The 230,686-nt window shown below is 32.7% G+C and carries 254 protein-coding genes, 34 tRNA genes, 5 rRNA genes, 1 other RNA gene, 4 pseudogenes, 1 riboswitch and 2 other annotated features (2 of these 301 running past the window's edge); of the genes and pseudogenes, 29 read left to right on the top strand and 269 right to left on the bottom strand.

Annotated features, from left to right (window positions below; translation table 11 throughout):
* The 35 genes from PTA89_RS03290 to miaA form a co-directional block, all read right to left on the bottom strand.
* Positions 1-670, bottom strand: the beginning of a protein-coding gene (locus tag PTA89_RS03290) for an amino acid ABC transporter substrate-binding protein/permease (protein WP_324177383.1). The gene continues 788 nt to the left of window position 1, outside the view; 670 of the gene's 1,458 nt are visible here — the first part of the coding sequence; the start codon lies at positions 668-670; its stop codon lies off the left edge, out of view.
* 363 nt (positions 671-1,033) lie between these two features.
* Positions 1,034-1,106 (bottom strand) — tRNA-Gln (locus PTA89_RS03285).
* A 170-nt stretch (positions 1,107-1,276) separates the two neighbouring features.
* On the bottom strand, positions 1,277-3,106 hold the full coding sequence (gene lepA, locus PTA89_RS03280) for a translation elongation factor 4 (RefSeq protein WP_003699919.1): 1,830 nt from the start codon (positions 3,104-3,106) through the stop codon (positions 1,277-1,279).
* Positions 3,107-3,250: 144 nt separating this feature from the next.
* Positions 3,251-3,817, bottom strand: coding sequence for a phage scaffolding protein (locus PTA89_RS03275; protein ID WP_324177382.1), 567 nt, complete (start codon positions 3,815-3,817; stop codon positions 3,251-3,253).
* Positions 3,818-3,914: 97 nt separating this feature from the next.
* Positions 3,915-4,082, bottom strand: a complete 168-nt coding sequence (locus PTA89_RS03270; RefSeq protein ID WP_081541205.1) for a hypothetical protein — start codon at positions 4,080-4,082, stop codon at positions 3,915-3,917.
* A 13-nt stretch (positions 4,083-4,095) separates the two neighbouring features.
* Positions 4,096-4,350: a hypothetical protein gene (locus tag PTA89_RS03265; RefSeq protein WP_099459968.1), complete on the bottom strand. Its 255-nt coding sequence runs from the start codon at positions 4,348-4,350 to the stop codon at positions 4,096-4,098.
* A gap of 2 nt (positions 4,351-4,352) precedes the next feature.
* Positions 4,353-4,661, bottom strand: coding sequence for a hypothetical protein (locus PTA89_RS03260; protein WP_081533955.1), 309 nt, complete (start codon positions 4,659-4,661; stop codon positions 4,353-4,355).
* 53 nt (positions 4,662-4,714) lie between these two features.
* The gene (locus PTA89_RS03255) at positions 4,715-6,064 is read right to left on the bottom strand and encodes a phage minor capsid protein (RefSeq protein WP_081533952.1); all 1,350 of its coding nucleotides are present in this window, start codon (positions 6,062-6,064) and stop codon (positions 4,715-4,717) included.
* Positions 6,065-6,067: 3 nt separating this feature from the next.
* Positions 6,068-6,550, bottom strand: coding sequence for a phage portal protein (locus tag PTA89_RS03250; RefSeq protein ID WP_225358259.1), 483 nt, complete (start codon positions 6,548-6,550; stop codon positions 6,068-6,070).
* A gap of 120 nt (positions 6,551-6,670) precedes the next feature.
* Entirely contained in the window at positions 6,671-7,834 is a 1,164-nt protein-coding gene (gene dnaJ, locus PTA89_RS03245) for a molecular chaperone DnaJ (RefSeq protein ID WP_324177381.1), read from the bottom strand.
* A gap of 140 nt (positions 7,835-7,974) precedes the next feature.
* Positions 7,975-9,822 carry a molecular chaperone DnaK gene (gene dnaK, locus PTA89_RS03240; protein WP_003703157.1) on the bottom strand — a complete coding sequence of 616 codons (1,848 nt, stop codon included), beginning with the start codon at positions 9,820-9,822 and terminating at the stop codon, positions 7,975-7,977.
* 42 nt (positions 9,823-9,864) lie between these two features.
* Positions 9,865-10,437, bottom strand: coding sequence for a nucleotide exchange factor GrpE (grpE, locus tag PTA89_RS03235; RefSeq protein WP_069469454.1), 573 nt, complete (start codon positions 10,435-10,437; stop codon positions 9,865-9,867).
* Positions 10,438-10,457: 20 nt separating this feature from the next.
* Positions 10,458-11,510: a heat-inducible transcriptional repressor HrcA gene (hrcA, locus tag PTA89_RS03230; RefSeq protein ID WP_003705961.1), complete on the bottom strand. Its 1,053-nt coding sequence runs from the start codon at positions 11,508-11,510 to the stop codon at positions 10,458-10,460.
* 120 nt (positions 11,511-11,630) lie between these two features.
* Entirely contained in the window at positions 11,631-12,587 is a 957-nt protein-coding gene (gene ribF, locus PTA89_RS03225; RefSeq protein ID WP_003708021.1) for a riboflavin biosynthesis protein RibF, read from the bottom strand.
* Positions 12,588-12,599: 12 nt separating this feature from the next.
* Positions 12,600-13,508 (bottom strand): tRNA pseudouridine(55) synthase TruB, encoded by a 909-nt coding sequence (gene truB, locus PTA89_RS03220; RefSeq protein WP_081533944.1) that lies wholly within the window; start codon positions 13,506-13,508, stop codon positions 12,600-12,602.
* 69 nt (positions 13,509-13,577) lie between these two features.
* A complete protein-coding gene (gene rbfA / locus PTA89_RS03215; RefSeq protein WP_003699907.1) occupies positions 13,578-13,937 on the bottom strand; it encodes a 30S ribosome-binding factor RbfA in 360 nt (119 codons plus the stop codon).
* 23 nt (positions 13,938-13,960) lie between these two features.
* Positions 13,961-16,174, bottom strand: a complete 2,214-nt coding sequence (gene infB, locus PTA89_RS03210; protein ID WP_081533941.1) for a translation initiation factor IF-2 — start codon at positions 16,172-16,174, stop codon at positions 13,961-13,963.
* A 71-nt stretch (positions 16,175-16,245) separates the two neighbouring features.
* Entirely contained in the window at positions 16,246-16,551 is a 306-nt protein-coding gene (locus PTA89_RS03205; RefSeq protein ID WP_003705957.1) for a L7Ae/L30e/S12e/Gadd45 family ribosomal protein, read from the bottom strand.
* Positions 16,541-16,840, bottom strand: a complete 300-nt coding sequence (gene rnpM / locus PTA89_RS03200) for an RNase P modulator RnpM (RefSeq protein ID WP_003699903.1) — start codon at positions 16,838-16,840, stop codon at positions 16,541-16,543. The genes PTA89_RS03205 and rnpM overlap by 11 nt, the downstream gene beginning before the upstream one ends.
* Before the next feature lie 2 nt (positions 16,841-16,842).
* Positions 16,843-17,970 carry a transcription termination factor NusA gene (nusA, locus tag PTA89_RS03195; RefSeq protein ID WP_003705956.1) on the bottom strand — a complete coding sequence of 376 codons (1,128 nt, stop codon included), beginning with the start codon at positions 17,968-17,970 and terminating at the stop codon, positions 16,843-16,845.
* A gap of 22 nt (positions 17,971-17,992) precedes the next feature.
* Complete coding sequence (rimP, locus tag PTA89_RS03190; protein ID WP_324177380.1) at positions 17,993-18,466, bottom strand: ribosome maturation factor RimP; 474 nt, start codon at positions 18,464-18,466, stop codon at positions 17,993-17,995.
* 208 nt (positions 18,467-18,674) lie between these two features.
* Entirely contained in the window at positions 18,675-23,009 is a 4,335-nt protein-coding gene (locus PTA89_RS03185; protein WP_324177454.1) for a PolC-type DNA polymerase III, read from the bottom strand.
* Between the two features lie 97 nt (positions 23,010-23,106).
* Entirely contained in the window at positions 23,107-24,822 is a 1,716-nt protein-coding gene (locus tag PTA89_RS03180; RefSeq protein WP_003699897.1) for a proline--tRNA ligase, read from the bottom strand.
* Positions 24,823-24,870: 48 nt separating this feature from the next.
* Positions 24,871-26,148, bottom strand: a complete 1,278-nt coding sequence (gene rseP, locus PTA89_RS03175) for an RIP metalloprotease RseP (RefSeq protein WP_003708032.1) — start codon at positions 26,146-26,148, stop codon at positions 24,871-24,873.
* 24 nt (positions 26,149-26,172) lie between these two features.
* Entirely contained in the window at positions 26,173-26,961 is a 789-nt protein-coding gene (locus PTA89_RS03170; protein ID WP_003705952.1) for a phosphatidate cytidylyltransferase, read from the bottom strand.
* A gap of 2 nt (positions 26,962-26,963) precedes the next feature.
* Complete coding sequence (locus tag PTA89_RS03165; RefSeq protein ID WP_081533932.1) at positions 26,964-27,746, bottom strand: isoprenyl transferase; 783 nt, start codon at positions 27,744-27,746, stop codon at positions 26,964-26,966.
* A 134-nt stretch (positions 27,747-27,880) separates the two neighbouring features.
* The gene (gene frr / locus PTA89_RS03160; protein ID WP_003705950.1) at positions 27,881-28,444 is read right to left on the bottom strand and encodes a ribosome recycling factor; all 564 of its coding nucleotides are present in this window, start codon (positions 28,442-28,444) and stop codon (positions 27,881-27,883) included.
* 2 nt (positions 28,445-28,446) lie between these two features.
* A complete protein-coding gene (gene pyrH / locus PTA89_RS03155; RefSeq protein WP_003703168.1) occupies positions 28,447-29,169 on the bottom strand; it encodes a UMP kinase in 723 nt (240 codons plus the stop codon).
* 112 nt (positions 29,170-29,281) lie between these two features.
* Complete coding sequence (locus tag PTA89_RS03150; protein ID WP_003699888.1) at positions 29,282-29,659, bottom strand: DUF956 family protein; 378 nt, start codon at positions 29,657-29,659, stop codon at positions 29,282-29,284.
* 86 nt (positions 29,660-29,745) lie between these two features.
* Positions 29,746-30,207, bottom strand: coding sequence for a methylated-DNA--[protein]-cysteine S-methyltransferase (locus tag PTA89_RS03145; RefSeq protein WP_003705947.1), 462 nt, complete (start codon positions 30,205-30,207; stop codon positions 29,746-29,748).
* A gap of 109 nt (positions 30,208-30,316) precedes the next feature.
* Entirely contained in the window at positions 30,317-30,454 is a 138-nt protein-coding gene (locus PTA89_RS03140) for a hypothetical protein (RefSeq protein WP_157997893.1), read from the bottom strand.
* A gap of 166 nt (positions 30,455-30,620) precedes the next feature.
* Positions 30,621-31,964 (bottom strand): type I glutamate--ammonia ligase, encoded by a 1,344-nt coding sequence (gene glnA, locus PTA89_RS03135; protein WP_003699883.1) that lies wholly within the window; start codon positions 31,962-31,964, stop codon positions 30,621-30,623.
* Between the two features lie 29 nt (positions 31,965-31,993).
* A complete protein-coding gene (locus PTA89_RS03130; RefSeq protein ID WP_003705945.1) occupies positions 31,994-32,380 on the bottom strand; it encodes a MerR family transcriptional regulator in 387 nt (128 codons plus the stop codon).
* Between the two features lie 90 nt (positions 32,381-32,470).
* Positions 32,471-33,733 (bottom strand): methionine gamma-lyase family protein, encoded by a 1,263-nt coding sequence (locus PTA89_RS03125; RefSeq protein WP_003705944.1) that lies wholly within the window; start codon positions 33,731-33,733, stop codon positions 32,471-32,473.
* Between the two features lie 21 nt (positions 33,734-33,754).
* Entirely contained in the window at positions 33,755-34,678 is a 924-nt protein-coding gene (gene miaA / locus PTA89_RS03120) for a tRNA (adenosine(37)-N6)-dimethylallyltransferase MiaA (RefSeq protein ID WP_003705943.1), read from the bottom strand.
* 131 nt (positions 34,679-34,809) lie between these two features.
* Here miaA and PTA89_RS03115 point away from each other — a divergent pair, with 131 nt between their 5' ends.
* Positions 34,810-34,986 carry a DUF3042 family protein gene (locus PTA89_RS03115; protein WP_003705942.1) on the top strand — a complete coding sequence of 59 codons (177 nt, stop codon included), beginning with the start codon at positions 34,810-34,812 and terminating at the stop codon, positions 34,984-34,986.
* 69 nt (positions 34,987-35,055) lie between these two features.
* On the opposite strand, the gene PTA89_RS03110 is transcribed toward PTA89_RS03115, so the two are convergent.
* From PTA89_RS03110 to PTA89_RS03055, 12 genes are all read right to left on the bottom strand, one after another.
* A complete protein-coding gene (locus PTA89_RS03110) occupies positions 35,056-35,469 on the bottom strand; it encodes a rhodanese-like domain-containing protein (RefSeq protein WP_003705941.1) in 414 nt (137 codons plus the stop codon).
* 42 nt (positions 35,470-35,511) lie between these two features.
* Positions 35,512-36,474, bottom strand: a complete 963-nt coding sequence (locus PTA89_RS03105) for an ROK family glucokinase (RefSeq protein WP_003705940.1) — start codon at positions 36,472-36,474, stop codon at positions 35,512-35,514.
* Positions 36,471-36,710 (bottom strand): YqgQ family protein, encoded by a 240-nt coding sequence (locus PTA89_RS03100; protein ID WP_003699873.1) that lies wholly within the window; start codon positions 36,708-36,710, stop codon positions 36,471-36,473. The genes PTA89_RS03105 and PTA89_RS03100 overlap by 4 nt, the downstream gene beginning before the upstream one ends.
* A 39-nt stretch (positions 36,711-36,749) precedes the next feature.
* A complete protein-coding gene (locus PTA89_RS03095) occupies positions 36,750-37,412 on the bottom strand; it encodes a rhomboid family intramembrane serine protease (RefSeq protein ID WP_003699871.1) in 663 nt (220 codons plus the stop codon).
* Positions 37,413-37,425: 13 nt separating this feature from the next.
* Positions 37,426-37,974 carry a 5-formyltetrahydrofolate cyclo-ligase gene (locus tag PTA89_RS03090; protein ID WP_003705938.1) on the bottom strand — a complete coding sequence of 183 codons (549 nt, stop codon included), beginning with the start codon at positions 37,972-37,974 and terminating at the stop codon, positions 37,426-37,428.
* A 54-nt stretch (positions 37,975-38,028) separates the two neighbouring features.
* Entirely contained in the window at positions 38,029-38,178 is a 150-nt protein-coding gene (gene rpmG, locus PTA89_RS03085; RefSeq protein WP_003699868.1) for a 50S ribosomal protein L33, read from the bottom strand.
* 147 nt (positions 38,179-38,325) lie between these two features.
* Positions 38,326-40,464, bottom strand: a complete 2,139-nt coding sequence (locus tag PTA89_RS03080; protein WP_098034070.1) for an SEC10/PgrA surface exclusion domain-containing protein — start codon at positions 40,462-40,464, stop codon at positions 38,326-38,328.
* Positions 40,465-40,621: 157 nt separating this feature from the next.
* On the bottom strand, positions 40,622-42,436 hold the full coding sequence (locus tag PTA89_RS03075; protein ID WP_268857635.1) for a DUF2207 domain-containing protein: 1,815 nt from the start codon (positions 42,434-42,436) through the stop codon (positions 40,622-40,624).
* 103 nt (positions 42,437-42,539) lie between these two features.
* A complete protein-coding gene (locus PTA89_RS03070; protein ID WP_003699862.1) occupies positions 42,540-42,839 on the bottom strand; it encodes a nucleoside triphosphate pyrophosphohydrolase family protein in 300 nt (99 codons plus the stop codon).
* A 17-nt stretch (positions 42,840-42,856) separates the two neighbouring features.
* Positions 42,857-43,447: a ribosome biogenesis GTP-binding protein YihA/YsxC gene (gene yihA / locus PTA89_RS03065; protein WP_003708045.1), complete on the bottom strand. Its 591-nt coding sequence runs from the start codon at positions 43,445-43,447 to the stop codon at positions 42,857-42,859.
* 82 nt (positions 43,448-43,529) lie between these two features.
* Positions 43,530-43,754 (bottom strand): YneF family protein, encoded by a 225-nt coding sequence (locus PTA89_RS03060; RefSeq protein ID WP_003699860.1) that lies wholly within the window; start codon positions 43,752-43,754, stop codon positions 43,530-43,532.
* A gap of 126 nt (positions 43,755-43,880) precedes the next feature.
* Complete coding sequence (locus tag PTA89_RS03055; protein ID WP_003699858.1) at positions 43,881-44,171, bottom strand: DUF896 domain-containing protein; 291 nt, start codon at positions 44,169-44,171, stop codon at positions 43,881-43,883.
* A 110-nt stretch (positions 44,172-44,281) separates the two neighbouring features.
* Between PTA89_RS03055 and lexA the strand changes: the two genes are divergently transcribed.
* Positions 44,282-44,902, top strand: a complete 621-nt coding sequence (gene lexA / locus PTA89_RS03050; protein ID WP_003699857.1) for a transcriptional repressor LexA — start codon at positions 44,282-44,284, stop codon at positions 44,900-44,902.
* Between the two features lie 63 nt (positions 44,903-44,965).
* Here lexA and recN read toward each other — a convergent pair whose 3' ends face one another.
* The 14 genes from recN to PTA89_RS02980 all read right to left on the bottom strand — a co-directional run bounded on the left by recN (position 44,966) and on the right by PTA89_RS02980 (position 56,556).
* Positions 44,966-46,633 (bottom strand): DNA repair protein RecN, encoded by a 1,668-nt coding sequence (recN, locus tag PTA89_RS03045; RefSeq protein WP_081530304.1) that lies wholly within the window; start codon positions 46,631-46,633, stop codon positions 44,966-44,968.
* A gap of 4 nt (positions 46,634-46,637) precedes the next feature.
* Positions 46,638-47,096: an arginine repressor gene (locus PTA89_RS03040; protein WP_003699854.1), complete on the bottom strand. Its 459-nt coding sequence runs from the start codon at positions 47,094-47,096 to the stop codon at positions 46,638-46,640.
* A gap of 24 nt (positions 47,097-47,120) precedes the next feature.
* Positions 47,121-47,948 (bottom strand): TlyA family rRNA (cytidine-2'-O)-methyltransferase, encoded by an 828-nt coding sequence (locus tag PTA89_RS03035; protein ID WP_003704070.1) that lies wholly within the window; start codon positions 47,946-47,948, stop codon positions 47,121-47,123.
* A 2-nt stretch (positions 47,949-47,950) separates the two neighbouring features.
* Entirely contained in the window at positions 47,951-48,844 is an 894-nt protein-coding gene (locus PTA89_RS03030; RefSeq protein ID WP_003708049.1) for a polyprenyl synthetase family protein, read from the bottom strand.
* A complete protein-coding gene (locus tag PTA89_RS03025; protein ID WP_003699848.1) occupies positions 48,834-49,061 on the bottom strand; it encodes an exodeoxyribonuclease VII small subunit in 228 nt (75 codons plus the stop codon). Before PTA89_RS03025 ends, PTA89_RS03030 begins: the two co-directional genes overlap by 11 nt.
* On the bottom strand, positions 49,061-50,401 hold the full coding sequence (xseA, locus tag PTA89_RS03020; RefSeq protein ID WP_003708051.1) for an exodeoxyribonuclease VII large subunit: 1,341 nt from the start codon (positions 50,399-50,401) through the stop codon (positions 49,061-49,063). Before xseA ends, PTA89_RS03025 begins: the two co-directional genes overlap by 1 nt.
* Positions 50,394-51,251: a bifunctional methylenetetrahydrofolate dehydrogenase/methenyltetrahydrofolate cyclohydrolase FolD gene (gene folD, locus PTA89_RS03015; protein ID WP_003705927.1), complete on the bottom strand. Its 858-nt coding sequence runs from the start codon at positions 51,249-51,251 to the stop codon at positions 50,394-50,396. Before folD ends, xseA begins: the two co-directional genes overlap by 8 nt.
* A gap of 144 nt (positions 51,252-51,395) precedes the next feature.
* Positions 51,396-51,791 carry a transcription antitermination factor NusB gene (nusB, locus tag PTA89_RS03010; protein WP_003704084.1) on the bottom strand — a complete coding sequence of 132 codons (396 nt, stop codon included), beginning with the start codon at positions 51,789-51,791 and terminating at the stop codon, positions 51,396-51,398.
* On the bottom strand, positions 51,791-52,213 hold the full coding sequence (locus PTA89_RS03005; protein ID WP_003699841.1) for an Asp23/Gls24 family envelope stress response protein: 423 nt from the start codon (positions 52,211-52,213) through the stop codon (positions 51,791-51,793). The genes nusB and PTA89_RS03005 overlap by 1 nt, the downstream gene beginning before the upstream one ends.
* A 16-nt stretch (positions 52,214-52,229) precedes the next feature.
* The gene (efp, locus tag PTA89_RS03000) at positions 52,230-52,787 is read right to left on the bottom strand and encodes an elongation factor P (RefSeq protein ID WP_003699839.1); all 558 of its coding nucleotides are present in this window, start codon (positions 52,785-52,787) and stop codon (positions 52,230-52,232) included.
* Between the two features lie 133 nt (positions 52,788-52,920).
* On the bottom strand, positions 52,921-53,373 hold the full coding sequence (locus PTA89_RS02995) for a hypothetical protein (protein ID WP_003708058.1): 453 nt from the start codon (positions 53,371-53,373) through the stop codon (positions 52,921-52,923).
* 30 nt (positions 53,374-53,403) lie between these two features.
* On the bottom strand, positions 53,404-54,399 hold the full coding sequence (locus PTA89_RS02990) for a hypothetical protein (protein WP_003704088.1): 996 nt from the start codon (positions 54,397-54,399) through the stop codon (positions 53,404-53,406).
* A 1-nt stretch (position 54,400) separates the two neighbouring features.
* Positions 54,401-55,282 (bottom strand): hypothetical protein, encoded by an 882-nt coding sequence (locus PTA89_RS02985; RefSeq protein WP_003699835.1) that lies wholly within the window; start codon positions 55,280-55,282, stop codon positions 54,401-54,403.
* A gap of 110 nt (positions 55,283-55,392) precedes the next feature.
* Positions 55,393-56,556 carry a hydroxymethylglutaryl-CoA synthase gene (locus tag PTA89_RS02980; RefSeq protein ID WP_201898836.1) on the bottom strand — a complete coding sequence of 388 codons (1,164 nt, stop codon included), beginning with the start codon at positions 56,554-56,556 and terminating at the stop codon, positions 55,393-55,395.
* Positions 56,557-56,668: 112 nt separating this feature from the next.
* Between PTA89_RS02980 and PTA89_RS02975 the strand changes: the two genes are divergently transcribed.
* Positions 56,669-56,941: an acylphosphatase gene (locus tag PTA89_RS02975; RefSeq protein ID WP_003705923.1), complete on the top strand. Its 273-nt coding sequence runs from the start codon at positions 56,669-56,671 to the stop codon at positions 56,939-56,941.
* A gap of 107 nt (positions 56,942-57,048) precedes the next feature.
* The gene (gene yidC, locus PTA89_RS02970) at positions 57,049-57,972 is read left to right on the top strand and encodes a membrane protein insertase YidC (protein WP_301265586.1); all 924 of its coding nucleotides are present in this window, start codon (positions 57,049-57,051) and stop codon (positions 57,970-57,972) included.
* Between the two features lie 200 nt (positions 57,973-58,172).
* Here yidC and PTA89_RS02965 read toward each other — a convergent pair whose 3' ends face one another.
* Both PTA89_RS02965 and PTA89_RS02960 read right to left on the bottom strand, forming a co-directional pair.
* Positions 58,173-59,663: a HAMP domain-containing sensor histidine kinase gene (locus tag PTA89_RS02965; RefSeq protein ID WP_324177379.1), complete on the bottom strand. Its 1,491-nt coding sequence runs from the start codon at positions 59,661-59,663 to the stop codon at positions 58,173-58,175.
* A 19-nt stretch (positions 59,664-59,682) separates the two neighbouring features.
* Entirely contained in the window at positions 59,683-60,369 is a 687-nt protein-coding gene (locus PTA89_RS02960) for a response regulator transcription factor (RefSeq protein ID WP_003699827.1), read from the bottom strand.
* A gap of 232 nt (positions 60,370-60,601) precedes the next feature.
* Here PTA89_RS02960 and PTA89_RS02955 point away from each other — a divergent pair.
* Positions 60,602-60,675 (top strand) — tRNA-Arg (locus tag PTA89_RS02955).
* A gap of 79 nt (positions 60,676-60,754) precedes the next feature.
* Here PTA89_RS02955 and PTA89_RS02950 read toward each other — a convergent pair.
* The gene (locus PTA89_RS02950; RefSeq protein WP_301265588.1) at positions 60,755-61,732 is read right to left on the bottom strand and encodes a choloylglycine hydrolase family protein; all 978 of its coding nucleotides are present in this window, start codon (positions 61,730-61,732) and stop codon (positions 60,755-60,757) included.
* A 147-nt stretch (positions 61,733-61,879) separates the two neighbouring features.
* On the opposite strand from PTA89_RS02950, the gene PTA89_RS02945 reads away from it, so the two are divergent.
* Together PTA89_RS02945 and PTA89_RS02940 are read left to right on the top strand one after the other, a co-directional pair.
* Entirely contained in the window at positions 61,880-62,398 is a 519-nt protein-coding gene (locus PTA89_RS02945) for a helix-turn-helix domain-containing protein (RefSeq protein ID WP_003709280.1), read from the top strand.
* A 2-nt stretch (positions 62,399-62,400) separates the two neighbouring features.
* Positions 62,401-63,297: an IS3 family transposase gene (locus tag PTA89_RS02940; RefSeq protein ID WP_003709279.1), complete on the top strand. Its 897-nt coding sequence runs from the start codon at positions 62,401-62,403 to the stop codon at positions 63,295-63,297.
* A 64-nt stretch (positions 63,298-63,361) separates the two neighbouring features.
* On the opposite strand, the pseudogene purB reads toward PTA89_RS02940, so the two are convergent.
* The 3 genes and pseudogenes from purB to purE form a co-directional block, all read right to left on the bottom strand.
* Positions 63,362-64,656 (bottom strand): annotated as a pseudogene (purB, locus tag PTA89_RS02935) (adenylosuccinate lyase).
* An 11-nt stretch (positions 64,657-64,667) separates the two neighbouring features.
* A complete protein-coding gene (gene purK / locus PTA89_RS02930; protein WP_050806380.1) occupies positions 64,668-65,819 on the bottom strand; it encodes a 5-(carboxyamino)imidazole ribonucleotide synthase in 1,152 nt (383 codons plus the stop codon).
* Positions 65,782-66,270: a 5-(carboxyamino)imidazole ribonucleotide mutase gene (gene purE / locus PTA89_RS02925; RefSeq protein WP_301265590.1), complete on the bottom strand. Its 489-nt coding sequence runs from the start codon at positions 66,268-66,270 to the stop codon at positions 65,782-65,784. The genes purK and purE overlap by 38 nt, the downstream gene beginning before the upstream one ends.
* 204 nt (positions 66,271-66,474) lie before the next feature.
* Between purE and PTA89_RS02920 the strand changes: the two genes are divergently transcribed.
* Positions 66,475-67,197: a deoxynucleoside kinase gene (locus PTA89_RS02920; RefSeq protein ID WP_301265591.1), complete on the top strand. Its 723-nt coding sequence runs from the start codon at positions 66,475-66,477 to the stop codon at positions 67,195-67,197.
* Positions 67,198-67,260: 63 nt separating this feature from the next.
* Here the strand turns inward: PTA89_RS02920 and PTA89_RS02915 are convergent, their stop codons facing one another.
* The 5 genes from PTA89_RS02915 to PTA89_RS02895 all read right to left on the bottom strand — a co-directional run bounded on the left by PTA89_RS02915 (position 67,261) and on the right by PTA89_RS02895 (position 70,827).
* Positions 67,261-67,581, bottom strand: coding sequence for a hypothetical protein (locus PTA89_RS02915; protein WP_003699818.1), 321 nt, complete (start codon positions 67,579-67,581; stop codon positions 67,261-67,263).
* Positions 67,582-67,867: 286 nt separating this feature from the next.
* Positions 67,868-68,743: a translation elongation factor Ts gene (tsf, locus tag PTA89_RS02910; RefSeq protein ID WP_003699817.1), complete on the bottom strand. Its 876-nt coding sequence runs from the start codon at positions 68,741-68,743 to the stop codon at positions 67,868-67,870.
* Positions 68,744-68,836: 93 nt separating this feature from the next.
* Entirely contained in the window at positions 68,837-69,634 is a 798-nt protein-coding gene (gene rpsB, locus PTA89_RS02905) for a 30S ribosomal protein S2 (protein ID WP_003699815.1), read from the bottom strand.
* 163 nt (positions 69,635-69,797) lie between these two features.
* Complete coding sequence (locus tag PTA89_RS02900) at positions 69,798-70,085, bottom strand: GIY-YIG nuclease family protein (protein ID WP_003699814.1); 288 nt, start codon at positions 70,083-70,085, stop codon at positions 69,798-69,800.
* Positions 70,069-70,827, bottom strand: coding sequence for a tRNA1(Val) (adenine(37)-N6)-methyltransferase (locus PTA89_RS02895; RefSeq protein WP_003699813.1), 759 nt, complete (start codon positions 70,825-70,827; stop codon positions 70,069-70,071). Before PTA89_RS02895 ends, PTA89_RS02900 begins: the two co-directional genes overlap by 17 nt.
* An 89-nt stretch (positions 70,828-70,916) precedes the next feature.
* On the opposite strand from PTA89_RS02895, the gene PTA89_RS02890 reads away from it, so the two are divergent.
* Positions 70,917-71,540: a lysophospholipid acyltransferase family protein gene (locus tag PTA89_RS02890; RefSeq protein WP_011475794.1), complete on the top strand. Its 624-nt coding sequence runs from the start codon at positions 70,917-70,919 to the stop codon at positions 71,538-71,540.
* Between the two features lie 159 nt (positions 71,541-71,699).
* Here the strand turns inward: PTA89_RS02890 and rpmF are convergent, their stop codons facing one another.
* From rpmF to PTA89_RS02760, 26 genes are all read right to left on the bottom strand, one after another.
* Positions 71,700-71,876, bottom strand: coding sequence for a 50S ribosomal protein L32 (gene rpmF, locus PTA89_RS02885; RefSeq protein ID WP_081537839.1), 177 nt, complete (start codon positions 71,874-71,876; stop codon positions 71,700-71,702).
* Positions 71,877-71,958: 82 nt separating this feature from the next.
* Entirely contained in the window at positions 71,959-72,504 is a 546-nt protein-coding gene (locus PTA89_RS02880) for a YceD family protein (RefSeq protein WP_003699809.1), read from the bottom strand.
* 76 nt (positions 72,505-72,580) lie between these two features.
* Positions 72,581-73,723, bottom strand: coding sequence for a nucleotidyltransferase (locus PTA89_RS02875; RefSeq protein ID WP_003709850.1), 1,143 nt, complete (start codon positions 73,721-73,723; stop codon positions 72,581-72,583).
* Positions 73,724-73,738: 15 nt separating this feature from the next.
* A complete protein-coding gene (locus PTA89_RS02870) occupies positions 73,739-74,473 on the bottom strand; it encodes a class I SAM-dependent DNA methyltransferase (RefSeq protein WP_034984133.1) in 735 nt (244 codons plus the stop codon).
* A 1-nt stretch (position 74,474) separates the two neighbouring features.
* The gene (gene rsfS, locus PTA89_RS02865) at positions 74,475-74,828 is read right to left on the bottom strand and encodes a ribosome silencing factor (protein WP_003699805.1); all 354 of its coding nucleotides are present in this window, start codon (positions 74,826-74,828) and stop codon (positions 74,475-74,477) included.
* A gap of 22 nt (positions 74,829-74,850) precedes the next feature.
* The gene (yqeK, locus tag PTA89_RS02860) at positions 74,851-75,450 is read right to left on the bottom strand and encodes a bis(5'-nucleosyl)-tetraphosphatase (symmetrical) YqeK (protein WP_081559323.1); all 600 of its coding nucleotides are present in this window, start codon (positions 75,448-75,450) and stop codon (positions 74,851-74,853) included.
* Entirely contained in the window at positions 75,443-76,075 is a 633-nt protein-coding gene (locus PTA89_RS02855; RefSeq protein ID WP_003705901.1) for a nicotinate-nucleotide adenylyltransferase, read from the bottom strand. The genes yqeK and PTA89_RS02855 overlap by 8 nt, the downstream gene beginning before the upstream one ends.
* Positions 76,076-76,093: 18 nt before the next feature.
* A complete protein-coding gene (gene yhbY / locus PTA89_RS02850; protein ID WP_098034809.1) occupies positions 76,094-76,405 on the bottom strand; it encodes a ribosome assembly RNA-binding protein YhbY in 312 nt (103 codons plus the stop codon).
* A 21-nt stretch (positions 76,406-76,426) separates the two neighbouring features.
* Positions 76,427-77,548, bottom strand: coding sequence for a ribosome biogenesis GTPase YqeH (gene yqeH / locus PTA89_RS02845; RefSeq protein WP_003709843.1), 1,122 nt, complete (start codon positions 77,546-77,548; stop codon positions 76,427-76,429).
* Positions 77,535-78,074: a YqeG family HAD IIIA-type phosphatase gene (locus PTA89_RS02840; RefSeq protein ID WP_069468564.1), complete on the bottom strand. Its 540-nt coding sequence runs from the start codon at positions 78,072-78,074 to the stop codon at positions 77,535-77,537. Before PTA89_RS02840 ends, yqeH begins: the two co-directional genes overlap by 14 nt.
* Positions 78,075-78,216: 142 nt before the next feature.
* Complete coding sequence (rplT, locus tag PTA89_RS02835) at positions 78,217-78,579, bottom strand: 50S ribosomal protein L20 (protein WP_003699795.1); 363 nt, start codon at positions 78,577-78,579, stop codon at positions 78,217-78,219.
* A 92-nt stretch (positions 78,580-78,671) separates the two neighbouring features.
* Positions 78,672-78,872 (bottom strand): 50S ribosomal protein L35, encoded by a 201-nt coding sequence (rpmI, locus tag PTA89_RS02830; RefSeq protein WP_003699793.1) that lies wholly within the window; start codon positions 78,870-78,872, stop codon positions 78,672-78,674.
* Between the two features lie 36 nt (positions 78,873-78,908).
* Complete coding sequence (gene infC / locus PTA89_RS02825; protein WP_003705897.1) at positions 78,909-79,409, bottom strand: translation initiation factor IF-3; 501 nt, start codon at positions 79,407-79,409, stop codon at positions 78,909-78,911.
* Between the two features lie 43 nt (positions 79,410-79,452).
* Positions 79,453-79,588: a sequence feature (ribosomal protein L20 leader region), on the bottom strand.
* 53 nt (positions 79,589-79,641) lie between these two features.
* Positions 79,642-81,591, bottom strand: coding sequence for a threonine--tRNA ligase (gene thrS / locus PTA89_RS02820; RefSeq protein ID WP_003699791.1), 1,950 nt, complete (start codon positions 81,589-81,591; stop codon positions 79,642-79,644).
* A gap of 307 nt (positions 81,592-81,898) precedes the next feature.
* Entirely contained in the window at positions 81,899-82,828 is a 930-nt protein-coding gene (dnaI, locus tag PTA89_RS02815) for a primosomal protein DnaI (RefSeq protein WP_011475785.1), read from the bottom strand.
* A gap of 9 nt (positions 82,829-82,837) precedes the next feature.
* Complete coding sequence (locus tag PTA89_RS02810; protein ID WP_324177378.1) at positions 82,838-84,184, bottom strand: DnaD domain protein; 1,347 nt, start codon at positions 84,182-84,184, stop codon at positions 82,838-82,840.
* A gap of 9 nt (positions 84,185-84,193) precedes the next feature.
* Entirely contained in the window at positions 84,194-84,667 is a 474-nt protein-coding gene (gene nrdR, locus PTA89_RS02805) for a transcriptional regulator NrdR (protein WP_003699785.1), read from the bottom strand.
* A gap of 14 nt (positions 84,668-84,681) precedes the next feature.
* The gene (gene coaE, locus PTA89_RS02800) at positions 84,682-85,287 is read right to left on the bottom strand and encodes a dephospho-CoA kinase (RefSeq protein WP_003705892.1); all 606 of its coding nucleotides are present in this window, start codon (positions 85,285-85,287) and stop codon (positions 84,682-84,684) included.
* Positions 85,284-86,114, bottom strand: coding sequence for a DNA-formamidopyrimidine glycosylase (gene mutM / locus PTA89_RS02795; RefSeq protein ID WP_003705891.1), 831 nt, complete (start codon positions 86,112-86,114; stop codon positions 85,284-85,286). Before mutM ends, coaE begins: the two co-directional genes overlap by 4 nt.
* A gap of 12 nt (positions 86,115-86,126) precedes the next feature.
* Entirely contained in the window at positions 86,127-88,805 is a 2,679-nt protein-coding gene (gene polA, locus PTA89_RS02790; RefSeq protein WP_081533837.1) for a DNA polymerase I, read from the bottom strand.
* A 120-nt stretch (positions 88,806-88,925) separates the two neighbouring features.
* Entirely contained in the window at positions 88,926-89,627 is a 702-nt protein-coding gene (locus tag PTA89_RS02785; protein ID WP_324177377.1) for a Bax inhibitor-1/YccA family protein, read from the bottom strand.
* Positions 89,628-89,660: 33 nt separating this feature from the next.
* Positions 89,661-90,101 carry an FAS1-like dehydratase domain-containing protein gene (locus PTA89_RS02780; protein WP_003702490.1) on the bottom strand — a complete coding sequence of 147 codons (441 nt, stop codon included), beginning with the start codon at positions 90,099-90,101 and terminating at the stop codon, positions 89,661-89,663.
* 108 nt (positions 90,102-90,209) lie between these two features.
* Positions 90,210-91,541: a UDP-N-acetylmuramate--L-alanine ligase gene (murC, locus tag PTA89_RS02775; protein ID WP_273779320.1), complete on the bottom strand. Its 1,332-nt coding sequence runs from the start codon at positions 91,539-91,541 to the stop codon at positions 90,210-90,212.
* Positions 91,542-91,616: 75 nt separating this feature from the next.
* Positions 91,617-93,902 carry a DNA translocase FtsK gene (locus tag PTA89_RS02770; RefSeq protein ID WP_273779322.1) on the bottom strand — a complete coding sequence of 762 codons (2,286 nt, stop codon included), beginning with the start codon at positions 93,900-93,902 and terminating at the stop codon, positions 91,617-91,619.
* Positions 93,903-93,995: 93 nt separating this feature from the next.
* Complete coding sequence (gene ytpR / locus PTA89_RS02765; RefSeq protein ID WP_003705886.1) at positions 93,996-94,646, bottom strand: YtpR family tRNA-binding protein; 651 nt, start codon at positions 94,644-94,646, stop codon at positions 93,996-93,998.
* 27 nt (positions 94,647-94,673) lie between these two features.
* A complete protein-coding gene (locus tag PTA89_RS02760; RefSeq protein WP_003705885.1) occupies positions 94,674-94,991 on the bottom strand; it encodes a thioredoxin family protein in 318 nt (105 codons plus the stop codon).
* Between the two features lie 124 nt (positions 94,992-95,115).
* Here PTA89_RS02760 and PTA89_RS02755 point away from each other — a divergent pair, with 124 nt between their 5' ends.
* Positions 95,116-95,457: a hypothetical protein gene (locus PTA89_RS02755; protein WP_273779480.1), complete on the top strand. Its 342-nt coding sequence runs from the start codon at positions 95,116-95,118 to the stop codon at positions 95,455-95,457.
* On the opposite strand, the gene trmB is transcribed toward PTA89_RS02755, so the two are convergent.
* The 4 genes from trmB to PTA89_RS02735 all read right to left on the bottom strand — a co-directional run bounded on the left by trmB (position 95,440) and on the right by PTA89_RS02735 (position 98,931).
* Positions 95,440-96,078, bottom strand: a complete 639-nt coding sequence (trmB, locus tag PTA89_RS02750; RefSeq protein WP_003709822.1) for a tRNA (guanosine(46)-N7)-methyltransferase TrmB — start codon at positions 96,076-96,078, stop codon at positions 95,440-95,442. The genes PTA89_RS02755 and trmB overlap by 18 nt on opposite strands.
* 75 nt (positions 96,079-96,153) lie before the next feature.
* Positions 96,154-96,942: a phosphotransferase family protein gene (locus PTA89_RS02745; RefSeq protein WP_003699765.1), complete on the bottom strand. Its 789-nt coding sequence runs from the start codon at positions 96,940-96,942 to the stop codon at positions 96,154-96,156.
* 62 nt (positions 96,943-97,004) lie between these two features.
* Entirely contained in the window at positions 97,005-98,198 is a 1,194-nt protein-coding gene (locus PTA89_RS02740; RefSeq protein ID WP_324177376.1) for an ABC transporter permease, read from the bottom strand.
* Positions 98,191-98,931, bottom strand: a complete 741-nt coding sequence (locus tag PTA89_RS02735) for an ABC transporter ATP-binding protein (RefSeq protein WP_324177375.1) — start codon at positions 98,929-98,931, stop codon at positions 98,191-98,193. The genes PTA89_RS02740 and PTA89_RS02735 overlap by 8 nt, the downstream gene beginning before the upstream one ends.
* Positions 98,932-99,051: 120 nt before the next feature.
* Here PTA89_RS02735 and PTA89_RS02730 point away from each other — a divergent pair, with 120 nt between their 5' ends.
* From PTA89_RS02730 to PTA89_RS02720, 3 genes are all read left to right on the top strand, one after another.
* Complete coding sequence (locus PTA89_RS02730) at positions 99,052-99,480, top strand: HIT family protein (protein WP_081509359.1); 429 nt, start codon at positions 99,052-99,054, stop codon at positions 99,478-99,480.
* Between the two features lie 3 nt (positions 99,481-99,483).
* Positions 99,484-99,762 carry a hypothetical protein gene (locus tag PTA89_RS02725; RefSeq protein WP_324177374.1) on the top strand — a complete coding sequence of 93 codons (279 nt, stop codon included), beginning with the start codon at positions 99,484-99,486 and terminating at the stop codon, positions 99,760-99,762.
* Between the two features lie 119 nt (positions 99,763-99,881).
* Positions 99,882-100,772 carry a peptidylprolyl isomerase PrsA gene (locus PTA89_RS02720; RefSeq protein WP_324177373.1) on the top strand — a complete coding sequence of 297 codons (891 nt, stop codon included), beginning with the start codon at positions 99,882-99,884 and terminating at the stop codon, positions 100,770-100,772.
* A 72-nt stretch (positions 100,773-100,844) separates the two neighbouring features.
* Here the strand turns inward: PTA89_RS02720 and PTA89_RS02715 are convergent, their stop codons facing one another.
* The 4 genes from PTA89_RS02715 to PTA89_RS02700 form a co-directional block, all read right to left on the bottom strand.
* On the bottom strand, positions 100,845-101,792 hold the full coding sequence (locus tag PTA89_RS02715; protein WP_324177372.1) for a 3'-5' exoribonuclease YhaM family protein: 948 nt from the start codon (positions 101,790-101,792) through the stop codon (positions 100,845-100,847).
* A gap of 92 nt (positions 101,793-101,884) precedes the next feature.
* The gene (locus PTA89_RS02710) at positions 101,885-102,229 is read right to left on the bottom strand and encodes a YlbF family regulator (protein WP_003699755.1); all 345 of its coding nucleotides are present in this window, start codon (positions 102,227-102,229) and stop codon (positions 101,885-101,887) included.
* Between the two features lie 45 nt (positions 102,230-102,274).
* Positions 102,275-104,419 carry a PBP1A family penicillin-binding protein gene (locus PTA89_RS02705; RefSeq protein WP_324177371.1) on the bottom strand — a complete coding sequence of 715 codons (2,145 nt, stop codon included), beginning with the start codon at positions 104,417-104,419 and terminating at the stop codon, positions 102,275-102,277.
* A 79-nt stretch (positions 104,420-104,498) separates the two neighbouring features.
* A complete protein-coding gene (locus PTA89_RS02700) occupies positions 104,499-105,164 on the bottom strand; it encodes a Crp/Fnr family transcriptional regulator (RefSeq protein ID WP_324177370.1) in 666 nt (221 codons plus the stop codon).
* A gap of 180 nt (positions 105,165-105,344) precedes the next feature.
* On the opposite strand from PTA89_RS02700, the gene PTA89_RS02695 reads away from it, so the two are divergent.
* Positions 105,345-106,244: a mechanosensitive ion channel family protein gene (locus PTA89_RS02695; protein WP_324177369.1), complete on the top strand. Its 900-nt coding sequence runs from the start codon at positions 105,345-105,347 to the stop codon at positions 106,242-106,244.
* 96 nt (positions 106,245-106,340) lie between these two features.
* On the opposite strand, the gene PTA89_RS02690 is transcribed toward PTA89_RS02695, so the two are convergent.
* From PTA89_RS02690 to cbpB, 3 genes are all read right to left on the bottom strand, one after another.
* Entirely contained in the window at positions 106,341-107,486 is a 1,146-nt protein-coding gene (locus tag PTA89_RS02690) for an N-acetyldiaminopimelate deacetylase (RefSeq protein ID WP_003705865.1), read from the bottom strand.
* Positions 107,487-107,602: 116 nt separating this feature from the next.
* Positions 107,603-108,307, bottom strand: a complete 705-nt coding sequence (gene dapD / locus PTA89_RS02685; protein WP_003705863.1) for a 2,3,4,5-tetrahydropyridine-2,6-dicarboxylate N-acetyltransferase — start codon at positions 108,305-108,307, stop codon at positions 107,603-107,605.
* A gap of 25 nt (positions 108,308-108,332) precedes the next feature.
* Positions 108,333-108,797: a cyclic-di-AMP-binding protein CbpB gene (gene cbpB / locus PTA89_RS02680; RefSeq protein ID WP_003705862.1), complete on the bottom strand. Its 465-nt coding sequence runs from the start codon at positions 108,795-108,797 to the stop codon at positions 108,333-108,335.
* A 213-nt stretch (positions 108,798-109,010) separates the two neighbouring features.
* Here cbpB and PTA89_RS02675 point away from each other — a divergent pair, with 213 nt between their 5' ends.
* The gene (locus PTA89_RS02675; protein WP_003699748.1) at positions 109,011-109,748 is read left to right on the top strand and encodes an MIP/aquaporin family protein; all 738 of its coding nucleotides are present in this window, start codon (positions 109,011-109,013) and stop codon (positions 109,746-109,748) included.
* 109 nt (positions 109,749-109,857) lie between these two features.
* On the opposite strand, the gene PTA89_RS02670 is transcribed toward PTA89_RS02675, so the two are convergent.
* The 3 genes and pseudogenes from PTA89_RS02670 to PTA89_RS02665 form a co-directional block, all read right to left on the bottom strand.
* Positions 109,858-112,044, bottom strand: a complete 2,187-nt coding sequence (locus PTA89_RS02670; protein WP_324177453.1) for an LTA synthase family protein — start codon at positions 112,042-112,044, stop codon at positions 109,858-109,860.
* A 153-nt stretch (positions 112,045-112,197) separates the two neighbouring features.
* A pseudogene (locus tag PTA89_RS10315) lies at positions 112,198-112,529 on the bottom strand (IS1634 family transposase); the annotation flags it as partial.
* A 495-nt stretch (positions 112,530-113,024) separates the two neighbouring features.
* Complete coding sequence (locus PTA89_RS02665) at positions 113,025-113,876, bottom strand: LysR family transcriptional regulator (protein ID WP_162917731.1); 852 nt, start codon at positions 113,874-113,876, stop codon at positions 113,025-113,027.
* A gap of 133 nt (positions 113,877-114,009) precedes the next feature.
* Between PTA89_RS02665 and PTA89_RS02660 the strand changes: the two genes are divergently transcribed.
* Positions 114,010-114,534 carry a DUF4865 family protein gene (locus PTA89_RS02660; protein WP_081533787.1) on the top strand — a complete coding sequence of 175 codons (525 nt, stop codon included), beginning with the start codon at positions 114,010-114,012 and terminating at the stop codon, positions 114,532-114,534.
* 80 nt (positions 114,535-114,614) lie between these two features.
* On the opposite strand, the pseudogene PTA89_RS10310 reads toward PTA89_RS02660, so the two are convergent.
* A pseudogene (locus PTA89_RS10310) lies at positions 114,615-114,847 on the bottom strand (IS1634 family transposase); the annotation flags it as partial.
* Between the two features lie 234 nt (positions 114,848-115,081).
* Here PTA89_RS10310 and PTA89_RS02655 point away from each other — a divergent pair.
* Positions 115,082-116,434, top strand: a complete 1,353-nt coding sequence (locus tag PTA89_RS02655; protein ID WP_003699746.1) for a glucose-6-phosphate isomerase — start codon at positions 115,082-115,084, stop codon at positions 116,432-116,434.
* A gap of 69 nt (positions 116,435-116,503) precedes the next feature.
* On the opposite strand, the gene zwf is transcribed toward PTA89_RS02655, so the two are convergent.
* From zwf to fabZ (PTA89_RS02590), 13 genes and pseudogenes are all read right to left on the bottom strand, one after another.
* Positions 116,504-117,988, bottom strand: a complete 1,485-nt coding sequence (zwf, locus tag PTA89_RS02650) for a glucose-6-phosphate dehydrogenase (RefSeq protein ID WP_003705857.1) — start codon at positions 117,986-117,988, stop codon at positions 116,504-116,506.
* A gap of 146 nt (positions 117,989-118,134) precedes the next feature.
* Entirely contained in the window at positions 118,135-118,893 is a 759-nt protein-coding gene (gene fabI, locus PTA89_RS02645) for an enoyl-ACP reductase FabI (protein ID WP_003709800.1), read from the bottom strand.
* 15 nt (positions 118,894-118,908) lie between these two features.
* Positions 118,909-120,549, bottom strand: a pseudogene (gene accD, locus PTA89_RS02640) (acetyl-CoA carboxylase, carboxyltransferase subunit beta).
* Positions 120,536-121,915, bottom strand: coding sequence for an acetyl-CoA carboxylase biotin carboxylase subunit (gene accC, locus PTA89_RS02635; RefSeq protein ID WP_003699741.1), 1,380 nt, complete (start codon positions 121,913-121,915; stop codon positions 120,536-120,538). The pseudogene accD and the gene accC overlap by 14 nt, the downstream one beginning before the upstream one ends.
* A gap of 24 nt (positions 121,916-121,939) precedes the next feature.
* Positions 121,940-122,362, bottom strand: coding sequence for a 3-hydroxyacyl-ACP dehydratase FabZ (fabZ, locus tag PTA89_RS02630; RefSeq protein WP_003699740.1), 423 nt, complete (start codon positions 122,360-122,362; stop codon positions 121,940-121,942).
* Positions 122,363-122,366: 4 nt separating this feature from the next.
* Positions 122,367-122,816: an acetyl-CoA carboxylase biotin carboxyl carrier protein gene (accB, locus tag PTA89_RS02625; protein WP_035149650.1), complete on the bottom strand. Its 450-nt coding sequence runs from the start codon at positions 122,814-122,816 to the stop codon at positions 122,367-122,369.
* A 2-nt stretch (positions 122,817-122,818) separates the two neighbouring features.
* Entirely contained in the window at positions 122,819-124,057 is a 1,239-nt protein-coding gene (fabF, locus tag PTA89_RS02620) for a beta-ketoacyl-ACP synthase II (protein ID WP_003699737.1), read from the bottom strand.
* 12 nt (positions 124,058-124,069) lie between these two features.
* On the bottom strand, positions 124,070-124,801 hold the full coding sequence (gene fabG, locus PTA89_RS02615; RefSeq protein WP_324177368.1) for a 3-oxoacyl-[acyl-carrier-protein] reductase: 732 nt from the start codon (positions 124,799-124,801) through the stop codon (positions 124,070-124,072).
* Entirely contained in the window at positions 124,802-125,740 is a 939-nt protein-coding gene (locus PTA89_RS02610) for an ACP S-malonyltransferase (RefSeq protein ID WP_324177367.1), read from the bottom strand. It abuts the gene before it with no gap.
* A 13-nt stretch (positions 125,741-125,753) separates the two neighbouring features.
* Positions 125,754-125,996 (bottom strand): acyl carrier protein, encoded by a 243-nt coding sequence (locus PTA89_RS02605; protein ID WP_003699734.1) that lies wholly within the window; start codon positions 125,994-125,996, stop codon positions 125,754-125,756.
* A 19-nt stretch (positions 125,997-126,015) separates the two neighbouring features.
* Entirely contained in the window at positions 126,016-126,996 is a 981-nt protein-coding gene (locus PTA89_RS02600) for a beta-ketoacyl-ACP synthase III (RefSeq protein WP_274355506.1), read from the bottom strand.
* 16 nt (positions 126,997-127,012) lie between these two features.
* On the bottom strand, positions 127,013-127,453 hold the full coding sequence (locus PTA89_RS02595) for a MarR family winged helix-turn-helix transcriptional regulator (RefSeq protein WP_003699732.1): 441 nt from the start codon (positions 127,451-127,453) through the stop codon (positions 127,013-127,015).
* A 76-nt stretch (positions 127,454-127,529) separates the two neighbouring features.
* The gene (gene fabZ, locus PTA89_RS02590) at positions 127,530-127,976 is read right to left on the bottom strand and encodes a 3-hydroxyacyl-ACP dehydratase FabZ (protein ID WP_004563897.1); all 447 of its coding nucleotides are present in this window, start codon (positions 127,974-127,976) and stop codon (positions 127,530-127,532) included.
* Positions 127,977-128,378: 402 nt separating this feature from the next.
* On the opposite strand from fabZ (PTA89_RS02590), the gene PTA89_RS02585 reads away from it, so the two are divergent.
* Together PTA89_RS02585 and PTA89_RS02580 are read left to right on the top strand one after the other, a co-directional pair.
* Positions 128,379-128,663: a hypothetical protein gene (locus tag PTA89_RS02585; protein WP_003709782.1), complete on the top strand. Its 285-nt coding sequence runs from the start codon at positions 128,379-128,381 to the stop codon at positions 128,661-128,663.
* A gap of 47 nt (positions 128,664-128,710) precedes the next feature.
* Positions 128,711-128,794 (top strand) — tRNA-Leu (locus tag PTA89_RS02580).
* A 114-nt stretch (positions 128,795-128,908) separates the two neighbouring features.
* Here the strand turns inward: PTA89_RS02580 and PTA89_RS02575 are convergent.
* Together PTA89_RS02575 and pepV are read right to left on the bottom strand one after the other, a co-directional pair.
* Positions 128,909-130,888 (bottom strand): DUF262 domain-containing protein, encoded by a 1,980-nt coding sequence (locus PTA89_RS02575; protein WP_003709780.1) that lies wholly within the window; start codon positions 130,886-130,888, stop codon positions 128,909-128,911.
* Between the two features lie 502 nt (positions 130,889-131,390).
* Complete coding sequence (gene pepV, locus PTA89_RS02570; RefSeq protein ID WP_003709777.1) at positions 131,391-132,800, bottom strand: dipeptidase PepV; 1,410 nt, start codon at positions 132,798-132,800, stop codon at positions 131,391-131,393.
* A 115-nt stretch (positions 132,801-132,915) separates the two neighbouring features.
* Between pepV and PTA89_RS02565 the strand changes: the two genes are divergently transcribed.
* Positions 132,916-133,767: an NAD(P)H-hydrate dehydratase gene (locus PTA89_RS02565; RefSeq protein ID WP_324177366.1), complete on the top strand. Its 852-nt coding sequence runs from the start codon at positions 132,916-132,918 to the stop codon at positions 133,765-133,767.
* A gap of 30 nt (positions 133,768-133,797) precedes the next feature.
* Here PTA89_RS02565 and PTA89_RS02560 read toward each other — a convergent pair whose 3' ends face one another.
* From PTA89_RS02560 to PTA89_RS02425, 28 genes are all read right to left on the bottom strand, one after another.
* Entirely contained in the window at positions 133,798-134,514 is a 717-nt protein-coding gene (locus PTA89_RS02560; RefSeq protein ID WP_160944606.1) for a pseudouridine synthase, read from the bottom strand.
* 10 nt (positions 134,515-134,524) lie between these two features.
* The gene (locus PTA89_RS02555; RefSeq protein WP_324177365.1) at positions 134,525-136,171 is read right to left on the bottom strand and encodes a putative polysaccharide biosynthesis protein; all 1,647 of its coding nucleotides are present in this window, start codon (positions 136,169-136,171) and stop codon (positions 134,525-134,527) included.
* Positions 136,172-136,290: 119 nt separating this feature from the next.
* Positions 136,291-137,628, bottom strand: a complete 1,338-nt coding sequence (locus PTA89_RS02550) for an amino acid permease (RefSeq protein WP_003699718.1) — start codon at positions 137,626-137,628, stop codon at positions 136,291-136,293.
* Between the two features lie 242 nt (positions 137,629-137,870).
* Entirely contained in the window at positions 137,871-140,288 is a 2,418-nt protein-coding gene (leuS, locus tag PTA89_RS02545) for a leucine--tRNA ligase (RefSeq protein WP_324177364.1), read from the bottom strand.
* Positions 140,289-140,360: 72 nt separating this feature from the next.
* Positions 140,361-140,568 (bottom strand) — a binding site (T-box leader).
* A gap of 50 nt (positions 140,569-140,618) precedes the next feature.
* The gene (gene metK / locus PTA89_RS02540) at positions 140,619-141,809 is read right to left on the bottom strand and encodes a methionine adenosyltransferase (protein ID WP_003702461.1); all 1,191 of its coding nucleotides are present in this window, start codon (positions 141,807-141,809) and stop codon (positions 140,619-140,621) included.
* Positions 141,807-141,894: riboswitch (SMK box riboswitch) on the bottom strand. It overlaps the preceding gene by 3 nt.
* A 116-nt stretch (positions 141,895-142,010) precedes the next feature.
* Positions 142,011-142,083: transfer RNA gene (locus tag PTA89_RS02535), tRNA-Asp, on the bottom strand.
* A 4-nt stretch (positions 142,084-142,087) separates the two neighbouring features.
* Positions 142,088-142,161, bottom strand: a tRNA-Met gene (locus tag PTA89_RS02530).
* Positions 142,162-142,181: 20 nt separating this feature from the next.
* Positions 142,182-142,253 (bottom strand) — tRNA-Glu (locus tag PTA89_RS02525).
* A gap of 4 nt (positions 142,254-142,257) precedes the next feature.
* Positions 142,258-142,345, bottom strand: a tRNA-Ser gene (locus tag PTA89_RS02520).
* Positions 142,346-142,348: 3 nt separating this feature from the next.
* Positions 142,349-142,422 (bottom strand) — tRNA-Ile (locus PTA89_RS02515).
* 8 nt (positions 142,423-142,430) lie between these two features.
* Positions 142,431-142,501 (bottom strand) — tRNA-Gly (locus tag PTA89_RS02510).
* A gap of 19 nt (positions 142,502-142,520) precedes the next feature.
* Positions 142,521-142,593, bottom strand: a tRNA-Phe gene (locus PTA89_RS02505).
* A gap of 9 nt (positions 142,594-142,602) precedes the next feature.
* A tRNA-Asp gene (locus PTA89_RS02500) sits at positions 142,603-142,675 on the bottom strand.
* A 4-nt stretch (positions 142,676-142,679) separates the two neighbouring features.
* A tRNA-Met gene (locus PTA89_RS02495) sits at positions 142,680-142,753 on the bottom strand.
* Between the two features lie 10 nt (positions 142,754-142,763).
* Positions 142,764-142,853, bottom strand: a tRNA-Ser gene (locus PTA89_RS02490).
* A gap of 40 nt (positions 142,854-142,893) precedes the next feature.
* Positions 142,894-142,967, bottom strand: a tRNA-Ile gene (locus PTA89_RS02485).
* Positions 142,968-142,983: 16 nt separating this feature from the next.
* A tRNA-Met gene (locus tag PTA89_RS02480) sits at positions 142,984-143,057 on the bottom strand.
* 24 nt (positions 143,058-143,081) lie between these two features.
* A tRNA-Pro gene (locus tag PTA89_RS02475) sits at positions 143,082-143,155 on the bottom strand.
* 6 nt (positions 143,156-143,161) lie between these two features.
* Positions 143,162-143,235: transfer RNA gene (locus tag PTA89_RS02470), tRNA-Arg, on the bottom strand.
* An 8-nt stretch (positions 143,236-143,243) separates the two neighbouring features.
* Positions 143,244-143,329, bottom strand: a tRNA-Leu gene (locus PTA89_RS02465).
* Positions 143,330-143,341: 12 nt separating this feature from the next.
* Positions 143,342-143,413: transfer RNA gene (locus PTA89_RS02460), tRNA-Gly, on the bottom strand.
* 4 nt (positions 143,414-143,417) lie between these two features.
* A tRNA-Thr gene (locus tag PTA89_RS02455) sits at positions 143,418-143,490 on the bottom strand.
* 66 nt (positions 143,491-143,556) lie between these two features.
* A tRNA-Lys gene (locus tag PTA89_RS02450) sits at positions 143,557-143,629 on the bottom strand.
* A gap of 3 nt (positions 143,630-143,632) precedes the next feature.
* Positions 143,633-143,705, bottom strand: a tRNA-Val gene (locus PTA89_RS02445).
* Between the two features lie 5 nt (positions 143,706-143,710).
* A 5S ribosomal RNA gene (gene rrf / locus PTA89_RS02440) occupies positions 143,711-143,827 on the bottom strand.
* A 76-nt stretch (positions 143,828-143,903) separates the two neighbouring features.
* Positions 143,904-146,819 (bottom strand): 23S ribosomal RNA (locus tag PTA89_RS02435).
* A gap of 207 nt (positions 146,820-147,026) precedes the next feature.
* Positions 147,027-148,588: ribosomal RNA gene (locus PTA89_RS02430) — 16S ribosomal RNA — on the bottom strand.
* Together the 16S, 23S and 5S rRNA genes with 19 tRNA genes alongside form the textbook arrangement of a ribosomal RNA operon.
* Before the next feature lie 341 nt (positions 148,589-148,929).
* Entirely contained in the window at positions 148,930-149,328 is a 399-nt protein-coding gene (locus PTA89_RS02425; protein ID WP_003701513.1) for a CvfD/Ygs/GSP13 family RNA-binding post-transcriptional regulator, read from the bottom strand.
* A 119-nt stretch (positions 149,329-149,447) separates the two neighbouring features.
* On the opposite strand from PTA89_RS02425, the gene PTA89_RS02420 reads away from it, so the two are divergent.
* Entirely contained in the window at positions 149,448-150,473 is a 1,026-nt protein-coding gene (locus tag PTA89_RS02420; RefSeq protein WP_324177363.1) for an NAD(P)/FAD-dependent oxidoreductase, read from the top strand.
* 60 nt (positions 150,474-150,533) lie between these two features.
* On the top strand, positions 150,534-151,175 hold the full coding sequence (locus tag PTA89_RS02415; RefSeq protein ID WP_003701516.1) for a VTT domain-containing protein: 642 nt from the start codon (positions 150,534-150,536) through the stop codon (positions 151,173-151,175).
* A gap of 91 nt (positions 151,176-151,266) precedes the next feature.
* Here PTA89_RS02415 and PTA89_RS02410 read toward each other — a convergent pair whose 3' ends face one another.
* The 74 genes from PTA89_RS02410 to PTA89_RS02045 form a co-directional block, all read right to left on the bottom strand.
* Positions 151,267-151,911, bottom strand: coding sequence for a TIGR01906 family membrane protein (locus PTA89_RS02410; protein WP_324177362.1), 645 nt, complete (start codon positions 151,909-151,911; stop codon positions 151,267-151,269).
* Complete coding sequence (locus tag PTA89_RS02405; RefSeq protein WP_324177361.1) at positions 151,911-152,684, bottom strand: TIGR01457 family HAD-type hydrolase; 774 nt, start codon at positions 152,682-152,684, stop codon at positions 151,911-151,913. Before PTA89_RS02405 ends, PTA89_RS02410 begins: the two co-directional genes overlap by 1 nt.
* 10 nt (positions 152,685-152,694) lie before the next feature.
* Positions 152,695-153,279, bottom strand: a complete 585-nt coding sequence (locus tag PTA89_RS02400) for a YutD family protein (protein WP_324177360.1) — start codon at positions 153,277-153,279, stop codon at positions 152,695-152,697.
* A 77-nt stretch (positions 153,280-153,356) separates the two neighbouring features.
* On the bottom strand, positions 153,357-153,962 hold the full coding sequence (locus PTA89_RS02395; protein WP_003705814.1) for a metallophosphoesterase family protein: 606 nt from the start codon (positions 153,960-153,962) through the stop codon (positions 153,357-153,359).
* Positions 153,963-154,059: 97 nt separating this feature from the next.
* Complete coding sequence (locus tag PTA89_RS02390; protein WP_003705813.1) at positions 154,060-155,421, bottom strand: amino acid permease; 1,362 nt, start codon at positions 155,419-155,421, stop codon at positions 154,060-154,062.
* A gap of 160 nt (positions 155,422-155,581) precedes the next feature.
* The gene (locus PTA89_RS02385; protein WP_050809361.1) at positions 155,582-156,601 is read right to left on the bottom strand and encodes a class I SAM-dependent methyltransferase; all 1,020 of its coding nucleotides are present in this window, start codon (positions 156,599-156,601) and stop codon (positions 155,582-155,584) included.
* Positions 156,602-156,675: 74 nt separating this feature from the next.
* Complete coding sequence (locus PTA89_RS02380; RefSeq protein WP_223688855.1) at positions 156,676-156,888, bottom strand: hypothetical protein; 213 nt, start codon at positions 156,886-156,888, stop codon at positions 156,676-156,678.
* Between the two features lie 65 nt (positions 156,889-156,953).
* The gene (locus PTA89_RS02375; RefSeq protein WP_223688858.1) at positions 156,954-157,295 is read right to left on the bottom strand and encodes a ComGF family competence protein; all 342 of its coding nucleotides are present in this window, start codon (positions 157,293-157,295) and stop codon (positions 156,954-156,956) included.
* 88 nt (positions 157,296-157,383) lie between these two features.
* Positions 157,384-157,638 carry a hypothetical protein gene (locus tag PTA89_RS02370; protein WP_003701527.1) on the bottom strand — a complete coding sequence of 85 codons (255 nt, stop codon included), beginning with the start codon at positions 157,636-157,638 and terminating at the stop codon, positions 157,384-157,386.
* Complete coding sequence (locus PTA89_RS02365) at positions 157,619-158,059, bottom strand: competence protein ComGD (RefSeq protein ID WP_003701528.1); 441 nt, start codon at positions 158,057-158,059, stop codon at positions 157,619-157,621. The genes PTA89_RS02370 and PTA89_RS02365 overlap by 20 nt, the downstream gene beginning before the upstream one ends.
* A complete protein-coding gene (locus PTA89_RS02360; RefSeq protein WP_095761561.1) occupies positions 158,043-158,309 on the bottom strand; it encodes a competence protein ComGC in 267 nt (88 codons plus the stop codon). The genes PTA89_RS02365 and PTA89_RS02360 overlap by 17 nt, the downstream gene beginning before the upstream one ends.
* A 270-nt stretch (positions 158,310-158,579) precedes the next feature.
* On the bottom strand, positions 158,580-159,542 hold the full coding sequence (locus PTA89_RS02355) for a GH25 family lysozyme (RefSeq protein WP_324177359.1): 963 nt from the start codon (positions 159,540-159,542) through the stop codon (positions 158,580-158,582).
* The gene (locus tag PTA89_RS02350; protein ID WP_324177358.1) at positions 159,532-159,903 is read right to left on the bottom strand and encodes a phage holin, LLH family; all 372 of its coding nucleotides are present in this window, start codon (positions 159,901-159,903) and stop codon (positions 159,532-159,534) included. The genes PTA89_RS02355 and PTA89_RS02350 overlap by 11 nt, the downstream gene beginning before the upstream one ends.
* A complete protein-coding gene (locus PTA89_RS02345) occupies positions 159,904-160,215 on the bottom strand; it encodes a PspA/IM30 family protein (protein WP_324177357.1) in 312 nt (103 codons plus the stop codon).
* A gap of 62 nt (positions 160,216-160,277) precedes the next feature.
* Positions 160,278-160,517: a hypothetical protein gene (locus tag PTA89_RS02340; RefSeq protein ID WP_324177356.1), complete on the bottom strand. Its 240-nt coding sequence runs from the start codon at positions 160,515-160,517 to the stop codon at positions 160,278-160,280.
* Positions 160,518-160,519: 2 nt separating this feature from the next.
* A complete protein-coding gene (locus tag PTA89_RS02335) occupies positions 160,520-160,690 on the bottom strand; it encodes a hypothetical protein (protein ID WP_324177355.1) in 171 nt (56 codons plus the stop codon).
* Complete coding sequence (locus tag PTA89_RS02330) at positions 160,683-165,785, bottom strand: hypothetical protein (RefSeq protein ID WP_324177354.1); 5,103 nt, start codon at positions 165,783-165,785, stop codon at positions 160,683-160,685. The genes PTA89_RS02335 and PTA89_RS02330 overlap by 8 nt, the downstream gene beginning before the upstream one ends.
* A gap of 12 nt (positions 165,786-165,797) precedes the next feature.
* Entirely contained in the window at positions 165,798-166,157 is a 360-nt protein-coding gene (locus PTA89_RS02325) for a DUF6711 family protein (protein ID WP_095761567.1), read from the bottom strand.
* A gap of 16 nt (positions 166,158-166,173) precedes the next feature.
* Positions 166,174-172,539 (bottom strand): lytic transglycosylase, encoded by a 6,366-nt coding sequence (locus PTA89_RS02320; RefSeq protein WP_324177353.1) that lies wholly within the window; start codon positions 172,537-172,539, stop codon positions 166,174-166,176.
* Between the two features lie 24 nt (positions 172,540-172,563).
* Positions 172,564-172,833, bottom strand: coding sequence for a hypothetical protein (locus tag PTA89_RS02315; RefSeq protein WP_095761569.1), 270 nt, complete (start codon positions 172,831-172,833; stop codon positions 172,564-172,566).
* An 86-nt stretch (positions 172,834-172,919) separates the two neighbouring features.
* Positions 172,920-173,321, bottom strand: coding sequence for a DUF6096 family protein (locus PTA89_RS02310; protein WP_283473459.1), 402 nt, complete (start codon positions 173,319-173,321; stop codon positions 172,920-172,922).
* 119 nt (positions 173,322-173,440) lie between these two features.
* Positions 173,441-173,926, bottom strand: coding sequence for a phage tail tube protein (locus PTA89_RS02305; RefSeq protein WP_324177352.1), 486 nt, complete (start codon positions 173,924-173,926; stop codon positions 173,441-173,443).
* 8 nt (positions 173,927-173,934) lie between these two features.
* Complete coding sequence (locus tag PTA89_RS02300) at positions 173,935-174,303, bottom strand: hypothetical protein (RefSeq protein WP_324177351.1); 369 nt, start codon at positions 174,301-174,303, stop codon at positions 173,935-173,937.
* Between the two features lies 1 nt (position 174,304).
* Positions 174,305-174,850: an HK97 gp10 family phage protein gene (locus PTA89_RS02295; protein WP_324177350.1), complete on the bottom strand. Its 546-nt coding sequence runs from the start codon at positions 174,848-174,850 to the stop codon at positions 174,305-174,307.
* Positions 174,843-175,193 (bottom strand): hypothetical protein, encoded by a 351-nt coding sequence (locus PTA89_RS02290; RefSeq protein ID WP_324177349.1) that lies wholly within the window; start codon positions 175,191-175,193, stop codon positions 174,843-174,845. Before PTA89_RS02290 ends, PTA89_RS02295 begins: the two co-directional genes overlap by 8 nt.
* Before the next feature lies 1 nt (position 175,194).
* Positions 175,195-175,515: a phage head-tail connector protein gene (locus PTA89_RS02285; RefSeq protein ID WP_225365845.1), complete on the bottom strand. Its 321-nt coding sequence runs from the start codon at positions 175,513-175,515 to the stop codon at positions 175,195-175,197.
* Positions 175,516-175,524: 9 nt separating this feature from the next.
* Positions 175,525-175,692 (bottom strand): hypothetical protein, encoded by a 168-nt coding sequence (locus tag PTA89_RS02280; RefSeq protein WP_289147570.1) that lies wholly within the window; start codon positions 175,690-175,692, stop codon positions 175,525-175,527.
* Positions 175,693-175,703: 11 nt separating this feature from the next.
* Entirely contained in the window at positions 175,704-176,711 is a 1,008-nt protein-coding gene (locus tag PTA89_RS02275; RefSeq protein WP_324177348.1) for a major capsid protein, read from the bottom strand.
* A 20-nt stretch (positions 176,712-176,731) separates the two neighbouring features.
* The gene (locus tag PTA89_RS02270) at positions 176,732-177,067 is read right to left on the bottom strand and encodes a hypothetical protein (RefSeq protein ID WP_324177347.1); all 336 of its coding nucleotides are present in this window, start codon (positions 177,065-177,067) and stop codon (positions 176,732-176,734) included.
* A 15-nt stretch (positions 177,068-177,082) separates the two neighbouring features.
* Positions 177,083-177,736, bottom strand: a complete 654-nt coding sequence (locus PTA89_RS02265; RefSeq protein WP_324177346.1) for a DUF4355 domain-containing protein — start codon at positions 177,734-177,736, stop codon at positions 177,083-177,085.
* 241 nt (positions 177,737-177,977) lie between these two features.
* Positions 177,978-179,144: a minor capsid protein gene (locus PTA89_RS02260; RefSeq protein WP_324177345.1), complete on the bottom strand. Its 1,167-nt coding sequence runs from the start codon at positions 179,142-179,144 to the stop codon at positions 177,978-177,980.
* A gap of 1 nt (position 179,145) precedes the next feature.
* The gene (locus PTA89_RS02255) at positions 179,146-179,451 is read right to left on the bottom strand and encodes a ribosomal-processing cysteine protease Prp (protein WP_324177344.1); all 306 of its coding nucleotides are present in this window, start codon (positions 179,449-179,451) and stop codon (positions 179,146-179,148) included.
* Positions 179,429-180,895, bottom strand: coding sequence for a phage portal protein (locus PTA89_RS02250; protein WP_324177343.1), 1,467 nt, complete (start codon positions 180,893-180,895; stop codon positions 179,429-179,431). Before PTA89_RS02250 ends, PTA89_RS02255 begins: the two co-directional genes overlap by 23 nt.
* A gap of 21 nt (positions 180,896-180,916) precedes the next feature.
* Entirely contained in the window at positions 180,917-182,143 is a 1,227-nt protein-coding gene (locus tag PTA89_RS02245) for a PBSX family phage terminase large subunit (protein ID WP_324177342.1), read from the bottom strand.
* Entirely contained in the window at positions 182,133-182,612 is a 480-nt protein-coding gene (locus PTA89_RS02240) for a small terminase subunit (RefSeq protein ID WP_324177341.1), read from the bottom strand. The genes PTA89_RS02245 and PTA89_RS02240 overlap by 11 nt, the downstream gene beginning before the upstream one ends.
* Before the next feature lie 36 nt (positions 182,613-182,648).
* Positions 182,649-182,927, bottom strand: coding sequence for a DUF6275 family protein (locus PTA89_RS02235; protein WP_324177340.1), 279 nt, complete (start codon positions 182,925-182,927; stop codon positions 182,649-182,651).
* A 5-nt stretch (positions 182,928-182,932) separates the two neighbouring features.
* Positions 182,933-183,631, bottom strand: coding sequence for a ParB N-terminal domain-containing protein (locus PTA89_RS02230; RefSeq protein WP_283473485.1), 699 nt, complete (start codon positions 183,629-183,631; stop codon positions 182,933-182,935).
* The gene (locus tag PTA89_RS02225; protein WP_324177339.1) at positions 183,624-184,298 is read right to left on the bottom strand and encodes a phosphoadenosine phosphosulfate reductase domain-containing protein; all 675 of its coding nucleotides are present in this window, start codon (positions 184,296-184,298) and stop codon (positions 183,624-183,626) included. The genes PTA89_RS02230 and PTA89_RS02225 overlap by 8 nt, the downstream gene beginning before the upstream one ends.
* Position 184,299: 1 nt before the next feature.
* The gene (locus PTA89_RS02220; RefSeq protein ID WP_283473488.1) at positions 184,300-184,626 is read right to left on the bottom strand and encodes a hypothetical protein; all 327 of its coding nucleotides are present in this window, start codon (positions 184,624-184,626) and stop codon (positions 184,300-184,302) included.
* A 294-nt stretch (positions 184,627-184,920) separates the two neighbouring features.
* Positions 184,921-185,298 carry a hypothetical protein gene (locus PTA89_RS02215; RefSeq protein WP_324177338.1) on the bottom strand — a complete coding sequence of 126 codons (378 nt, stop codon included), beginning with the start codon at positions 185,296-185,298 and terminating at the stop codon, positions 184,921-184,923.
* A 15-nt stretch (positions 185,299-185,313) separates the two neighbouring features.
* Positions 185,314-185,919, bottom strand: a complete 606-nt coding sequence (locus PTA89_RS02210; protein ID WP_324177337.1) for a hypothetical protein — start codon at positions 185,917-185,919, stop codon at positions 185,314-185,316.
* A 126-nt stretch (positions 185,920-186,045) separates the two neighbouring features.
* The gene (locus tag PTA89_RS02205) at positions 186,046-186,324 is read right to left on the bottom strand and encodes a hypothetical protein (protein ID WP_324177336.1); all 279 of its coding nucleotides are present in this window, start codon (positions 186,322-186,324) and stop codon (positions 186,046-186,048) included.
* 125 nt (positions 186,325-186,449) lie between these two features.
* Entirely contained in the window at positions 186,450-186,875 is a 426-nt protein-coding gene (locus tag PTA89_RS02200; protein ID WP_161000285.1) for an ArpU family phage packaging/lysis transcriptional regulator, read from the bottom strand.
* Between the two features lie 195 nt (positions 186,876-187,070).
* Positions 187,071-187,646, bottom strand: coding sequence for a hypothetical protein (locus PTA89_RS02195; RefSeq protein WP_324177335.1), 576 nt, complete (start codon positions 187,644-187,646; stop codon positions 187,071-187,073).
* A gap of 50 nt (positions 187,647-187,696) precedes the next feature.
* Complete coding sequence (locus tag PTA89_RS02190; protein ID WP_098183657.1) at positions 187,697-188,008, bottom strand: hypothetical protein; 312 nt, start codon at positions 188,006-188,008, stop codon at positions 187,697-187,699.
* Positions 187,998-188,333 carry a hypothetical protein gene (locus PTA89_RS02185; RefSeq protein ID WP_324177334.1) on the bottom strand — a complete coding sequence of 112 codons (336 nt, stop codon included), beginning with the start codon at positions 188,331-188,333 and terminating at the stop codon, positions 187,998-188,000. Before PTA89_RS02185 ends, PTA89_RS02190 begins: the two co-directional genes overlap by 11 nt.
* Before the next feature lie 11 nt (positions 188,334-188,344).
* Positions 188,345-188,518 (bottom strand): hypothetical protein, encoded by a 174-nt coding sequence (locus PTA89_RS02180; RefSeq protein WP_172412689.1) that lies wholly within the window; start codon positions 188,516-188,518, stop codon positions 188,345-188,347.
* Between the two features lie 521 nt (positions 188,519-189,039).
* On the bottom strand, positions 189,040-189,243 hold the full coding sequence (locus PTA89_RS02175; protein ID WP_324177333.1) for a DUF6877 family protein: 204 nt from the start codon (positions 189,241-189,243) through the stop codon (positions 189,040-189,042).
* Positions 189,244-189,260: 17 nt separating this feature from the next.
* Positions 189,261-189,563, bottom strand: a complete 303-nt coding sequence (locus tag PTA89_RS02170; RefSeq protein WP_324177332.1) for a hypothetical protein — start codon at positions 189,561-189,563, stop codon at positions 189,261-189,263.
* A gap of 179 nt (positions 189,564-189,742) precedes the next feature.
* Positions 189,743-189,973, bottom strand: coding sequence for a hypothetical protein (locus PTA89_RS02165; protein ID WP_324177331.1), 231 nt, complete (start codon positions 189,971-189,973; stop codon positions 189,743-189,745).
* Positions 189,974-189,985: 12 nt separating this feature from the next.
* On the bottom strand, positions 189,986-190,324 hold the full coding sequence (locus tag PTA89_RS02160) for a hypothetical protein (protein ID WP_324177330.1): 339 nt from the start codon (positions 190,322-190,324) through the stop codon (positions 189,986-189,988).
* Positions 190,325-190,387: 63 nt separating this feature from the next.
* Positions 190,388-190,708 (bottom strand): hypothetical protein, encoded by a 321-nt coding sequence (locus PTA89_RS02155; protein WP_324177329.1) that lies wholly within the window; start codon positions 190,706-190,708, stop codon positions 190,388-190,390.
* Positions 190,709-190,722: 14 nt separating this feature from the next.
* Entirely contained in the window at positions 190,723-191,031 is a 309-nt protein-coding gene (locus PTA89_RS02150) for a hypothetical protein (protein WP_324177328.1), read from the bottom strand.
* The gene (locus tag PTA89_RS02145; RefSeq protein ID WP_324177327.1) at positions 191,024-191,305 is read right to left on the bottom strand and encodes a hypothetical protein; all 282 of its coding nucleotides are present in this window, start codon (positions 191,303-191,305) and stop codon (positions 191,024-191,026) included. The genes PTA89_RS02150 and PTA89_RS02145 overlap by 8 nt, the downstream gene beginning before the upstream one ends.
* Positions 191,306-191,318: 13 nt before the next feature.
* Positions 191,319-191,807 (bottom strand): DUF1064 domain-containing protein, encoded by a 489-nt coding sequence (locus tag PTA89_RS02140; RefSeq protein WP_324177326.1) that lies wholly within the window; start codon positions 191,805-191,807, stop codon positions 191,319-191,321.
* Between the two features lie 10 nt (positions 191,808-191,817).
* Complete coding sequence (locus PTA89_RS02135) at positions 191,818-192,099, bottom strand: hypothetical protein (RefSeq protein ID WP_324177325.1); 282 nt, start codon at positions 192,097-192,099, stop codon at positions 191,818-191,820.
* Positions 192,100-192,104: 5 nt separating this feature from the next.
* Positions 192,105-192,308 carry a hypothetical protein gene (locus PTA89_RS02130; RefSeq protein WP_324177324.1) on the bottom strand — a complete coding sequence of 68 codons (204 nt, stop codon included), beginning with the start codon at positions 192,306-192,308 and terminating at the stop codon, positions 192,105-192,107.
* Positions 192,309-192,321: 13 nt separating this feature from the next.
* Complete coding sequence (locus PTA89_RS02125; RefSeq protein WP_324177323.1) at positions 192,322-192,528, bottom strand: hypothetical protein; 207 nt, start codon at positions 192,526-192,528, stop codon at positions 192,322-192,324.
* A complete protein-coding gene (locus PTA89_RS02120; RefSeq protein ID WP_324177322.1) occupies positions 192,521-193,063 on the bottom strand; it encodes a helix-turn-helix domain-containing protein in 543 nt (180 codons plus the stop codon). The genes PTA89_RS02125 and PTA89_RS02120 overlap by 8 nt, the downstream gene beginning before the upstream one ends.
* A complete protein-coding gene (locus tag PTA89_RS02115; protein WP_324177321.1) occupies positions 193,060-193,461 on the bottom strand; it encodes a hypothetical protein in 402 nt (133 codons plus the stop codon). Before PTA89_RS02115 ends, PTA89_RS02120 begins: the two co-directional genes overlap by 4 nt.
* Complete coding sequence (locus PTA89_RS02110; RefSeq protein ID WP_324177320.1) at positions 193,458-194,693, bottom strand: replicative DNA helicase; 1,236 nt, start codon at positions 194,691-194,693, stop codon at positions 193,458-193,460. The genes PTA89_RS02115 and PTA89_RS02110 overlap by 4 nt, the downstream gene beginning before the upstream one ends.
* Positions 194,650-195,525 carry a conserved phage C-terminal domain-containing protein gene (locus PTA89_RS02105; protein ID WP_324177319.1) on the bottom strand — a complete coding sequence of 292 codons (876 nt, stop codon included), beginning with the start codon at positions 195,523-195,525 and terminating at the stop codon, positions 194,650-194,652. The genes PTA89_RS02110 and PTA89_RS02105 overlap by 44 nt, the downstream gene beginning before the upstream one ends.
* Positions 195,518-195,733 carry a helix-turn-helix domain-containing protein gene (locus PTA89_RS02100; RefSeq protein WP_324177318.1) on the bottom strand — a complete coding sequence of 72 codons (216 nt, stop codon included), beginning with the start codon at positions 195,731-195,733 and terminating at the stop codon, positions 195,518-195,520. Before PTA89_RS02100 ends, PTA89_RS02105 begins: the two co-directional genes overlap by 8 nt.
* 49 nt (positions 195,734-195,782) lie before the next feature.
* Complete coding sequence (locus PTA89_RS02095; protein ID WP_324177317.1) at positions 195,783-196,472, bottom strand: putative HNHc nuclease; 690 nt, start codon at positions 196,470-196,472, stop codon at positions 195,783-195,785.
* 10 nt (positions 196,473-196,482) lie between these two features.
* Positions 196,483-197,058 carry a DUF669 domain-containing protein gene (locus tag PTA89_RS02090; protein WP_324177316.1) on the bottom strand — a complete coding sequence of 192 codons (576 nt, stop codon included), beginning with the start codon at positions 197,056-197,058 and terminating at the stop codon, positions 196,483-196,485.
* A complete protein-coding gene (locus tag PTA89_RS02085) occupies positions 197,051-197,737 on the bottom strand; it encodes an AAA family ATPase (protein ID WP_324177315.1) in 687 nt (228 codons plus the stop codon). The genes PTA89_RS02090 and PTA89_RS02085 overlap by 8 nt, the downstream gene beginning before the upstream one ends.
* 91 nt (positions 197,738-197,828) lie before the next feature.
* Positions 197,829-198,740: a DUF1351 domain-containing protein gene (locus PTA89_RS02080; RefSeq protein WP_324177314.1), complete on the bottom strand. Its 912-nt coding sequence runs from the start codon at positions 198,738-198,740 to the stop codon at positions 197,829-197,831.
* Complete coding sequence (locus PTA89_RS02075) at positions 198,724-198,981, bottom strand: hypothetical protein (protein WP_324177313.1); 258 nt, start codon at positions 198,979-198,981, stop codon at positions 198,724-198,726. Before PTA89_RS02075 ends, PTA89_RS02080 begins: the two co-directional genes overlap by 17 nt.
* A gap of 4 nt (positions 198,982-198,985) precedes the next feature.
* Entirely contained in the window at positions 198,986-199,114 is a 129-nt protein-coding gene (locus PTA89_RS02070) for a hypothetical protein (protein WP_324177312.1), read from the bottom strand.
* A gap of 3 nt (positions 199,115-199,117) precedes the next feature.
* Entirely contained in the window at positions 199,118-199,273 is a 156-nt protein-coding gene (locus PTA89_RS02065; protein WP_324177311.1) for a hypothetical protein, read from the bottom strand.
* A 93-nt stretch (positions 199,274-199,366) separates the two neighbouring features.
* Entirely contained in the window at positions 199,367-199,501 is a 135-nt protein-coding gene (locus PTA89_RS02060; RefSeq protein WP_324177310.1) for a hypothetical protein, read from the bottom strand.
* A 103-nt stretch (positions 199,502-199,604) separates the two neighbouring features.
* Positions 199,605-199,799: a hypothetical protein gene (locus PTA89_RS02055; RefSeq protein ID WP_324177309.1), complete on the bottom strand. Its 195-nt coding sequence runs from the start codon at positions 199,797-199,799 to the stop codon at positions 199,605-199,607.
* A gap of 13 nt (positions 199,800-199,812) precedes the next feature.
* On the bottom strand, positions 199,813-200,532 hold the full coding sequence (locus tag PTA89_RS02050) for a Rha family transcriptional regulator (RefSeq protein WP_324177308.1): 720 nt from the start codon (positions 200,530-200,532) through the stop codon (positions 199,813-199,815).
* Between the two features lie 12 nt (positions 200,533-200,544).
* Complete coding sequence (locus PTA89_RS02045) at positions 200,545-200,736, bottom strand: helix-turn-helix domain-containing protein (protein WP_117641833.1); 192 nt, start codon at positions 200,734-200,736, stop codon at positions 200,545-200,547.
* A gap of 322 nt (positions 200,737-201,058) precedes the next feature.
* Here PTA89_RS02045 and PTA89_RS02040 point away from each other — a divergent pair, with 322 nt between their 5' ends.
* The 4 genes from PTA89_RS02040 (at position 201,059) to PTA89_RS02025 (ending at position 204,052) form a co-directional block, all read left to right on the top strand.
* Positions 201,059-201,454: a helix-turn-helix domain-containing protein gene (locus tag PTA89_RS02040; RefSeq protein WP_324177307.1), complete on the top strand. Its 396-nt coding sequence runs from the start codon at positions 201,059-201,061 to the stop codon at positions 201,452-201,454.
* Positions 201,455-201,465: 11 nt separating this feature from the next.
* Positions 201,466-201,891 (top strand): ImmA/IrrE family metallo-endopeptidase, encoded by a 426-nt coding sequence (locus PTA89_RS02035; protein ID WP_324177306.1) that lies wholly within the window; start codon positions 201,466-201,468, stop codon positions 201,889-201,891.
* Between the two features lie 32 nt (positions 201,892-201,923).
* Positions 201,924-202,526 (top strand): hypothetical protein, encoded by a 603-nt coding sequence (locus PTA89_RS02030; RefSeq protein WP_324177305.1) that lies wholly within the window; start codon positions 201,924-201,926, stop codon positions 202,524-202,526.
* A 101-nt stretch (positions 202,527-202,627) separates the two neighbouring features.
* The gene (locus tag PTA89_RS02025; RefSeq protein WP_324177304.1) at positions 202,628-204,052 is read left to right on the top strand and encodes a recombinase family protein; all 1,425 of its coding nucleotides are present in this window, start codon (positions 202,628-202,630) and stop codon (positions 204,050-204,052) included.
* An 80-nt stretch (positions 204,053-204,132) separates the two neighbouring features.
* Here PTA89_RS02025 and comGB read toward each other — a convergent pair whose 3' ends face one another.
* From comGB to ccpA, 6 genes are all read right to left on the bottom strand, one after another.
* Positions 204,133-205,206: a competence type IV pilus assembly protein ComGB gene (gene comGB / locus PTA89_RS02020; protein ID WP_081533758.1), complete on the bottom strand. Its 1,074-nt coding sequence runs from the start codon at positions 205,204-205,206 to the stop codon at positions 204,133-204,135.
* Positions 205,142-206,125, bottom strand: coding sequence for a competence type IV pilus ATPase ComGA (comGA, locus tag PTA89_RS02015; protein WP_003701531.1), 984 nt, complete (start codon positions 206,123-206,125; stop codon positions 205,142-205,144). The genes comGB and comGA overlap by 65 nt, the downstream gene beginning before the upstream one ends.
* A 103-nt stretch (positions 206,126-206,228) precedes the next feature.
* Entirely contained in the window at positions 206,229-207,152 is a 924-nt protein-coding gene (gene rbsK / locus PTA89_RS02010; protein ID WP_003701532.1) for a ribokinase, read from the bottom strand.
* Between the two features lie 123 nt (positions 207,153-207,275).
* Entirely contained in the window at positions 207,276-208,004 is a 729-nt protein-coding gene (locus PTA89_RS02005) for a YebC/PmpR family DNA-binding transcriptional regulator (protein ID WP_003702892.1), read from the bottom strand.
* Between the two features lie 106 nt (positions 208,005-208,110).
* A complete protein-coding gene (locus PTA89_RS02000) occupies positions 208,111-208,599 on the bottom strand; it encodes a VanZ family protein (protein WP_324177303.1) in 489 nt (162 codons plus the stop codon).
* A 98-nt stretch (positions 208,600-208,697) separates the two neighbouring features.
* The gene (ccpA, locus tag PTA89_RS01995; protein WP_160994138.1) at positions 208,698-209,705 is read right to left on the bottom strand and encodes a catabolite control protein A; all 1,008 of its coding nucleotides are present in this window, start codon (positions 209,703-209,705) and stop codon (positions 208,698-208,700) included.
* Positions 209,706-209,905: 200 nt separating this feature from the next.
* Here ccpA and PTA89_RS01990 point away from each other — a divergent pair, with 200 nt between their 5' ends.
* Complete coding sequence (locus tag PTA89_RS01990; RefSeq protein WP_003701536.1) at positions 209,906-211,009, top strand: M24 family metallopeptidase; 1,104 nt, start codon at positions 209,906-209,908, stop codon at positions 211,007-211,009.
* Between the two features lie 70 nt (positions 211,010-211,079).
* Here the strand turns inward: PTA89_RS01990 and PTA89_RS01985 are convergent, their stop codons facing one another.
* The 6 genes from PTA89_RS01985 to trhA form a co-directional block, all read right to left on the bottom strand.
* The gene (locus tag PTA89_RS01985) at positions 211,080-211,529 is read right to left on the bottom strand and encodes a hypothetical protein (protein WP_003701537.1); all 450 of its coding nucleotides are present in this window, start codon (positions 211,527-211,529) and stop codon (positions 211,080-211,082) included.
* Between the two features lie 22 nt (positions 211,530-211,551).
* Positions 211,552-211,959, bottom strand: a complete 408-nt coding sequence (locus tag PTA89_RS01980; protein WP_003702923.1) for a DUF948 domain-containing protein — start codon at positions 211,957-211,959, stop codon at positions 211,552-211,554.
* A 457-nt stretch (positions 211,960-212,416) separates the two neighbouring features.
* Positions 212,417-212,785: a transfer-messenger RNA gene (ssrA, locus tag PTA89_RS01975) on the bottom strand.
* 66 nt (positions 212,786-212,851) lie between these two features.
* On the bottom strand, positions 212,852-213,511 hold the full coding sequence (locus tag PTA89_RS01970; protein WP_003705796.1) for a ribonuclease H family protein: 660 nt from the start codon (positions 213,509-213,511) through the stop codon (positions 212,852-212,854).
* A 112-nt stretch (positions 213,512-213,623) separates the two neighbouring features.
* Positions 213,624-213,959 (bottom strand): ArsR/SmtB family transcription factor, encoded by a 336-nt coding sequence (locus PTA89_RS01965; protein WP_003709751.1) that lies wholly within the window; start codon positions 213,957-213,959, stop codon positions 213,624-213,626.
* A gap of 118 nt (positions 213,960-214,077) precedes the next feature.
* Positions 214,078-214,704, bottom strand: coding sequence for a PAQR family membrane homeostasis protein TrhA (gene trhA, locus PTA89_RS01960; RefSeq protein WP_003701541.1), 627 nt, complete (start codon positions 214,702-214,704; stop codon positions 214,078-214,080).
* Positions 214,705-214,837: 133 nt separating this feature from the next.
* Here trhA and PTA89_RS01955 point away from each other — a divergent pair, with 133 nt between their 5' ends.
* Positions 214,838-215,350 (top strand): DUF1836 domain-containing protein, encoded by a 513-nt coding sequence (locus PTA89_RS01955; protein WP_003701542.1) that lies wholly within the window; start codon positions 214,838-214,840, stop codon positions 215,348-215,350.
* Positions 215,351-215,400: 50 nt separating this feature from the next.
* Here PTA89_RS01955 and PTA89_RS01950 read toward each other — a convergent pair whose 3' ends face one another.
* The 9 genes from PTA89_RS01950 to PTA89_RS01910 all read right to left on the bottom strand — a co-directional run bounded on the left by PTA89_RS01950 (position 215,401) and on the right by PTA89_RS01910 (position 222,823).
* The gene (locus tag PTA89_RS01950) at positions 215,401-216,090 is read right to left on the bottom strand and encodes a VIT1/CCC1 transporter family protein (RefSeq protein ID WP_003701544.1); all 690 of its coding nucleotides are present in this window, start codon (positions 216,088-216,090) and stop codon (positions 215,401-215,403) included.
* A 17-nt stretch (positions 216,091-216,107) separates the two neighbouring features.
* A complete protein-coding gene (locus tag PTA89_RS01945) occupies positions 216,108-216,809 on the bottom strand; it encodes a VIT1/CCC1 transporter family protein (protein WP_003701545.1) in 702 nt (233 codons plus the stop codon).
* Between the two features lie 115 nt (positions 216,810-216,924).
* Positions 216,925-217,791: a class II fructose-1,6-bisphosphate aldolase gene (gene fba, locus PTA89_RS01940; protein WP_003702919.1), complete on the bottom strand. Its 867-nt coding sequence runs from the start codon at positions 217,789-217,791 to the stop codon at positions 216,925-216,927.
* A gap of 126 nt (positions 217,792-217,917) precedes the next feature.
* Positions 217,918-218,574: a phosphate signaling complex protein PhoU gene (gene phoU, locus PTA89_RS01935; protein WP_003701547.1), complete on the bottom strand. Its 657-nt coding sequence runs from the start codon at positions 218,572-218,574 to the stop codon at positions 217,918-217,920.
* Between the two features lie 12 nt (positions 218,575-218,586).
* The gene (gene pstB, locus PTA89_RS01930) at positions 218,587-219,342 is read right to left on the bottom strand and encodes a phosphate ABC transporter ATP-binding protein PstB (protein WP_081530266.1); all 756 of its coding nucleotides are present in this window, start codon (positions 219,340-219,342) and stop codon (positions 218,587-218,589) included.
* Positions 219,343-219,351: 9 nt separating this feature from the next.
* Positions 219,352-220,146 (bottom strand): phosphate ABC transporter ATP-binding protein PstB, encoded by a 795-nt coding sequence (pstB, locus tag PTA89_RS01925; RefSeq protein ID WP_003702915.1) that lies wholly within the window; start codon positions 220,144-220,146, stop codon positions 219,352-219,354.
* A 4-nt stretch (positions 220,147-220,150) separates the two neighbouring features.
* Positions 220,151-221,041: a phosphate ABC transporter permease PstA gene (gene pstA, locus PTA89_RS01920; protein ID WP_081533748.1), complete on the bottom strand. Its 891-nt coding sequence runs from the start codon at positions 221,039-221,041 to the stop codon at positions 220,151-220,153.
* Positions 221,041-221,958, bottom strand: a complete 918-nt coding sequence (gene pstC, locus PTA89_RS01915) for a phosphate ABC transporter permease subunit PstC (protein WP_003702917.1) — start codon at positions 221,956-221,958, stop codon at positions 221,041-221,043. The genes pstA and pstC overlap by 1 nt, the downstream gene beginning before the upstream one ends.
* A gap of 10 nt (positions 221,959-221,968) precedes the next feature.
* Positions 221,969-222,823, bottom strand: coding sequence for a phosphate ABC transporter substrate-binding protein (locus tag PTA89_RS01910; protein WP_324177302.1), 855 nt, complete (start codon positions 222,821-222,823; stop codon positions 221,969-221,971).
* A 176-nt stretch (positions 222,824-222,999) separates the two neighbouring features.
* On the opposite strand from PTA89_RS01910, the gene PTA89_RS01905 reads away from it, so the two are divergent.
* Positions 223,000-223,596, top strand: a complete 597-nt coding sequence (locus tag PTA89_RS01905; protein ID WP_162853479.1) for a ClpXP adapter SpxH family protein — start codon at positions 223,000-223,002, stop codon at positions 223,594-223,596.
* An 89-nt stretch (positions 223,597-223,685) separates the two neighbouring features.
* On the opposite strand, the gene pepF is transcribed toward PTA89_RS01905, so the two are convergent.
* From pepF to PTA89_RS01815, 18 genes are all read right to left on the bottom strand, one after another.
* Positions 223,686-225,503 (bottom strand): oligoendopeptidase F, encoded by a 1,818-nt coding sequence (pepF, locus tag PTA89_RS01900; protein WP_204759838.1) that lies wholly within the window; start codon positions 225,501-225,503, stop codon positions 223,686-223,688.
* Positions 225,504-225,600: 97 nt separating this feature from the next.
* On the bottom strand, positions 225,601-226,500 hold the full coding sequence (locus tag PTA89_RS01895; protein ID WP_081533742.1) for a competence protein CoiA: 900 nt from the start codon (positions 226,498-226,500) through the stop codon (positions 225,601-225,603).
* 48 nt (positions 226,501-226,548) lie between these two features.
* Complete coding sequence (locus PTA89_RS01890; protein ID WP_081533740.1) at positions 226,549-227,310, bottom strand: adaptor protein MecA; 762 nt, start codon at positions 227,308-227,310, stop codon at positions 226,549-226,551.
* 103 nt (positions 227,311-227,413) lie between these two features.
* Entirely contained in the window at positions 227,414-229,060 is a 1,647-nt protein-coding gene (locus tag PTA89_RS01885) for a phosphoenolpyruvate carboxykinase (ATP) (protein WP_081533738.1), read from the bottom strand.
* Positions 229,061-229,209: 149 nt separating this feature from the next.
* Positions 229,210-229,294 (bottom strand) — tRNA-Leu (locus tag PTA89_RS01880).
* 30 nt (positions 229,295-229,324) lie between these two features.
* Positions 229,325-229,395: transfer RNA gene (locus PTA89_RS01875), tRNA-Cys, on the bottom strand.
* Between the two features lie 9 nt (positions 229,396-229,404).
* Positions 229,405-229,476, bottom strand: a tRNA-Gln gene (locus PTA89_RS01870).
* A gap of 11 nt (positions 229,477-229,487) precedes the next feature.
* Positions 229,488-229,560, bottom strand: a tRNA-His gene (locus PTA89_RS01865).
* 6 nt (positions 229,561-229,566) lie between these two features.
* Positions 229,567-229,640, bottom strand: a tRNA-Trp gene (locus PTA89_RS01860).
* An 11-nt stretch (positions 229,641-229,651) separates the two neighbouring features.
* A tRNA-Tyr gene (locus PTA89_RS01855) sits at positions 229,652-229,734 on the bottom strand.
* A 4-nt stretch (positions 229,735-229,738) separates the two neighbouring features.
* A tRNA-Phe gene (locus tag PTA89_RS01850) sits at positions 229,739-229,814 on the bottom strand.
* A gap of 25 nt (positions 229,815-229,839) precedes the next feature.
* Positions 229,840-229,912 (bottom strand) — tRNA-Asp (locus tag PTA89_RS01845).
* A 9-nt stretch (positions 229,913-229,921) separates the two neighbouring features.
* Positions 229,922-229,994, bottom strand: a tRNA-Val gene (locus tag PTA89_RS01840).
* A 5-nt stretch (positions 229,995-229,999) separates the two neighbouring features.
* Positions 230,000-230,071, bottom strand: a tRNA-Glu gene (locus PTA89_RS01835).
* 14 nt (positions 230,072-230,085) lie between these two features.
* Positions 230,086-230,175, bottom strand: a tRNA-Ser gene (locus PTA89_RS01830).
* Between the two features lie 14 nt (positions 230,176-230,189).
* Positions 230,190-230,262 (bottom strand) — tRNA-Asn (locus PTA89_RS01825).
* A 5-nt stretch (positions 230,263-230,267) separates the two neighbouring features.
* Positions 230,268-230,384: ribosomal RNA gene (rrf, locus tag PTA89_RS01820) — 5S ribosomal RNA — on the bottom strand.
* A 76-nt stretch (positions 230,385-230,460) separates the two neighbouring features.
* Positions 230,461-230,686: ribosomal RNA gene (locus tag PTA89_RS01815) — 23S ribosomal RNA — on the bottom strand (it continues 2,690 nt past the right edge of the window).

Here is a 230,686-nt window from a genome sequence, read left to right as displayed (position 1 = left end):
CCTGGTGTGTTCCTTTTTTTACAGCAAAACCAAAATTACCAGAATTAGCTGGTTTAGTTACTATTTTTAATCCTAAACCTGTGCTAATACCATATTCTAAAACAGCACTATCTTCAAAGCATGCAACAGAATTCCCATTTTTTACATCATTATACATATTGTCTGAATCATCAAAAGTTACAGTCTTGAATCCATATTTATCTTTTATAGAATTAGCATAATCCGCACCTGAAGTCCCCGTTTTTATAGCTACTTTCTTTCCGCGTAGCTGTTTCAAACTTTTAATACTACTGTCAGGTTTTACAGCCATAACAATACCAGATGAATAATATGGTTTCGAAAAATCAAATTTTTGCTTACGTTCATCTGTAATTGTCATTCCTGCGATCATTCCATCAACTTGTCCAGCACTAACGGATTGCAAAGCAGCGTTAAAACCAATTGGCTTCAGATCCACTTTAAATTCTTCTTCTTTAGCTATAGCATTCATCAAGTCAATATCAATGCCGACATATTTATTACTATCATTTGCATATTCAAATGGTGGAAATGTTACATCAGTAGCTATTGTATATGTTTTTTCATCCGCATGAACTAACTGTGGTTTAATAAAAAATGAAAGAAAGATTAAACTACTAATAATACTTAAAAATGTAATAAACTTTTTCATGTTCGTTCTCCTTATTCTGATTTATGAAAATATTATACCACAATATTGTCATAAAATGATACATGATATTTTATTTCATAGATAAATTCAATATAAAAACATTAAAATTATATATTATTTCGTGAATATTCAAATTTAATGTTATATAAAGTGACAATAGATATTGATGAACTATAAACTAATCTAACTGTTATATTAGAAATATATTCCTATTTTTCTCATTGCTTTGTGTACGTTACTTTTAAATATTACATGTAACTTATTAATTTCCAATCTATTTATAAACTTATTTTCAATAAAAAATAAAAGGATAAACCTATGTAAGATTTATCCTTAAAATATAGTATTCAATTAACAAAAAGATTGGGCATACAGGGTTCGAACCTGTAAATTATGGATTCAGAGTCCACTGCCTTACCAATTTGGCGAATGCCCAAAATTATTCAACTATTATATTTTAGTTCTCCATTTTTTCTTTGTCAAGAGTATTCAAAAATATATTTAATATAAATTATATATTACCTACTTCATAACTTAATATAATTTTTCTATAAAAAAGAGTACTGGAATTGTTATTAACTCATCCAGTACTCTAAAAAAATATATTTACTTTATTTCTTCATCTGTCTTCAATACAGCCATAAATGCAGCTTGAGGTACATCTACTGTACCTACTGCTTTCATTCTCTTTTTACCACGTTTTTGTTTATCTAGTAATTTAGCACGTCTATCTGGATCACCAGTATGAATTCTTGCTGTTACATCTTTACGATAAGCTTTTATATTAGTTCTAGCTATTATTTTAGCTCCAATAGCAGCTTGAATAGGAATTTCAAAGTTTTGACGTGGTATGATAGTCTTAAGTTTATCAACTATTACTCTACCTCTCGCTTGAGCAAATTGTCTATGAGAAATAAAACTTAGAGCATCTACTTTATCACCATTAAGAAGTATGTCTATTTTCACCAAATCACTTGGTCTAGTTCCATCTAACTCGTAATCTAATGACGCATAACCACGTGTGCTAGATTTCAACTTGTCAAAAAAGTCAAAAATTATTTCAGATAATGGTATTTCATAAATAACATTAACACGATAATCGTCTAGATAATCCATAGTTACAAAAGTACCACGTTTTCGTTGGCATAACTCCATTACAGCGCCAACATAGTCATTTGGTACCATTATCTCTGCTTTAACGTATGGTTCATTAATTTGCTTGATTAGTGGTGTTTCTGGCATTTCAGATGGGTTAGATACATTAATATGTGTACCATCTGTTAATTCAACATCATATGTTACAGAAGGAGCCGTTGTTATTAAGTCCATATTAAATTCTCGCTCTAATCTTTCTTGAACAACATCCATATGCAACAAACCTAAAAAACCACATCTGAAACCAAAGCCTAAAGCTTGTGAAGTTTCTGGTTCAAACTCTAAAGCAGCATCATTTAACTGCAATTTTTCTAACGCTTCTCGTAAATCATTATACTTAGCGTTATCTGTTGGATACAATCCTGAATATACCATAGGATTCATTTCACGATATCCCTCGAGTGGCTTTGCTGTCGGATTATTAGCATTTGTTACAGTATCACCTACTCGTGTATCTTGAATATCTTTTATACTTGCAGTAAGATATCCCACGTCTCCAGCCATTAAAAAATCTCTCTTTAATGGTTTAGGTGAATTTACACCAACTTCAACTACTTCATATTCGGCGCCACTATTCATCAAACGAATTTTATCACCAGGCTTTACAGTTCCTTCAACAACTCTAATACTTAGAACTACACCTCGATAATCATCATAAACAGAATCAAAAATTAAAGCTTTCAACGGTGCCTCTAAATCCCCGTCAGGAGCGGGAACATTCTGCACTATTTGTTCTAACATTTCTTCAATTCCAATTCCCTTTTTAGCACTAGCCAAAACAGCTTCAGAAGCATCTAGTCCTATCACATCCTCAATTTCTTGACGAACACGTTCTGGATCTGCTGAAGGTAAATCTATCTTATTAATAACCGGTACAATTTCTAAATCATCATCTAAAGCTAGATATACATTTGCTAAAGTCTGCGCTTCTACTCCTTGTGCAGCGTCAACAACTAATACAGCTCCTTCGCAAGCTGCTAAAGATCTAGAAACTTCATATGAAAAATCAACATGTCCCGGTGTATCAATCAAGTGAAAAATATACGTCTCGCCGTCTTTTGCATGATAATGCAATTCAACAGCATTTAATTTAATTGTAATGCCTCGTTCTCTCTCTAATTCCATTGAATCTAACAGCTGGTCTTGCATCTCTCTTTTGGTTACCGTATCAGTCATTTCTAAGATTCGATCAGCTAGAGTTGATTTTCCGTGATCAATATGTGCCACAATGGAAAAATTCCGAATATGTTTCTGACGAACTTTCATTTGTTCTAAATCCATGAGAACACTCCTACCTTTTCTAAATATCTAACTACTAATTATACCTTTTTGAATGTAAAATTTTCAACTATTTACATATCTTTCTATATAACAATTATTTGCGTTTTCGATTTAATACTACTACCATTTTATTTCATATCCTTTCTAAATTGATTTCATACATGCTGCAATGCTAGAAACTACCGGATCAACTTTACCATCAGCACCATTTTCACCATTATTAAATTTACCGCCAATGTTAATCTTTGGTTCTGGTTTGCCTTCTTCAAATAAGTAACTATCACTTTGCTGGATAGCTTTAATTTGGTCATCTAGTCCTTTCAAGCTATCTCCATCAACAGTTACTTTTTCCGTGTTAATAAATGGTAAAACTGCCTTTACGTTTTTAGATTTTGCTTCACGTAATGCTATTTCGATTTTAAAATTCTTAGTTTGAGTAGCTAATTTATTTTGCCATTCTTCATTAGCTTTCTTATTGTCAGATTGTAATTGTTTGATTTGTTCGTTTAAATCATCAACGTTTTTAGAATTCTTTTGTAAATCAGCTAACTGTTGATCTCGTTCATCAAGTTGTGATTTCAAACCGTCACGTTCATTAGTTAAACCATTTACCTTTTCTTGTAAACTGGTTATATCTTTACCGTGTTCAGCCATCACTTTTTCAATCTGTTCATCAGTCAAACCTAAATTCTTCAAATCTTCACGTTTCATGTCAATCTCTCCTATCGTTTTTATTTTACGTGGAACGCTCCACGCTGATTGATTGCATACAAAAAAAGCAGTTTTACGACTTACTCAGGTCGGAATGTTATAATTTTATCTCATTCACTTTACGTGCTAATTTTTCTACTAATTTCATATTATCAAATTGTGGTTTTTCAAAAATATCTATGTCAAGCGTTACATGCATTTTAGAATCGTCTGCGTTTACAGAATAATCTACACCTTTTACATGTACTGCAATCTTATCATCCATGCTACCCACATCCTTATGCTCTATCCCAAATTGCTTCAAGTTCAATAGCCTCTGGTGACGGGTCTCCTTGGGGAACGGTAGCATTACTCCCAATAGCCATTAAAACTTTGTTATCAATCATATCTGTTTGTGAATCCGTCACTGTTAATTCAATATCAGGTTCACGACTGGATACATATTGTTCACAGATAGCAAAAATATCAGGAAAATGTAACTTTATAAAATCGTAATCAGTTTTACTAAAATAAAGATAACCAATATCTTTCATTTTTAATTACGCTTCTTTCGTTTTTTCTTTTTTTGCTTCTGAGGTTTAATAGTAACTACTTTTCCATAGGTTTTCTTTTGCTTGCTGATAACAACCTTCCACCCATCTAAAGAATATCCTTCTGCTTTAGAATTATCTTCTGTTAACTCACCGTTTTTAATAACATTAATCACATTTTTTACAGAAATACTAATTCGGAGAGTAGGATTCCCTTTTTTATCAAGATGAGAATAATCATGACGAGCACCAGGTATTCTACCAATTGAATGATCTGATAGCCTGTTCAACTTTGTTGCTTGTTTTGTCTTCATATTTTTTGTTAACCGCCTATATTCATTGACAGTATCAATGTAATACCTGTAATCTACCACTGGCTCAATGCTACGCCTTTTCTTGCTTTAATGTAAGCATGTATTGCTTGCCCTGTGTCTTTATTATATAGCAACGATTGATATTCTTCTACTGCTTTTGGGAATCCATGATAACCATACTTTTCTTTTAATTTCTCTAATTCCTTAGCATGATAATCTTTTATTTTTTGTTTTTCTTTTACAACATCTGCACTTTGAATCTGTTCCCTGTCATAATCCCTAGTCAAAATATCATACTTCTTGCCATACATCTTGTTAGTTTCTTTAATGTATTCTCTTAACTTCTTTTGACGTGCCGCAATTAGTGTTTTGGTACGAGTTATCATCTGCTCGTCTTCTAATTCTTCAGCAACTTTTAATCGTTTCTTAGCGTCTCTAATTGAGCGTTCATAGTAACGTTGCTTTTGACGTAAATTACCATTTCTAATTGCTTCTTTAGGATTATACTGGGTCATGTTATTCACGTTGACGCCTGGAGTAAATGGAAATAATTTGTGTCTGCAATTAATTCCTAATGTTCCAGCAGGTTCACCGTAACCATGATTATAGATTGAATCGTACTTGTCATTGTAATTAGGATCATCAGTTGGAACTATATTGACTACTTTACCTTGAATATAAGCACACGTTTCACGACTGTTAGGGTGGCTAGACATTAAACATAACACTTGGCCAAACTCTTGCATTCGCTTAGTTCGTAAATCATTGTAAGTCCTATTAGATGTTGTCGTAAGTATCATACGTGTATAACCTTCAAGAGACCATGCACGTCCAGACTTATCTCTCATAACTTCGATACCTTTATCTAATTGTTGGTAAATAGCATCTTTGACTGCTCGATCATGAGTTTTAAGTCCAGTTACAGTTTCAATTGTTGAGCGTTTTAAAATTTCCTGGTATGTTCGCATAACAGGATTAACACCATAATTGCGACTAAGCAAAGTTTGATTAATCGTATTGTTTAGAGTATCTGTAGTTTGTCTAACCATTGAATCAAGCATGTTAAAACTCTCATCACTGATTGGCTGACTAACTTGGCCACTGTACTTCAATTCTTGACTGACTTCATCTAATATCTCATATCCATCTTGTTTTAAGATAGTTTCAATTTCACTAGGTGAGATACCGTCAAAGTCTGCCATTAAATCAATTACTCTTTTAGTTAATGCTCCCATTTGTGATAATTGCTGTGCTTGCCATTGAACAACATTATCTTGTGTTACATCTTCATAGTGCCCACGTTGTAACACTTTGATAATTTCAGAAAATATCTTATCTTCTAAATTAGAATATAGATTAGCAATATTATTTGTGTCTTGGTCTATTTTCTGCTTTGAATCCATAAGCTAGACACCACCTGTATCTTGCTTCTGAAATACATTAGCAGAATAATCTGGTTGTTCATTAGTAACTTGAGCTAACCATTTTTGAGCATCTTCTTCACTCAAACCAAAGTTGCGTTTTAAATACTCAAGCTTTGGCATAATTCCGGCAGCAACTAACTGCATCTCATCAGCTCGTTGTTTATCTTTATCAATAAACACACCATCATCAAAATGTATAGACAACTCAACATCTGCTACATTACCAGTCCATCTAGGTTTACCATCAGAAAAAAACTGACCTACACTAGCTACTTCAAGAATTGCATTAACTAATTGATTTAAAAACAGTTCTACTTGAGTAAGATAACTGGAACGTGTTTGATAAGTTGTGGAATTCTCAGAAACAACTTCAGTAACAGTTTTAACTCCTTGTCCATCATAAGAGAATGTACCAGAACTAAAGCCAATCTGTTGTTCAAATTCACGTAAGAAATAATCAAACAGAATCTAAAAAAACTGATTCCGGTTTAATACCGAAATCAGTTTATATAATAAAAACTTTTTAGTATCTACTTGACAATACTCACTTCAAAAAAGTAAAAGTATATTCATCAATTAACTTAATTATTTTTTTCGTTTAGTTTTCTTATTCTTAGACCAACGTTCAAAGAAACTATCATCACCACTAGGATCCTCACCCATAGAATCAGCAAATGCTTTTAGTGCTTCTCTTTGTTTTTTATTCAAATTCTTAGGTGTTTCTATTCTAACTGTAACACGTTGATCACCATTTCCACCAGCTCTTAGATGAGGTGCACCTTTCCCGCGAAGTCTAAAAGTTGTCCCTGTTTGCGTTCCAGCTGGAATTTTCATCTTAACTTTGCCATGAACTGTGTCTACTTCAACTTCATCGCCAAGTGCAGCTTGGACAAAACTAATAGGCAAACTCAAGTATATATCTGCCCCATCACGTTTAAACTTATCACTAGGTGCAACAGAGAAGTAAATATATAAATCGCCATATGGTCCACCATTTACTCCGGCCTCACCTTGACCACTCAAGCGCATTTGATTACCATCTTCAACACCTGCAGGTACTGTAACTTCAATAGCATGTTGTTCATTTACATGTCCACTTCCGTGACAAGTGGAGCATTTTTCTTTTATCTCTTTACCAGTACCGTGGCACACATCACATTCTTGTTGAGACATCATTCTACCCAAAGGTGTTTGTCGTTGAACCTGAATAAATCCTCTACCATGACATTTAGAACATGTTACTGGTGATGTTCCTGGCTTGGCACCTGTCCCACTACAAGTTTTACAATTTTCTTCTCTGGTATATTTAATTTCTGTTTTCTTTCCAAAGATTGCTTCTTCAAAAGTTAGATGCATTTCATATTGAAGATCTCTCCCTTGACGAGGGCCATTATTATTTCTACTTTGACCACCACCAAAGAATGAACTGAATATATCTTCAAAGCCACCTGCTCCAGATCCACCAAAATCAAAGCCACCTGCTCCAGATCCACCAAAATCAAAGCCACCAAAACCTTGGCCACCACCAAAGCCTTGTTGTCCACCTGTTGTACCAAATTGATCATATTGTGCCTTTTTTTGAGGATCACTTAAAATTTCATATGCTTCATTTACTTCTTTGAATTTTTCTTCAGCACCAGGTTCATGATTTAAATCTGGATGATATTTTTTTGATAACTTACGATATGCACGTTTTATTTCTTGATCAGAAGCATCTTTAGAAACTCCTAAAACATCATATGGATTCATTTTTTTCTCTCCAATTTTCAAAGTACAAAATGACTTTCATTTTGCCAAATTTACACAACTAATTATAACTTAAATAGTTAATAAAGATAAAGCCACATGCATAAAAGCATATGGCTCAATCCTATTTTACAAGATAGATACTACTTATTTTCATCAGGATCTACTTCTTTAAAGTCTCCATCAACCGTATTATCATCGTTTGTAGAGTTATTAGCTGAAGTATCACCTTGTGCACCACTAGCTTGTTGAGCCTGTTGTGCTTGTTGATACAATTTTACAGACATATCTTGAATTAACTTAGTTAACTCATCTTTCTTAGCTTTCATTTCATTGATATCATTTTGTTCTTGAGCTTTCTTTAGAGCATCACGTGCATCTTCAACACTCTTAACTTCATCTGCAGAAACTTTATCTTTAACTTCTTTCAAAGTCTTGTCTGTTTGGAATAACAATTGATCTACTTCATTACGCAAGTCAACTTCTTCCTTGCGTTTCTTATCAGCTGCTTCATTTTCTTTAGCTTCCTTAACCATACGATCAATTTCTTCGTCAGACAAACCAGATGAACTCTTAATAGTAATCTTTTGTTCTTTATTTGTTCCTAAGTCCTTGGCAGAAACATTAACAATACCATTTTTATCAATATCAAACTTAACTTCAATTTGTGGCACACCACGAGGAGCAGCAGGAATATCTGTTAATTGGAAACGACCCAATGTCTTATTATCTGCAGCCATTGGACGTTCACCTTGAAGAACATGAATATCCACTGCTGGTTGATTATCAGCTGCTGTAGAAAATACTTGAGACTTAGATGTTGGAATAGTTGTATTACGGTCAATTAACTTAGTAAATACACCACCCATTGTTTCAATACCTAATGATAGAGGTGTAACGTCTAATAAAACAACATCCTTAACATCACCTGTAATAACACCACCTTGAATTGCAGCCCCCAAAGCAACAGCTTCATCTGGGTTAACTGATTCATTAGGAGTATGTCCTGTTTCAGCCTTAACAGCTTCCTTAACTGCAGGAATACGTGTGGACCCACCAACTAAAATAACTTCATCAATATCAGCATTTGTTAATCCTGCGTCAGCTAAAGCGTTACGTACAGGAATCTTTGTTCTTTCAACCAAATCTTCAGTTAATTCATTAAACTTAGCACGTGATAATGATGTTTCTAAGTGTAAAGGACCAGCTTCACCAGCAGCAATAAATGGTAGTGAAATTTGTGCTTCTGTTGTACCAGACAAGTCCTTCTTAGCCTTTTCAGCAGCATCTTTCAAACGTTGCATAGCCATTTTATCTTGAGATAGATCAATTCCATTGTCAGCTTTAAAGTTTTCAACTAACCAATCAATGATCTTATTATCAAAATCATCACCACCAAGATGTGTATCACCATTAGTTGATAGAACTTCAAATACTCCATCACCTAATTCAAGGATAGAAACGTCAAAAGTACCACCACCAAGGTCAAATACTAAAATACGTTCATCTTTATCTAATTTATCAAGACCATAAGCTAAAGCTGCAGCTGTAGGTTCATTAACAATTCTTTCAACTTTCAAACCAGCAATCTTACCTGCGTCTTTAGTTGCTTGACGTTGTGAATCGTTAAAGTATGCAGGAACTGTAATAACAGCTTGTGACACTTCTTCACCTAAGTAGCTTTCAGCATAATCTTTAATGTATTGTAAAATCATTGCTGAAATTTCTTGTGGAGTATATTCTTTATCTTCAATCTTTACCTTATAGTTTGCATCTCCCATATGACGCTTTATAGAAGATACTGTATTTGGATTTGTAATAGCTTGACGCTTAGCTACTTCACCAACTTGTGTTTCACCATTTTTGAATGATACAACTGATGGAGTTGTTCTATTACCTTCTGGATTTGTTATAATTTTAGGATCTTTACCTTCTAGTACAGCAACAGCTGAGTTTGTTGTACCTAAATCAATACCAATGATTTTTGACATAAATGTATTACCTCTTTTATAAATATATTAATTAAATACTACTTATTGAGCTACAACAACCATTGCTGGTCGTAATACTCTATCTTTTAGCATGTATCCGTCTTGGAAAACTTGTACTATAGTTTCTGGTTCTTGTCCTTCTTCAACAGGAACTGTCTTTACAGCTTGGTGTAAAGTAGGGTCAAACACCTTTCCTAAAGAATCTATTTTAGTAACATTATTGTTTTTCAAGGCTTTTTCCATATCACGAGCAACCATTTCTATACCCTTTTTCAGTTGCTGTGATGCATCATTATCTACTTCAATTTCTAAAGCACGGTTTAAATTATCAATAACTGGTAAAATATCACGAGCTAAATCTTGACCCTCATACTTCAACAACATTTCTTGTTCTTTCTTAAAACGTTGTGTCATGTTAGCCATTTCAGCCTCAGCTCGTAAATATTTATCCTCAATATCATCGTACTTCTTTTGAAGTTCATCTAATGCTTTTGAAGAATCATCTGTCTCCTCTACTGATTTTTCGTTCTCAACAGATGAAGCTTTATCATCTTCTTTAATTTCTTTTTCACTGTCATCATTTTGCTCAGAAACTTTTACTTCTTCTTCAGACACATCGCCACCCCTTTCAATTATCACTCATCAAAATTTCGGTAATAATCAATTAATTTTTTAGTTAGCTCTTTTTGGAAAACTTCAACCAATCCTATCATCTTAGAATAAGGCATGTTAGTAGGTCCTAAAATAGCAATCATGCCACGACCATGACTCCCAACATTGTAAGTCGCCGATACGAGACTGTAATCTAACAATAACCTATCAGACATCTCATCACCTATTTTAACCGAAATTCCATGATGATCATGTGGATTAGTCGTATTATCTACTAACCCACCAATCTTATCTGATTCATCATCAATTAATGAATACAGGGATTTGATCTGTTCTAAATTATTACCGTTAGCAAAATTTAACAAATTTCGCCTTCCACCAATATAAAACTGCTCTTTGATAGCTTTATCTAAGATTCCACCAAATACATCGATAAATCCATCAGATTTTTCAATATATTTAGTAAGTAACGGCTGCAATTCTTGTAGTTTAGAAGTGACTTCACTAAGGGAAGAACCTACCAATTTATCATTAATTAGCCTAATAACAGCTTCTAGAGACTCTCCATCTATGTTATTAGGTAAATTATAAATTTGGCTTTCAACTGATCCATCACTGGCAACGAGAATAACCATTACTTGGCCATTTCCTAATGGTACCATCCTGAATCCTTCGAGTTTTAAATCACTAGCTTCTGGTCTCAAAGTTATCGCCGTATAATTAGTTAAATCAGACAATATCTTTGCAGACATTTCTATTATTTCATCAGCTCTACGATATTCATTTCCAAATAGAGATTGAATACTTCTTACAGATTTAGAATCTATTTTAACGGGTTTAACTAAATTATCAACATAATAACGATATCCCTTAAGGGAAGGAATTCGACCAGAACTAGAGTGCTCTTTAGTTATAAAACCTTGTTTTTCAAGAACTGCCATTTCATTTCGAATAGTAGCTGAACTAACACGTATAGGTAATTGTTCTTGCAAAGTTTTAGAACCAATAGGCTGTCCTAAATCAGTATAATCTCGGATTATTGTTTCCAAAATCAACAACTGTCTTTCAGTTAGCAAACCAACCACCTCTTTTAGCACTTAACACATTAGAGTGCTAAGTCAATTATTAATATAACCTAGTTAATGGGATTAGTCAAGAGTTTTAGCCAAAAAATTAGCAGAGTAACCCTATAAGTGCTAATTTTTTTTCAAGTCTTCAAAAAAGACCTCAGTATCTCTTTTATCTTTATTTAATTGATCTATTAGTTCCTCAACACTATCAAATTTCACCATTTCTCTTAAAAATTTATACCATTTAACAATAACTTTTTCTCCATAAACACTTTTATCAAAATTAAATAGGTTTATCTCAACTGTTTTTTCTAAATCATCACCAAATGTTTCATTATGCCCTATAGATGCCATTCCTTCATACCATAAATTATCTTTATCTATTTTCACTTTAACAGCATATACACCCTCCCCTAAAATACGTTCATTCTTAGGGATAGAAACATTTAAAGTTGGGAATCCTATTTTTCTTCCTCTCTTAAAACCATGTTCAACAGTTCCATGATTTTCATATTGATATCCTAATAGCAAATTAGCGGCTTCCACATTCCCACTATCTAAATCTTTTCTTATCTGAGTAGAACTAATTTTTTGATCATTACGTTGTAAGTGGTCTACAGTTATTATTTCAAACCTTCCTTTTGCAAAATCCGAAATAGTATCCATATTAGCAATATCATGTTTTCCATAAGTGTAGTCTTGACCTGCAACAACACATATTGCATGTAACCCTACTACATATTTATCTATAAAATCTTGTGGTGAAAGATAAGCTAAATTTTCATCAAACTTAACAACATAAGCTATATCTACACCTAAATTTTTAAAATGTTCTAGTTTTTCATCCAACATTGTTAGATATTTAAACTTTTCACCATCAATATTTTGAAAGATGATTTTTGGATGTCTGTCAAAAGTCATTACTGCAACTTTTACACCTAAACTTTTTCCTTTTTCTATAGCTCTTTTTATTACTTCTTGATGTCCACGATGAACTCCATCAAAAAAACCTAAAGCCAATACAATTGGAGAATCAACAATTGCATTTTTATCATAAGGTTCCTTCAATTTTACGATTTCCATCTATATCCCTTCCTAACTTAAATCTATCATTCTCTCAGATTGATATCTATTTTTTTCTTCATTATATTGATAAATACATCTAATTCTATCGTCATAGAAAAGATTCACTCTATCATAATTTTCTTTAAAAGTATTTACAGGTAAAAAACCTCCATTTTTCACTATCTTCCATTGTTCTAATTTCAAATTATATCTTGGTAAATCTTTGACCGCATAGTCAATAGGATATAATGATTCAGATAATTTATTTTCATGTGCTAATTTTTCTAATTGTGATAATGACTTTGCCATCCCTATTTGAAAGCCACCACTTTTAAGCCTTGTCAAATCACTCATAACAGCTGGTACACCTAATTTTTTCCCAACATCTACTGCTAAAGTTCTAACATATGTACCTTTACCACAACCGACTTCAAAATATATAGTTTGCTGTCCTTTTTCTTTATCAAATTTTGCAGGAAAAATTTGTTTAAAATATTCTATATGAACTCTTCTTTCTGGAATATCTACTTTTTCACCAGCTCTAGCATACTCATATAATTTTTTACCGTTAACTTTTATAGCAGAATATATAGGCGGAACCTGTATTATATCACCAATAAAACTAGACAAAATTTCATTTATTTTCTCATCTGAAAAAGGTTTAGAAAGTTTTGTTTCTGAAATTACTTCACCTTCTAAATCTTCAGTAGTAGTAGCAAATCCCAATGTTATTTCGCCTTTATATACTTTACCTGAATCCATTAAATAATTAACCACTTTTGTAGCTTTTCCCACACAAATCGGTAAAACACCATCGACTTCAGGATCTAAAGTTCCACTATGTCCTATTTTTCTAGTCTTAAAAATTTTTCTACATTTTATGACAGCATCATTACTAGTCATTCCACGTTCTTTATACAAAGGTAGAATTCCATCCATTAAAAAATCCCTCCAAAAAAGAGAGTACGATTTAACAACCATACCCTCTTAAATACTTTCTTAAAAATACTAAAATTTATCTGTACTGTGAAGTTTTCTAAGAAGCTCATCGATATGATCTCCATATTGAACAGACTTATCACGTTCAAATTTAATTTCAGGAGTTACATAAATACTTAAACGATGACCAAGTTCGCCTCTAATCAAACTAGTTGCTTTATCCAAACCAGTTTGCACCTTTTTCTCATCAGAAGCCTTATCTGATAAAATACTATAATAGATAGTAGCATGTTGTAAATCACCAGAAACTTCTACACCTGTAATAGTTACATCTTTAACTCTTGGATCTCGCACTCGTTTAAGTAAGATATCATTTACTTCTCGTTGAATTTCTTGAGATAATCTTCCTACACGAAAATGTTGTGCCATAATTTCCTCCTGTATAATAAAGATTAATCAACTGGAACTTCTTCCATAATGTATGCTTCAATTTGATCTCCAACTTTTATGTCATTATATTTTTCAATCATCAATCCACATTCATATCCTTGTTTAACTTCTTTAACGTCATCCTTGAAGCGTTTCAAAGAAGCTAATTTACCTTCATAAATAACAATTCCATCACGAATTACACGTACACCACTATCGCGGCGAATATACCCATCAATAACATATCCACCACCAATTGTACCTAATTTTGAAACTTTGTATGTTTGGCGTATCTCTACTTGTCCTGTAATCTTTTCTTGATATTCAGGTTCTAACATACCTTTCATAGCTGTTTCAATTTCATCAATAGCTTTATAAATAACTCGGTGTAAACGTATATCAACATTATCTGATTCTGCTTGTTGTTTAGCTAGTGGTGTAGGACGTACATTAAAACCAACAATGATAGCGTTAGATGCTTCTGCTAATGTAACATCACTTTCATTTATGGCACCTACTGCTTGGTGAATAATATTTACACGTACACCTTCAACATCAATCTTCTTAAAACTTTGTGCTAAAGCTTCAACAGATCCTTGAACATCAGCTTTTATAATAACTCCAACTTCTTTTAATTCTCCTTCTTTAAGAGTATCAAATAAGTTATCTAGAGTAACATGGTTTGTTTGACTACGTTCTTTCAATAAAGCTCTTTCGGCACGTTTTTCACCTGCAGCTCTAGCGGTCTTTTCATCCTCAAATGTAATAAATCTATCACCAGAATCCGGTACTTCATTCAACCCTGTAATTTCTACAGGTGTCGCTGGTGTAGCTTTTTTAATATCATGTCCACGAGCATCCACCATTGTACGTACACGTCCAAATGTATTACCCACAACAATTGGATCACCAACATGTAACGTACCTTGTTGAACTAACAATGAAGCTACTGAACCTTTTCCTTTATCCAAACGAGCTTCAATAACAGAACCTGCCCCTCTTTGATTTGGATTAGCATGTAATTCTAACATTTCTGCTTCTAAAAGAATCATATCTAATAATTCATCTAAGTTCTTACCAAATTTTGCAGATATCTCTACAAAAATTGTGTCTCCACCCCAGCTTTCAGGAATTAATTCATATTCCGTCAATTGTTCCATTACATGGTTAGGATTTGCACCTGGTTTATCAATCTTGTTAACAGCTACAATTATAGGTACACCTGCAGCTTTAGCATGATTAATAGCTTCAATAGTTTGAGGCATAACACCATCATCAGCAGCTACAACTAAAACAGTAATATCTGTAATATCAGCACCTCTAGCACGCATATTAGTAAATGCAGCATGTCCTGGTGTATCTAAGAAAGTTATAATCTTATCATCATGTCTTACTTGATAAGCACCAATATGTTGTGTAATACCACCAGCTTCGCCTTCAGTAACATGCGTATGACGTAATTTATCAAGTAAAGTTGTCTTACCATGGTCAACATGTCCCATAATAGTAACTACTGGAGGACGTTTTTCTAAATGCTCAGTGTTGTTTTGTTCTTCTTCAAAGAACTTATCAATATCAGACACATCCACTTCAACTTTTTCTTCTGCATTAATACCATAATCAGCAGCTAAAAGTTCAATTGTATCTTTATCTAGGGATTGGTTCTGGTTTACCATTACCCCCATCATAAATAGCTTCTTAATAATTTCTGCAGGTTCTCTATGAATTTTTTTAGCAATATCAGCTACATTCATCCCTACAGTATAAACCAATGTTTCTGGCAATGGCTTATTTTTTCTTGGTGGAACAGGATTTCCCTTCTTAAAATTATTATTACGTTTATTATTGTTATTACGTTTATTTTTAAATTTATTATTAGAACGATTATTTCTATTATTACGTTGTCCGTTCTTTGCATTATTATTTTCTTTCATACTACTACCAGATCGCTTTCTATTATTTTTATGCACATTCTTATGATTATTTTCGTCTTTACTCCCTGTACTACTTTTTTGTACCTTTTTGGAATGAAAATTATCTTTATTTTTATTATGTTGTATGTGCTCTTTTTTCTTTGCTTTTAGACTTATACTTCCACGAATTTTATTCTGTTCATTTTCATCTAATGCTGACATATGGTTTGTAACTTTAAAATCATATTTTTTAGCAATTTCTATTACTCTCTCACTACTTATACCTAACTCTTTAGCCAATTCATAAATACGTTTTTTTACCATATTATCACGCTCCTAATTTAGTACCCTAACTTCAGAAGCCCTATCGCATTAAAATAAGAATGAACAATAAATTAATCAGATAATAGTTCTTTCATTCTATTTGCAAATCCAATATCATTTACAGCAATAACGGAACGTTTTTGTCCAATAGCTGAACTTAACTCTTCTTTTGTGAAAGACTTACATAAAAATACATTGTAACTCTTACACTTATCAGTAAATTGTTTCAATGAATTTTTTCCGCTATCACTAGCAACAAAAACAATACTAACTTTGTTGCTTCTAATTCGCGATAAGACTAATTCTTGCCCTGTTACTAATTTACTAGCTCTTCTAGCTAAACCTAATAAATTTAATACCTTTATCCTATTTTCCATTACCAAATAATTTTGCTCTTTCTACTTGATGATCTACATATGCAATCAATTCATCATAAAAATCATCAGAAATACTAATCCCAAAAGTTTTATCAAAAGTCTTATCAACTTTTGCCTTTTTTGCTACATCAACATTTAGATGGATATATGCACCTCTACCAGATTTTTTCCCAGAAGGGTCTATGCTTACCTCGCCTTCCTTATTTTTAACAACACGGACTAATTCCTTTTTAGGTACCATCTCACCTGTAACAATGTCTTTTCTCATAGGAATTTTACGTTGTGCCATAATTATTCCTCCTCAATCATATTGGAAGAAGAGTCTGACATCAATTGATCTTCATCATCAATATCATTATTATCAGCTTCCACGTTACTTAAATCAGCAGCATCGCTTTCTGATTTAATATCAATTTTATAACCTGTCAATCTTGCAGCTAATCTTGCATTTTGTCCACGTTTACCAATTGCTAAAGACAATTGATCATCTGGTACAACAACTGTACAAGCATGCTCGTTTTCATCATCAAAACGAACGTCTAATACTTTAGCAGGATTCAAAGCATTAGCAATATATTCAGCCGGATCTTCACGCCATTCAACAATATCCATGTTTTCACCTTTTAGTTCATTTACAATAGCCTGTACACGTTCACCTCTTGGTCCTACACATGTTCCAACAGGATCTACACCATCTTCATTAGAACGAACAGCTACTTTAGCACGGTCACCGGCTTCTCTAGAAATTGAAACTATTTCTACAGTACCATCAAAAATTTCTGGAATTTCTTGTTCAAATAAACGTCTTAACAAATCCGGATGAGAACGGCTTACAAATACTTGAGGTCCTTTTGATGTGTTTTCAACTTTATAAATGTACACCTTAATTTTATCATGTGACTTGTATTCTTCACCTGGAATTTGATCTTGACGTGATAAAACAGCTTCAATTCTACCTAAATTAACGTAAACAAATTTATTATCTCTACGCTCTACTTCACCTGTAACAATTTCTTGTTCATATTGAACATATTCATTATAAATAACTTCTCTTTCTTCTTTACGAACACGTTGCATGATTACTTGTTTAGCAGTTTGCGCTGCTATACGTCCAAAATCTTTTGGTGTAACTTCTTCACGGATAGTATCACCAATTTCATAAGCTCTATTAATTTCAAGAGCAGATTTCAAACTAATTTCTAACTGAGAATCATACACTTCATTTACTACTTCTTTAACAGCATAAACATGGATATTACCTGCAATCTTATCAAATTCAACTTCCACATTTTGAGCTTGACCATAATTACGCTTATAAGCTGAGACCAAAGCTGCTTCTAATGCTTCAATCACAATTTCTTTCTTTACACCTTTTTCAACTTCTAAGGCATTTAATGCGTTTAGTAATTCCTTACTCATTGTTCTATCTCCTTAATAATTATTAAAATTTAATTGCCAAACGAGCTTTTGCGATTTTATTTCGATCAAAAGTCTTAGTTACTGTTCTTGTTTTTACTCTATATTCCAATGTCAAAGTTTCTTTGTTTAAATCAACCATAGTACCTTCATAAACTTTTTGTCCATCAATAGCTTGATAAAGAGAAATATGAATATACTTATTTAATGCACGTTCATAGTCTTTCTCTTTCTTTAAAGGCCTTTCAGCACCTGGTGATGAAACTTCTAGATAATAAGCTTGTGGTATTGGATCTGGGTCACAACTATCTAATTTTTCACTGAGTTTATCACTCACCAAGGCACATTCTTCAATGTTAATTCCATTAGGTTTATCAATATAAACTCTTAAATACCAACTTTTTCCTTCTTTTACAAATTCTACATTAACTAATTCAAAATGATTTTCATCTAGAATAGGGATTACCAGATTAGTTACTGTTTCAACAACACTACTCACTTATGAGCCTCCTTCAACTAAATTAAAGCAATACTTCAGCAGAAATAGAACCAAAGTAAACTATTCCAACAAAAAGAGTGAGCATTTCTGCTCACTCTTTACGAGTTATCTAATATAACTTAGTTTAACATAGCTAAAATTAGAATACAAGAATTAACATTGCTCTGTTTTTCTTATTATACTGAGAATTTCTAAGTTTATTTAGTAGTTAAAATAAGCTTAATTGATTTTCATCTGGTAAATCATCCAACACATGATTTTCTGTCATAAAATCAATCAATGATTGAGATACTTTTCCCCTCTTACTTAGATCTTCTTTTGAAATAAATTCTTGTTCCTCTCTTGCCGCAACAATTTGCTTAGCTACGTTTAATCCTAAACCAGGGATTGCTGTGAAAGGTGCCAATAATGTTCTTCCGTCTTCTTGAATAGTCCAGTTCTGAGCATCAGACTTATTAATATCTACCATACTAAAATCGAAACCTCTTTCTATCATTTCGTTAGCAATTTCTAATACTGTTAAAAGATTTTTCTCTTTAGTTGTTGCTTCATTTCCTTTTGAATTTATGAGTTCCATCGCATTTTTTACAGCTTCTTTTCCTCTAGACATTGAAACTAAATCAAAATCATCTGCACGTACTGAGAAATATGCTGCATAATAAACAAGGGGATAATAAACTTTAAAATATGCAATTCTTAGTGCCATCAAGACATACGCAGCAGCATGAGCTTTCGGAAACATATACTTAATTTTTAAACATGCTCCGATATACCACTCAGGAACATCTGCTGCTCTCATATCAGCTTGCCATTCATCTGGTATTCCTCTGCCCTTTCGTACATGTTCCATAATCTTGAATGCTTTATCAGACTCAACACCCATATGAATTAGATCCATCATAATATCGTCACGACATCCTATAACGTCTGGCATTGTTACAGTTCCATTTTTTATTAATTCTTCTGCATTCCCCAACCAGACATCTGTACCATGTGATAGTCCTGAAATTTTTAATAACTCTGCAAATGTTTTTGGATGGGTCTCTTCTAACATTCCTCTAACAAAGCGAGTACCAAATTCCGGAACACCTAATGTCCCTGTCGAAGATTGAATCTCTTCAGGAGTTACACCCAAAATATCTGTTCCTGAGAATAATGCCATAACTCCAGGATCATCTGTAGGAATAGTTTTAGGATCTATTCCAGACAAATCTTGTAACATTCTTATCATCGTAGGATCATCATGACCTAAAATATCTAATTTCAAGATGTTATCATGAATCGAATGAAAATCAAAGTGAGTTGTACGCCAAGCAGCTGTTAGGTCATCTGCTGGATATTGTATTGGAGTAAAGTCATAAATGTCCATATAATCAGGAACAACCAGAATTCCTGCAGGATGTTGCCCAGTAGTTCGCTTTACTCCAGTAGCTCCCTTAGCTAGTCTATCTATTTCAGCACCTCTGAAATTTTGTTCAGTATCTCTCTCATAGGCCTTAACATATCCATAAGCTGTTTTATCAGCTACTGTACCAATTGTTCCAGCACGATAAACATTATTCTCACCAAATAGAACTTTTGTATAATTGTGTGCAATAGGTTGATAATCCCCAGAGAAATTTAAATCTATATCTGGAACTTTATTTCCCTTAAAACCTAAGAAAGTTTCAAAAGGTATATCTTGTCCATCTTTTATTAATTCTGTACCACAATTAGGACAGTCTTTATCTGGTAAGTCGTAACCAGAACCATACTCACCTTTTTCATAAAAATGCGTCCACTTGCATTTTGGGCATCGGTAATGTGGTGGCAATGGATTAACCTCTGTAATACCTGTCATTGTTGCAACTAAGCTTGACCCAACAGATCCTCGAGAACCTACTAAATATCCATCTTTATTAGATTTATACACTAATTTTTGTGAAATTAGATAAATTACCGAAAATCCATTACCAATAACAGATTTCAATTCCTTATCCAACCTCTTTTGAACTATTTCTGGTAAAGTATCACCATACCAGGCATGTGCTCTATTCATAGTAAGATCATGTATGTCTTGCTCTGCACCTTCCATTTTAGGTGTATAAAGTTTATCTTTAACAGGAGTGATTTCTGAAATTTCATCTACTAACTTATTAGGATTGGTTACCACGATTTCTTTTGCTATATCTTCTCCTAAAAAGCTGAATTCTTCTAACATTTCATCTGTAGTTCTAAAATGTGCATCTGGTAATTTTTTTAATCTATTTAATGGGTTAGCCCCTGCTTGAGAATGAATTAATATCTTTCGATAAATTGCATCCTCTTTATTCATAAAATGAACATCTCCAGTAGCAACTATTGGTTTATCTAGTTCGTGGGCTAATTTAACCATATTTGTAATAATTTCTTCAAGATTATCATTATCTTTAACTAATTCTTGTTCCAATAATGGTTCATACAATGGCTTTGGTTGAACTTCTAAATAGTCATAAAATTCTGCTTTTTGCTTAGCAATTGTATATCCCTTCTGCATCATTGCTGTAAATACTTCACCATCAGCACAAGCAGACCCTACTATAAGTCCTTCACGATATTTTTCTAAAATTGAACGTGGTACTCTTGGAACTCTATAGAAATACTTAACCATAGATTCTGAAGTTAATTTAAAGAGATTTTTTAGGCCTTCTTGTGTTTTTGCTAAAATTATTGCATGCGATGGATGCTCGTGTTTATACGCATCATTTTCCCCAACATGCTTATTAAAATCATCATGATATAATATTTGTTTTTCTTCAGCATCTTTTAACATAGCATAATATATAAAACCAGTAGCTTCAGCATCATATATAGCTCGATGATGATGCTCTAATTTTATATTCAATTTTTTAGCTAATATATTAAGCCTAAATCCTTTCATTTCAGGATATAAATATCTTGCTAACGGTAATGTATCAATCCAAGGTTCCTGTATCATTTCCATATTATGACGTTCGTATCCTGTATTCATGAAATCTACGTCAAAAGTAGCATTGTGTCCTACAATAATGCAATCTTTACAAAATTCTTTGAATAACCTAAAAACTTCTTTCTCGCTTTTAGAACCTCTTACCATGTCATCAGTAATACTTGTTAAATTAATTGTAGTCTGTGAAAGAGGATGACCGGGATCAATAAATTCTTCAAACGTATCAATAACATTTCCCTTTTCCATTTTTACAGCAGCAAGTTCTATTACTTTATCATATTGTGCTGACAAACCTGTTGTTTCAGTATCAAAAATAACATATGTTGCATCTCTCAAGTTTTTGTGTTGCTCATTATACGCAATAGGAACTCCATCATCTACAATATTTGCCTCAACACCATAGAGAATCTTGACATTATTTTTTTGCCCAGCAGCATGTGCTTCAGGAAATGCCTGTAATGTTCCATGGTCTGTAATTGCAATAGCTTTATGTCCCCACTCCGCAGCTTTAGATACGTATTCTGTAATGCTATTAGTAGCATCCATCATACTCATATTAGAGTGAAGGTGTAATTCAACTCGCTTTTCATTTTCAGGGGCCGTATCTTTTCTACTCTCATGTTTTATTTCATTCAAATCATATGCATTAATAACTAGGTCCCTCATATAGTTATCTTCTTGAACACTTCCACGCACCTTAATCCAGACACCAGAATTTATAGCATCGAACATCGCTTCATCTTCTTCAGTTCGTGAAAACTTCTTAACGACAAATGATGAGGTGTAATCTGTAACTTCCAAGATTAATAATTTTCTACCTGAACGTAACTCTCTAACTTCTTTATTGAAGACATAGCCTTGAACTGTAACTGAACGTTCTTCTTCAGTTATATTAATCATTTGCGTAATTTCTTGATCAGATGAAATTTTCTTTCCTAGTTGGACCGGTCCTTCTATACTAGGAACTTCTGCTTTAGATTTTTCTCTTTGTTCACTTTGTTTCTTTATGGCTTCTACAGCTTTTTGAGCCAATTCGGCATCGCTCTTAGCTTTCTGTTCTTTAATATTCTCAATTATCTCCTGAGCCTTAGTTTCATCAACTAGAGTATTAACTGAAAATTTAGGAAACCCTATCTTGTGATATGTTGATTCTAATGGACCTAAAGCTTGATCTACTAAAAAACGTTTTACAATTTCATTTTCTGCCAGTAAAATTACTCTATTATTATCTAAATATGGTACTTTACTTCTGGAAAGTTCTTGTATAAATGATGATTGAATACCACTATTAAATACAACCCATTTCCAATAATCTCCTAACTTTTGATTCGTTATAATGGGATTTTTTGTATGCAAAGTGATGTCAACTTTGGCAATATCTTTAAACGCTAACTGTAGTTGCTGATAAAATTGGTAAAATACTTCATATGGCAGTATATCTTCTATTTGCAAATGAAAATTCCAAACTTTACTCTCTACATGGACTTCAACTTTTTGAATTTCTGCATTCGTAAATACCTCTTCAAACCCATGTTTATTTTCCCAATTAATCTGTCTTAATAATTTCTTAAATAGATCTTGTTTATTGGTTTCCAAAGAAGTAGCTCCTTTCCCAAAATTCTTCATTTCAAAAAAAATAGTAACTGAGAAAAATTTAACACTTAATCTCAGTCACTTCAAATAAAAATATTAACTAATCAGTAATTGTTTCATTAAAAAGTATTTTTACAGAGTTTAATAACTCTTCTAACTTAACTTCAATCTTTTCTCCATTTTGACGAAGTTTAATTTCAACAATTCCTTCATCTGCTTTCTTACCAACAGTTATACGAATTGGAAGTCCAATTAAATCTGAATCTGCAAATTTTACTCCTGCGCGTTCTTTTCTATCATCAACTAACACTTGATATCCTGCATCTTCTAACATTGCAGTAACTTTTTCACTTAGTTCTCTTTGTGTATCATTCTTTACATTAACAGGAACAACGTGAATATCGAATGGGGCAATTTCGCGAGGCCAAGCAATACCATTTTCATCATTATGTTGTTCAACTATTGCTGATAATAAGCGTGAAACACCAATTCCATAGCAACCCATTCTCATAGGAACTTGACGTCCATTTTCATCTAATACATCTGCACCCAAACTCTCAGAATAACGAGTTCCTAATTGGAAAATATGACCAATTTCAATTCCACGTGTAAATTTCAATACACCTTCGCCATCTGGTGATAGTTCTCCTTCTCTAACTTCACGCAAATCTAAAAATTCATCAACATGATAATCTCTATCAATATTAACGTTTATATAGTGGTAACCATCTTCATTGGCACCTACACTAGCATTTATCATTCCTTCAACATCTAAATCTGCTAGTACTTTTAGATTTTCATCAATTCCTACAGGTCCTAGAGAGCCGAAGTTTGCACCTAAGAATTTTACAGCTTCTTCTTCTTCAGCTGGACGTAAATCAATAGCTCCTAAATGATTCTTTAATTTAACTTCGTTTACTTCGTCAATACCTCTCATTAAAACAACAACAGGTTCGTCATCAGCTACAAATAATAGAGTCTTAATTTCATTTTGAGTATCTGTTCCCAAAAACTCAGCTACTTCAACAATTGTTTTGGCATTAGGTGTAGCAACTTTTTCCAAATCTTTTGGAGTTTCATGAGATTGTTTAGGTATTCTCAAATTCTTTGCCATCTCAATATTAGCTGCATAATCAGACGAATCAGAATATGCAATTGTATCTTCTCCAACTTCAGCGATGGCTTGGAATTCTTTTGATCTATTTCCTCCCATTGCGCCTGAATCAGCAATAATTCCTCTAAAATCTAGCCCACAACGTTCAAAAATTCTTTGATATGCTTTGTCAGTATCATTAAAAACTTTTTCCATACTTGCATCATCAACATGGAATGAATAACCATCTAACATCAAAAATTCACGACCACGTAATAAACCAAATCTAGGTCTATTTTCATCGCGATACTTCATTTGAATTTGATATAAATATAGTGGCAATTTTTTGTAAGATTTTATTGCATCTCTTACAATTGTTGTGAAAGTTTCTTCATGAGTTGGTCCTAAAATAAAATCTCGTTCATGACGATCTTTTAATTTAAACAAAGTAGGACCGTAAGTTTCATAACGTCCTGACTCTTGCCATAACTCTGCTGGTACAACTGCAGGGACTAGCATTTCTACTGCATCAATTCTATCCATTTCTTCACGAATAATATTTTCGATTTTCTTCATTACTCGATATGCAAGAGGTAAATAAGCATACATACCTGCTGTTATTTGTTTGATATATCCCCCTCTTAGCATCAATTGATGACTGACAACTTCAGCATCACTTGGAATTTCTTTTAATGTTGGAATTAACATTTGTGATTGTTTCATTTTTTTACTCCTCTCTGAGAACAATACTCATCTTAAACCATTAATTATCTAATGTAAAAAATATCTTTGAATATCATTCCAGGTTACTAAAATCATTAAAATCATTAAAAAACCAAACCCTATCAAAGTAATTATACCCTCTTTTTCCGGATCTAAAGGCTTTCTTCTGATTGCTTCTACTATATTTAATAACAATTTCCCACCATCTAACGCGGGTATTGGTAATAAATTGACAATACCTAAATTTATAGACAAAACTGCCATTAAATTCATAATACTCAAGATACCATAATGAGCAGCTTCACTCGTATAAGAGTACATTGCTACAGGTCCACCCAAATCATTCAAACTGAATCCCTGTGTAAACATTTTACCTAAAACTCCTATGATACTTGTTATTATATACCAGGTTTGAGTAAATCCATATGACAAAATTGCAACAATTGACTTATCATAATGGACTTTTGCCATAACTCCTATCATTCCAACTTTTTTACCATTCTCGATTTGAACTTTAGGTGTTATCCTTATTTTAATAATTTTATTTTTTCTATCAATTTTTAAAATAATTTTTTTATTCCCATTTCTTTGGATTTGAGTGGAAGCTTCTTGCCAAGTAGTGGTCTTTATATTACCAACAGCTATTATTCGATCATTGGGCTTTATTCCTGCTTTCTGTGCAACCGAATTTTCTTGAACCTTTCCTATTTGATTATCTGTAGAAGCTACTCCACCTTGCACAAGTGCGATCACTAAAAAAGCTACAATTGCTAAAATAAAATTATTCATAGGACCTGCAAAGTTTGTAAGCATTCTTTGAATAATTTTAGCTGATTGAAATTGAACATCTTTAGGTGCAATTTGTACTTCCGTTCCATCATTTTCAATTATGCATGCATCATGATCTACTTCATATACTTTTAGTTCTGAATCATCGCCATTCTCGTATCCTTCGATCCACAGCTTATCTTCCAAATCCCAATCAGAAATTTGAACAGGAACACCTGAAATTAAAGTTTTTTTGTTACTTGTATTAATTTTTACTACTTTATTTTCATCATTTATTAACAGATTAACTGTCATTCCCTTTTTCAAGGGAACATCGTCTTCCTCAGCACCTGCCATACGCACATATCCACCTATAGGCAATAATCTGATTGTATATGTAGTACTATTCTTTCGATAGAACCATAGTTTAGGCCCCATGCCAATGGAAAATTCTCTTACTAAAATTCCTGCCTTTTTTGCAAAAAAGTAATGTCCAAATTCATGTACAAAAACGAGGACTCCAAAAACAATAATAAATGCAATTATTGTGATAATCATTTAACCATCCTCTCTTAAACCTTACTAAATTAAACCAACGAAATGCATTAAAGGTAAAACTAACAAAATTGAATCAAATCTATCTAATATTCCACCGTGTCCTGGTAAAATTTTTCCAGAGTCTTTTACTCCATAATGTCTCTTAAATGCTGATTCAATTAAATCACCAAATTGAGCACCAATTGATAGAAATACTGTTATTCCCAACATAGTTAAAAAGCCATATGGAAAAGCACTTTGCTTAAAGAAAAGATAAATTCCTACGATAATGACAGCACTCACTGTACCTCCAATTGATCCTTCCCATGTTTTGTTAGGACTAATATGAGGAGCTAACTTAGTACGCCCAATTTGACGCCCGATTAAGTATGCGCCACTATCTGTAATCCAAGTAATCAAGAATGCGTATAAAATCATCCATAAACTTTCTTGGCGAGCATAAATCATATAGTGAAATCCTAATCCTGAATAAATAGCTCCTAAAATTATAGCTCCCACATCATCAAAGGAAAATCTATTACGACTAACAACTGTATATCCTAGTAATACTAGCGTGAAGAAATAGAATCCACTATAAAAAATTCCATTTGGAAAAAAATTGATCCAATTACTTGGTACTAATAGGCAAGCCACTGCCATAAAAGCTATTATTGCCTCAGGTGAAATTAAAAGTTTTCTTTTCATAGTTAAGAATTCTGACATTCCCACTAATCCCATCGCTACTACTAATATACTAAATAAATTTCCTCCCACTACTAGTAAAGGAATAAAAATCAGCAATGCTACGACTGCTGTAATAACTCTTTGTTTCATCTTTATTTCTTCTCCTCTTTTAATCCACCAAATCTTCTATCTCTTGTTTGAAAAGCATAAATATTAGCTAATAAATCTTCTTCTGAATAATCTGGCCATAATATATCAGTAAATACAAATTCACTGTATGCCAATTGCCATAATAGAAAATTTGATATTCTTTCTTCTCCACTCGTTCTAATTAATAAGTCAGGATCATTGTATGGAGCAAGCTTTCCAGTCATTAAATTAGCATCTACTACTTTTTCAGTTATCTTTTCTATCTCTAATTTGTTTTCACTTACTTTACTAGCAATACTTTGAATAGCAGATACTAATTCAGCACGACCACCATAATTTAATGCAAAATTTAAGACCATTCCTGTACAATTTGAAGTTTGTTCAATTGCATCATAAACAGCTTTTTGAGTTTTTTTCGGTAACATATCTATATAACCCATAACATTTACTCTTACATTATTTTCAATTAATTCAGGAACAAAAGTATTGAAGAACTTAACCGGTAAATCCATAAGAAAATCCACTTCTTTATCAGGACGTTTCCAATTTTCTGTAGAAAAAGCATATAACGTTAGAACCTTAACACCTAAATTACTCGCTACCTTAGTTATATTTTTTACAGTTTCCATTCCTTGTTTATGTCCTGCTATTCGCGGTAAGTGTCTTTTCTTAGCCCAACGTCCATTTCCATCCATGATAATAGCTATATGATTAGGAATTAGTTCTTTTTTTAATTTATTCCTTTTTTCATCCATATTTTCTTTTTTATTAAAAAAATCCAACATCTAAATTCACCTCCATAATGGAAATATACCTCTAAATTACTATAGCAGTTTTTTTTTAAACAATAAAGTTAATATACAATAAAAAAAGGGTAAAGTAACAAATCTTTACCCTCGTGATACAATAGTTTATTGCATTATCCTTCGAGAACTTCTTTTTCTTTGTCCTCTGTAATTTTATCAATATTTTTAATAGATTCATCTGTCACTTTTTGTGCTTGATTTTCTAAATCTCTTAAATCATCTTCTGTTAAGTCACCATTCTTTTGAGCTTTCTTCAAAGCATCCATCATATCACGACGAATGTTTCTAACAGCAACTTTTCCAGTTTCAGAAACAGCCTTTACTTGCTTTGCTAGCTCTTTACGACGTTCTTCAGTTAATTGTGGAATAACTAAACGAATTGCTGTTCCATCATTCATTGGTGCAATTCCTAAATCTGATGCCATAATAGCATGTTCAATGTTCTTTAAAGAGGTCTTATCATATGGTGTGACCAATAATACACGTGCTTCAGGAACTGAAATTTGTGCCATTTGATTTAAAGGAGTAGGAGCCCCATAGTATTCTACATTAATTCTATTCAATAAACTGGCATTAGCACGTCCTGCACGAATATTCCCTAATTCTCTTCGTAAAGAATCTTCTGCCTTCGTCATTTTTTCTTGTGCTTCCTTAATAATAGGTTCTGTTATTTTCATAATTATTTTCCTTCCACTGTTGTACCAATTTCTTCGCCTTCAACAACCTTCTTAATGTTTCCTCGGTTGTTCATGTTGAAGACTACTAAAGCAATATTGTTGTCCATTGATAATGATGAAGCTGTAGTATCCATAACACGTAATCCCTTATTAATAATATCCATATGTGTTAACTTAGTATACTTTTTAGCTGTAGGATCAACTTTAGGATCCGCGTTGTAGATTCCATCTACTCCATTTTTAGCCATTAAGATTACTTCTGCATTAAGCTCGGATGCTCTTAATGCAGCTGTAGTATCTGTTGAGAAATATGGAGAACCTGTACCTGCTGCAAAAATAACAATTCTTCCTTTTTCTAGATGACGAATTGCTTTTCTACGAATATATGGTTCTGCTACTTGTCTCATTTCAATAGCTGTTTGAACTCTTGTAGGAACTCCAACTGACTCTAGACTATCTTGAAGTGCTAAAGCGTTCATAACGGTTCCTAACATACCTATGTAATCGGCTTGTGCTCTTTCCATTCCTATTTCAGCACCAGCTTCACCACGCCACATATTTCCGCCACCTACAACGATAGCAATTTGTACACCTAAATCATGAACTTCTTTTATTTCTTCTGCAACTTTTAAAATTTCGGGCGGATTAATTCCTTTTCCTTGATCACCAGCAAGTGCTTCACCACTCAACTTTAGTAATACACGTTTATACTTGATGTCAGACATGTAAAATTCCTCCCAATATTTATCATAATTCATTCTATAAAATTTTATCTCTTCTAAAATTTCATTTTACCATATTTATCATGATGATAGTAGGTCTAAAAATAATTGCTAATTATTTTTTATTTTTAAATAAGTTCTTTAAATTTCTTTTTATAACTTGGAAGAAAGTTAATGAACGAACCATTCTATCTGCAGGGACATATTCTCTAATTGCTCGCAATACTTCTTTGGAATTTTTAGCAGAAAAAGTAAACATACCATTTTTTTTAGTTCTTAAAGCAAAGCGTGGTATCCATTTTCCTTTAAACATCACAGAAGCTATAACTACATCCACTTCTTCCCATGGAATTTGGATATATTTTCTAACATCTCTATCATTAAAAAATTCAAATCCCTTATCACCTATCATTATCTTTCCATAATCAGATAATCCCATATAAGACGTACCTGCCATTGTTAAATCTACTTTTGTATTAATTGACTGAACCATAATTAAATTCAACTCCACTTTTTACATTATTGTATTTATTATATCAGAAAACACCTCGTAAATGCTTACAATAATGGAATTATTACTTATTTTTCATGATCCAACAAATATTTCTTTCTATCTATTCCTCCAGCATACCCCACTAAATCTCCTCTACTACCTATCACTCTGTGACATGGAACTATTACTAATAATTTATTTTTTGAAACTGCTCTTCCAATTGCTTGTGACGAAAGATTCTTTTCACCAAAAATTATTTTGCCTAATTCTTTATATGATATGGTAGATCCATAGGGTATTTTTAATAATTCATTCCATACTTTTAATTGAAATTCAGTCCCTTTAAATTTAATTGGTAGATCTTTAATTAATGGCTTATTTCCTTTAAAGTAGTCATCCAACCATTGTACTGTTTCTTCTAACACCACATTACCAATATTTTTTTCTTCATTTTCTTTCTCATCACTAAAATAACATTCTACTAAAGAATATCCATCAGATTTTAAAACTATATTTCCGATTGGTGAATCATAATTCATTTTATACATGCATATCACTCCTAAAAAAAGCAACACTAGTTGGCGATAAGATAGCTACCTATACTATCTTATTATCCGCTTAGTGTTGCTAAAACTATTATTATAAATAAACACCTATTTACTTAATTTTAATTACTGGCTTATGCTTCTTTTTTCTATCTATACTTAATTTATCAATTACCGGTTTATCATTTACTATAGTAACTTCTACTGTATCTTTTTTTATTGAAATCATAGGCTTACTCCTCTCTTTCATATAAAAAACTAGCTTACTAACTGTAAATATATAGTACTCAATAAATTAGACTATTTTATTAAGCAAATATTAAGAAATGATTAATTTTTCAATCCTATACTAATTTAAGTAACATATATAAAAAAGATGAATAAGTCCACAAATGACTTATTCATCTTAAAGTTCACTAATACATTTCTAAATATTGATCTCTTTCCCACTGTGAAACTTCTTGACGATAAGCATCCCATTCTAAACGCTTTGCTTCTAAGAAGTTTTGATATAAATGTGGTCCCATAGCATCTTGAACAACCTTATCTGTCTTCAATGCCTTTAATGCATTATGCAATGTTGATGGTAAATCTTGAATGTTATTTGCCTCACGTTCTTCATCATCCATTGCATAAATATTTCTATCAACAGGAGCTGCTGGTTCAATTTTATTACGTAATCCATCTAAACCTGCTTCTAGTAATGCAGCTACTGCTAAATATGGATTAGCAGATGGATCTACTGAACGTAATTCTAAACGAGTTGAATTTCCTCTTGCAATTGGAACACGAACCAGTGGTGAACGATTATGTCCTGACCAAGCCACATAAACAGGAGCTTCATATCCAGGTACTAAACGTTTATAAGAATTTACAGTAGGATTCATAATAGCAGTAAAGTTACGTGCATGTTTTAATACGCCACCCAAGAAGTAGTATGCATCTTGTGATAACTGTTCTTCACCTTTAGTATCAAAGAATGCATTACCATCTTTATGGAACAATGACATATTCAAATGCATACCTGAACCGTTAATTCTATCTAATGGTTTTGGCATAAATGTTGCATGTAATCCATATTTACGTGCAACAGTCTTTACAACAAGTTTAAATGTTTGAATATTATCACATGCATGCAAAGCATCCGCATACTTAAAATCAACTTCATGTTGTCCAGGAGCTACTTCATGATGGGAAGCTTCTACATCAAATCCCATATTTTCCAACTCTAACACAATATCACGACGACAATTTTCACCTAAATCAACAGGAGCTAAATCGAAATAACTTCCCTTATCATTTAAGTGGATTGTTGGACGTCCAGTTTTTTCATCTAATTTGAATAAAAAGAATTCAGGTTCAGGCCCAATATTAAATTCCGTAAAGCCCATTTCCTTCATTTCATCAAGTACTCTAATTAAATTATTACGAGGATCTCCTAAAAATGGTGTGCGATCTGCATTATATACCTCACAAATTAAACGAGCAACTTTTCCATGTTCTCCACCCCATGGAAAAATCATCCATGTTGATAAATCTGGATATAACCACATATCACTTTCTTCAATACGTACAAAGCCATCAATGGATGAACCATCAAACATCATCTTATTATCTAAAACTTTATCTAACTGACTAATTGGAACTTCAACATTTTTAATTGTTCCATATAAATCAGTAAACATTAAACGTAAGAAACGTACATTTTCTTCCTTTGCAATGCGTCGAATGTCATCTTTTGTGTAGTCGAATTTTACCATCTTTTATTGCTCCTTGTCGGGTTGTTAATTTAAAGTGAACGGTTATTACGCAAAGAAAAATCATTATCTTTTATAAAACCACCAGCAGATACAAACTCATCACGTAAAATGCGTCGAACATCAGCATCTGTTAATGTATTATGTTTATCAGCTTTTTCTTGTTCTTTTTTAGCTTTTTCTTCATAAATATGCTTAATTCCCGCCATATTTATTCCTTCACCTAAAAAATCTTTAATTTCTAAAAGCTTATCTATGTCATTCAAGGAATACATTCGCCTATTTCCCGCATTACGTTCAGGTATAACCAATTCTTGTTCTTCATAGTATCTAATCTGGCGTGCAGTAAGATTTGTTAGTTTCATAACAGTTCCCATAGGTAAAACTGCAAGTGAACGTCTAAGCTCTTTTTCTCGCATAATCCAACCCTCCTTTAAATTACGTGTTAATGATATCAATAAGACAGACAAATGTCAATATCCCATGTAATATTTTCTTACACGAATTTTTTATTTATAAAATGTTTCTAGCACCGCTTTAGTTATAGCAATTTTTACATGTGCATAAGTTAATCCACCTTGAATATATAATGTATATGGTTCTCTTAAAGGACCATCACTTGATAATTCTATTGTGGACCCTTCTGTAAAACTTCCAGATGCCATAATAATTTTATCTTCATATCCATCCATATAACTTGGAACTGGTTCAACATATGCATTCATAGGAGAATTATGCTGTATTGCTGCACAAAATTTGACCATTGCATCAGGATTACCAAAATTAACCGTTTGAACCAAATCTGTCCTAGGCGCATCCCAGCTAGGTGATACATCCATTCCCATTTCTTCTAGTAATGCTGCTGTATAAATCGATCCTTTAATTGCCTCTCCTGTCACATTAGGAGCCAAGAAGAAACCTTCGTAAAAATCTCTCATAAATGGATATGTGGCACCTTCATTCTTTCCTGCTCCTGGAACAATGAGCCTTGCACCGCATCTATCAATAAGATCTTTATTCCCAACTAAAAATGCACCTGTTTTTGCAATTCCACCACCAGCATTTTTGTATAGGGAGCCAGCCATCAAATCAGCTCCATAAAATGTTGGTTCTTCAGTCTCTGTAAATTCTCCATAACAATTATCAATAAAAATTATCGCTTGAGGGGCATATTTTTTTACAAATTTTATCATCTCAGCTATTTCAGAAACAACGAAACTATCTCTTGAAGAATAACCTCGCGAACGTTGTATAGCTACCATTTTTATCGAAGAATCTTTTTGTAAATCTTCCTTCGCTCTTTTATAATCTACTTTCCCATTATCTAAAAGTGGTGTGTAAGAAAAATTAATTAGATGTTCTTCCAAAGTTCCTGGATTATCTCCAGCTACACCTATAACTTCTTGAATAGTATCATATGGCATTCCTGTTAAATAATGCAATGTATCATGTGGACGCAACACTCCAAAAAATGCAGTTGAAATGGCATGGGTACCAGATGTCAATTGCGGTCTAACCATAGCATCTTCAGTTTTAAAATAATCAGCAAACATAGCATCAAGTTTATCTCTACCTATGTCATCATAACCATATCCTGTTGAACCAACTAAGTCTTCCTCAGCGACATGATGCTTCCTAAATAATTCTAATACTCTTCGCTGATTATTTAATACTATTTCTGTTATATCCTCTAATTTTGAAGATATTTTCTCATCTACTATCTCTATTTTATTTTGTAAATCTTTAGGTAAATCTTCTGACCATTTACTCATTATCACTTCACTCCTTAATATTTATATCCAATCATCAATTAGTTTATATATTTTCTTTATATCTTCAGGGTTATTAACTAAATCAAACCAAACTACATTCATTTTATTCCTAAACCATGTCAATTGTCGTTTAGCATATCTACGTGAATTTCTTTTTACTAGTTCAATAGCTTCATCTTTAGATATTTCACCATCAAAATAAGGATAAAATTCTTTATAACCTATTCCTTTACCAGCAGGTAGTGTAGCTCCGCCTAAATCATATAGGTACTTTGCTTCCTCAATCAATCCAGTTTGAATCATTATATCTACTCTTTTATTAATTCTTTCATATAGGGTACTTCTTTGAGTATTCAATCCTATTAATAATGGCTCAAATTCCTTATTACTTTCATCATGTTGTTCAGAAAAAAGGCGTCCAGTTTGTTCAATAACCTCCAAAGCTCTTATCACTCTTCTAGAATTATTGATTGGAATTTTCCTAGCAGCTACTATATCTAATTTTGCTAGTTCTTCCCACAATCTTTCTTTTCCATTTTTTTCCATAAAAAGTTGCCACTTTTTTCTTCTTTCAATACTCAATTGATCAAAAGTATCTCCACCTAAACTATAACCATCTAAAAGTGCTTGCAAATAAAAGCCTGTCCCACCAACGATGATAGGTATATTATCATCATTAGCTATTTCCTTTATATCTTTACGGCAGTTATCTATAAAGTCAGCAACAGAAAATCTTTGCTGAACTTGTAAGATATCTATCATATAGTGCTTTATATCTTCCATTTCATCAGGTGTTATCTTTGCTGTTCCTATATCCAAATTTTTATAAACTTGCATTGAATCGCCTGAAATAATTTGTCCTTTATATTTCTTAGCAATATCAATTGATAAAGCTGTCTTTCCTACTGCTGTTGGGCCAACAATCACAATAACTTTTTGTGTCATACTATCTTCCCTTAATTATCTTTTTATAAAATTAGTATATCATTATTACTTAAATTATAACTATTTTCCTGGATATTTTTATCAATATCATTCATAATGTATATAGAACCACTTCGAAGGAGGTACTCAATATGAAAAAATTTAATTTAGGTTTCTTACTAGGTGTTACAACAACATTAGGTGCTTTAGCTGGCGCTGTTTTTACTTTTAAGAAAAATGTTGTTGAACCAATTGAAGAAAAAGAAGCTATTTTAGAAGAACATCGTCGTCGTGCTTTACGTAAGAGTCGTTCTGCACATCAAGGATAAAAAATAGTAATTGTCTTATATCAAAATAGCAGCAAGCTAGATTTATTAGCCTTGCTGCTATTTTTATTATTAATATTTGCTCTTCTTCTTTTTTCCATCCCAACGATCATAGCCTGATTTTAATATATATAAATCTCTAAAACCGTCTTTGTACAATTGAACAGCTGCTCTTGTAGCAATTGTTCTTCCAGTTTCGTATAAATATACTGGCATATCCTTACGGAGACTTGATTTATAGATTTTAAATTGGCTATATGGCATATTACGTGCTCCTAAAATATGTCCCGCATTAAAAGTATCAGGTTCACGCAAATCTATAACTTGAGCTTTTTTCATTCCCTTTTTAAACTCTTCATTATCAAGCATAGTAGATACTCTCTTTCCAGAAATGTAGGTATATAACTGCATTCCTAGAAGATAAGCTACTAATAAAATTAGAATGATGTTTACCCATGCCCATACAGAAATATCAGCCAAAAACATTGTACTAAGACCTCCTTAGCTGTAATTATTAAAAAATATTAACTACTTATTAAATTTTAAAGCTAGTGAAGCTGCACCTATAACTCCAGCTTCATTTCCTAATTCAGCAAGTTTTAAAGTAGTTGATTTTTTAACTGAGGGGAAGGCAAATTCCTTAAAGTAACTATCAACCTGATCTAATAAGAACTTACCCGCTGCAGAAACGCCACCACCAATTACAATATATGATGGATTGATAAGACTACCAATATTAGCACAAGCAAATCCTAGATAGTAGCAAACACGATCCACAACACGTTCAGCTAAAATATCGCCATCTTTTGCTAAATCAAATACTATCTTAGAACTAATATCTTGCCCATCATCTAACATTTTCTTTAAATCAGATTTTCCAGCAAACTCTTCAGCCATATCACGCGCAACACGTACAACACCTGTTGCAGAAGCATAAGTTTCCAAGCAACCATGATTTCCACAAGTACATAAATAGCCATTTGGCTGTACATTTATATGACCAATTTCACCACCAGCACCAGCTCCGTGAACCATTTCGCCATTAGTGATGACACCACCACCAACACCTGTACCTAATGTAACAAATGTTACTTCATCATCATTTTCTCCGGCACCTTTCCAGCGTTCACCCAATGCTGCTACATTAGCATCGTTATCTACAGCAAACTTCATACTGGTGCCTTTTTCAATTTCTTCTTTTAGGTTTTGCTTTTCTTTCCAGTTCAAGTTAAATGCTGCTTCAACTGTACCATTTTCAATATCTACTGTTCCCGGTGTACCCATTCCGATTCCAACAAATTGTTCTGGTTTCATATCGTATAAATCTAAATGATGATTAATTGATTCAACAATATCAGGAACAATATGCTTACCATCATCTAAAATATCAGTTTCAACACTCCATTTTTGTTGAATTTCACCATCTAGTGTCAAGATAGCAAATTTAATTGTTGTACCGCCTAAATCAACGCCAATTAACTTCTTATTCATTCCTCATTCTCCTTAATAGTAAATTTTACAGGTGACTTAGCTCTTTTTTCTTCAACACCATGTTCTCGATTAAGAACTAACTTTGCTGATAAAAAAGTTTGCTTGTCAATTACTCCTGCTTTATATAAATGATCAAGTTCTAGAGCCATTAACTCAATGTCCCACATACGTTTACCAACATATACAAAAATACCAAAATTTTTTAATAATTGCTGTACATCATATAACGTTTTCATGCTCTATCACCTCAACATTTAATTATACTTGAATTGTACTTAACTTGTAAAACCAAAATTTAAGATTATCAAATTTATAAAAAGTAAAATCACAAAACTTACAATTCTTTTAACTTTAGGGACCCTACCTAAATTAGGGACACCAACGACATAACCTAAAAGAAAACCACTTACTAATCCACCTAAATGTCCTGTCAAATCCGAATTTCCAAACATACCAAAGAATATATTCAATATTACTAATAGAAAAAATTGACGAGACATAGTTTGTAAATATGGATTTCTTCTGAAAGATTCTCCCAACATCAAAAAAGAACCGAACATACCAAACAATGCTGTACTAGCACCTGCAGAAATACTACTAAAATTAAATGCAAAACTTGCTATATTCCCACAAATTCCACTTACCAAATAAATTATTAAGAACCTTGTCTTTCCAAAAATATTTTCTAATAAAGTTCCTAAAAAATATAAAGTTATCATATTGATAAGTAAATGTTGTAATCCTATATGAATAAACATAGGAGTTATCAAGCGCCAATACTGACCATTGATAATATAAGGGGAATACTTTGCTCCAAAACGCACTAAATTAGCAATATTTTCTGTTCCACCAAATAATGTCATTACTATATACATTACTATATTAAGAATAATTAACGTATAAGTGATACTAGGTTTATTTTTTAAATATTGCAACATAAACCGCACCTCTTTATATTCTTATTTGATTAGTAATGTAAATATCAAAACTATCAACATCCCACTGAGGTTCTTGGAAATATCTACTTCTATCAACAAGTGCTACCTTATTTCCACGATAATCACTTAAATACTTATCGTAAAATCCTCCACCGAATCCTAACCTTGCTCCATTTTCAGCAAATGCCAAGCCTGGAACAATGATTAAATCGATATTTTCTTTATTAACATAATTCTCACTTTCAGGTTCCAAAACACCAAATTTAGTTCTTACTATTTTGACATCAGGAGTTAATTCAACAAACTCCATCATTCTATTTGGCAAAGTCTTAGGTACTAAAACTTTTTTATTTTGTTGCTGAGCAGTTGAAATTATAGGGAAAGTATCTAACTCAAAATCTTCACTCAGTGTAATTGCCACATTATCAGCTTTTTCCCACTCAGTAGTTTTAAATAACTCTTTATACAGATTTAGTTCATCTAACTTTTTTTCCCAAGTTTTACTTAATTTCTGTAATTTTTGAATTTGGTTTTTTCTAAATTCTTTCTTATTCATTGACATTGCATCACCTCATGTCGTACATAAAGAAAAAAACAACAGGATTTTTTCCTGTTGTTATTTTGTTTCACGATGTAAAGTAACTTTGTGATCACGTGGGCAATATTTTTTCAATTCGATGCGATCAGGATTGTTACGTTTATTCTTGCTTGTAAGATATGTTTGTTCATGACATTCTGTACATTCTAAAGTAATATTTACACGCATGTTTTAAACCTCCAAACATGTTTTAGATTTCAAAAAGACATAACTTTATCTTCGACGTTTAATATAATACCATTTTTTCAAACCTATTTCCAGTTTTTTTTATTATTTGTTAAGGAAATTAACTTGACACTATTAACTCAAGTTAGACTATTCACTTAATTCTTTTTCTTTATATTCTAATATATTTTGATATGATTGAACTTTGACAACTAAATCATTATATACAACAGTTATCTTTGCTACATCTTTTTCATTATTAATAAGCTTTTCCTTTAATTCTTCAATCTTTTGATCAATTCCATTATATTCTTTTAAATCATCTAATATAGTCTGTATATTTTCTTGAATAGTTTCATAGTTTACTTTCAAAATATTTAATTGTTCACTATTTTCTAACTCTGATTTATTATATTTTTCTACTTGTTTTTTTTTCTGACTTAAATCAATTTTAATAGAATTCAATTCAATTTCAGTTGCAGTAATAGCTGCTTTGCTTGCTTCAAATTTATTTTCTTCTCTTCTTAGAAGCCCTTTATTCTTTATCCACTCTTCACGTACCAATTCTGATAAATTGTTTTTCCCTCTTAATCTATCTTGTAGTACACTAATATTTTTATTCAAGGAATCTATATTATCTTCCAATTTCGTAATTCCAGTCATATCAGGTCCCTTTTTGGCATTTTGTAACTCTTCTTTCAACGCCATTTTATTCTTATTTTCATTCTCCAATTGACTATTAAGATCACTTAATTTTATTAAGTTTCCAGCTTGCTCAGCCTTTAATTCGTTGATCTTTGCTTCTATATTTTTCTTTCCAAAATCAGATATGACATATGAACCATTAGCTTTTATATTGTTATACGCGAATTCAAAGTGAATAGCTAAATTGTTATCGATTCCCACAGCCATATAGTGTGTACTATAGTCTTTGCTTTTATTTAAACCAAGCAATGTTTCTAAATGGCCAAAATTATTTTTAGTGTCATTAAATAGAAAATCAACTAATACTCTATAAATCACAGTCTTTAAATCAGTCATAGTCATTTCATTATCACTAAATTCATTAAAATACTCTTCACCATTAGCCAATTCTTCATCCTTGCTATCATAATCCTCAAAAACACTTGGAGTTTGGTTCCATAGATCTGACAAACCTTCAATATCATGACCTAAACCTAATTTATTACTTTTCTGACTGTAAAAAGTTTGCCAATTATCCTGATTATACCTATCTACCACTGCTTGTGTGAACTGTATAGAATCTGGAGTAACCTCTATTAACCTACTTCCCATCTTTTTTCGTAATGGATTTAATAGACTTGCTACAAATGTTGAGATTTCTATTAATTCTTGCAGTGTAAGCTTTGTTACATCTGAAATTTTATTCTTATCATCAATTTCTGAAAAATTCAACTTCTTATTATTAAGTTCTAGGCCTGGAGATATTATATCTGCTACTTCTTCACGAGAAATTTTTCCATAATTAAAATTTTCAAAGAGTACTTGTGTGTAGTCTTGAGGTATTCTAATTTGCGGCAATAAATCTATTTTATTTTTTTCTTTTTCTATTGCAATCGCTAATTTAGATAATATAGATTGTAATTCATTCCTTTGCTTTTGAACTGTATCTATATTTTCCAAATTCTTATCTATTTTTTTCTGTACTTCTTTGACTAACTCATCCGTAGTTGGTAACTTATCTTTTTCTTTTTCTAACTGCTTCTTCTTACTAGAAATATCATCCTTACACCGAGCTATATCTTTTTCTGTACTCTCTATTTCTTTTTTCTTACGCATCCAATCTTCATAAGAAATCTTTACTTTTCTATCAGCACGTTCTACATCTCTTTTTATTATTTCTGAACTATCTTTAGCATTAACTTGCTTTTTTTCGATGTTGCTAACTTCTTCTTTTACATTATTTAAATCTTCTTTAGCTTGAATCAACTTTTTGTGGTTATTATTCCACTGTAATTCCGTCTCGCGTAAAGATTTCTCTACTCTTTCTAGAGATTTTTTATTTCTCTCTAACTCTTCTTTTTGACTCTCTTCACCTTCATTTAAAATTTTTTCTTTTATATTAACTAACTTTGCATATTCATTTTGTAATGTTATTTGTAAATTTAATAAGTTGTCTAACTCAGACTCTTTTTCATTTTTTAATTCTGTAAATTTAACTATATCTTTGTTTAAATTTTTGATTTCATCTTTTAAATTTTGTTGAGGTTTTTGGACCTTATCTTGTGCGTCTGTTATGTCGTTCTGTACTATTCCTTTTTTGTCCATTACACATCCGCCTCTTTCTTCCCAGCAAACTAAAATATACTACCCTTATTATAATAAAAATATTGCTCTTAATATAGTTACTTTTTAATTTTTTATCATATTTAAAATATTTAATAAAAAATACCAGTAAATTCCCACATTTACCAGTATTTATAGTTTATTTTTTTATATTCAACGTTTCACTATTTAAATCTAATCTAATAAAAATTTCACCTATTTTTTCAGCAAAATCTCCTATATATAGTATAGAATCTTTCATAAAGATATTTGATTCACTATATAACTGATATAGTTTTCGATTTGTTCTTTCTCCCATATTTAAAGCTATTGCATATGGTAATAATTTTTCCCAAAAATTTTCATCACCAACATCATTCAATTCTAGCTTTTCTATATTGCGTAAACTTCGATATAAAATCTTTAATCTTCTCAGTTCTATAAATATTTCAGGTTCATATTTATAAACATTAATAAATATATATATCAAACTTATATCATTAACAATAAGGATTGTAGCTATAATTATCCCTAACCACTTAGATACAATAAAAAATAAAATTACTCCTGCTAGATTGAATAGTGTCCAGAATATTAACCATTTTTTAGTAAAATAACCTTTTAAATTACGTTTATGTTCCAGTTTAAATAGATTATCCACTTCTTCTTTAATTTTCCCTTGCCATTGCTTATAAGTTTCAGTAACTTCTGAAATCTTCATAAGATTGACAGTTTCTTCTATTTCAGATAACTTAATTTTATTGTCAGAAGTAAGATTACTAAATAATAATGTATTCAATCCATTATTTTCTATAAATTGTTCATCTTTAACTTGCAATTCGTAGTCATATATAGTCTGATAATTTTCAGTTCTTAGTGGATTTAATACTAGATCACCCTTATTTATTAAGTCTACTATATATGCTGCATAAACATTTCTGTTTGGCTTTCGTTTAGGAAATAAAATCGATCTAACATATTTAACTGATATATTAGGAATATCAAATGAATATTTTGTAAACTTAAGATAATTTGATAAAACTAAATTTCTAGATAACACTTTCCAACTGAATATTCCCATAATTGTCATAACAATTAATAATATTGTTATAGAAATATACTTTCCAGTATATTTTAGTCTACTATCCCTCTTTACTTTATCACTATTTTTATATTCATATCTTGCAATACTACTTTCTGTTGGTATAGGGGTTTTAAACATATTGTTAGTATTATAAGCAAATAGATCTTTAGAACATATTAGTCTTAAATGTAAACTCTTATTTTCGGGAAGCCTATTCAACTTAAAATTCACTTTTCCATTTTTCTTACTAGTCGTTATTTTACCATCGGTTGTTCCTCTCACCCACGCTCGTAAAATTTGTGGATTTTTTTCAGGTAAATCAAATGTTATATCAATATTGCTAAACTTATGTCCCCAATTACTCAGTATATTCCAATTTAATTCTGAAATATTACTATTACCATAATTTATAATCGCATTTGGTACATTATATGTTAGTTTGTATGTAACTCTCTCATTTTCAACTGGTTGATATATTCTTACTTTTACTTTAGTATTTGTTTCTGCTAAATCAGAAGTGACAAAATATTTACCAGCATTCATCTTGGCCTCTTTAGATATATCTGCATTAGTCCCTTTTTTTAATAAGACTTGCTTGTTATTTTTAATTTCATACACTTCCACATTATTAATCGTATCCACATCTTTTGGTAATGCTTGTGGAATAACTAATAAGTCATACTTACCATGAATATTATATTGTACACGTGTCGATACTCCTATAGAGCCATCATTTTTTAATTGAATATTAGAATTATAATCTTCAATATCGTAGTGTCTTTTGTTAATATTTTTAATAACTAAAATTATACTCAATACTAATATTACTAATAAGCAATATTTCCAATTCTTTTTGAAAAGACTTATAACTTTTTTTTTCAAATTCGACACCCCTATCATAAGAATTATGACAAAGTTTCAACCTGTTGTCTACTTTAAAAAAATATTTCTTAATAAAAAAGTCATTATGTTTCATAAACACAATGACTTTTGATTAATTTGCTGGATTAAATCCATTAGGGTAACGTTTATTTAACGTTTCGATGTTTTCTTGCGCTACTTCATCAAAGGGTATATCTGCCCATTCTGCAATTTGTGATAAATACCAAAGTACATCCCCAAGTTCATGTACTAATTTTTCTTTATCTAAATCTTTTCCTTTAAAAGTATACGCCTTAACTAAATCAACAACTTGTCCTGTTTCCCCAGCTAATCCTAATGCACAATTTGTAAGAACTTGCTCATTTCCATATAATGTTCGATTAGCCGCTTCTTGATATTCATTAAATTCCATAATATTCCTCACAATTATTAATTAACTTTGGTAATATCTTCAATCCAATCCCAAACTTCATCTTTACCTGTTTTATCAACAGCAGAGAATAAAATTAGTCTATCATTTTTTGTCAATTGTAGTTTTTTTCTAATTTGACTTTCACTTTTATTTCTTTTGCTTTTAGGAATTTTATCTATTTTCGTTCCTACAACTAATACAGGTATATTGTAATAATGTAAAAATTCTATCATTTGACAATCTAATTCTGAAGGTTCATGGCGAGCATCTACTAAACTGATAGCTCCCTTTAGCTCTTGTCGAGTAGAAAAATATGTTTCTATCATTCTAGCCCATTTTTCTCTTTCTTTTTGTGAAACTTTAGCATATCCATAACCTGGTACATCAACAAAATATAATAAATCTTCAATATTGTAAAAGTTCAGAGTTTGCGTCTTTCCGGGTTGACTTGATGTACGGGCATAATTTCTTCTATTAATTAATGTGTTAATTAATGAAGACTTTCCAACATTGGAACGACCAGCAAGTGCTACTTCTGGCAATTTAGTATCTGGATATTGTTCTGGTCTTACGGCACTAATTGTTAAATTGACGTTATGTACTTGCATTAAATAATACCACCTTAATCTAAATTATAATAATAAATAAGGAAGTGACTGACTTACATCTACTCACTCCCTCAAAAACTAATTACTTCTTACCATAATTATTCTTCATTGCATTCATCATTTGATGCAATTTCTTTTCAGATGGTTTTTGTCCCATTTGAATCATCATAGTACGCATCATTTGTTCATTAATAGGTGGATTCTTCTTTAAATAGTCTTCCATGTACTTTCGAGCAGCAAAAAAACCACCAACAAAGCCTAGCACAGCAGCAATAATGACAATAAGCACCCAAATACCTGTACTCATTTATAAGTTCTCCTTCCTCTAATAAGATTAACCTATCTAATAATTTAAAAAATTAATCTTACTTTTTAACGCTTATTATATTATATCATTTGTAATATTACCTATCAACGCTTACACTAAGATAAATTAATCATCTCTTAGACCACGTTCTCTTTGAATCTTTTTTACCTTTTCAGGTGTTACTTCTTTACCATTTTTATCATATACTTGTAGCATTTCAATATGGCTTCTAAAATTTTCTCTAAATAAAGAAAGATAGGTTTCTCGTAATTCTTTTTGTTCGGCTAACTCTTCAGATGTTAGGCCTTCTTCTTTTTTCTTTTTAGAAAGTTCATTTATTCTATCTATTAACTCTTGTGGAATTCCTTTATTATCAGCCAATCGTCTCACTCCTTTGTGATTTACTCTATTTGACATATTATCAAAAAGCTTACAAAAAGACAAGTTATAAATACGAACGTTAGTTTGACGTTTTTAATAATTCTATGTTATAATCAAGTTATTATATTAATATTGGAGTGTCTAGAATGACAAAATCAGAGAAACGTCAACATGATATTCTTCGTTATATATTTTCACATGTATCTGATAGTGGCTACCCACCTACTGTTCGTGAAATTTGTAACGCTGTTGGTTTATCATCTACTTCAACCGTTCATGGACATCTTTCTAAGCTTGAAAGTAAAGGTCTCATTAAACGCGATCCTACTAAACCTCGCGCCATTGAAATTACTTTAGCAGGCTTAGAAATGTTGGATGAGTTACCTAACAAAACTCAAATTCCCATTGTAGGTACTGTTACTGCTGGTGAACCTATTTTAGCAGTTGAAGAAAATAGAGATTATTTTCCTCTACCACCTTATTTTGAATCTGCTGATGATCTTTTCATGTTATCTATTCGTGGCGAGAGTATGATAAATGCTGGTATCTTAGATGGTGATCAAGTTATTGTTCGTAAGCAATCTTCTGCAAATAATGGAGAAATAGTTATTGCTATGACTGAAGAGAATGAAGCAACTTGCAAACGTTTCTTCAAAGAAGATGGATATTACCGATTACAACCCGAAAATGATACAATGGATCCTATTATCTTAGAAAATGTAACTATTTTAGGAAAAGTTGTTGGATTATATCGTGATCTTATTTAAAAAGCTAGGATGTATTGTTTTTATACCAATATATGGTGTTACACAATACCAAATCCTAGCTTTTTATTTTGACATTTTAATTAATTCTTCTGCATGTTTCAATGTTAATTCTGTAATTTCAGATCCAGATAACATTCTTGCTATCTCTCTAATTTTTTGTTTTTCATCTAATTCTTTTAATGAAGTTTCTGTTCTACCATCGTTGACAGATTTTGAAATATAGTAATGATTGTCTGCAATTGCTGCAACTTGCGGTAAGTGAGTAATGCATAAAACTTGTGAATTATTTGAAATTTGGCTTATTTTTTCAGCAATCGCTTGAGCTACACGACCGCTAACACCAGTATCAACTTCATCAAAGATAATACTTGTGACACCCATCTTTTGAGAAAAAATTGTTTTTAAAGCTAACATTATTCGTGAAAGTTCACCACCTGAAGCTATCTTAGCTAATGGGCCCATTTCTTCACCTGGATTAGTTTGAATATAAAATTCAACTTTATCGATACCTTTAGAATATAATTTAGAATTATTTAAAAATTTAACTTCAAATACAGCTTTGTCCATATATAATGCACTTAATTGTTCATGGATCATTTTTTCTAATTTTTTAGCGCTTTTCTTCCGCTGTTTCGAAAGTTTTATTGCCAATTCTTTTACTTTCTCTAATGCCTCAGATAATTGTCTTTCTTGCTTTTCTGAATTTTGTTCCGCATTTTCCATTTCTCTTAATTCTTTTTCAATTCTACTATGATAATGCAAAATATCCTCTATTGTATCACCATATTTTCTCTTCAATTGGTGGATCAACTCTAATCTTTCCTCTATTTCATTTAACCTTTCTCCATTCCACTCCATTGAATCAAGTTCATCTGAAATATCACGAGCGGCATCTTCTAGACTATAAAAAGCATCTGAAATTTTAGTATTGATTTCTTGAAGATTTTCTGATAAATCTGAAACATCGCTTAACTCATTCATTGCATTTCCTAAATTTCCAACTACATCTATTTTTTCACCAGATAAAATTTGATAACTCAATTCTAAAGCATCATGTATTGCTTGAAAATTATCCAATTTATTTTTTTCTTCGACTAGTTCATCTTCTTCATTAATTTTTAAACCAGCTTCTTCAATTTCTTTGACTTGGAAATTTAGCATATCTAGTCTTTGGGCCCAGGCCTTCTCATCAGCTTCTTTTTTTTCCATTGATAATTTTAGCTTACGATAATTTTGATACACAACTTGATATTGATTTCTTAACTGGGATGTTTTTTTATCATATTCATCTAACAAATCTATATGATTTTCTGGCTTCATCAATTCTTGATGCTCATTCTGCCCATGAATATCAATTAATGTTTCTCCTACCTTTCGTAAAGTTGCCAAATTTACCATCATTCCATTGATGCGACAAATATTTCTTCCGCCTCGATATAAATCTCTTTGCAAGATTATTTGTCCATCTTCAGAATCTATTCCGTATTCTTCCAAAATGTTGTAAGTATTAGCTTCTCTAGGTAATGTAAATAACCCCTGAATAACAGCTTTTTTCTCACCCTTACGAATAAATTCAGTAGAACCTCTGCCTCCTGCTAATAAGCCCAGAGCATCAATAATAATTGATTTACCAGCACCTGTCTCACCCGTCAATACTGTCATCTTAGGTTGAAATGATATTTGTATTTCATCTATAATGGCGAAATCCTTTATTGATAATTCTTGTAACATATAATCACCCTATATTTATCAGATTTAACAACTTATTCTCCATTTTTATTGCATCTTCTTCTGAGTAAGCAAATATCATGACTGTAGCATCATCTCCTAAAGTCGCAAAAACTTCCGGATATTTTGCTTGTTCAATCAGATTAGCAACTGCAGGTCCACTACCAGGTAAAACTTTAAATACACATAGTTCTCTATTTTGTGCTGAAGAAACATATGATTCACTTAATGTATCACTCAATTTCTTTTCTACATTAATTTCTTTTAGCGTAGGCATACTATACCTATAACTACCAGTTTGTGTTGGCAATTTAACTAGTTGCATTTCTTTTACATCGCGAGAAATAGTTGCTTGCGTTACATTTATTCCACGAGCATTTAACTTTTCTACAATATCTTCTTGCTTATATATAACATTTTCTTGGAGGATTTCCTTGATAAGTTTCTGTCTGACTTGCTTTCTCATTCAGTTCATCCCTCTCTCATATAATTATGCTTTCTTTTTAATATCTAATGTAGCATGAGCTTGTTTCACAATTAACTCAGGATTTACACTAGGCGAAATATTTCCAACACTTTCCTTAGATACCAGATGAACTAAAAATTCAATATTTCCTTCCCCACCAGTGATAGGTGAAAAATCTAATTCAACAACATCGTAATTTTCTTCAGCTGCAAAACTTATGATTTTATTTAGTACTTCTAGATGAACCTTTGGATCTCTTACAATTCCATGTTTTCCAACTTTTTCTTTTCCAGCTTCAAATTGGGGCTTAATTAAAGCTATTACATCACCATTATTTTGAATAATCTCATGTAAAGTTGGTAATATTAACTGTAAAGAAATAAAAGAAACATCTATTGTAGCTAAATCTGGTTGTCCTTTAGTAAAATCTTCTAATTTACTGTATCTGAAATTTGTATTCTCCATAACAACAACTCTGTCATCTTGACGCAACTTCCAAGCTAATTGATTAGTTCCTACATCTAAAGCATAGCTTAATTTGGCCCCTTTTTGTAGAGCTACATCTGTAAATCCTCCAGTAGACGATCCTATGTCTAACATAGTTTTATTTTTTGCATCAACTTTAAATACCTTAAGTGCTTTTTCGAGTTTTAAACCGCCTCTACTTACATAAGGCATTTTTGTCCCCTTAAAATGTAACTCAGTATCTACAGAAATTTTCATTCCGGGTTTATCTAATCTTTCTTCGTTCTCTCCTAAAATTTCGCCAGCCATTACAGCCCTTTTAGCTTGTTCTCTTGTAGAAAATAATCCCTGTTTAACTAATAGTACATCTACACGTTCTTTTTTCATAATTACTTCCTTACTTTAAAATAATCTAACAATTGCTCAAATAGGTCTATTGCAATATCATTATTCGCCATTTCTTTTAATAAATTCTCAGTATTATTTAAAACTTCAACTAAAGCTTCCTTGGTCCCCTGTACTCCTAAAAGAATTGGATAAGTATTTTTATTTTCTATCTCATCTTTATGAACATTTTTGCCTAAAGATTTGGCATCACCAATTACATCTAATAAGTCATCATAAATTTGAAATGCTAAGCCAAAATTCTCACCATATTTTCTTAGTAACTCTAATTGATTATCAGAAGCATCACTCAAAATCCCTCCGGCAACACAAGCATATCTTAACAATGCACCTGTCTTACCTGCATGAAGATGTTTCAATTCTTCCAAATTATATTTTTTACTTTCCCCTAAAATATCATCAGTTTGACCACTTACCATCCCCTGTGGTCCAGCAGCCAAAGCTAATTGTGAGATTAATTTTATTTTTTTATCGTTATCAATATCAGTAAGAGATAGCCATTCAAATGAAGTCGTTAACAAACCATCCCCTGCTAAAACTGCTATTGCTTGCCCAAATTTTTTATGGTTAGTTGGCTTTCCTCTTCTTAATTCATCATTATCCATTTCTGGTAAATCATCATGAATTAATGAGTAGGTATGCAGAAGTTCCAAACTACCTGCCACTTGATAATCACTTTTTGAAATTTTCTTACCTAAAGAATACGCTGAAATTAACACCAATAAAGGTCTTATTCTTTTTCCACCAGCATCAACTGAATATCTCATAGATTCTTTCAAAATTTGATTACTATTCAAAGAATTTAAATAAAGATCCATCTCATTCTCTAATTTTGGGAGTGAGATTTTTTCAAATTCAGTTAAATTACTAATCCTCATTTTCTTTTTCAAATAATTGTTCATCTCCATTATCATCTATTACTTTAGTCAATGTTTCTTCTGCTTGTAGAAGTGTATTTTGTAATTTTTTACTCAAATCCATCCCTTGTTTAAATTTTTCAATTGCTTCTTCTAATGGAATGTCTCCCTGCTCAAGTCTTTTTACTATTTCTTCAAGGTTCTTCATATCTTGTTCAAAAGTTACTTTTTCTGCCATTATTCTTTTTCCTCTCTAATTTTTGTTATTCTAGCTTCAGCACTACCATTTTCAAAATAAAGTGTTACATCATCATTTGGCTGTAATGATTTAACATTTTTTACTGTTTTACCATCTTTTAAAATATAACTATATCCTCTATTCATAACTTTCAATGGACTTAACATATCTAAAGATGACATTAATTTTTCTAATTTATAGCTTTTATCATTAAAAACACCTAACATCCCTAGATGCATTTTTTCTAATAACTGTTGTAAATTATTTTTTTCATCTTTAATTCTAATGCTTGGATTATTATGTTGTAAATTACTTTCTAATAACTGTAATTGTTTTTCATTTTGATAAACTAAATTTTTAAAAGCTTGATTTTTTCTATTAATCAATGAATCTAAATTTTGCGCATACCCTGTATATAGTCTATCTGGTTGTTGCAAAATATATGAACTGCACACCTTATCTAAAATTTGTTGATAACTGGATACTTTATTTTTTAGAACTTGTATTATTCTTAAACGATACTGCTTAATCTTCACTATTTCTTCGCTCAATACAGGTGTTGCTAATTCGGCAGCTGCTGTAGGTGTAGCAGCTCTAACATCTGCTACTAAATCTGCAATTGTTGTATCAGTTTCATGACCTACAGAAGATATAACTGGGATCTTGCTATCACTAATTGCTCTAGCGACCTTTTCTTCATTAAAAGGCCATAAATCCTCTATTGATCCTCCACCTCTACCAATAATTATTGTATCAAAATTTCCATCTTCGTTTACTTGTTTTAGTCTTCCAACTAAAGAATCAGCAGCATCATCCCCTTGAACAACTGCTGGGAATAAAACTAATTGTGCAATTGGATAGCGTCTACGTGTTGTAGTAATAATATCCCTAATAACTGCACCAGATGGGCTGGTAATAACAGCAATTCTTTTGGGATATTTAACCAAAGGCTTCTTTAATTCTTCATTAAACAATCCTTCTATTCGTAATTTTTTTACTAATTGTTCATATGCTTGATATAATGCTCCTACTCCATCAGGTTGCATTGTATCAATAATTATTTGATATCTTCCGGATTTTTCATATAAATCAACTCTCCCAGAGACCAGAACTTTCATTCCTTCCTCTGGTTCAAACTTTATTTTTGAAAAGGCACTTTGGAACATCATTACACTTATCACAGCATTATCATCTTTTAAACTAAAGTACTGATGTGTAGCTCTACGTCTAAAATTAGATATTTCACCTGTTAAATATACCCTTCTTAAATAAGGATCACGAGTAAATTTAGTATGCAAATATTTTGTCAGAGCACTTACCGTTAAATATTCTTTACTCACCAGCAACACTTCTTTCTGCTAATTCTACTGTTTGTTTCATCAACATTGCAATTGTCATTGGCCCTACACCACCAGGAACTGGGGTTATATAGCTGGCTACTTTGCTCACACTTTCCATATTAACATCGCCAACTAATTTTCCATCATTATTTCTGTTCATACCCACGTCTATCACAACAGCTCCTTTCTTTACATAATTTTCATCTATAAACTCACCTTTACCAATAGCAACAATCAAAATATCAGCTTGCTTTGTCACTTCAGCTAAATTCTTAGTCTTACTATGTGCTATTGTCACAGTAGCATCACTATTTACCAGCAATGCAGCCATTGGTCTACCTACAATATTACTTCTGCCGACAATTACAACTCTTTTTCCTGAAACAGGAATATCATATTCCTTGAAAAATTCCATAATTCCTCTTGGAGTACAAGGTAATGGTCCAGGTATATTCATAAATAGTTTTCCGATATTTAAAGGATGAAATCCATCTACATCTTTTTCGGGTATAATTCTATGGGTTACTTTATTTTCATTTATATGTTTTGGTAACGGCAATTGCACTAAAATACCATGAACAGTTCTGTCACTATTTAATTCATCAATTAACCTAATTAATTCATCTTCTTCAACATTTTCAGGCAATCTAATATCTACAGCCTCTATACCTAACGCATGTGCAGTCCTTCTTTTATTTCTTACGTAAACTTGACTAGCAGGATCTTCACCTACTAAGATTACTACTAATTTTGGAGTTATCCCTTCTTGTTTTAATAAGCTAACTTTTTTAGATACGTCAGTTCTTATTTTTTTAGATAACATTCGCCCATCTAATATTGTTGCTACCATAAAAATTCTCCCTTTAAACATTAATTCATAAAATAAATTTTACCATAAATGATCTATCTAATGCGCACGTTCTCAAAATAATTAAAAAAACTAATTATATAATCAAAAATACAGCTATATCAGTGATATAACTGTATTTCATTTTTATATTAAGTTTTGTAAAATAGCATTTACAAATTTATATGACTTATCATCACTGAATTCCTTTGCCAATTCAACAGCTTCATTAACAGCAATCTTACTAGCAACATCACTATACTTAATTTCAAATATAGCTATTCTCAAGATAATCAAATCAGTTTTATTAAGTCGACCAATATTCCAATTTTTTCTCAAATATTTAGTAATTTCCATATCAATTTCACTTTGATGGTCTAGAACACCATCTACAAGTTCGTTTAAATATGATAAATCAGAATCATTGTTATCTTCATCTAGTAATTCTCGATAAATGTCTTCACTATTTGCATCTGGATTACTTCCTAATGCAAACAAAGTTTGAAATGCTATTTTTCTAATATCGTGTCTACTCAAGCTCATTATTCGTCACCATTTTCTTCAAATAGGTTGTTAGGATCAACTGTAGGTTCTTCTTTTTCTGGAACCATACCTTGAATATGAACATTAACTGCCGCTAATTCTATCCCAGTCATAAACAATACTTGTTGTCGTACTTTTTCTTGAATTTCATTAGCTACTTTAGGAACAGAGACACCGTAATTAAGGAAAGTATATACATCAACAGCTAAATCTGTATCTGTATTACTTAGTTTTACACCTTTACCACGATTTTGACGACCAAGAAGTGCAGAAATATTATTAGCCAATGATCCTCTCATTGAATAAACTCCATCAACCTTAGCAGCTGCAATTCCAATAATAATTTCCAAAACTTCAGGTGCCATCTCTATTCTACCTAAATCATTTGTTTCTTCGTTTTTTAAGACGATATTATCTGCCATTAAAAACACCTCTTAACTAAGCACGTGAAATGTAAGTACCGTCACTTGTATTAATAGTTAAAACGTCTCCTTCACTAACAAAGAAAGGAACTTGTACTACTAAGCCAGTTTCCATTGTAGCCGGTTTAGAACCACCTGAAGATGTATCACCTTTGATGCCAGGTTCTGTTTCTTTAACTTCCAAGTCAACTGTATTAGGTAATTCAACACCTAATGTTTCTGTACCAAACATGATGATACTTACTACCATGTTTTCTTTCATATATTTAAGTTCTTCTTCGATTTGTGAACCTGGTAATTCAAGCTGTTCGTAAGTATTTGTATCCATAAATACATAGTTATCACCATCAGCATATAGATATTGCATCTTTTTACGATCTATTTGTGCTTGATTTACTTTTTCACCCGCACGGAATGTTTTTTCTTGTACAGCACCTGTACGTAAATTCTTTAATTTAGAACGTACAAATGCAGATCCCTTACCTGGCTTAACATGTTGAAATTCAACAACACGCCATAGTTCACCATCTACTTCAATAGTTAAACCATTTTTAAATTCGTTAACTGAAATCATTGTTTATCCTCCTAAAATTATGTTAGCGAAATACATTAAATAAAAGACATAAGTATTCCCATCAATTAGCTACCTATAAATAGTATCAAGAATGAATACTCTTTTGCAAGCTTATTTCAAATTATTCTTAGTTTTATTGATTAAAATAATCTTCTATCTCTTCTGGACTTATCCCTAATTCTACCAAGCCAAATTTTATTAACATATGCCACGCATGTACAAATTCTGTACTTTGATGACTAAAATAGCACTTATTTATCTGTTGTTGAATAATTAAATAAACACTATTATATGATTTACTATGCCATTTAGACTTAAAATTTGACATTTGTTCTTCATTTAATAATAATAGGTAGAGCCATTTCTTTTCATTAGCAATACTTATAAAATATACCATTGTCTCACAAAAATATTCTATAAGTTCTTTTCTATTCTCATTACGAACATTTTCCATCATCTTTACCAAATAAATATTTAAACCTACATAGAGTCCAGCTACTTTTTCTTCTGGATTTAAAACTTTTGTTGGTAAAAACAACTTAATTTCTCTTCCTCTAACTTTTTTAGCTATTTCATTAATATCCATATAAATTAGACCCTCAGCAAAAATTTATAATTAGAAATATAAAGGATTAGATTGTATTTCTAAACTACTTAAATTATCTAAGTACCATGTACGAATAAAATCATATTGGAACAGTAAATCAAACCAAGATACTTTATGATCATCATCTGTAACAACTAATCCCCACTTATTTAATGTAGCACTACTATCTTCTATTGATTTATCATAAATTGTAACTTCAACACCATTATCCAGTTTCAAAATAGCTTCATTATGCAATCCTGTTACTAACATAAAGTTTTCTCTCGCAGCTTGAATAAATAATTTATCTAGAGCCGCTTGAGGAATACCTGTATTACCAAATTGATAGAATGTACTATTGGAAGGATCCATAATGTTAAAGTCCACATCAAATCCATAATCTTTTTTGAAATATTCTCCTAAAGCCATTAAATACATCTCAAACTTCTTCACAGTTTCATAATTGTATGTCTTGCTATAATCAACAACTAATAAGTTAGTGATAGCTCTACTATTGAAATGTAAAATTCTTCTTTGGAAGTTAAGATAGAACAAAATTTCACCTGTATTTTTTTCAGTATAGTAAGCCCCACCTTCTTCTGTATTATCTATTCTAAAAGTGAAGTAGCCATTTTGATTTATCCCTGGAAATTCATGATACAATTCATCATTTCTATCGGATGACTGTAGTATAACCTGTTCGTTTTGATGTAACTGTAATAATCTATTTAAAAAGATCAAATAATAATCAGATTGACTATATTGTTGAGGAAAAACTAAATAAGCCGTATCTAGTTGAAATAGAGTCAGTTCCATTGCAGCTCTTAATAAATTTTGGGAATCCGTAGTTTCTATAAGTTCATCCAATAACTCTGTGAACTTCAATCCATTATGTAAACTATCTTTTAGTTGATTGTTATATGAAAGAAGTCTTCCTTTAGTACTTAAAGAGTGTACATCTTCCTCACTATTTTCATAGTTATTAGGGTAAAAGGTAACAGTACCATTGCTATTATTTTTTTCCATACTAATCTACTCTCCCTTTTCTTGCAATTAAATCAGCAATATAATCACGATATAGAGAATTATTATGGTCAATAAAGTTTTCAAATGTACCAAACTTTGTAATAATACTTTGCTTTTCATAGCCTAATAATGTATCTTCTTTCGATAAATTCAAAACTTTTTCTTCATTTTCACGAATCTTTTGATACGCATTATTTGCTGCTTCATCTAAATCAGTTAGTTTTGATAACTCCGACATTAACTTTTGTCTTTGTTCTTTTTGTTTAGATTGCTCCCAGAAACTTACTTTTTCCTGAGATTGTCTCTTCAATTCTTTTCTTATTTCATCTTTACGTTGATCACGACTGTCTTGTCCGTCTATTAATTCTTGTAAAGAATCTGTCTCTTCAGAAATTTTATTAATTTCATCTGTATTATATCTTTTATTCTCTACTTCTAATTCAAATGCTCGAGATAACTTTTCGTATTCTTCAGCATTAAATTTGAATTCGACATTCAATACATCTAATTCACCAAATAAGCGTCGTCCCCACCAATTTCCAAAATAAAATTGAAAACGCCCTACACCTATCTCTTCAAAATAAAAGAAAGGATACATTTCACGTAAATAAGTAATTAACTTTTTACTCAAAAAAGCACTTATTTTATCATGAACATCTAAAATTAAACTTTCATTTTCTATATCTGCTACGCTATGTTTTGCTTTTAAAATTTCTTTGGAGTAACGTTGACCGTCTATTAATTGATAAACTAATCGGTCGTCTTGCTCGTCAATAGCATCGTTTAAAACCTTTAAATATTCTATTTTGCTTATCAATGAGTTAGATAACTCTTTTGTCGCATAGTCATGGTCTGATAAATTAAATTGGTTTGAATCCGCCATTTGAACTCTCCTTAATAATCATTAATTTTTAAATAAAACTATAATCTTATTTTACCAAATATTCCTTTAGTTCTAAAGCTTGACATAATTAAGATTAGAATAAAAATTATTTAAATTCTATTTTTATATTGTCTTTGATTTTCCTTTATGCCTGTTAAAACAAATTGAGCATCATCCATATCTAAATCTAATTCACTATTATTTTCATAATGTAAGCTCCTTAAATAAATTTTTTCGTACTCTTCGACAGAAATACGTGTTCTTTTTTGTAGAAACTCATTTGTTGTATTCATTAAATATTTACGATAATCCTTTCTCAAAAGCATAGCAAAGAATTCTCCCTGTGCTCCAGAACCATAACTAAATAGACCTAATCTGTCACCAGATTTTAAATCATCATTGTTTTCTAATAATGATAATAGGCTTAAATATAAGGAACCCGTATACAAATTGCCTACTTGTCGATTGTACAAGCGTGAATCTTCAAATCTATGAGCTAATTTAGCTGATACTTTAGCATCTGCATCTTTTTGTGCTTCTCGTAATGCTTTTAATCCCATTTTAGTATATGGCAAATGAAATAAAAGAGCTTCAAAATTATCAATAGTAAATCCAGTCTTATCTTTATAATTACTATAAACATTATTAAAAAAGTCTAAATATACGTTTGATGAATATTTTCCATCAACTAAAGCCTCGCTATGTCCAAGAGGTCTCCAAAAGTCCATTATATTACGTGATAGATATGTTGAACCTCCTTCGAATGACAATAATTTAGGATTAGCACTAACTAACATTGCAACTGCTCCACCACCTTGTGTTACTTCACCAGGAGTATTCAATCCGTATTTAGCAATATCTGCACCTATAATTAACGCTTTACTATCCGGATTTAACGCAACTTGTGCTTTAGCCATTTGTAACGCAGCTGTTGCACCATAACATGCTTGCTTTATTTCAAAAGTTCTAATATCATCTCTCAGGCCTAACAAATCAGCAATATAAGCAGCTGCTGATTTAGAATTATCTATCCCTGATTCTGTCCCCACAATTACCAAATCAATTTCTTCTTTATCTTCATCCGTGAGCATAGATTCTGCAGCATTCGCACCCATTGTAACTATATCTTGAGTAGGTGGGATTACTGCCATTTTACTTTGACCTATACCTATAAGATATTTATCTGGATCTTCATTTCTGGTAATTGCTAGTTCAGTCATGTCTACGTATAAATTAGAAGTAAAAAAATTAATTTTATCAATTCCTATATCCATCAATATACACTCTACTTTCAATTAGTTATCTAACTTATGTTATCACGTTTTTTAAGGTTATTAAACGTTCATGTCTTATTTTTTAGTATAATGATAATAGGTGGTGATAAGTTTGAAAAATTATAAGATTATTGTTTTCGGTACCGTCCAAGGTGTTGGATTCCGTTATACAACTAAAGCTATCGCTGATAATATGGGTATTAAGGGAATCGTACGTAATCAAAGCGATGGAACTGTTTATATTGAAGCACAAGGAAATAGTTTATTACTATCGCAATTCATATCTTCTATAAAAGCTCCCAAAAATCCATTTGCTAAAGTTACAAAAATTGAAGTTTCAGAAATTCCTGTAAAAACATATAATGACTTTTCTGTAACTTATTAGTTGTTTAAACAAGCGTTTCACTGTATCCGCTTGTTTATTTTTATATTGAAAAAAAACGTTTAATCAAGTATAGTATTCTACAGAATAAATATGAAAGGGAATTATTAATGAATAAAAATAAAAAATACATACTATTACCTTCATTTCTCACAATCACTCTATTATTAAGTGGTTGTGTACAAAGAACCAAGGATGGAAAACCCTATGGATTCATTTACGAAAAGTTAGCTATACCTACTCAACATTTATTGGAATGGCTATCCGGTGTTCTAGGTGGAAGCTATGGCTGGTCAATCATAGTTATTACTTTCATTGTTCGATTAATTATGATGCCTATTATGATTAATCAATCTAAAAAAGCAACCATTCAACAAGAAAAAATTGCAATGATTAGACCTCAACTTGCTAAAATTCAAGAACAGCAAAAAAATGCTAAGACTCCTGAAGAAAGAAATGCTGCTAGTCAAGCTATGATGAAACTTTACCAAGAAAATAATATTTCTATGGTTGGTGGAATTGGTTGTCTTCCATTGCTTATACAAATGCCTATCTTTGCTGCTTTATATGCGGCAATACAATATTCTCCTGAGTTATCTAAAACAACTTTTATGGGGATCAACTTAGGTCATAGAAGTTTTACTTTTGTTGTACTAACATTTATTATTTATGCTTTACAAGGTTGGTTGTCTACATTAGGACTACCTGAAGAACAAAAAAAGCAAATGCAATCAATGATTATTGTATCTCCAGTAATGCTAACCGGAATGACATACATTTCCCCTGCTGGTTTAGGATTATATTTCTTTATTGGTGGTATTTTTGCTTGCATCCAAACTCTAATTATTAATTTCATGCGTCCTAGAATTCGTAAGGATATTAAAAAAGAGCTGAAAAATAAACCAATTAAAAAAGTTACCGTTGAATCACCTGCAAAGAAAACTGATGATGAAAAGAAAGTAACCTCAGTTTCTAACGATATGCATGAAAAAAATCGCAAGAGAAACGCTGGCAAACAAAATCGTAAGAAATGATCAAATATAACTTTTTATATCGAGACTAGAAAAAGCCACTAGAAATCGCGTTACTAAAAACGTTGATTCCTAGTGGCTTTTAATATAACTATTTTCTAAAATTCATCTAAAAATACGGTTTTCCCCTAGCCTCTTTTTTAACCACTTTCATTCTTAAAGCTATATAAAAAATAAGAAGTATGACTTACTTGCCATACTTCCTATTTTTTATTATCTAAGTCTATCAATGGTAAAGAAATTCTAAATAAGGAACCCTGTCCTTCGACACTCTCAACAGACATAGATCCATGATAGCCTTCAACTAACTTTCTAGCAATTGACAATCCAAGTCCATTACCACCTTTATCTCGGCTACGTGCCTTGTCAACTCGATAAAACCTATCAAAAATCTTATCTATATTTTCCTGTGAAATTCCAACCCCAAAATCTTGAACAACAAATTCAACTAACTTACTATTCTTTGAAATTGACATATGAACTTCTTTTCTATCTTGAGAATACTTTACTGCATTATCCATTAGAATAATTAACACTTGTTCCAAATGATTCCTATAAATTTTTACTGGTGTATTATTTTTTAAATCATTATCCAAAACAAACGTAAAATCTGGATGTATCATCTTAAAATTATTGAATACTTGTAATCCTACTTCTCTTGCATCGCTAACTTCATTACCAAATTGCAACTCTACTTGTTCTGCTCTCGATAAATCTAACATTTCTTGAACTAAACTTTTCATTCTTGTTATTTCCTGTAATGATGCTGAAATAGATTCTTCCAATATCTGTGGATCATCCTTGCCCCATCTACTTAATAAGTCCAAATGTCCTTGAATAATTGCCACAGGTGTCCTCAATTCATGCGATACATCTTCTACAAATTGTTGTTGTTGTTGAATGTATCTTTCCATTCTATCAAGCATATCATTAAATAAATTACTTAATTCTGATAGTTCATCATTTTGATTTAAAATCGGAACTCTAACGTTAGCTAAGGAGTCTCTTTCATCATCTGTATTTATTTTACCAATAGTTTCATTTATAAGTTCTATTGGCCTTAATAACCATGCTGAAAGTACATATCCAACTAAAGCACTAGCTAACCCAGCAGTTATACCAAAAACAATAAATATTAATATTAACTTATGTCTAGTGGCATCGTAATCTGCTAATTTATTAGTGACTTGTACATATCCAATTAATTTATCACTTTTATTAGAATAAACAGGTCTTCTAACTATATATACAGTTTGTCCATTGATTTTCATAATTTTTTGTTTATTTTTGCTAGAAAAATCTACTAATACTCCTCTAGAAGCAAATAGCAATTCTTTATTAACACTATAAACACTGATTCCTATATTTTTTCCTGAAGTTGCAGTCAAAACAGAATCAGAATATATTGCTGCTTGTTTCCTATTCTGAATATCATCATTCCAAGAAGAGCTAAGAATATCCCTTACACCAGTATCTGTAAGTGTACTATTAGATTGCGCTAACCTTAAAGTTACAGCATTCATCGCCTCTTCTGAATGTCCCTTTTCTTGTCTTATTAAAAGACTGGAAAAACTTTGAAATAAAAGTGTTGCAAAAACAGCAAAAATTATAACAACACCTAGACCCGTTCCCAACGACCATTTTAAGTTAATCGAAAAAAACTTTTTCTTTTTCTTTTCATTTGTCGTTTCCATATTATCAACACCTTAATTTTTAGGAACGCATTACATATCCAGTACCACGAACTGTTTGGATATAGCTGTCTTCTCCAGGACGATCAATCTTATTACGTAAATAACGGATATAAACATCCACAACATTTGTTTCTATTTGTGTTTCATATCCCCATACTTTCTTCAAAAGTGTGTCTCTAGCTAAAACAACATTTATATTTTCCATCAACGTTAATAGTAGTTCATACTCTCTCTTAGTTAACTCTATGATTTCATCTCCACGTCTTACAACTCTATTTTCCTTTTCAATAGTTAAGTCGCGATATGTTAGTGTTGTTTGTTTATTTCCGTTTTGTTCATTTTCTAGCTCTACACGGCGCAAAACGGCTCTTAATCTTGCTAGTAATTCTTCGATAGCAAATGGTTTTACAATATAGTCATCTGCTCCATGATCTAGACCTGAAACTCTGTCGATAACCGAATCTCTTGCAGTCATCATGATAATTGGTGTATTCTTTACTTGACGAACACGACGACAAACTTCCAAACCATTTAACTCAGGTAACATTAAATCTAATAAAATGGCATCCCAATCTTCGTCCAGTGCCAACTCTAAACCTTGTCGTCCATTTTTACATACTTCTGTCTCATATCCTTCATGTTGTAATTCAAGTTCAACAAAACGAGATAAATTTTTTTCGTCCTCAATTATTAAAATTCTGCTCATATACGACACTCCTATATAATAATGACAAATAAATTATATCTTAAATTCTACTCATTGCAATTTTAACATTTTACCACAAAAATGCCTATCATTAAAGTTATACTTAAAACTATTTATAGCAATCAATTCTAATATCATTAGAAAAATATTCTTCTAACAAAAAAATATTATTATTTAGAAAAAATCAATTGACATTTATAAGTATATACCATATAATAATTTTTGTTGTGATGGTCTGGTAGCTCAGCTGGATAGAGCATTCGCCTTCTAAGCGAACGGTCGTGAGTTCGAATCTCACCCGGATCATTTCATAATTATTAGATCAGGATTTTGTCCTGATCTTTTTTATTTTTAGTTGCAGATCTTGAAGTCTGCAACTTTTTTATTAATTTAACATTTGTGGATTCCATATATTCGATACATTAAATACTATCGGTTCTGTATTTTGAATTAGCTCTTCATCTAATTTAATTCCACTAACTGTAGCTTGCCCATTTGCTTGATAATAATAAGTCCTATCCTCTGATACCGTAACTGCTCTATAAACTGTATACGTCGGTCTATGTGCTTTACTCTTAGGAATTGAAACTGTATTTAATATACCAAACGCTAATGATACGGCTTCATCGCGTGTTTTAGGCTTATCAACAAGTTCCTTTAAATAAGATGCACGAATAAATCTTTGGCTTGGAGAGTAAGATCCCGGTGGTGTCTTCTTGCCACCCAGTTTTCCAGTAGTTACATGAAATTTTCCATATTTAATCGAATTTTCTTTAAATTCATCAGTAAATTCCATATAATTTTCTAATTTTGCCAACTGACGCTCAAATTTAGGCATATTAGTTACTATCCCTAAAGGATTATCAATTATTCTCATTGGGTGCTGACTAGGTTCAACTACAATATTTCGTCCACTCTCATCTGAAAGACTAAAATGTAACTCTGATCCACCATGTTTTGTATTATTAATTACATTACTCATAAGTTCAATTTTCTCTATATTTTCTTCTACTTCAGTTACTGAAGAAAAATTTCCAAGTATATAAGTAACAAATTCATATGCTTCAAGTTGGATTTTATCATCATGCTTATCATCAACCAATTGTGCTCCATTAGAAAATGTCAATTTTTGGGCCATCAACCCACATTCATTAACTCCATCACTTAAATCAATATAATTATTATCTTGAAAACCTCCACCAACTATAGCATATTTGTTTGTATATTTTTTATTATCAAATGCTGATTTCCACTGATATCCCCTAGGAACATACATAGGTTTCACATAAAGATCATACCAATCCATTGTTCTTCCCATAACATGTATTCCATCTTCAGAAATAACACTAACACTTGTACACATTTCATCACTTCCTTCAAATTACTTTTATCATATAATTATCTCAAAATACAAGTATTTTAAACCAAAAAAACAGAAGCATATTATAAAATACTGAAGTGCCTTACAATTGTTAGACAAAGTCTAGCGATTGTGAGGTGCTTTTTTCGTATGACTAAATATACTCAAAAATTCAAATTAGATATTATTCAGGAATATCTAGATACTGGCTGTTCACAACGATGGTTAGAAAATAAGTATTCTTTACCAAAGGATACCTTAGAAAAATGGTGGACTGTATACAACTTAAAAGGACCCGAAGGGCTGAAATTACGACATTTCAAACGTAAATTTACTGTTGATTTTAAACTTCGTGTGATAAACTACTACCTAAATAATGATGTTTCAATGTCCAAAGTAGCGGCTTCCCATAATCTTTTGTGTTCACAGATATCTATCTGGTTGAAGTTGTTTATGGAAGGTGGATCTGAGGCCTTGAAACCCAAGAAGAAAGGTAGGCCAAGTAAGATGTCAAAAATGACAAAGAAGAATGCACGTAAAATCTTAAAAAAGGAAAGTGATGAAATTACGGCATTAAAGAGTGAATTACGTCAAGTTAAAATGGAGCGTGATATCTTAAAAAAATCGTTGACCCTGTTCGGACCCTCAAAGCCAAGGAGAAAACAATAATTGTGGATCAGATCAGGGTGGATCAACAGAACTTGCCCAAAAAGGAAAGATATGGGATTGGTGAGCTTCTAAAAACGATTGACTTGAAGCGACCAACTTATTACGACGAACGCAAACGTATCATCAATAAAAATGATAAGTATGCTGATGTTAAGGTGGTAATCAAGGAAATAGCGGAAAAAGGTAAATGGAGAGGTTCTTACACATACGGCTATCGCCGTATAATGCCACTTCTTGAGAAAGCTGGATATCACATGGCTGAAGCCACTTTACGTCGCTTAATGAACGAATTAGGTGTACAACCAGCTATGTATAATCGCCGTAAAAATAATCACTATTCTTCTTATAAAGGTACAGTTGGTAAGATAGCTGATAACTTGTTAAACCAAACATTTGATGCTACATCTCCTTTTACTGTTCTTCATACGGATGTTTCACAAGTACGTTTAGGTGATTCGACCTGGGCTTACATGTCAGTTATTTTAGATCAAGCTACCAAAGAAGTTTTAGCCGCTTCTGTTAGCCAAAACCCCAATAAACTGTTGATTATGGATACATTAAGTCAGCTTGAGGATAACCTCCCCAATAACTTTAATCCAATTATTCATTCTGACCAAGGATGGCACTACCAATTAGAATATTACCGTGAAAAGATTGATTCATTAGGTTTAATTCAAAGTATGTCCCGCAAGGGAAACTGCCTAGATAATGCTCCAATGGAAAGCTTTTTCCATCTTTTTAAAGTTGAATCACAGCCTGAAATAAAGAAATGTAAGAGTATTTCTCAGTTCACACAGTTCTTTAACAAGTATGTCAATTGGTACAATAATGACCGAATTTCCAATAAAACAAAAAACATGAGTCCGGTTGATTACCGAACCCATGTTTTAGCTGCTTGAAAATATTTTATTTTTGTCTAACTTTTTTGTTGCACTTCATACACTTCTGTTAATATATATTTTATTATTCTAATCCCACACGTTTAAAAATGTCATCTACATGACGTAAATGCCAATGATAATCAAACGCATCATCTAAATCTTCTTTGGATAAACGCTTAGAAATTTCTTCATCTTGCTCTAACAAAGGGCGGAATGGAACTTGCTTATCCCAAGATTCAGCAGTTTTTGGTTGAATTAAGTCGTATGCCTCTTCTCTACTCATTCCTGTATCGATTAATTTCAAAAGTACACGTCCACTATAAATCAATCCGAATGTTCTATCCATATTACGTTTCATGTTTTCAGGGAAAACTGTTAAATTCTCAACAATCTTTCCAAAACGATGTAACATGTAATCAATCAAAATTGTAGTATCAGGTAAAATTATTCTTTCTGCTGATGAATGGGAGATATCACGTTCATGCCATAAAGAAACATTTTCAAAGGCTGTTACCATGTGTCCTCGGCAGACTCTAGCTAATCCGCAGATATTTTCAGAACCAATAGGATTACGCTTATGTGGCATTGCAGAAGATCCCTTTTGACCCTTTGCAAAATATTCTTCTACTTCACGTGTTTCAGATTTTTGCAATCCTCTAATTTCAGTTGCAAATTCTTCCAAACTTGTAGCAATTAAAGCCAATGCAGATAAGTATTCAGCATGTAAATCTCTTGGTAAAACTTGACTAGAAATTTCTTGTGCTCTAATTCCTAATTTATCACATACATATTTTTCAACAAAAGGATCAATATTTGCAAATGTACCAACAGCACCACTAATTTTACCAGCTTCTACACCCTTAGCAGCATGTTCAAAACGTTCAATATCACGATTAATCTCAGAATACCATCTTGCTAATTTCAAGCCAAATGTAGTAGGTTCTGCATGGACTCCATGAGTGCGTCCCATCATAACAGTATTCTTATACTTTTTAGCTTTACAAGCAACAATTTCTTTAAATTCTTGTAAATCTTTACGTAAAATATCATTTACTTGCTTTAATTGATAACCATAGGCAGTATCAACGACATCTGTACTCGTCAATCCATAATGAACCCATTTCTTTTCATCACCTAATGTTTCAGACAAAGCACGCGTAAATGCAATAACATCATGGTGTGTTACTTCTTCTATTTCTGCAATACGATCTACATTTATCTTTGCATTTTTTTCAATTTTTCAACATCTTCATCAGGAATATGACCAAGCTTTGCCCAAGCTTCATCCGCAGCTAACTCAACTGCTAACCAACATTCGTATTTTTTTTCATCATTCCAAATTGCTGCCATTTCTGGACGTGTATAACGTGAAATCATTTTACTCTCCTTTAATCCCATACATGAGTTGATGCAATCTCATCAAGTGTTTTATTTATATCATCTGTTAATATTGTAACATGTCCCATTTTTCTATCAACACGAATTTCACCTTTACCGTAATCATGGAATTGCCATGTAGGTTTTTTTGGTATCAATTCTTGTGTTTTCTCAACATGTTGTCCTAAAACATTCACCATCACTACTGGCTTTAATAGCTCAATTTTAGGTAATGGCCAATTACATATAGCTCTATTATGAATATCAAACTGTGAAAAATTACATGCTTCTATTGAGTAATGTCCTGAATTATGTGGTCTAGGTGCCAATTCATTTATGTAAATCTCATTATCCTCACCTATAAACATTTCAATTCCTAAGATTCCACACAAATTCAAGCTTTCAGCTACTTTTACCGCTGTTTCTTTTGCTTTTTCTTGTAATTCACTCGAAATTCTAGCTGGTACAATACTTTCGTGTAATATCTGGTTACGATGGATATTTTCGCTTACTGGAAATGCAGTAATTTCACCTCTAAGATTTCTTCCTACCATGACCGAACATTCCATTTGAAAGTTTATTTTTCCTTCTAAAATACATTGTCCTAACTTTATAATTTCATCAGCTTCAACTAAATCTTTTTCTGAATTGAGAACTAATTGTCCTTTACCATCATACCCTCCTTCGCATGTTTTTAAGATTGCTGGATAACCTATTTCATTTATCTCTTTTTTTAAATCTGAAAATTTATTTATCTCAGCAAATGGGGCTACTTTTAACCCACTTTTTTGCAAAAAAGTTTTTTCTCTTATTCTATCTTTAGTAATTCTTAATAATTCCGTACCTTGAGGGATTTCTACTTTGCTACTAACATTCTCTAATGCATTAAGATCAACATTTTCAAATTCATAGGTTAATACATCGGCCTTATCAGCTAGTTCCTCTATTGCGTCTATATCATCATAAGGTGCTACAATCTGTTCATCTGAAACTTGTCCCGCTGAGCAATCTGGATTAGGATCCAAGATTATAACTCTCATTCCAGCTTTTTTTGCAGAAAATGACAACATTTGCCCTAACTGTCCTCCACCGATAATTCCAATTGTTTTTCCTTGCATTATCATACTATCCAAGTTGCTCACCGCTCTTTTCTGCATCATCATGCTGTTTTTTTCTAAATAAAACTAATTTTTCAGCTATTTCTTCATCATTAATTCCCAAAATTTGCAACGCCAATAATGCTGCATTCTTAGCACCTGAAGCACCAATTGCTGTAGTAGCTACTGGAATTCCAGCTGGCATTTGTACAATCGACAATAATGAATCCATTCCATTTAATGCACGCGATTTAACTGGGACTCCAATAACAGGTAGTATAGTGTTAGCTGCTACCATTCCCGGAAGATGTGCAGCACCACCAGCTCCAGCTATAATTACTTTTAACCCTTTATCCTTTGCGGTTTCAGAAAAGGCGAACATTTCTTTTGGCATTCTATGAGCTGAAATAACTTTTTTATCATAGTTTATTCCAAAATTTTCTAAAATTTCAGCTGCCTCTTTCATAGTATTCCAATCAGAAATACTACCCATTACAATTGCTACTTCTCTTTTCAAAATTATCCCTCCTAGACAAACATAGAATAGCAAAATGCGCCTTAGATGTCAAAGTAAAATTCGAATTTTATTTTTAAATACGTGGTAAAAAGTACACTTATATCGCAAAAATACGAACTTTATCACTAAATAATAATATTTTGGAATTATTGCTTCACTTAAGGTAAAATTAAATGTAAGTTTATTTTAACGGAGGAATTACTTTTGATAACTTTAGCTGGAATTATTGGTTCTGGAAAGTCTAGTTTAACAAAATTATTATCTCAAGAATTAAATACTACACCTTTCTTTGAACCAGTTACTGATAATCCTGTTTTACCACTATTTTATAAAGGAAATGAATTGGCAGCAAAAAAAAGAGCTGTTGGTGCTACTGATGTAACCAATCCTTATACTTACCTTTTACAAACTTTCTTCTTAAATCGTCGTTTCAAAATGATAAAAGAAGCTATGCGTGGGGATAATAATATATTAGATAGATCTATCTATGAAGACGCTATGTTCATGAGAATGAATACAGAATTAGGTAATGCAACCCAAATAGAGTATCAAATTTATCAAGAATTATTAAAAAATATGCTAGATGAAATTAAATTAGCAACCCCTAAAAATCATAAAGACTTGATGATTCTAATTAAAGTTTCTTATCCTACAATGATCAAGCGTATTGAAAAACGAGGACGTGAATATGAACAGGTTACAAATGATCCTTCTTTAGTAGATTACTATAAACGATTATTAGAATTCTACGACGAATGGGAACGTACTTATGATAAATCCCCATTACTAGTAATAGACGGCGATAAATACGATTTTGTAGAAAATAAATCAGATCGTCAATTTGTTCTCAATACTATTGCTGATACTCTTTTAGACATGGGAAAAATATCTAGAGATGAACATTTAAAACTATATACTGAAAATTAAAAAATCCGTTCAAGAATTTTAACAAGTTCTTGAACGGATTTTTATTTAATTATAGTTCATTTACTATTTACTACGTTTTTTATTTGATATTTCTTTACCTTTTACATATCTCTTAGAATGTTTCTTTAAATATTGTAACAACTGTGCCTCATTTCTGAATTCACGCGGATGTTGCTGTCCATGTAAACGTAAGGAAATCTTATTAATCTTAATTCTTCCAGTCCATGTATACGTATATTCGACGATAAAACGATTATTCATTGTTTTTTCATCGATTCCAAATTTTAATACATAAACTCTCTCAGGAACCATTAGTGGATTAACATGTTCTTTTTCGTAGTAAACTCCATTGGCCTTCAAAAAATTCTTTGTTTTCCTCAGCATGTCCAACCCTCCTTTGACAATTTCCTACAAAATTCTTTCACATATAATTATACCATACATTAGCTATAAAGAATCTTAATTTTAAAATTGATCACTATATTTATACAAAATTTTGTTATAACATAATATTATTCCTTTACAAGTGCTGAATTGTTATTTTATTTAATATTAACTAAGTAATATTCCCTATACGATAATCGACATAAACTTATTAATGCTATATAAAAGTATAAAAAAGTTGCCATAAACGTTGATAAACCAACATTTACAGCAACTAAATTAAATATTATTTAATTTGAGACATTACTTCTTCAGCAAAGTTTTCTTCTTTCTTTTCAATACCTTCGCCAACTTCATAACGAACAAAAGATTTTACCTTACCATTCTTAGAAGCAACATATTTTGCAACTGTTAAATCAGGATCCTTAACAAAGTCTTGATCATCCAATGCAACTTCTGCAAAGAACTTGTTCAAGCGACCAGCAACCATTTTTTCAATGATTTTTTCTGGCTTACCTTCATTCTTAGCTTCTTCTGTAAGAACTTCCTTTTCATGTGCAACCTCAGCTTCTGGAACTTCATCACGGTTTACATATTTAGGATTAATAGCAGCAACGTGCATAGCAACATCCTTAGCTGTAGCTTCATCAGCACCTTCTACTACTGACAATACAGCAATACGTCCACCATCGTGTAAGTATGCACCAAAGTTGTCAGCGTCTGCCTTTTCAACAACTTCAAAACGACGTAAACTAATCTTTTCACCAATAACTTGTGTAGCTTCAATTAATTCATCGTTAAGAGTACCTTTATCTGTCTTTAATTGTAAAGCAGCTTCTACATCAGCAGGTGTGTTTTCAGCAATAACGTCTGCAATATGCTTTACTAATGCTTTAAATTGATCATTTTGTGCAACAAAGTCTGTTTCAGCATTAACTTCAACAATAACAGCCTTATTACCATTTACAGCAACGTTTGCTAAACCTTCAGCAGCAACACGATCACTCTTCTTAGCAGCTTTTGCCATACCTTTTTCACGTAAGAAATCAATAGCTTTTTCCATGTCACCTTCTACAGCAACTAAAGCTTTTTTAGCGTCCATCATACCAACGCCTGTTTTATCACGTAACTCTTTTACTTGAGCAGCAGAAATCTTTGCCATCTTAATTGGCCTCCTTAAAATTAAAATTACTAAAAAAGCTGTCTCAAACTGAGGCTATTTGCCCACAAATTCGAGACAGCCTAAGTTAACTAACTATTCAGCATCTGTGCTATCATTGTCGCCTTCTACAGCTTCAACGATATCTTCGATTGAATCAACTTGATCATCTGTATTTTCAAATGTATCTTCAGTAACAGGTGCATCATCTTCACCTTGACGACCTTCAATGATAGCATCTGCCATCTTAGAAGTGATTAAACGAACTGCACGAATTGCATCGTCGTTTGATGGAATCTTAACATCAATTTCATCAGGATCTGCGTTTGTATCAACCATAGCAACAATAGGAATGTTCAATTTTTGAGCTTCCTTAACAGCGATACGTTCTTTACGAGGATCAACGATGAACAATACATCAGGAATACGTGGCATATCTTCAATACCACCAAGGAATTTTTCTAAACGATCTCTTTGTTTAATTAACAAAGCAACTTCCTTCTTAGGTAAGCGATCAAAAGTACCATCTTCAGCCATTGCCTTGATTTCTTTTAACTTCTTAATACGCTTTTGAATTGTATTCCAGTTAGTCAAAGTACCACCTAACCAACGATGGTTAACATAGTATTGACCTGCACGCTTTGCTTCTTCTTCGATAGCTTCTTGTGCTTGCTTCTTTGTACCAACAAATAATACTACGCCGTCATCACTTGCAGCATCTTTAATGAAGTCATATGCATCATCAATTAACTTAACTGTTTTTTGTAAGTCAATGATGTAGATACCGTTACGTTCTGTAAAGATATACTTCTTCATCTTAGGGTTCCAACGACGTGTTTGGTGACCAAAATGTACACCAGCTTCTAGTAATTGTTTCATGGTAATAACTGCCATTACAATTTACCTCCAAATAATTTGTTTTTTTATCCTCCCACATGTTCAATTGTTAAAAAACTCTGACGAGCAACTTTTTAACTATCGCATGCAGTGTGAATTGTGTCTTACACACTTAAAAGATTATACTTTATTATTGTATGAATTGCAATGATTTTATTAATCATTCAATTAAATTTCTATCTACACCATGTTCAACTAAATATTTATTTTTCTTTTCTCTAGATTGATGCTTAAATGCATATTCTTTTTTTAAAGCCATACTTTTAGAACTAAATTTTTCATGATAAATCATTTCAACTGGCCTACGTTTTTTTAATCTTGTGTATTTAGCACCTACTCCATCATTATGTTGATTTAATCTCCTAATTAAATCAGTCGTAAATCCTCCATATAAAGTATTGTCTGCACACAATAATACATAGAAATAATAGCTATTTTCCTTTACCATATAAAAGTTCCTCTATAACATTAGTATATTTTCCATTATCTTCAGACACAATTATAGGTGGAAGGTAACGAATCCCACCATCTTTTCCTGCTTTTATACCTTGAACTAATACAATATTAGCTTCCTTATCTTTTTTTGGATATACTAATTGAATTTTTTTTGGAGCAATATTGTGTTTTCTCATCAAATCTAACATTTCAAGTAGCCTATCAGGTCTATATACAAAATTAGCCTTCCCACCAAATTTCAAAAGTCCACTTGTAACTTCTATGACTTGTTCTAGAGTTACCTTAATTTCATGTCTTGCAATAGCATAGTACTGATTAGGATTTTTTTTACTTGTTTCCAAATTAGCGAAATACGGAGGATTACATACCACCATATCAACCGAATCTTTTGATATCAAACCTTGTAAATTATTTAAATCCTCATTTAAGATTGTGATTTTATCTTCTAAATTATTCAGTAATATACTTCTTCTAGCCATATCAGCTAATCTTTTTTGAATCTCTACTTGGATTATTTTTCCATTCACTTTCTGACTCAAAAAAAGACCTACTGCACCATTTCCTGCACATAGATCCACTATCTTAGAATTCTTTTTCTTCAATGAGTCTGCAAAGTCAGCCAATAAAACAGCATCTATTGAAAAAGAAAAAACTTCGCTACTTTGAATAATTTTTATCTTTGATGAATACAATTGATCAATTCGTTCATTAGATAGTAATATATCCTCATGCATTATAAAACCTCATTTTTTACTTGCAACTTAAAAAATTTTTTCATACTATATGATAGTAGTATAACAAATTATAGAAAGGTTGTCGCTCAATGTTTTATTCTTTCATTCGTGTGATAGTTCGTATTATAGTTTACATTGTTAATGGAAAACCTACATATTTAAATAAAGAAAAACTTCCAACTGGAAATTATATTTTAGTCGGCCCACATAGGACTTGGTTCGATCCTTTATATTTTGCATTAGCTGCTTCTCCAAAGAAATTCTCTTTTATGGCTAAAGAAGAATTATTCAAAAATCCTATATTACGATTCATTCTTGTACACGCCAATGCTTTTCCTGTTAATCGAGAAAATCCTGGACCTTCAGTTATTAAAACTCCTGTTAAATGGTTAAAAAAGAAAGATTTATCACTTATCATGTTTCCATCTGGAACTAGACATTCTCAAAAACTAAAAGGTGGAGCAATTTTAATTGCTAAACTTTCAGGAGTTCCTATTGTTCCTGCTGTGTATCAAGGGCCATTAACCTTTAAAGGACTTTTAACTAGAAAAAAAACTACAGTTGCTTTTGGAGATCCAATCTATTTAGATAGGAAAATGAAAATTAACGATGAAAATCAGAAAATTATTATTGAAAAAATGGAACAGCAATTCAATAGTTTAGATAAATCTATTAATCCTGATTTTAAGTACATTGATGTGTCAAAAAAATAATCCAGTTTTCAAAAAAGTACGATAAAATTATTATCTCAAAATTTTATCGTACTTTTTATTTAGTAAATATTAAAATAACGCTTTTCTTTCTGAATAAAGAAAAGCGTTATCCAAGTTATTAAAGGGCCATGGTCCCTTTAATCTTAATTAATATTTCGATTACTTAGTTTTTACAACTTCCTTGTCACCATAGTATCCACAACTTGGGCATACATGATGTACTTTACGTAATTCACCACAATTTGGGCAAGCACTCATACCAGGTACTTGTAACTTGTAATGTGTGCGACGTAATCTCTTGCGAGTTTTAGATGTTCTACGTGCTGGTACAGCCATTATTAGACACCTCCTTAAAACAATAAATAAATCTACCAAGAAAGATTCTACTTGTTATTCACAAAATTTGCAATAGCTATTACTATTTATCTTCATCAAAGAAATTCTTTAACTTAGCTAATCTTGGATCAATATTATCTTTCTTATGATTGTTTTTCTGCAACTGTTCCTCACGAATGACACTCCAGTCATTACCAGACGGCATAACTGCGTCATCTCGTTTCTCATCTACAGATAAAACCTGCATAGGAATTTGTAACAATATATTGTCTTCTATAACATCTGCAAGATTCAGTATATCATCTTTTAATACAATAACGACATCCGTATCTTCAAAATTTGATAAATTCGGATTATAATGACTTAAATAATGCTCTGTTACATCAAAATTAAGTTCTAAATCGACTGGTTGAAATGAACGACTAGAAGGTAAGGTTACTGTACAGTTAACCTTCATATAGCCTAAAACTCCTAATTCGTCGACAGAAAACATTCCATCAACATGTACTGTTGAAACTTTTATAATATCAGATCTTCTAGATTTTAATGCTTCATTCAAATCTAAATTCTCTGTAAAATGGATTGGAGCTTCACTTGCTTGATTTAGCTCTTTTAAAGACCATTTCATGTTATATTCCTCCCAATGCAACAAATTTGATTATAACTTTCATTTAAACCTTTGTCAATGTTTTTTCCTTGACACCTCAAAATATCAATGGGGCTCTTTTTAAATCTTGCTCTTTATAATTTTGAGATTGATAAATTTTCCCAGCTCTATAATCAACATGATAAAAGTCATCTTTATCTTGTTGGGATATTTTAGCCAGTAATGGTATTTCACTATTTTTCTTCATTATATTCAAAGCTTTCTGTCCATTTTTCGTAAATCCTAATAAATGCACATAAGGAAATTTATTATACAAACTAACATCATTAACTTTCATTCCTACTAAAGTAGCAACTGATAATCTTGTTAGCCTAGTGTATGTGAATCTTTTTGATTTAACAGCTTTTAGCCATTCATCAAATGTCGCTTCTGTCTTTAGTTCTAAAGCTTTCTTTTTCATTCTATATTGAATTCCTTCAGCCATCCCGTAAATATTAGCTAACTCATCAATATCACTAGATATTAGTTTATATCTTAGAAATGGCCAAAAATCATCCCAAGAAACATATTTTTCATCCCTTAAATCTTGGTAGGAAGGAAGATACTTATCAACTAAATTATGGTCTTTAGAAAACAAAACTTTTCTGATTGCTGTAGCACTTGCGATATTACTATCAGGAGACAAAGACTTATCATGATAACCTGCAACATTTCTAGAGATTGGATTTAACTTTAACTTTTTTCCAAATTTCAAATTTGCCTTAGCATATGCCAAGCCTAAGACATCATTAGGTGAATCTATATTATGTCCTATTTTTGCCGCAACAGCTTCTTGGAATGCTTCAGCATAAGATATATTTTTTTTTGAAAATTCAGTACTATCTAAATTTTGAACCAACTGTGCATATGTCATAAAATCATACTCAGCATGTTCAGCACCAAAGAAAAGTTCTTCACATCCCATATTACTTAATATTCGTACCCCATTCTCAGCAAATCTATCGGCAGGTTGTACACATCCAGCAATCGGTATCTCTACAACTACATCTACACCATTCAACAATGCTTGTCTTGCTCTTACCCACTTATCAACAATTGCAGGCTCCCCTCTTTGTAGAAAATTACCACTCATAGCAACAATTATGATTGATTCCGGATAAATCTCTTTAACTTTTTCTATTTGATATAGATGACCATTATGAAATGGATTATATTCTGCTATAATACCAATAATTTTCATTACTATCACCACTTATTAAATACTACATTTAAAGAACCAACGTTCAGTTTGTTTTTCTATATCTTCACGTCCAAATTCGGCACTTACTTCTATCTGATTAAAGCCAGCTTCTTTCAGCAATTCAATATAATCTCTTAATTCGTAAGTTCTTTCTTTATGAAGTTCATTAACTTTTTTATATGCATTAATACTTTCATCAAAAATGAAAAAAGTTAAATCATGTTCAACACTATGTTCATATTCTCCTAAGTATGTTGTCCATACAAAAGTTTGCTCATCATCACTGTAATTATACATATATCCTGGATATATTTTATCAGTCTTATATGGCGTTATTACATCAAACAAAAAAACACCATCTTTTTTTAAATGTTGTTTCACTTCTCTAAATGCATTCTTTAATATTCTTTTATTAGGTAAATAACATAAAGAATCAGCAAAACAAGTTACAACATTATATTTTTCTAGACCTGATAAATCTTGCATATCACCAGCAACTAATGTTAATTCTATGTTTTCTTCATATGAATGCTGATATGCTAATGACAACATTTCTTCAGATAAATCAAATCCGGTTACATCATAGCCCTTCTTTGCAATTTCCACTGCAAATCTTCCAGAACCACATGCTAAATCTAAAATATTACTATTTTTTTCAAATTCATATCTATCAAAATAAGACACCCAATCCTTATACATTTGCGGATCCATTAATTTGTCGTACAATTGGGCGAACGTTGTATATATCATATTATTTTATCCAATCGGCAATATTTACTAATGGTGCATCAGACCATAGTTTTTCTAAATTATAAAACTGTCTAGTTTCTGTCTTGAAAACATGAACTACTACATCGCCTAAGTCTAATAATATCCAGTTTGCTCCATCTTTTCCTTCAATATCTTTAACATCAGCACCAGCTTCATAAACTTGTTCTTTAACTGCATCAGCAATAGCCTTTACTTGTCGTTCAGAATTAGCTTGTGTAATTACAAAATAATCCGCTAAAATACTAATTCCTTGAACATCTAATGCTACTGTATCCTCTGCTCTCTTACTATCAGCAGCTTTTACAACTATTTCTAAAAGTTTCTTACTATCCATTAATCAAAATCCTTTCAAATAATTACTCTGCTACCCATTTATTATAAGTTAATATAGCTTTAGGGTAGATAACTTTATCCTGACTTAACAAAAATTCTAAAACATGTTTAGTTTCATAACTAACAGCATCGTCTAAATTTGCTTTAGCAATTGTTCTAGCTAGCTTTACTCCCGGAAAACTGCGTCCCTCTTCAATGTAATCGGCAACATATATAATCTTATCCAAAGTTGTCATCTCAACATCACCTACAGTATGTCGTCTAACAGCATTTAAAATTTCTTCATTTTTAATTTGCAATTCATTTTTAATGATTTCTGCACCAACTACACCATGCCAAATAAAATTATTCCAATTTAGCAAATCTTTAGATAAATTTTCATCTAAAATTGTTTTTTTAAATTCTTCTGGTGTTCTTTCCTTAGCATAATCATGTACTAAAGCAGCAATACTTGCTTTTTCTGTACTATAATCATTTTTCTTAGCTAATTCGATTGCTGCTTTTTCTACACCAAGTATGTGTTTAAATCTTGACTCTTTTACTGATTCTTTTACTTTTTTTACCAATTCTTCTCGCGTTCCGGAAAAAATTCCCTCTGTATATTCTAAATCTAGATTATTCACGATACAAACCTTCTTCATGTATATAGTTTTCCACTTCTGGTGTCACTAAATATTTTATAGAACATCCTTGCTTTACATTTCGTCTAACTAAAGTTGAACTAATATCTGTCATTGGAACATCTACCCACATAATTGGATATTTACTTTCCTTTCTATATCCAGGTCTACCAACACCAACAAATTTTACTAATTTAATTAGTTCTTCTATTCTATGCCATTTTGGTAGATACTCAACCATATCTCCACCAATTATAAAATAATAGTCTACTTCTGGATTCTTCAATTTCAATTCCTTAATTGTGTCTATTGTATAACTTACACCTTTACGTCGTAACTCTATATCACTAACTTTAAATTCAGGCTCATCCATCGTACTAAGTTTCACCATTTTTAGTCGCTTTTCAGCAGAAATAGCTGTTTTTTTATCAATATGAGGTGGTTGGTAATCGGGGATAAACATTACTTCATCTAAATTTAATTGGCTTTTTACTTGTTCTGCAATAATTAAATGTCCTAGATGTGGCGGATTAAAAGTACCACCTAATATTCCTACCCTCTTATGTTTCATATTCGTTATTAATTCAGCCATGACTTTTATTTCAGGAATTGTTATTGTTTTAACCATTGTATATCCCTCTAATTTTTATAATTCTGCAACTTTTACTGAAATTTTTTGGTTTCCAGCCTTACCAGACTTTTTAAACAGAACTAACACATTACCTATTGTTTGAATAACTTGTGCATCACTATTATTCTCTATAAATTCTTTAACCTCTTCAACTTCCACTAGTGAATTTTGCAAAATATTAACTTTTAATAGTTCTCTTTTATCTAATGCTTTTAAAACTTCATCTAACCATACTTCACTCAACCCATCTTTACCAATTTGAAAAATAGGTTTTAAATGATGAGCTTCACTACGTAAATATCGTTTTTGTTTTCCTCTAAGTTTCATATTACACATCTCTTTCTATACTTAAATCATTGCTTTTCTTATTAATACTCCTACACCTTCTGGAGCCCAACCAGCAACAATTGTATTCGGACTTAAACTTATCCAACCTAATCCTGAAAATACTAAGTCACTTTTTTCACTTATCTTAAATTCAAATCTGGTTAGTTTAGGCATTTTTTCCAATTCTTCTCTAGTAGGTGGTTGTAATAACTCTCCTGCATGTTTTTCATAAAATTTATCAGCATTTTGTAACTTTGTGCGATGTAATGGTAAATTATTATCAAAATATGCAATTACACTTGTGCGTCCGCCAGAAATATAATCAAATCTTGCTAAAGACCCTAAGAAAATGGTTTGTCCTTCATTTAATTGATAAACTTTAGGCTTGATTTCTTTTTGAGGAGAAGCAAACTTTAACGATTTTCCTGTTAAATAATGAGCCATTTGTTGCTTGTGAATAATTCCCGGTGTATCTATCAAATTTTTACCATCATCAAATGGTATTTCAATTTTATCTAATGTTGTCCCTGGAAAACGCGAAGTTGTAATCAACTCAGAAATACCTGTTTGTTGCTTAATTATACGGTTAATAAGTGTGGACTTACCAACATTAGTAACACCTACTACATATACATCTCTGCCTTTACGATACTTATCAATTAATTCTAATAAATTATCAATTTCATATCCTTTACTTGCACTAGTTAGTGCTACATCTACAGGTCTCAAACCTTGTTTATTAGCTTCTTGACGTAACCAGTCTTTAATCCGTGAACGTTTTAAAGACTTAGGTAACAAATCAGATTTATTACCTACTAACAAAACGTCATTCTTACCAACAAATCTATGTAGTCCTGGGATAACTGATCCATTAAAATCAAATATATCTACAACATTAACAATCAATGAATCTGATTCACCAATTTGATTTAGTAATCTTAAAAAATCATCATCTGTCAAACTTACATCTGCTATTTCATTATAGTGTCTCAATCTAAAACAACGTTGACAATACAACTCTTCTGTTTCTAACCCTTTTTTTACAGCAGATTCTGGTGTATACCCTAGTTCATTTGGGTTTTTAGATTGGATTTTAGCTCCACACCCAATACAATATAAAATTTCATTATTAGTTTCTGTCATCTAAGGAATGCCTCCATGATTTTTCCATTTTATTATTTTTTATTAAATTATTTTTTATGATTTTTTCTAACATCCTATTTGGCTTAGTATTCCATGCATCACTTTTAACTAAAGGTTTAACTAGAATACTCCTAATACCAGCATTATTAGCAGCAGCAATATCTGTCATTAATTGGTCTCCGACCAAAACAACTTCGTTACTCTTTAAATTATATCTCTTCTTAGCAATATTTATTCCTCTAACAAATGGCTTTAATGCCCTTGAGACAAATGGAAGTTCAAAACGTTCTACCGCTCTTTTTATACGCCTATGATTATTATTTGATACAACTATAACTGGTATAGATTCCTCTCTCATAACTTTTAACCAATTTCTGAGTTCTGGTGTACCATCTGGATTATTCCAAGCAATTAATGTATTATCTAAATCCGTTAAAATTGCTTTAATTCCATGATTTTTAACTTCTTGTGGTGTTAAATCATAAATAGATTCAATCTTCCAAGTCGGTATAAATCTTTTCAACATTGAAAATTCTCCTAATATTTTATCAATTTAAATTATATCATATTTTCCCTGAGCAATCTGTTTATACAAAATTATAAGTAATTTTAAGGATATAAAAAAAGCAAGAAGGTAAAATACCTTCTCACTTAATTAAAAAACTAAATTATTCAGCAGCTAAAGCTTTCTTTGCTTCATCAACAAGTGCTGTAAATGCAGCTGCATCTGTAATAGCTAAATCAGCTAACATCTTACGGTTAACTTCAACATTAGCTAACTTCAAACCATGCATTAACTTGCTGTAGCTAATGTCATTTTGACGAGCAGCAGCATTAATACGAGCAATCCATAACTTACGGAAGTTAGACTTTGTCTTACGACGATCACGGAATGCATATTGGTATGACTTCATAACTTGTTGCTTAGCAACTTTGAATTGAATATGCTTTGCTCCGCGATAACCTTTAGCTAATTTGATAATTTTCTTACGACGTTGGCGTGTAACAGATCCACCTTTAACACGTGGCATGACAATTCCTCCTTAAAAATTCAACCTTTATACTAGGTATAGTTACATAATTAAATAACTTTTCTTCTTTATAATATTTATCTTAGATATTCTTATTTCATTTGAGAAAGCATTTGCTTGATACGTTTCATATCTGAAGCAGATACCATTGAAGCTTTACGTAATTGACGACGTTGCTTCTTTGTTTTACCGTGGAAACGATGTGATGTGTAGGCGTTTGAACGTTTCAAACCACCATTTCCTGTACGCTTAAAGCGTTTTGCTGATGCACGGTGTGTTTTTTGTTTTGGCATGATTATAAATCCTCCTAAAATAAATAAATTGTTTTATTATTTTTCAGTTTTTGGTGCAAGCATTAAGAACATGCTACGACCATCCATTTTTGCTTTAGACTCTACAGTTGCAACGTCTTCAGTTGCTTCTGCAAAACGATTAAGGACATCACGACCAATATCCTTATGAGTAATTGCACGTCCCTTAAAACGAATGGAAACTTTAACCTTGTCTCCTTTAGATAAGAACTTACGTGCATTCTTCATCTTAGTATTAAAGTCATTCGTATCAATAGTTGGACTTAAACGAACTTCTTTGATGTTAACAACTTTTTGCTTTTTACGAGCTTCTCTTTGTTTCTTTTGAAGTTCAAAACGATATTTACCGTAATCCATGATTTTTGCAACAGGTGGCTTAGCTTTAGGAGCAACTAAAACCAGGTCAAGATTTGCATCTTCAGCCATTTTTAGAGCTTCTTGCTTAGTCTTTACACCTAATTGGTCACCATTATCGCTAATCAATCTTAATTCTCGAGCACGAATGCCTTCATTAACCATTTTATCGACTGCTATGATATTCACCTCCAAAAATAATTCAGAGAGAAAATGCAGAAAACGGACATCCAAAAAATCAGAATGCCCGTCTTAATAATCCGTTTTAATTAGAATTAATATCATAATTTCTGCCCGGAAACCTACATTTCCTAGGCGAGAAGCGGGTGCCTCTGCTTTTTTCTCAACTTTATAAGTATATCAACTACACTTAAAAGCGTCAAGACTATAATAGAAATTATTTTTCTCTACTATAATTTTCTATATCTTCAAACAAAAGATTCTTAAATTCAGCTTTTGTCATAGTGTTAGTCTTTTCTTCACCATATTTACGAACTGTCACTGTTCCGTTTGAAACTTCTTCATCACCAATAACAAGTGTATAAGGTATCTTGTTTACTTGGGCTTGACGAATCTTATATCCCATTTTTTCATTTCTATCATCAACAGTAACACGAATGCCATGTGCTCTTAATTTACTGCTTAAATCATTTACATAATCCATATGTAAATCATTCTTAACAGGAATAATATCTACTTGGTGTGGAGCTAACCAAGTTGGAAATGCACCCTTATACATTTCAGTTAAGTAAGCTGTAAAACGTTCCATAGTTGAAACAATTCCACGGTGAACCATAACTGGTCTATGTTCCTCACCATCAGCACCAATGTACTTCAAATCAAATCTTTCTGGTAATAAGAAATCTAATTGGATAGTTGATAATGTTTCTTCTCCACCTAAAGCTGTCTTAGTTTGGACATCAATCTTAGGACCATAGAATGCAGCTTCGCCTTCAGCTTCAAAATATTCTAGACCCATATCATCCATAGCAGCTTTTAACTTACTTTGAGATTTTTCCCACATTTCATCATCATCAAAGTATTTTTCTGTATTCTTAGGATCTCTATAACTTAAGCGGAAACGATAATCTGTAATATCAAAGTCATTATAAACTTCCGTCATTAATTTAATTAAAGTCTTAATTTCATCTTCAATATGATCTGGTTCAATAAAGTCATGACCATCATTCAAAGTCATTTCACGAACACGAGACAATCCTGTTAATGCTCCAGACTTTTCGTATCTATGCATCATACCTAATTCAGCGATACGTAATGGCAATTCACGATATGAACGCTTGTGATGATTGTAAACTTGAATATGGGATGGGCAGTTCATCGGACGTAATTCCAACATTTCACCATCGCCCATATCCATTGGTGGAAACATATCTTCACGATAGTGATCCCAATGACCAGATTGCTTATACAAGTTCAAATTTGCTAGAACTGGAGTATAGACATGTTGGAATCCCCATGCAACTTCCTTATCAATTATATATCGTTCAATTACACGACGAATTGTTGCACCATTTGGCATCCAATATGGTAATCCTGCACCAACTTTAGGATCAACAAAGAATAAATCTAATTCATTTCCAATTACACGATGATCTCTTTCACGAGCTTCTTTTTGACGTTGTAATTCAGCATCCAAATCTTTTTGCTTATAAAAAGCTGTACCATAGATACGTTGTAACATTGGATTGCTTGAAGCACCTTTCCAATATGCACCAGCAACAGATAATAGTTTAAAAATCTTTACTTCACCAGTTGAAGATAAAACTACTCCATCAGTGATATCAATGAAATCACCTTGCTTATAAGCAACTACTCTACCATTATTTTTATTAGCTACATCTCTAACTAATTCTTCTTGATATTCGTCACCTGATACTAAATTCAAAGCTTCTTCTTCTGAAAACTCAACTCGTTCTATAGGTAAGTTTGCCTTTATTATTTCAGACATTTTTTGAGAAATCTTTTCAAAATCTGTTTCTGCAACTTGGCCTTCAGAATTATCAGTATCAAAATAGAATCCATGCTCTGTAACATCACCCAAACCAAATTTCATATTTGGGTATAATTCATGTAATGCATTAGCTAAAACTTGTGCTGCTGTTCTCCACAATACAACTAATCCATCATTAGAATCTTTTGTAATAATTTCAATAGATCCATCTTCTTTTAATGGTTGATTTAAATCAACAAAATTACCATCAACTTTTCCTGCAACAGCTTTTTTAGCCAAACTGATACTAATTGATTTAGCAATTTCAGCTGTTGTTACACCAGCATCAAATTCCTTTACTGAATTATCTGGAAATGTAATTTTTATACTAGACATTAATTCTACCTCCTGAATTCTCTATGAAACAAATAACGTCCCTAACACACCAACATTGATGTATTAAGGACGCTATTAACGTGGTTCCACCTTTAATTTTTAGCTTTAAACAAACTACTCATTGTGCTGTTAACGGTCGCACCGGTCTAACTTTTCATTAAACAATACATGAAAGTGGTAAGAATACTACATTATTGAAAGTTTTCAGTCAAGCCTTTCATCCCTGAATCATAGTAATCCGTTTGTCTTTCACGAAATCTACAGTTTTATTTAACCATTATCTTGAAGATTATTCAAGGGTTTTTCATTATTTATTTCTTCTATTTTCACCATTAATAACTACTTCATCAACTAAAAATCTAATTCTTTCCATGATTCTTTTTGCTTTCAAGGGTTCTAACTCACCTCTCGTATTCTGCGTTAAGTAGAATTCTTCTAAGTCATCTAAAGCAATATTTGAACTAAAGAAAGTTGGTAATTCTTCTTGCATACGATATTGTAAAATCACACCTAGAACATCATCTCTAAACCAACTACTTAATTGATCAGCACCTATATCATCCATCATTAATACAGGAGCTTTTTTCAAAGCATCAACTTTTTCCATAGTGGTATTTTTACCAATAGAATTTTTTATTTCTACAGCAAAAGATGGCATGTGAACTAAAGTTACTTTTATCCCCTTTTCTGCTAATTTATTAGCAATCGCTCCCAGTAAATATGTTTTTCCTACTCCAAACGATCCAGATAAATATAGTCCTTTATGAAAGATATTAGGCGTTTCAGTATAGTTCGCAACAAATTCTATAGCTTTTTTTAAAGCTATCATTCTTCCATCATCATCTCTATAATAATTTTCTAGTGTTGCTTTACGAATACTTTTAGGAAGATTGACAATATTAATTCTATTATTTATTTCTCTTAGTCGTCTCTCTTCTATCAATTTTTTAGTAGGTACATATGTTACTTCAATGTGATGATCACTAATAGTTAATTGTGGCGAATACCCTGGAGCAAAAACTTCTTTTCCTTCTGCTATTTTTTGTTTTAAGTCAACAAATTCATATAACTTACTTGCACCCTTTAATATTTCTTGATGACTTAGTCTATCTTTGTTTTCACGTAAAAACAATTGCACATCATCATCTTTTAAACTTTTTTCAATTATTTCTTTATACTTTTTTTCCCACTTATTTTCTACTAGTCTTTTACTAAGTTCCTTTCCCATATCTTCCACATAGCTCACCTACTTTCCATTTATTTTTTTCAATAGCTCGTCAATTTCTTTATTTTCTTTCTTTCCAACATCTGTTAGCTTATTCTTTCCCTTTTCTTTAGCCCATTCAGGTAATTTCTCTTTAACAATTACATTACTTTTGCGGCCTTTTGAATCTTTTTTTGTCGCTTTGCGTTGTAGTGATTTTTCTCGAGTGAAACTTTTAACGTAAGTCATCGCTTCTTGAGCGTTTTTTATTTTTTTCTTTGTCCAATCAGCAGCAATTCTTTCAAATGTTCCTTTTAAGATGGTAGAACTATCTTGAACAACTAACAAATAATGAATTAAAACATTAATAACTTCATTTGGTAACATCTGCTTTTCTACCAATGTTTTTACAGCATACCTTTCATTAGCAGTGACAAAACTTCCTAACTCATTTTTTAGAATCTCTAAAAATTCTAATGGAACATAGGCTTTAAAAGCATTAACTAAAGGATCAATATTCTTATCTTTTTCGTCATCTTTAGCTTTAGCCGTTTCTACTATCTTGTTTTTCTTAAAGTTTCTTCGAATTCCGCTATCAAAATTTTTTTGAGCTAATTTTTTAAATTCATTATAATCAATCTTATTATTTGTTACATTAATTGCTTTTTCTAAAAGTTTTACTAATTGAAATTCATCTATACCATAAACTAATTTGACACTTTTAATAATATCTAAGTGATTCATAACATCATCTGAACTTACATATGAGTTCTTTATGAAATCACTAAAAACTGTCATGTCTAATGACACCTTTTGACGATTAATAAGAGATTCATCATTTAAAATCTTACTATTATTTAATTGAGCTTGTAAAACAATATTATCTTTATTTAAATTAAATACATCAAAAAATTGCTTTGTAACTTCTTTTTTATCATGATAATTATTATCAAATTTATTCCATAAAGATAATTTTTTAAATTTTTCATTTCCAACCATTTCTAATAACGCCGTGCTTAATAAATCATCTGTAAAAAATTTCACTTCGTTTAATGGTTTTTGAAGTTCATAGATATGATACTTACCTAATTTATCTTCACCTTCAAATGTTTTTATAAGCCCCGTAGCCTCAAGTTTCAAACGTGCATCATATAACTCAGGAATACTTATCCCTAAGCCATCTATAATATTCTTATTCAGTTTTCTCTCACTTAATATTAATTTAGGGTCAATTTCAAAACGTAAATATGAATATAATGCTACCGCTACAATACCTATTATTGGCTGATACAGCACTTGAACAATTTCAATATCATGATTATCTATATAGGTAGATGCAGATACCAAATATCCATCTTTTGGTGATAGTTTATTCAATGCGCTATCCATAAACTCATCCTAATCTTTCGAATTATTTTCTTCACGATCCATTAATTCCCTTAATTCATCAGCAAAGGCGTGCATATCTTTAAATTCCCTATAAACACTCGCATATCTAATATAGGCAACTTCATCAACATCAGCCAATATTTTCATTACATATTCTCCAATTAATTGGCTTGAGACTTCGGTTCCTCCAACAGAGCGTAGTTTATTTTCAACTTTATCAACTATTTCTGTAATTTCATCTATTCCTACAGGACGTTTTTCAGCAGCTCTTACAATTCCCCTTAGCAATTTTTCTCTTTGAAATTCTTCCCTTGTTCCGTTCTTCTTAATAACTAATAAAGGGGTTACTTCGACTCTCTCAAATGTTGTGAATCGATATCCACACTGCTCACATTCTCGGCGTCTTCTAATGGCATGTCCATTATCCGCTGGTCTACTATCTACAACTCTAGAACCGTTTTTATGACAATTTGGGCATTTCATAGTTGTAGCTCACCTCATTTCTCTAACATTAAATTATTTCTCTCTAGCCATTCTATCACTTGATTATGAGTATCTTCAATACTTCTTGAATTATCAATGACAATATCAGCTTTGGAATTTCTTTCTGCACTATCTAATTGAGCAGATATTCTTTTCAACGCTTTATCCCTAGTTAGTCCATCTCTTTGTATCAATCTTTCTATTTGTAATTCTTTGGGAATGTATATGACCATTGTAAAATCACACATCTTATCATATCCACCTTCAAATAACAAAGGAATATCTAAGATTAATACATCTGCACCTTGCTTTTTATAATATTCAATTTGATTAATTATTTCTGTGCGTATTTTTTTACTCAATATTTTATTAAGTAACTCTCTTTTGTCCTTGTTTTCAAAAACTATTTCACCTAATTTTTTTCTATTTAAACTTCCATCAGATTGTAAAATATCATTTCCAAAAAAATGACTAATTTCTTTTAAACCTTCTGTATGTGGCTCCACAACTTTACGAGAAACTTTATCAGCGTCAATAATTGGATATCCCATCTCTTTTAAATATGTGCTAACAGTTGTCTTTCCTGAAGCTATTCCGCCAGTTAATCCTAAAATTTTCATAATTTTACCACCTGACACTTAGGACAAAAATGTGTTCCTCTCTGACCTACAACAATTCTTTGAATTGGTGTTCCGCATCTCTCACAAGGATCCCCTGTTCTTTGATAAGCATGTAAGCTAAACTGAAATCCTCCAGAATGTCTAAATGCATCTGTATATGATCTAATTGTAGTTCCTCCGGCTTCGGTAGCTAACGCTAGTTCTTTAATAATATTATCTCGTAAAACTTCAATTTCCTCTTTAGTTAATTTATTTGCCGGTGTTTCAGGATGAATTTTACTCATCCACAACACTTCATCTGCATAAATATTTCCCAAACCTGCCACTATCGTTTGATCTAATAAAGCATTTTTTATAGCTTTTTTTCTCCTTTTCAAATTTTTAGAAAAATCTTCAACTATAAAGGTTTCCTCTTTAGGTTCTGGTCCTAATTTAGCTAAACCAGCTGTTTGCATTTCCATTCCCGTTTTAACCAATTGCATCCTGCCAAACTTTCTAACATCGTTATATCTAAGTGATGTCCCATCTGTAAAATCAAATACTACGTGGGTATGTTTTTCAACTTCTTTTGTACTTGGTTCAACGAAATATTTCCCTTCCATTCTCAAATGGGAAATCATTGTCAAATCACTACTAAATCTAAATAATAGATATTTCCCACGTCTATCAATTTTTTTAATAGTTTTATTTGTTAGTTTTTCTATGAATTCTGTCTCTTCATTAATTATAGTTTTAGAATACAACACTCTAATATCTTTTATTTTTTTATTTAAGACTAGTTTCTCTAGTCCTCTACGTACTGTTTCAACTTCTGGTAATTCAGGCATTATCTCACCTTCCTACTTCGTATCAAACCAAGTTTGTCCATGCTTACTTTCAACTTTTAACGGTACATCCAGCTTAACTGCTGAATCCATAACTTTTGGAACCATATCCTCTAATAATGGAATTTCTTCTGTTGGTGCTTCAAAGATTAATTCGTCATGTACTTGAAGTAGCATTTTTGCTTGCAAATTCTTTTCTTTTAACATTTCTTGCATATTAATCATCGCAACCTTAATAATATCAGCTGCACTACCCTGAATTGGTGAATTCATAGCTGTTCTTTCAGCAAAAGAGCGTAAATTAAAATTACGACTCTTTATATCAGGTAGATATCGTCTTCTGTTAAAAATAGTTTCTACATATCCATTTTCTTTAGCAAATTCAACAATTTTTTCCATATAATCTTTTACGCCAGAAAATGTATCTAAATAAGTATCTATAAATTGTTTAGCCTGTTTTCTTGATATCCCTATATTTTGTGATAAACCGTAATCGCTAATACCATATACAATTCCAAAATTAACAGCTTTAGCTTGTCTTCTCATATTAGGAGTTACTTCATCTGGACTATCTACATTAAAAATTCTCATCGCTGTACTTGCGTGAATATCCATACCTTCCTTAAAAGCCTCTTGCATATTTTTGTCTTTTGAAATATGTGCCAATACACGTAATTCAATCTGTGAATAATCAGAAGAAAATATTTCCCATCCTGGATGACTTGGAACAAAAGCTTGACGTATTTTTCTACCTTCTTCTAAACGAACAGGAATGTTTTGTAGATTTGGATCAACTGAAGATAGTCTTCCTGTTGAAGTTAAGGTTTGAGTATATCTTGTATGAGCCTTTCCGTCTGTCTTAGAAACCACTTTTAACAATCCCTCAATATATGTAGATTGTATTTTAGCTAATTGACGATATTGTAAGATATTATCAACAATTGGGGACATACCTCTAAGTTGCTCTAATACACCTACTGCTGTTGAATATCCTGTTTTTGTCTTTTTAATAACTGGTAACTTTAATTTTTCAAACAATATAACACCTAATTGTTTTGGTGAATTTAAGTTAAATTCTTCTCCAGCTTCATTATATATTTCCTGCTCTAGTTCACTTAATCGTTCTTTCAATTCACTTTGCATAGTTTCTAGTCTATTACTATCCACTTTTACGCCCGCAATTTCCATATTTGCTAATACAATCGACAATGGACGTTCTATTTTTGTATATAGATCTAGTTGTTGATTTTCTTCTAACTCATTAAATAATTTTTCTTTTAAATTATTTATCGCTTTTACTTTTCTCACTAAATGTTCAAATAAAACTTCTTTATCTTCTGGCACAGCATGTTTAGCACCTTTACCATATATTTGCTCATCAGATTCTACATCATAATATTCGTGCTGTTGTGCCAACAAACCTAGATCATTACTATTTTCACTATTATCTAGCAAGTATGATACAAGTAACAAATCAAAATTAATTTTCGATAAAGTAACACCTAATCTATTTAAGCCAACATATTGTCTTTTGCCATCAAATAAATCTACTTCAACTTCATCTGATTCCAACAAATTCTTGATTTGTTTTTTCTTTAGTAAATCTATATCATCCGACACTAAATATTTATCACCTATTTTAATAGAGAAACCAATAATTTCAGCTGTATGATAATTTTCTCCATCTATTTCTAAATTAAATACTATTTCATCATTATCACTAACATTTATATCATCTAAATTTTCTTCTGTTAATTCAGTAAATTCTATATTACTTTTAGATTCAAAAATATCTAATTGTTCACTACTTTCATCCTTTAATTGTGATAAAAACTTTCGAAAATCTAATTTTTGATATAACGTTACTAATTTCTCAATATCTTTTCCAGTCCATTCAGTTTCTTCTAAAGTTATTTCAACTGGAGCGTCTTTTCTAATTTCTGCTAAATCTTGGCATAAATAAGCAATTTCCTTTTCTCTGATTAAATTTTCTTTCATCTTAGACTTTTTCATTTCATCTATATTTTTATAGATTCCATCTAAAGTACCATATTGTTTCAACAATTTAATTGCTGTCTTCTCACCAATTTTTGTAACTCCAGGATAGTTATCAGAAGTATCACCCACTAAAGCTTTCATATCAACGATTTGTTCAGGGATTAAACCTATTTTTTCTTCAACATGACTTGGAGTATATTCTTCAATCTCACTAACACCCTTAACTGTTACAGCAACCGTTGTTTTATCAGTTGTTAATTGCGTTAAATCCCTATCTCCTGTAACAACTACAACATCATAGTTTTTCTTTTCAGCTTTTGCAGCTAATGTTCCGATAATATCATCAGCCTCATAATTTTTTAGCTCGTAAGTTTTTATCCCATATCCTTCTAGTAAATTTTTTATTTCTGGAAATTGCTCTGATAATTCTGAAGGAGTTTTAGCTCTCCCACCTTTATAATCAGTAAATTTTTCAGTTCTAAAAGTAGTTTTACCAGCATCAAATGCTACTAATATATGTGTAGGGTTAACCTTAGTTAAGATGCTATCTAACATATTCTTAAATCCATAAATTGCGTTAGTATGTAATCCTTCATGATTTACAAATCTACTTAAAGAATTATGCAAAGCAAAAAAAGCCCTAAATGTAACACTATTTCCATCTATTAATAATAATTTATTTTTTTCTTCTACCATAATACACTTAGCTGGAAGTCCAACTATATACTCCCTTCGTTTTCTTCTAATCTTATTGTACCAATAAACTATATTCTATTAAATAAAAAAAGACTTGGGAAAAATCCCAAGCCTGAAATATTAATCTTTGTTTCCACCTAAACCAGTAAAAATATTTAATAATTGTATAAATAAATTTACGAAGTCTAAATATAATTGTAACGCGCCCATAATTGCTAAATTTGTTACATTAACTTGATTTCCATATTGAATGTACATTTGACGGAATCTTTGTGAATCCCAAGCGATTAAAGCAGCAAAGATAATAACACCTATAAATGAAAATACTAAAGTTATAATTGAACTTTTTAGGAAAATATTAATTATCATTACAATAATTAAAGCCATCAAAGCAGCCATTGCTTGACGACCTATTCCTGACAAATCTTTCTTAGTATTTGTTCCCATCAAAGCTAAAACTATAAACATAACTGTTGCTGAAACAAATGCCATAGTTACATCTTGACTTGAATAAACTTGAACAATTAAACCAAAAAATAATCCTTCTAATACTGAATATAATCCCAATCCCGTTAAGGACATAGCTGGAGATCTGTCAGCTTTAAAAGACATAGACATAACTAAAACAACTTGCAAAATCAAAATTCCCCATACAGCCCAACGATTATTAGCAAAAAAAGTTAAGGCTTGTACCTTATATACATTAGAAATCAGATAAGCTGTGACAGCAGAAATTGCAACTGCACCAGCCATAAAGCCATACATCTTAGCCATAAAACTATTTAGTCCAGCTTGATTTCCATAAATCTCATTATTATTCATTCTTAATATCAAATCCTCTCATAGTCTAAAGTATTAAAAAATCTTAGGTGGTTTTACAATCACCACTGCATCAATAACACGATCTCCATCTTCATTTTCACCTTCAACAGAAATCGTAATAACTTCTTTCATGCTATCAACTTTAATAACTTCAAAACTAAATGTTACCATCTCATCATGATAGACGGGAAGGATAAAATTAGTTGATAAATTAACTACATCACTACCTGGTCCTGGTAAAACTTTAGAAATTGAACTTGTAATAATACCTGTAAGTAATACTGGTGGAACGATTGGCTTTTGATACTCAGTATCTCTTGCATAATCATGTTGAATATATAGAGGATTATTATCGTTTGTAATACCTAAATATAATAACAGATCTCTATCGCTTATACTTTCAGTAACAGTTAAAGAATCTCCTTCTTTTATCTCATCAATTGTTTTACCGCGCCTATGCACATCTTCAGACATGACAACACCTCCACGTTTTCTTAGATATATCATACCACATGTAGATTTTTTTAACAATTAATTAGACAGGCGTCTGTTTTGATATTTTTTAGAATGATCTTTTAATAACTAGTTATTTTTTAAGCTCAAATTACTTAGCAAATCTTCATATGCATGTTCATATTTTTGAATATCTCCTGCTCCCATAAAAATAACAACATCGTCATGGAAATCTAGTAGAGGGGACATATTATCTAATTTTAGAACCTCTCCACCTTTACTAATTTTCTTACCTAAATCTTCAGAAGAAACTTTTCCATCATGTTCTCTAATAGAACTAAAGATATCAGTTAAGTAAACTTTATCTGCTAAACTTAAACTTTCAGCAAATTCATCCATTAACGCAATTGTTCTACTAAAAGTATGTGGTTGGAATACTGCTATTATCTTCTTATCTGGATATTGTTGACGAGCTGCATCTATTGTTGCTTTTATTTCTGCTGGATGATGTGCATAATCATCAATAATCACCATATCTGCCACACTTTTTTCCGTAAAACGTCTCTTAACACCCTTAAATGTTAACAATTCTTTAGCAATTTCTTGTTGATCTACTTTTTCCATATATGAAACAGCAATTACAGCTAAACTATTTAAAACATTGTGTTCCCCAAACATTGGAATATCATAATTTCCAATAAATTCATCATGGAAATAAACATCAAAATTAGAACCCTTTGTTGTACGTTTAATGTTTTCAGCTCTAAAATCATCATCCGACTTAGTACCATAATAATGCACTGGAACTTTTGCATTAAGTTTACGCAAGTTTTCATCCTCGCCCCATACAAAAATTCCTTTTTTAGTTTGCATAGCCAATGTTTCAAATGCATCTCTAACATCATCAATGTCTGTGAAATAATCTGGATGATCAAAATCAATATTAGTCATAATCGCATAATCTGGGTGATATGCAACGAAATGACGACGATATTCATCTGCTTCAAAAACGAAGAAACGTGCATTAGGAGTTCCCTTACCAGAACCATCGCCAACTAAATAGCTTGTTGGTGATACTCCGCTTAATACATGAGCTAGTAAACCTGATGTACTTGTTTTACCATGTGCACCAGCAACACCTATACTTGTTGTTTCTTCAATAATTTGTTCTACTGTTTCTGGGTATGTTTGTACTGTCAATCCCATATCATGAGCTTTTTTAATTTCTACTTGATCATCACCAAATGCATTACCAGCAACTACGATCATATCTTCCTTAATATTATCTTCATCAAATGGTAAAATTTTTATTCCAGCATTCTCTAAGCCTCTTTGTGTGAAAGTATACTTATCAATGTCAGATCCTAGAACCTTATATCCTTTATCATGTAAAATTAAAGCTAAAGAGCTCATTCCAGTTCCTTTAATTCCTACAAAAAAATATGTTTGTTCACTATTCATAATCTATGTTTCCTCTTTTCTAACTTCCGATCATTTCAATGATACCATAAATATAATTATTTTTATTATTTAGACTTAATTTGTTTCCTTCATTTTTTCAAGTTTTTCAGGAGTTAAATATACGTCCCTAGGTTTAGACCCCTTTGCAGACGAAATGTATTGTTTACTTTCCAAATCATCAATAATTTTTGCAGCTCTATTATAGCCTATTGAAAATACTCTTTGAAGCTTAGATATAGAAATCCCATCTTCATTAACGATATATTCTAAAATTTCAGGTATTAGATCATCTTCATTTTCAGTCTGTGTCTCTATAACTTTTAACTTATCTGGATTAAAAGCATATGTCGGAGTTCCTTGTTCTCGGATAAAGTCTGTAATCTTTTCTATTTCATCCTCAACGTACGTTCCTTGAATACGTCTTGCTTGACTTTCACCATTTCCTAAATACAACATGTCTCCTCTACCAAGTAATCTTTCTGCTCCAGACGAATCTAGAATCGTCCTTGAATCAACTTGACTAGATACCATAAAAGCAATTCTAGTAGGTATATTACTTTTAATAACACCAGTTATAACATCTACACTTGGACGTTGCGTTGCAATTATCATATGTATCCCCGCTGCACGCGCTTTTTGTGTAATTCTTATAATATAATCTTGAACTTCAGAAGAAGCGACCATCATTAAATCTGCCAACTCATCTATAACGATGACAATATATGGCATTTTTAATCCATAATCTCCGTTTTCTTCAGCTTTTTCATTGTACGATTCTATATTTTTAGCTCCTGCAGCCGCTAAACGTTCAAATCGTTCTTCCATTTCATTAACTGCCCATTTTAATGATGCCGTAGCTGCTTGAGGATCAGATACAACAGGGGCCAATAAGTGTGGAATATCATGATATGGAGCCATTTCAACAGCTTTAGGATCAATCAGTAGCAGTTTTAGCTCTGCCGGTGTTGCTTTATATAATAAAGATACTAACATACTATTGATAAATACTGATTTCCCCGAACCTGTTGCCCCCGCAATCAGACCATGTGGCATTTTAGCTATATTTGTAACTTGGGGTTGTCCAAATAAGTCTACACCTAATGCTACAGTTAAAGGTGAGGTTGCTTCTTTGAAGACTTTAGAATTTAAGACTTCTGATAACATAACTGGACGTGACTTTTTATTTGGTATCTCAATTCCCACACTTCGTTTTCCGGGAATTGGTGCTTCTATTCTAATATCTTTAGCTGCTAAAGCTAATTTTAAGTCATCTGTCAAATTTGTAATTTTATTAACTTTAACTCCCCTATTTAACGTTACTTCAAATTGAGTAACTGTTGGGCCAATAGTCCAATTAGTAACTTCAGCTTTAACATGAAAAGCCTCTAAGGTCTCATTTAGAATATCTACTTCTTGTAACACCCATTCATCCATCTCATCTTCATCATTAATTACAGGATCTGGTAGTAATGACATTTCCGGGAATTTATACATTAAATTTTCCTTATTGTCACCTTTTTGCGACTGATTAAATAAGGATAAGTGACTTTGCATATCATTCTTTTCTTGTTGCATAATTTCATCTAAAGAACGATCTAATGCTTTCTTCTTAGGAGCATTATCATCTTGCTGCTTAAGTTCTACAGTTTTTTCAATTTCTTCATGATGATAATTTCTAGCTGTTTCGTAAGGAATTACTGTATCCATACTATTGTCGTCACTTTCTTCTGAAGAAATAGTATCAATATCATTTTGTTCCATAGAATCTTCTGAAACTTCTATCTCGTTACTATTTATATCTTCTGTCTCCTCATTTCCTTGATTCTCTTCATCATCAGTAGGCTCGCTAATTTCTTGTTCTTTATTAACTTTAATATTGTCATCAGCATTGTCATCATTTATTTCTTCAGTTAACTTACTATCTGCTGGTGTTTCTAATTCATCTTCAGGTAATTCATTTTTATCTTCAATTTGTTGGAGATTATTTTCTTCAAAGATATTATCATCTACAATATCTTTAGACTCTTGAAAATCATCCGTGAATAACCATAAATTATTAAATTTTAATCTCAATTTTGCTACTAACTTACTATATTTTTCTTTGTCATTCTTGTTAGTAAACTTAATAGATGAAGGTGGTACATATGTAGGGCGAAATGAACGTGTTCTATAACTGTCCAAAGTTGTGCTTGTTCGCACAAAAGCTCTTTGACGTCTAATATTTCTTCCTTCAAATTTATGACTAGCTTTCTTAAAAGAAGATGTAGAAGAAACATTTGAACTTTTTTTTGCACTATTTTCATCTATATTACTTGATCGACCTTGTCTACGAAAAAAAGCTGGTCCATCATAATGTTCCATTCTATCTCATCCTATCTAAATTCTTTATTTTCCTATAAAAAATAGGCTAATATTTCAAAATAAATTTGAGTACTAGCCCATTCTATCATATTATTACGCTTTATTTGTAAATAATTCTGCACCTTTTACAAAATTAAACTCTTTTCCTACTTCAAAAGCATCGGTTTCAGGTAAAACCAAAATTCCTCTCTTTTGTGGTGCATTAGGTAACTCTAATTCTCTAGCAGAACAAATCATTCCCATACTTTCTACACCACGTAATTTTCCAGGAAAAATCATAGCACCATTTGGCATCATTGCTCCTACTTTAGCCACTACAACCTTTTGTCCTTCGTCTATATTTGGAGCGCCACATACAATTTGCAATTCTTGATCATTATCAACTTTTACTTTGGTAATATGTAAGTGATCAGAATCAGGATGTTCTTTCATACTTTCTACGTACCCTACAACAAATTTTGGATTAGCATCTAAAATTAATTCTGGATCAAAATCATTTTCTTCAAGTAATTTATTCAACTTATCCACTTGTTCTTGATTTAATTTTTCCTCTCCATGTCCTTGTAGGTCCGCCAACACAGTTGAAATACCAAAAAAGTTATATCCTAATGTTGTATTACTTTCAGCGTCAAAAATTCTTACAACATTTCCCTTTTTTTCTGATTTTTGTTGGATTGTATCAGGTCTTAGAACAACAACCAATACATCACCTATACTTTTAGGATTATAACTAGCAATAAACATCTGATTCTTTTCTCCTTTATTAAAATTTTAGATCGCTTTTAAGAAATTTTCTACTTCTTTCTTAGTCTTTCTATCTTTATTTACAAAACGATCTACTTCTTTTCCATCTTCATAAACAATGAAGCTTGGAATTCCATATACATCTAATTCTTGACATAAATCAATATTTTCGTCTCTATCAACTTGAATAAAGTTAAAATCTGAAAATTCTTCTTCAATTTCAGGCATAGCTGGTTTTATAAAACGACAATCAGGACACCAATCAGCTGTGAAAAATAGTACGTATTTTCCCTCTGCTAATTTTTCTTCTAGTTCTTGTTTATTCATTTTTGCCAATTGTTCCATTACAGACACTTCCTTACTTTTTGTAATTAATTATGCCTTAATTATAACTTAAAAAAATAATAAGTAAAATATATTGCTTATTCATCAAATATTTGATATTACTATAGTTAGTTTGAAAGGATTGATGACTGTGAAAAAACTGAACTTACAATTGCTTTTTGCTCTGCTTATTGTCCTTTGTCCGTTATTTTTGCTCATCTTCTATTTAAAAAGGAAGTATATCAAAAATAGCGAGATTGTCTTATCAAAGATAAGAGACGAATTTTCCAAACAATATATAGTCAAAGATTCCTGGATCCACGTATATCCTCGTCAAAATTATCAATTTAATCAACCATTAACTTATGCTGGTGGTGTAAAATGTATTGATCCTTCAGGAAAAACCATTAATTATACCTTTACTGCAGATGCAAAAACCGGAAAAATTATTGATTCACATATTATCTACTTAGAAATGGGCTTCTAATTTAAAAATTGGTTGCCCTTTTTTACTAAATTTTTCCTCATATTCTGTCATTACATTATCTTCAGCCTCAGGAGATGAATGTAAGTCCAACCAAACTCCGTCAAATTTCATTCCAAAATTATTCATGCTAACTAAAGAATATTCAAACAATCCTTGGTTATCAGTTTTAAATTCAATATGTCCATTTGAATCTAATACCTCTTTATATTGTTCGAGAAAAGTTTTGTAAGTCAATCTTCTTTTAGTTTGACGTTTCTTAGGCCAAGGATCAGAGAAATTCAAATAGATACCTGCAATTTCACCTTTTTCAAAATATTCTCCTAAGCCACTACCATTAGCACATATTAACTGAAGATTAGGTAGTTTCTCTTCTAACTGTTTCTTCAAGGCAATTCCTACAGCAACTGTCTGTAATTCTAATCCAATGTAATTCTTTTCTGGATTCTTTTTGGCCATTTCAACAATAAAACGACCTTTCCCCATTCCTATTTCGACAAAAATTGGATTATTATTTTGAAAACGTGTGTGCCATTTTCCTTTTAATTTTGTTGGTTCTGTTACTACAAAATCTGGATTTTCTTCAATCAAAGGCTTAGCCCAGGGTTTATTTCTTAATCGCAATACTAGTCCTCCTACAAAAAATAAAAGATAGAGGGGTTAATGTACTAACTTCCTCTATCTCAACAATTCTACATTTTAAAAATTAAGTTCATTAATTAATTCTGATATTTTTAATATGTCTTGGTTCATTTCTGTGAAACGACCACGTTGATGATAGTATTTAACATCGAGCAATAAATTTATCAATGAATACCAGTAAATTCGATACCATAAATCTCTATTCACTTCTAAACCATACTGACGTAACCATTGCTCCCAATTTTTACGTGGGACATATTGACACATTAACATACTAAGATCACTAGCTGGATCAGCAATTCTAGCTGATTCCCAATCCACTAAATAAAGCTTTTCTTTATCTGACAACAACCAGTTTTTATGATTTAAATCTCCATGACATACTTCATAAAAGTCAGACTTTAAATCAGGCTGATTAGCCTTTAGATAATTTGCTACTTTATTCAATAACGGATGCTGATTTAAATCATCAGGAAGTCCTTCAAAGTATTTTCTCACTAAATCAATTGGCGTAACTACTTTCCCACCAACTTGAATTAACATTTTTTTAAGTACAGGAGTATGGTGAACTTTATATAATAAATCAGATACCGATTTTTGTCCCATTTCACTTCTATATAAAGATCTACCATTTAACCACTCTTGAGCAGTCAAAGTATCACCTGTTGAAATCCTCTTCGTCCATATTAGTCTAGGTGCTATTTCTTCCAAAGACAATGCTGCTAAAAAAGGAGAGGTATTTCGTTTTAAAAATACTTTTTGATCACTTTTTATTCCCATATATGCTGTATCTGTGTCACCACCGATTGGGAGGATTTGCCATCCATTTTCTAAATTAAGATTCATAATGACTTACTCCTCGCATTTAGTGCTAACTAAACTAAGTCTACAAATATATCTATTAAGTGTCAAGATTTTTCTAACCTTAAATTTACATATCCATAAACAAACAGGATGCTTTCGACTAATACAAGGGCAAGGAAGGCTCCTGAGAGTAGTATATTTTGGATAGCGATATATACGGCTATGGTTGCTAGGAAGGCATTGATTATCAATAAAGCTAATAAGATACTTTTGAATTCTTTACCTTTACTGTTGGTTTCAAGTGGATATAGATGTACGAATACATTATCGTCAAAGTACTTGTATAGTGGTAACATTTGGAAGCCGATTAAGTAGATGAACAACATTCCTATTACCAGGCTAAGCCAGAATTTAGGGATAAAGAGTAGGACAATGAACTCGATAACGGTTAAGCGTATATACAGGCCACTATATTCACCATTTCGGATGATTGCCCTAATGAATAGGTAGCCATATACGTTTTTAAACTTAGGTATGAGCCAGTCTAGGTACTTTCTACGCTTAGCTTTCTTCTTTACTTGGGGAACATCTGTAAATAGGTTGAAGAAACTGTATTTTCTCATCAGTCTTAGTTTTTCTACGTCTATCAAATAATTCCACTGAATGATTTTATTTTTAGGCAATGATTTCAAATACAGAATTAGTCCAACGGTAATCCCCAATGCGAAATATATGGATACATACAAGCCAAGCATATAAACGATTAAAGGTACCACATAATTAAGGATAAGACTATATTTGCCTGCTTGATACTTTGCTTCAAAGGCTCGGATAAAGAATAAGTTTACTTGGGCAACCTTTAAAGCTACCTGACTTAATAATAGGATTATGCTTTCTACTAAGTTTAAATGGACACCGTAGTAAATGAAAGGCAGTAAAACGATCCAGACAACGATTTGAATAACGCTGTTTGATACCCAAGCTCGCTTTTGTGCTTTCATCAAATACTCTCTCATACCCTTTTCTTGTGGCAAAAGGAACACTTTATCAGGCTCATCAATTAATGTCCCTACCTTTCCAAATTGCAACATCACAAGTAAGACAATGATTACTACCGGCTTGGCCCATGGGTACGATAGATCTACATTTAAGGACTTTATGAAATTAGAGTATGTGTAGCTTATTCCACCCAGTAAAAAGAGTAACGCAATTACAAAATGATCGTTGAATACATAGCGATAGTACTTGATCATTCTCTTTAGATACAGGTTTAATCGCTTCTTCCATAGATTATTCATTGGCCTTTTCCCCTTTAGTCAAACTCAAATAAATCTCAGAAAGAGAAGCATCTTGCTTATTAAATTGAGCTCGTAATTCTTCTAATGTCCCACTTGCCTTCAATTCTCCATGATTAATCATTACAAATCGATCGCAGTACTCTTGGGCCGTTCCTAGTACGTGCGTAGACATTAACACAGCTGATCCTTTCTTTTTAACGTCATCTATGAGCTTTAATAGATCATCTGTAGCCAATGGATCCAATCCCAAAAACGGCTCATCAATAATAAAGAGCTTAGCCTTAGTAATGAAGGCACACACGATCATTACCTTTTGTTTCATACCCTTTGAAAAGTTGGCCGGAAACCAGTCCAATTTATTCTGTAACCTAAATATTTCCAATAGCTCATTGGCCCTTTTCCAAGCTTCATCTTTATCTAAATTATATGCCAGTATCGTCAACTCTATATGTTCCTTTAACGTTAATTCATCATATAAAATGGGCGTTTCCGGAATATAAGCAATCTTACTCTTGTATGCTTGTGCATCTTCATCAATAGTTATTCCATCTATCTCAATTGAACCTTTCATAGCATGTAATAACCCTATAATATGATTAATTGTCGTTGACTTTCCAGCACCATTCAGACCAATCAAGCCCACCAATTCGCCATTATCAACACTAAAATCAATCCCTTTCAACACTGGTATTTGGGAATAACCACCTACTAAATTCTTAACCTTTAAAGTCATTTTACATTCCTTCTATTTCTTAATTTAATATCATCTTAGCAGCAGTTAAAAATTATGTCTAGTAATCGCCTAATAGGTGTATAATTGTAGATAGATTAACTTGAAAGAAGGTAGAAATTTATGGAAGATTGCATTTTTTGTAAAATCATTGCTGGTGAAATTCCTAGCACAAAAGTCTATGAAGATGATGAAGTATTAGCTTTCCTAGACATTTCACAAGTTACTCCTGGACATACTTTGGTAGTTCCAAAAAAACATGTAGCTAATATTTATGAATACGATACAGATTTAGCTGCTAAGGTTTTTAGTCGTATTCCAATGCTTGCCAGAGCTATTAAAAATTCTAATCCTAATATTTTAGGTCTTAACATCCTTAATAATAACGGTGAAGTTGCTTATCAATCTGTGTTCCATTCACATATACATTTGATTCCTCGTTATAGTAAAAAAGAAGGATTCGGCCTTAGATTTGATGATAATTCTTCAAAATATGATAGTAAAAAACTTCAAGAAATTGCTAATCAAATTTCTTCTAAGGTTGAGAAATAATCTATGAAAAAAAGAAAACTTATTATTCCAATTACTCTAGGTGTTGTTGGATTAGCTTATTACAATAGAAAAGCTCTTAAAAATGAATTTCTTATCTATAAAGATTACTATAAAAACTTATCTAAAGAACTTTCACAAGTTTCTTTTGCTTCAAAGAAAGTCTTGTTTAATGTAATGCAACTATTAGATCAGGTTAGTGAATCCTCAGATACTATTGAAAATTTATTAACTGAAATTGACACTTTTTCTCAAGAAGTCAATAAAACTTTAGATAGTCTTTGATTTTTAGACTTTTTCTTTTATTTTTTTGTAAGATTTAGTTTTTTTTACTATCATTTCAATATCTATGGTATAGTTATTATCGTTAATTTAAATTAATTGAATGGATGTGTATATTTATCATGAAAAAGAAATGGTTAGTTGCCATATCTGGTATTGTTTTAACTTTCGGTCTTGCTGCTTGTTCAAAGACAGTAGCTACAACATCTGGCGGAAAGATTACTGAAAGTGAATACTATAGTAGTATGAAGAAAACTTCTTCTGGTAAGCAAGTTCTTCAACAAATGATCTTAAATAAAGTTCTTGAAAAAGAATATGGTTCAAAAGTTTCTGATAAAAAAGTTAATGAACAATATAATACTTACAAAAAACAATATGGTTCTTCTTTTGATTCTGTTTTAGCACAAAATGACATGACTAAATCTAGTTTCAAACAAGAAATTCGTTCTAACTTACTTTTAAAAGAAGCTGTAAAAGATAATACAAAAATCACCAATAAACAATTAAAAGCTCAATGGAAAGAATATGAGCCTAAAGTTACAGTAGCTCATATTTTAGTATCAAAGAAAAGTACTGCTGAAGACATCATTAATAAATTAAAAGAAGATGGAAGTTACGCTAACTTTAAGAAATTAGCTAAGAAGTATTCTACTGACTCTTCTACTAAGAACGATGGTGGTAAATTAGCTGCTTTTGACAACACAGATACTTCATTAGATAGTACTTTTAAGAAAGCTGCTTTTGGATTAAAGCAAGGATCATTTACAACTGAACCTGTAAAAACAGAATATGGTTACCATGTAATTTATTCTATTAAGAATCCTGGCAAAGGTAAAATGTCAGATCATACTTCTAAATTAAAATCACAAATCATCGATTCTAAGATGAGTGATTCTACAACTCTACAAACAGTTGTATCTAAGGTTCTAAAGAAGGGTAATGTATCTATTAAAGATAAAGATTTACAAAATATTTTATCTAGCTACTTAGGTAGTTCTTCTAGTTCTAAATAGAACAAAAGGCACAAGTCAATTTCGACTATGTGCCTTTTTATTTTCTAATAAAATAATATCTACTTGATATCTTTATTCTTTAGGTTTGTAGAAATTACGACCATCAAGACCAAAAATACGCTCAGAAAATTCACCAAATTCTGTATGACTTAACGAACTCTTCATCATTTGAATCGATGCATCAAGTTGATCGATTTGATGTAATACTTCAGCTTCCATAATATGTGGTCTGACCGGTGACCCATATTCTAACAAACCATGGTGTGATAATATCATATGCCTTAGCAAAATTACTTCTTCGCTATTATAATCTATCTGCAATATCTCACACGCTTTTACAATTTCTTCGTCAACAATTACAATATGCCCTATCATGTTACCTTCTAGTGTATATTTAGTCGCTATCGGTCCAGATAATTCTTTTACTTTCCCCAAGTCATGAAGAAGAACTCCTGCATATAACAATGACTCATTTAATACATCATATTCCTTGGCAATTGCTTTGGCTAACCTCAACATAGATACTGTATGAAATGCTAATCCTCCAGAAAAAGCATGGTGATTTTTCTTAGCCGCAGGAAATGAAAAGAAACTATCATGATATTTATTTAGCAAATATCTCACTATTCTATTCCATTTAGGATTAGTAATTTCAAAAAATGTATTGTTAATTTCTTCTTCAATTTTTTTAATTGATTCTGGTGCAGTTTGTAAATAATATTCAGGTTTGTTAGGTTCATTTCCTGTAGCAATTCTTAAATTAAATATCTTAATTTGCGGATTATCTTGATAATTCTCTCTTTTTCCTTTTAATCTGACAACTTTTCCTTCTTTAAATTCTTCGATTTCTTTTTCAGTTGCATTCCAGAATTTAGCACTTATTTCACCTGATTTATCAGCAAAATTAAAGGCAATAAACTTTTTTCCATTTTTCGCTACTCTTACTTCAGCACTTTTAATCAAAACAAAAATATCCATATTTTCATTTATTGAAAAATCTAATAACTTTTTTTCTTCCATTCCTACTTTTCCTCACACTTTGTTTCTCTAAAACTTATTTTAAAATAAAAACTCCCAGTTAAGCAACTCTGTGCTTCCATGGGAGTTAAATCTTAACCTTCTATATCATATACTTCACTTAAAGGTTTAAAAATTATCTTATTCAAATCATCAATCAAAACACTGATGGCACGTTCTTTTTCCATCAATTCCATCATTAGTGGATATTGAGAAGCTTCTTGACTAATTTCTTGTAATGATTTCATCACTTTTTCGTCAAGCGTTCCTTGCATTTGTTGTTCTTGTAAAGTTTTTTGTGCTTCTCTTAATTTCTTATAAACTGCAAAAGTAGCATCATCTGCCTTAACTTTAGCAACAACTGCTTGCAAATCTTTGTATTCTTGTGATTCACGTAAATCTTTTTCTAATTGATTAGCTGTATCATAAACATTTATCATAATAATTCCTCCAAAATCTTTATATTCTTATTTTAACATATATTCTTATTGTCCAAACCATTCTTGTAATTTTTGTTTTCCTTGATCAAACAAAGATGAAGCCTTACTTCCCCAATCAGATGCTGATTTAGAGAATGAATCATCTAATGTTTCACCTGCTTTTCTAAATGTATCCCATACATTTGATGAACTTGAAGAAGCTCCACTTTCTTGGGCTACCATAGTTGAAGCTGGCTTAACAGTAAATGTATTTCCAGCAGTATGAGGCAAAATACCTTCCATTTCATTCTTAAATAGACTCGCTCCACCTCTAATGCCTTCTTCACTTAACGAATACTTAGTAGAATCAAAGCCTACCCAAGTTGCTACTACTACATCAGGTGTATATCCTATATACCAATGATCATTTTCATTTGAACTATTAGATGCTGTTAAACTTTCGGTAGAACCAGTTTTCCCAGCAATCGTATATCCACTTGGACTAGCAGATTGACCTGTTCCACCTGTCCTATATACATCCATCATCATACTAGTCATCTCATTGGCAATTTTTTTAGTCATTATTTTTTTAGAATCATTCTCTGTATTATCCACAATCACTTTGCCCTGTGCATCGACTATCTTTGTAATAAAATGTGCAGTATATAATTTTCCTCCATTTGCAAAGGCTGTATAAGCATTGGCCATTTGATAAGGTGAAACTCCCTTCTTCAAGCCACCTAATGCTAAACTTAGATTTTCGTCATCTGAAGTTAACTTTATTCCAAATTTTTCGACAGACTTATAACCTTTAGAAACTCCAATTTTATTTAATAGCCATACAGCAGAAGTATTTTTACTTTCAGCTAGGGCCTGGTACATAGGAATTTCTCCAGAGTACACGTCATTCCAGTTATGAGGCTCATACTTATCTTTACCATATGCCTTTAATTCATCTTTTACATCAGTATCATAATGATATCCCGACTGAAGAGCTGGAGTATATACAGCTAAAGGTTTTATCGTTGATCCTGGCGATCTTACTAATTGTGTACCACGATTATACCCTCTAAATACATGAGTTCCTTCTCTTCCACCTACAACTGCAGCTACACCCCCATTTTGAGGATTAATAGCAATAGATGCCCCTTGTGCTTTAGTTCCATCTTCTGCATTATATGGGAATAAACTACTGTCAGCAAAATCATCTTGCATTTCATTTTGATAATTTTGATTCAAGGATGTATATATTTTATATCCTCTATTCATAATATCTGTTTCGCTTAACCCATACCTATTCATCGCCTCGTTAATAACTGCATCAAAATAATATGGATATCTATAACTAGATGTATATTGATAGCTATCATTTGTTGTCATTGGAGTTGCTTGATACTGACTAACTTGTTCTGCGCTTAACTTTTTATTATCCTCCATCAATCCCAAAACTACATTTCTTCTATCTCTTGAAGTTTGGGGATGATCTATTGGATTATAAGCTGTTGGACTCTTTAACATACCTGCTAAGGTAGCTGCTTGTGGCACACTTAATTCACTAGCATGTACACCAAAATATTTCTCAGCTGCATCCTCTACTCCCCAAACACCATTTCCAAAATAAGCGTTATTTAAATACATCGCTAAAATATCTTTCTTTGAATAATCATTCTCTACCTGCATAGCAATAAATATCTCTTTAATTTTTCTTGAAAATGTCTGTTCTTGAGAAAGAAATGCATTTTTTACAAGTTGTTGCGTTAGTGTACTACCACCGCCACTTATATAATCTCTGTGTAAAATCTTGTTTTTAGCATATAAAAGAGCAGCTCTTCCAATACCAGTAATAGAGAAACCGTACTCATGGTAGAAATTACGATCTTCTGTAGATAAGACAGCATTTTGAACATTATCAGATATCTTATCAAGAGGTACCCATGTCCCTTTTTGTGAATATAATGCTCCTGCTTTTTGTCCTTTATAATCATAAATCTCAGTAGAGGTTTGTAATGCTGATTTTAACCCTCTAACATTTGTCTTTTTGGCTAAAAAAACCCCATAGCTACTAATTAAGAAAAATATACTTAAAAAGACTATTGTTAACCATCGCCATCCTTGATATCTTGTCCATTTTTTCTTAAACCAAGAACCAAGAATTCTAGAATTGGCTAAAAAGTCATCTTTTATCTTTTCAAAAAAATCTTTTATCTTCATTCATTAACTTCCTTGTCAATAAAATTACTCAGTATATTCTATCACAATTATGTATCTATTTACTCATCTAAGCCTATCTTCATAGGAAATTTTTAAATTCTTCAATTGCTTTGTTAGCTATTCTCATATTTCTTTCTTTCTGGAGAAGAACTCTTTTTTGTCTTAATTCTTTTATTTTTTTGTTAACTGTTACACGTGTAGTACCTAATATTTTAGATAATTTCTCTTGATTTAATGATCGGGGTAATTCATAATGTCCATGCTTATCTTTCTCATCTATAAATATTGCATATAGTCTACATGTCCTATCTAATGCTTCTAGTTTATTACGATTACCAATTTCTTGAGATAAACTCTTTAAAAAATCCAGTTCCTCAATAATATCATCCCAAACTAGATTACAAAATTCTTTACCTGCTCTAACTAATTTCTCCATAACATCATGTTTAATAACCAATACAGTCGCTATTTTAGAAGCAACTGTTACTCTTTCACAACATAGCTCTTCATTTTGACTAAAATTAGGAAAAAATTTCCCCCTACCTTTATAAAAAGGAACCTCCCTATCACCATATAACTTTGTAATTTCAATATTCCCATTTATTAAATAGTAATAATGTGTACGATCATCAACTTCATTGTAAATCGTTTCTGCATACTTGAATTTTTTTATACGACAAGTTCTTGCTAAAATCTCCTGTTCTTCATTACTTAAAGTAAATTCTTTTTTTATTATACTTCTCATAATTCCTCCCTAAATTTAATATTTTCTATATATAGTACCTAATTATTTACTCCATTTGTATACTTTACTCTTAATTCTCATTATTAATTAATTATTTTACAAAAAATTTTGCAATATTATTTTTACAATTTAATTTTCTTGCTTTTTTTGATATGCTTAATTTAGTCATTTTCAGAAAGGATGGGAATTTTGCTTAATTTTTGGTTGGAATCTAATATCATTACTAAAAAAGTTAGTACTGATACTAATATTTTCAAAAAGTATATCGATAACTTTAATTGGGATGAATTATTTTCTAAATTTATAACAACAACTATTTTGTTATTGTTAGTTTCGTTGCTATTTTATATTTTTCATTATATTGGTAAGAAAATTATCAAACGAGCTTTTAAAAAAAATCGTTTAGTTGAGTCACTGTCTTCTGGAAGAATTAATACAGCTTACACGTTATCGCAAAATATCTTCCATTATTTTATTTTGTTTTTCTATTTTTATGCAGTATTATCTTTGCTAGGAATTCCAATAGGTTCTTTAATTGCTGGTGCTGGAATCATGGGTGTTGCAATAGGTTTAGGTGCTCAAGGATTTGTTACCGATGTGGTTACTGGATTTTTTATTCTTTTAGAACAACAATTTACAGTTGGTGATGATGTTAAGATTGGGAATATTTCTGGAAAGGTAGCAGCTTTTGGTTTAAGAACGACACAAATTCTTGACTATGATGGTACCCTACATTACATACCTAATCGAAGCATCACAATTGTTAGCAATCTTTCACGTAATGATATGCGAGCCCAAATTGATATCCATGTTAAGCCTAACCAAGACTTTGATAAAATTAAAACTGTTATACAAAATGTAAACAAATCCTTAACTCCCAAATTTGATGATATTACCAAAAAACCACAAATTTTAGGTGTAGTTGAAACTCCAAATGGTCTTGTTTACAGAGTAATTATTTTTACTAAAAATGGTGCCCAAGCTCCTGTTCAAAGGGCATTTCTCGCAAAATATTTAGAGGCTTTAAAACAAGCTGGTTTAGAGATGCCCATTTCTCCTATTAATCTATCAGCTAAGTAATCAATTATATATAGCAAATACCCCGTAATTATTAGATAAAAATCTAAGTAACTACGGGGTATATTTTTATGAATGAAAGACACATTCAAAATGCATCTATTTATTTAAGCTTTCTTGTCTATTTTTAAGATAACCTGTGATTGCATTTACACCTAACATAATCGATTCTTCTTTAGGTGCTAAATATTCAGAATGTAGAGAATAAGGACTATCTACTCCTAACCAAAACATTGTTCCTGGAATTTTTGAAATTAAATAGCCAAAGTCTTCTCCCGTCATCGCAGGTAATGTTTCAACAAAATCTACATCATCTTCATTTTTCATATAATTAATGAAAGCTTCTGTTGTGTTATCATCATTTTCAACAGGATAATATCCACCTTGATGTAAATCGATTTCCAATTCACAATCGAAACTATGTGCTATTCCTTCAGCAATTGTACGTACACGCTTTTGAATAAGCAAATTATTTTCTTGAGTTAAAGCTCTGATTGTCCCATCTATTTGACAAACACCAGAAATTACATTTCCTGTTGTTCCTGCAGAAAAATGACCTAAAGTAACTACACCTGATTGAATCGGATCGACATTTCTACTTACAATAGTTTGAATTTGGTTAACGAATTGAGCTCCTGCAACTACCATATCATTAGCTTGATGTGGATATGCAGCATGCCCACTTTTACCAATAAATTTCACATGTATTTCACATGTACCTGCAAACAAAGTACCTTTACGACAACCAATTGTACCAGCAGGAAGTTGTGGATTATCATGTAATGCATAGATTTCATCTGGCATCCATTCGTCTAATTCACCACTTTGATAAAGTTTCATTCCACCGCTTGCATTTTCTTCCGCAGGTTGGAAAATAAATGTCATATTATATTTAGGACGATGACTAGCAAAATAACTTAATACACCTAAAGCAACCGTCATATGAATATCGTGTCCACATGCATGCATTCTCCCCTCATGCTTTGATGAAAATGGCAAACCTGTTTTTTCCTCAACTGGTAATCCATCAATATCAGTTCTATAACCTATGGTATAATTCTTATTTTCACCATTAAGATGAACCAAGATAGCTGTCTTCCATCTTTTTATCTCTAAATTCTCTTGTGGTAAGCCGTTAATTATTTTTAACAAATAATCAGAAGTTTCATATTCCTCCAAACCGATTTCTGGTATTTGATGAAGATCTCTTCGGATTTTTATTAATTCATTTTCTTGTAAAGTCATAATTACACCCTTTATCTATTTTAATCATACTCATTATACTCTAATATAACCAGATTAAATAGCCCTATAAACAAAAAACATGTGAAACAATTTATATTTCACATGCTCTTTATTAATTATAATTTACGTAAATCATCAACAATTTCAGTTTTAGAATCATCCACTTGGGAAACATCTTTAACTTTCTTAGCAGGCATTCCCATAACTACAGTGTAAGGTTCTACATCTTTAGTGACAACAGCGCCAGCACCTACCACTGCACCTTTACCAACACGTACACCTTCAAGGACTACTGCATTAGCTCCGATTAAAACATCATCTTCAATTACAACTGGTTGTGCAGAAGGTGGTTCTACCACACCTGCTAACACTGTTCCAGCACCGATATGACAGTTCTTGCCGACAATCGCACGGCCACCTAAAACAGCTCCCATATCTATCATTGAGCCTTCGCCTATTTCAGCGCCAATGTTGATTACAGCCCCCATCATAACAACAGCATTATCACCAATTTCAACTTGGTCACGGATAATTGCACCTGGTTCAATTCTCGCATTGAATTTCTTTTTATCTACCATCGCTACCCCAGTATTTCGACCATCATTTTCTAGATGATAACTTTCAATAGAGGAATCCTTCAAGATAGGTTCTACATCTGCCCAATCACCAAACATAACACCAACATTGTCAGTAAAATATGTTTCAACATTTGAAGGTACGTTTAAAGAATTTAAATCTCCCTTTACATAAACCTTAACTGGTGTCTTCTTTTTTGATTCAGCTATTGTTCTAATAATATCATGAGCGTCAAGTTTTGCCATTATTTTTCCTCCTTATTAGGCCTAATTATTTAGGTTCAGTTACATAAAAATTATCAAATTCATGTGATAAATAATTCATACTTTTCAATAATTCTCTTCTGGTAACAATACCCAAAAAACGATTATCATCATCTACAACAACTAAAAAAGGTTGATTAACTAAGCGATGCAATATCTCCTCACAATCAGCTGTCGGTTTTATTGTTTCTACCTCTGTCTGCATAACATCTTTAACTTGTTTTTTTGAAAGACATCTTGCATCGATTCCTTTTAATCCTAACATTTCTTCAGTTATCATAGATAATGAAAGTAATCCTTTAAATTTTTGATTATGATCTAAAACAGGAATTTTAGCATATCTCACCTTAGTCAATACCATAAAAGCATGATCTAAATGATTTTCTTCTTGAACATTTGCTACAATATCAGCTGGAATTAAAAAATCCTCACTGTTTCTCATTAACATTTGTTCAATTGGTTGTGACATCATATGTAATTTCCTCCTTTAATCACTAATAATATTCTAGTGTATTGTTTGAATATATTGCAACCAAAAATACTATTTTCACAAACTTTTTTGATTTTTGAAAATTATTACTCTAATTTTCAAGTTGCTTATTGACATAGCTTTAATCACTCATTATTATAATATGAGTATTAATATTACTTACATACATATAACATATATCTTTAGGAGGATAATATGGATTTTCCATTATTTACACGATTAGCTGCAGAATTTTTTGGAACTGCAATTATGCTTATGTTAGGTAACGGATCTGTAGCTGACGTTGAATTAAAAGGAACTAAAGGCTACCATAGTGGTTGGATTACAATCTCCATCGGTTATGGTTTTGCTGTTTTGGTTCCAGCTTTGATGTTTGGTAGTGTTTCTGGGGGACAATTTAACCCTGCTATGACTTTAGGTTTAGCTATCAATGGAGCATTTCCATGGAATGAAGCATTTTTATACATATTAGCACAATTCTTAGGTGCCATCGCTGGCCAATTGGTCGTAGTTGCTTGTTTCTACCCTCACTACGATATTACTGAAGACCCTGAAAGTATTTTGGGAACATTCTCAACTATTTCTGCAACAAATAGTCGTTTCAATGGTTTTGTTAACGAATTCTTTGGAACATTTACTTTAGTTTTTGGCGCTCTAGCAATTACTCATACTTCATTCTTTGAACATGGTAACCAAGGTGCTGGATACATAGGTATCGGTTTACTAGTTATGGTTTTAGTTACTTCATTCGGTGGACCTACTGGACCTGCTTTAAACCCTGCTCGTGACTTGGGTCCTCGTATCGTTCATGCATTACTTCCATTAAAACATAAAGGTTCTTCTCAATGGGATTATGCATGGGTTCCAGTATTAGCACCTATTTGCGCTGCTGTTTCAGGCGTTTTAATTTATAATATTATTTTTGGACTTTAATGTCTGAACTATAGCTAACTTTTCTTATTATAGAAAGGTTAGCTTTTTTATTATCAAAAAAACCAGTAAAGGATAGTAACTTACTTCTTTACTGGTTTTTTCATCATTTTCATTGATCAGAATCACTTTCTGCCGATGAAGATGATGTATCTATTGATTCTTTTTTGTTGGATTTTAATGTGTTCTTTACACTTGATATATTAGCTTCATTTTGATCTGTTGTTGTTAATTCAGGTGCGTCTGAACTATAATCATCAATAGTTGTTTTATTTCCATTTTTAGACCATAGCGATGTAGACTTCTTTCCTAAATCCTCTTGAATCTTTAAAATCTGACCATATTGATTAGTGTAGTTATATTTCTTAGGATCAACAGGAGTAAATCCCGTTGGTATATAAAATCTTAAGAGATTCTTGTTATTCAATGTATCTGATAAGGAGAGTTCGGTATTAACCTTTTCCCTATCCTTCTTTATCTCATCTTTAACTTTTTGACTAGGGTGGGTTAATATTTTCCCCGTACTATTTTGGTAAATAGTATTACCAACCACTGTATATTTTGGAGTTATAAAATCTTCATTTCTAAATGCAACTACTTGATCGTGTTTTGATGAAAATAAATCTGTTCCAAATTGAATGTAATCGCGAGAATCTATTCCCAATAGATGCAGTAACGTTGGTAATACATCTATTTCTCCACCATATTGAGTTTGAACACCACCATCTTTAGTACCTGGTATATGTATCATAAATGGCACTCTTTGCATTTGAGTATTATCAAAATCACTCCATGTGGATGAGGATTTACCTAACAATGAAGCTAATTTTAAATTCCTAGTATCAGATATTCCGTAATGATCGCCGTATAAAACGATAATCGAGTTATCATATAATCCTGATTTCTTCAAATATTCAAAAAATTCTTGCACAGCTTGATCCAAATAATGAGCTGTCACAAAATAATTATTTATCGAAGCATCTGATGTATTAGCCTTATCGAATGATGTATTTTGATCATCTAAAGCAAAAGGAAAATGATTAGATACAGTTACAAATTTAGCATAGAAAGGTTGTTGAAGTCTTTCTAAATACTTAACAGAATCATGGAATAATAATTTATCTTTTAATCCATATTCAGTTAAATTATTTGCATCAGTATTGTAGTAACTAGAATCAAAGAAATAATTATATCCTAAATTTTTATATACATTATTTCTATTCCAAAATGATCCAGAATTTCCATGAAAGACTGCCGAGGTATAACCTTGAGACTGACCTAATATAGCCGGAGCACCCTCAAATGTATTATCAGTTCCAAGTATTGAAAACAGAGAACCTTGAGATAATCCATACGTACTAGTTTCTAACATATTTTCAGCGTCAGAAGTTTTCCCCTGTCCTACCTGATTAAAAAAGTTAGCAAAACTATATGTCTCTTTACTATTGTATAAACTGTTTAAAAATGGGGTAACTTCCTTATCATTTAGTTTGTAGTTAATCAAAAATTGTTGAAAACTTTCTAAATGAATAACGATTACATTACGTCCCTTTGCTATTCCATACATTTTAGAATTTGGTTCAGCATAATGATTACGCGTAAAATTAATGATGTTATTTAAGTCTGAACTTCCAGCTTTATTACGAACTTGACTGTTCCTTGCTGTCTTCAATCCATCATAAACCATATAGGTATCTATTCCCAGATACTTTACTAGATAATTTCTATCAAAAGTTCTTGACAATAATTGTGGACGGCTAATTTCACCTAAAGTAATATTCAATACTAAGCAAAATAACGAAAACGAAGTTAAAGCTAATGCTTGCACTCGTGGAATTGGGCGTTTGTCTAAATGAAGAAACCCGGTGATAAAACCCAAAACAACTATTATTATATCTGCAACAATAATAATATCTTGTGGTTTCAATAATGCAAACGAGCTTCCGCTCAATCCTTGTGACACCGTAGAGTATCCAAATATCGTATTAATCGTCATAAAATCTGTGAATTCACGATAATAGATGACATTAAACATCAGTAAGGCCGTATTCGCAATATAAATCAATCCCATAAATATATATGATGGAATCGTCCTTTTAATATACAAAGCTATCCCCAATAAGAGCAATGTCGTAGCTAAAGGGTTAACTAAAAGTACAAAATATTGATAGATGCCCTTAACTCCTAAATGAAAGTCTATAAAATAAACTAAAATAGTCTTTAACCAAAATAAAAAGACTAGCAAGGAGAAAAATCCCCAGCGTGTGTTAAGGAACTTTTTTATTCGGAGTAAATTCAAGATAGTTACGTCCTTTCTCAATCTTAACTAACTTATAATTTTACCCCTTATCTAATTTATACGTCAATTAAGATAAAGATAAATTAAGAAATGCTTATTATCTTATATTGATATTTAAGAGATTGTAAGGAAAATTAATAATTTATCTTCATTTTATGTGTTCAAATTTACTACTCTAGAAAATTTTTTATATATTTTTGTAATAATATCTTCCTAGCTACTTGGAATCGAAAATATCTATGAATTCATCAACTAACTTTGTTCTGTCGAAAGCTGAAGTATAAAATTGATATTCATTTGACGTAAGGTTATGATGATTTCCTCTGAACTATATTTCTCTGACAAGTAGTGTTTTTCAAGAATTCATAAATAAGAAGCACGACAAAACAGGTTAAGAGATGCACATTAATCGTTTCTTTTTTTCTGACATACATAGGTCTGGTTCGAAATTCACTTTTCATAATCCGGAAACTTTCTTCGATTTCTCATTTTTGTTGGAATGCTATTTGCAAGTATAAAGTCTCGTGTTGCTTTCTCCATTTTAAAACTTTTAACTTGAAATCATCAGTATAATCAAGTTTGGGTGAACGAATTTCCGGACCTTGAACACCGTATTTTGATAACGAGCAACCCACATCAGAATAGAACCATGTTTTTTAATTCCTAATGATCGGTGAACCAATTCTAGATAAATACGCTTTAAGTTTAATTTCAAAACTAAATTTAATCATAGTAACCCCCCCCATAGTTAAAAATTTCCGTCCAACTATGAGTTCACTGCACTCACGATTTTGTGAATTAACCATTTTTTTATTTAGAACTGAGTTTTTCCCATCCTCTTTTTTTAGGAAAATAATTCATAGAAACAGCTACTTTTAAAGTGAATGTTATCCTCGTGGAAAGTAAAAATCGCCATAAAATAATCCGCCTGATAGAGCATCATTTAATTTGCCGGACAATACATAACAAGGTTATCTGCCTTAATTGTTATCAATTTTTAATTGCTTCTGAATAATATCCTTCAAGGCAATATATTCTGATGGAAGTTTATCCGTTGCAACCCACATATGAATTGATGTAGATTGCAAACTTTCAATATAAAAACTATTGATATTTTGCTTATCTAATAAAACAACCTGGGGTAATAATGAAATTCCACCACCCATAGCAACCGTATTAAGAATTGCTTCTACAGTATCTAATTCTATCATCTTTGGTAATTCCGATTGATGTAAGTTCCACCATCCTAAAAGGACTTTCCTATAGGGGCAGGACTCGATACTATTTATAATAACTGGATATTTCCAAATATCCTTCTGTGAGTGGCAAGAGCTTGGAGTTATCAGCACTAAATTTTCTGGGGAATTGAGAATTTGCTTGCCGTAACAGATGTTATGGGAGTTATTAGTGATTATACAATCTAATTGTCCGTTAGATAGTTTTTGTTCCAAATCATCTTGGTTAAGCGTAGAAACAGACAATAATACATTTGGAAATTGTTTCTGATATTCAATGATACATTGGGGTAATAAATAACCAGCAATTGTCTGTGTTGTTCCGATTTTCAATGTTTTAGGATGGTTTTGAAAGGATTTCAATGTCTTGTCTAGTAAAGAAATTATCTTTTCAGCTTGATACAGCAATTTTTCCCCGTCTTTTGTCAGAGTTACACCTTTACTATGACGAATAAATAATGTTGTATTTAATTCTCTTTCTAATTTTTTGATATGCGCAGTGATATTGGATTGAACATATCCCATATTTTCCGCAGACTTCGATATAGATTTTGTACGAGCTACTTCCCTAAATATTCTAAGTTCCAAGCTTTCCATAATAGTTCCTCCGCTATCATTTAAAATGATATCTATCATCATTAACAACTATTATACACACAACGAGCTGATACGTATAATTAAATTGTAAAAAAATATGCAGGTTAGCTGTTGAAGAAAGAAGGAAAAAATAATGATTGCTATGCAATATAAGATTCTACTACCAGATGACTATGACATGGACGTGATTAGGCAACGAGTAGCTGTTAATGGATATAAAACGGATGGTTTTCAGGATTTACTATTTAAAGCATACCTTATAGCCGAAAAAGTTGATTCCACAAAAAGTTGTAATGAGTATTCTCCACTCTATGTATGGAAAGAGAATAGCGGTATGAACAAGTTCATTTTTGAAGGTTACTATGATAATATTCTAAATTCGTTCGGCTGGCAAAAAATAAATATAGGTATTCCAATGACGTGTCATTTGGAGAAAGACTTTAATCGGTCAAAATTTGCTCTTGAAATTGAACATGAAGTTACGCCAGTACAACAAATGGAACCTATAAACTTTTCATTAGATATTGACGATTGTACAGGAAAGGTGCTGATATACAATCCAGACAAATGGAAATATGTAGAATACTATTTCTATAAAGATATGCCTATTAAAAAATCTGTTGGAAAAATTTATAAAGTATTACATTTATCACAATAAATAGCAAAAATATATGGCTATCAATCCTGAGTTTCGCAGTTATTTAATTATAATATAAGCTTTTAGAGATATTTCTTACTTTACTCAATTTTCGTACTTTTCTCTGAATTCGCCACTATAGAATTTTTTATATTCTCGAGATAATATCTTCCTAGCTACTTGGAATCCGAAAATATCCATGAATTTATCAACTAACTTTGTTCTGTCGAAAGCTGGAGTATAGTTCAAGATAAACGATATTCATTTGACGTAAGATTGTGATAATTTTCTCTGCACTATATTATTTCTCTGACAAATAGTGTTTTTCAAGAATTCATAATAATAGAGTAAAAATATATTAATTTAAGTGTAAAACTTCCGTCTACCCCTTATTTAATTTATACGTCAATTAAGATAAAGATAAATTAAGAAATGCTTATTATCTTATACTGATATTTAAGGGATTGTAAGGAAAATTAATAATTTATCTTCATTTTATATGTTCAAATTTACTATTTTACGGTATAATGTAAGCGTACAATTATTATTAATAAGGAGAGAATATATAATGGCTCATATTTCATTTGATAGCTCTAACTTAACTAAGTTTGTTAATGACAATGAACTTGGCGAAATGCAAGCTTTAGTAACTGCTGTTGATAAAGAATTGCGCGAAGGTACTGGTGCAGGTAATGACTTCCGCGGTTTCTTAAATTTACCAGTTGATTACGACAAGGACGAATTTGACAGAATTAAAAAAGCAGCTAAAAAAATTCAATCTGATTCTGAAGTTTTAGTTGTTATTGGTATTGGTGGTTCTTACTTAGGTGCTCGTGCAGCAATCGATTTCTTACATCACCAATTCTTCAACTTATTACCAGCTGAAAAGAGAAATGCTCCACAAATTTTCTTCGCTGGTAACTCTATTTCTGGTTCTTATGTACATGACTTAATCGAATTAATCGGAGATCGTGATTTCTCTGTTAACGTAATTTCTAAGTCTGGTACAACTACAGAACCATCAATCGCATTCCGAGTATTTAAGGAAAAATTAATTGCCAAGTACGGTGTTGAAGGTGCTCGTGAACGTATCTATGCTACAACTGATCGTGCTCGTGGTGCTCTAAAGACTGAAGCTGACGCAGAAGGTTACGAAACATTTGTAATTCCTGATGATGTTGGTGGTCGTTTCTCAGTACTTACACCAGTTGGTTTATTACCTATCGCAGTTTCCGGTGCTGATATTGATAAATTGATGCAAGGTGCTGCTGATGCTCGTGAAGAATATTCTGATGCTGATTTAACAAAGAATGAAGCATACCAATATGCTGCTTTACGTAATATTTTATATCGTAAAGGTTATACAACTGAAATTCTTGAAAATTACGAACCAACATTACAATACTTTGCTGAATGGTGGAAACAATTGATGGGTGAATCTGAAGGTAAAGATGGTAAGGGTATCTATCCTTCTTCAGCAAACTTCTCAACAGACTTGCACTCACTTGGTCAATACATCCAAGAAGGTATGCGTAATTTAATGGAAACAGTTATCACTGTAGGAAATCCAACAAATGATACAGATATTCCTAAAGAAGAAGAAAATCTTGACGGCTTAGGTTACTTAGAAGGCAAGTCCATGAACTATGTAAACTCAAAAGCTTTCCAAGGTGTTGTCCTTGCTCATACAGACGGTAATGTTCCTAACATGATTGTTAACATTCCAGATCAAACAGAATACACATTAGGTTACATGATTTACTTCTTCGAAATTGCAGTTGCTATTTCTGGATACTTAAATGGTATTAATCCATTCAACCAACCTGGTGTAGAAGCATACAAGAAGAACATGTTTGCTTTACTTGGTCGTCCAGGTTACGAAGAATTAACAAAAGAACTTCAAGATCGTTTGAATAAATAATTATTAATACAAATAAAAATCACAGTTCTGAAAGATTCAGAGCTGTGATTTTTTTGTTTAGCTAAATTACTATTTAGTTGGATCAAAGAACCAGTAATTTCCATCCTTAGCTAGTAGTTCATCAGAAATTTTTGGTCCCATAGTATTACAATTATAATTTGTCAATTCATCAGGGGTTACATCTTCATTGTCCCATGCTGTTCTAACGGAATCAATAAATCTCCAAGAATAGTAAACCTCTTCCCAATGAACAAAATTAGTAGCATCGCCTTTTACCGCATCTAAAATTAGTTTCTCATAAGCCTCTGGTGTAATTGCTTGTGTTGAGATATCATGACGGTAGCTCAATGCTCTATTTTCCAATTTATATCCTGATTGACTAACTTTCTTAGTATTAAGAGTTAAACTCATACCTGGATTTGCATCAATATCAAATGACAAAACATTAGGTAACAATTTCTTATTAGCATTAAAAATGTTATTAGGCATATTCTTAAATACTACGTCAACACGAGTAGATTTTGCAGCTAATCTCTTACCTGTTCTAATATAAATTGGAACCCCAGCAAAATTCATACTATTAACATGAAGTTTTCCAGCAACAAAAGTTTCAGTAGTCGAATTTGGATCTACTTGATCTTCTTCACGATAACCATTTAAATCTTCTGTATGAGCATATTGTCCACGAACAAAATATTTTTTAACTTCTTCTGGAGTATACAATTGTAAAGCTTTTAATGCACTAATTTTTTCACGGCGAATATCAACATCAGTAAAAGTTACTGGTGCATTCATTGTTAATAATGAGACAATTTGTAAAATATGATTTTGAACCATATCTCTCAATGCACCTGCTGTTTCATAATACCCTGCTCTATCTTCAACACCTAGAGATTCACTCAAAGTGATTTGAATATTATCAATGTATCTATTATTCCATAGAGCACGGAAAATATTATTACCAAATCTAACAGCTAAAATATTTTGATTCATTTCTTTACCGAGATAATGATCAATACGATATACAGATTCTTCAGAGAAGTATTTTGCAATCTCATCATTTAATTCAACTGCACTTTGTAAGTCATGACCAAATGGCTTTTCAATAATTACCCTATTATAACCTTCATCTGTCACAATTTCTTCAGATTTTAGATACTTACATATTGTTCCAAAGAATCGTGGAGACATTGCTAAATAGAATAATCTATTACCATTAATTTTATATTTCTCATCCAGTTTCTCTGCCAATTTCTTCAATGTAACGTAATGTTCTACATCATTTACATTATGAGATTGATAATAAAAATGGCGAGAAAATTCTGTCGCTTGGGCAGCAGTATCTTCCATTCCGGAAATAGAATTCCTTACTACTTGTTGAAAATGTTCATCAGTCCACGGTCTACGTGCAGTGCCAATTACAGCAAATCTTTTACAAAGAAAACCTTTTTTATATAAATTAAATAAAGAAGGGTATAATTTTCTTTGTGCTAAATCACCAGTAGCACCAAAAATTATAAATAATGCATTCTGCTCTTTTCCCTTTTCAGTCATAACTACACCACTTTCGATAATCTTTAGCAATAATACATAATTACATTATATACTATATTTACTAATTAAATAAACTAAAATGGTTTTAATTATAAGTTCCATATTTATAAAAAAGTTGAAAGAGACTCTCTCTTCCAACTTTTTAACTATATTAAATGGACTCCTTTATCCACGTAAATAACATCGCCTACGACACCTGTTGACAAGTCACTCATCAAGAATGCACATGTTCCGCCTACTTCTCTAATTGTTACTGATTCCCCATCAACTGTCCTTTCTTCAGACATTTTTAATAACTCTGAATGACCTTTAATTCCAGTAACAGCCAATGTCTTTATTGCTCCTGCAGAAATAGCATTAACTCTAGTACCATACTTAGCCATGTCACGAGCTAAATAACGGACACTAGCTTCTAGAGATGCTTTAGCTACTCCCATGACATTATAGTTAGGGATAGCTCTTTCTGAACCAAAATAAGTTAATGTTACAATACTAGATGGATCATTTAAAATTTCACGACCGTACTTTGCAACCGCAATTAAGGAATATGCTGAAATATCTTGAGCTAATGCATATCCTTCGCGACTAGCTTGCATAATTTCTCCACCCAATTCTTCCTTGTTAGCAAAAGCAATTGCATGCAAAATTCCATCTACTTTTCCAAAGCGTTCATTCACTAATTTAAAGGCATTTTCAATACTTGCATCATCTGAAACATCACATTCTACTAGTTTTTCTTCTTCAGAAACTAAACGACTCAAACTTTTTTTTATTCTGTCATTTTGATATGTGAATATTAATTCAGCCCCATTTTCCATCATCATCTGGGAACATCCCCATGCAATTGAACGCTTATTAGCTACTCCCATAACAAGGATTTTCTTTCCTTTTAACAAGTCTGACATTAATTTCATTCCCTTCTAAAACTTTCTATATCTCTCTTTTCTTCTTTTCACAAGTTCAAACTCGGTAAGTGAAGTTAGGTTTTTTAATTCTTGTGCCAATATTTTCTTTATTTCTTTACAAATTTTTCGATGTGAGCTAGATTCTGGAATTATTCCTTCAATAATTTCTTGTTTTAATAAAGCCTCAGGAGTTAACTGCATTACTTCTGCAGCTTCATCTGCCCTTTTACTATCTTTCCATAAAATAGAAGCAAATCCTTCGGGTGATAAAATAGAATACATACTATCTTCTAACATCCAAACTTGATCTCCACATGCCAAAGCTAAAGCTCCTCCACTGCCTCCTTCACCATAAATAAATGAAATAATTGGTACCTTTAGATCACTCATTTCTAGTAAATTCCTAGCAATAGCTTCACCCTGTCCATTTTCCTCAGCTGATCGTCCAGGATAAGCACCTGAAGTATTTACAAAAGTTACGATTGGTCGATTGAATTTCTCAGCTTGTTTCATTAAACGTAAGGACTTTCTATATCCTGACGGTTCTGGACATCCAAAATGTTTCGCTATTCTCTCTTCAGGAGTACCACCTTTATCCGTTGCAATAACTGTTACAGGGATTCCATTAAATAATGCAATCCCACCTATAATTACTTCATCATCTGAATACTTGCGATCACCATGAAGTTCAAAAAAATCATCAAAAATTCCATCTATCAATTCATTGGCAGTTACTTTTTTTAACCCACGAGCAGCAGCTACGATTTCAGAAGCCGTTTTTTTCTTCTTTAAAATTTTAGGCATCTAAAAAGCTCCTTTCATTGAATGAATTTTTACCAACCATGCTAATTTTTCTTTTTGATCTTCACGTTTAATAATATTATCAATAAATCCATTCTTTAAAACAGTTTCTGCATCTTGTAAGTCATCTGGTACCTTTTGGTGAATAGTTTGTTCTATTACACGTTTACCTGCAAATCCCAGTAATGCTCTTGGTTCAGAAAGAATTATATCTCCCTGCATTGCAAAACTTGCTGTTACTCCACCTGTAGTAGGGTCTGTAATGACAGTTATGTACAATAAACCTGCATTTGAATGTTCCTTGACTGCTTGAGAAATCTTGCTCATCTGCATTAAGGAACTAATTCCTTCTTGCATTCTAGCACCACCAGAAGCTGTAAATAATATTACTGGTAAATTCTTCTGAGTAGCTCTCTCAAACAAACGAGTTATCTTCTCGCCAGTCACAGTTCCCATTGAGCCCATAATGAAGTATGGATCCATTATGCCTAAAGCAAATTCAACATCATCAATCATTGCTATTCCAGTTAAAACTGAATCGTTAAGTTTACTGTCTTGTTGTGCTTTAATTAATTTTTCTTTATATCCAGGAAAATTTAATGGATCTTTAGTTTCTAAATCTGTATCAAATTCTTGAAAAGTATCTACTAACCATTCTAATCTCTCACGAGCATGAATTCTAAACCCATAGTAACAATTTGGACATGTTTTATACTTACCTAAATCTTTATGATATATAGATTGTTGACATTTAGGGCAAGAAATCCATAATCCCGAAGGAACTTTTTCTCCGGCTTTTTTGTTAGCCTTAATATGCTTTTTACTAATTGTTTTTAATTCATCAAATAGCTGCATCTTTATGTTCTTCCTTCCATTTAGGTAAAAAATTCTGTTCTAAATATTCAGTAGTAACTTTACCATCTAAGAAATTCTTATCTTTTAAAATATCTAAGTAGAAAGATTGATTGGTTTTTACTCCTGTAATTAGCATCTCACTCAATAAGCGTTTTACTTTTTCAATCGCCTCATGTCTGTCTTGACCTAAAGAAATTACTTTAGCAATCATTGAGTCATAAAATGGAGTGATTTCCCAACCTGCATACAAATCAGAATCTATTCTCATTCCCAAATTTCCTACTGGAAAATACAAATAGCGCACCTTACCAACCTGTGGCATAAAATTCTTAGATGGATCTTCTGCATTGATACGGCATTCAATAGCACTTCCGTTAATTTGAATATCATTTTGATTAAACGGCAACCTTTCCCCAGAAGCTACTTTTACTTGAGCTTTTACCAAGTCAATTCCTGTAACCATTTCTGTCACTGTATGTTCTACTTGAATACGCGTATTCATTTCCATAAAATAAAAATTATGTTGACTATCCATTAAAAATTCAATTGTTCCAGTATTAACATAGTTAATGGCATTGGCAGCTTTTATTGCTATATTTCCTAGCTCTTTTCTTTGCTCCTCAGTAATTAAAAGGCATGGACTTTCTTCTATCATCTTCTGTTTATTTCTTTGTACTGAACAATCACGTTCAGGAAAATAAACTACATTTCCTTGCTTATCACGAAAAATTTGAACTTCAATGTGCTTTACATTTGTCATTATTTTTTCTAGATACATTCTTTTATCACCGAAAGATACTTGAGCCTCGCGCTTAGCCTCTTCAAATAATGATGTTAATTCATTATCGTCATTAACCTTTCTAATACCTTTGCCACCACCACCGGCTGCTGCTTTTAATAAAACCGGATATCCAACCTTATTTGCAACTTCCTTGGCTTCTTCAACAGTTTCAATGAAACCTTCACTTCCTGGAATCACGGGAACTCCACTTTTTTGCATTTGTTCTCTTGCATTAGCTTTATTTCCCATCAAATCAATTATTTCAGAATTAGGGCCGATAAAAGTTATACCTACAGCTTCACACATCTCAACAAATTGACTATTTTCAGATAAGAAACCAAAACCGGGATGGATTGCTTCCGCACCAGTTCCAATAGCAGCTGCTAAAATATTTTTCATGTTTAAATATGAGTCTTGTGGACGAGCTGTTCCTACACATACAGCTTCATCTGCTAATTGTACATGCAAACTTTCTCGGTCAACAGTTGAATAAATAGCAACCGATTTTATACCTAACTCTTTAAGTGATCGAATAATACGAACTGCAATTTCTCCACGATTAGCCACTAATACTTTCGAAAACATATTTTTACCTACCTTACTACTTACCTATCCAATCATAAATGTTAGTTCAGCTGTACATGCTTTTTTTCCATCTACAGTTGCAATAGCTTTTCCTAAACCAACATTATTTCGAATCTTCTCTAAAGTTACTTCTAAACGCAATGAATCACCAGGTCTAACAACTTTTCTAAATTTAGCAGACTTTATTCCACCAAAATATGCTGTTTTCCCTTTAAATTCTGGTAAAGATAATAATGCAACAGCACCTGTTTGTGCTAACGCCTCTACAATTAATACTCCTGGCATCACTGGATTACCAGGAAAGTGTCCATTAAATAACTCTTCATTGATAGTAACATTTCTTTTAGCTACTGCTTTTTCCCCTGGAATCAATTCTTCTACTCTGTCAATTAACAACATGGGATAGCGATGCGGAATTATTTTCTTTATTTCAGTTATATCTAGCACTTAACTAACCTTCCTTAATTTTAAATAAAGGTTGATCAAATTCAACTAAATCTTCATTATCAACCAAAACTTCTACAACTTCACCTGTATACTCACTCTTGATTTCTGTCATCATCTTCATGGCTTCAATAATACATACAACATCGCCCTTATGAACATGTGATCCAACAGAGACATAAGCTGCTTTTTCTGGTTCAGGTTGAAGATATACCGTTCCAACCATTGGAGATTTTATCAAACTAGCATCATCGAGATCATCGTTTTTACTGCTTACAATACTTTCATCGCTAGCTTCAATAGCTGGAGAATCAGCATAATTTTTATTATCTTGGCTAATAAATGGTGCTTCATTTTTACTCAAATGAATATGAAAACCATCCGTTGTGATTTCAAGTTCTCGTGTAGGAGAGTTATTGAAGTCTTCCATTAACTTCTTCACATCATTAAAATCCAATCTTATTCACTCCATTTTCTTAACGCTAATACCGCATTATGACCACCAAATCCTAACGAATTACTGATAGCATATTCTAAATTAGAAGTGGTAGTCTTATCTTTTGTAACTATATTAATATTACATTCTTCATCTAATTCATTCAAACCTACATTTTCAGGTAATTGTTGCATCTGAAGAGCTCTTACCGTAATAGCTGCCTCAATTGCGCCAGCAGCTCCTAACAAATGACCTGTCATACTTTTAGTACTACTTACCATTACTGAGCTATTTTCTCCAAATACTTTATTAATTGCTAATGATTCACCACTATCATTTGCATGTGTAGCAGTTCCGTGAGCATTAACATAACCTACTTTATCGGGAGTTATACCAGCTTCATCAATAGCTTGTTTCATAGCCCTAGCCGCACCTTCACCAGTAGGATCTGGAGATGTTATATGAAAAGCATCACACGTACTACCATAACCTACAACTTCTCCCAATATCGTAGCATTTCGTTTTTGTGCATGTTCTAAGTTTTCTAAAACTAAGGTAGCTCCACCTTCACCCATTACAAATCCAGAACGATTTCTATCAAATGGTAGTGAAGCCTTTAAAGGATCTTTCTCAGGTGAAAGAGCAGTTAGAGCTGCAAATCCAGCAATTCCTATTTCGTTAACCGATGCTTCAGAGCCCCCAGTTAACATTACCTGTGCTCTACCTTCTTTAATTTGTCGATAAGCTTCCCCAATTGCATTAGTTGCAGATGAACATGCTGTTACAACTGCTGTACAAATATTTTTAGCTCCAAAATGCATCGCAATATTTCCAGCAGCCATATTAACTATGGAAGTAGGTACAAACATTGGAGAAACTCTTTTAGGACCTTTTTCATGCATCTTTATAACTTGCTCTTGAATAGTAGTAAGTCCTCCAATACCTGATCCGTAAATTACTCCCATGTCATATGAATCTGTATTCTCTTCATTTATTCCTGCTTGTTCAACAGCTTCAATCGCACTATGAACTGCATATTGAGAAAATAAATCCATTCTTTTAGCAGCTTTTTTACCAATAGAATTTTTAGGATCAAAGTCTTTCACTTCTCCAGCAACTGAAATTCCAGTCTGTGTAGCGTCAAACTTAGTAATCTTTTCTATTCCTACTTTGCTATCAAATATGTTCTTTAAGAAAGTTTCTCTGTCATTTCCGACAGGACCTACTATTCCCATTCCTGTAATAACAACTCTGTTAGTCATTAGAACCCTCCATTAAATTGTCATTCCACCATCAACAGTAATTACCTGTCCCGTTATATAATCATTTTCAGCTAAAAAGACTGCAGTTTGTGCAACTTCTTCTGCTTTTCCAAAACGATTTAAAGGGATAGTAGTGAGAATGTTTTCTTTAACTTTATCGCTTAAAACATCTGTCATATCACTAACTATCATTCCTGGAGCAATCGCATTAACTCTAATATTTCGCATAGCTCCTTCTTTTGCCACACTTTTAGTTAATCCGATAACTCCGGCTTTACTTGCTGCATAGTTAGCTTGACCAATATTTCCATGCTGTCCAATCACACTAGCAAGGTTTATAATTACTCCTGATCGTTGCTTATACATTTTCTTTACAACAGCTTGTGTCATTTGGAAAGTTCCAATTAGGTTAACATCAATTACAGATTTAAAATCTGCAGGTTTCATTCCAATTAGTAACTTATCATTAGTTATTCCGGCATTGTTAATTAGTATATCTATTCTACCAAATTTTTCGATGGCTTCTTTAACAATTCTTTTAACATCACTTTCTATACTGATATCACCAAGAATAACATCATAGTTATAACCAATTTCTTCCATCTTACTAATCATATCATTAGGTATTTGATGGCGTCCATTTAAAACTACAGTACTTCCTTTTCTAGCAAAAGCTAATGCTATTTCTGCACCAATTCCTCTTGAACTTCCAGTGACTAGAACTACTTTTTCTTTTAATTCCATTTATTCACTTTCTTTCACACTATCTATGAATTTTTTAAAATCACTTAATTTACTAATGTGATATCTTTTAATACTTTTATCAATTTGCTTAGTAAATTTGCTTAATGTTTTCCCAGGACCTATTTCAAGTACCGTATCTATATTTTTATTATCAATTAAATATTGAACACATTCACCAAAATGTGTTGGTTTAACGATTTGTTTAGCTAATATTTCTGCTAAAGAATCTTTTTCAAAAGGACGCATTGTAGTATTACTTACAACTAAGTTACTTCCTTCAGTAAATGCCACATTTGATAATCTCTTTTTCATCTTTTGACTTGCATTAGTAAAAAGTGGAGTATGAAAAGCTCCACTTACCTTTAACTCTACTACTTTCTTAGCTGCATTTAGACTATCTATCTTATCTACAACATCTACTAATTCTTCGCCATCTCCACCTATTACTAATTGTTTAGGCGTATTATAATTAGCCACATATACATTTGGATAATCGGTACATAATTTTTCAATTACTTCTATTTGAGGGTCAATAATTGCTGCCATTTTACTATCAACTTTATTAGCATCATCTTGCATGTAAATAGCACGATCTTTAAGTACTGACATTCCATCGCTAAAAGATAATTTCTGACTTGCAATTAAAGCACTATATTCTCCTAGAGATAAACCAACCATGCCTTCAACAGCTAACTTATCACCTAGAGTATTCTGTAACATTTTCCAGATACCTATACTCATAGCAACTATTGCAGGTTGAATATATTTTGTTTCAGAAAGTTTATCTCCATTGTTAGCAAATACTGAAGTAATTTTAAAATCTGCAATCTCACTAGCTTTATCTACACAGTCCTTAAAAATTGGACTTTCCTGGTAAAAATCTAATCCCATATCTGTAAATTGGGATCCTTGACCACTAAATAAGATGGCTAATTTCATAATTAATTACCTTCTATTTGTTATCCAATTCTTTTTTCACGTAAGTAACTACATCTTGAATTGTTTTGATGTTTTCATCAGCTTCTAACTTAATGTCTAAATCATCTTCTAGTTCATTCATAATTTCAAAAACATCTAAACTATCTGCGTCTAAATCATCTTTGATATCTGCTGTTAAAGTTACATCATCTACATCTACATCCAATTGTTCTACTACGATATCTTGTACTTTCTTTAATACTTCTGCTTCTGTCATTTCAAATTTTCTCCTTAAATTAATATTTAATAATATGAGTACCGACTGTTAAGCCACCACCAAAGCCACTTAATGCTAGCGTCATCCCTCTTTTTACAATTCCATTTTCTATTAATTCATCTAATAAAAGAGGTTCACTAGCTGCCGAAGTATTTCCAAAACTATCTATGTTAATTGGAAATTTTTCTTCATTTTGCTTTAATTTCTTAGCTACTTGTCGAATAATTCTTGAATTTGCTTGATGCAAAATAAAATAATCTATATCTTCCAAACTAAGGTTAGCTTTTTGCACTGCCCTTAGAATAGATTGGGGAACTTCCCTAGTCGCAAAAGTATATACTCTTCTGCCATCCATTTTGAAAGTCGTATATTTCCTTATGTTATCCAAATCTGGAAATTTTTCTAACGGATCAGTTATTCCTGCTGTTAAAAACTCAGCTTCATTTCCAATAGTTTTTAAATCACTGCTGATAAATTTAGAATCTGTATTTTCTTTTAACTCAATCAAAGCACCTGCTGCTCCGTCCCCAAAAAGTACAGCCGTCGATCTGTCATTCCAATCTATCAACTTGGAAAGATTTTCACTTCCAATTAGCATAGCCCTTTTTAAATTCATATTCCTTAGCATTGCTTCAACAATACTTAAACCATATATATATCCTGAACATGCAGCTGAAATATCAAAACAAACTGCATTATCAGCACTTATTCTTCCTTGAACAATAGCCGCTGTTGCTGGTGTAAAAGAATTAGGAGACATTGTAGCAATTATTATTAAATCTAAAGAATTAGGATTCCATCCGCTTTTTATTAATAACTTTTCTGCTACTTTCTCTGCTAAATCAGCTGTACTCTCATTTAAGCTTATATGTCTCTTCTTTATTCCAGTTCGTTGGCTTATCCATTCATCAGATGTATCCATAAATTCTGTTAATCTTTGATTATCTATAACTTCAGGTGGAACATAACGTGCTGTATAAGATATTTCTATATTTTCCAAACCTAGTTCTCCTTAGTTAAGAGTGCTCTTTTAGAAAATCTTCTAAATTATGAATGGCTTTTTCAATAGTTTTTATTTCATCTGGATTTAAATCCTTCAAAAAACTTTTAACCATCATCCTATGAAAAGCATCATGTGCTCGATAAACTAGTCTACCTTTTTTAGTCAAACCTATTCTAATAATTCGCCTATCATCATTTCCCCTAATGCGTTCAGCATAACCTTTTCGACATAGTCTATCTATTGTTGCAGTCAACGTTCCAGGGGTTAAATGAAGCTTTTTAGCAACTTGTGAAGCTGTTTGATGATCATACATTGAAATTGCATTTATTGCATGCATCTCTTTAATCGTGATATCACTAAAAACACTCTTACGTAACTCACTTTCTTCAATCCATACAATATCAGCATAAATTTTTTCTAAAGCATCATTTATTACTTGATATCTTTCATCCATCCCTATACCGCCTTATCTTTCGTATTCCAAATAATTTGATTATCAAAATAATAACCGAAATAAGACTACTTTGCAACTACAACTTCTTATCTCTATCCGCAACGATAAACATTAATTCAGCTGTACAAGCTTTCTTTCCATTCACGATAACTTGAGTATCTACTATCCCCATGTTCTCGTGTTTCTTTTTCATTTCGACATTTAATTTTAAAACATCGCCCGGTCTGACAACTTTTCTAAATTTAGCTTTACTTATAGAACCTAAATAAGCTGTTTTTCCTACAAATTCTGGAGATTTCAAAATAAGTATTGACGCAGCTTGTGCTAAAGTTTCAATTAGTAAAACTCCCGGCATTACAGGATTTCCTGGAAAATGTCCTCTGAAAAAAGATTCATTAATTGTTACATTTTTTGTTGCGATAATTTTCTCACCAGGTACTAGCTCATCAACATAGTCAATGTAACAGATCGGATAACGATTAGGAATCATATCCATTATTTCCTGTGCATCCATAATTGCCACACAAAGCACCTCACTTAAAATTATTTCGAACATCAAAATATTCGATGAACAAATCATAATTTATTGATTTTATTTTGTCAAATCACGCAAAAATGACTATGAAAAAAATTCATCAAATAAAAAAATATATTTTTATAAAACAAAATAAATGGATATTTTGATTTCTCAAAATATCCACTATATGCTATTAAAATAGCCATTCTTTCAAATATCGCTCTTCGTATAGTTTATATAACTATAACTTATATATTATTCATACAGATGATACTATATAATTTTTACCTTCTAAGTATATTTTGAATATCAAAATTCTAATCAAAATATAATTTTCAAAAGAAAAATAAACTACTTTTGTGGTATTATAAATATACGATATTTATAGTTGTTAAGGAGATGAATATAATGTTTCTATCAACAAGTGGTCTCAATCAATCTTATATTTTAAAGGGTATAGTTAATGCTACCGTGAAAAGAACTCTTAAAGCAGAAGAATTGGATGAAGTAGATCAATTTGATAATCTTTACGCTCAAGTTCAAAAAAAATTGGAAAATAAAGCACTTGAACTTGATGCTGATGGCGTAATTGATATTCGCTTTGTCCCTCAAATAGTCCGTGTTTCTGTTGGTCCAAAGTATATGTTATTACACGGATACGGAACTGCTATTAGCTTTCCCAAAAAGAACTAGCATTATTGCAAATAGTAATACTTTATTGTAAAATTACTATTGTTCTTGCCTCCGTGGCGGAATTGGCAGACGCGCAACGTTCAGGTCGTTGTTTGGTTTTCCAAGTGCAAGTTCGACTCTTGTCGGGGGCATTATGAATAAGACTAGAAAAAGTCTTAAAACTGAAAAAAATCACTGAGGATCGATATGATCTTCAGTGATTTTTTACTACTGTAAACTATTTAATTCGCTAAAAATAAACTTTTCTATTTAAGAATATAACTTACTTCTTCTGAAATACCACACATTTCAGATACTTTAGCCAATACTGCAACTACAGTATTAGCTGAGAAATTAGTTTCTATTACATCGCCATTTTTCAATACTTTAGGATTTCGTATATTTGAAAATAGCCATTCTAATGTCTTTTCAGACTTTAACTTATTGTATGTCATACTGTCATTTTCCCAAATATAATTGAAAAATGTTACAATCATACTTCCCCAAGTCGATACCTGATAATCATGTTCTTGAATAATCAGATAAGCTGGTTTTTGACCCGTTACATCCAATTCATCTAAAATGTTATGTTCACCTTTATAGGTATCAGCAATATTCTTCTTAATTAAAGTAGGACGTTCGAATATTCTGCAAAGTTCGTCTGCAAGATTCTTAGCTCTTTCTACGATGCTATTTTTATCCCAAACCTCATATTTTTCACTAATTTCTCTTGATAAAACTATATTTGATTTACTATAAAATTTTCTTTTTTCTGTATAAACTTTATTACTCATTTCTTGATTATATCCAGTTAATGTTAAATTACCAATAGTATCTCCATATTGACGATTAGTACTTTCAGCATTTGTTACTTCTATTCGCCAATCTGTTGATAATTTTTTTGGCATTATATGTTCTACCTGTGTTTTTTCAAAATCAATTGTTTCTTTCGTCTTTGATTCTTCCAAAACTTCCAAAGTTAATTTAGCACAGTCTTTTCTTTTTTTATAAATTGGATATTCCAGTAATTTTTCTTTGAATTCTTTATCAGTAGGAAAATTATTATTCAATAGTCTTCGTTCAACTACTTCTAATTCATTCTTATTCTCTTTATTAGTTAATGAAACTACTAAACCATTCAAAGCATTACTTGGAACACTGCAAATCATTCTACGATATATGTAACTTTCTAATAAATGTGCTATATCCACAACTTCGTTCCAGCTTATTTCTTGTTTAACTTGCATATCTAATAGTTTTAATAAATATGGATAAAGAACTTTTTTATCTAATGTATTAATATGGCTGACAGCTTTATTAAATTCTTTATTCTCAGTACTTGCATTTAATAATTGAGAATAGTAGCGCACATTAGTGTATAGCTCTTTAACAGCTTCTTTAGCATTGAAGTTTTGTTCGTAATAATATTTTTTATATACAGAATAAGTATTCTCTCTTTTAACAGCTTTTTTTGTCTTAGATATTAAATAATGCCTAATAAACTCTGCAAAAATATTATTATTGATAAACAAGCTTTCAATCTTTATCCAATACTCTTTATATAACTTAGTCTGTTCTTCACTATCTAAACTCATTAATATAAAATTACGCACTAGGTCAGATGCAGATAAAGATACACCAGTCGAATTTAAACTTTCAAAAATAACTTGTGGATTTTCCTCATCCCTATTGCTATTAATTTCTATATATACAACATTTAAAAAATTAATTGCTGTAAACAATTCACTACTACTTAATTCTGATTCTTCAATTAACCTGATAAATAACTTATAATTTGTTTTCATCTTAGATGGCTTATCATATTCATCAATTCTATCTGACATTATTGCATAATATGCTTCTCTGTCTTTTTCCACTGATTTTAATCGAATATGATTGTTATCAGATAAAAACTTATTTTTTAAATAATTAGTTTCAATTTCTTCTTTTAATTCTTCGTCATTACTTGTATCAGCAATTGCCTTTAATAACAAAGAACAACTAGTTAAACGTTGTTGTCCATCAATAATATTGTAGATGTGACTCATATTAGGTCCTGACTCTTCTACATATACAACTGCCCCAGTGAAGTGTGGCTTTTGTTCCTTAGCAGCCTGTAAAATATCTTTAAACAATTGACGACATTGCTCTTCTCGCCATTCATAATTTCTTTGGTATACAGGTATTTCAAAAATAGCCTTAGACTGTGCTAATAAATCTAACAATCTTATCGTATCTGCTTTCATCTTCTCACTACTCCTCTTGCCCAAATTCATCTTGAATTAATTTTTCCAAAGTTCCCGCCTTGGCATATTGATCTGTATTAAATTTTTATCTTCACTATCATTAAAAAGGGTTATCTCTTCCAAATTTTCTATACTAGTCGCCACCTTGTATGTAAAATCGTCACATTATAAAATTATAATACTAAATTTTATAAACCAGAACAATTTCATTTATACATAAATTTTATTTTCGTTTAATCCTATTTTTCCATTTTCTACACAGGACCAATTTTTTAATTTCTGCAACTTTTACTTTTGAAAGCGATTGTTTTACATAAATTAAAAAATTGGTTCTATATTTAGATTTTGATATTTTACTTTTTTCTATTTATCAGTATATAAGAAAAAATAGATTACTATTTCTAATAAATTGTCTTCATCATATTTAAGTCTATAATCTCAGTATTTTAAATACAAAAAAACTCCAAAATAGCTAAAATCACTAATTTGGAGTTTTCTTAAATTAGTCTTTAATTAATTCATAGATAGATTCTGCATAGATTGCAGCAGCTTTCATTACATCATCTACTGGGATAAATTCGTTTGCTTGGTGCATTGTATCTTCAACGCCTGGGAACATAGCGCCAAATGCTACACCACGTTCTAACAATCTACCATAAGTTCCCCCACCGACAACCATGCCATGAGCTTCTTGACCTGTTTGACGACTATAAACAGCCAATAATTTGGAAACCAATGGATCTTCAGGTGAAACATAATGTGGTACCATTGCATGTTCCTTCTTTTCAAATGAAACAGCTTCTAATTTAGTTGCAGCTTTCTTAACAGCATTGAATACATATTCATCATCAATACCTCTAGGATATCTGAAGTTCAAAGTAATTTCTCCACCTTTGCCAGCTTCAAATGTAAAGATGCCAGCATTCATAGTTAAATCACCCATTACTTCATCAGTATAGCTAATTCCAAAATTATCCATACGTGAATCTTGATGTAAGTATTCAGCAGCGAATGCTAAGTATCCCTTGGCATCCTTAGCAAAATTATACTTATTCAAGAATACAGCTAAGTAAGTTCCTGCATTTTCGCCATTACGTGGTTCTTGTGCATGAGCAGCCTTACCAATTAAGGATAATTCTAATTTTCCATCTTTAATTTCTGCATCGCCACTTAAAACACTATTTTCAGCAACATATTGCTTGAAATCAGCAGCCATACTTTCAAGATCATTACCTTCAACAACGGCTACTGCATCGCGTGGAACCATGTTGTCACGTAAACCAGAATCAAAGGATAATAATTTTAATTCATCACCATTTTTACCATCGAATTTTACAAGCATACTGAAATTACCTTTTTCACCATTGATGATTGGGAAAAATGCATCTGGTGAAAAACCAATTGTTGGTTTAGGCATTTTTTCAAAGTAGTGAGTCATTCCTCTCCAACTACTTTCTTCATCAGTACCTAAAATAAAACGTACACTCTTTTTAACTGGTAGTCCTAATTCTTTAACAATTTTTAGTCCATAATATGCTGCCATACTTGGTCCTTTATCATCAGAGGCACCACGAGCATATAATTTTCCATCTTTAATAACTGGATCAAATGGATCTGTATCCCAACCTTTACCTGCTGGCATTACGTCAACGTGTGCTAGAATACCTAAATCTTCTTTACCATCTCCAAATTTAATGTGTCCAGCCATACCATCAAATTCTTCAACTTCAAATCCATCACGTTTACCAATATTCAAAAAAGCATCTAGAGCTTCTTTGGGTCCTGGTCCTAAAGGTGCATCAGCTGTTGCTATGCTCTCATCTCGTACACTTTCAATTCGAAGCATTGTTTTTAAATCTTCGAGAATATCGTCTCGTCTTTTTTCAACTTCTGCTTTCCAATCTATTGCCATTCTATAATTCATCTCCTAAAAAATGTTTACTATTTAATAATAGCATAATTTTTTCAAAATAAACGAATTTTGAATTATAATAATTATATCTTAAAAAAAGGCTGGTGTACTATTTATGGAGATTACACTTGATATTTTACAAAAGGTTATTAAAAAACGTGAGCCTAACAGTCATAAAGGTAATTTTGGTAGAGTATTGCTCGTTGGCGGAAATATTAACTATGGTGGAGCTATAATTATGGCTGCTTCTGCTGCTGTCCATGCTGGAGCTGGTCTAGTAACCGTTGCAACTAACAAAGAAAATCTATCTTCATTACATTCCGTTGTACCAGAAGCAATGTTTATTAATTTTTTTGACAAGGTATCTCTTACAACTTCTATTTCAACAGCTGATGCAGTAGTTGTAGGTCCTGGATTAGGTACTGATAATAGAGCTAAAGAAGTTCTTGAAGTTACATTAAGTAATATCTCTGATAATCAACTTTGCATAATTGACGGCTCAGCAATCACTCTCATATCTGAAAATGATTCCTTAAAAGAATTGATTACTAATGATAAAAAAATTATTTTTACTCCTCACCAAATGGAATGGCAAAGACTATCTGGTATTCCTATAGATAAACAAATTGATGACATCAACTTACAAAAACAAACATTACTAAATGCTACTGTTATTTTAAAAAAGCACCATACTACTATTTATCATCAATCAGGCACTGTTGATAATTTAACAATTGGTGGTCCTTTTATGTCGACTGGTGGTATGGGAGATATATTAACTGGTATCTTAGTCGCATTTATCACACAATTTAAAGATAGTTCACTAGATGAAAGAATTAATGCGGCTGTTTATTTACACAGCTATATAGCTGAAAACTTATCTCATAAATACTATGTAACATTACCAACAGATATTATTAAAAAGATTCAAAAAACGATGTTGAAAGTTATTTCTGAACAAAAATAAGGAGAAGGGACAAATTTAGTCCTCTTCTCCTTATTTTATTAAATTTAATTCTTTTTCTGTCAACTCTCTATATTCTCCTCTTTCCAAAGTATCATCTAATTCAAGCAGTCCTATCTTTACTCTATCTAGTTCTAACACTCTTTGAGACACTGCTCCAAACATTCGTCTAACCTGGTGATATTTTCCTTCATGAATGATAACCCTAACCTTACTTGTATCATCTTTTTTAGAATACGATATTACATCAAGGTGTGCAGGTTGTAATTTATCCCCATTGGCTAATTCCATACCTTGGGAAAATATTTTAACCTCTTTTTCTGATATTTTTCCAGTAACTACTGCCTCATACGTTTTAGGTATATGTTTTTTAGGAGAAATAATATTATGAGCAAATTTTCCATCATTTGTAATGATTAATAGCCCTGTTGTTTCTTTATCCAGTCTACCTACAGGAAATAAATCTTCTTTTCTTCCAGGAGAATCTATCAAATCAATTACCGTCTTATCTTTATCATCTTTGGTAGCTGATACGACTCCCACAGGCTTATTTAACATATAATATACTTCTTTGTTATTCAAGGCTAAAAGTTCCCCATCTAAAAAAATTTTATCTGAGTCTTCGTTTATTTTTATCTTTCCGTCTTTGACAACTTCACCATTTAACCTTACTCTCTTAGACTTTATAACCTTTTTTGCTTCCGCTCTTGTGAACTTTCCTGTTTGACTTAAAAACTTATCTAATCTCATATACATCACGCTATTTAATTCTTAATATTCTTCTTAAAAAGTTAGCTCTAGCACCTAAAATATCATCAGCTAGTCTTGCCTTCAAACTTAAGAAAGCATAAATATATCCTCCAATTCCCGCTCCAATTATTAGCACAATAGTGGATTGGAATTTGCTATATGTATTTGTTACTTTTCCTAAAGCAAAAGATATAACGAGTACTACAATAAACATAAATAGGCTGAATAACATCATCATATTAGTATTTTTCTGTAATTTATTAATATTTAAATTATATTTGAAATACAAGTATCTAAAAATTAATACATTACTTACGGTCATTCCTATACCTGTAGCTGCTAAAGGACCATATACATGTAAAAATGCTGTTAATGGGAATTGTATTATAACTTTGACAATCATTCCAATTACCGCAAATTTAATTGCTATTGTATTTTCATATATTCCTTGAAGTAATGCTGCTAAAACCATAAATAAGCCTAATGCTAAAGCTATATATGATGAAAAGGCTAATACAAAGATACCTGTATAATCATATGGATAGAATAAAACATATAGTGGTCTGGAAACTGCAGCCATTCCAAAAGAACAAGGTAACATTACAAAAAAGAATAATTCTATCGAATCTAATAAAGCAGCTGAAACTTCTTCATTATCATTTTTTGTAACAGCTTGAGACAATAATGGAATTGCAGTGTCAGCCATCGCAGCAGCAACTGAAATAGTAATCATTATCAATTTATTGGCATTTCCCGCAAATAAAGCATATAATGCATTAATTTCTTTAGTACTATAATTAGTAACAAAACTCATAATTGTTGGAAAACTAAATTGATCAAATAAATTATACAAAGTTGTAGTTGAACCAATAATGATAAAAGGTATCGATTGATACAATATTTCCTTTATTAATTTTTTGTCAGAAACTTCCAACTTATTATTACTATGAGCTAAAAGATAATTCATAGTTGGTCGCTTACGCCAATAATGCCACAGTAAAACTAATAAGCCACCAATCGCACCAATAAAAGCTGCAAAAGTTGATTGAACCACTGCACTTTGATAGCTTCCATGTAACACTTGAGTAATTAAATATGTTGCTGCTAACATATAAACAATTCTAGCAACTTGTTCTACTAATTGTGATATAGCGAACGGAGCCATATCAAAATATCCTTGGAAAAAACCCCTAGTTAAACTCATTACTGGAATCAATAGCAATGTAACTGCTAAAGAACGATATACAGGAATAACTGCCACATCCCCTTGAGAAATTAATGGAGCAATAAACCATAAAATCATTGCACTGATAATTCCTAAAAACATCATTACACCTAAACTTCGCTTAAATAATCGCCTACCGATTCCATATTCATTAAGAGAATTATAATGTGCAACTTGTTTACCCACTGCAGATGGAATTCCAGCAGTAGACAGCATCAAAAATAATGCATAAACAGTATATCCCTTAGTAAATAAGGCATTTGCTTGTAAATAATTAACTCCAAACCAAGTTGCCCATGGAATAATATAAATTGCTCCCAGAATTCTAGAAAAAATACTCCCAGCTGTCATCCAAGCTGAGCCTTTCAACATTTTTTCTTTAGAAGAAGTTTCTTCTAAATCTTTTTTTATTTGTTCATTATTATCATTCATTTTTATGTAATTCCTACTTCCAAAAAATACTTAGCCCATTAATTTTAAATCATTTTACTAATGACTGCAAATAAGCATTTAAAAAAGCCAGTTAGGATAATTCTAACCAGCTTTATAAACTACTTTCTAGCTTTAAAGAAATATATTGCTCCCAAAATTCCAAACCAAACTATTGAAAAGATAAGTGACATTAATGTATTGGTATTAAAAGTTAATAAAACTAATACTAAAACAAAAAAGATTATTGTTATAACATTACTTACCGGATACAATGGCATCGGAAAAATTTTTTCATTATTATTTGGGCTATTTTTTCGATATTGATAGTGACACCAAACTAATGCAATCCATACAAAAACAAAGCTAACTGTTGCTACACCAGAAATAATATCAAAAATACTCTTAGGTAGTACATAATTCAATATAACTATTAAAAATAATGAACTTGAAGAGAATAACAATGATTTAACTGGGATACTCCGATTATTAGTTTGACCAAAAGATTTAGGTGCATGACCACTATGTGACAAAACAAATAAAGTTCTACTTGTGCTAAAAATCGCACTATTACATGCTGATAATGCAGCTGTTAATACTACAAAATTGATAATTCCAGCAGCAAATTTGATACCAATTCCATTAAATACTTGCACAAATGGACTAGAAGTTGTAACAATTTCATTCCAAGGATAAATACACATCAATACGAACATTGAACCTATATAGAACAATCCTATTCTAAAAGGTAATGTATTGATTGCTTGTGGAATATCTTTTTCTGGATTAGCTGTTTCTCCAGAAGCTAGACCGACCATTTCAATACCAGTAAAAGCAAATATAACCATTGGAAAAGCTGCCATAAATCCTATTGCCCCTTTAGGAAAGAAGCCACCATGATTAAATAAATTCATGATACTAACTTCATTCCCGCCTACATTTGCCTGGGTGAGCAATAAGATAATACCTGTACCTATTAATGCTAAAATCGCTAAAACTTTAATACTAGAAAACCACGATTCTAATTCACCAAATAATCCTACACTGAGTAAGTTGAAAATTAATAGAACAAGAATGATTATCAATGCTGTCAACCATTGAGGAAGATTCGGAAACCAATATCTTAAATAAATACCACTAGCAGTTAAGTCAGCCATTGCCAAACTTGCCCAACATAACCAATAAGTCCATCCTATAATGAACTCCCATCCTCTTCCCATGTATACCTTAACAAATTCAATAAATGAATTTTTACTTTTATCAGATAAAATTAATTCACCAATTGCACGCATCATAAAAAAACAAAAAATACCCGCAATTAAGTAGGCTAATATCAGAGCTGGTCCTGCCTTTTGAATTGCTGAACCTGATCCCAAGAACAACCCTGTACCTATCGCGCCACCAATTGCTATCATCTGGACATGCCGATGTGTTAAAGCTCGAGATAATTCATTTTTCATGTAAAATCTCCTTTATAATTTAGGATTTTCAGAAAATTTTTATATTGTAACTACCATTTTATAAAAAATTCCTTTAAGTAGCAAGTATACTTCCGAATAAATATTTTTTTCTCTCCATTAATATTCACCTTTTTGGGTTTCATAAATTTTTAGTATTACATATTAGAGAGATTAACTATAATAAAAAAGATCCGTACTTCATGAGATACGAATCTTTTAACTTAATTACTAATATTAAAATTTTATTTTGCTACTACAATTGATACTAACTTACCAGGAACTGCAATAACTTTTTTAACTTCTTTATCAGCAAGTTCTTGTTTTATTCTTTCGTCATTCAAAGCTAGATCTTGTAATTCTTCACGACTAGCATCTTTAGACACTTGTAAATGTTGTCTTACTTTACCGTTAATTTGAACAACAATTTCTACAACATCTTCAACCAACTTACTTTCATCATAAGTTGGCCATTTAGCATATGCTATGCTACCTACATGACCAAGCTTAGACCATAATTCTTCCGTGATATGAGGGACAACTGGTGATAGTAATTTCACTAAGCCTTCCACATATTCTAATGGTAATGAATCTGCTTTATAAGCATTATTAACAAAGACCATTAATTGGGAAATTGCAGTATTAAAATGCATAGCCTCATAGTCTTCTGTAACTTTTTTAACAGTTTCATTATATATCTTATCTAAATCATGATTGTTAATTGTAGTTACTCTGTCACGCAAATTATCATTTTCATCAATCAATAAATTCCAAACACGGTTGATGAACTTATGTGCTCCACCAAGTCCTTCTTCACTCCAAGGAATAGATGCATCTAAAGGTCCCATGAACATTTCGTATAAGCGTAATGTATCTGCTCCATATTGTTCAACAATATCATCTGGATTAACTACATTTCCTTTAGACTTAGACATCTTTTCATGGTTAGAACCTAAAATCATTCCTTGGTTTACCAATTTTTGGAATGGTTCTTTAGTTGGAACTACACCTAAATCATATAAGAATTTATGCCAAAAACGAGCATACAATAAATGTAATACAGCGTGTTCAGCACCACCAACATACAAGTTTACAGGTAACCATTCTTTTAATTTTTCATAATCTGCTACTTCATGATTGTTATGTGGATCTATATAACGTAGGAAGTACCAGGAACTACCAGCCCATTGTGGCATAGTATTAGTTTCACGACGTCCTTTTCTACCATTTTCATCAACAACATTTACCCAATCATCTAAGTTAGCTAATGGACTTTCACCAGTTCCAGATGGCTTAATATCTGTTGCTTTAGGTAAATATAAAGGTAATTCATCTTCTGGAACTAAAGTTGTTTCACCATCTTCCCAATGAATTACAGGAATAGGTTCGCCCCAATAACGTTGTCTAGAGAATAACCAATCTCTTAAACGATAGTTAACTTTCTTTTCCCCTACTCCATTTTCTTCTAGCCAATTATTTATAGCATCAATGGCTTCTTCTTTATCCATACCGTTTAGGAAATCAGAATTGATATGAACTCCATCACCAGTATATGCTTCTTTTTGAACATCTCCACCTTCGATAACTTGTACGATAGGCAAATCAAACTTTTGAGCAAATTCATGATCTCGTTCATCATGTGCAGGAACAACCATTACCGCACCTGTTCCATATGAATTTAAGACATAATCAGCAATCCAAATAGGTAATTTTTCTCCACTTACAGGATTTACAACATAACTACCTGTAAATACACCTGTTTTATCTTTAGCTAAATCTGTTCTTTCTAAATCTGATTTATGAGATATTTTTTCTATGTATGCTTCTACCTCATTTTCATGTTCAGGAGTTGTTAATTGCTTAACCAATTCATGTTCAGGTGCCAATACTAAAGCTGCAACACCAAATATTGTATCTGGACGAGTAGAAAATACCTCAATCTTTGTATTTTCATCTCCTGAAACAGGAAAGTTTATTGCTGCACCAACTGAACGACCAATCCAATTACGTTGTTGTTCTTTAATTGCTTCTGGCCAATCTAAATCGTCTAAATCATCTATTAAACGATCAGCATAAGCTGTGATTTTTAATACCCATTGACGCATTGGCTTTCTAATAACAGGAAAACCACCACGTTCAGTTTTACCATCAATAACTTCTTCGTTGGCTACAACGGTTCCTAAATCTGGACTCCAGTTAACTGGAACTTCAGCTTCATAAGCTAATCCTTTTTTATACAATTGTTCAAAAATCCATTGAGTCCATTTATAGTATGCAGGATCAGTAGTGTTAACTTCTCGATCCCAATCATATGATAAGCCTAAAGATTTAATTTGACGTCTGAAATTATTAACATTCTTTTTAGTAAATTCACGTGGTGAGTTCCCTGTATTCAACGCATATTGTTCAGCAGGTAAACCGAATGCATCCCATCCCATTGGGTGTAAAACATTATATCCTTGCATTCTCTTCATACGAGCCATTATATCTGTAGCTGTATACCCTTCAGGATGACCTACATGAAGTCCTTGCCCAGATGGATATGGAAACATATCTAAGGCATAATAATTCTTTTTATCATTATCTTCAGTTGTTTTGAATGTTTTGTGTTCTTCCCAATATCTTTGCCACTTTTTTTCTATTTCAATATGCTTATATGACATCTATTTCCATCCTTTCAAAAAAATAATAAACTTCTGTAGATAAAAAAAGCCTATACGAAATAAAACTATTCCGTATAGGACGAAAAACTCGCGGTACCACCTATATTCCAATCAAATGATTAGCTCTCTTCTTTTCTAACGGAAAGTACCGTCTTCACCTACTAATTTCAATGAAGAAACATCTAAGGCGAGTTCAAATCTCTATTTAGTACATTCACACCAACCATGTACTCTCTTAAATTAAAATACAGACTCTACTATTCCTTATCTACGTTCATATTATAATTTACAATGATAATACCAAAATAGTATATCTATTTCAAGAGAAATTTAGAAATCTAACTCTTTCTTCAATTCATTTATCTTATCAGTTTTTTCCCATGGTAAATCAATATCTGTTCTACCAAAATGTCCATATGCTGCAGTTTTCTTATAAATAGGTCTACGTAAATCTAACATTTTGATGATTCCAGCAGGTCTTAAATCAAAAACTTTTCTAATTGCATCAACTAACTTTTGATTTGAAACTTTTCCACTACCAAATGTGTTAACGGAAACTGAAACTGGTTGAGCTACTCCTATTGCATAAGATATTTGAACCTCAACTTGAGATGCTAATCCTGCAGCTACGATATTTTTAGCAATATATCTTGCAGCATAGCTTGCTGATCTATCTACCTTTGTAGCATCTTTACCAGAGAATGCCCCACCACCATGATGAGCATATCCACCATAAGTATCAACAATAATTTTTCTACCAGTTAAACCAGCATCACCTTGTGGTCCACCTATTACAAAACGACCAGTTGGATTAATAAAATACTTTGTATTTGAATCTAAATATTTATCAGGTATTACTTTAGTGATAACTTGATCCATTACATCTTTTCTAATTTGATCTAGTGAAATATTTTCATCGTGTTGTGTAGATAAAACAACTGTATCTATTCTTAACGGTTGATTATTGTCATCATATTCAACTGTCACTTGTGCTTTAGCATCAGGTCCTAAATAGGCTAAAGTTCCATTTTTTCTAACTTCAGCTACTTTTTTCATTAAATGATGACTAAGTGAGATTGGCAATGGCATCAATTCTGGTGTTTCATTTATAGCATATCCAAACATCATTCCTTGATCACCTGCACCAATTTGGTCAAGTGGATCTACATCTCCATTTTTTACTTCAAGAGAATTATCAACTCCTAAAGCAATATCTGGAGATTGTTCATCTATAGCTGTTATGACGGCACAATTATCACCATCAAACCCATATTTACCATTTTTGTATCCAATTTCTTTTATAGTTTCCCTAACAACTTTTTGTATATCAATATGTGCTGTTGTGGAAACTTCACCCACTACTACTACTAATCCTGTAGTTACTGTAGTCTCAACAGCGACCCTTGCCTCAGGATCTTGTTCTAACATTGCATCTAAAATTGAATCACTTATTTGATCTGCAATTTTATCTGGATGACCTTCTGAAACTGATTCAGAAGTAAAAAGGTGTTTTTCTGTCAATTTAATTCCCCCATTATTATAAGTAATTTGGTTACAAGGCATCTTCGTTTAAAACGAATCCTTTCGGGAATGGATTGTAACTATTAAATTTTATCACAATAAAGTATTAAATAAAACTCAAAGCGATACATAATATCCCGTATATTAAGTAATGTAATAAAAAAACTATCCTAAAAAGGATAGTTAAAAAAATTAGTCACACGGTCCTAGCCGGATTTGAACCGGCGATCTCCTGCGTGACAGGCAGGCGTGATAACCCCTACACCATAGGACCATAATTGCGGGAGCAGGATTTGAACCTACGACCTTCGGGTTATGAGCCCGACGAGCTACCAGACTGCTCCATCCCGCGATATTAAAAACATATTAAGATGACCCGTACGGGATTTGAACCCATGTTACCGCCGTGAAAGGGCGGTGTCTTAACCACTTGACCAACGGGCCATAACGGAGAAAGAGGGATTTGAACCCTCGCGCCGTGTTACCGACCTACACCCTTAGCAGGGGCGCCTCTTCAGCCACTTGAGTATTTCTCCAGATGGGCCTAAATGGACTCGAACCATCGACCTCACGCTTATCAGGCGTGCGCTCTAACCAGCTGAGCTATAGGCCCATAATAAAAGCGGGTGACGAGAATCGAACTCGCGACAACAGCTTGGAAGGCTGTGGTTTTACCACTAAACTACACCCGCATAGGATATTAATATTAAATGGCGCGGGACAGAATCGAACTGCCGACACAAGGAGCTTCAATCCTTTGCTCTACCGACTGAGCTACCGAGCCATCATGTAACGGTCCTAGCCGGATTTGAACCGGCGATCTCCTGCGTGACAGGCAGGCGTGATAACCCCTACACCATAGGACCATAATTGCGGGAGCAGGATTTGAACCTACGACCTTCGGGTTATGAGCCCGACGAGCTACCAGACTGCTCCATCCCGCGATATTAAAAAAGGAGGATAAGAGATTCGAACTCTTGCGTGGTTTGACCCACCTGACGGTTTTCAAGACCGTTCCCTTCAGCCAGACTTGGGTAATCCTCCATAATAAATCATACTTGCAATTTTTAACAAGAAATCACAATGGACCTTGTAGGACTCGAACCTACGACCGGACGGTTATGAGCCGTCTGCTCTAACCAACTGAGCTAAAGGTCCAAGTGCTGTATGAATATCGCGGCGGGGGGGATCGAACCCTCGACCTCCCGGGTATGAACCGGACGCTCTAGCCAGCTGAGCTACACCGCGATCACTAAATGAATTATTCATTTATCGGGAAGACAGGATTCGAACCTGCGACCCCCTGGTCCCAAACCAGGTGCTCTACCAAACTGAGCTACTTCCCGCTAATATGCACCCAGCAGGAGTCGAACCTGCAACCTTCTGATTCGTAGTCAGACACTCTATCCAGTTGCGCTATGGGTGCATCAATAATGCCGAGGACCGGAATCGAACCGGTACGGTGATCACTCACCGCAGGATTTTAAGTCCTGTGCGTCTGCCAGTTCCGCCACCCCGGCGTATTATTGAAAAGCGGAAGACGGGATTCGAACCCGCGACCCCCACCATGGCAAGGTGGTGTTCTACCACTGAACTACTTCCGCATTATGCCGACTAGAGGATTCGAACCTCCGACCCCCTGTTTACAAGACAGATGCTCTGCCAGCTGAGCTAAGTCGGCATCAATAACAGTACTTAGTTATTGTAACTAAATTAAATTATAAAGTCAAGAACTTTTTTTCTTGAATGAGTCGTGACAGGCTCGAACTGTCGACCCTCTGATTAAAAGTCAGATGCTCTACCGACTGAGCTAACGACTCATATGGAGGATACAGGGTTCGAACCTGTGACCCCCTGCTTGTAAGGCAGATGCTCTCCCAGCTGAGCTAATCCTCCATATCGCACGGCGACTTCCTACCCTCGCAAGAGGCGTTCCTCTAACTACTCTCGGCGTTACGAAGCTTAACTTCTGTGTTCGGAATGGGAACAGGTGTATCCTTCGTGCCATCATCACCGCACTATTTACTTGAGATTTTATTCTCTCAAAACTAGATATCATTTATCTCTTTCACCGAAAACTCACGTTTTCTCTACTTGGTTAAGTCCTCGATCGATTAGTAATGGTCCGCTCCATGCCTCGCAGCACTTCCACTTCCATCCTATCTACCTGATCATCTTTCAGGGATCTTACTTACTTACGTAATGGGAAATCTTATCTCGAGGTGAGTTTCGCACTTAGATGCTTTCAGCGTTTATCTCATCCATACTTAGCTACCCAGCGATGCTCCTGGCGGAACAACTGGTACACCAGCGGTATGTCCATCCCGGTCCTCTCGTACTAAGGACAGATCCTCTCAAATTTCCTACGCCCGCGACGGATAGGGACCGAACTGTCTCACGACGTTCTGAACCCAGCTCGCGTACCGCTTTAATGGGCGAACAGCCCAACCCTTGGGACCGACTACAGCCCCAGGATGCGATGAGCCGACATCGAGGTGCCAAACCTCCCCGTCGATGTGAACTCTTGGGGGAGATAAGCCTGTTATCCCCAGGGTAGCTTTTATCCGTTGAGCGATGGCCCTTCCATACGGAACCACCGGATCACTAAGCCCGACTTTCGTCCCTGCTCGACTTGTAGGTCTCGCAGTCAAGCTCCTTTATGCCTTTACACTCTGCGAATGATTTCCAACCATTCTGAAGGAACCTTTGGGCGCCTCCGTTACCTTTTAGGAGGCGACCGCCCCAGTCAAACTGCCCACCTGACACTGTCTCCCACCGTGATTGCCGGCGAGGGTTAGAGTGTTCATACAACGAGGGTAGTATCCCACCAATGCCTCCATCGAAACTAGCGTTCCGACTTCTACGGCTCCTACCTATCCTGTACAAGTTGTACAAACACCCAATATCAAGCTACAGTAAAGCTCCATGGGGTCTTTCCGTCCTGTCGCGGGTAACCCGCATCTTCACGGGTATTATAATTTCACCGAGTCTCTCGTTGAGACAGTGCCCAGATCGTTACGCCTTTCGTGCGGGTCGGAACTTACCCGACAAGGAATTTCGCTACCTTAGGACCGTTATAGTTACGGCCGCCGTTTACTGGGGCTTCAATTCTGAGCTTCGCTTACGCTAACCCATCCTCTTAACCTTCCAGCACCGGGCAGGCGTCAGCCCCTATACTTCATCTTACGATTTTGCAGAAACCTGTGTTTTTGATAAACAGTCGCCTGGGCCTATTCACTGCGGCTGAGCTTGCGCTCAGCACCCCTTCTCCCGAAGTTACGGGGTCATTTTGCCGAGTTCCTTAACGAGAGTTCTCTCGCTCACCTTAGGCTACTCGCCTCGACTACCTGTGTCGGTTTGCGGTACGGGTGATTAAACTCTAACTAGAAGCTTTTCTTGACAGTGTGACGTCTCTCACTTCGCTACTAAATTTCGCTCCTCATCACAACTTATCCTTAAGTAGATAAGCATTTGACTCATCTACAGACTTATTGCTTGAACGTACATATCCAATAGTACGCATCGATAGCCTCCTGCGTCCCTCCATTGTTCAAACAAGTTTAACCAGTACAGGAATTTCAACCTGTTATCCATCGCCTACGCCTCTCGGCCTCGGCTTAGGTCCCGACTAACCCTGGGAGGACGAGCCTTCCCCAGGAAACCTTAGTCATACGGTGGACCAGATTCTCACTGATCTTTCGCTACTCATACCGGCATTCTCACTTCTAAGCACTCCACCAGTCCTTACGGTCTAGCTTCGCCGTCCTTAGAACGCTCTCCTACCATGTACCCTAAGGTACATCCACGATTTCGGTAATGTGTTTAGCCCCGTTACATTTTCGGCGCAGGATCACTCGACTAGTGAGCTATTACGCACTCTTTAAATGGTGGCTGCTTCTAAGCCAACATCCTAGTTGTCTATGCAATTCCACATCCTTTTCCACTTAACACATATTTTGGGACCTTAATCGGTGGTCTGGGCTGTTTCCCTTTCGACTACGGATCTTATCACTCGCAGTCTGACTCCCGGATATAAATCTGTGGCATTCGGAGTTTATCTGAATTCAGTAACCCAAGACGGGCCCCTAGTCCAAACAGTGCTCTACCTCCACGATTCTTAACTCCGAGGCTAGCCCTAAAGCTATTTCGGAGAGAACCAGCTATCTCCAAGTTCGTTTGGAATTTCACCTCTACCCACACCTCATCCCAGCATTTTTCAACATACACGGGTTCGGTCCTCCAGTGCGTTTTACCGCACCTTCAACCTGGACATGGGTAGGTCACCTGGTTTCGGGTCTACGTCAACGTACTATCTCGCCCTATTCAGACTCGCTTTCGCTACGGCTCCGGACTTTCCTCCTTAACCTCGCACGCTAACGTAACTCGCCGGTTCATTCTACAAAAGGCACGCCATCACTCATTAACGAGCTCTGACTACTTGTAGGCATATGGTTTCAGGAACTATTTCACTCCCCTCCCGGGGTGCTTTTCACCTTTCCCTCACGGTACTGGTTCACTATCGGTCACTAGGTAGTATTTAGCCTTGGGAGATGGTCCTCCCGGATTCCGACGGAGTTTCACGTGTTCCGCCGTACTCAGGATCCTGAACTGAGGAAACGAAGTTTCGTTTACGAGGCTATCACTCTCTTTGGCTAATCTTCCCAGATTATTCAACTACTTCGTTTCTTGGTAACTCAAATGTTCAGTCCTACAACCCTAAGAAGCAAGCTTCTTAGTTTGGGCTCTTCCCGGTTCGCTCGCCGCTACTGAGGGAATCGAATTTCTTTCTCTTCCTGTGGGTACTTAGATGTTTCAGTTCCCCACGTCTACCTTCAACTAAGCTATGAATTCACTTAGTGATAACAGGCGGTAAAACCTGTTAGGTTTCCCCATTCGGAAATCTCCGGATCATAGTTTACTTACAACTCCCCGAAGCATATCGCAGTTAGTCACGTCCTTCATCGGCTCCTAGTGCCAAGGCATCCACCATACGCCCTTAATAACTTAACCTAATATTATCTAACGATAATAGGTTATGAGTTTAGCGATTAAGAACTATAATTCTTGTTTTAAACTCTTTAAAACGCGGTGTTCTCGGTTTATTTTTAAGAAATAAATCAATATCTAGTTTTCAAAGAACAAAATCTTGAGAGATATGACCTCTCAAAACTAAACAAAGTATTCGATAAATGTACAGGTTCCGTAATTATTCCTTAGAAAGGAGGTGATCCAGCCGCAGGTTCTCCTACGGCTACCTTGTTACGACTTCACCCCAATCATCTGTCCCACCTTAGACGGCTGGCTCCTTGCGGTTACCCCACCGGCTTTGGGTGTTACAAACTCTCATGGTGTGACGGGCGGTGTGTACAAGGCCCGGGAACGTATTCACCGCGACATGCTGATTCGCGATTACTAGCGATTCCGACTTCATGTAGGCGAGTTGCAGCCTACAATCCGAACTGAGAACGGCTTTAAGAGATTAGCTAAACCTCGCGGTCTTGCGACTCGTTGTACCGTCCATTGTAGCACGTGTGTAGCCCAGGTCATAAGGGGCATGATGACTTGACGTCGTCCCCACCTTCCTCCGGTTTGTCACCGGCAGTCTCGCCAGAGTGCCCAACTTAATGCTGGCAACTGACAACAAGGGTTGCGCTCGTTGCGGGACTTAACCCAACATCTCACGACACGAGCTGACGACAGCCATGCACCACCTGTCACTTTGTCCCCGAAGGGAAAGCCTAATCTCTTAGGTGGTCAAAGGATGTCAAGACCTGGTAAGGTTCTTCGCGTTGCTTCGAATTAAACCACATGCTCCACCGCTTGTGCGGGCCCCCGTCAATTCCTTTGAGTTTCAACCTTGCGGTCGTACTCCCCAGGCGGAATGCTTATTGCGTTAGCTGCGGCACTGAAGGGCGGAAACCCTCCAACACCTAGCATTCATCGTTTACGGCGTGGACTACCAGGGTATCTAATCCTGTTTGCTACCCACGCTTTCGAACCTCAGCGTCAGTTACAGACCAGAGAGCCGCTTTCGCCACTGGTGTTCTTCCATATATCTACGCATTTCACCGCTACACATGGAGTTCCACTCTCCTCTTCTGCACTCAAGTCTTCCAGTTTCCAATGCACTACTCCGGTTAAGCCGAAGGCTTTCACATCAGACTTAAAAGACCGCCTGCGTTCCCTTTACGCCCAATAAATCCGGACAACGCTTGCCACCTACGTATTACCGCGGCTGCTGGCACGTAGTTAGCCGTGACTTGCTGGTTAGATACCGTCATCGAATGAACAGTTACTCTCACTCGTGTTCTTCTCTAACAACAGAGTTTTACGATCCGAAGACCTTCTTCACTCACGCGGCGTTGCTCCATCAGACTTGCGTCCATTGTGGAAGATTCCCTACTGCTGCCTCCCGTAGGAGTTTGGGCCGTGTCTCAGTCCCAATGTGGCCGATCAACCTCTCAGTTCGGCTACGTATCATCACCTTGGTAGGCCGTTACCCCACCAACTAGTTAATACGCCGCGGGTCCATCTAAAAGCGATAGCAGAACCATCTTTCATCTAAGGATCATGCGATCCTTAGAGATATACGGTATTAGCACCTGTTTCCAAGTGTTATCCCCTTCTTTTAGGCAGGTTACCCACGTGTTACTCACCCGTCCGCCACTCAACTTCTTACGATGAATGCAAGCATTCGGTGTAAGAAAGTTTCGTTCGACTTGCATGTATTAGGCACGCCGCCAGCGTTCGTCCTGAGCCAGGATCAAACTCTCATTTTAAAGTTTGTGACTCATTATTTTTACTAGCGAATTGACTTCGCAAATGTTTTTGCTTCTTTATAGAAGCCCTGCACATTTGTTTCATCGAAACTTTGTTTAGTTTTCAAAGATCATATATCCAAATCGCTTGATGCGACTTTTATATTTTATCACTTGATGAATATTTGTCAAGAACTTTTTTTGAATAAAAATTCAAATCATATTCATAACTTTCATCTTGCGACAACTTTTATATCATATCATCAACATCAATTGATGTCAACAACAATTTAAAAATTATTTTTGATGTCGTCTTTCGTAACAGACAACGATATACATCATACCTTGATTTTAATATCTCGTCAATAGTTTTTTTTATTTTTTTCAATATCTTCTAATGCCTCGTTTATCCACTTAGACATTCTCTTAGAAATAGGCTTGAACCCTTCTTGAACATGCTTATTAGTCCAATATTTTCGATGATTAAATCCTGGGCGTCTTTTTTCTCTAGAAAAATCAAAAGCTTTTTCTAAACATCTTATTGATAAACTTATCTTCCCAGTATACTCATCGATATCTATTATCATGACTCTTACCATTTGCCCAACTTTCAAAAAATTTCGAATGTTATCTACATATCCATGGTGACATTCAGAAATGTGTATCAATCCTTGAGTACGATTATCTAAACTGACAAAAGCTCCATATGGTTGAATACCAGTTATTCTGCCTTCAATTATCATTCCTATACGATAACGCATATATTAACCTCCCATTTATTTCTATATTCTATAATAACTGACTATCAGTTCTTTTACCATTTTATTTTATTTTTTATTTATGCTATTGTATCCTTAGTAATTTTTTAGGAGGGTAATTTATGCCTGAAGATAACTTATATGATATTTCTATTATTGGTGGTGGCCCTATTGGTATGTTTGCCGCTACTTATGCAGGAATGCGTTCAGCCAAAATCCAATTACTTGAAAGTTTAGGACAACTTGGAGGACAACCTCAAGCTTTGTTTTCAGAAAAGACAATCTACGATATTCCTGGATTTAGTTCCATTTCCGGTAAAGACTTAATTAGAAATTTAAATACACAATTACAGCAATTTAATGTTGACGTATATGTTAATAGTCCTGTTTTAAATATTCAAAAAACTGAGAAAAACCAATTTAAAATAATTACTAATAATAGAATCAGTTATAGTAAATCTGTTATTATTTCTACCGGAATTGGTTCATTCGAACCACGTCGTCTTAGAATAGCGAATGCTGAAGCACTAGAAAACGATAAATTATTTTATACTGTCAGCGATCCATCAATATTTGAGAACAAAACTATTGCTATTGCTGGTGGTGGTGATTCTGCTATAGATTGGGCCTTAGAATTAAATACTATTGCAAAAGATACTATTGTTATCCATCGTAGAAATCAATTTAGAGCTATGGAATCAAATGTAGCTAAGTTAAAAGAGTCTGATTCAAGAATAATGACCCCTTACACTATAGATAACCTTAGCACAGACAATTCTCATAATAACCTTACTATACAACTTAAAAAAGTACGTACTAAAGATACTGTTGAATTATCAGTAGATGCTTTATTAGTAAATTATGGTTTTATGTCTAACAATAGCATTTTAAAGTCATGGGATTTAGATCTAATAACCACCAAAAATAATTTAATCCCTGTTAATTCCAAATTAGAAACAAATCTTCAAAATGTTTATGCTATTGGAGATATTGCTAATTATCCTGGTAGAATAGATTTGATAGCCGTTGGTATGGGAGAAGCACCTATGGCTGTTAATAACGCATTGGAATCACTTTATCCTGAAAAAATTCAGCCAAAACATAGTACTCAACTTGTTAAAAATATTAAAAATAATGAAAATAACTAATTATTTTCTTTTTTATATGGTATTATTAATTTCCAAATAACTTATTAAGGAGTAAGTAACTTGAACTTTCTAATTGATTTCATTCTACACATCGATGCACATTTAGTTAATATTGTTAATAGCTTTGGTAATTTAACTTATTTAATTGTTTTTGGAGTTATTTTTATCGAAACAGGTGCCGTTATAATGCCATTTTTACCTGGTGACTCCCTATTATTTGCTGCTAGCGCTCTATCAGCTAGTAGTGAGTATCATCTAAATATTTGGCTTTTTATCATACTATTTTGGCTTGCTTCTGTTACTGGTGACTCACTAAACTATTTCATTGGTCATAAAGTTGGACGCTCTGTTTCACAACATCACTTTTTTGGTAAATTTATTAAAGAAGAAAATATGAAGAAAACTGAAGCATTTTTTGAAAAACATGGTGGCATTGCTATCTCATTAGCAAGATTTATGCCTATTATCAGAACCTTATCTCCTTTTGTTTCTGGTGGTACAGGAGTTAAATATTCTACTTTCATTAAATATAATTTACTAGGAGCAACGGCTTGGGTTCTCATTTGTTGTGGTGCCGGATACTTTTTTGGTAATATTCCGGTTGTTAAAGAACATTTTTCCTTAGTAATTATTGGAATAATTGTAGTTTCTTTAATTCCTGCTATTGTAGGAGCTCTCAAAAGTAAACTTTCAAAAAATTAATAATAATTTTATTTATATACTAAAAAAAACGGATAGTAGATTCAAAAATGGATCCATTATCCGTTTTTTACTGTACAAAATTTTTACGTTCCTATTCTCGCCTTAATCTATTTTTTAAAAAACAATTGAATGTATACATAACCAATTCAAAAATTGCTACTATTTCAATAAAACATGTTTCAAAAAATAATTCTGGTAAAGCTTTTATGATTGGTGTATTTGCTGGATTAAATATCCAGTCTCTATTGTTAAATAGCAATTGATGAAATACTATAAATGCATTTGAAAAGTCCAAGCAAACTATACATACCAACATTAAAATAATTATATTTGATACTTTAAATAAATTTAATAAATTCCACCATTCTGTTTTTGTAAAAATTCTTCGCCACATAATTCCAATCATTATTGAAGTAATTAATAAAACAATGTAGTTAAATTCAAATAATTTTTTTACATCTCCAAAGTGATGCATCGCGCTAACAGATAGTGGTAATTTAGTATGTAACGTTTCTATCCAAGGAAAATTCAAATAATGTAAAATTGTTTTATATTCATGCCACAACTCATTACTAGTTAAAAAAACTTTTTTATCCAAGTGCTCTAACTTTATAAAAATATAGTATAACCAATCTGAATTAATAGTGATACTTATTGCCAAAGATAATACAAAAAAGAATAATATTACGCCAAATAGTAGTAATATTACTCTCTCTATCCATATAGATCTAATCATTATTGCCACTCATCTAAGCTATTAATTTCATATGTTGGCTTAATTTTTTCTTTTGCTACATCTTCTCTAGTAGAGACTCCCGTATATACCAATAATGTATCTATATCCGAAGCTATTCCTGCTTTAATATCAGTATTATAATTATCCCCAACCATAATTACATCATCAGCTTTCATATTCATTTTTTTCAATGCTTTTTCCATAATTATTTTTTCAGGTTTTCCAACATAAGTCGCCACTTGCTGTGTTGCTCTTTCAACTAAAGCAATGACGGAACCTGCTCCTGGCACTAAGCCTCTTTCATTTGGCAAATTAGTATCAGGATTAGTACCTATAAATTTTGCTCCTCTCTTAATAGCCAATGTAGCTAATTCGAATTTATGATATGTAACATCATAGTCTAAACCTACTACAACATAGTCAGGAGTAACCTCTTCAAAGCGGAATCCTTTATCCATCAATGCTTGCTTTAAACCAAGTTCTCCAATTGCATATACTTTTCTTTTATTTTCATCTAAATCAGCTACATAATCAGCTGTTGCCAATGCTGTAGTATATACATTTCCTACGCCAACATGAATATCAAAATTCATTCCTAAATTTTCTACTACAGCTTCCGGAGTTTGAGTACTATTATTGGTTAAAAATAGAAATGGAATATCTTTCTCTTGTAATCTTTCTATAAATCTCTTGGCTGCAGGAATTTTTATCTTTCCTTTGTACATTGTTCCATCTAAATCTATCAGGTATCCTTTATACTTTTCTAAATCCATAAAATTCTCCCTATTTTTGCCTAATTGTAAAATGTCTATGCTTTGTATTTTTCTTTGATACAGACTTCAAATGAGTATTTTTCTTATTTTTCTGTGATCGTATATTATATCTCTTTTCATTTGTGAATACATTATTTTTAGAGTTATGTTTCTTAGAACTAGATTGTGATTTTCTCTTTGAACTCTTCTTCCTAATATTAGCAGGTATTGGCTCTGGTGTCTGCACTTCAAGATTATGAAGAATAAAGTAGGAACAACCAAAATTACAATATTCATATAAGTAATCATCTAGCCTCTCTATACTTTGATAAGGTGATCCTTTCTTGCTACCAATCTCATAAAAACCACGTAATCTTAATTGATCATATCCCCAATCACCTACAATATAATCATATTTAGTCAAAATTTGGCTAAATCTCTCACCTAATCGTTCTGCGTTAAAACCTTCATGATAATTCTCAACTAAATCATAAGGTCTCCCATCAATTTTTATTCGGGTCTCGTTAATTACTAATACTTCACTTGCTGCTGCTTCAATAGTTTCAGCCTTTTTTGCAAGTTGTACTTCCCGCCTTTCTTTTCTTTCGCTATTCAAAAATCAATTCCTCCTAGCTTAAAATCATCAGTTAATTATATACCTTATATTCCCACTCTTACAAGTTTCTTTCTCATCTACCATCTTTTTTTATGATCTATTAACTTAGCCTCTATAATCTTAAATAAATTCTTTTCTGATATAGGTGTTCCAAATGGTAGTTTATTAATTAAATAATCTATATCTGCTGAGTCAACTCCAACATTAATATTCCACGGTAAATTTACACTGGAATGGTGAATATGTCCATGAACATTAACTCTATTTTTAGATGGTCCTACCAATAATGGATAATGAGTTAAAAATAATTGATAATGATTTAATTTTAAAATTAAGCCAACATCTATAAAAGTAAATTTCATTCTTCCATCAGGTAAAATAACATTATTTTTATCTATAAATTTAAATAATGCTCTTGAATCATGGTTTCCCTTCAAAAATACAATTTGCCCCTTTAATTTCTTCAATATTTCCAATACTCTTTTTAAATCTTCTTTTTTACTATTTATAAGTGCTATATCTCCTAAATGATAAACTGTATCATTATCATTAACAACACTATTCCAATTTTCAACTATTGTATTATTCATATCATTTACTGAAAAAAACATTCTATTAGCAAATCGTGTATCATGTATCAACTCTTTATGGAAAAAATGTGTATCTGCAGTAAAATATTTCATTTCATACTCTCCTAGTTAGTTATTAACATATTATTATAATAATAAAATAAAAAAACAGAATTAAAAACACTTAGCGTATTTCTAATTCTGTTGAATCCTAATTTCTTTTTTTAATACTACTAATCATATATAACATTACAAACCAAGCAATCGCAGCTATCAAAGCAAATAATGTCGTTTTTTCCAAGCACATTATTACTCCTACGAATATTAAGAAAGCCAACACTAAATAATCAGTCCATGGATGAAAATGTAATTTAAATTCTCCCTCAGGAATGTTTTGTTTCTTTTGTTGCTTTTTAAATTCCAAATGACATACAACAATTGCGCCCCAAATAAATAAGAAACAAGTTGTCGCAACACTAGACACAAATGTAAATAAAGATGTATTAGATACTACAAAGTTAGCTAATACTGCTATTGCTATTATAATAGCAGAAAAAATTAAACCATTCGCTGGAACTTGTTGTCTGGACAATGTGCTCATTTTTTTTGCGAATTTTCCCTTTTTACCCCAGTTAAGCGAGAATAACATTCTTCCGGTACTGAATAATGCACTATTAGTAGCCGATAATGCAGCTGTCAATACAACAAAGTTTATAATTCCAGCAGCAAAAGTTATACCTATATTCTGAAATACTTGTACAAAGGGGCTTTCATTTATTGAGATGGAATTCCATGGATATATGGACATTATTGCTAGTAAAGACCCTACGTAAAAAATAATTATTCTTAACGGAATTTCATTAATAGCCTTTGGAATAACTTTTTTGGGATTTTCTGCTTCTGAAGCAGTAATTCCAACCATTTCAATTCCAATAAAGCCAAAAGTCACCATTTGGAAAGATAGCAAAAATCCTTTTAAGCCTTTTGGAAATAATCCTCCATAACTATACAAATTCCCTAAAGTAGCATGTCCTACCGGTGTCTTATAACTAACTATAACCATCGCAATTCCTGAAACAATTAGTGCAATGATAGCAATAATTTTGATTAAAGAAAACCAAAATTCTGTTTCTCCAAATAGCCCCACTGTAACTAAATTCAAAGATAACAATACAACTACTGCAACTAATCCTGGAACCCACTGTGGTATATTAGGAAACCAATATTCTATATATAGACCTGTTGCCGTAACATCTGCCATAGCAATCGTTATCCAACAAATCCAATATGTCCACCCAGCTATAAAACCTATTTTTTCTCCTAAATATTTAGTAATAAAATCTATAAAAGAATGTGTATTTAAATCTGATAAAAGAAGTTCCCCCATTGCTCTCATCAGAAAGAAACATATTAACCCTGTTATACAATATGCTAAAACAATAGATGGGCCTGCTAAGTGGATAGACTTTCCTGATCCTAAAAATAGTCCAGTTCCTATCGTCCCTCCTAATGCTATTAATTGGATATGTCTACTTTTTAAATTTCTTGCATATCCTTTATTTTCTTTGTTCATATCAATATATCTCCAATTCATTAATATTCAATACTATCCAGTTTAAAACATTTTTTTGTTTTAGTAAAATTCAACTATTTCATTTATAGTTGAATTTAATTCATTTTTAGACAAAAAAAGAACTATAAATCCAAATTATCGAAATTATAGTTCTTTTTTTCTAATTAAAATAAATATTTTTCTTTGCCCAACTTACTATTTCATTTATAAATTTTTTAAATTCCTCTTGTTTTTTAAAGCTAGGGAAATCGCCCAATAATACTTCTTCTGCCTGTTTAGCCTTATTTCCCTTCTTTTGTACAATTAAAATTGATTTCATCGATTGTTTATCATTAAATAATTCTGTTGGTAAGTTTAATAATCCTTGCAAATAACCAACTTTTTGAATATATTTAAGCAATTTAACCGAATCTTTTACTTCAAAAATCCCTCTAGGTACAATAAATATTCCTATTCCATCTTCTTTTAATTGCCTTATAGATTTTTCAATTAATACATAATGAGCATATGAATGTCCATCATTATTTTTGGTGATATAGTCACTCACTTTGTCATCTATTGGATAATATCCAACCGGCAAATCTCCAACTACTAAATCCGTCTTAGGGATTAACAACTCTTCTATAGCATCCTGATGATATAGTTCAATATTTTGCTTTTGGAATTGTGTGCTTATACTTGCTAAAGCTAATAGCGTATCATCATTATCTATTCCATAAGCTTGAATATTTTTGTTTTGCTTATCTAAATTATTATAAATATCAGTAAGTAAGTTTCCTGTACCTACACAAATATCTGTAATTGTTAATACTTTTTTAGAATCAGCAAATAACTCTATTAGATAAGATACTATCATTCCTATTGAATCTGGTGTCATTTGATGATTAGCCTGAATCTTATCTTCGCTATAAGATTTTAAAATTAATAATTGTATAACCTGTCTTTTTTCATCAGCTTCTAAGTTCTTTATATTACTATCAGCATACAATTCTTTTAACTTTGCTACTGTCTTTTTATCAGGCTTATCATCCTCTACATGAACTTGATTATTATCTAAGATATTCTCTAAAGTTTCAATTAATGCATCAAGATAAGTTGTTTGTAAATTTTTTTGTAGTTCCTTTACTGCTCCTTCAAGTAAACTATATTCTTTCTGTATCTTTTCCATTTTGCCTATCAAGAACTAGCCCTCCTGTTACTATTAATCTTTAATAGTGTAGCTAGTTTATGCAAAATTTTCAAGTTTATTGGTTATCACTTAAATTGATACTCTCTACCATTTTTTAATATAATAATATATTTTCTTCTTTCTTTATCCCACTTAACTTTGCCATAATTAAAATTCTCGCTATCACAATTCTTTCTTTTGACTACTTCATACATCACTCTAGCTCTATAATAATTTACCTCTCTGCTATAGGCTAAAATTTGCCATTTAAAAAGTAATATCTGTCCTAAAAATATCATAAGAAAGAACATCAAAAAGTATATGCTAGTATAAATTAAATAACCTTCTTCTCTGAAACTACTTTTCATTTTTTTCGATCCATTATATATTCTTCGCTATATTCTCTACCGTGTATCCGAATTGAAATAAAAATCGACTTCCTATTTTCATCATATCTCCACTCTACCTTTTGAACATTGTATAACAAGGGCATATACCCATCAATTTTTCTTCGCATCCTGATTTGTTGCTTATATAAGTCCAATTCATAAAAATCATCCATCGCATCGCTATATAAAATCAATTCATCATTCTCATTGTCAACACGTACATATTTAAAATCCAAATTACTACTTTCTATAACTGATCTAAATTGCTCCCACTGCAATCTATCATTTTTAGTTTCATTTGCATTGATTTTCCACACTATTTGGAGTGTAGAAAATATTATCATACATGTTAAACAAGTAATTCCTATTGCTATTATTGTTTCTAATAATGTAAATCCACTCTTTTTACTCTTTTGATAAAGTTTCAACTTTGTTTTCATAACTAACTTGTATTTGTTTAAAATTTACTAATTCATTCTTATCCATACTTCGCACTCTATTGAGTAATAAATGCATTCTTTCTTTATCCTCAATCTTTAAATTCTCTTGATTATTTAGAGACTGATAATTTGTTAATAATATTAAAATTCCACTACAAATTATTATTAAACCTATTATCGAATCAGCTAATACAAATCCTTTATTGGTAAGTTTTAACATAATATTTAGCACCATATCCCATTTGAAATACAAATACATATCTTCTTCCTAATGATGAGAAAATTTTTATTGTTTTAGGTGTAACACTACCATTATCACTAATTTTTACAACATTAGTATCTCCGTGCATAGTAGACGGATATGAAAATTCATAGTCATTTGTTGTTCTATCTTTATTATATTCAGAAAATCGAACTAAATCGTGATAAAAATAAACATTAGTATGTTTTTCCTCTTGAATAGATTTTATTGTACTTTGGTTCCATTTTCGTTCAAAATTTTTTATAAATTGTCTTTCTTCATAATTTTGCCAAGTTATTTTTATAGGACGATATGCCAATAAAATCAATACCATAAATATTCCTAAAACAATTATCATTTCTAGAAGAGTATACCCTACCAAATTATTCTTTCTTACCATTATCTAGTTTAATCTCTATATTTTTCTTCTTAATTTGATCATATTGATCATTATTTAAATAATTGGCTGATTTCAACTCATCTATTGTTACTGTATTAGTATTCTTTTCATCCATATATAATTCAGCTTGTGTATTTAATTGAGTCTGCAACGCCTTATCATTTACAGTATTTGCATGCTTTCTCTGTGTACCTATATTCGGTAATATAATTAAAATTAATAAGCTAATAATAAATAAGACAATTGCCATTTCAATGTCATGTCCTAAATTTTTTTATTTCTAAAATCAAAAAAAGCCTATTTTTTTATAATAGCACTCACTATGAACTACGCTATCGTTAAAAATAGGCTATTTTTTTATAATAGAACATTTTGGAGTTTAGCATTTTGAAAATGCTAAACTCCATATAAAACAAAAAAAGCCCACCTATAAAGGTGAGCTTGTAACGTATAAACAAATAAAAAACCAAAGGAATTTAAAAAGGAACTCCCCTGTAATGTTATTATACTATATTCAATTCTATTCTGTAAACTTACCCCAGTAATTCAAACGTGTTCCATTTCTGTCTTCTCCTGTAGGTAAGTAACCGTATTGTCCGTTTCCTCTTGGTTGTCTAATCCACACATAACCACCAGAGTGGCAGAAAGCATCGTACTTAACGACTGAACCCTTTGGCAGAACACCAATTTTAGATGAATTAGTTGTAGCACCCCAACGTAATACAATTCCTTCATCAACAGTAATAGTAAACTTGCCACTTTCCTTGAACCACTTAACACCTAAGTCATCAGTCCATGAGTCATACTTAACATCATTCTGACTAGGTACTGGAGTTGGTTTAGGTGCTTCTGTTTTAACTTCACTAGGGTTAAATAACTTGATCGCATTGTCTGTTAATGTGATAGAACCATCTACTTTATATCCTAGTAAGTTGTCTGTATGTTGCCAGCAATCAACATAGTTAGCACTAGGGAAATAATTAAAGTCTGGAACTCTTGGTCCTGGTTGTGATCCTAGTGGATATGCTGCAAGCCAGAAGAAATCAGCGTACTTGTGAATTTCTTCAAGATTGAATTGTGGTAGTAGATATTTATAAGTGTAGAAACCTGTATGATATCCAGCGTTTCTTAAAGTTCGTAAGAATACAATCACTGAGCTTGAAGGCATACCTTTAATTTCAGCATCTAAAATGAGCAAAGTTCCTGGTTGAACATTAGCATAACGCTTAGCATTTGCGATAAAGTAGTTAGCTTCTGCCACTGCTGCACTGTCATTATAAAAACGTCCAAAGTGATAGAATGCAAAACCATTTACTCCACCGCCAGCACTACGGTCGATTAAGCTTCTGATATATGGATTTACATAGTTAGTGTTTTCTGAAATCTTAACAATAGCCTTAGTAGCTCCAATATTCTTATAATCTTGAACTGTTAATTCTGATTGAAAACTTGCTAAATCAATAACTGTTTCTCTATTTGTCATTGCTTGTTTCCTCCTTAGTGTTTACTGTTGGTGTTAAATCTGATTTTTCGTAAGCTGACTGAACTGCAGTATGAATTGTTTGAGAGTCTAGCTTGTAACCTTGTTTTTTCATAACGTCATTAACAATCATGCTTGCTTCATCAAACTTCTCACGTCCACTCTTATCTTGACTAACAAGACTTGTAACTGCCATGTCTGCTACTTGTTCAAGTAATGTCCACAATGCTTTTGATTGTTCTGTTGACGCATGTTCAGCTTTGTTGTCTAAAATTGGTTTGAGTTGCTTGAGTAAAAAAATAGTCAGTACAGATAGAAGTCCAGTCTGTACTAGCCATTCTACAACATCATTAATTACTTTCATCTATTCTTCTCCCTTCTCAAATAATGTTTTAATTCGTTCGTGATGTCTATCTAGTCTTCTATCATGTTCATCAACTCGTTTTTCTAAACGTTCAAAATTTGCTTGTTGTTTATCAAAACTAGCATTTAACTTTTGAATATTAGTATTTAATGTTCTTAATTGTTCTGAAAAAGGCTTTAATACTGAATTGATATTTTTATTGAAAGCCTTACTGCCATGATTTATTAACCAGTAAACACCACTAAAAAGAATTGATATTATCCCAAAAATTGAAGCTATCTCACTCCATGAGTATCCAAAAAATAAGTGCATTAGACCACTTCCTTAATATTTATTAACAATAATCCACAACCCAACCCACCCTATATTATTGATTATTGTTTGCTATCAGAAATTAGCTTCAACATTTTTTGACGTCCGTACTCATCAATTTTTTTGCGTATTAAATCATCTAATGTTGTACCTTCTTGTAAATCTTCGTTCTTTAATTTAATAGTAAAGCTTGCGTAATTTTCATTCTGTTCGTCTCTACCGTTGAAGTTTACATTCACATATTCTGTTGCACCGTCTGCATCAAATCCATAAGTTAAGTTAGTCATAACCATATTTAACATAATTATTCGCCGTCCTTTTCATCTTTTTTGTTATTTTCTAATTCATTTTTTAAACGTTGAACTTCAGTTTCAAGTTCTTCGTTCTTTGCCTCTAGCAAGGTATTGTTGTATTCTGCTACTGCTAATTTGTTGATTAATTTTTGTGCTACTGTATTCATGTTTACATTATTCATTTGCTTGTTGTTTCCTTTCCAAATTTTCTAATCTTCTCTTTAAATCTGCGATAACTGGTATTAAAGCTGGAGCTATTCTGTCATATTGAATACCTTCAAGATCTCCACTTTCATTTCGTGTTACCAACATTTCCAAACCTACATCAGCTAAATCTTCAGCAATCATTCCAAAGTGTCTAATTGGCGGTTGTTCACTTTCTTTTTTAGCATATCTTTCAAACTCTGCTTTATCTATCCAAGTAGCAATAGGCAATTCAAGTAATTTATTACCATAGTCCATATCATGAGTACGTGATATATCACTCTTATATTTAGATGCAGAAGTTGAACGCATTAAAATACCATTACTATCTACAAAAACATTAGATGCTGAACTAGTTGTTTTATTATAAGAACTAGGAATATAAGTGTATTCACCGTTAATTACAATATTCTTTCCATACCATTCTCTAGCACCTAAAGTGCTAGGACCATCATTATTCGTCCCTACTGCAATGAACGGTGAAGAACCAATAGCATAGTTACTCGAAAAAGCATTTCCACCAGCTATCAAAACTCCTCTATCAGCTCCGCCTACTAATGTTGGTTGCCAACCAGTATTACTTTTCCCTGCTGCCAAACCAGAAAAATCTATTCTCATGTTTAAATAATCGCCTAAATAATTGGCTTTGTTAGCTATAGCAATGTAATCTCGTCCTACTATGTTAGCTCCTCTATAACTGCCTCCCGCTAAACCGTTGCTTATTTTTAGATAATAATCATCAGTTTCATCAAATATATTGTATCCAGCAATTTGTAATGAACTTCCTTTAAATAAAAGTCTACCTAAATTATCAGAAGTTGATATATATTTCTGGTCTATATTTATATCAACATAATTATTGCTATCGTGTATGTGTCCGCTTTGAAATGACACATTGCCACTATCCAGATTGATGTTTAAATTTGTTCCACTGATTGTCCCAGAAGTGATGTTATTAGCGTTCAAGTTCGTTACGTTTATTTTTGAAGCGTCTAGTGTTTTTGTTTTTATCGTATTAGCATTGATATCTTTTATTAAAGCGTCTAGAATAACTGCATCATCAATCAATGTCTTACCTGTGATTTTTATCCTATTACCTTCAAGCATTACACCATTACCATTCACTGATACACTGCTGTTACCAACGTTCATATTAAGATAGTTAGCCATCTGGACGAACCTACTATTGCTCCCAGTCAGATAATCAGTGATAGTACGTGTGTGGCTATCTGCTGTATCGATAACTTGGTTGAGTTGTAGCTTAGTTGCTAAATCTTCTGGAGCAGGACTCCAGTCTGTTGGTACTGTTCCTCTCTCTAACTTGATATTAGCTATATACAGCGCACTTTGCGTGCCAGTATTACCATTATTATCAAATCTAATATATCCTTCATCAGACTCACCAGTGTTAAATGTTACAGCAACATGTTCAGCGTGTGACCCCGAATATTTACGTTCTCTCACCAACTGCTTTATAACAGTAAAATCTGATGTTTCTCCAGTTTTTCTTCCTAAGAAATATGTGTCTGAATTTGGCACATAACTGTCTTCAAAAGCCCAATAACTCAATGTGTAATTGGCATTACGTTCAACCTTAATTCTGTCGCTACTAAATGTAGCTTCACCACCATTAGTTGACCTGTTAATTAACAAGAATAGATTTTCTTGATTGTTTTTCCAAAAGGGGTGTGACCCAACGATAAGCTTCCTATCGTTACTTATTCCACCAATAGTCCAACCATCAATATTTTTAGAATTGCCACTATTACGTAATAGGTTTATCCCACCACCTTCAATCATTGGTGTAGCTGTTCTAACAACTTCTTGAGCAAAACCATTAGCGTTTTGTAAAAATGACGCATTAGTTACTATCTTTCCCATTGACTGCCACTGGCTATCACCTTTAATAGCGTTGATTGCGTCATTTTTTGCGTTAGTAATTTTGGCATATACAGTACTAAATTCGTTTGAGTTAGCAGTTACTTTACCAGATACAACTTCAATTTTATCAGTCATATCTTCTGGAGAAGGACTCCAGTCTGTTGCAATAGTTCCCTTTTCTAGTTTGACATCGCCTAACATGCTAGTTCCATTACTGTAACCAGTTATTATACCGTTGTTATCTATACGAATAAATACCTGTGTTGCTGGGCTCCCACTTGAATTAGGGCTTGTATGAAACTTATATACTTTTCTTTCAGCATTAGATATATTGTATTTAAATTTATTATCAACATTAAATAAAGCATTACTACCATCTTTGTATTTAATGTTATAAAATACATCACCACTAGATACTCCACTAGCACCAAATACCACCATGCTCAGCGTATAATCAGTGTCTGGTTCTATATCAATATATTCTGTTTGTAGTATCATTTCTTGATTAGATTTGTTATCTAAAAAGAACATTTTAGTAGTGCCATTTCTAAAATGTGAATGCGTAGAATAAAGCACTCTTCCTACATTATTGGTTGTCCAATGGTCTAAATTACTAGGGTCATGAGCTGAATTTCGTATTAAGTTAGTTCCACCAACATTCAAATTATCAAACCTAGCATTTAGACCATCTACCGACACTTTGACATCAGCACTTTTAGCATATCCATTTAAATCACTTGACGTTAGTTTAGTTCTCAGTTCTTGAGCAGTCTGATTTTTAAAAGAGTTATACTCACTTGTACCAACTTTAGTAGATAGTTGAGAACTCAATGAATTAGCGGTGTTAGTTATTGTGGCTATACTGCCATTGATGTTTTGAAATTGTTGTTTAAATTGCTTAGAGTCGTTTTGTAACGTTGAAATATTACCTTGAGCGTCTTTGATAGACTGTTGCATACCATTTTCAGTAAGCTTAATCTGTGCTATATCGCCCTTATTAGTTGCTACAGTTGCATTGATACCATTTAAATCAACTTTAAGTTGTGATACACGTTCAATTTCATCTTCTGGAGCTGGAGACCAATCTGTTGTAATAGTTCCCTTTTCTAGTTTGATATTGGCTAAAAATAAAACAGCATCTTTGCCGACTTCTTTACTTCCATTATTATCAAATCTGATATAGCCTTCATCAATCTCGCCAGTATTAAAAGTAACTGTGACATATTCAGCTTTTTCACTCGAATATACGCGATCTGTCACTAATTGAGTTATTTTAGTAAAATCACTGGTTTCGCCATTTTTCCTACCTAAGAAATACGTATCACTCGAAACAACACGCCAATCTTCAAAAGCCCAATAACTCAATGTGTAATTGGTATTACGTTCAACGTTTACTCTGTTAGAACACATATAAACTTCATTGCTGTCACGGTTAAACAGCGAGAATAAGTTTTCTTGTGCATTTTTCCAAAAGGAGTGCGACCAAACGATGAGCTCCCTGTCGTTACTCATTCCACCGATAGCCCAACCATCAGTGACCTTTGGATTGCCACTATTTCTTACAAGGTTCGTCCCACCAATTTTAATATTGTCTACCTTGCTATTGACGTTATTCACATTAATGTTCACACTATCTAAATCAACGGTCAATTTATCAATTCTATTGCTATTAGATAGTACGTCTTGTCGTGCTTGGTCTAAATTTTGCGACGTTGTTTGTAACTGTTGACGGTCTCTGTCTGTCTGAGTTTTAAGTGATGTTACATTGCCATTAACTCTACTAATTTCATCGCTTAAATTAGGTATCTGATTAGATATACTGTCAATTCGTGATTTCATCAATTCATTAGTAGATGATTGAGCATTTGCATTATCTTTAAAACTCTTATCCAATTCGTCAAATTCTTTTAAAGCATCGTTTATTTTTTGCTCAACTTCGCCATTTACTGGTTGTTTAACCCACTTTCCAGAACCATCTGCTTGTCGTTCAAATATCCACAATTCAGTGCTATTTCCATTAGGTTTGAACCAAACATCATTGAACTTAGCGTCTGTTGGTTCTTTAACATCAGTGTAGATGTTAGTACCGCCTGGAGCTTGTCGCCTTGAGTAATTCTCAATTGCTCTAGTGAGTTCTCCAGTGTATTTAACTGTACCTGAGTCTGTTGCATTTTGGTCTGCTTTAGATGTTGAAGATAAGCCACCGTTAAAAGATATTGTGTATCCATTGTTAGGAACAATAAATACGTTACCTTTCATGTCTTTAAGCGAAAGCCAATCTCCAGCTTCAATAGCAGGGTTACCGAACCAATTTAATGAAAATGGATAAAAAGTGATTGATTTCAAGCTATCCCAAATACTATCTAATAAACTTTGTGTCATGATATCGTTAGTTAACTCAATTTGACTACCATTAACGCTACCAGAATGTAGTTTATGAGTTGTTTCATTTGTTTCGCCATTATTAGTTGTTTCAACTACATTAACATTGCAAGAAATACCACCTATGATATAAGGAGCTTCATTTTTAACTAAGCCTTGTTGTTCATACTCACTTGGTTCTATCGTGTAATTAGGTTCTGCTACACGTCTGATAGTGAGTTTCCCATTTCTATCAAAACTAGCAAAACCTACATAAAGTTGAGCTATCCAACCTATAGCAGTTCTATATGATTGTTTAGTAATAGCTTTAGATACTTTAATTGTTGGTAAATGAGCTAAATCATCAGTATTAACATCAACCTTACACATTTGAGCAATTTCAGTGATAATATCAACTGCATTAGCTGGGTATGTCAATTTAGAAACATACTGACCTTCCATTACAACAAACTTGTCATAAGCCTTGATAGTTGTAGAATTGTTGTTTCTATCCATCTGAATTTCATCAGCAATAATAAAAACACCCAACGGAGTATACTCAAATGTTCCACTAGGTAGCTTTATTCCTATTCTAGGTTTAACAATCATTCCACGCTTTAAGCCTTCAACTAAATGAATGAATTTAACTGTTATGTTGTTTTCATAAGTAGAACCAATACTAAAAGTATCCCCAGTGTATCCGCCAGAGTCATAGTCAAATTGTTCAATATCAGTAGCTTTATAATCAACACCATTAACATTTACAACAATATCAAGCGTTCTTTCTGCTGACTGATAAGCTAACTTAGCTTCATTAGATTGTTTGTACAAGCTATCACCTCCTTATTGTTCAATCAAATCGAATTGTAGACCGTTCCAAGTATGTTCTTGAGTTTCGTTGTTAAAGCTCAACACTGGAGCGGTTCTATCTCCAACATAAAAAGTGCGAGTATTAATAGTTCCGTCCATAGGATCTAAATACTCACACTTAAAAAATTGTGGTTGAACTGCGTCTAAAATTTCCTTACATTCTTGAATTGTCAAAGGAGTCCAAGAAGCAGTTATTTTTCTTTTTGTGGCTACTCTATCACGATGCAATAAACCAGTTGCGTCACGAGTTGCCTTAGCGTCTATGTCTTGAATTAGCACCGTCATTTCCTTAGGGGCTTTGACCTTTGTGCCATTTATCTTCAAATAGTACATTCATACATTCCTCCAATTACAAATTCAACATGTTTCTACCATTCTTTTGGTTAACAGAATTAATACCTTTAATAGCAGCAGTTCCAAGCTTATCGCTATCAACTTGCAATACAACTTCAAGTGGTTGATTTGTTTGTTGATTTTGATTTGTGCCTGTCATTTGCATTGCTTGAACTAAGGCATTTACTAGCAATGGTCCTAAGTTATTCAAACCAAAGCCTTGATTTGAGAAACTACCTTGATTATTATCTCTTCTGTTAAAGCTATCACTAAAGCTCAATGTTCTAGTTAATTTGTCTGGCATTTGTAAACCATGACCGAAGTTAGAACTCATAAAGTCTACGGCTTGACTCATTAATTCAACTGCTCTAGGTACGTTTGTCAAAGGTATAACCATTTCTGGCTTGTTACCTTCTCCAATGCGATACATACCATCTCTATCAATTAAACCGCCTAACTCATAACCGTGTCCGTGACCGATAACACTAAGCATACCAGTAGCACCGTAACGATTTTTAGCGTAATTGATAGCAGCAAGCATATTGTCATAGCCTTTCATGATATTGTGATGTCCTGGGAAAGCATAAGAGTTAAATGTTCCTGGTTTTGTTTGTAACAGACCAGTAGCATTACCATCAGCTAAACCGTCATTACCACCAATAGCATGCTCATTACCACCAGACTCAGTAGCAATCTGACGTAACCAAGCATTTACATAAGTTGCGTTAGTTGGTAAGCCGTTCTTTCTCAAAGCTTTTTTCAAAGCAGAGCGCCAGCCTTCAACACCAGGTCCATTTTGTTTTTCTGAACCGCCAAACTGTTGTAAAAGTTTCTTAGCCCAGTCAAACATACCTTTCTTTTCACGTTGCTTAGTTCCGTCTAAGATACGTCTAGCTCCACCAGTAACACTTGAGTCGTCTGGTACGAATTTATTGAAGATATAATCAATCAATTTTCCAGGGTGCGTAATATCGTCTAAAATCTCATCTAGTGCGTCTGTTACACCACTCCAGACATTACCGAACCAGTTACCCAAATTTCCCCAACCGCTAAACAGGTTGCCAAAATCGAAGTTAAAGTTAAATCCACTAAAATCAATTCCACTAAACAGATTACTGAAATCAAGCTTACCTAAATCACTTAAATCAAGATTAAAGTTAAGATTGCTCAAACCACTAAGATCTAAGTCAAATGAACCAATACCGCCAGCGTACTTTTTAACAGGCATTAAAGCGCTGAATTTATCAAATAATTCACTTGCAGTATCAGAAGCTTTCTTGACTTTAGTACCTTTAGGCAACATAACAGGCAGATTTCTTACCGCTGGGAAAATACCTTGTCTACCGTCTGGCAATTGATAACTTTCACGGTATACATCGCCAGGTTGATCGTTAACGATAGCAGGTCCACCAGGGTGATAGTCAGTACCATTTGCATAGGACCAACCCCAACTCATAGTGCTAGCACCAACTTTATTCAATACATAGTTGACACCTTTACCAACGCTATTAACTGCGCTCTTAACAGGGTCAACAATAGCATGTTTAATTGTATTCATTGCACTAGTGATGCGCCATTTACCGCCTAAAATGTTATCAGCTATTTTTCCACCAATACCACTAGCCCAACTACCAATAGAGCTTAATGTTCCAGGTTGATGTTCACGTATCCATCTACCAATGTTGTTACCAGCATTTCTAATAGTCCACGAAGCATTATTAACACCAGAGTTAACATGTCCCCCAATGTTTGAAGCCCAACTTCTGAAACTGTTGTTAGCTGTGTTGTAGAATGAACGAACCCAGGACGAAATCTTATTACCAGCATTTGTAGAGTTGTTTCTTGAATTGTCAGAACCAGAATTTACATAGTCGCCAATTCTTGAAGCCCAATCTCTAAATGTTTGATTTGCTCTATCTCTAAAATCAGTTGTCCAAGTATGAATTTTTTCTCCAGCATTATTAGCGCCTTGTTTACTGTTATCAGTTCCGCCATTGACTACATCGCCAATCTTGCTAGCCCAATTTCTAAAGGTCTTATTGGCAGACTCTCTAAAGGCGGTAGTCCATTCGTGAATTTTGTCCCCTGCTTTTAATGCGAACTTCTTGCCGTGGTTTATAGCGTTATTAACGTTAGAACCAACTTGACTAGCCCAACTATTAATAGCTTTGGTAGCTTCATCTCTGAAATCTGTAGTCCATTCGCCGACTTTTTTGCCAGCTTTAGTAGCTAATTTCTTACCTTTATCAACTGCTGAATTTACTTTAGAACCAATATCTCCAGCCCATTTTTGAACCGTCTTATTAGTATCACTTATAAATCCAGAGAACCATTTACCAACATTAGCTCCAGCTTTAGTAATAGTCTTTTTAGCTTTAGTAATGTTCTTGTCTATCTTAGAGCCAACGTCCTTAGACCAATCACTAGCTTTACCAGGCAAATCTTTAGCCCATTTAGTAATGCTCTTGCCCATTGTGGTATCTTTCAAGAACCAAGTGACAACACCTAAAACAGGGCTTAACATAGCTGGATTAATTTTCGACCAATGTTTATCAAGGAACTCAGAAACATTGTCTTTAGTTTTGCTAAAGAATTTAAGTGCTTTGTTTCCAAAAGTACCATCTTTTTCAAAATAATCTTTTGTACTTTCAATAGGGTGCTTGATAAAAGAACCAATCTTTCCCCATTCTTCTTTACACCATTTCCAAGCTTTGCCTAAACCTTCTGATATGTGCTTAGCAATTCCATTTACAAACTCTCTAAATTTCTCATTATGCTTGTACAGTAATACCAGACCAGCAACTAAAGCAGCAATAGCAGCAACAATTAAGACAATTGGATTAGCGTCTAACACTAGATTTAAAGCTGCTTGTGCTGCAGTAACTAGTTTAGAGTTCTTAACCCAAGTGAGCATATTTGAAGCAACGTTCTTAATTGCACTAGTGCCACTCTTTACTTTGTCCCAAGTTAGCATTGAAACAATCTTCAAGTAGTCAGCACCATCTTTAATCTTATCCCATGTTATCAGTGAGATAATCTTTAAATAATCTGCTCCAGCTTTGACTTTATCCCAAGCTAACATTGAGATAATTCTTAAATAATCAACACCGTCTTTAACCTTAGTCCAAGACATTGAAGCTATATCTTTAAGTACTGAAGCTCCTGTACTTATCTTTTCCCAAGTAATTGAAGCCATGTTCTTAAGGTATCCTGCACCAGTTTTAACACCGCTCCAAGACAATTTAGCAATGCTAGACATTCTACTAAAGCCTTCTTTTAAGTTATCAAACTTAACTAAAGCAGTAGCGCCTAAAACATCAGCAAAATCTTTGATACTCTTGATTACTCCTACTGCGACCTTAAGCCCAAATAATGTACCTAAAGTAGCAGTGATTGCTTCAGTAGCTTTCTGATGTTTATCTATCCAACTAGATAATCCTTCCAATGCGGCAGTCAAGAGTTTCAACGCTCCTGTAATCGCAAAACCAGCAACCTTAGCAATAGGAACAATAAAATCTTTGTATAACCAAGATAATAACGGTTTAGCAGCAGTAATTACACTATGAACAACTTTTAAAGCTGCCGCCAGTAAATTAAAGAAATCTGGCAATAACTTAGAAATTGTGAACTTGCCTAATGGTAGTAATACATGTTCATAAGCCCATGCTAGACCGTCCCACACGTCTTTTGTAACTGGTCTAATAGCTTTAAGCAAGTTATCAATAGACTTCAATAGCGGTGTAAAATCAAGTGTTTTAGCCCATTTAGCAGTATATCCAGCCATATCAGCTAAGACTTTGACTATATCATTAACCATACCTAATAAAGTCTTAAATATTGATGTTCCTACATCGCCATGTTTCCATGCTTTATCAAATTGAACGGCAATATTTTCAACGATCTTATTTAAGTTAGTTCCTAATCTAATCAAATTACTAAATATGCTTTCACCAATACCAGAATTAAAGGCATTCCTAAACGATGTGGCTATGTCGTGAATTAATCTTAAAACGGCATTTAAAGCGTCAAATTGAGATTGAATTAACTTAGTTCCAGCATCGCCTTTTTCCCAAGCTTGAGCAAATGCTCTACCAATGTCGCCAATGATATTAAGTAAATCTGCATATAACTGTATCAAGTTCTCAGCAGTTTCTTTACCTGTACCATTCGTCCAAACTTTCATGAATGATTTGCCAATATCACTAGCAACTCTTTCAAGTTCTTTCCAAGCATACTTAGTAGCATCTACTGCTACTTGCCCTTTAGCGTCCCAAGCTTCTTTCATAGGGTCGAATAATTCGCCTAGAACTTTCTTGAGCTTGTTAGCAAAGTCAATAGCACTTTGGAAAGCATTTAGCGGAGCAGAAGCAAAGTCTAAAGCGTCTGGGTCACTAGCTCCGCCATCTCCACCTAAATCATAATCATCACTATCTGGAGCTGATTGTTTTTCTTGTGGAGTGAATTTTTCTAATGGTTGTTCTTGAAACTTGCTATTATCCTTATTATCATCTTGTGACAATACGTTTAATTCATCAAAGCCCATTAGAGATTGTTTCAAGTCTTCGTTAGCTTTCTTAGTAGCTTCAAATTCTTCACGAGCTTGTTTGTTAGCTTCTTTAATCTTAGCGTTTTGTTCTGCGACTGCTGCAGCACCTTGTTTGTTAGCTTCTGCAATTTGTCTATTAGCTTCTTGAACTGCTTTAGCTTGTTGTTGTTGAGCTTTTTTAACTGAGTCACTAGCCTTTTTGGACGCTGAACCAGTGTCATTCATTGCCTTAATTTGAGAATACAAGCCATTAGCGCCACTTCTGGACGCACTCAAACTCATTCCAGTTAAAGCACTAGTGAACTGAGCTATCCAACCAGTAACTTTTTCTAAAGCGTGCATTAAAGCATTGATAGCAGGTAAAGCTACACTATAGATTGGATAGAATGCAGTCATCATATTCACTTTGATATTGTTAAGACTTCTACTAAATTCGGTATTAGTCTTTAAAGCCATACCGAACCCTTTAGCCATCATCATTATTCCTTGATACATCAAAGTAAACACAACAATTTGGCTTGCTAGCATTCTAAGCGTAAAACGCAATCTGTTCAAACCGTCATTTGTTCTGGATACTGCTCTACTAGAGCTATTCATTGACGACAAGCCCCTGTTAAAGTTACTTATTGATTGTCTAGCACTAGATAAGCCAGACCTTAACTTCTTGAATGAATTGCCTAGATTATTAACCTTAGCAGACTCATTACCTAAGTCTGTACTAATCTTAGATAAAGCAGAGTCTAAACCTTTTCCACGTTCTTCAACGTATGAGTAAGATGTAGCTAACTTATCTTGACGTGCTATCAATCTATCAAGTTCTGCACTTTGTTTGTTATACTCACGAGCAACATTACTTATACTTCTTGTGCTTCTACCGTTTGAAGATTTAACTAAAGCATCGTAATGTTCCTTTAAAGCTCCAACAGATTTTCTCTGTTCATTGATAGCCATTTCGTTACGTTCCATTGCATCGCTAATTTTCTTCAACGCACTAGGAATTTCATTAAACTCATCACGCATAGAGCGAGCTAAGTTTTCGGCTTGTGTCTGGTAACGTTTCATCTTAACTTGAGCATCTTGTATTTGAGTGTCAAACTTATAAGATTTAATCTTGTCATTATCAGAATTACCTAAAGCATTCTTACGCATAGTAAGCTCTTGAATTTGTCGTTGAGCATGTTTAGCTTGTGCCATTTTAGAGTTGATAGTATCAATCAAATCGTCCATTTCGATACGCACTTTTTCAGTTTGTGATCTAATAGACTCATCAATACCAAAATCAACATCGCCTTCAGTAGCTCTCATTCTACGTAAGTTCACTTGTTGTGGTGTTTCTGCATTTTGACGGTTAAACTCAGCCCAATCTTTAGCAGAGTTTTGACGGTATTCTCTAATCTTATCCATATTCACTCTAGCTTCATCAGCTACTTTAGAATTACTTTGACCGAAATTACCTGCAGAAGAAAACAAGTCTAATTGTTCATACTGATGTTTAACATCACTAGTTGAGTCAGCTACTCTTCTGTTAGCAGAAACAACTTCATCAGACCAAGTTTTAATATTATCAGCAGTGCTATTTGCTGAGTATTTAGTCTGTTCATAGGCTTGTTGTTTTGTGTTTTCTGCTTGTGCGACTGTATCCGCTGAGCGTTGTGCTTCTTGGCTCACTTTGCTCATAGAGTTAGACATTGCATTTTCATATTCGTTAGAGAACTGTTGAACCTTATCCATTAGACTCTTGGTCTGTTCACTAACTCTACTAGCCATCTCTTGAGTTTTCTCAAAAAAATCAGAATAGTTAGCCTTAAAGCGTACTTCAAGTTCTTCAAGTTCCACGTTACCCCACCACCTTTCTATAATTTATTTATTTTCTCTTGCGTGTTTAATCTTTTGAGCTTGTAGCATCAATTCCATTTGGTCTTTCTTCCAGTCTGGAACAGGTTCTTCTTTAGGCTCAAAATCACGTAAGAATGGATATGCTTCTTCAGGACTAGGCATTTTGCTAGGTTCATTCAAAGCGTAAGCCATTAATTGAGCTAGTTCATGGTCCATTCTAGCCCTTGTGACAATCTCTTCTTGTTGTCGTTTAGTGTTTGCCATTGTTTGCATCATGATTTCATCTAACGTCATATACCAGTACTCATCAGCTCTTATACCAGCTTGTACTGCTATTGGATAGATGTCTTCAAGTAACTCAGTAACTGAGTTGTATGTTTTTAAAGAGTCGTTTCCTCTTCCGTTGTTGTTGCGTCCAATGTTTCCGATTCCGAATTTGTCTTCGTATCCTTGTCCTTCTTGCCGAAAAAACCAGATTCTTCAAGTAATTCCATAACTACATTGAATAGTGATAATGTGTCTCCACCGTTGTCAAAGTATTTATCGAAGTTAGTGATAATATCCTTGTCTGATACACCGTGTGTTTGATTTGCACCTTGTAGGATAATCAATACTTCGTTGACTGGTGGCATTCTATCCCCACCACGTCCATCAATAAATAAGTTCATGATAGACTTGCCTAAACGTTTTTCAATACTTACTACAGATTTACCTGTTAATCGTAAATCTAAATTTAAATCACCTAATTTGAATTGTTTACCTTTTTTTAATGCTGTAGCCATATTGCCACGCTCCTTTAAATATTTTTTTATTAGATTACTTATCATAGAAAACCGTTTCTCAAAGCAATCTAAAAAAGACTACAGGAGTCGAACCTGTAGCCTTTAACTTTTCTATTTAATTAGTGACCGCCGTCTCCACCTGGAGTAGCAGTAACACCAGTTGTATCAAAGTTAGGACCATCAGAAACAGTTACGTTCATGTTAAATTGAACGGCTGCGTTTGTAGATAATTGGTTTACGTATACAACATAAGAGCCTTTGAATGTGCATGTTAAACCATCTGGGTATGTTACTTTGAAATCGTGTTGCTTACGGTCTCCAGAATGTGCTTGTAAGTCTTTGAAGTTTTTACCTTTATAAACTAATTGGAATTGTAAGTTTTGAGCGCCTTGAATACCTTCAATTTGTTTTGTGCGATCATCTGCTAATGTTGTTACGTCAATCTTTTGTGTATCTGCACCCATTTGTGGAATAGTACGAACATCAGCAACTTCAACAAATTCAGCAGTACCATTGAATTTTACTTCAACCTTAGTACCAGTGCCAGCCAACCCTTCACTTGCGTCAACTGTACCAGCAAAATTTTGTAAATTAAATTTTTCCATTAATTCTTTCACCCTTTCTGATATACACGCTTGTTGACGTTGTCCACAATTCCAGTGAATGTAATTGCTACTCTGACAACACCACTCAAGTCTTGGTCTCCAACAGTATTAGAGAAGCCCATAGAGCTAAATTTGTCTATGAGCTTGTTAGTAACGTCTGTTAAAGAACCATTTTTATTAAATAAATCTATCGTGAAATTCCATTCTGTATCCGTTTCTTGACCTTTCCAATCTCTAACATAAGCATTATGAGCGGTTGAAAATACTGCAGTTGGAAAGGTAGTCATTTCATCTGGATACTTAGGTGAAACAACTTTAAAATAGTTTAAATCTCTCAAAGTTTTGTTTATGAGAGCTTTAACGTTGTATATTTCCATTCTAATCACTCAACTCTCTAAATCTCTCATTAAGATTATTCTTAAAGATGTCTGGCGCTTCTTGAGCGACTTTCTCAATTGAAGGTTGGACAAATTGTCTAGCAATTTGTCCGTTAGTTCGATAATAAGTCTTGCCATTAATCTTGATTTTAGGCATTCTATAAAGCTCATTTAAATCAACGTCTACTTTATCAGCAGGAATGAACCACGGTGTTTGACGATAACTAATAGTTATATTTTCTGGCAAATTTTTAGGGGACATTTCACCGTTTCTACCTGTACCAAATTCTCTATAGATTGCTACAGGGTCTACATTCCACCAACGACCAATGACTGAGTTATCACTCATCTTTATTTCATGTCTAAAACTTCTGGCTAACTCTCCACTAGAATACTTAACACTAGATTGGAGTTCTCTTTGTGCATATCCTTCAGCTTTTTCAATTAAAAGCTCTTCTGAGTCAGCTACAGAATTTTTTAAGGCTTCTGGCAATTTGTTTAGCTTAGATACTAATTCATCTAAACCATGTATCTCATAACTAATCATTGCTATTACCTATAATCTTTTCGAGCATGATATTTTTGTGCGTTTTGTAGGTCTGAATAGAAATTATTTTGTAATCTGGTTCACTGTCTTTATCAGAAAACAAACACACACCAACATTTTCATCTCTATTTTCTACAATATCTTCGCCTTGATATTTACAAGCCTTGATATACTGTAGATTTTTACCATATACTTGAGCGTTGACTGTTCCACCAGCATTTTGAACATTCATCTTAACTTCAACAGGTTCACTCCAACCTACAATTTCATAGCCTTCATCGTCTGTTGTAGCTACTTTCTTTTTCAAATATACGGTAGTTAAATCGCGTCTACGCAAACGCATGTTAAAGTCTCCTTGTTCTTACAACTCTGTAAGGATTAAGACTTGCTCTGATATTTGCTGGAATACCAGTTTCAAAATCACGCTCTACTCCACCTTCAACGCGCTTAGTTTCACCCTCATCATCTAGTTGGTTATACATAACAATTGCTAATCTTTTGGCAGATATAGCAACAGGCATAGTTAATCTGTCTCTACCTGTATAGTCCAAACATAGTTGAATAGCGTCATCAAAACAATCAGCTAGGACTTCATCACTAGATTCAACATCTAGCCTTTTGTAAAGTTTGTCTAACTGAGTTTGTTTAATTTCTTCTGGTGTCAATTAAACCACCTACTTTTTAGACTTTTTTTCAGTCTCTTCTTCAGTTTCAGTATCATCAACTAACTCTTCAAAAATATCAGTTCTAAAGTAATCTTTAGCGATACTAAACTCAGTGCCTTTCTCATAGCGTTTGCCATTATGATAAACAGGCATATCAGAAATCACTCTAACTTTCATGTTGTTCCTCCTTAATCAGGTAGGACTTTGCCTTGAAATACTTCATTGACCGCTGCGAAAGCTGGTAAAGCAACTGCAGAAGCCTTTTCCCATGTTCCAATAGGGTCTTTTGTTTCAGTGTAGATCATATCAAACACGTTGCCAGCGCTAGATGTGGATACATCGCCACCGAAGTAAGCTAATTCTTCTGGAGTTGGTCCATAAACCTTGTTTCCTAAGATGTCATCATTCATCAATACAATGCGATTTTCTGGGAAATAGCGGTGTTGTTTACCATTTGCATCACGATATTTAGCATCGTATGTACGAATTACTGGTAAGCCTTGTGCTTGCATGAATGCGTCAAAGTCAGCTTGTCCTAAAACTCTAGTAGAGTTACCGTACACTGCTTGAATAATCTTAGGGTTAGTTGTGATTTTGCGGTATACCTTACGTGATGTTAAAGCACGAGTTGGAGCAACATCTAATTTATCAGACCAACGCATTAAATCATCTAAGATAGTTGCATCTTCTGCGTCCCATGTCTTAGATAATGCTTCTTGATGTTCTGTTGGAACTTTATAATCAAGTTCAATACTCAATGAACCATCTTCATTTTCTAGCTTAGTTTTACCTGTTGCTAAAACGTCCATAGTCATCTTTTCAACACGAGCTAAAATACCTTGATTTAAAGCGTCAAAGTCTGCATAAACCTTACTCTTCAAGTAATTTAATTCTGCTGGAGTGCGTGGGTTTAACATAGCGTATAAATCTTGTTCCTTGATTTGCATCTTACGCTTAATTAATGCAAGTTCTAGTGCAGTCTTTTCAGCTTCACGACTACCAATTTCAGATTCTGCGTCAAAAGCTGATACACTAGCGATAACAGGAACACGAGATTGACGTGATAATACGTCTAGTTTTAAAGAATTAATTTTTGTAGCTGGGAAAAGTGTATCCCCTAGCATTTCTGGATATTGACGATTACCTGTGTAATCAATTAAATCTGATTGTGTAAACAAATCATTGATTGTTGTCATTAACTTTCACCTCTTGTATTTTATTCAGCTGTTTTATCAACAAACTTAATTTCCTTTAATGCAGTAATTGCTGTTGCGTCTGGAGCTTTTGGTAAAGCTTTAGACTTGATATAACCTTCAACGATAACTGGTACTGGTTGTGGTCCATTAGTTACATCAACTTCATCTAAGGTAATACCAATTGCCTTAGCGTCATTACTAGGATATACAGAACCTGCTGGAACTACCTTACGTCCATCTTTACCAGTAACAACTGCATAGTTTGTATCATCTACTTGTTTAGTAAAAGAAATATAGTGTGACGATGCTAAAAAGTTAGTTTCTTTAACTTTAACATCAGCGTTTACATAAGCCATTTTATGACCTCCTTATTATTTTGTACTCCAGAAATCTGATGCTTTTCTGGAATTTTGTTGATTAAATTTGTCTGCTACTGTTTTACCAACAGAAGATTTTGTCTTAGAACTTTCATGATAGTCGCTAGATGTATCACCCAAGCGTTTGTCTACTGCTTTTTGAACCGATGCAAAGAAAACATCATGTAAGTTGTCGTAAGCCTTGTCTAGTTCTTCTGTATTTGATAGTAAATCATTACCTAAAACAGAAATTAAACCAGCTGGCATATCATCTTCGCCAAACTTTTGAAGAATGTTAGAGCGATTTTCAACAATTGTAGCTTTACGGTTAGCTTCATCTAGTTGTGCTTGCAATTGTTTCTTATCATATTCAGCCTTTTCTAAATCAGTCATAGAGTTGTAGTCTCTTTTACGTTTAGCTTCTCTTTTGGCTTTCTCATCGTGAGTTTGAATAGCCTTTTGAATTTTCTTATCCAAAAAAGAGTCTAGCTCTGATTGTGTCTTGAACACTTTAAAAGGCTCTGTTTCTTCGTTTGTAGGTTCATCAGTAGTATCAGTATCTGTAGCAGTGTTTTCAGCTCCTGTATCTTCTGAACCACTTTCTCCACCGTCTGCGAATGCTTGAATATCAAATAAAAATTCATCTAGTTGTACTTCATTTAAATTCATATAAAACACCTTTCTAGCCCACAACACGCTTAAAACGGCATAAAAATAACGCTCTACACACACTACAAAAGCCCATGTAAAACGTCTGATAATTCCTATTTAGTTTTAAGCACATCATACACTCATTAGATTTAGATAGTTTAACGACTTGTCTAGGTCAAATCATTATAAAATCATGCTTAGACCAATAAATATAATTGCTATAAAGCCTATAATGACTAAGCACCCACAACCACAACAATTATGCATCAGCATTACCACCTTTAACAATCTTTTCCCAATCTCTATAATTTTTAGTTTGGTTTAATTGAAACTCTTTTGACCTGTCAGCAGTCCTAGCAGTTCTAGTGCCTGTATAAGGTGAGTTCTTAAGATAGATAGTAGCTACAGTTCTACAAAAAGGGTGGAACGGTGGATAATTAACACCTATAGTAGCTTCTGAAACGTCAAAAATCTTACCGTCAATGCTACGACAAATCTTACTTGTACGATTATCTAAGACCGCTACAAGCTGATATTGTTTAACATCACGTTGCTTCCAAGACTCTAATTTTGTTTTATTGTAAAAGAAATTAGCTTCTGTTCTAATCAATCTTGAAGCTTTGTATCTACCTACATCAAAACGTTCTTGTATTCTGTTAATTATTTCTCTTTCGGTCATACCAGACATTTCACGAGCAGTAAACAACTCCTTTAGTTGCTTAGCTAAATCATCTGTATTTTTCCAGATACGCTTTGAGTACCTAGCACCATTCCACTGAGTATCTAGTGCCTTTTGAACGTATTCACTAGGTAGTTTCTTAACGGTTCTGATTGGTTCATCTGGTGTTACATTAACCTTAGCGACTGTTTTAGATGTCTTAGGATTAACAATCTTAACTTGTTTCTTTTCAATATCAACTTTAGGAACGTTACCTTTAGGATATAAGTCATAATCTTTTCTAGTTTGGTAGATTATGCTTTCTGTTTCTGCTTGTTCCCAAGCTCTGTTGATAACATTTGTGTACAAGTCTGTACTTTGCTTTAACTCAACCGCTCCAGCTTGCTTAGCAGATATATAAGCCTTGAGTTGTAACTCATCTAGCCTTGTTATCCTACTTTTAGCTGAAACTTGGTTAAGATATCTTACAACTAAGTCTTTATCTTCTTTAACTGATATATCATCAGCTAGAGCCTTAAGTGTTACTAGCTCACTAGGTGATATCTTAGTATTTAAAACATCTTCAATATACTCTTCTGATGTTTCTTGACTAAAATATCTGTGATAGAGTCTTGACGTTTCTGATGTTAAATAATTTTGAGCTATAGTGTAAGCTCTGTTGATTGCTACCAATTTTTCAGCAGCATCATCTTGTGTCTTCTGTTCTTCTTCAATTTGTCTAATCTGCCAGTAGTCTAGTTTGCTCAAGTTATATCTCATACTCATCAACAACTTTTATATAGTCTGGATACTGCTTAGCTAATTGTTTGATAGAACGATGAAAGCTTTTGAGTAGGACATACGTATCTCTATCATACCAACAATCAAAAGTAGCGTTATAATTTCCATCTTCGTTACTATAAACGTGTGACTTTGAATTGTAGATAGTATGTTGTACTAGCGTTGATACTGCAGAACATACAATATCCTTTCCTTTAGGCGCATAGTTAGCATGACCTATAACTTCGAGTCCCACATCAGATGTGGGCGATTTATATATCGTTACTATTATCATCGCTAACATCTCCTTTACTATCATCAACAATCTTATCTGGTTCTTGTGATGATAAAGCCTTTTGTTGAAGATTAATGTTATCTTCTTTTTCTTTATTAAGCATATCAACAAGTTCTTGTGGATCGTTCGTACCAGGTAACCAACCTAAAGCAATCAATTGTGGAATTACACCTTCTGCGTTCTTGATGTTATCAATGATATTACTCATGTTGACTGGAATATTAGGGTTAATTGTGATGTTAGCCCCTGTACAATCAACTTGATTACCTTTAATGCTCAAGAATGTTTGTACTAACTGTAATCTACGTCTGATACCACGAGTTAGATATCTTTGCTTAGTTGCTAGTGTTTGAAGTAGACCAATGAGCTTATACTTCATTGCTTCTCCACTTGTAGTACCAGAAAAATTCTCATCGTTCAAATTAGGAACGTACGTTGTTTTGTGGATATTATCTTCAATTGCTTTAGCTAAAACTTGCGTATCTGACTCACTTAACGTCTTAGTTAAGTATTCAGCAGTTACACCGTCTTGACCTTTACCAGCGGGAAACTCAAGTACACCATCTTTAAGATTTGCACTATCATCAAGAGTAGCGCCATAAATAGCAAGAATAGCATCAACAAACTTGTTTTTGTCCGTAAGCCTATCTGATTGAAGTCTGTTATAAGCGTCAATCAAAGTGATAGCTTGCTCAAAGTCTCCTTGTTTCTCTTCATTGTTACGATAAGCAACAACAGGAACGTCTTTAAAGTAGTGCTTGCTGACTTCCTTATAAGAAATGTTACTATCACCTAGTATGCTACCTACCTTAGTACGATAAGTGATGATGTTTTTCTTCGTAAAAATCGTTATTAGATATCCATTACTTGCACCATTTAAATCATGTTTTTCTTGATAATAGATAGCAAATAAAGGATTATGGTCTAACGTATCATCAGTAACAACAACTATACCTCTAGGGTCAATCTTGCCTATCTTAACCTTAGATACTTCATTTTCTTTTTGAACGTACAAAAGTTCATAAGCACAGCCAAATACAGACAAGTCTTTCTCTAATTCTGTATTATGTGCATCAATATCCATATCTTCAAAGGTATCAAGTACAGGTTGAATGTTTTTACCTTTACCTGGTGCGATTGAAATAGGATTGCCAGTAGTAAAACCAACCATGATATCAGTAATATACTTAGCATTGTTTACCATAACTTTGGTATCCTTGCTGTCGTTTTGATTGTAGTCAAACGAAGATATCTTTTTGCTCAAAATATCTTGATTACCTTCATAATAATCTTCAAGTTTATCAAAACGCTCAATACGTTTCTTTTGTTGATTAATAGCATAGTTAATTACATCAAAACTAGGATTTAGTTTATCTACTAACTCTTCATCAATCGCTACTTCACTGCCACGTTCTGCAGATTTCAGTAAGTTTGTTATCTCCAAATAATCACCTCCAATAAATTTTTATAGCCAACTAGGACGTTTGGAACTTTTAACCGCTCTATTTAGATGTGCGTTGTATACTGCGTATCTCATAGCGTCCATTACGTCATCATGTAGTTTTACAGGTAAGCCAGACTTTTCGTCCCAAACATACATATAAATTTCGTTTAGGAACTCATCAATTTTATCTTGATTAACTTTAAATTTCCCTTGCTTTATCAGTGTTGCTACAGACTCAATACCACTTAGAATATCTTTCTTTGCGTTGTAGCATTTAAAGCCTTCTTGTCTGAACCTAGCAACATGCTCTGGTCTAGCTGAGTCAGCCCAGAAGATTATGTCGCCATACTTTTGTTTTATACGTTTAGCAACACTCACCCAGTAATCAATCTCTTGATGTTGGGCAGTGTACTCACGTACTAGGTATGTGTTTCCTTGCCTATCATCGCCTAAAACAACAATAGAGCCTTTGTGTTCATAGCCCCAGTCAACTCCTGCGTAATAACTTAGATTGTTAGGAACTTCTGCATCAGACACAAGCATTTTGTTTTTATCGAAGTCTTGATACACCATACCTTCAGAACTAGCCCATAAGCCTAAGATACTTCTGTCATAGAACATTCCGCTAGGTGTACCAGCTTTCTTTCTTTCGATGTAAACAGGATCTAAGAAAGTGTTATCGTCCATTGTAAAATGAAAACTTATGATACCAGCTTTAGGGTCTGTATTATCGATGTAGTTCACTTTCAAATAGTGTGTTGGTACGTCTGGGTTAGTATCTCCAATCACTCTAGCACCTTTAGCTGAACAACGGTTTAGAATTTCTTCAAACACTTCTTGTACTGCCAAACTAGCTTCATTCACATAAGCACCGTAAGCGGTCGAACCACGAATAGCACCAAGTCCAGCAATTGAGCCTGTAAAGGTCTGTACTATCTTTACTCCAAACAACTTAAAGGAATTGTGTTTATCGAACTTAAAACGCAAGCCATACTTGTTTGTGAGTTCCTGTAGCACGTTGTTTTGTAATGATTTACTAGAGTATCCAGCAAGGATATATAAAGGTTCTGATACACCGTCTATATCTGCTTGCTTTCTAACTCTGCGTAACTCCATTAAAAAAGCGTCGTTATCTACTACAGTCTTACCAGCACGAACAGCACCGTAATTAATCATCAATCGCCAGTCATCACGTTGTAAAGCTTTCAGAACTTCAATCTGTTTTGGAGTATAAACATCACTTATCACGTTTATCATCTCCTTTTACACTACCGTCAATCTTATCCAGTAACTTAGATACTTTGTCTTCAACTTCATCATCAGTACCAGACATAAGTTTTATTTGTGCTTCTGTTCGTTTGATTTCCGACTTAGCTTTTTCGATTTGTGCTTTAGTTAAGTTTTCTTCAAGCTTGCTTGCATGGATATCAGCGTACTTATCTCTCCAGTTGTTCTTTAACCAAAAAATAATCGCCGTTGTATTCCCTTGTGTTGCTTTCTTAAACAGTGCGTTCTCAACGATAAAGTTAGCTTGCTCTTTGCCAACTTTTAAAGCCTGTCTAATCTGACTGTGATTGCTTTTCCAACGTTCCAGTGTTCTGGGTGCTACACCGATGTTCTCAGCTATTTGTTCATCAGTTAAGCCATTACGTTTCCAGCCTTGCAATAGCAATAGATTTTCATTTTCTAACCACTTTTGATATCTGCCAGTTGCCACAAACTAACTCACCGCCTTTCTCTGTAATTCTTTGTATTACTTATCTAACTTAATTTCTTCGTTATATTTGTGCTTGTAAGCATCGAAATACATTTCGTTTTTGTCTCCGTTGTATGTAACTTCGTAATACATACCATTGCTTACTGTAGTTGATAGCAACGCTTTGTTGTTTTGTAGTGTTCTGTTTAGCCACACAACATACACATCGCCTGTACTGATATGTATTGGTTGACTGATACTATTTAAATTCATAAACGTATTAGTGTAATCAACTACTTTCTCCTTACATAGCTCAATAAATTTGTCGTTATCCACTAAACTCACTCACTTTCTTTATTCTCAAAATATCGTTTGACTTGATCGAAACTTACAAAAGGTTCTGTAGCAGGTATTCCAATTGTTTTATAAAATTCTTGCTTAGATTGATTGTCTGGAAAAATGATTGTTGTGTAAAAGTCTATAGCGTCATCGTTCTTCATTTGCTCTCTAGCTTTTTTCTTTTTCATTTTTAAATCAACTAGCTTGTCTTTTTCATCTTCAATCATTTCCATGTTTTTAATATCTTCATCACTATCATCTTCTTGAATAGGTTCATTATTATAAGCGACTTGACCGTCAAACATCAAATCAACATCGCTTTCTGTAAAGCCCATATCTTCAAATGATATATCCAAGCTTAAATTTTCTAATAGGTTCAAGTCCCAATCGCCTTGTAAGTTTGAATTGTTTAATTGAACATTCAATTTCTTTTCTTTGTCTTCATCAACATCAATAATAGCGACTGGAACATCATAATCTTTCTTATAAATCTTATCTGCTACAGTTATACGTTGATGTCCACTAACTAATCTCTTAGTTCTTTTATTCCACACCAAAGGCTCAACTAAGCCATTTTCTTTGATTGACTTGTAAAGTTTTTTCTGGTTTTGTTCGTAAATCGTTCTTGGATTGTAATCAGCTAATTTAATTTCACTTCGTTTTACTGTTCCAAATTCAAACTGTTGTAATTGATTAGCCATTTTGTATCATTCCTTTTTTGTAAAACTCATATTGTGCGACTCCAGCTCCTGCTTCTGGAAAGAATTTTAAAACTTTCCTGTAATCGTCTGGGTAAACTTCTCTAAGCTTATATAATTGTTCTCCATGTAATGAATGCAAAGAAAAACCTAGCTTCTGATAAAAGCTAGGATAATATAATTTCTTCAATTTTATATAATCAAGGACATCTTTCTTCACCCAGTAGCATAGTGGATACATACGTCCTCTTTTTAAATCAACGCTACCGCTTTTGTTAAGCATTCCATTTCTAAAAATGCTATCAGCTTTTCTTTCGCCTCCAATTATCCAAAAGCAATTACATTCCTGTCTGATGTATGAATAGACATCATTTACATCTAAAACAGGTACGCTATAATCTGGAGTTCTGAAACTGCCAAAACGGTAAAACTCACTTGTTTCAAAATGCGGAACTCTATGAATTTTTACATTGTAAATTTGTTCATATCTCTGTAATGCTCTCTCTTGAAACTCAAGCCCTGGAACCATGTACATAAAGAATACATGAACTTTCTTGAAATATTTACAAGCTAAATCAAGAACTACTAAACTATCTTTACCCATACTAAAGCTAACAATCACTTCATCAGTTATTTTGCTTTGTAGTTTAATTTGGTCTAGCAAGCTCATTTTAACCACCAGAACGTCCTAATTGACTTATCTTTTTGCCTTTAGCAGTTTGTTGCCTTAAATATCTCATCGCCATAAGCCTGGATATACCTTTTTGCTTCTGTATCCTTTTTAAAGCTCTATCTAATTTTTCATGCTCTTTTTGGTAATATCTTTCAACCCTTAATTCTCTTTGCCTCTCACGCTCACGCTCAACAGGGTCAGACCCTCTTATCCAAATATCCATTTTTTGATGATTTCTTTTTCTCCAACGCTCATAAGTGGTACTTGTGGTTTGACCCCACCTTTCTTCAACGTTGCTTTGTTTAGAAAATGAAGGAATTGTCATTTTACCTTACCTCCTGTTTCTTTGATTTTTTGCATTAAAAAAGCACTCTTAACTTTGTGTTAAAAGTGCTAAAGTTCTTCTTCGTGATTTATCTATACTATAGTATAACATAGTAGTTGTTTCCTTTGTGTTTCCATTTTGTTTCTCTATGCAATTAAATTAACTGTGTGATATAATGTGTTTGCAGCGTTGACGACTGTCTTGATAGCACCTATCCATTTAGTGTACAGACTTGGATAGGTGTTTTTTATGCAATAAAAAAAGACACATCGTTTTGATGTGCCTTAATATTTATTATTCTTCATCTCGTTTTGCCCCTAAATAGTCACTCAATGCTTTTTCAATCAAAGCGCTAAGCGTGATACTTTCATCTACTGCTGCGACCTTTGCTTTACTCAATAATGATTTTTCAATCATAAAGTGAACATCAATTTTTTGGTTTCCGTTGTCTTCGCTAAAAATATTATCATACATCTCTGGTGCGTTACCTTTGACCCACTCTCTAGCTTCAATATTTTTAAGTGGAACAATCTTTTCGTCATTTATAAACAGAAAAAACTCTCCTGTCCTTTTTAAAAATAGGACTTGCTTAGGTCCAAGCCCTATTTTGTATTCAATTAACTTAGTGGCAGTATCAGTATTATACTTTCTGCCTTTGATTAACTTCATCATTATCTTTTTCTCCTTTTAGTAATTAGAGTGGTCTGCCACTCTAACTTCTCTTTTGTGATAATCACATTCCCAAAATCTAAATGTGTTGTCGCCTTGATGCTTATGTCTGATTGCTTGTAGTTCTCTAGCTTCTTTCTCAACTTCGATAGGAACTTGATAGTGATATGTCGATGGTGCATTGAATACATCATCATTGTCGTACCAGTTTGAATGACTGGTTTTGACCTTGATAGTAACCCAACCTGGAGTTTTACTGTCGTCAAAGTCTCCTTCTTCAACGTAATCATATTCTAAGAATAGATCATTCATTTTATCTTCAAAGGCTTTATCAACTACCTTAGCTAACTCAATAGCTCTAGGCAAATCTATTGCCGTTTGTGCTTTCAAAGCTAAACGTTCTTGGAGCTTTCTTTCAGCTTCTTCATTAACCACCTCATATTTACTACGTTGTGGTTTACTTACCTTTCCTTTGTTAGTAAAGGCAGTAAATTCTTCAGTTCGGTCAATCGTATCTACTAACCAAGCCTTTTCGCCTGGTTCTGCAATCTTTTTATAATCAAAAAATATTTTTCGATTATCCTTTCTGATATAATATTTAACTTCAATTCTTTCTTTAATCATTTTAACTTCCTCCGTTTTCTATTTGTTTATTTACCTTACAACATTATAATATTATACTTTCGTACAAAAGTAAAGAGAAAAATATAAAAAAGTGCAAAAAAAGAGACCTGTTATAAGGTCTTAGTTTTACCATTGTTTTTGTTTCAAAAGCTCTCTATATAACTGTTCGATTGTCATCTTATCGTGCTTAGTATACTCAAGTGTTGCCAATTCTTTCTCATGTAATCTCATCTCTTCTTCATAGATATCCATGTCACTATCATGTACTGGCTCGCCCCAAATATAATCAGTTATAAAGTATTTATCTGGATTATCTGGAAAAATTGAGTAGATAGCAATCACTTGTAAATCGCTACCGAACTCATCTAAATCACTTTTGACTTCTGCCATTAAATCTTCATACATATACCCACACCTCTTTTTAAATTATATCATGATATAAAATAAAAAGTTCTAACTTTTCAGCTAGAACTCAAGAAGAATAAAAAAATAATAGTATATATGTTAATAGTAGGTACTCATAATGAGCATTAAGATGTGATGTCGTCAATTTGCTCAATTAATCGCTCTGATCCTTGATACGCTAAAGCAAACTTATAAACGGCAACTTTTAACTTTCTATAGTAGGACTTACGGCTTTCTCCATATCTAATCATGACATCAGTACGGTTCAAATCAGTTTGTACAAAAGCATCGTACAAGCGTCTACGGTTTTCAGTATCAAGCTTGTTGATAGCTTTAACAATACATGAGACTTCATTCTCTGCATCTACATGTAGCATAACCATGTCTTCAACTTGTTTTGATACTTTGTTTGTTTGAGAGTGCATCTCAAGTGTATATGAAGCCGTAACTTTAGGACTGTAGTCTGTGTGGGATAGCAACACTAAATCGTTGTACTTGTTTAACAATTTATACGCATTCTTTACAGTCCTATCAAAATCGATATTAAGCAAACCATTCACCTACCATAGAAAAATGCAGAAGTGGAGATTTGAACCCCTACAGCCCTTAAAGCGCTTCTGCTCTGCAATTATAAAAAAACAAACCTTAAAAGGAGTTGATCTTAATTATGAAAACTAAGTCAAAAAAAGAAATTGTTAACTTTCGGTAACTATATGATACAACGGGGGAACTTTTTATTCATGCTTTTACAGATTATTTTCTTCAATAATTTCTTCAAAAATTTTCTCATGCTCTGGGTAAACTTTTATAAACTCCTTGTATCTGTAAAGCCTATATCCTTGTAGTGTTTTACCATTCCTAATGTACTTTTTATCAAAGTTTGTGTTGCCAATTTTAAAATGTCTACATGTCTTTTCGATGTTATCAAAAACAATAACTTTACCATCTTTAATTGCATATACACATCTTTTTAGAAAAGCGTATCTTTGATAAATCCACTTAACATCTAGTCTTGTAAATAGTTGATAGATGTTAATCACATCATACTTTTTATCCAGTTCCCAAAGCGTCATACCACTTTTGATATCTTCAATTAGTTCATCTCTACGTGGCAAAATTTTATCAAAATTCTTGCTATGATACACACGACTAGTGCGATGCGTTCTTGCGTGCTTTCTGCGAAATTTAACAACTACAGACCAAGCTTCTTGTATCGTTTTGTTTTTAGGCAAATCTTTAGGTGTTTCTAAATCATCAGACCATTGACTTATAGGCTTATACACTTCACTTAAAATTGTTACTGCCGTTCCTAACTTCATCATCTTAACCACTCCTTATATACTTAAACTTTTATTTTTCTCTTCTTAGCCATCTACCCTTTAGGACTGAACTTTTTGCCTTTTTTGCAGTCGTCATATCCTGCCTTATATCCTTTTACAAACATCTCATACTCGTCTGGATATGAACCTTTTTCCCAATCTGTAACTAAGTTAGGCACGTTAGTATTAAGTAGGTCTGCTAACTGTTCTAGTTTCTCCAGTGAAACATTTGCGTTAGGATCATGAACGATTTTCATAATTCCTAAATTGCTATAGATATACTGCTTGTTTATCTTTTCTCTTTCAATTAAGTAACTAATGTTTTCATTGATAACTACTGATAATTTTCTTGGATTATAAACCACGCTCAAACGCTCCTTTATCACTATAACTTTTAATCGTGTTGATAAGCTTATCCTGTTTGCCTTTCCACTTACGCTTGCAATCTCTGCGATTGAAGTGATATGGATACTTATGAGCTTGCTTCTTCTCTTTTAATCCAAGCTCTTTTTTAAACACTACCCAAGTCATACCTGTTTTAGTATCACGAACTGATGCAGTCCTATCATAAACACCTATAACTTCAACTTCATGATGTGGATAACCAAAAGGATCTTCAACATCAAAAAATATTCTACCTTTATAGTCATATATGTGACTATCATCTCTATTATTTCTAACTTCAATCATGCTTTAACCACCTACACAAACAGTATTGCTACTGCTGATATAATCAAACCAAATAAGCCAAAGCCCATAACATCAACCACCTTGTCATCATCACTTTTCATACAAAAGAAAACAGTTAGTTGAAAGGCTAAAAATAAAACTAGCATTACTGCCAAACAAATAGTTTTTGTATTTAACAAAATCATGTATAAATCTCCTTACAATATTTTCTCTAATCGATTAGAACGCTCTACCTTACTCTCAAAAATAAGCGACTGCTCAAGAATTGCAGATATAGAGCCAAAGCATAGGTTGAATTAATGTTTAAAGGAGATTACTCTCACTTTCATTTTCTATTTAGCTATTTCCTATGCTCTCTATGTAGTGAACAATAGCCAGATTCACTAAGCCCTGCCACGCTCTCAAAGTCGTGTGATAGTCTCAAATCATGCTAATACAGGGCTGATAGTTACAGACAGATACGAAGAATTTACGAAGGTCTGAACCTTCTTTCATAATTTTTTTGCTCAAAATTTACTGTCTGTAACTTGTGTATTTAAAAGAAAGTCTGGTTTCGGTAGTAATACTGCTAAATTGTTACGGTATAAAATAATGAGAAAGGAAAATTACACCTACCTTTTCTAATAAATTTTGTTTTGTGTAGCTCATCAACAATATCACTACCTATGACTTAACGTCCTTTTACAAACGCTAAGCCTATATACTTTTAATTTCTGTTTTTCTTTACTGCATGTCCTTTTCTGACAAGCTTTTCTAAATATCTAACCTGTTGCCATAAGTAAGGATCATCACTTGTGCTGCCTTGCCACGAAGATATACGCCATATAACATCTACTAAAGGATCTAACGGAAAAGCATATTCTCTAATCAATTCAGCTAATCTGTCTATTGCCGTAACTTTGTTATCCACAACTTATCAACACCTTTCTAAAGTTCATCATCTATTGAGTATCCAATAATATTTTCTTTGTTTAAATCAAAACATGATATTCCCTTTTTACTTGTTTCTTTATCAAAATGTTTGATTAAGAGAACTGCTCTACCATGTTCATATAATTCTTTTGTGCTTGAAACATTATCAAAATACAATGTCTTTCCGTTTACTAAAAATATCTTTACTTCTTTACTGTCACTTTTCTTATTTTCTTTAGCTTCTGGCTTTGGCTCGATAATTCCATTCTCATAAAGAAAATGCATTAAATTCATTTTACGTGATTCTTCATCATTCATTTTGATTCACACCTATCTAAGTTTTCTTGAAATTTTATCTAATGTTAAAAATATACACATCAGCATTAAAGCTATAATTCTCATAGCTATGCTTTCTTTAGATAGCCCTAGTTTAATAACTAAATCTGCTAGAGTAATCCATATAATGATATCTGCTATTTTTGAAATCATATTTCCACCTACAGTACGTTTATTTCTACATCAGCTAAAACATCATATTCGTCTTTGTTAATATCAGCTAATTCTTCAAGCGTGTCATAACTTGGAGAAACAAAATTTTGGTTTAGACAAATAAAATAATATTTATCATTAAAATCTCTAGCTATAAGATAGAAGTCATCTCCATTTCTAATAACATTTCCTACTTTGTAAATATTTTCTGGCTTTTCATCGTTAAAATTAATCTTCATTTACTCATCTCCTTAAATTTCGTTTATTTCTGCATCAATCAAAACATCAGACCGATCATTATTACTATTAATTAATTCTTCAAGAGTTTCATAAATTCTTGAAGCTTGGTTATCGTTTAAATCAATAAGTTGATATCCACCAATAACATTGTTAACAACAAGATACAACTCACCGTATTCATCTTTAACAACATTTCCTACTTGATATATTTCTTTAGCTTCAACTTTGCCTTTGAGCCATCTACCAACCGTTGTATCATCAGCTTCAATTTTTCTCGCTAACTCTGCGATTGTTAGATCATTATTTTCTTTGTACTCTTTTAATTCCTTAATTTCTTCAATTAATTCCATTGCTTACACTCCCTTTAACAGACTATTTTTACACACTGAATTGATTTATATAATCGTTGCAAATCAATCTAACTCGATTCTGCCTAAATGTTTCATAACAATACTTAAAATTTTTCCAACTTGCTCAAAATCTGAAAACCTAAAATAATCTTCATCTTCGATTTCCCAATTATCTCTGTCATAACGCTTGATAAGTATGGTTTTGTTTTTGTAATAGATTCTCAACTCATCTAATAACTCTTCATCAAAATCAATATCATCATCATAACGATCTTTAAGGTCAATAGCGTCAATTCTCAGTCCTTCACGTAATCCGTAATTATCTGGAAATTCACTATCTAGCTCCTTAAGCATGTTGAGCATATTTTCATTCATAATCATCATAACTAGATCTCCTTTTAGTTGATATTTTTCAAATGTTTCCCAACAATTGCGACGGCTTTAGTGATAATATCTAAGTCTTCGTATTTGACTGTAAAAAATCTAATTGAACATTTATCAATGTAATTTGGATAAACAGAAACTGTATTCCCGTTGTAAATAATTTGGATTTCTTCAACGATTTTTTCGTCAAAATCTGGGTCATCTTCATAAACATTACCGTCTTCATCGATTGCCAGCATGTACAATCCATGATTTACACGATCATAAATTTTAGGAAATTCATTCTTTAGTTCCGTTATCATGTTTTCCATGTTTTTATTCATCTTCTGCGCCTCCATCTAGCTTGTAATCAACAATTAGCTTAGCTTTGACCAATCTATCTTTACTGTAACCATAATTTTCAGATAACAGATCTAAACTGGCACACTCTGGTGTAAAAATTTTTCCATTTTCTAAATCTACAAAACAATAACCTGGTTCTCTATTTGAGTACTTAAATTCAGCAACTATAAAAGGTGTACCAATACGGGTAATGATGTTTCCTACTTGGTAAATATTTTTATCTGCATAACTTACATTTTTGTATTCAATTTCCATTTTTAGATCTCCTTTAAATTCCTATAAAATCTTCCACATCATAATCAACACTTTGCATCAAGTCATAGAACTCGACTATCTGCTTACCTTTACGATTAGTACGCTCGTGCCTTGTGTTGACGTTTTTAGTCAATCCATAAATTTTCATTTTAAAATCGTTAGCTCGTGGCACTACTACTTCAACTGGCACACCGTACTTTCTAGCAAACAAATTAAATCTAAGCTTGGCAGCAGTATCAGCCCCAAATTGTGTATTAATGCTTGTTTTCACATCATATACATGTTTGATTTTTCCGTAATTATCAAAAATTACAAAGTCTGGAGTATAGCTGATTCTGGATAAATTCACACCACCTAAAGAAACTTTGTCTTTAATCACATAGCTAGGATGTACTTCGTGCTTATAGCCACTCTCTTTAACGAATTTTAGGTAGAAATTGGCTTCTTTTTGACTATCAAAAGTAAAACCATTGACCTTAACTTTCCTTGCTATACGTTGCATTATTTAGCTCCTATTCTTCTTGCATGTATTTTTTAATTAAATCAAGAACATTTAAGAGAATGTCTAAACTCTCAACGTCAAATCCAATTTCAATTTTAAGTAAGCGGTTACTGTTACCATCAGTAGCGATGTTAAAAGCAGGTATATCCTCATCAATAAAGATATCAATATCATTAGCTCTTCTATTCTGTAAAGTCAGTCCTATCATTACTACTTGATCCTTGTCATACCGTTTTACACTAAAACGGTCGTATATTTTCTCAATTTCACTTTTAAAATCTTCAAATTTCATTTTTATTACTCCTTGTATTCATCAAGCTTTTTATCAGAAACATACAAATGCTTAACTACTCCACCAGTTTCTTCAGCAATCTTTTTAGCGTAATCAAGCTTAGTAATTTTCTTTGCGTCTACAAAACGCTCGCAAATCGTATAATCAAAACTTGAGCGTTGCTGAAAATAACATTTGCCTATCTTTACAACATATCCCACAAATTCCATGTTTATCGTCTCCTTAAAGATTAAATTCTTTGACAATACTCTTTATTAGTTGCTTCTTGCCTAATCTCATATATCTTTCTTGCAAAAATCTCATGACTTCGTTGTCGTCTAAATCATCAGCACCCAGGAACTCTTCAAATTCTTTCTTGCTAGATGTGTAATAAATTTCCTTAATTAGTGCTAACATGTCATTTTGACCTTTCTCATAATCTCTATTCATGCAAATCACTTTCCTTTATATACGATCCGTCAATTACCTTACCTTTACGATTCTTAATCACGTTGTAAGCTTTATTTAGACAATCTAACAAATCAAAATTCAAATCTTGAGCTAGAATAATCAAAGTTACTAAACTATCGCCTAAACTATCCTTAATTTTTTCTTCATCTTTTTTGTTAATTCCTGCTGAAAGTTCGCCATGTTCTTCAGTAACCTTAGCTAATTGAGATAATGCAGTTAGCTTATCTTGTTTAATCATATTTCTATCGTTAGCCCATTGAATAATTGCTTCATGTAGCTCTTCAAACGTCATAACTTGTGTTTTATTGATATGTTGTACTAATCCATCTGGCAAGCCCATCAAGTAAGTCACTGGCACACAATAGTAATCAGCTAACTTAATCCATGTTTCTTTTTTTGGTTCACGCTCTTCACGTTCGTATTTACCAATAACATCTCCTGAAATTCCAGTATCTTCAGCTACTTCTTTAAGTGTTATTTCTTTTTGCTTTCTAACTTGTCTTAATCTGTTCATTTTTCTATCTCCTTATACGCTTGTTCATAAAGTGTGGATAACTCTACTTGTTTTTGCTCAAATTCCGTTGCTTGCTTCATGTTGCCTTGATATTTAATCTGAAGTTGTAAGATGAACTCTTCACCATCTTCAATGAATTTCCAACCTTGATATTTCTCAAGTTTAGCAACGTTTATAGCGTCCCACACCGCTTCAATTCTTTTGTCGTTATACATCTTGATAAACTTTTCCATTTTTGCTTTTACAATTGGTTGTTTATCTTTGATATTCGCTTTAATGCTTTTAATCAATTTGTTGTAGTGCATTGCTTTATTTAGATACACATCAACTGCCTTAGATTTCTGATAACCATTCTCAGCCATGATAGCTTTGAACTGGTTGTAATCCATGTAACTCATTGCACGTCCTCGTCAGTTTCTTTAAACAACATGTATTGTCCTTCAAAGTAATAACTAATATCTCCAAGTTGACCTTCACGGTTTTTTCTAATTGACAATTTAACCAACTCTCTGTTGTCATCGTCTGGTCGATATAGAAATGCTACGACGTTGCTATCTTGTTCAATTGAACCAGATTCTCGCAAATCTGAAAGCAAAGGCTCTTTATTTTGTCTGCTCTCAACTCCACGATTTAATTGAGCTAGTGCAATCACTGGAATGTTGTATTCATTAGCGATTATCTTGAGTTCTCGTGTGATTTTTCCAACCTGTAGCCAGCGGTCTTGTCTACCGTTCACTTTAACTAAACCGATGTAGTCAATGATTGCCACATACTTGTCTGGTTTAGCTTTAGCAGCGTTCTTTTTGATTACACTCAAGATACCGCCTAGAGTTAATACTCTGTCATAGATTCTTATTTTGTGATTTCTGACCCAATTGATACCTGCAGAAACCTGTTCACTAAACAACAAATCTAAGCCACTAGGATTCTTTAACTTTTGACTATCAACATTAACTACCGCTGAAATGAAACGATTGAGCATTTCTCTTTTATTCATTTCTAGGGTAAAAAAGTCAACTTGAACTTCTGGATCTTTGCTCACAATTTGACGTGCTAGATTAACTGCGTAAGCTGTTTTACCAACGCTAGGTCTAGCACCAATAGTAAATAGCATAGAACCATATAAGCCACCAGCAAGCAGATTATCCAATTTTTCAAAGCTTTTAATTCCTGTTGGTTTGCCAGAAGTCAATCTAACCTGTAGTTCTTCGATAGCATCTTCAAGCTTTCCATTATCTTCTGCTTCATCAATTTTTTCTAGTTCAGCAATTGCTTCAGACAAGTTAGCAAGCTCTTGCTTTTTTGGATACTGCTTATACACGTCCATGCTTACTTCAAGGTTTCTTTGTGCATATAACTTGTGTAGAGACTTAACATCGCTCTCTATACTTGCACTTGTTACAAATCCGCCTTGAATGTCTACAAGATTTTTGTATTCCACACTACCGTCATTATCCATTTCATTAAAAATGTTAAGTAGAGTTCTTTCTTGCAAGTCTAAACTCTGTATCGCTTTGACAATGTTTCTTAATTTAATATCAGTGAACCAATCTGTATTGATGTAGATACTATCAATTAGTTCTGGTTTATTGAGCAGTGTCTCCACGATTCTCATTTCTATTCCGTTCAAGTCGTTCAATCTCCTTTCTTACTTTTTCGTTATCTGGAAATTTCTCTAAAAATAATTTGCCTCGATGTATTTGTTCATCAATAGGATCTACTTTTCTTTTTTCTTCTTTAGCGGAACTTTCTTCTTTTTTCTTTTGTGGTTCAGCAGAAAAATATGCTTCTGCTTCATTTAAATAATCTTCAAAGTGTTTAGAACTAAATATTGTATTTGGTTTTAACCAATTATTCATCTTCTCGCTATCTTTCCATTGGATAGCTTTATGTTTAGTAATTAAATAAAAGTCTTGCTTAGTAGCTCCTTCATTTAATCTTGCATTAATTAACTTTTTATTATTATTTGTTGCAGTATATTTTTTACCTGTAGTTTCTTTAAAAAAATCAAAAAACTTTTTATAATTAAAGTTGTATTTATTATTTTTTTTAACATCATCACTATTATTATTTATATTATTAATATTTACATTATTATCTGTGACATCAGTGTCACCAGGGGTCGTGACATCGGTGTCACCACCTGTGGTGTCATCTATGTCACTAGGTCTAAAATCTATAGACAATATACGTTTTTCAACTTCTTTTGAACCATCTTTATAGATGGTTTTTTTAGCAATATACTTTTTATCAACAAGCTTATTGATGTATCTGATAATTGTTCTTTCAGTTGTTTTGAACTTTTCAGCAAAATAAGCATTTGAAGCCCAACAATATCCTTTGCTATTACATAAAGCTGAAATTTCTCCATATAATAAAATCGATTTTGGTATATCTAGTAATTCCTTATCAAACATCACATAGTCTGGAATGATTTTGTAATAGCCAGAAGCTTTATTCATATTTTTCACTCCTTTCATACTCAAGCAATTCTCCTGGTGTAACATCTAACGCTAAACACAACTTATCAATCGTGTTTAACTCAATCATTTTTGTTTTATCGTAATAAAGTTTAGTTAATGTGCTTCTTGATATTCCTGTTTGACTATGGAGCGTTGATATCTTAATTCTTCGCTTACCCATAATTGTTGATAAGTTGTTAATAATCATATTTACCACTCCTTAAAGGGCTTCGCACCCTTTCGGTAGTTGTTTAAGCTTACTGGCTCTCGTAATTTCCTTTAACACCTAATTTCTTAAGCGTTTCAGCATCAAGTTTTATTCCATTGACTGGTACGTGATAGAGTTCTGCAAACTTCTCAGCACCTAGCTGGTGATAATTCTCATGGTGCGTCCTACACAGTGGCATTACGTACTTCTTTGTGTGATCTACGTGGTCTCGATTCATTCCCATTCCTACAGTATCTAGATGGTGAATATCAGCATAATCTCCACACACTAAGCAACGTCTATGTCTACAACATTGATAGATAAAGTACTGTTCTTCTCGTGGCAATTGTTTATAGCCTTTTTTAAATGGAACATTCCACTCAAACATAAAATCAATGACTAAATCTATCAGTGTGTTTACATCACTAACACTTATTTTAGAACTATCTGCTAGACTGATTTCTTTGCCTGTATATGCTGAATACTGCAGATAGAACATATCCTTGATGTACTCTTGTGGCATAACAGACCACTGTACGATATCGTTAATTAAGGCAAAGAATAGTCTGCGTTGTCTAACTCTCATCTTTCGTCTATCAGCCAGTTCCCAGTCGATGTAAAACTCATCTTTAGAACCGCTAACTGTTTCGATATGGTCTAAATTGAGTGATTCAACTGGTTTAATCGCTATCCATTCTTCGTTGTCATGAAAGAACCTGTATGCTCTAGCTCTCTCCATGTTCTAGCTCCTAGAATGGTAAGTCTTCGTCTGGAATGTTAATATCTTTTGAATTTGAGAATGGATCACTTTCTGCTTTGCTTGCAGAACTTGCAAATGGATTTGAGCTTGCCTTAGTTGCTGAAGCTCCACTGTTGTTTGTGGGTCTAAACTTGCCATTAGGTTCGCTCCTTTCTTTTAAAGGTTGTTGAGTTTTAACGCTCAAGTTCCATTTGCCGTTGTAGTCGCTTTGTTCCCAGTCGACTGTAATATTAAGTTCTTTACCGACTAAACCTTTAACAATAGCGCTCATTGTTGAGCTGATTTGAGTACCGTCTTCAATTCCAGCAGCTTTCATTAAAGTGTTAAAACGCTTGGCAGATAACTTAAGTGTTTCTTCTGTATTGTCATTCCATAGAATGTTGTCATAACGAATAACCGCTCCAGCATACTTACCGTCCAAAACTTCATAGTCAAGAACTGCCATTTCTTGACCTTTTTTAGTTGTCTTAGCAGTCGAGCTATCAGCAATCTTTACATTGTAACTGCCTGCTTCTTCTACTGCTTTACCGAATGTATTGTTATAATCTACTGTAAAATTAATCATGTTTTTCTACCTCGTTTTCTTTCTTTTCTGTTTTTGTATCTTTTTTTAACAATTCATCTGCTGGTATCAAAGTCCTATCATCGATTCTATTTTTGCCTTGATTACCAGTTTCTGGATCGCAATCTATCCAACGCTTGCCATCTTTTTTGTAGATTCTACCTACAAAATCAAACATTGATGTAAAAGCGTTAAATGTCTTATCATTCATATCAGCGTTGTATCTGCCATTACTCAAGTTTTCCTTGTTATCTATCTCATGAGCAGTAGCCAGAATAGTTATTTCGCTATTTCTTAGATACATTCCAAGTTGTCTAAACCATAGTTGTAGTTTCTGATAGTTTTGACGTCCGTCTTTAGACTTACCGTCAATGTTTTCTAAAACTAAATTTTGAAGTGCTGACATATTGTCTAAACAAATAACATCGTATTTTTTGCTATTAACTGCTTGTACAATCGTTTGAAGTACTAATTGTTGAACTTGTGGAGCGTCAGATTCTTCAAGAATTGCTACATCAGTATCTTTACGTCCACGAACAACATTAGTTGACATATCAAACGAAAATAGGAACTTCTTGCCTTTGAATTGATTCAAAAGACTTGTTTTACCAGTGCCACCAGCACCATATACAAAATATTGATGTGGTTGTTCTGGTATTTCCCCATTAAAATACACTTGCAATCTTCATCACTCCTTTGGTTTTTCCTTGCTCCACATATACACGCTATCTTGACTGACTTTTTCAGCTAGCTTCATAAGTTCAATATCTTTCTTAGTCATTGACGACAATCTCCTTTCTTTCTGGTTTGCCTAAGACCTTTAGCCCTAGTTTGCTAATCAGCATCGCTACTTGGTCTATATCTTCTTTAGAACCTTGTAGCGTAAATGTGATTTCTTGCATGATTTGGACTTTCTCGCCTGTTTCTTGATTGTAGCTTTGTCCGTTATGCTCAACTAAGTTTTCCTTTACTTCTTCAACTTTGGCTTGCTCAATAGCCTTTTTAGTTTCAATATCTTCGTGCAATCTATCAATCTTTTCCAATACATCATCAATACTCATTTCGTTATCGATGTAATCGTACTTGATTGATTGATAATGGTCTGCCATATCATAGCTATCAAGTTTTAACTTAATTAGTTGAAGATTGTTCTTTCGTTGCTCTTTTTCCTTGTTAAATTGAGTGAATAGAGTAGAAATTTCTTCAAGCCGTTGCTTCTTAGAATAAGTTTTCTTAGTCCACCAATCAGACTTGAACTCACTGCTAATCTTTTCTAATTCATCATCAGAAATGTTGTAGTTCGGTGCTATTTCTTCTCTAATTTCAGTTAAAATAGCGTCCTTACGTTTCATTTTTTCTTTCTCTTCAAATACACCAACTTGGTCTACAATGTTTTGACGAAGCTCTCTAACTTCATCACGAACATCGTTTACTTTGCCTTCAAAGTCCTTTAAAGGCTTGTTGTATTCCTTTTTAACCGACTTTCTAGCATTGTCTAATTCATTAGCAATACCATTGAGCATTGTGGCAGTGCGTTTACTGTCTTTCAGATTGCTCTCAGACACTACTAAATTGCCGTATTTGCTCTTTAATTCAATAAGTTGTGTTCTTATATCTGTATCATCAAAACTTATTTCGGCAGGCTTAAAAACAAGTTTGTCAGTAACGTTAGTTAGTTCGTTCATTGCTTTTAACTCCTTTATGTTGGTCTAGTTGCATTTTCGCTAAGTCCATCATTACTTTCACTTTGGTCCTGTCCGATTTACTAAAATCATCTTTGTTCAAAAAGTAAAATCCTTTGATGAACTGATATTTTTTATCGAAATCATCTATCGCTTTCATCGTTTTTAGAATATAATGGTAGTTAGGTATATTTATATTTTTGTTTTCAGTGGCTGCAACCACTGAATTTTTTTGTTCTGTCACAATCTCACCTCCTTTCATGATGTTCATCTTCATCGCCCCAATTCCAAAAACTACCATCTTCTATACCGTCAATCACTGGAGCTAACATGAGACCTATTAGAATACCTACAATCAAAATTGATAAACTCATCATTTTCTATTCCTCCTTCATTGAGAATAAAACTGCTATTGCTAAAGCAACCCAAACCGCAAAACCAAAACCAATGTACAAGTGACCTAGTCCGAAACTTAAGCCACTAAAAAATATTCCAACCATTACGCTTAAATTCGCAAAACCTTTTCCAGCGTCCATTGCTATCTATCCTTTCTTCTTTTCCATAACCTGTACAGGTCTACACAACCCGCATAAGCTATGAGTGCTAAAATTCCATACACACACCAAACATTACTGTTCATCGTTCCAGATCGCCCTCCTTATTGCTAATTCGATATCTTTATTGATTTTTACTTTTGATAAATCTTCAATAACATTTCCGTTCTTGTCATAATTGATGACTTTGAACTCTCTAACTTCAGTCATCTTTATCACTCCAATCGTTGAATTTATCTTTAGCCCAACTCACACCGACAAACACAACGATGTAAACTAGGCAAGCGACTAAAACCGCTAAGATAGGTTGCATCTAGTCAGCCCCCTTATCTTCTTCAAGATACAAATCTTGCATACCAAGCAAGTCGCACATTGAATATAAGGTTTCTCTGTACATTTCCTTGTAGTCGTCAATTGTGGAGTTAACTCCGTTAGTTTTCATGGTTGCTCCTTTTTCGCTAAGTTCCAGCATGAACTTAATAGCGTCTTTTACATTTTCAAATTCCATTGTTATCTCTCCTTTAAAATAAATTTCCTTGAGCGTTCTTTGTTTCGATTTCATCTTTTAATTCAAAAGGTGGATACCAGTTGTTGATGTAGTCTTTAGCTTCATCAAATCTCTTCATTGGAGTATCAACATGTTGATTTACATCAAAGCGATGTCGATAAGATTTAAACAATTCGTTGTAGAGTTTTGAGCGTAAACTCTTGTCTTGATATGAGTTACTTTCGCTACCGCCACAAACTTGAATGACCTTTTTGTTTCTAGCTTTTGTGAGTTCTTTATTTCTAGGACTAGTTAAGCCAGATAAATTCATCAAGAAATTAACTTTTTCGCTTTGTTCTTCAATCTTCTTATCTTGGTCTTTCATGACACTGTAGAACATTGTTGACATTTCATTTAAATTTGTTGGTAGTCTGAATTTTGTTTCTTCTTTAATTTGCTTTTCCATTTTGTTAAAAGCATCAATATATTTAAGTTTGAACTCCATAGCCTTAGAACCTGTAAATCCCATCGCTAACAATGTGAAACCATCTCTATTCATATAGAACATTGGTTGTTGTTGATTTCTGCTATTCAAATAGCTATCTTCAGCAAACATTTTCTTCACTGCTGAATTTTCAGCCGTGAGATTTTTGATTGATTGCATCACATTCTTATGTTCTTTTTCAAAAATTTCAGCTACTTTTAAACTTGTTGTTACTGCTTGTTGGTCGTGCATAATAACTAAATCTTTCATTTCAATTCCTCCTTATTTAATTCTTAAATCTGAAATGATTTTTAAAATGACTCGATTTCCTCTAGGTGTTATCTTTCGCCCAGTTAAAAAGTCGGACATATCTTGTTTCTTGATACCGTATGTAACGGCTAATGAAGTAACTGAAATGTCATTTTCTTCAAGGTACTCCATAATTTTTTCTCTACCTGGCTTTGTTTCTGGCACTTTAATCACTCCTTTCTTAATTCCTACCCACCCACCCTACTAAGTAAGTTTTGAAGTAAGTTTTAAATAGAACATTTTTATGAAAAAATATTGACTACTAGCCCACAATAATGTACTATTAAAGCGTAGTTAATAAGCACAACAAATAAGACTCATAATCAATCTTGGCGGAAATAATTATGCTCATATCGTTGCTTATTAACTGACAACTTAACTTACAAGAAATAGTATATCCCACAATAATGTGATAGTCAATAAAATTATCCAATTATTTTATACTTTTTTCTTGTCTAGCTTTTTTGGAAAGGACGATATTGCTGTTATGACAATACTTGAACGTATCCAGGAGCTTGCAAAGAAAAGAGATATTACTCTAAAAGAATTATCCTTAGAACTTGGTTTTAGCAAAAACTACCTATATTCTCTAAAAACGCAAGCTCCTTCTGCTGATAAACTATCGAAGATAGCTGATTATTTTAGAGTGTCTACTGATTACTTGCTTGGTAGATCTGACGATAAATACGACTTATCTCCACAAGAAAAGATAGATATAGGTATTGAAGCTGAAAAAATGATGAAAGGATTGAATGACGAAGGTTCTGTCAATTTTTATGGAGAACCTATGAGTGAAGAAGATAAAGAAGCTACTTTATCAGCTTTAAATTTATTAATGACTATTAATAGAAAGAAAGCTAAAAAGAAGAAAGACATGAATTAGGCGGTGATTATGTGGCATTAAAGAGTGACGTCGATTCATTAATTGAAATTTATGGAACTTGTGACCCAGAAACTATACTAAGAGAGTTAGGTGTATCTGTTTGCAATACAGACTTACTACCGCCTAGCACTTTAGCGATGAAAGTTACAAGCGATGAAGAAACAACAATAGGTATCTTAGACAATCTGTCTGAGTACACAAGAAAATTTGTTTTAGCTCACGAATTAGGACATGTTATAGAACATACTAATAGCTCTACTACTTTTTATAGAGCGTTTATGTCTGGTTATGATATACCTAAGATTGAAGCAGAAGCTAATAAATTTGCTTTCTACTTATTATTGAGTGGCTTAGAACTCAATGAGTCATTCAATAAGTATGATTTTGTTAGATCTTACGGTCTGCCAGAAGAACTAGCTAGATTTGTGAGCGTATAAAAATTGAATATATTTAGAAAGAAGATGTTTGTATGGATAATCAAAAGAACAATCGACCTAGTAACAAGCAAAAAGAGCCTAAATACTGGAAAGGTGACGGTGTAAACGGCTTTTTATACGGTGTGATTGCTGCGTTTGTTATTGGTCTTATAAACATGATGTCAATCAACGTTCCACACTTAGGATTGATTATTGGTATTATCATTTGGCTTTATGTAGGTATGAACCCTAAATTTTATAAAGGTCCAGAAGATGTTGAACGTGCTAGACAAGAACTTAAAGAATACAGAGAAAAAAGAGAGCGTCAAAAAGAAGCTCAAAGAGTAGTAAAACAACAAGCAGTACAAGCTAAAGCTATTGATAAAGAACAAAAGCTTGATGCAAAAATGAAGAAAAATGAGTACAAACTTCAAAAAGAAGAACTTAAAAAGCTCAAAAACCATATGACTTGTCCTAGATGTCATAGCAAAGATGTACAAGCTCTTGGTGTTCACAGAAAAGGTTTCTCAGTTGGTAAAGCCGTCGGTGGAGCTATTCTAACTGGTGGAATTGGAACACTTGCAGGGTTTGCTGGCAAGCAATCAAGAAAAACTGATTTTGTATGTATGAGTTGTGGCAAAAAATTCAAGAGATAACTACATAAGGGTTTAGCTATCCTATATGTAATTTTAAAATATTACCTATATTCTAAACCCGTCAATTTCGACGGGTTTTAATTTTAAGGAGTTGTTTAATTATGAAAGTAGCAATCTATACTAGAGTTTCCACTATCGAACAAGCTGAAGAAGGATACTCAATTTCTGAGCAACAAGATAAGTTAAAAAAGTATTGCGATATTAAAGATTGGAAAGTCGCTAGAGTGTATACAGACCCTGGTTTTTCTGGTTCTAATACAAATAGACCTAGCCTTCAACAACTTATCTCAGATTGCAAAAATAATATGTTTGACGCTGTTTTGGTCTACAAGCTTGACCGTTTATCACGTTCTCAAAAGGATACACTATATCTAATTGAAGATGTATTTAACAAGAATGGTGTTGGTTTCATCAGCCTGTCAGAAAACTTTGATACGTCTACTGCATTTGGTAAAGCTATGATAGGTATTCTATCTGTATTTGCACAACTAGAACGTGAACAAATAACTGAACGTATGACACTGGGACGTGTTGGACGTGCTAAGGCTGGAAAGGCTATGAGCTGGGCTAATTGCCCATTTGGTTACATTATTCAAAAGGAAATATATGAGATTGACCCTTTTAGAGCTGAGATTGTTAAACGTATCTACAGAGATTATCTATCTGGAGTCAGCATTACTAAGATAACTCAAAAATTAAATGAAGAAGGACATGTTGGAAAAAATGTTAATTGGTCTTATCGAACAGTTAGACAAATTCTAGGAAACATTGTTTATGCTGGGTATATCAAATACAAAAATGAGATTTACCCAGGTCTACACAAGCCTATTGTTTCATTGAGCGATTATAAAAAGGTTCAAGTTGAGCTTGAACGACGAAGAATTACACAAGCTCAGTTGTCTAACCCACGTCCATTCAGAGCTAAATATATGCTATCTGGTTTAATGAGATGTGGTTATTGTAATTCTGTTTTACAAATTTATACAACCCAGTTAAAGAGTGGCGTCCAATTGCATAATTACAAGTGTCCTAGTTCTAGCCCTAAAAGAAACTCTCACTATAAGCGACATGATTTTGATTGTGGGTTTACTCGTGTTAGAAAAAATGATATTGAAAGTGTTGTTATAAGTGAGATTAAAAAATTACCTTTAAACATGGATAAAGTTATTAATAATCAAGAAAATAAAGACAACGTTAAGGAAATTAAAGCCATCAAAGCAGAACTTCAACAAGTTGAAAAGAAACAAGACAAAATTGTTGATTTGTATCTACTAGATAACATCAACGTCGATGAACTCAACAAAAAGAATGATGAATTGAGCAAGCAAAAAGAAAACTTGCAGAAAAGATTAAATAGCCTAACTGACGACAAAAAGAAAGAAAAGATTGAAGATTTTATCAAGAACGCTAAAGAAGCCAAAGATATTGATAAATTAGATTATGAGAAACAAAAAGCCATCGTTAGAAACTTGATTAGTGGTATCAAGGTATTTAACGATAAGGTAGAAATAAATTGGAACATTTAAGCCTAATATTTTTAGGCTTTTTTAAAAAAATTTAGAGAACGTCATTTCAATTAAAGTAAATCCATACCTTTTCCTTTTCATTAATATAAACCTCCTAGAGTTTTGTATATTGGTAAAAGAATTGTTAAATAAGTTCCAACGATAATTATCGCTATCACGATAAATAGTATTGGTTGAACTAACTCAATCAACTTATCAATTAATTTTAATAACTTCCTATACGAGACTTCTGAATAAACTGCTAGCTCATTGCTTATGTTTTCCAACGTTTCTCCCTTATTTAAAAACAATTTCAATTCAGGAGGGATAAATGGATATTTTTTCACTAACTCATCAGGCATACTTCCAGCATCTAATAATTCTCTTAATTGTTGTCCTAATTGATACAGTAAAGATTGCTTATCAAATTCATTTAAAAAGCTACATATTTGTTTTAAATCTAGTCCACTTTTCAAAAGTAGTGACAAATTAAAGCTCAAATAGTAGTAGCTATATTGTCGATAAATCTTACCTATAATTAGTAATTGGCTATACCAATGATGTCTAGTTATAGTTTCTTGTTTACTCCACCATCTCAAAATTTTTAATACATATAGTACTATTATCAAAGCCACTAAAATTAGACTATATTCACCAACTACTGTCCAATTAATAATCGACGGTGTTCTTACACTATCTTCTCCAAAATTATTAATAGTTGGCTTCAACCAAAACTTTATTCCTAACATAATTATTATCAACATAAAAAATAAAATCATTGGATACACCATTAAACTCTTTAATTTATTTTGCTGCTCCACTCTTCTTTCAAGTAAACTCCCCAATTGCTTGATACTTTTCTCCATTTCTCCATGTTGCTCTGCAATTAACAATTGATAATAAGTTGATTTAGAAATATTCTCTTTTAAAGCATCGCTAATCTTTGTTCCCATCAGCAAGTTTTTCTTTACTTTATGAGAAACTGAATAAAATTCTGGCATTATATTTTGTATACTTATCAGAGACTGTCGTAAGGAAAATCCTGCTGATAATAAATCTGATAATATAGAGAAAAAAATTGCTTGTTTCTTTAAACTCCACACTTTTTTATTATCCTTCAATAAATGTTTCAAAACTTTCTTTATTAATCCAGTTATTAAGGTAACAATACTCAAGTTTTTCTCTCCAGTCTTTAGTCATTCTACTTTGAATATTTCCTTGAATGATATCTTTATCTAAATCTTTTCCTTCTATTTGATCAAACAATACTTTAGCTCCTCCATCTATTGTTGGAATTAATCTCTGATATGAGATTACCTGCATCGTTTGTTGAAGTTCTTCATCACTAATACCTAAGTTTTTCAACCTTTGATAAACACCATATACATTACGAGCATGAACTGTTGTCAAAATCAGATGGCCACTCAAAGCAGCATTTATTGCCACTTTAGCAGTCATATTATCTCTAATTTCTCCAATTAAAAATACATCTGGATGATGCCTTAATGCTACTTTCAGTAACTCAGAATACGACATCTGAGCTTTATTGTTAACTTGTAATTGTAAAAAATTAGGCTCATATATTTCAATTGGATCTTCAATACTCATAACATGTTTTTCATTAGCTAATTTTCTAGCTAAATTGTACATAGTCGTTGTCTTACCTGAACCCATTGGCCCTGAAAAAACAATTAATCCATTTTTGATACAAGCTTTTTGTAAAGTGTAAATCTGCTCTTCAAAAAAATAGTTTTCTTCAAAAAAAGTACTAGGAAATATCAGTCTTACAACCAAGGATTCATTCCCTAAAAAATCTCCTACACTTGATAGTCTACAAAAGACTTCATTTTTTTCATCACTATATATCCATGATCCAAGTTGCGGACGTCTTTTTTCACTAACTGCCATATTAGATTGAAATTTCAAATAATTAATCAACTGTCCTCCAAATTCTTTACTACATTCCTTTATTATGCGATTCGTTCCTAAAACATTCACTTTAATTTGGTATCTATCATTTTTTGGAAAGAAAAATATATCGCTTGCTTTTAGTGATATAGCTTCTTGCAACAAAATTTCAACAGATTTTTTCATTAACTCACCTCCTCGTATATATAAATACGCAAAAAAACTTTTTATTCTAAAAAAAATTCCTATAAAACAAATTTTTTCGTTCTATAGGAATTCTTATTGCTTTTTATTTATTATTTAACTGTTTTTCTACATCATCTTTATACGGTATTGATGGAATCGCACCTAATTTTTGGACAGCTAGAGAAGAAGCCTTACTTGCGTAAATAATAGCTTCTCTTAAATTGCTAAAACTTGTATCTAATTTAGATACTAGAGCACCGATAAAGGTATCACCAGCAGCTGTAGTATCAACCGCTTCAACTTTAAAAGCAGGTACTAATTCACAAATGCCATCTTTTGTCTTATAATAAGCACCCTGCTTACCTAAAGTAATAATAACATTATCAATACCTTGATCAATTAATTTATCAGCTGCTTGTCTACATGTATCTTCGTCAACTACTTTTATTCCAGTTAACAATTCAGCCTCTGTTTCATTAGGAATTATTAAATCTATATTTTTCTTTAGTTCGTCTAAAATATCAGTCGCTGGTGCTGGATTCAAAATTGTCTTTACATTTAACTCACGTGCTAATTTAAATGCTTCATTTGTCACTTCTAGAGGTGTTTCAAATTGGGCTACTAAAAAATCACTATCCTTGATATCATTCATTGCATTTTGTATAACGGTAGTTTTTATAGCTTGGTTTGCACCACCATAGATTACAATGCTATTTTCACCACTTTCTTGCAATAAAATAAACGCTTGACCAGTTCCTTCATTTAATTTTGCAACATTATTAATATTAATTCCATCTTCTTTTAGGAGTTTCAACATCATCTCACCTTGAACATCATTGCCAACTCCACCAATAAATGTTACATGTGATTTAGATCTAGCAGCTGAAATAGCTTGATTTGCTCCCTTTCCTCCGCCTGCAACACCTATATCGTCCATTTTCAATGTTTCACCTGGCTGTGGTAATCTGGGTATTCTCAGAATAGTATCAACATTCAAGCTTCCCAAAACAGTTACTTTATTACTCATACCTTTGATAACCTACTTTCTAGTATGTATTGCTATTTAAAGCATAACTAAAAAATAATAATTTCACAAGCAAAAAAAGATACCAGCAATAAAATTATCTACTAGTATCTTTTTAAATAATTATTAATCTTCAGGGAAATCAGCAGATGTGTATACTTCTGACACATCATCTTCATCTTCTAATCTATCAATTAATCTTTGTAATTGTTCTACTTTATCAGCAGGAACGGGTACTGTATTTTGAGGAACCATTGTTAATTCAGCTGTTGCTAAATCGTATTTCTTTTGTAATTCATCACGTACATCCGCAAATGCCTTAGGATCAGTATAAATTTCAAATACTTCATCTGAAGTTTGTAAATCTTCTCCACCTGCTTCAATAACATCTTCAAACATTTGATCTTCATCAACGTCTAAATCTTCTCGCGCAATAGCAATGTAACCCTTACGATCGAACATAAAGCTAACTGAACCTGTTTCACCTAAGTTACCGCCATTTCTATTAAAATCAGCACGTACAGCAGAAGCAGTTCTATTACGATTATCAGTTAAAGCATGTACTAAGATAGCTACACCAGCTGGACCGTAACCTTCATATGTAATTTCTTCATAATCAGCACCACCAGTACCAGTTGCCTTATCGATAGCACGTTTAATGTTATCCTTTGGCATGTTAGCTGCACGAGCTTTATCCATAATTAGGCGTAATTGTGGGTTTCCATCTGGGTCAGGACCACCACTCTTTGCAGCCATATAGATTTCTCGTGATATTTTTTGGAAAATTTTTCCACGTTTAGCATCTTGGGCGTTTTTGCGGCCTTGGATGTTATGCCATTTTGAATGTCCTGACATTTCTAAAACCTCTTTCCGATTATATAAATTCATTAATTTAGGCAATAAGCCATTTCAAATTATAGCAAATAATTTATTAACTATCAATCAAAGTATATTTATAATATTATTTTTTTCTTCTAAAAAAATATAATATAACCATCGTGATTATAATTCCTGTTAAAGCACCTAATCCATCCAACATAACATCTTCAAAAGAAGGCGTTCTATCTCCAGTAATCATTTGATGAAATTCATCAATTCCTGCATAGCCAACTGCTGCCAAATACGAGAAAAATGTTGCTTGCCATTTCTTTAAATTATCCTTTAATGTCATATAAAATCCTAACCCCATAACAAAATAAGTGGAAAAGTGTGCCAATTTGCGGATAAAAAATTCAACAAATTTATAATATCCAACTTCTTTAATAGATATTACAGAATGTCCATATGAAAATGAAACTTGACTTAAAATATCCTTGAATGGTTGAGATGTAAGATATTTTTGTAAAAATGGTACAGAAGATTGCTCTTTATACGTCATAGATGAACTTATAAATAGCAATATCATAATAAAAATTGATAAGTATAAATATTTTTCTGATTTTATTTTCACTTTTTAAAATTTCCTTTCAGATCATCTAGCTAGCTATTTCTAATTAAATATTAAAAAAACTAATCAAGATATACTCGATTAGCTTCTATAACTTCTAACTATTTTGTTGATCCACGCTTGATATAACCATAAGGTAGTTCAATAGTTTTTTCATCAGCTGTTGTTTCTTCTTTGTTCATCATCTTAGTTAAGAAACGCATGGATACCGCACCGATATCATACAATGGCTGAGTAATGGATGATAACTTAGGTCTTACTAGTTCAGTTAATTTAGAATTATTACTTGTTACAATTTCAAAGTCAGTTGGAACCTTAGCACCTGCATCTTGCGCACCATTTAATACACCAACAGCTAATTCATCATCACCTACATAAGCTGCAGTTGCCCCAACTGATTGTAAAGCTGGCCATAAAATTTCACCTGAATGGTAACTATAATCTGTTTCAAAAACTAATTCTTCATCATAGGCAATTCCATTTTTAGATAAAGCATTTTTATAACCTTGTAATCTATATTTACTATTAATTGGTTCTGACAATGGTCCAGAAATGAAAGCAATTTTATCATTACCATGATTAATTAAATCGGAAACTGCTTCTTCTACAGCATCTACATAATTAATATGAACACTTTCAAATTCTTCTTTATCATCTAAAGAACCAGCCAATACTACAGGTGTCTTGGTTTTATCAATTTGCTTACGAAGTTCATCAGTAATCTTATTTCCCATGAAAATAATACCGTCAACTTGTTTGGCTAATAAAGTATTTAACACTTGCAATTCTTTTTGTTCATTAGCATCTGAATTAGCCAAAATTATGTTGTATTTATACATGGAAGCTACATCATCAATACCTCTAGCAAGTGAAGAGAAATAGACATTAGTAACGTCTGGAATAATAACTCCAACAGTTGTTGTTTTCTTACTTGCCAATCCTCTAGCAACTGCATTAGGACGATAGTCAAGTCTATCAATGACTTCTAAAACTTTTTTTCTAGTAGCAGGTTTTACATTAGGATTACCATTTACTACCCTAGAAACTGTAGCCATAGAAACATCTGCTTCTCTAGCAACATCATAAATTGTAATTGTTTGTTTTTCCATTCTTCTTTCATCCTCGCATTTGTTTTCATTTTTATTTTCATAATCCTATTATAGATTATCAAAGAAGTTATAAAATTGCAAGCGTTTCATAATTTTATTAATTTATTCTTTTCCATTTGTTTTCATAATTGCTTATTTTATATTAAATTTTTTCTTTCTAATACATGTGCTATAATTAACTTACTAGGAGATGAGTTATTATGAAACATATTGAAGAAGTACAAGAATGGTTAGCTAATAACAATTTAGATATTGCTTATATAAGTGATTTCCATAACATACGTTATTACACAGGTTTTGATAGTGATCCTATCGAACGAATTTTAGCTTTATTCATTTTTCCAGATAAAGATCCTTTTATCTTTGCCCCAGCACTTGAAGTTGGTTCTGTAAAGGAAAGTGGATGGGAATATCCTGTTTTTGGCTATTTAGATCATGAAGATGCATTCGCACTTATTAAATCACACATTAATGCATTAGCTGGAAATCCTAAAAAATGGGCTATTGAAAAAGATAATTTAACAGTAGCAAAATCAGAAGCTATACTAAGAAATTTTCCAGAAGCTAAATTTGTTGAAAATATTTCTCCTTTTATCAACAAACAACGATCAATTAAAAATGAAGATGAAATCAACCTACTTCTTGAAGCGGGAAAATGGGCTGATTATGCCTTCAAAGTTGGATTTGATGCATTAAGCACTAATAAAACTGAACAAGCTGTAGCTGCTGAAATTGAGTATGAATTAAAGAAAAAAGGCGTCATGCATATGAGCTTTGATACAATTATTCAAAGCGGTGCTAATGCAGCTGATCCTCATGGCGCTCCAAAAGAAGATACTATTAAGCCTAATGAACTAACTCTCTTTGATTTAGGTACTGTATATAAAGGATATATTTCAGATGCTTCACGAACTGTAGCATTTGGCGAAATCGATGACAAACTAAAAGATATCTATAATGTTTGTTTAGAAGCTCAATTAACTGCACAAAATGCTGCAAAACCTGGTATGACAGCTGAAGAATTAGATAAGATTGCTAGAGATGTTATTACAAAAGCTGGTTATGGTGAATATTTCATCCATCGTCTTGGACATGGTATGGGACAAAGCGAACACGAATTTCCATCTATTATGGAAGGAAACAAAATGGAATTAGTTCCAGGTATGTGTTTCTCTATTGAACCAGGTATTTATATTCCTAATTATGCTGGAGTTAGAATTGAAGATTGTGTTTACGTTACAGATAATGGTGTTAAACCATTCACTCACACTAGCAAAGAACTTCAAATAATTCCTTTATCATAAGATAATAACATTAAACAATAATTATAATAAAAACCACTCAATTATTTTATTTGAGTGGTTTTTATTATAATTACTTCGTTTCAGATGTTCCATCTGGATAAAATACAACTGTTGGATTTTCCAACTCTGTTTTTTCTTTCATTTTTCCAAAAGCAGATCTTTGATCAATTACAATATCATCTTGAAGATCTTCATCATTATCTAAAGAATCTTCTTTTTCCATAAGTTTATCTTTTAAATTGCTTGTTGAACTTTTTAAATTACTTAAAGCTTCTGTAACCGAATCTTTATCAACCAAATCTTTAGCTTGTAAAACTTTTTTATTTAGTTTTTCTAATTTATCATCTTCATCTAAATAATCTAATAAATATTCGCGATATTTCAATGCAGTTTCTTGACCTTCGGCTACAATATCATCCAATTTAGATGCTGCCTTCTCTAAATATTTTCCCGACAACTTCTTGCTAGCATAGAAAGCAACACCGGCTACACCTAAACCTATCAATAATTTTTTTCCCATAAAAAGTCCTCCTCACATCATATTATTTTTTGCGTAATTTGTTAATAAGCTTAATTGCTCTTAATCCATTTTTCAACATTGTTGAAGTTTTTACAAGACCATGAGTTGAATTCCCCATATTTTCAACAAAATTTCTACTTGCTTGATTTAAATCCGAAACACTTTCACCTAAATCAGATGTTGCTTGAAATAATGGATCTAATTTTGATGATTTTTGATTAACATCATCCATTAAACTATTAGTCTTCACTAATAAGTCTTCAATTTTTTCTGAAATATCATCAGCATCCTCTGTCAAAGTTTTTATGCTCTTTGTCAACTCAGATACTGTACTTGTCAAACGTGCTAAAACTCGACATAAATATATCACTAATACTAAAAATGCAAGTGCAGCAATTAAACCTGCCAATTGACCAAATGTTAAAAACATGCAACACCCCTCCAAAATACTTAATATATTAAGAATATCATTCATATTATTAAACTTCAATTGATATATATAAGTTTAATATTTTTTCAAATTTCAAATAAAAAGTATTAATTCTTCATAATTTCTATTTACCACCTATATTCTTAATACCTTTACCTCTTCATTATAATATTAAATCATATAAATTGAAAGCGTTATCCAAATAGATATAAAAATATCTCTATTTTATCAATATAGTTTATTTAAACGTAGTTCTGCTATTTGTGTTATTTTCTATAACTTGCCTATAACACTTAAAAATATTCATACATGCTAGAGTGATCAAAATTCAAGTCTAAATATTATGGATAAATTTAGATGTCAAAAAAGGCACTGAAATGACTTTAAAAAATCTAATTCAGTACCTTGATGATATTTCAACGATATCTAATCGTCAAAACTTTGATATAAGAAAGTTATATGGAGATGGCGGGAATCGAACCCGCGTCCAAGCATATCGCCACCTAAACCTCTACGTTCATAGACATACTATTTAAAATTCATCAGCAACAGCGCCATATGTCAGGGCAAACGTCACTAACTAGCATGAAAATCTCTTTTTACTTTCTCACGCCGCAAAAGTAAACGTAACCTACTAAATTATATGACCTCACCTAGCACGTAGGTAATACTAGCTAAGATCTACACTAAAACTGACTAAGCAGCTAAAGCGTAAGAGTTATTGTTATTTTTTGCAGTTATATTTTAACTGAGCGTTTTTAGGTAGCCGCAACCTACCAAACGCAATTTAAGCTCGACCTATACCTGTCGAATCCTAAACATCCCCGTATATGCAAGAATAATTATAACATATATAGATATCTTATCAAGATAAAAACATTAGCATAACAGGCTAATCCATTTGATCCATAGTTTTATTTAACAACTCATCAACTAAATTATTTCCTTCATCATTGGCATGTCCCTTTGTCCATTGATAATCTAAATTTGGAAATTCTGGCAATAATCTGCTAATTTCCATCCATAATTCCTTATTCTTAACACCAGTTCCCGCAGAAGTTTTCCAACCATTTTTCTCCCACGATTGTAACCATCGCTTAGTAATAGCATCTAAAACATATTTTGAATCAAGAACTACCAAAATTTTTTCATTTTGTAACTCTCGTTGTTTCAAATCCAATAATGCCTTCTTTAAAGCCATGATTTCCATCCTATTATTAGTACTTCCATATTCTCCATCAGTATCACTAATTATTGAACCTTGATATTTTATTAGATATGCCCATGCAGCTTTATCGTTTTTCTTTACATGCTCTCCTTTTTTATTTCCATGATTTCTAGAACCACCATCCGTATAGACAATAACACTATAACTCTTTCTTCTATTTTCATTACTACTTTTAATTTCTTTCAACCAATTATCTGCTTCTTGCTTACTAATGAAACTTTTGAACTCCGCTTTTGGAAAGCCAGATACTTGTTTTTGACATTCTGCCCAAGTAGTGAAAATTCCAGTTTTCCTTCCCTTTTTTACAGCATAAAATTTACCCACTAGATAAACCTCCATTTTCATGATGTACAATTATTTTAACACAAAAAAAACTAATTACTTTTATAACTAAGGTAGTCGCTTAATATATAATACGTAATTAGCTTTATAAAATCTATTCTTCTAACTCTAATCTTAAATTTCTTGAAATATTCTCTAACTTTTCCAATGGTTCTTGTAAAGTTAAATAGTAATAACTCTGCAGACCATCTTTACGATACGCCACTATTCCAGAATCTCTTAATATCTTGAGATGATGCGAAACTGCAGGCTGTGTTATGCTCATATTATTTGTAATGGCTGTTACAGTCATGCCAGATTCTAGGTTACCAAATAGCAACACAATTATTTTTTGCCTATTCCTATCAGCTAAAGCATTGATAATGTCAAAATTTTCTACAAAATTATCTAATGCTTCATTTTGTACTTTGCTCAATTGACTCACTGACATAATGCTCACCCTTTCCTCCATAGAAAATTCCTATTCCTAAGTTAAGGATAGCATTTAAATTAATTTATAGCAAGCGTTTTCAGTGATTTAATTTAATATTTTTCTTATTATTTTAATTTTAAATATAACAATATATCGAAATAAACATTAATATTGATCCTAACATTACAAAAATATGCCAAAAAACATGTGCATATTTTATCTTAGGAATACTATATACCAGTGCTCCAAGTGTAAAAGTTATTCCACCTGCAACTAGTAAACCTAATCCTATCTTGCCTAGTGATAAAAATAATTCTTTCGCCCCTAGTATACAAAGCCAACCCATTACTACAAAAATAATTGTTTCAAATACCTGTTTTCTTTTAGAAGCTAAAATATGATATAGAATACCTAGTATTGACATTAACCAAATCATTATCATTAATATCAATCCTTTTACACCTTTTATCGCCAACATGCAATACGGCGTATAAGTACCTGCTATCAATAAAAATATTGAACAGTGATCAAAAATTTGGAAAACTCTCTTAGCTTTCGTAAAATACAAGCAATGAAAAAGCGTAGAAAATAAATACAATAAAACTAGTGAGCATGTATACACTATATATGAAAAAAGTGTTATTGAATTAGTATCTATCCCCTTTAAAATTAATAAAACCATCCCTAGAATACTGAGGATAATTCCAATTCCATGAGTTATTGCACTCCATATTTCATTTTTTATTTGCATTTTTCTAGTCATTATACATCACCTCATAGATTATGATACCATCATATGCATTAAATTTCCATATAATCTAGACTTTAAGTCTATATATAGCAGAAATTTATTCATCATATATTTATGCTATAATATAGTAAAAGGAGGATTATCTATGTCTAGTAGAATAAATGATGAACTCAAATTATCGTTGATACAATTTAATGATATTTATCTCCCTATGTGGAAAGAATTTCCTGATTTTCAAGTATATATGGATCAACTTGTAAGTCTCGGTAACAGATATTTAAAAGATTTAAGCGATTCAGAATTAACACCTTCCATGATTAATAGTTATGTAAAAAAAGGATTGATGCAAAGACCTGAGAAAAAAAAGTACGATGCTAGTCATATTGCTGAGCTTTTAGTAATTTCTCTTCTAAAAACTATCTATCCACTAGAAGTAGTAAAGAACTGCATTAATGAAATTTTAAAAGAACAATCTGTAGAGCAAGCATATAATTCTTTTGCAAATCTATTTAATGATACTTTACATAATATCGAAAATTCTTCTTACAACTTCATTGACACATCTAATACGTTAGAATTAACTGAAAAATTTGCCATTAGAGCTGTTATATGCAAACTTGTTTCTCAAAAATTAATAGATTCTTACTATAAAAAATAAAAGATGTCATAATCAAAAATCTTTACTGATAATTGATTATGACATCTTTTTTAAATTAATTGTCCAACATAATAGTGAATCGCCATTGTTATAATTCCAACAACTATATTTCTTAACACTGCATATTTAATATTACTCTTTCCTAGTTTAGCACTAATCATTCCTGTCAACCCAACAGAAATTATTACTGCTAAAATCGTAGCCAACCATCTACTATTGCTAGGAGCATAAGTCATTGCTACTAAAGGAAATAAACCACCCAATGCTGCAGAAAACATCGATGACCAAGCTGCCATCCATGGATTCAAATACTGTCCCATATTAATTCCATGTTTAATATTAACTAAAGTAGCAACTCTATCTTCCTTCTCCATTAATTGCTTGGCAATCAAATTTGCTGTTTGCAAAGATACTCCTTTATTTTGATAATATTGTTTAACAATATTAATTTGTTCTGAGTAGTTATTTTTAAGATTTGTAGCCTCTTCTTCAACAGCTGATTTTTCGGTATCTCTTTGAACACTTACAGATGCATATTCACCAGCTGACATAGACAAAGCACATGCTACCAAGTCAGCTAAACCTGCAATCAAAATAGTAAATCTATTGGAAGTAGCAGCACCTACACTAAAAAGAACTCCAACTACGGTTAAAATACCATCATTAGAACCTAATACTCCTGCTCTCAATACATTCATTTTTTCTTCCATTGTCGCTTTCTTTTTTCTCTTATTTAACATTTTTGTCACTCACTTTACTATAAGCTAAACATTACACCGATAAAATATGTTACTATCATTGTCAGCATACCAGAAATAACATTTCTAATAGTTCCATGTAATTTGCTAGAATGGCTCAATTGTGCTGCAAAATATCCTGTAAATACTAGAGATATTATCACTGCTAACATAGTTCCAAAAATACGATATTGAACTGGGAAAATTAAAATTGATAGTAACGGCAATGTTGCTCCCAGTGGAAAAGAAATCATCGAAGCAATTGCTGCTGCATAAGGATTAGTTTTTTCATTTAACTCAAAACCATATTTTTCTCTGACAATAGACTTTAATGGATCCCTGTCCATCATTTCTTTAGTCGCCTTGTGAGATAATTCTTCTGAAATTCCAGCTTTTAGTAACTTATTTTTTATAAATAAAAATTCTTTTTGATAATCAGTATCTAATATTTTCTTTTCTCTCACAACAGCTGCCACTTCTGCATCGCTCTGAGAATGAACCGAAACATATTCACCCATAGCCATAGATATTGTTCCAGCTAACATTCCAGCTAATCCAGATATCAAGATAGCAAATGATGAACTAGCAGCACCAGCAACACCTAAAACAATGCCAGCAACAGAAATGATACCATCATTAGCACCCATAACTGCTGCTCTCAATACGTTAATCTTTTGTGCCAAAGTAATACTCTTTTGTTTTGTGCTATCCAAATTGTCCATCCCCTCTTATTAATTTAGAAAAATTATAACATAGTATTTATAATAATTCAATAATATATAAAAAAGCATATAAAAAAAGAGCCGTATAAACGACTCTTTAAAAAAGTAAATAAGATTATTTAACTTCTGGTGTACCTAACCAGCCAATGATTTCCTTAACTGTGTCAACGATAGCTTCTGAACCAGGAGCAAGTAACTTACGAGGGTCATAACCCTTACCTTCTTGGTCTTTACCAGCTTCGATGTACTTACGTGTTGCAGCAGCAAATGCAAGTTGGTTTTCTGTGTTGATGTTAACTTTAGAAATACCCATCTTGATAGCTTTTTCGATTTGTTCTTGAGGAATACCAGAACCACCGTGTAATACTAATGGTGTATCGATTGCATCTGCAATTTCTTGTAAGCGATCAAAGTGTAGACCTTTCCAGTTTTCTGGGTATGGTCCGTGAATGTTACCGATACCGCAAGCTAAGTAATCAACGCCTAAAGCAGCAATTTGCTTAGCTTCTTCAACGCTAGCTAATTCACCTTCACCAACGATTCCGTCTTCTTCACCACCGATAGAACCAACTTCAGCTTCAACAGAGATACCTTTAGCATGTGCTAATTTAACGATTTCTGCTGTCTTTTCTAAGTTTTCTTCAAATGGTAAATCATGACCATCAAACATAACTGATGAGTAGCCTGCTTCGATACATTCCTTAGCAGCTTCATAGTTACCATGGTCTAAGTGCATAATAACAGGAACAGTGATGTTCATTACACGCATTTCTTCTTCAACTAACTTCTTAACTAACTTGTAGTCACCCATGTACTTAGCAGCACCCATTGATACTTGGATCAATACAGGTGTGTTAGTTTCTTGAGCAGCCTTAAGAATAGCACGTGTCCATTCCAAATTATTTGTGTTGAACGCACCAACAGCATAGTGACCTTGACGAGCTGCGTTAAAGATTGCGTTACCGTTTACGAATACTGACATTAAAAACAGCCTCCTAAAAATTACATCTTAATTACTCTTCTGAGTACGTCTTTATTTTAACATACTTTCGACATAAATTACCAAATAATTAAGCTTTTTTCATTATTTTTACTTAAATTATGATTATTAGAACGTTAATTCTGTAATTTTTCCTTCTTCTTCATAAACTATCCACTCTGCTAAGTTTGTTATATAATCATTTATCCTTTTAATATGTGCAATAATACTTAAATAATCTATACCTTCTTCTGCAAAGTTTGCATCTTCTTTTATTGCATTAATTGATAGTTTCCTGATCTCATTAATTTTTTCTCTCTTTTCCTGATTCTTTTTAGCAATCTCAACGGCGCCTTTTTCATCAAACTTAGCAAACATACTTACTATCTTTACTAAATTTTCTTGCGTTTGTTCACTAACTTCTCTTATCAAAGATTCAATTTCAACATTTCTTCTTTTAACATTGATATTTCTTACTGCCTTGGCAACATCTACCGCATGATCTCCAATTCTTTCTACATCAGAACTAGCTTTTAAAATCGCTATTACTTTTCTTAAATTTGTCGCAACAGGTTGCTGCAAAGCAATTAACTGACTAGTCTTTTTTTCCAATTTTATTTCTAAATTATTAATTACCTCATCATGTTCGATAACTTTATTAGCCAATTCTAAGTCGTGATTTTCGAAAGCTTCCGTTGCTAACTTTATTGCTTCTGCAGCTTCTAATCCCATTTCAATAAAATCTTGATGCACAATCTTTAACTGTCCTAAAAATTTTCTATTCATTAATAATTCTCCTTATCCAAATTTTCCACTTAAATAGTCAGCTGTTTGTTCTTTATCTGGATTTAAAAATATCTTTTTAGTTTTATTACTCTCAACTAAATTACCACTTAAAAAGAAAGACGTTGTATCTGATATTCTTGAAGCTTGTTGCATATTATGTGTTACCATAATACATGTATAATTATCTCTAAGGGTTAGTAACATCTCTTCTATTTTTTCTGTTGAAATCGGATCAAGCGCACTTGTTGGCTCATCTAGTAAAATAACCTCTGGAGCTACAGCAAGTACCCTAGCAATACAGATTCTTTGCTGTTGTCCCCCGGATAAAGCCAAGGCATTTTTATTTAAATTATCCTTTACTTCTTCCCAAATTGCAGCTTGTTTCAAACTTGTTTCTACTTTTTCATCCAAAATTCTCTTATCTTTTATACCAGCCATCCTTAATCCATAAGTAACATTATCGTAAATAGAAAATGGAAAAGGATTAGGTTGTTGGAAAACCATACCTATTTTCTTTCTTAATTCAACCAAATCTATTTTTTCATCATATATATCTTGATTCTTAAATTTAAATTTGCCTTCTATTTTTACATTTTCTATCATGTCATTCATTCGATTTAAAGTTCTTAAGTACGTTGATTTCCCACAACCAGATGGTCCAATTAATGCATGTATCCCCTTATCTGGAAAGTCCAAAGTTATCCCCTTAAGAGCTTCCTTACTTCCATAATATAAATGTACATCTTTAGTTGTTATTATTTTTTCCATTAAGTTCACCTATCCAAAGTTTCCTGAAATGTAATCTTCTGTCAATTTTATTTTAGGATTTGTAAAAATATTCTTTGTTTTATTATATTCAATGACATTTCCTAAATGGAAAAATGCTGTGTAATCACTAATTCTTGAAGCTTGTTGCATATTATGCGTTACAATTATCAAAGTATATTTTTCCTTTAATTCTAATAATGTTTCCTCTATTTTAGCTGTTGATATCGGATCTAATGCACTTGCAGGCTCATCTAATAGTAAAATATCAGGTTTCATCGCAATAGCTCTAGCAATACACAATCTTTGTTGTTGTCCCCCAGATAAAGCTAGTGCACTCTTATTTAAATCATCTTTAACTTCATCCCATAAAGCAGCTTGTTTCAAACTTGTTTCTACTATTTCAGCTAGCTTTTCTTTATCTTTTATTCCGTTTTCTTTTAATGCAAAAGTTATATTTTCATATATTGATTTTGAAAAAGGATTTGGTCTTTGAAAAACCATTCCAATATATTTTCTCATCTCATAAACATTTATTTTAGGAGAATTTATGTCGATTCCTCGATATAAGATACTTCCCTTAACATCTGCTACTCCTTCATTCATACGATTTAAAGAGCGTAAAAAAGTTGATTTTCCAGATCCTGAAGCACCGATTAAAGAAGTAATTTTATATCTTTCAAATTGTAAATTTCCATCAAATAAAGCTTGTTTTTCTCCATAAAAGATGTTCAAATCCCTTGTTTCTAATGCCTTTTCTTTTTCATTTAACTGCAAAATATATTTATCTTTTAAATTATATTCCATATTTTTACCTCGCTGATGTTAATTTACGATATAAATAATTACCTAAGTATCGAGCTGATAAATTAAATATCAAAATTGCAATAATTAAAACTGCTGAAGTTCCTGCTGAAATTGCGTTTGCATCTGGCATAATTCCTTCTGAATTAATTTTCCAAATGTGAACGGCTAGTGTCTCAGCTGGACGCATCAAGTTTAACGGACTAGTTTCATCAAAAATATTCCAATTAGTAAAATCAACAGCTGGTGCACTTTGACCTGCTGTATAAATAAGTGCAGCTGCTTCACCAAAAACTCTCCCAGCGCTCAAGATAACGCCTGTAATAATTCCCGGCAAAGCTTCAGGCAAAATTATTTTAGTGATAGTTTTCCACTTAGATAATCCTAATGCTAATCCACCTTCTAATTGTAGATCGGGGACAGCTTTAATAGACTCTTCTATATTTCTTGTTAGTAGTGGTAAATTAAAGAACGTTAAAGCAATAGCTCCTGCTAATATTGAAAATCCTATTTGCATTTGGACCACGCAAACTAAAAATACGAATAGCCCAACAACTACTGATGGTAACGAACTTAAAATTTCTATCACCATTCTAATTAGCGATGTTATTTTATTTTTTGCTGCGTATTTAGCTAAGTATATTCCTGCACCTAATGATATAGGAAATGATATTAATAACGTTAATATCAATAAATAGAAAGAATTAAATATTTGGACGCTAATTCCCCCACCTGCTGTAAATGCTTTTGAAGGTGTTACTAAAAACTTCCAAGAAATATGTGGTACTCCTGAGATTAAAATTTTTCCTAGTAAGAAAACTAATATTAGCACAACCGTAGCAGCAATTAGCTTTATTATCGCCATTGCAACATTATTTTGAAACTTTGTATTTTTCATTACTTAATATCCTTTCTTCCAATCAATCGAACAATTAAATTAAAGATCAAAGACATTGCTAATAACACTAAAGCTAAAGACCATAAAGCATTATTTCCAACTGTGCCCATTACAGTATTCCCAATTCCCATAGTTAAAACACTAGTTAAAGTCGATGCTGGATTCAATAAGCTAGTTGGCATTAATGATGCATTTCCTATAACCATTTGAACCGCTAATGCTTCACCAAAAGCTCGTGCCATTCCAAAAACTATTGCTGTTAAAATACCCGAAGTAGCAGCTTTTAAAGTCACATGAAACATTGTTTGCCATGGAGTAGCACCTAAAGCCAATGAAGCAGAACGATAATGCTTAGGTACTGCTTTTAAACTGTCGACTGTTAATGAAGTAACTGTCGGTAAAATCATTACAAATAAAACTACTGCTCCAGCTAAAATACCGTATCCTGTACCACCAAAATTTTCTCTGATAAAAGGAACAACCACGTTTAATCCGATAAATCCATAAACTACTGATGGGATTCCTACTAATAATTCAATAACGATCTGTAAAATTTTCTTCATCTTCTTTGAAGCCAATTCTGTTATATACAAAGCCGTTCCTATAGCAAAAGGTGTTACAAAAATTGCAGCCAGTAAAGTTACACCAAATGATCCCAAAATCATTGGTAATGCTCCTACTTGCGGATGTCCTTTTTCATTCATACTTGGATTCCAATTAGTACCTGTGAAAAAATCTTTAACTTGAGCATTATTTTCCGTAAATGTTGCAATTCCTTTTGAAAAAATAAAGCCAAAGATTGCACTTACAATCAGCAAAATGATAATAATACTTATTGATACTAGCAACTTTCCAAATATTTCTTGATAAGTTGCTTTTGAATTTTTCTGAATTTTTTCTCTAATTTCATCTCTCATATAAGTTTCCTCATCTCTGAATTTTTTCAATATTTCTGTTCTCATCTTTCTGAACTTTCATATCATGAATTGTAATGTAGCCTAAAGTTTTAACTAGATTTTGTTGAACTTCTTTTGTATAAATATAATCAATAAATTTCTTAACTTTTTTATCTACCTTTTTCTTTGTATACATATGTTCATATGCCCAAATTTTCCAATCATTATTTTCAACATTTTTTGCATTAGGTTTTACATTATCTATACTTAATTTTTGAACATCTTTATTCAAATAAGGAAAAGCTAAATAACTTATAGATCCCGGTGTAGCAGCTATCATTTTTTGTACTGTTCCACTTGAATCTTGTTCTTGTGCTTTAATAGCACTTTCACCCTTTAATACGTCACTTTCAAATGCTTTTCTTGTTCCACTTCCCTGAGCACGATTAATTACAATGATTTTTTGGTTTTTTCCTCCAACCTGTTTCCAGTTAGTATATTTACCTGTAAAAATTCCTTTTAATTGATCCATAGATAAATTATCTATACCTACTTTCTTATTAACTACAGGTGCAATACCAACAACAGCTACTTTATTATCTTGTAATTTTTCAGCTTTAATTCCTGGTTGTTGTTGTGCGAAAATATCTGAATTTCCAATAGCTACAGCTCCTGCTTGTACCTGACTTAAGCCTGTTCCTGAGCCTCCACCTTGAACAGTTATTCTTACTTTAGAGTGATGTTGGAATTCTTCTGCTGCCATTTCTATCATTGGTTGCATTGCTGTTGAACCAACAATAGTTATATTATTGTTTTTTTTACTTGCACATCCTGTCATCAAGGTTGCAATTAATAAACTTCCTATAAGAATTTTTATTTTTTTCATTATATTGTCCTCCCATTTGCTCAATTTAATTATATCTAGTTAATGTAAAGAGCCTTGGGTGCTTTTGTAAAGGATATGTAAAGACGAAAAAACAAAATCTTTGAAATTTCATTTATTTTTAGTTAAAGTATACTTGAATAGAGCGAAGGTTTTAGGAGGCAACCAATGTGTTAGATATGTATCTATTTATTAACCCATTAGGTAGTACATGCTACCATACTGAACAAAACATATTAAAATTAGGTGATTCATTGAATGAAAAAATTAACTTCAATTTTGTTCCTTTAATGAATTTCAAAACTATTAATGATGTTATGTGTCGCATGAATATTCCACTAAATAATGTTGATATACGTAATAGACTATCTGAGAATATTTATCATTCATCTATAGATTTTAAAGCTGCCTCTTTTCAAGGAAAGAAGAAAGGACGGAATTTCTTGCTAAATGTGCAACAACTTGTAGTTAATGATCAAAAAGATTATAATTTTGAAACCATTAAATTAGCTGCACAAAAAAGTGGGTTAGATTGGGATATTTTTGAACAAGATAGACATTCTAAATTAGCAATAGAAGCTTTTAAACAAGATCAAGAATTAGCTACCGAAATGAATGTAACTGAACATCCTACAATTGTTGTTTATGATTGCTCAGCTAATAATAATTCTGCGTATTCTTTTTCTGGTTGTGAATCATTAGATGAAATAAAGAAAGTCTTACTCTCACAGAGACAACAAAATAGTAGTGGAACATCTATTATGAAACTTTGTTAAACTAATTCTTATTTACGTTCAATTGATACTATAACAAAAAAAGATTGGTAATCATTAAATTAATGATCTCCAATCTTTTTTATTTATATTTATTTTTCTGACAATAATGTCTCTAATTGATTTAATCTTTCTTCAAAAACTTTAAATGCTTTCTCCAAATATGAAGAATCTGTCATATCCACACCTGCATCTTTCATGACTTCCAATGGATATTTACTACTACCAGCTTTTAAGTAAGTTAAATATTTGTTTAATTTATTTTCATCGCCAGATAAAATATTTTCAGCTAAAGTAGTTGCTGCCGCAAATCCTGTCGCATATTGATAAACATAGAAATTATAATAGAAATGTGGAATTCTAGCCCATTCTAAAGCTATTTCAGGATCACTTATCACATCATTACCATAATATTTCTTATTTAATTCTAAGTAATATTCAGAAATTGATTTAGCAGTTAGTGGTACTCCCTTTGAATTTTGCTCATGAATCCATTTTTCGAATTCTGCAAATTGTGTTTGACGATATACCGTACCTTTAAATCCATCTAAATAATGATTTAAAATATAGATTAATATATCTTTTTCATCGTTATTCTTTAATAGATAATCCGTCAAAATATTTTCATTAGTAGTTGAAGCTATTTCTGCCAAAAATATTGGGTAATCTCCATACTGATAGGGTTGATTATGACTAGTGTAATAACTATGCATACTATGTCCCATCTCATGTACCAAGGTAAAAAGATTTTCTAAATTATCTTGCCAATTTAATAAGATATATGGCGGAGTATCATAAACTCCTGATGAATATGCTCCACTTCTCTTTCCTTTATTTTCAACTACATCTATCCAACGATTTTCAAATGCTTCACTAACGTGCGTTAAATAATCCATTCCCAATACTTCAAGTGCTTTTTTAGCTTCAATTTGTGCTTGAATGTAATTGTAAGTAAGCTTACTATCTTCAGTTAACGGTGTATACATATCATACATATGGAGTTCATCGACACCTAATATCTTCTTTCTAAGTTTTACATAGCGATGTAGTAAAGGAAGATTTTTGTGTACTTGTTCCAGTAAAACATCATAGACTTCTGTTGGAATATGATTAGATGTTGTGGCAGCTTCTCTAGCATCTTTATAATTACGAACTCTTGCTTTAAAGTTATGCACCTTAACATTTCCAATTAATGTTGTCGCCATTGTATGCTTAAATTGGTCATAAACACTGTATAATCCCTTGAATGCAGCTTTTCTAACTTTCCTATTTGTAGATTCTATTAATTTTCCATAAACACCATGCGATAATTGAATATCATCACCATTATCATCTTTTACTATTGGAAACTTTAGATCTGCGTTGTTTAAAATGCCAAAAACATTTTGCGATGTCCCAAAGATATCACTAGCTCCAGCTAATAAAGACTCACTTTTTTTATCAAGCGTATGTTTTCTCATGACCAACATACTCTCAATTAAATGTTCATACTGTTTTAATTCCTTTTTTTCTACAAAATATTGCTTTATTTTATCTTCATCTAATTCAAGTAACTCAGGTTCGAACCAGGATATAGATTCTGAAAATTCAGCAGCTAATGCATCAACCATTTCATTATATCCTTGATACTTAGCGTTTGTAGTATCTTGATCATTTTTCATACTTGCATATACATAAACTTTTTCAAATTTCCTATTAATACTTAAGAAATTTTCAATGATTTGTAAAAATCTTTGACTACCTTGATCCATTGTACCTTGTAATTTTCTGAAGTTCTGTACTTCATCTTTTACAGCTTGGTACTCCTTTTCAAACTCTTCATCACTTTTAAATACTTTTGTTAAATCCCACGTTAATTCTTCTGGAACTTCATTTCTCTGAAGTAATCTTTTTGCTTTCTTTTCAGACATAAAATTCACTTCTTTTCTTTTATTTGATGTATTCATCTCATACATAAATATTAAAAGAAAATATATGTTTTTTCAAATTTTTTAACTTACCTTTTATTTAATCAATGTTACTAAAATTGATGAATGGTAATTGATAATAGAGTTTTATATCTTTTAAATTCAACTTTTCGTACATTTTTTTAGTGAATATATATTCCTTGTAGATTGGATAAGTATATCTTTCGCTTGAAATTTCTTCGTATATTTCTTGTAGTATATATCCATGGGTATAACATATTACTTGTAACTCTTTAAATTTATTCGTCGATTGCAAACAACGTCTATAAAAGCAATTTTTTTGTAGTTTTCTCTCTGATATAGACAATAAATTATAATTCTTTATTCTATTTTGCTTAAAGAAATCTTGTAATTCCTTCCAGCTATTTACTTTTTTTCTATAAAAGCGGACTGGTAAAAAGTCAGCTTGTTGAATATGGTAATAAACCTCCATATTTCTTTGTTCTACATTAATATAAATTAAGTAGAATCCTAGATTTTTATGCCATCGTATAAATTGTGCTATTTGTTGTGTTAATCTCTTTTTGATCAAATGCCTCTTACCTAAAAACCAAAAGAAATCATATCCTTCACTTATATATCCTTTAGATCTTTCACTCATTCTTTCTACAGATATTGGCGAACATTGAAACTCAAAAGCTTTATTATTACACAAAATATCAGGTCTTTGATGTAATGAAGTCAAATATGCTTCTATTTGTGGATTCTTTCCTTCTTTTCTTAACCATGTCATTAATAATTTCTTTCCTCTTAAATGTTCTGATGTTTCACCTTCGGAAAAGATATCACAAGCATGCTTTTTATGCGCAAAATGACTAACTCTTAATTTTCCACATCTCAATATCACTTGCCCATGACAACCAGAACAATAATATTTTCTTCCTTTTTTAGCCATATTTGCTTCTACAATATTATTTTTTTCATCTTTAGCATATATCAAAAAATCCCCTCCTACGTGAAAATACGCAAGAAAGGGATTTTATTTAACTTATTTAAAATAATACCGAGCTAACTCTAACGCTGTCTGCCCCATCACTAATTTTCCTCTTTCTTTTAAAAGAACCGGAGAAATCTTAGAATTCTTTCCATATTCAAAAGAGAGTGAAATTAAATCCTTTGCAGATTCTTCAGAATAGTTATCATCAAACAATACCAATTCAAGATAGTATTTTTCTTGGTAAGAATACAGGTTAGAAACTCCACCTTCAATTCTTAAAACATGCGCTAATTGAACAAAATCTTCAAATGTTGAAAATTCTACTACAAACACATATTTCTTTTTTGCATCGTCATTTAAATACTGAATAACCTCGTCATCATCTATTTTAGATCTACGACTATAATCTCTATTTTCAGCAATATTCCGTGAATTTTCGATACTATTTTTAATTAAATTCAACAACTCATCACTAGAGGAATCTATATCCTTTTTTACATCCTCTGTGTCTTCTACAGTTTCATTCTCATTTTCGGTTTCTTTTTCTCCACCTTGATCTGTGATATCATCAGGATTTACTTTAGTGATAAATATCTCTAGACCACTTTCTTTATTAGGTACTAATTGAAATGTTACTGCATCATTTTCCCTAAACTCATGTTCAACATCTACTTCATCTAAAATTTCATAAAAGAAACTTTCAATCTCTTTCTGGTTTCCTAGCAGATCCAAGAATTTTATTCCCCGAGCTGTTAAATCTTCATCATCTAATACTACACGAATAGTATTTTCATTTATTTTTTCCATTTCCATAAAAGCTCTGCCTGCCTTTCCGACTACTATTATTTACATAGTAACAAAAAAAAGGGAAAAAAACTACCAAAAAGACCATCTAGAGAATTTTATCCGTTATTGTTTAATTTAATTCATTAATTAAATTACTTAAACAATCTTTTATTTCAGCTGGTAATGGATTATCAGGATGGTTTTCCTCATACTTTTCAATCCATTCCAGTCTAATTTCTAATCTTCTCTTCAATTTCTCAGTGTAACTCTTATCTTTAAAATCAACTGGATATTTTTCAAATGGTAAGTAATACATTCCATCTAAAGAGCCAAATTTTTCCCAATTAACTTTTTCATTAGCTATGTCTTCTAAAATTTGTAAAGTTATCTCTTTATCAATATCCACACCATTATAAGATGCTGTATTCACTATATAACCAGATACATTACGTTTTTCAAATAACTCTTTAAAGTCACGATAATCTTCGGCTAATGGATATGCACGAAATGGATTAGCAAAAGGCTCAATTACAAGAGAATTTCTATCAGCATTTACTACATTTTCTGCTGTTGATCTCTTAGTAGCTAATGTTATTCCAAAAGTTGCTGCTAACGTTGGATTATCTAACTTAACAACAGGTGGAAGACTATCATCTTTCATAATCCAAAAAATAGAATCTATAGGTGCATTTTCTTTATCCACCCTATTCAATGAAGCATATCTTGACTTAATTGTACGACCATTTCCATTACGTAAGTCTTCAGTTACTAAAACTCGCTTATTTTCCTCATTTAACGTTACACCTACATTCATAACTGTGGTAAAGTAGCTTGCTTCTTTTGAACCAGGCATATAATCATTAGTCTTATCAAAATAGGCTGGTTCTAATGCAACTGAACTTCCATTTATTCTTGAAATTACAAAAGCATCATCATGAAGAACATCAATATCATATTTGCCACCATGTTTAGCATGAGTTAATGTCGATTTTCCTGAGCCAGATAGTCCATAGAATGCAAAAACTTTATCATCTTTGTCGTCAAATCTAAATACTTTTTCTCCACCATGTGAAGCTGTGTATCCATGTCTATGAGCTATTGCCCAAGCTAATGTTAATGTCGCTTTTTTTAGTTCTCCAAAATATCTTAAACCTAATATTGCAGCTACATTATGTTCAGCATCAATTATTACTAGGCCATTAGGATAGTTTTCATCTTTAAATTCAGGATCAGCATAAATAAAAATGTCTCCTTCTTCATACTTATGAGAAGCTTGATACATTTTTTCATATTCTGAAGTTACTGGTTGAAAATTTAGCATATATGATAACATATTAAATTCATAACCTTTTGGGACAGCAAGGTGTGATTTTAACATAAAATCTTCATCTAATCCTACATAAACTTCTGTCTTATAGAATTTTCTGTCACTAGCTTCAAAAATCGCATCTCTAAGAACTCCTGCTAATTCGTTAGTATCTTCTCCTAAATGCCCAATAATATGTCGTGCAGCTGCTGTTCTTCCAACAATTTTTCCATGATTATTTACTAACATTTTAGAATCTACTGGTAACCCTAATTCTTGGGTATGCTTTATTGGAACATCTGTCACAATTGTACTAGGACAATTTTTTGCTAAATAATATGCTTTTGAAATATCTGTTACTCTTTCAAAATTGTTGCCATAAAATGCTGTTTCAACAGTCGTTCTAATTTGTGAAAGGAGAGGATTCTTTTTATTAATATCTACTTCTTTATAATGACTAATTGTACTCATAATTATCACCTCATTGTTTAAATAGTTTTTTATAATACGCTTTCATTCTATCACAATATACTATATTAAACAAAACTGTTTTAAATTATATAGATTAATACAAGTAACAAAAAAAGCCTTAGTTATAAAAACTAAGACTTAAACACAGATACCGGTGATCGGGGTCGAACCGATACGTCCTCAACGGACACTGGATTTTGAGTCCAGCGCGTCTGCCAATTCCGCCACACCGGCATATTTACAGTTAGCACCCTTAGGAACTAAAGGCGGTAACCGGATTTGAACCGGTGATAAAGGTTTTGCAGACCTCTGCCTTACCACTTGGCTATACCGCCATCAACTAACTGGGGTAGCTGGATTCGAACCAGCGCATGAAGGAGTCAAAGTCCTTTGCCTTACCGCTTGGCTATACCCCAATAAATTAAAGGGCGAAAGATGGGATTCGAACCCACGCATGCCGGAGCCACAATCCGGTGTGTTAACCCCTTCACCACTTTCGCCATATATGGCAGGGATAGTAGGAATTGAACCCACACCGACGGTTTTGGAGACCGTAGTTCTACCTTTAAACTATATCCCTATTATAAAAAATGGAAGGGAGTGGATTCGAACCACCGAACCCGAAGGAGCGGATTTACAGTCCGCCGCGTTTAGCCAGACTTCGCTACCCTTCCATAATGGTGGCGCGGGACGGAATCGAACCGCCGACACAAGGAGCTTCAATCCTTTGCTCTACCGACTGAGCTACCGAGCCAAAAATTATATACTTTTCAGTATAACGGTCCTAGCCGGATTTGAACCGGCGATCTCCTGCGTGACAGGCAGGCGTGATAACCCCTACACCATAGGACCTTTTAAATATGGAGGATACAGGGTTCGAACCTGTGACCCCCTGCTTGTAAGGCAGATGCTCTCCCAGCTGAGCTAATCCTCCATTGATGACCCGTACGGGATTTGAACCCATGTTACCGCCGTGAAAGGGCGGTGTCTTAACCACTTGACCAACGGGCCATTCTACTATTCAACGGAGAGCAAGGGATTCGAACCCTTGAAACAGGTCATACCCGTTTACATGATTTCCAATCATGCTCCTTCGGCCTCTCGGACAGCTCTCCATTATAAAAAAATACTCCGGCAGGCGGACTCGAACCGTCGACACCCTGATTAACAGTCAGATGCTCTACCAACTGAGCTATGCCGGAATAACGCACGGCGACTTCCTACCCTCGCAAGAGGCGTTCCTCTAACTACTCTCGGCGTTACGAAGCTTAACTTCTGTGTTCGGAATGGGAACAGGTGTATCCTTCGTGCCATCATCACCGCACTATTTACTTGAGATTTTATTCTCTCAAAACTAGATATCATTTATCTCTTTTACCGAAAACTCACGTTTTCTCTACTTGGTTAAGTCCTCGATCGATTAGTAATGGTCCGCTCCATGCCTCACAGCACTTCCACTTCCATCCTATCTACCTGATCATCTTTCAGGGATCTTACTTACTTACGTAATGGGAAATCTTATCTCGAGGTGAGTTTCGCACTTAGATGCTTTCAGCGTTTATCTCATCCATACTTAGCTACCCAGCGATGCTCCTGGCGGAACAACTGGTACACCAGCGGTATGTC

Origin of the sequence: Ligilactobacillus salivarius (genome assembly GCF_035231985.1) — a bacterium.
Taxonomy (GTDB): Bacteria; Bacillota; Bacilli; order Lactobacillales; family Lactobacillaceae; genus Ligilactobacillus; species Ligilactobacillus salivarius.
Note: the sequence above shows the minus strand (reverse complement) of the source record. Positions and strands in the feature narration are given on the sequence as shown.

Excerpts from the sequence above, each read along its gene's own strand:
- lepA (WP_003699919.1), bottom strand. The coding sequence starts at position 3,106 with ATGGATTTAGAACAAATGAAAGTTCGTCAGAAACATATTCGGAATTTT.
- PTA89_RS03275 (WP_324177382.1), bottom strand. The coding sequence starts at position 3,817 with ATGAAACGTGAAGATTTGAAGAATTTAGGTTTGACTGATGAACAGATT.
- PTA89_RS03270 (WP_081541205.1), bottom strand. The coding sequence starts at position 4,082 with ATGGATGATAAGATTGCAGTACATGTAAAAGGTGTAGATTATTCTGTA.
- PTA89_RS03265 (WP_099459968.1), bottom strand. The coding sequence starts at position 4,350 with ATGAAAGATATTGGTTATCTTTATTTTAGTAAAACTGATTACGATTTT.
- PTA89_RS03260 (WP_081533955.1), bottom strand. The coding sequence starts at position 4,661 with ATGAAGACAAAACAAGCAACAAAGTTGAACAGGCTATCAGATCATTCA.
- PTA89_RS03255 (WP_081533952.1), bottom strand. The coding sequence starts at position 6,064 with ATGGATTCAAAGCAGAAAATAGACCAAGACACAAATAATATTGCTAAT.
- dnaJ (WP_324177381.1), bottom strand. The coding sequence starts at position 7,834 with ATGAATCCATATGATGTTTTAGGAGTTTCTAAAGATGCTTCTGATCAA.
- dnaK (WP_003703157.1), bottom strand. The coding sequence starts at position 9,822 with ATGTCAAAAATCATTGGTATTGATTTAGGTACAACAAACTCAGCTGTT.
- ribF (WP_003708021.1), bottom strand. The coding sequence starts at position 12,587 with ATGGAAATCGTAAAATTGAAGGAACCTTATGATAAAAATGCAATTGTT.
- truB (WP_081533944.1), bottom strand. The coding sequence starts at position 13,508 with ATGGATGGAATTCTACCTTTGTATAAAGAACGTGGAATGACTAGTAAT.
- rbfA (WP_003699907.1), bottom strand. The coding sequence starts at position 13,937 with ATGGCACAACATTTTCGTGTAGGAAGATTATCTCAAGAAATTCAACGA.
- infB (WP_081533941.1), bottom strand. The coding sequence starts at position 16,174 with ATGGTAAAAAAACGTATTTATGAATTGGCTAAAGAGTTAGGTATAAGT.
- PTA89_RS03205 (WP_003705957.1), bottom strand. The coding sequence starts at position 16,551 with ATGGAAAATAGGATAAAGGTATTAAATTTATTAGGTTTAGCTAGAAGA.
- rnpM (WP_003699903.1), bottom strand. The coding sequence starts at position 16,840 with ATGGCACAACGTAAAATTCCTATGAGAAAAGACATTGTTACAGGTGAG.
- nusA (WP_003705956.1), bottom strand. The coding sequence starts at position 17,970 with ATGAGTAAGGAATTACTAAACGCATTAAATGCCTTAGAAGTTGAAAAA.
- PTA89_RS03180 (WP_003699897.1), bottom strand. The coding sequence starts at position 24,822 with ATGAAACAATCACAAATGTTAATTCCAACATTAAAAGAAATTCCAAGT.
- rseP (WP_003708032.1), bottom strand. The coding sequence starts at position 26,148 with ATGATTATCACAATAATTGCATTTATTATTGTTTTTGGAGTCCTCGTT.
- PTA89_RS03170 (WP_003705952.1), bottom strand. The coding sequence starts at position 26,961 with ATGAAACAAAGAGTTATTACAGCAGTCGTAGCATTGCTGATTTTTATT.
- PTA89_RS03165 (WP_081533932.1), bottom strand. The coding sequence starts at position 27,746 with ATGTTGGATTTTTTTAATAAAAAAGAAAATATGGATGAAAAAAGGAAT.
- frr (WP_003705950.1), bottom strand. The coding sequence starts at position 28,444 with ATGAAAATAACAGAACCTATTATTAAGGAAGCACAAGAAAAAATGACG.
- pyrH (WP_003703168.1), bottom strand. The coding sequence starts at position 29,169 with ATGTCTGACATCAAGTATAAACGTGTATTACTAAAGTTGAGTGGTGAA.
- PTA89_RS03150 (WP_003699888.1), bottom strand. The coding sequence starts at position 29,659 with ATGGTTCAGTCAATTAATACAAAAGTAGATTTAACAATGGCAGGTACG.
- PTA89_RS03145 (WP_003705947.1), bottom strand. The coding sequence starts at position 30,207 with ATGTATAAAATGAATTATGATTCACCAATCGGAAATATAGTTTTAAAA.
- PTA89_RS03140 (WP_157997893.1), bottom strand. The coding sequence starts at position 30,454 with ATGAAAGAGAGGAGTAAGCCTATGATTTCAATAAAAAAAGATACAGTA.
- glnA (WP_003699883.1), bottom strand. The coding sequence starts at position 31,964 with ATGGTAAAATTCGACTACACAAAAGATGACATTCGACGCATTGCAAAG.
- PTA89_RS03130 (WP_003705945.1), bottom strand. The coding sequence starts at position 32,380 with ATGCGAGAAAAAGAGCTTAGACGTTCACTTGCAGTTTTACCTATGGGA.
- PTA89_RS03125 (WP_003705944.1), bottom strand. The coding sequence starts at position 33,733 with ATGAGTAAATGGTCAGAAGATTTACCTAAAGATTTACAAAATAAAATA.
- miaA (WP_003705943.1), bottom strand. The coding sequence starts at position 34,678 with ATGACACAAAAAGTTATTGTGATTGTTGGCCCAACAGCAGTAGGAAAG.
- PTA89_RS03115 (WP_003705942.1), top strand. The coding sequence starts at position 34,810 with ATGAAAAAATTTAATTTAGGTTTCTTACTAGGTGTTACAACAACATTA.
- PTA89_RS03110 (WP_003705941.1), bottom strand. The coding sequence starts at position 35,469 with ATGTTTTTGGCTGATATTTCTGTATGGGCATGGGTAAACATCATTCTA.
- PTA89_RS03105 (WP_003705940.1), bottom strand. The coding sequence starts at position 36,474 with ATGAATAAGAAGTTAATTGGCGTTGATTTAGGCGGTACAACAATTAAA.
- PTA89_RS03100 (WP_003699873.1), bottom strand. The coding sequence starts at position 36,710 with ATGAAAACGTTATATGATGTACAGCAATTATTAAAAAATTTTGGTATT.
- PTA89_RS03095 (WP_003699871.1), bottom strand. The coding sequence starts at position 37,412 with ATGTTGCAATATTTAAAAAATAAACCTAGTATCACTTATACGTTAATT.
- PTA89_RS03090 (WP_003705938.1), bottom strand. The coding sequence starts at position 37,974 with ATGTCAATGAATAAGAAAGAATTTAGAAAAAACCAAATTCAAAAATTA.
- rpmG (WP_003699868.1), bottom strand. The coding sequence starts at position 38,178 with ATGCGTGTAAATATTACTTTAGAATGTACAGAATGTCATGAACAAACA.
- PTA89_RS03080 (WP_098034070.1), bottom strand. The coding sequence starts at position 40,464 with ATGGACAAAAAAGGAATAGTACAGAACGACATAACAGACGCACAAGAT.
- PTA89_RS03070 (WP_003699862.1), bottom strand. The coding sequence starts at position 42,839 with ATGGAATTTAATGAATATCAAGAAGCGGCTAATCGAACATTATATGGA.
- yihA (WP_003708045.1), bottom strand. The coding sequence starts at position 43,447 with ATGCAAGTACATAACGTCAATTTAACAATTAGTGCCGTAAGACCAGAA.
- PTA89_RS03060 (WP_003699860.1), bottom strand. The coding sequence starts at position 43,754 with ATGAGTACAGGTATTTGGGTGCTTATTGTCATTATTGCTGCTGTGCTA.
- PTA89_RS03055 (WP_003699858.1), bottom strand. The coding sequence starts at position 44,171 with ATGTCAAATAGAGTAAATCACAAAGGAGTGAGACGATTGGCTGATAAT.
- lexA (WP_003699857.1), top strand. The coding sequence starts at position 44,282 with ATGACAAAATCAGAGAAACGTCAACATGATATTCTTCGTTATATATTT.
- recN (WP_081530304.1), bottom strand. The coding sequence starts at position 46,633 with ATGTTACAAGAATTATCAATAAAGGATTTCGCCATTATAGATGAAATA.
- PTA89_RS03040 (WP_003699854.1), bottom strand. The coding sequence starts at position 47,096 with ATGAGAAAGCAAGTCAGACAGAAACTTATCAAGGAAATCCTCCAAGAA.
- PTA89_RS03035 (WP_003704070.1), bottom strand. The coding sequence starts at position 47,948 with ATGAAAAAAGAACGTGTAGATGTACTATTAGTTAAACAGGGATTATTT.
- PTA89_RS03030 (WP_003708049.1), bottom strand. The coding sequence starts at position 48,844 with ATGAGGATTAGTAATTTAACTGAATTTGAAAAAATCTCACTCCCAAAA.
- PTA89_RS03025 (WP_003699848.1), bottom strand. The coding sequence starts at position 49,061 with ATGGCAGAAAAAGTAACTTTTGAACAAGATATGAAGAACCTTGAAGAA.
- folD (WP_003705927.1), bottom strand. The coding sequence starts at position 51,251 with ATGGTAGCAACAATATTAGATGGGCGAATGTTATCTAAAAAAATAAGA.
- nusB (WP_003704084.1), bottom strand. The coding sequence starts at position 51,791 with ATGAGCTTGAGTAGACACGATATTAGAAAAATAGCATTTCAAACTTTG.
- PTA89_RS03005 (WP_003699841.1), bottom strand. The coding sequence starts at position 52,213 with ATGGCAGATAATATCGTCTTAAAAAACGAAGAAACAAATGATTTAGGT.
- efp (WP_003699839.1), bottom strand. The coding sequence starts at position 52,787 with ATGATTTCAGTTAACGAATTTAAAAATGGTTTAACTATTGAAGTAGAT.
- PTA89_RS02995 (WP_003708058.1), bottom strand. The coding sequence starts at position 53,373 with ATGGATATTAATGAAATAGCTAAAAAAGTTAGAGGAAGAGAAATTAAG.
- PTA89_RS02990 (WP_003704088.1), bottom strand. The coding sequence starts at position 54,399 with ATGGAAAAAAATAATAGCAATGGTACTGTTACCTTTTACCCTAATAAC.
- PTA89_RS02985 (WP_003699835.1), bottom strand. The coding sequence starts at position 55,282 with ATGGCGGATTCAAACCAATTTAATTTATCAGACCATGACTATGCGACA.
- PTA89_RS02980 (WP_201898836.1), bottom strand. The coding sequence starts at position 56,556 with ATGGATATAGGAATTGATAAAATTAATTTTTTTACTTCTAATTTATAC.
- yidC (WP_301265586.1), top strand. The coding sequence starts at position 57,049 with ATGAATAAAAATAAAAAATACATACTATTACCTTCATTTCTCACAATC.
- PTA89_RS02965 (WP_324177379.1), bottom strand. The coding sequence starts at position 59,663 with ATGGAAACGACAAATGAAAAGAAAAAGAAAAAGTTTTTTTCGATTAAC.
- PTA89_RS02960 (WP_003699827.1), bottom strand. The coding sequence starts at position 60,369 with ATGAGCAGAATTTTAATAATTGAGGACGAAAAAAATTTATCTCGTTTT.
- PTA89_RS02950 (WP_301265588.1), bottom strand. The coding sequence starts at position 61,732 with ATGTGTACAAGTGTTAGTGTTATTTCTGAAGATGGAATACATGTTATG.
- PTA89_RS02945 (WP_003709280.1), top strand. The coding sequence starts at position 61,880 with ATGACTAAATATACTCAAAAATTCAAATTAGATATTATTCAGGAATAT.
- purK (WP_050806380.1), bottom strand. The coding sequence starts at position 65,819 with ATGATGATGCAGAAAAGAGCGGTGAGCAACTTGGATAGTATGATAATG.
- PTA89_RS02915 (WP_003699818.1), bottom strand. The coding sequence starts at position 67,581 with ATGCTGAGGAAAACAAAGAATTTTTTGAAGGCCAATGGAGTTTACTAC.
- tsf (WP_003699817.1), bottom strand. The coding sequence starts at position 68,743 with ATGGCAAAGATTTCTGCTGCTCAAGTAAAAGAGTTACGTGATAAAACA.
- rpsB (WP_003699815.1), bottom strand. The coding sequence starts at position 69,634 with ATGGCAGTTATTACCATGAAACAATTACTAGAAGCTGGTGTACATTTT.
- PTA89_RS02900 (WP_003699814.1), bottom strand. The coding sequence starts at position 70,085 with ATGGTAAAGGAAAATAGCTATTATTTCTATGTATTATTGTGTGCAGAC.
- PTA89_RS02895 (WP_003699813.1), bottom strand. The coding sequence starts at position 70,827 with ATGCATGAGGATATATTACTATCTAATGAACGAATTGATCAATTGTAT.
- PTA89_RS02890 (WP_011475794.1), top strand. The coding sequence starts at position 70,917 with ATGTTTTATTCTTTCATTCGTGTGATAGTTCGTATTATAGTTTACATT.
- rpmF (WP_081537839.1), bottom strand. The coding sequence starts at position 71,876 with ATGGCTGTACCAGCACGTAGAACATCTAAAACTCGCAAGAGATTACGT.
- PTA89_RS02880 (WP_003699809.1), bottom strand. The coding sequence starts at position 72,504 with ATGAAATGGTCTTTAAAAGAGCTAAATCAAGCAAGTGAAGCTCCAATC.
- PTA89_RS02875 (WP_003709850.1), bottom strand. The coding sequence starts at position 73,723 with ATGAAAATTATTGGTATTATAGCAGAATATAATCCATTTCATAATGGT.
- PTA89_RS02870 (WP_034984133.1), bottom strand. The coding sequence starts at position 74,473 with ATGATATATACAACGTTCGCCCAATTGTACGACAAATTAATGGATCCG.
- rsfS (WP_003699805.1), bottom strand. The coding sequence starts at position 74,828 with ATGGATAGTAAGAAACTTTTAGAAATAGTTGTAAAAGCTGCTGATAGT.
- PTA89_RS02855 (WP_003705901.1), bottom strand. The coding sequence starts at position 76,075 with ATGGTTAAAACAATAACAATTCCTGAAATAAAAGTCATGGCTGAATTA.
- yhbY (WP_098034809.1), bottom strand. The coding sequence starts at position 76,405 with ATGAAACTTAGAGGAAAACAAAAACGATATTTACGTAGTGAAGCTCAT.
- yqeH (WP_003709843.1), bottom strand. The coding sequence starts at position 77,548 with ATGACAGAAACTAATAATGAAATTTTATATTGTATTGGGTGTGGAGCT.
- PTA89_RS02840 (WP_069468564.1), bottom strand. The coding sequence starts at position 78,074 with ATGTTGAAAAGATTTATACCGACTTGGAAGATTGAATCTATTTATGAT.
- rplT (WP_003699795.1), bottom strand. The coding sequence starts at position 78,579 with ATGCCACGTGTTAAAGGTGGATCTGTTACACGCCAACGTCGTAAGAAA.
- rpmI (WP_003699793.1), bottom strand. The coding sequence starts at position 78,872 with ATGCCAAAACAAAAAACACACCGTGCATCAGCAAAACGCTTTAAGCGT.
- infC (WP_003705897.1), bottom strand. The coding sequence starts at position 79,409 with ATGGTTAATGAAGGCATTCGTGCTCGAGAATTAAGATTGATTAGCGAT.
- thrS (WP_003699791.1), bottom strand. The coding sequence starts at position 81,591 with ATGTCTAGTATAAAAATTACATTTCCAGATAATTCAGTAAAGGAATTT.
- PTA89_RS02810 (WP_324177378.1), bottom strand. The coding sequence starts at position 84,184 with ATGGATAGCGCATTGAATAAACTATCACCAAAAGATGGATATTTGGTA.
- nrdR (WP_003699785.1), bottom strand. The coding sequence starts at position 84,667 with ATGAAATGCCCAAATTGTCATAAAAACGGTTCTAGAGTTGTAGATAGT.
- coaE (WP_003705892.1), bottom strand. The coding sequence starts at position 85,287 with ATGAAAATTTTAGGATTAACTGGCGGAATAGCTTCAGGAAAGACAACT.
- mutM (WP_003705891.1), bottom strand. The coding sequence starts at position 86,114 with ATGCCTGAATTACCAGAAGTTGAAACAGTACGTAGAGGACTAGAGAAA.
- polA (WP_081533837.1), bottom strand. The coding sequence starts at position 88,805 with ATGGTAGAAGAAAAAAATAAATTATTATTAATAGATGGAAATAGTGTT.
- PTA89_RS02785 (WP_324177377.1), bottom strand. The coding sequence starts at position 89,627 with ATGAATAATAATGAGATTTATGGAAATCAAGCTGGACTAAATAGTTTT.
- PTA89_RS02780 (WP_003702490.1), bottom strand. The coding sequence starts at position 90,101 with ATGTCTGAAGATGTGCATAGGCGCGGTAAAACAATTGATGAGATAAAA.
- murC (WP_273779320.1), bottom strand. The coding sequence starts at position 91,541 with ATGAATAGTGAACAAACATATTTTTTTGTAGGAATTAAAGGAACTGGA.
- PTA89_RS02770 (WP_273779322.1), bottom strand. The coding sequence starts at position 93,902 with ATGGAACATTATGATGGACCAGCTTTTTTTCGTAGACAAGGTCGATCA.
- ytpR (WP_003705886.1), bottom strand. The coding sequence starts at position 94,646 with ATGTTTATTGCTAGTTATAATCCTAAAAGTATAGGTGATGTATTGGTT.
- PTA89_RS02760 (WP_003705885.1), bottom strand. The coding sequence starts at position 94,991 with ATGGAACAATTGGCAAAAATGAATAAACAAGAACTAGAAGAAAAATTA.
- PTA89_RS02755 (WP_273779480.1), top strand. The coding sequence starts at position 95,116 with ATGACTGTGAAAAAACTGAACTTACAATTGCTTTTTGCTCTGCTTATT.
- PTA89_RS02745 (WP_003699765.1), bottom strand. The coding sequence starts at position 96,942 with ATGAATCTTAATTTAGAAAATGGATGGCAAATCCTCCCAATCGGTGGT.
- PTA89_RS02740 (WP_324177376.1), bottom strand. The coding sequence starts at position 98,198 with ATGAATAATCTATGGAAGAAGCGATTAAACCTGTATCTAAAGAGAATG.
- PTA89_RS02735 (WP_324177375.1), bottom strand. The coding sequence starts at position 98,931 with ATGACTTTAAAGGTTAAGAATTTAGTAGGTGGTTATTCCCAAATACCA.
- PTA89_RS02730 (WP_081509359.1), top strand. The coding sequence starts at position 99,052 with ATGGAAGATTGCATTTTTTGTAAAATCATTGCTGGTGAAATTCCTAGC.
- PTA89_RS02725 (WP_324177374.1), top strand. The coding sequence starts at position 99,484 with ATGAAAAAAAGAAAACTTATTATTCCAATTACTCTAGGTGTTGTTGGA.
- PTA89_RS02720 (WP_324177373.1), top strand. The coding sequence starts at position 99,882 with ATGAAAAAGAAATGGTTAGTTGCCATATCTGGTATTGTTTTAACTTTC.
- PTA89_RS02715 (WP_324177372.1), bottom strand. The coding sequence starts at position 101,792 with ATGGAAGAAAAAAAGTTATTAGATTTTTCAATAAATGAAAATATGGAT.
- PTA89_RS02710 (WP_003699755.1), bottom strand. The coding sequence starts at position 102,229 with ATGATAAATGTTTATGATACAGCTAATCAATTAGAAAAAGATTTACGT.
- PTA89_RS02705 (WP_324177371.1), bottom strand. The coding sequence starts at position 104,419 with ATGAAGATAAAAGATTTTTTTGAAAAGATAAAAGATGACTTTTTAGCC.
- PTA89_RS02700 (WP_324177370.1), bottom strand. The coding sequence starts at position 105,164 with ATGAGAAGTATAATAAAAAAAGAATTTACTTTAAGTAATGAAGAACAG.
- PTA89_RS02695 (WP_324177369.1), top strand. The coding sequence starts at position 105,345 with ATGGGAATTTTGCTTAATTTTTGGTTGGAATCTAATATCATTACTAAA.
- PTA89_RS02690 (WP_003705865.1), bottom strand. The coding sequence starts at position 107,486 with ATGACTTTACAAGAAAATGAATTAATAAAAATCCGAAGAGATCTTCAT.
- dapD (WP_003705863.1), bottom strand. The coding sequence starts at position 108,307 with ATGGCAAAACTTGACGCTCATGATATTATTAGAACAATAGCTGAATCA.
- cbpB (WP_003705862.1), bottom strand. The coding sequence starts at position 108,797 with ATGATGTCACAACCAATTGAACAAATGTTAATGAGAAACAGTGAGGAT.
- PTA89_RS02675 (WP_003699748.1), top strand. The coding sequence starts at position 109,011 with ATGGATTTTCCATTATTTACACGATTAGCTGCAGAATTTTTTGGAACT.
- PTA89_RS02665 (WP_162917731.1), bottom strand. The coding sequence starts at position 113,876 with ATGGAAAGCTTGGAACTTAGAATATTTAGGGAAGTAGCTCGTACAAAA.
- PTA89_RS02660 (WP_081533787.1), top strand. The coding sequence starts at position 114,010 with ATGATTGCTATGCAATATAAGATTCTACTACCAGATGACTATGACATG.
- PTA89_RS02655 (WP_003699746.1), top strand. The coding sequence starts at position 115,082 with ATGGCTCATATTTCATTTGATAGCTCTAACTTAACTAAGTTTGTTAAT.
- zwf (WP_003705857.1), bottom strand. The coding sequence starts at position 117,988 with ATGACTGAAAAGGGAAAAGAGCAGAATGCATTATTTATAATTTTTGGT.
- fabI (WP_003709800.1), bottom strand. The coding sequence starts at position 118,893 with ATGTCAGACTTGTTAAAAGGAAAGAAAATCCTTGTTATGGGAGTAGCT.
- accC (WP_003699741.1), bottom strand. The coding sequence starts at position 121,915 with ATGTTTTCGAAAGTATTAGTGGCTAATCGTGGAGAAATTGCAGTTCGT.
- fabF (WP_003699737.1), bottom strand. The coding sequence starts at position 124,057 with ATGACTAACAGAGTTGTTATTACAGGAATGGGAATAGTAGGTCCTGTC.
- fabG (WP_324177368.1), bottom strand. The coding sequence starts at position 124,801 with ATGGAATTAAAAGAAAAAGTAGTTCTAGTCACTGGAAGTTCAAGAGGA.
- PTA89_RS02610 (WP_324177367.1), bottom strand. The coding sequence starts at position 125,740 with ATGAAATTAGCCATCTTATTTAGTGGTCAAGGATCCCAATTTACAGAT.
- PTA89_RS02605 (WP_003699734.1), bottom strand. The coding sequence starts at position 125,996 with ATGACAGAAGCAGAAGTATTAAAGAAAGTACAAGATATCGTAGTAGAA.
- PTA89_RS02595 (WP_003699732.1), bottom strand. The coding sequence starts at position 127,453 with ATGGATGAAAGATATCAAGTAATAAATGATGCTTTAGAAAAAATTTAT.
- PTA89_RS02585 (WP_003709782.1), top strand. The coding sequence starts at position 128,379 with ATGTTTCTATCAACAAGTGGTCTCAATCAATCTTATATTTTAAAGGGT.
- PTA89_RS02575 (WP_003709780.1), bottom strand. The coding sequence starts at position 130,888 with ATGAAAGCAGATACGATAAGATTGTTAGATTTATTAGCACAGTCTAAG.
- pepV (WP_003709777.1), bottom strand. The coding sequence starts at position 132,800 with ATGGCAATAGATTGGAAAGCAGAAGTTGAAAAAAGACGAGACGATATT.
- PTA89_RS02565 (WP_324177366.1), top strand. The coding sequence starts at position 132,916 with ATGGAGATTACACTTGATATTTTACAAAAGGTTATTAAAAAACGTGAG.
- PTA89_RS02560 (WP_160944606.1), bottom strand. The coding sequence starts at position 134,514 with ATGAGATTAGATAAGTTTTTAAGTCAAACAGGAAAGTTCACAAGAGCG.
- PTA89_RS02555 (WP_324177365.1), bottom strand. The coding sequence starts at position 136,171 with ATGAATGATAATAATGAACAAATAAAAAAAGATTTAGAAGAAACTTCT.
- PTA89_RS02550 (WP_003699718.1), bottom strand. The coding sequence starts at position 137,628 with ATGAAAAATGAATTATCTCGAGCTTTAACACATCGGCATGTCCAGATG.
- leuS (WP_324177364.1), bottom strand. The coding sequence starts at position 140,288 with ATGTCATATAAGCATATTGAAATAGAAAAAAAGTGGCAAAGATATTGG.
- PTA89_RS02425 (WP_003701513.1), bottom strand. The coding sequence starts at position 149,328 with ATGCGTTATCGTATAGGAATGATAATTGAAGGCAGAATAACTGGTATT.
- PTA89_RS02420 (WP_324177363.1), top strand. The coding sequence starts at position 149,448 with ATGCCTGAAGATAACTTATATGATATTTCTATTATTGGTGGTGGCCCT.
- PTA89_RS02410 (WP_324177362.1), bottom strand. The coding sequence starts at position 151,911 with ATGATTAGATCTATATGGATAGAGAGAGTAATATTACTACTATTTGGC.
- PTA89_RS02405 (WP_324177361.1), bottom strand. The coding sequence starts at position 152,684 with ATGGATTTAGAAAAGTATAAAGGATACCTGATAGATTTAGATGGAACA.
- PTA89_RS02395 (WP_003705814.1), bottom strand. The coding sequence starts at position 153,962 with ATGAAATATTTTACTGCAGATACACATTTTTTCCATAAAGAGTTGATA.
- PTA89_RS02390 (WP_003705813.1), bottom strand. The coding sequence starts at position 155,421 with ATGAACAAAGAAAATAAAGGATATGCAAGAAATTTAAAAAGTAGACAT.
- PTA89_RS02380 (WP_223688855.1), bottom strand. The coding sequence starts at position 156,888 with ATGATATTTTTAGGACAGATATTACTTTTTAAATGGCAAATTTTAGCC.
- PTA89_RS02370 (WP_003701527.1), bottom strand. The coding sequence starts at position 157,638 with ATGTTAAAACTTACCAATAAAGGATTTGTATTAGCTGATTCGATAATA.
- PTA89_RS02365 (WP_003701528.1), bottom strand. The coding sequence starts at position 158,059 with ATGGTAAGAAAGAATAATTTGGTAGGGTATACTCTTCTAGAAATGATA.
- PTA89_RS02360 (WP_095761561.1), bottom strand. The coding sequence starts at position 158,309 with ATGGCAATTGTCTTATTTATTATTAGCTTATTAATTTTAATTATATTA.
- PTA89_RS02355 (WP_324177359.1), bottom strand. The coding sequence starts at position 159,542 with ATGACAAATAGAGAAACAGTTATTGATTTAGCAAGTTTTCAATCAGAA.
- PTA89_RS02350 (WP_324177358.1), bottom strand. The coding sequence starts at position 159,903 with ATGAAAGTAATTAATGATGTTGTAGAATGGCTAGTACAGACTGGACTT.
- PTA89_RS02345 (WP_324177357.1), bottom strand. The coding sequence starts at position 160,215 with ATGCACTTATTTTTTGGATACTCATGGAGTGAGATAGCTTCAATTTTT.
- PTA89_RS02340 (WP_324177356.1), bottom strand. The coding sequence starts at position 160,517 with ATGTTAAATATGGTTATGACTAACTTAACTTATGGATTTGATGCAGAC.
- PTA89_RS02335 (WP_324177355.1), bottom strand. The coding sequence starts at position 160,690 with ATGAATAATGTAAACATGAATACAGTAGCACAAAAATTAATCAACAAA.
- PTA89_RS02325 (WP_095761567.1), bottom strand. The coding sequence starts at position 166,157 with ATGTACTATTTGAAGATAAATGGCACAAAGGTCAAAGCCCCTAAGGAA.
- PTA89_RS02315 (WP_095761569.1), bottom strand. The coding sequence starts at position 172,833 with ATGACGTTAGATGAAATCATGATGCAAACAATGGCAAACACTAAACGA.
- PTA89_RS02310 (WP_283473459.1), bottom strand. The coding sequence starts at position 173,321 with ATGGCTACAGCATTAAAAAAAGGTAAACAATTCAAATTAGGTGATTTA.
- PTA89_RS02305 (WP_324177352.1), bottom strand. The coding sequence starts at position 173,926 with ATGGAAAAATTTAATTTACAAAATTTTGCTGGTACAGTTGACGCAAGT.
- PTA89_RS02300 (WP_324177351.1), bottom strand. The coding sequence starts at position 174,303 with ATGGAAATATACAACGTTAAAGCTCTCATAAACAAAACTTTGAGAGAT.
- PTA89_RS02295 (WP_324177350.1), bottom strand. The coding sequence starts at position 174,850 with ATGATTAGTTATGAGATACATGGTTTAGATGAATTAGTATCTAAGCTA.
- PTA89_RS02290 (WP_324177349.1), bottom strand. The coding sequence starts at position 175,193 with ATGCGTTTGCGTAGACGCGATTTAACTACCGTATATTTGAAAAAGAAA.
- PTA89_RS02280 (WP_289147570.1), bottom strand. The coding sequence starts at position 175,692 with ATGAAAGTTAGAGTGATTTCTGATATGCCTGTTTATCATAATGGCAAA.
- PTA89_RS02275 (WP_324177348.1), bottom strand. The coding sequence starts at position 176,711 with ATGACAACAATCAATGATTTGTTTACACAATCAGATTTAATTGATTAC.
- PTA89_RS02270 (WP_324177347.1), bottom strand. The coding sequence starts at position 177,067 with ATGGCTTATGTAAACGCTGATGTTAAAGTTAAAGAAACTAACTTTTTA.
- PTA89_RS02265 (WP_324177346.1), bottom strand. The coding sequence starts at position 177,736 with ATGAATTTAAATGAAGTACAACTAGATGAATTTTTATTTGATATTCAA.
- PTA89_RS02255 (WP_324177344.1), bottom strand. The coding sequence starts at position 179,451 with ATGATAATAGTAACGATATATAAATCGCCCACATCTGATGTGGGACTC.
- PTA89_RS02230 (WP_283473485.1), bottom strand. The coding sequence starts at position 183,631 with ATGGCTAATCAATTACAACAGTTTGAATTTGGAACAGTAAAACGAAGT.
- PTA89_RS02225 (WP_324177339.1), bottom strand. The coding sequence starts at position 184,298 with ATGAGCTTGCTAGACCAAATTAAACTACAAAGCAAAATAACTGATGAA.
- PTA89_RS02220 (WP_283473488.1), bottom strand. The coding sequence starts at position 184,626 with ATGACAATTCCTTCATTTTCTAAACAAAGCAACGTTGAAGAAAGGTGG.
- PTA89_RS02215 (WP_324177338.1), bottom strand. The coding sequence starts at position 185,298 with ATGATGAAGTTAATCAAAGGCAGAAAGTATAATACTGATACTGCCACT.
- PTA89_RS02210 (WP_324177337.1), bottom strand. The coding sequence starts at position 185,919 with ATGATTAAAGAAAGAATTGAAGTTAAATATTATATCAGAAAGGATAAT.
- PTA89_RS02205 (WP_324177336.1), bottom strand. The coding sequence starts at position 186,324 with ATGTATGAAGATTTAATGGCAGAAGTCAAAAGTGATTTAGATGAGTTC.
- PTA89_RS02195 (WP_324177335.1), bottom strand. The coding sequence starts at position 187,646 with ATGATGAAGTTAGGAACGGCAGTAACAATTTTAAGTGAAGTGTATAAG.
- PTA89_RS02185 (WP_324177334.1), bottom strand. The coding sequence starts at position 188,333 with ATGATTGAAGTTAGAAATAATAGAGATGATAGTCACATATATGACTAT.
- PTA89_RS02180 (WP_172412689.1), bottom strand. The coding sequence starts at position 188,518 with ATGATTTTGTTAAATACAAAAACTATTTGTTTGGCAGTAATGCTAGTT.
- PTA89_RS02170 (WP_324177332.1), bottom strand. The coding sequence starts at position 189,563 with ATGAATGATGAAGAATCACGTAAAATGAATTTAATGCATTTTCTTTAT.
- PTA89_RS02165 (WP_324177331.1), bottom strand. The coding sequence starts at position 189,973 with ATGAAGATTAATTTTAACGATGAAAAGCCAGAAAATATTTACAAAGTA.
- PTA89_RS02160 (WP_324177330.1), bottom strand. The coding sequence starts at position 190,324 with ATGGAATTAATTGAAGAAATTAAGGAATTAAAAGAGTACAAAGAAAAT.
- PTA89_RS02155 (WP_324177329.1), bottom strand. The coding sequence starts at position 190,708 with ATGATGATTATGAATGAAAATATGCTCAACATGCTTAAGGAGCTAGAT.
- PTA89_RS02150 (WP_324177328.1), bottom strand. The coding sequence starts at position 191,031 with ATGAATAAAAACATGGAAAACATGATAACGGAACTAAAGAATGAATTT.
- PTA89_RS02145 (WP_324177327.1), bottom strand. The coding sequence starts at position 191,305 with ATGGAAATTGAATACAAAAATGTAAGTTATGCAGATAAAAATATTTAC.
- PTA89_RS02140 (WP_324177326.1), bottom strand. The coding sequence starts at position 191,807 with ATGCAACGTATAGCAAGGAAAGTTAAGGTCAATGGTTTTACTTTTGAT.
- PTA89_RS02135 (WP_324177325.1), bottom strand. The coding sequence starts at position 192,099 with ATGAAATTTGAAGATTTTAAAAGTGAAATTGAGAAAATATACGACCGT.
- PTA89_RS02130 (WP_324177324.1), bottom strand. The coding sequence starts at position 192,308 with ATGGAATTTGTGGGATATGTTGTAAAGATAGGCAAATGTTATTTTCAG.
- PTA89_RS02125 (WP_324177323.1), bottom strand. The coding sequence starts at position 192,528 with ATGAATAGAGATTATGAGAAAGGTCAAAATGACATGTTAGCACTAATT.
- PTA89_RS02120 (WP_324177322.1), bottom strand. The coding sequence starts at position 193,063 with ATGAACAGATTAAGACAAGTTAGAAAGCAAAAAGAAATAACACTTAAA.
- PTA89_RS02115 (WP_324177321.1), bottom strand. The coding sequence starts at position 193,461 with ATGAGTTACATGGATTACAACCAGTTCAAAGCTATCATGGCTGAGAAT.
- PTA89_RS02105 (WP_324177319.1), bottom strand. The coding sequence starts at position 195,525 with ATGAATAAAGCTTCTGGCTATTACAAAATCATTCCAGACTATGTGATG.
- PTA89_RS02100 (WP_324177318.1), bottom strand. The coding sequence starts at position 195,733 with ATGATTATTAACAACTTATCAACAATTATGGGTAAGCGAAGAATTAAG.
- PTA89_RS02095 (WP_324177317.1), bottom strand. The coding sequence starts at position 196,472 with ATGGAGAGAGCTAGAGCATACAGGTTCTTTCATGACAACGAAGAATGG.
- PTA89_RS02090 (WP_324177316.1), bottom strand. The coding sequence starts at position 197,058 with ATGATTAATTTTACAGTAGATTATAACAATACATTCGGTAAAGCAGTA.
- PTA89_RS02080 (WP_324177314.1), bottom strand. The coding sequence starts at position 198,740 with ATGAACGAACTAACTAACGTTACTGACAAACTTGTTTTTAAGCCTGCC.
- PTA89_RS02070 (WP_324177312.1), bottom strand. The coding sequence starts at position 199,114 with ATGATGAGTTTATCAATTTTGATTGTAGGTATTCTAATAGGTCTCATG.
- PTA89_RS02065 (WP_324177311.1), bottom strand. The coding sequence starts at position 199,273 with ATGGACGCTGGAAAAGGTTTTGCGAATTTAAGCGTAATGGTTGGAATA.
- PTA89_RS02060 (WP_324177310.1), bottom strand. The coding sequence starts at position 199,501 with ATGACTGAAGTTAGAGAGTTCAAAGTCATCAATTATGACAAGAACGGA.
- PTA89_RS02055 (WP_324177309.1), bottom strand. The coding sequence starts at position 199,799 with ATGGAATTTGAAAATGTAAAAGACGCTATTAAGTTCATGCTGGAACTT.
- PTA89_RS02050 (WP_324177308.1), bottom strand. The coding sequence starts at position 200,532 with ATGAAAGATTTAGTTATTATGCACGACCAACAAGCAGTAACAACAAGT.
- PTA89_RS02040 (WP_324177307.1), top strand. The coding sequence starts at position 201,059 with ATGACAATACTTGAACGTATCCAGGAGCTTGCAAAGAAAAGAGATATT.
- PTA89_RS02030 (WP_324177305.1), top strand. The coding sequence starts at position 201,924 with ATGGATAATCAAAAGAACAATCGACCTAGTAACAAGCAAAAAGAGCCT.
- PTA89_RS02025 (WP_324177304.1), top strand. The coding sequence starts at position 202,628 with ATGAAAGTAGCAATCTATACTAGAGTTTCCACTATCGAACAAGCTGAA.
- comGA (WP_003701531.1), bottom strand. The coding sequence starts at position 206,125 with ATGAAAAAATCTGTTGAAATTTTGTTGCAAGAAGCTATATCACTAAAA.
- rbsK (WP_003701532.1), bottom strand. The coding sequence starts at position 207,152 with ATGAGTAATAAAGTAACTGTTTTGGGAAGCTTGAATGTTGATACTATT.
- PTA89_RS02005 (WP_003702892.1), bottom strand. The coding sequence starts at position 208,004 with ATGTCAGGACATTCAAAATGGCATAACATCCAAGGCCGCAAAAACGCC.
- ccpA (WP_160994138.1), bottom strand. The coding sequence starts at position 209,705 with ATGGAAAAACAAACAATTACAATTTATGATGTTGCTAGAGAAGCAGAT.
- PTA89_RS01990 (WP_003701536.1), top strand. The coding sequence starts at position 209,906 with ATGAAACATATTGAAGAAGTACAAGAATGGTTAGCTAATAACAATTTA.
- PTA89_RS01985 (WP_003701537.1), bottom strand. The coding sequence starts at position 211,529 with ATGGGAAAAAAATTATTGATAGGTTTAGGTGTAGCCGGTGTTGCTTTC.
- PTA89_RS01980 (WP_003702923.1), bottom strand. The coding sequence starts at position 211,959 with ATGTTTTTAACATTTGGTCAATTGGCAGGTTTAATTGCTGCACTTGCA.
- PTA89_RS01965 (WP_003709751.1), bottom strand. The coding sequence starts at position 213,959 with ATGTCAGTGAGTCAATTGAGCAAAGTACAAAATGAAGCATTAGATAAT.
- trhA (WP_003701541.1), bottom strand. The coding sequence starts at position 214,704 with ATGACTAGAAAAATGCAAATAAAAAATGAAATATGGAGTGCAATAACT.
- PTA89_RS01955 (WP_003701542.1), top strand. The coding sequence starts at position 214,838 with ATGTCTAGTAGAATAAATGATGAACTCAAATTATCGTTGATACAATTT.
- PTA89_RS01950 (WP_003701544.1), bottom strand. The coding sequence starts at position 216,090 with ATGTTAAATAAGAGAAAAAAGAAAGCGACAATGGAAGAAAAAATGAAT.
- PTA89_RS01945 (WP_003701545.1), bottom strand. The coding sequence starts at position 216,809 with ATGGACAATTTGGATAGCACAAAACAAAAGAGTATTACTTTGGCACAA.
- fba (WP_003702919.1), bottom strand. The coding sequence starts at position 217,791 with ATGTCAGTATTCGTAAACGGTAACGCAATCTTTAACGCAGCTCGTCAA.
- phoU (WP_003701547.1), bottom strand. The coding sequence starts at position 218,574 with ATGAATAGAAAATTTTTAGGACAGTTAAAGATTGTGCATCAAGATTTT.
- pstB (WP_081530266.1), bottom strand. The coding sequence starts at position 219,342 with ATGGAAAAAATAATAACAACTAAAGATGTACATTTATATTATGGAAGT.
- pstB (WP_003702915.1), bottom strand. The coding sequence starts at position 220,146 with ATGGAATATAATTTAAAAGATAAATATATTTTGCAGTTAAATGAAAAA.
- pstA (WP_081533748.1), bottom strand. The coding sequence starts at position 221,041 with ATGAAAAATACAAAGTTTCAAAATAATGTTGCAATGGCGATAATAAAG.
- pstC (WP_003702917.1), bottom strand. The coding sequence starts at position 221,958 with ATGAGAGATGAAATTAGAGAAAAAATTCAGAAAAATTCAAAAGCAACT.
- PTA89_RS01910 (WP_324177302.1), bottom strand. The coding sequence starts at position 222,823 with ATGAAAAAAATAAAAATTCTTATAGGAAGTTTATTAATTGCAACCTTG.
- PTA89_RS01905 (WP_162853479.1), top strand. The coding sequence starts at position 223,000 with ATGTATCTATTTATTAACCCATTAGGTAGTACATGCTACCATACTGAA.
- pepF (WP_204759838.1), bottom strand. The coding sequence starts at position 225,503 with ATGTCTGAAAAGAAAGCAAAAAGATTACTTCAGAGAAATGAAGTTCCA.
- PTA89_RS01890 (WP_081533740.1), bottom strand. The coding sequence starts at position 227,310 with ATGGAAATGGAAAAAATAAATGAAAATACTATTCGTGTAGTATTAGAT.
- PTA89_RS01885 (WP_081533738.1), bottom strand. The coding sequence starts at position 229,060 with ATGAGTACAATTAGTCATTATAAAGAAGTAGATATTAATAAAAAGAAT.